This is a genomic window from Streptomyces sp. NPDC001920 (assembly GCF_053594495.1).
In genome coordinates, this window is sequence record NZ_JBSFEP010000009.1 from 1 (window position 1) to 230,686 (window position 230,686).

181 protein-coding genes, 8 pseudogenes and 1 riboswitch (1 of these 190 cut by a window edge) are annotated in these 230,686 nt (G+C 70.9%); of the genes and pseudogenes, 112 read left to right on the forward strand and 77 right to left on the reverse strand.

Annotated elements, in window-relative coordinates; genetic code table 11:
• The 3 genes from ACWCPI_RS16610 to ACWCPI_RS16620 all read left to right on the forward strand — a co-directional run bounded on the left by ACWCPI_RS16610 (nucleotide 1) and on the right by ACWCPI_RS16620 (nucleotide 2,132).
• Complete coding sequence (locus tag ACWCPI_RS16610) at nucleotides 1-924, forward strand: S8 family serine peptidase (protein ID WP_451038799.1); 924 nt, start codon at nucleotides 1-3, stop codon at nucleotides 922-924.
• A 9-nt stretch (nucleotides 925-933) separates the two neighbouring features.
• Entirely contained in the window at nucleotides 934-1,143 is a 210-nt protein-coding gene (locus tag ACWCPI_RS16615) for a hypothetical protein (RefSeq protein ID WP_451038800.1), read from the forward strand.
• 788 nt (nucleotides 1,144-1,931) lie between these two features.
• Nucleotides 1,932-2,132, forward strand: a complete 201-nt coding sequence (locus ACWCPI_RS16620) for a DUF6233 domain-containing protein (protein ID WP_451039049.1) — start codon at nucleotides 1,932-1,934, stop codon at nucleotides 2,130-2,132.
• 111 nt (nucleotides 2,133-2,243) lie between these two features.
• On the opposite strand, the gene ACWCPI_RS16625 is transcribed toward ACWCPI_RS16620, so the two are convergent.
• From ACWCPI_RS16625 to ACWCPI_RS16715, 19 genes are all read right to left on the reverse strand, one after another.
• The gene (locus ACWCPI_RS16625) at nucleotides 2,244-3,269 is read right to left on the reverse strand and encodes a SpaA isopeptide-forming pilin-related protein (protein WP_451038801.1); all 1,026 of its coding nucleotides are present in this window, start codon (nucleotides 3,267-3,269) and stop codon (nucleotides 2,244-2,246) included.
• Nucleotides 3,270-3,475: 206 nt separating this feature from the next.
• Complete coding sequence (locus tag ACWCPI_RS16630) at nucleotides 3,476-3,964, reverse strand: hypothetical protein (protein WP_451038802.1); 489 nt, start codon at nucleotides 3,962-3,964, stop codon at nucleotides 3,476-3,478.
• Between the two features lie 30 nt (nucleotides 3,965-3,994).
• Entirely contained in the window at nucleotides 3,995-4,864 is an 870-nt protein-coding gene (locus ACWCPI_RS16635) for a DUF317 domain-containing protein (RefSeq protein ID WP_451038803.1), read from the reverse strand.
• Between the two features lie 28 nt (nucleotides 4,865-4,892).
• Nucleotides 4,893-5,513 (reverse strand): HAD family hydrolase, encoded by a 621-nt coding sequence (locus ACWCPI_RS16640; protein WP_451038804.1) that lies wholly within the window; start codon nucleotides 5,511-5,513, stop codon nucleotides 4,893-4,895.
• Complete coding sequence (locus ACWCPI_RS16645) at nucleotides 5,510-6,655, reverse strand: MFS transporter (protein WP_451038805.1); 1,146 nt, start codon at nucleotides 6,653-6,655, stop codon at nucleotides 5,510-5,512. The genes ACWCPI_RS16640 and ACWCPI_RS16645 overlap by 4 nt, the downstream gene beginning before the upstream one ends.
• Nucleotides 6,652-7,878, reverse strand: a complete 1,227-nt coding sequence (locus ACWCPI_RS16650) for an ATP-grasp domain-containing protein (protein WP_451039050.1) — start codon at nucleotides 7,876-7,878, stop codon at nucleotides 6,652-6,654. Before ACWCPI_RS16650 ends, ACWCPI_RS16645 begins: the two co-directional genes overlap by 4 nt.
• Nucleotides 7,879-8,178: 300 nt before the next feature.
• Complete coding sequence (locus ACWCPI_RS16655) at nucleotides 8,179-8,481, reverse strand: hypothetical protein (RefSeq protein ID WP_451038806.1); 303 nt, start codon at nucleotides 8,479-8,481, stop codon at nucleotides 8,179-8,181.
• Between the two features lie 32 nt (nucleotides 8,482-8,513).
• Complete coding sequence (locus ACWCPI_RS16660) at nucleotides 8,514-9,749, reverse strand: MFS transporter (protein ID WP_451038807.1); 1,236 nt, start codon at nucleotides 9,747-9,749, stop codon at nucleotides 8,514-8,516.
• Nucleotides 9,746-10,258, reverse strand: coding sequence for a regulator (locus ACWCPI_RS16665; protein WP_451038808.1), 513 nt, complete (start codon nucleotides 10,256-10,258; stop codon nucleotides 9,746-9,748). Before ACWCPI_RS16665 ends, ACWCPI_RS16660 begins: the two co-directional genes overlap by 4 nt.
• Nucleotides 10,255-11,097, reverse strand: coding sequence for a winged helix-turn-helix transcriptional regulator (locus tag ACWCPI_RS16670; protein WP_451038809.1), 843 nt, complete (start codon nucleotides 11,095-11,097; stop codon nucleotides 10,255-10,257). The genes ACWCPI_RS16665 and ACWCPI_RS16670 overlap by 4 nt, the downstream gene beginning before the upstream one ends.
• 45 nt (nucleotides 11,098-11,142) lie before the next feature.
• The gene (locus ACWCPI_RS16675; RefSeq protein ID WP_451038810.1) at nucleotides 11,143-11,556 is read right to left on the reverse strand and encodes a hypothetical protein; all 414 of its coding nucleotides are present in this window, start codon (nucleotides 11,554-11,556) and stop codon (nucleotides 11,143-11,145) included.
• A gap of 10 nt (nucleotides 11,557-11,566) precedes the next feature.
• Entirely contained in the window at nucleotides 11,567-12,007 is a 441-nt protein-coding gene (locus tag ACWCPI_RS16680) for a hypothetical protein (RefSeq protein WP_451038811.1), read from the reverse strand.
• Nucleotides 12,004-12,486 (reverse strand): hypothetical protein, encoded by a 483-nt coding sequence (locus ACWCPI_RS16685; RefSeq protein ID WP_451038812.1) that lies wholly within the window; start codon nucleotides 12,484-12,486, stop codon nucleotides 12,004-12,006. Before ACWCPI_RS16685 ends, ACWCPI_RS16680 begins: the two co-directional genes overlap by 4 nt.
• A 97-nt stretch (nucleotides 12,487-12,583) precedes the next feature.
• Complete coding sequence (locus tag ACWCPI_RS16690) at nucleotides 12,584-12,910, reverse strand: SH3 domain-containing protein (protein WP_451038813.1); 327 nt, start codon at nucleotides 12,908-12,910, stop codon at nucleotides 12,584-12,586.
• A gap of 146 nt (nucleotides 12,911-13,056) precedes the next feature.
• Entirely contained in the window at nucleotides 13,057-13,794 is a 738-nt protein-coding gene (locus ACWCPI_RS16695) for a hypothetical protein (RefSeq protein WP_451038814.1), read from the reverse strand.
• A 16-nt stretch (nucleotides 13,795-13,810) separates the two neighbouring features.
• Complete coding sequence (locus ACWCPI_RS16700) at nucleotides 13,811-14,509, reverse strand: hypothetical protein (RefSeq protein WP_451038815.1); 699 nt, start codon at nucleotides 14,507-14,509, stop codon at nucleotides 13,811-13,813.
• Nucleotides 14,510-14,527: 18 nt separating this feature from the next.
• On the reverse strand, nucleotides 14,528-15,013 hold the full coding sequence (locus ACWCPI_RS16705) for a hypothetical protein (protein WP_451038816.1): 486 nt from the start codon (nucleotides 15,011-15,013) through the stop codon (nucleotides 14,528-14,530).
• Entirely contained in the window at nucleotides 15,010-15,552 is a 543-nt protein-coding gene (locus ACWCPI_RS16710; RefSeq protein ID WP_451039051.1) for a DUF4913 domain-containing protein, read from the reverse strand. Before ACWCPI_RS16710 ends, ACWCPI_RS16705 begins: the two co-directional genes overlap by 4 nt.
• 253 nt (nucleotides 15,553-15,805) lie before the next feature.
• Nucleotides 15,806-16,561 (reverse strand): DNA-methyltransferase, encoded by a 756-nt coding sequence (locus ACWCPI_RS16715; RefSeq protein ID WP_093721462.1) that lies wholly within the window; start codon nucleotides 16,559-16,561, stop codon nucleotides 15,806-15,808.
• 516 nt (nucleotides 16,562-17,077) lie between these two features.
• On the opposite strand from ACWCPI_RS16715, the gene ACWCPI_RS16720 reads away from it, so the two are divergent.
• The 14 genes from ACWCPI_RS16720 to ACWCPI_RS16785 all read left to right on the forward strand — a co-directional run bounded on the left by ACWCPI_RS16720 (nucleotide 17,078) and on the right by ACWCPI_RS16785 (nucleotide 29,582).
• The gene (locus tag ACWCPI_RS16720) at nucleotides 17,078-18,211 is read left to right on the forward strand and encodes a C40 family peptidase (RefSeq protein WP_451038817.1); all 1,134 of its coding nucleotides are present in this window, start codon (nucleotides 17,078-17,080) and stop codon (nucleotides 18,209-18,211) included.
• Between the two features lie 141 nt (nucleotides 18,212-18,352).
• The gene (locus tag ACWCPI_RS16725) at nucleotides 18,353-18,667 is read left to right on the forward strand and encodes a DUF6112 family protein (protein ID WP_176119243.1); all 315 of its coding nucleotides are present in this window, start codon (nucleotides 18,353-18,355) and stop codon (nucleotides 18,665-18,667) included.
• On the forward strand, nucleotides 18,667-19,359 hold the full coding sequence (locus ACWCPI_RS16730) for a hypothetical protein (protein WP_451038818.1): 693 nt from the start codon (nucleotides 18,667-18,669) through the stop codon (nucleotides 19,357-19,359). The genes ACWCPI_RS16725 and ACWCPI_RS16730 overlap by 1 nt, the downstream gene beginning before the upstream one ends.
• A gap of 37 nt (nucleotides 19,360-19,396) precedes the next feature.
• Entirely contained in the window at nucleotides 19,397-20,776 is a 1,380-nt protein-coding gene (locus tag ACWCPI_RS16735) for an SCO6881 family protein (RefSeq protein WP_451038819.1), read from the forward strand.
• Nucleotides 20,777-20,857: 81 nt separating this feature from the next.
• Nucleotides 20,858-22,330: an SCO6880 family protein gene (locus ACWCPI_RS16740; RefSeq protein WP_451038820.1), complete on the forward strand. Its 1,473-nt coding sequence runs from the start codon at nucleotides 20,858-20,860 to the stop codon at nucleotides 22,328-22,330.
• A gap of 55 nt (nucleotides 22,331-22,385) precedes the next feature.
• A complete protein-coding gene (locus ACWCPI_RS16745) occupies nucleotides 22,386-22,838 on the forward strand; it encodes a DUF6238 family protein (protein ID WP_451038821.1) in 453 nt (150 codons plus the stop codon).
• A gap of 28 nt (nucleotides 22,839-22,866) precedes the next feature.
• Nucleotides 22,867-24,381, forward strand: coding sequence for an ATP-binding protein (locus ACWCPI_RS16750; protein ID WP_451038822.1), 1,515 nt, complete (start codon nucleotides 22,867-22,869; stop codon nucleotides 24,379-24,381).
• Between the two features lie 333 nt (nucleotides 24,382-24,714).
• On the forward strand, nucleotides 24,715-24,975 hold the full coding sequence (locus ACWCPI_RS16755; protein ID WP_079102899.1) for a hypothetical protein: 261 nt from the start codon (nucleotides 24,715-24,717) through the stop codon (nucleotides 24,973-24,975).
• 418 nt (nucleotides 24,976-25,393) lie between these two features.
• Nucleotides 25,394-26,245, forward strand: coding sequence for a hypothetical protein (locus ACWCPI_RS16760; RefSeq protein ID WP_451038823.1), 852 nt, complete (start codon nucleotides 25,394-25,396; stop codon nucleotides 26,243-26,245).
• A gap of 30 nt (nucleotides 26,246-26,275) precedes the next feature.
• Nucleotides 26,276-26,668: a hypothetical protein gene (locus ACWCPI_RS16765; protein WP_451038824.1), complete on the forward strand. Its 393-nt coding sequence runs from the start codon at nucleotides 26,276-26,278 to the stop codon at nucleotides 26,666-26,668.
• Nucleotides 26,669-26,824: 156 nt separating this feature from the next.
• Complete coding sequence (locus tag ACWCPI_RS16770) at nucleotides 26,825-26,962, forward strand: hypothetical protein (protein WP_451038825.1); 138 nt, start codon at nucleotides 26,825-26,827, stop codon at nucleotides 26,960-26,962.
• 373 nt (nucleotides 26,963-27,335) lie between these two features.
• Nucleotides 27,336-28,130, forward strand: coding sequence for a hypothetical protein (locus ACWCPI_RS16775; RefSeq protein WP_451038826.1), 795 nt, complete (start codon nucleotides 27,336-27,338; stop codon nucleotides 28,128-28,130).
• 139 nt (nucleotides 28,131-28,269) lie between these two features.
• Complete coding sequence (locus ACWCPI_RS16780; RefSeq protein ID WP_451039052.1) at nucleotides 28,270-28,785, forward strand: hypothetical protein; 516 nt, start codon at nucleotides 28,270-28,272, stop codon at nucleotides 28,783-28,785.
• 47 nt (nucleotides 28,786-28,832) lie between these two features.
• Nucleotides 28,833-29,582: a glycosyltransferase family 2 protein gene (locus ACWCPI_RS16785; RefSeq protein WP_451038827.1), complete on the forward strand. Its 750-nt coding sequence runs from the start codon at nucleotides 28,833-28,835 to the stop codon at nucleotides 29,580-29,582.
• 52 nt (nucleotides 29,583-29,634) lie between these two features.
• Here the strand turns inward: ACWCPI_RS16785 and ACWCPI_RS16790 are convergent, their stop codons facing one another.
• Entirely contained in the window at nucleotides 29,635-29,994 is a 360-nt protein-coding gene (locus tag ACWCPI_RS16790) for a hypothetical protein (protein WP_058082628.1), read from the reverse strand.
• A 284-nt stretch (nucleotides 29,995-30,278) separates the two neighbouring features.
• Here ACWCPI_RS16790 and ACWCPI_RS16795 point away from each other — a divergent pair, with 284 nt between their 5' ends.
• The 30 genes and pseudogenes from ACWCPI_RS16795 to ACWCPI_RS16940 all read left to right on the forward strand — a co-directional run bounded on the left by ACWCPI_RS16795 (nucleotide 30,279) and on the right by ACWCPI_RS16940 (nucleotide 71,424).
• On the forward strand, nucleotides 30,279-31,382 hold the full coding sequence (locus tag ACWCPI_RS16795; protein WP_451038828.1) for a hypothetical protein: 1,104 nt from the start codon (nucleotides 30,279-30,281) through the stop codon (nucleotides 31,380-31,382).
• A gap of 38 nt (nucleotides 31,383-31,420) precedes the next feature.
• Complete coding sequence (locus tag ACWCPI_RS16800; RefSeq protein WP_451038829.1) at nucleotides 31,421-31,879, forward strand: hypothetical protein; 459 nt, start codon at nucleotides 31,421-31,423, stop codon at nucleotides 31,877-31,879.
• Nucleotides 31,876-33,065: pseudogene (locus ACWCPI_RS16805) on the forward strand (hypothetical protein). Before ACWCPI_RS16800 ends, ACWCPI_RS16805 begins: the two are co-directional and overlap by 4 nt.
• A 953-nt stretch (nucleotides 33,066-34,018) precedes the next feature.
• On the forward strand, nucleotides 34,019-34,516 hold the full coding sequence (locus ACWCPI_RS16810) for a hypothetical protein (RefSeq protein WP_451038830.1): 498 nt from the start codon (nucleotides 34,019-34,021) through the stop codon (nucleotides 34,514-34,516).
• A gap of 99 nt (nucleotides 34,517-34,615) precedes the next feature.
• Nucleotides 34,616-35,041 carry a hypothetical protein gene (locus ACWCPI_RS16815; protein ID WP_055495473.1) on the forward strand — a complete coding sequence of 142 codons (426 nt, stop codon included), beginning with the start codon at nucleotides 34,616-34,618 and terminating at the stop codon, nucleotides 35,039-35,041.
• A 777-nt stretch (nucleotides 35,042-35,818) separates the two neighbouring features.
• A complete protein-coding gene (locus tag ACWCPI_RS16820) occupies nucleotides 35,819-36,670 on the forward strand; it encodes a relaxase/mobilization nuclease (RefSeq protein ID WP_451038831.1) in 852 nt (283 codons plus the stop codon).
• Nucleotides 36,671-36,704: 34 nt separating this feature from the next.
• Nucleotides 36,705-37,385 carry a hypothetical protein gene (locus tag ACWCPI_RS16825; RefSeq protein ID WP_451038832.1) on the forward strand — a complete coding sequence of 227 codons (681 nt, stop codon included), beginning with the start codon at nucleotides 36,705-36,707 and terminating at the stop codon, nucleotides 37,383-37,385.
• Nucleotides 37,386-37,410: 25 nt separating this feature from the next.
• Nucleotides 37,411-38,169: a hypothetical protein gene (locus ACWCPI_RS16830; RefSeq protein WP_451038833.1), complete on the forward strand. Its 759-nt coding sequence runs from the start codon at nucleotides 37,411-37,413 to the stop codon at nucleotides 38,167-38,169.
• A 397-nt stretch (nucleotides 38,170-38,566) separates the two neighbouring features.
• Nucleotides 38,567-38,950 carry a hypothetical protein gene (locus tag ACWCPI_RS16835; protein ID WP_451038834.1) on the forward strand — a complete coding sequence of 128 codons (384 nt, stop codon included), beginning with the start codon at nucleotides 38,567-38,569 and terminating at the stop codon, nucleotides 38,948-38,950.
• On the forward strand, nucleotides 38,947-39,750 hold the full coding sequence (locus tag ACWCPI_RS16840; protein ID WP_451038835.1) for a DUF317 domain-containing protein: 804 nt from the start codon (nucleotides 38,947-38,949) through the stop codon (nucleotides 39,748-39,750). Before ACWCPI_RS16835 ends, ACWCPI_RS16840 begins: the two co-directional genes overlap by 4 nt.
• Before the next feature lie 29 nt (nucleotides 39,751-39,779).
• Entirely contained in the window at nucleotides 39,780-40,136 is a 357-nt protein-coding gene (locus tag ACWCPI_RS16845; RefSeq protein WP_451038836.1) for a hypothetical protein, read from the forward strand.
• A complete protein-coding gene (locus ACWCPI_RS16850; RefSeq protein WP_451038837.1) occupies nucleotides 40,127-40,948 on the forward strand; it encodes a DUF317 domain-containing protein in 822 nt (273 codons plus the stop codon). Before ACWCPI_RS16845 ends, ACWCPI_RS16850 begins: the two co-directional genes overlap by 10 nt.
• Nucleotides 40,949-41,022: 74 nt before the next feature.
• Complete coding sequence (locus ACWCPI_RS16855) at nucleotides 41,023-41,547, forward strand: hypothetical protein (RefSeq protein ID WP_451038838.1); 525 nt, start codon at nucleotides 41,023-41,025, stop codon at nucleotides 41,545-41,547.
• A 2-nt stretch (nucleotides 41,548-41,549) separates the two neighbouring features.
• Nucleotides 41,550-42,341, forward strand: a complete 792-nt coding sequence (locus ACWCPI_RS16860; RefSeq protein ID WP_451038839.1) for a DUF317 domain-containing protein — start codon at nucleotides 41,550-41,552, stop codon at nucleotides 42,339-42,341.
• A 34-nt stretch (nucleotides 42,342-42,375) separates the two neighbouring features.
• Nucleotides 42,376-44,169 carry a type IV secretory system conjugative DNA transfer family protein gene (locus ACWCPI_RS16865; protein ID WP_451038840.1) on the forward strand — a complete coding sequence of 598 codons (1,794 nt, stop codon included), beginning with the start codon at nucleotides 42,376-42,378 and terminating at the stop codon, nucleotides 44,167-44,169.
• 130 nt (nucleotides 44,170-44,299) lie between these two features.
• Nucleotides 44,300-44,623 (forward strand): XF1762 family protein, encoded by a 324-nt coding sequence (locus tag ACWCPI_RS16870; protein ID WP_451039053.1) that lies wholly within the window; start codon nucleotides 44,300-44,302, stop codon nucleotides 44,621-44,623.
• Nucleotides 44,624-44,802: 179 nt separating this feature from the next.
• Nucleotides 44,803-45,399, forward strand: coding sequence for a hypothetical protein (locus ACWCPI_RS16875; protein WP_451038841.1), 597 nt, complete (start codon nucleotides 44,803-44,805; stop codon nucleotides 45,397-45,399).
• 262 nt (nucleotides 45,400-45,661) lie between these two features.
• Nucleotides 45,662-46,063, forward strand: a complete 402-nt coding sequence (locus ACWCPI_RS16880; RefSeq protein ID WP_365602308.1) for a hypothetical protein — start codon at nucleotides 45,662-45,664, stop codon at nucleotides 46,061-46,063.
• Nucleotides 46,064-46,162: 99 nt separating this feature from the next.
• Nucleotides 46,163-46,903 carry a tryptophan synthase subunit alpha gene (gene trpA, locus ACWCPI_RS16885; protein ID WP_451038842.1) on the forward strand — a complete coding sequence of 247 codons (741 nt, stop codon included), beginning with the start codon at nucleotides 46,163-46,165 and terminating at the stop codon, nucleotides 46,901-46,903.
• Nucleotides 46,896-47,372 (forward strand): hypothetical protein, encoded by a 477-nt coding sequence (locus tag ACWCPI_RS16890; protein WP_058082611.1) that lies wholly within the window; start codon nucleotides 46,896-46,898, stop codon nucleotides 47,370-47,372. The genes trpA and ACWCPI_RS16890 overlap by 8 nt, the downstream gene beginning before the upstream one ends.
• Before the next feature lie 97 nt (nucleotides 47,373-47,469).
• Nucleotides 47,470-48,333 carry a hypothetical protein gene (locus ACWCPI_RS16895; protein WP_451039054.1) on the forward strand — a complete coding sequence of 288 codons (864 nt, stop codon included), beginning with the start codon at nucleotides 47,470-47,472 and terminating at the stop codon, nucleotides 48,331-48,333.
• Nucleotides 48,330-49,601 (forward strand): DNA cytosine methyltransferase, encoded by a 1,272-nt coding sequence (locus ACWCPI_RS16900; RefSeq protein ID WP_383318660.1) that lies wholly within the window; start codon nucleotides 48,330-48,332, stop codon nucleotides 49,599-49,601. Before ACWCPI_RS16895 ends, ACWCPI_RS16900 begins: the two co-directional genes overlap by 4 nt.
• Nucleotides 49,601-50,719, forward strand: coding sequence for a DnaB-like helicase N-terminal domain-containing protein (locus ACWCPI_RS16905; protein WP_451038843.1), 1,119 nt, complete (start codon nucleotides 49,601-49,603; stop codon nucleotides 50,717-50,719). Before ACWCPI_RS16900 ends, ACWCPI_RS16905 begins: the two co-directional genes overlap by 1 nt.
• Nucleotides 50,720-50,786: 67 nt before the next feature.
• Nucleotides 50,787-52,157, forward strand: coding sequence for a DUF317 domain-containing protein (locus ACWCPI_RS16910; RefSeq protein WP_451038844.1), 1,371 nt, complete (start codon nucleotides 50,787-50,789; stop codon nucleotides 52,155-52,157).
• A 261-nt stretch (nucleotides 52,158-52,418) separates the two neighbouring features.
• Entirely contained in the window at nucleotides 52,419-57,101 is a 4,683-nt protein-coding gene (gene pglW, locus ACWCPI_RS16915) for a BREX system serine/threonine kinase PglW (protein WP_451038845.1), read from the forward strand.
• Between the two features lie 61 nt (nucleotides 57,102-57,162).
• A complete protein-coding gene (gene pglX, locus ACWCPI_RS16920; RefSeq protein WP_451038846.1) occupies nucleotides 57,163-60,909 on the forward strand; it encodes a BREX-2 system adenine-specific DNA-methyltransferase PglX in 3,747 nt (1,248 codons plus the stop codon).
• Between the two features lie 23 nt (nucleotides 60,910-60,932).
• Nucleotides 60,933-64,832: a BREX-2 system ATPase PglY gene (gene pglY, locus ACWCPI_RS16925; RefSeq protein WP_451038847.1), complete on the forward strand. Its 3,900-nt coding sequence runs from the start codon at nucleotides 60,933-60,935 to the stop codon at nucleotides 64,830-64,832.
• Entirely contained in the window at nucleotides 64,832-67,750 is a 2,919-nt protein-coding gene (pglZ, locus tag ACWCPI_RS16930) for a BREX-2 system phosphatase PglZ (protein WP_451038848.1), read from the forward strand. Before pglY ends, pglZ begins: the two co-directional genes overlap by 1 nt.
• 121 nt (nucleotides 67,751-67,871) lie before the next feature.
• Complete coding sequence (brxD, locus tag ACWCPI_RS16935) at nucleotides 67,872-69,224, forward strand: BREX system ATP-binding protein BrxD (RefSeq protein ID WP_451038849.1); 1,353 nt, start codon at nucleotides 67,872-67,874, stop codon at nucleotides 69,222-69,224.
• Nucleotides 69,225-69,276: 52 nt separating this feature from the next.
• On the forward strand, nucleotides 69,277-71,424 hold the full coding sequence (locus ACWCPI_RS16940; RefSeq protein ID WP_451038850.1) for a DEAD/DEAH box helicase: 2,148 nt from the start codon (nucleotides 69,277-69,279) through the stop codon (nucleotides 71,422-71,424).
• Between the two features lie 246 nt (nucleotides 71,425-71,670).
• Here the strand turns inward: ACWCPI_RS16940 and ACWCPI_RS16945 are convergent, their stop codons facing one another.
• The 3 genes and pseudogenes from ACWCPI_RS16945 to ACWCPI_RS16955 form a co-directional block, all read right to left on the reverse strand.
• Nucleotides 71,671-72,084: an NUDIX hydrolase gene (locus ACWCPI_RS16945; protein WP_451038851.1), complete on the reverse strand. Its 414-nt coding sequence runs from the start codon at nucleotides 72,082-72,084 to the stop codon at nucleotides 71,671-71,673.
• Nucleotides 72,081-72,393: pseudogene (locus tag ACWCPI_RS16950) on the reverse strand (NUDIX hydrolase); the annotation flags it as partial. The pseudogene ACWCPI_RS16950 and the gene ACWCPI_RS16945, both read right to left, overlap by 4 nt.
• A gap of 66 nt (nucleotides 72,394-72,459) precedes the next feature.
• Entirely contained in the window at nucleotides 72,460-73,356 is an 897-nt protein-coding gene (locus ACWCPI_RS16955; protein ID WP_451039055.1) for a DUF5655 domain-containing protein, read from the reverse strand.
• A gap of 101 nt (nucleotides 73,357-73,457) precedes the next feature.
• Between ACWCPI_RS16955 and ACWCPI_RS16960 the strand changes: the two are divergent.
• Nucleotides 73,458-73,639: pseudogene (locus ACWCPI_RS16960) on the forward strand (DNA-directed RNA polymerase subunit alpha); the annotation flags it as partial.
• Between the two features lie 195 nt (nucleotides 73,640-73,834).
• Here the strand turns inward: ACWCPI_RS16960 and ACWCPI_RS16965 are convergent.
• The 8 genes from ACWCPI_RS16965 to ACWCPI_RS17000 all read right to left on the reverse strand — a co-directional run bounded on the left by ACWCPI_RS16965 (nucleotide 73,835) and on the right by ACWCPI_RS17000 (nucleotide 91,131).
• Nucleotides 73,835-75,280 carry an argonaute/piwi family protein gene (locus ACWCPI_RS16965; RefSeq protein WP_392366071.1) on the reverse strand — a complete coding sequence of 482 codons (1,446 nt, stop codon included), beginning with the start codon at nucleotides 75,278-75,280 and terminating at the stop codon, nucleotides 73,835-73,837.
• Nucleotides 75,277-76,572 (reverse strand): HNH endonuclease, encoded by a 1,296-nt coding sequence (locus tag ACWCPI_RS16970; protein WP_451038852.1) that lies wholly within the window; start codon nucleotides 76,570-76,572, stop codon nucleotides 75,277-75,279. Before ACWCPI_RS16970 ends, ACWCPI_RS16965 begins: the two co-directional genes overlap by 4 nt.
• Nucleotides 76,573-76,768: 196 nt before the next feature.
• Nucleotides 76,769-80,278: a DEAD/DEAH box helicase gene (locus tag ACWCPI_RS16975; RefSeq protein ID WP_451038853.1), complete on the reverse strand. Its 3,510-nt coding sequence runs from the start codon at nucleotides 80,276-80,278 to the stop codon at nucleotides 76,769-76,771.
• A complete protein-coding gene (locus ACWCPI_RS16980) occupies nucleotides 80,263-81,135 on the reverse strand; it encodes a hypothetical protein (protein WP_345033728.1) in 873 nt (290 codons plus the stop codon). The genes ACWCPI_RS16975 and ACWCPI_RS16980 overlap by 16 nt, the downstream gene beginning before the upstream one ends.
• Before the next feature lie 252 nt (nucleotides 81,136-81,387).
• Nucleotides 81,388-84,471: a pPIWI_RE module domain-containing protein gene (locus ACWCPI_RS16985; protein ID WP_451038854.1), complete on the reverse strand. Its 3,084-nt coding sequence runs from the start codon at nucleotides 84,469-84,471 to the stop codon at nucleotides 81,388-81,390.
• A gap of 31 nt (nucleotides 84,472-84,502) precedes the next feature.
• Nucleotides 84,503-88,201 carry a pPIWI_RE_Z domain-containing protein gene (locus ACWCPI_RS16990; RefSeq protein WP_451038855.1) on the reverse strand — a complete coding sequence of 1,233 codons (3,699 nt, stop codon included), beginning with the start codon at nucleotides 88,199-88,201 and terminating at the stop codon, nucleotides 84,503-84,505.
• Nucleotides 88,194-89,486 carry a restriction endonuclease-related protein gene (locus tag ACWCPI_RS16995; protein ID WP_451038856.1) on the reverse strand — a complete coding sequence of 431 codons (1,293 nt, stop codon included), beginning with the start codon at nucleotides 89,484-89,486 and terminating at the stop codon, nucleotides 88,194-88,196. Before ACWCPI_RS16995 ends, ACWCPI_RS16990 begins: the two co-directional genes overlap by 8 nt.
• Nucleotides 89,449-91,131, reverse strand: a complete 1,683-nt coding sequence (locus ACWCPI_RS17000) for a PD-(D/E)XK nuclease family protein (RefSeq protein ID WP_451038857.1) — start codon at nucleotides 91,129-91,131, stop codon at nucleotides 89,449-89,451. Before ACWCPI_RS17000 ends, ACWCPI_RS16995 begins: the two co-directional genes overlap by 38 nt.
• Nucleotides 91,132-91,261: 130 nt before the next feature.
• On the opposite strand from ACWCPI_RS17000, the gene ACWCPI_RS17005 reads away from it, so the two are divergent.
• Entirely contained in the window at nucleotides 91,262-92,806 is a 1,545-nt protein-coding gene (locus ACWCPI_RS17005; protein WP_290002917.1) for a serine/threonine-protein kinase, read from the forward strand.
• A gap of 47 nt (nucleotides 92,807-92,853) precedes the next feature.
• On the opposite strand, the gene ACWCPI_RS17010 is transcribed toward ACWCPI_RS17005, so the two are convergent.
• On the reverse strand, nucleotides 92,854-94,857 hold the full coding sequence (locus ACWCPI_RS17010) for an N-6 DNA methylase (RefSeq protein ID WP_451038858.1): 2,004 nt from the start codon (nucleotides 94,855-94,857) through the stop codon (nucleotides 92,854-92,856).
• 318 nt (nucleotides 94,858-95,175) lie between these two features.
• On the opposite strand from ACWCPI_RS17010, the pseudogene ACWCPI_RS17015 reads away from it, so the two are divergent.
• A pseudogene (locus ACWCPI_RS17015) lies at nucleotides 95,176-95,508 on the forward strand (hypothetical protein); the annotation flags it as partial.
• Nucleotides 95,509-95,680: 172 nt separating this feature from the next.
• On the opposite strand, the gene ACWCPI_RS17020 reads toward ACWCPI_RS17015, so the two are convergent.
• Together ACWCPI_RS17020 and ACWCPI_RS17025 are read right to left on the reverse strand one after the other, a co-directional pair.
• A complete protein-coding gene (locus ACWCPI_RS17020; RefSeq protein WP_451038859.1) occupies nucleotides 95,681-101,014 on the reverse strand; it encodes a sacsin N-terminal ATP-binding-like domain-containing protein in 5,334 nt (1,777 codons plus the stop codon).
• Between the two features lie 349 nt (nucleotides 101,015-101,363).
• Nucleotides 101,364-103,748 (reverse strand): hypothetical protein, encoded by a 2,385-nt coding sequence (locus ACWCPI_RS17025; protein ID WP_451038860.1) that lies wholly within the window; start codon nucleotides 103,746-103,748, stop codon nucleotides 101,364-101,366.
• Between the two features lie 247 nt (nucleotides 103,749-103,995).
• Here ACWCPI_RS17025 and ACWCPI_RS17030 point away from each other — a divergent pair, with 247 nt between their 5' ends.
• Nucleotides 103,996-104,304 (forward strand): hypothetical protein, encoded by a 309-nt coding sequence (locus ACWCPI_RS17030; protein ID WP_451038861.1) that lies wholly within the window; start codon nucleotides 103,996-103,998, stop codon nucleotides 104,302-104,304.
• A 618-nt stretch (nucleotides 104,305-104,922) separates the two neighbouring features.
• On the opposite strand, the gene ACWCPI_RS17035 is transcribed toward ACWCPI_RS17030, so the two are convergent.
• A complete protein-coding gene (locus ACWCPI_RS17035) occupies nucleotides 104,923-107,355 on the reverse strand; it encodes a SpoIIE family protein phosphatase (RefSeq protein ID WP_451038862.1) in 2,433 nt (810 codons plus the stop codon).
• A gap of 333 nt (nucleotides 107,356-107,688) precedes the next feature.
• Here ACWCPI_RS17035 and ACWCPI_RS17040 point away from each other — a divergent pair, with 333 nt between their 5' ends.
• Nucleotides 107,689-108,588 (forward strand): expansin EXLX1 family cellulose-binding protein, encoded by a 900-nt coding sequence (locus ACWCPI_RS17040; protein ID WP_451038863.1) that lies wholly within the window; start codon nucleotides 107,689-107,691, stop codon nucleotides 108,586-108,588.
• Here the strand turns inward: ACWCPI_RS17040 and ACWCPI_RS17045 are convergent.
• On the reverse strand, nucleotides 108,524-110,401 hold the full coding sequence (locus ACWCPI_RS17045; RefSeq protein ID WP_451038864.1) for an ABC transporter permease subunit: 1,878 nt from the start codon (nucleotides 110,399-110,401) through the stop codon (nucleotides 108,524-108,526). The two genes, ACWCPI_RS17040 and ACWCPI_RS17045, sit on opposite strands and share 65 nt — an antisense overlap.
• Nucleotides 110,402-110,407: 6 nt before the next feature.
• Nucleotides 110,408-111,931, reverse strand: a complete 1,524-nt coding sequence (locus ACWCPI_RS17050; protein ID WP_451038865.1) for an ABC transporter substrate-binding protein — start codon at nucleotides 111,929-111,931, stop codon at nucleotides 110,408-110,410.
• Between the two features lie 247 nt (nucleotides 111,932-112,178).
• On the opposite strand from ACWCPI_RS17050, the pseudogene ACWCPI_RS17055 reads away from it, so the two are divergent.
• Nucleotides 112,179-112,325, forward strand: a pseudogene (locus tag ACWCPI_RS17055) (helix-turn-helix domain-containing protein); the annotation flags it as partial.
• 87 nt (nucleotides 112,326-112,412) lie between these two features.
• Here ACWCPI_RS17055 and yicI read toward each other — a convergent pair.
• The 4 genes and pseudogenes from yicI to ACWCPI_RS17075 form a co-directional block, all read right to left on the reverse strand.
• Nucleotides 112,413-114,695 carry an alpha-xylosidase gene (yicI, locus tag ACWCPI_RS17060; RefSeq protein WP_451038866.1) on the reverse strand — a complete coding sequence of 761 codons (2,283 nt, stop codon included), beginning with the start codon at nucleotides 114,693-114,695 and terminating at the stop codon, nucleotides 112,413-112,415.
• 264 nt (nucleotides 114,696-114,959) lie between these two features.
• A complete protein-coding gene (locus ACWCPI_RS17065) occupies nucleotides 114,960-115,352 on the reverse strand; it encodes an acetylxylan esterase (protein WP_451038867.1) in 393 nt (130 codons plus the stop codon).
• Between the two features lie 88 nt (nucleotides 115,353-115,440).
• Nucleotides 115,441-115,944, reverse strand: a pseudogene (locus tag ACWCPI_RS17070) (acetylxylan esterase); the annotation flags it as partial.
• 209 nt (nucleotides 115,945-116,153) lie between these two features.
• The gene (locus ACWCPI_RS17075) at nucleotides 116,154-119,057 is read right to left on the reverse strand and encodes a glycoside hydrolase family 3 C-terminal domain-containing protein (RefSeq protein ID WP_451038868.1); all 2,904 of its coding nucleotides are present in this window, start codon (nucleotides 119,055-119,057) and stop codon (nucleotides 116,154-116,156) included.
• A 186-nt stretch (nucleotides 119,058-119,243) separates the two neighbouring features.
• Here ACWCPI_RS17075 and ACWCPI_RS17080 point away from each other — a divergent pair.
• The 4 genes and pseudogenes from ACWCPI_RS17080 to ACWCPI_RS17095 form a co-directional block, all read left to right on the forward strand.
• A pseudogene (locus tag ACWCPI_RS17080) lies at nucleotides 119,244-120,275 on the forward strand (LacI family DNA-binding transcriptional regulator); the annotation flags it as partial.
• A 67-nt stretch (nucleotides 120,276-120,342) separates the two neighbouring features.
• Entirely contained in the window at nucleotides 120,343-122,484 is a 2,142-nt protein-coding gene (locus ACWCPI_RS17085; RefSeq protein WP_451038869.1) for a beta-galactosidase, read from the forward strand.
• 906 nt (nucleotides 122,485-123,390) lie between these two features.
• Nucleotides 123,391-124,461: pseudogene (locus ACWCPI_RS17090) on the forward strand (endo-1,4-beta-xylanase); the annotation flags it as partial.
• A gap of 244 nt (nucleotides 124,462-124,705) precedes the next feature.
• Entirely contained in the window at nucleotides 124,706-125,671 is a 966-nt protein-coding gene (locus ACWCPI_RS17095) for a glycoside hydrolase family 6 protein (protein ID WP_451038870.1), read from the forward strand.
• Nucleotides 125,672-125,898: 227 nt separating this feature from the next.
• Here ACWCPI_RS17095 and ACWCPI_RS17100 read toward each other — a convergent pair whose 3' ends face one another.
• Together ACWCPI_RS17100 and ACWCPI_RS17105 are read right to left on the reverse strand one after the other, a co-directional pair.
• The gene (locus ACWCPI_RS17100; protein ID WP_451038871.1) at nucleotides 125,899-126,222 is read right to left on the reverse strand and encodes a hypothetical protein; all 324 of its coding nucleotides are present in this window, start codon (nucleotides 126,220-126,222) and stop codon (nucleotides 125,899-125,901) included.
• Nucleotides 126,219-127,037 (reverse strand): phytanoyl-CoA dioxygenase family protein, encoded by an 819-nt coding sequence (locus ACWCPI_RS17105; protein WP_451038872.1) that lies wholly within the window; start codon nucleotides 127,035-127,037, stop codon nucleotides 126,219-126,221. Before ACWCPI_RS17105 ends, ACWCPI_RS17100 begins: the two co-directional genes overlap by 4 nt.
• Nucleotides 127,038-127,109: 72 nt before the next feature.
• On the opposite strand from ACWCPI_RS17105, the gene ACWCPI_RS17110 reads away from it, so the two are divergent.
• Together ACWCPI_RS17110 and ACWCPI_RS17115 are read left to right on the forward strand one after the other, a co-directional pair.
• A complete protein-coding gene (locus ACWCPI_RS17110; RefSeq protein ID WP_451038873.1) occupies nucleotides 127,110-127,889 on the forward strand; it encodes a helix-turn-helix domain-containing protein in 780 nt (259 codons plus the stop codon).
• 144 nt (nucleotides 127,890-128,033) lie between these two features.
• Nucleotides 128,034-128,621, forward strand: a complete 588-nt coding sequence (locus ACWCPI_RS17115) for a TetR/AcrR family transcriptional regulator (protein WP_451038874.1) — start codon at nucleotides 128,034-128,036, stop codon at nucleotides 128,619-128,621.
• Between the two features lie 121 nt (nucleotides 128,622-128,742).
• Here ACWCPI_RS17115 and ACWCPI_RS17120 read toward each other — a convergent pair whose 3' ends face one another.
• Nucleotides 128,743-129,465: a FadR/GntR family transcriptional regulator gene (locus tag ACWCPI_RS17120; RefSeq protein WP_451038875.1), complete on the reverse strand. Its 723-nt coding sequence runs from the start codon at nucleotides 129,463-129,465 to the stop codon at nucleotides 128,743-128,745.
• 692 nt (nucleotides 129,466-130,157) lie between these two features.
• Here ACWCPI_RS17120 and ACWCPI_RS17125 point away from each other — a divergent pair.
• The 4 genes from ACWCPI_RS17125 (at nucleotide 130,158) to ACWCPI_RS17140 (ending at nucleotide 139,977) form a co-directional block, all read left to right on the forward strand.
• Complete coding sequence (locus ACWCPI_RS17125; protein ID WP_451038876.1) at nucleotides 130,158-132,389, forward strand: alpha-L-fucosidase; 2,232 nt, start codon at nucleotides 130,158-130,160, stop codon at nucleotides 132,387-132,389.
• 331 nt (nucleotides 132,390-132,720) lie between these two features.
• Nucleotides 132,721-135,210, forward strand: coding sequence for a SpoIIE family protein phosphatase (locus ACWCPI_RS17130; RefSeq protein WP_451039056.1), 2,490 nt, complete (start codon nucleotides 132,721-132,723; stop codon nucleotides 135,208-135,210).
• A gap of 211 nt (nucleotides 135,211-135,421) precedes the next feature.
• Nucleotides 135,422-136,933 carry a glycoside hydrolase family 43 protein gene (locus ACWCPI_RS17135; RefSeq protein ID WP_451038877.1) on the forward strand — a complete coding sequence of 504 codons (1,512 nt, stop codon included), beginning with the start codon at nucleotides 135,422-135,424 and terminating at the stop codon, nucleotides 136,931-136,933.
• Nucleotides 136,934-137,322: 389 nt separating this feature from the next.
• The gene (locus ACWCPI_RS17140) at nucleotides 137,323-139,977 is read left to right on the forward strand and encodes an RICIN domain-containing protein (protein WP_451038878.1); all 2,655 of its coding nucleotides are present in this window, start codon (nucleotides 137,323-137,325) and stop codon (nucleotides 139,975-139,977) included.
• A gap of 211 nt (nucleotides 139,978-140,188) precedes the next feature.
• Here ACWCPI_RS17140 and ACWCPI_RS17145 read toward each other — a convergent pair whose 3' ends face one another.
• Nucleotides 140,189-140,674 carry an SRPBCC family protein gene (locus ACWCPI_RS17145; protein WP_451038879.1) on the reverse strand — a complete coding sequence of 162 codons (486 nt, stop codon included), beginning with the start codon at nucleotides 140,672-140,674 and terminating at the stop codon, nucleotides 140,189-140,191.
• Nucleotides 140,675-140,709: 35 nt separating this feature from the next.
• Nucleotides 140,710-142,116 (reverse strand): flavin monoamine oxidase family protein, encoded by a 1,407-nt coding sequence (locus tag ACWCPI_RS17150; RefSeq protein WP_451038880.1) that lies wholly within the window; start codon nucleotides 142,114-142,116, stop codon nucleotides 140,710-140,712.
• 337 nt (nucleotides 142,117-142,453) lie between these two features.
• Here ACWCPI_RS17150 and ACWCPI_RS17155 point away from each other — a divergent pair, with 337 nt between their 5' ends.
• The 5 genes from ACWCPI_RS17155 to fxsT all read left to right on the forward strand — a co-directional run bounded on the left by ACWCPI_RS17155 (nucleotide 142,454) and on the right by fxsT (nucleotide 151,131).
• Entirely contained in the window at nucleotides 142,454-144,652 is a 2,199-nt protein-coding gene (locus ACWCPI_RS17155; protein ID WP_451038881.1) for an MMPL family transporter, read from the forward strand.
• Between the two features lie 508 nt (nucleotides 144,653-145,160).
• Complete coding sequence (locus tag ACWCPI_RS17160) at nucleotides 145,161-145,964, forward strand: MBL fold metallo-hydrolase (protein WP_451038882.1); 804 nt, start codon at nucleotides 145,161-145,163, stop codon at nucleotides 145,962-145,964.
• A gap of 182 nt (nucleotides 145,965-146,146) precedes the next feature.
• On the forward strand, nucleotides 146,147-147,067 hold the full coding sequence (locus tag ACWCPI_RS17165; protein ID WP_451038883.1) for an NAD-dependent protein deacetylase: 921 nt from the start codon (nucleotides 146,147-146,149) through the stop codon (nucleotides 147,065-147,067).
• Between the two features lie 209 nt (nucleotides 147,068-147,276).
• Nucleotides 147,277-148,959, forward strand: a complete 1,683-nt coding sequence (gene abc-f, locus ACWCPI_RS17170; RefSeq protein WP_451038884.1) for a ribosomal protection-like ABC-F family protein — start codon at nucleotides 147,277-147,279, stop codon at nucleotides 148,957-148,959.
• Nucleotides 148,960-149,109: 150 nt separating this feature from the next.
• Nucleotides 149,110-151,131 carry an FxSxx-COOH system tetratricopeptide repeat protein gene (fxsT, locus tag ACWCPI_RS17175; protein WP_451038885.1) on the forward strand — a complete coding sequence of 674 codons (2,022 nt, stop codon included), beginning with the start codon at nucleotides 149,110-149,112 and terminating at the stop codon, nucleotides 151,129-151,131.
• A 70-nt stretch (nucleotides 151,132-151,201) separates the two neighbouring features.
• Here fxsT and ACWCPI_RS17180 read toward each other — a convergent pair whose 3' ends face one another.
• Entirely contained in the window at nucleotides 151,202-152,200 is a 999-nt protein-coding gene (locus ACWCPI_RS17180; protein ID WP_451038886.1) for an SMP-30/gluconolactonase/LRE family protein, read from the reverse strand.
• Nucleotides 152,201-152,339: 139 nt separating this feature from the next.
• On the opposite strand from ACWCPI_RS17180, the gene ACWCPI_RS17185 reads away from it, so the two are divergent.
• Nucleotides 152,340-152,783 carry a MarR family winged helix-turn-helix transcriptional regulator gene (locus tag ACWCPI_RS17185; RefSeq protein WP_451038887.1) on the forward strand — a complete coding sequence of 148 codons (444 nt, stop codon included), beginning with the start codon at nucleotides 152,340-152,342 and terminating at the stop codon, nucleotides 152,781-152,783.
• 242 nt (nucleotides 152,784-153,025) lie between these two features.
• Here the strand turns inward: ACWCPI_RS17185 and ACWCPI_RS17190 are convergent, their stop codons facing one another.
• Nucleotides 153,026-153,619: a hypothetical protein gene (locus tag ACWCPI_RS17190; protein ID WP_451038888.1), complete on the reverse strand. Its 594-nt coding sequence runs from the start codon at nucleotides 153,617-153,619 to the stop codon at nucleotides 153,026-153,028.
• Between the two features lie 419 nt (nucleotides 153,620-154,038).
• Between ACWCPI_RS17190 and ACWCPI_RS17195 the strand changes: the two genes are divergently transcribed.
• The 4 genes from ACWCPI_RS17195 to ACWCPI_RS17210 all read left to right on the forward strand — a co-directional run bounded on the left by ACWCPI_RS17195 (nucleotide 154,039) and on the right by ACWCPI_RS17210 (nucleotide 158,992).
• Nucleotides 154,039-156,003 (forward strand): SMI1/KNR4 family protein, encoded by a 1,965-nt coding sequence (locus tag ACWCPI_RS17195; protein WP_451038889.1) that lies wholly within the window; start codon nucleotides 154,039-154,041, stop codon nucleotides 156,001-156,003.
• 207 nt (nucleotides 156,004-156,210) lie between these two features.
• A complete protein-coding gene (gene modA / locus ACWCPI_RS17200; protein ID WP_451038890.1) occupies nucleotides 156,211-157,032 on the forward strand; it encodes a molybdate ABC transporter substrate-binding protein in 822 nt (273 codons plus the stop codon).
• Nucleotides 157,029-157,874 (forward strand): molybdate ABC transporter permease subunit, encoded by an 846-nt coding sequence (gene modB, locus ACWCPI_RS17205; protein WP_451038891.1) that lies wholly within the window; start codon nucleotides 157,029-157,031, stop codon nucleotides 157,872-157,874. Before modA ends, modB begins: the two co-directional genes overlap by 4 nt.
• Nucleotides 157,875-157,894: 20 nt before the next feature.
• On the forward strand, nucleotides 157,895-158,992 hold the full coding sequence (locus ACWCPI_RS17210; protein ID WP_451039057.1) for an ABC transporter ATP-binding protein: 1,098 nt from the start codon (nucleotides 157,895-157,897) through the stop codon (nucleotides 158,990-158,992).
• 82 nt (nucleotides 158,993-159,074) lie between these two features.
• Here the strand turns inward: ACWCPI_RS17210 and ACWCPI_RS17215 are convergent, their stop codons facing one another.
• Complete coding sequence (locus ACWCPI_RS17215; RefSeq protein WP_451038892.1) at nucleotides 159,075-160,547, reverse strand: aminotransferase class I/II-fold pyridoxal phosphate-dependent enzyme; 1,473 nt, start codon at nucleotides 160,545-160,547, stop codon at nucleotides 159,075-159,077.
• A gap of 268 nt (nucleotides 160,548-160,815) precedes the next feature.
• Nucleotides 160,816-161,505, reverse strand: a complete 690-nt coding sequence (locus tag ACWCPI_RS17220) for a GAF and ANTAR domain-containing protein (protein WP_451038893.1) — start codon at nucleotides 161,503-161,505, stop codon at nucleotides 160,816-160,818.
• A 274-nt stretch (nucleotides 161,506-161,779) separates the two neighbouring features.
• Between ACWCPI_RS17220 and ACWCPI_RS17225 the strand changes: the two genes are divergently transcribed.
• The 5 genes from ACWCPI_RS17225 to ACWCPI_RS17245 all read left to right on the forward strand — a co-directional run bounded on the left by ACWCPI_RS17225 (nucleotide 161,780) and on the right by ACWCPI_RS17245 (nucleotide 171,609).
• Nucleotides 161,780-162,412, forward strand: a complete 633-nt coding sequence (locus ACWCPI_RS17225; protein ID WP_451039058.1) for a DedA family protein — start codon at nucleotides 161,780-161,782, stop codon at nucleotides 162,410-162,412.
• 409 nt (nucleotides 162,413-162,821) lie between these two features.
• Nucleotides 162,822-168,041, forward strand: coding sequence for a family 43 glycosylhydrolase (locus tag ACWCPI_RS17230; protein ID WP_451038894.1), 5,220 nt, complete (start codon nucleotides 162,822-162,824; stop codon nucleotides 168,039-168,041).
• 185 nt (nucleotides 168,042-168,226) lie between these two features.
• On the forward strand, nucleotides 168,227-169,777 hold the full coding sequence (locus tag ACWCPI_RS17235) for an alpha/beta hydrolase (protein WP_451038895.1): 1,551 nt from the start codon (nucleotides 168,227-168,229) through the stop codon (nucleotides 169,775-169,777).
• 157 nt (nucleotides 169,778-169,934) lie between these two features.
• Nucleotides 169,935-170,294 (forward strand): DUF779 domain-containing protein, encoded by a 360-nt coding sequence (locus ACWCPI_RS17240; protein WP_451038896.1) that lies wholly within the window; start codon nucleotides 169,935-169,937, stop codon nucleotides 170,292-170,294.
• Between the two features lie 76 nt (nucleotides 170,295-170,370).
• The gene (locus tag ACWCPI_RS17245; RefSeq protein ID WP_451038897.1) at nucleotides 170,371-171,609 is read left to right on the forward strand and encodes a phosphodiester glycosidase family protein; all 1,239 of its coding nucleotides are present in this window, start codon (nucleotides 170,371-170,373) and stop codon (nucleotides 171,607-171,609) included.
• Between the two features lie 3 nt (nucleotides 171,610-171,612).
• Here ACWCPI_RS17245 and ACWCPI_RS17250 read toward each other — a convergent pair whose 3' ends face one another.
• The 6 genes from ACWCPI_RS17250 to ACWCPI_RS17275 form a co-directional block, all read right to left on the reverse strand.
• A complete protein-coding gene (locus tag ACWCPI_RS17250) occupies nucleotides 171,613-171,807 on the reverse strand; it encodes a hypothetical protein (protein ID WP_451038898.1) in 195 nt (64 codons plus the stop codon).
• A 129-nt stretch (nucleotides 171,808-171,936) separates the two neighbouring features.
• Nucleotides 171,937-172,800, reverse strand: a complete 864-nt coding sequence (locus tag ACWCPI_RS17255; RefSeq protein ID WP_451038899.1) for a phosphatidylinositol-specific phospholipase C/glycerophosphodiester phosphodiesterase family protein — start codon at nucleotides 172,798-172,800, stop codon at nucleotides 171,937-171,939.
• A gap of 185 nt (nucleotides 172,801-172,985) precedes the next feature.
• Nucleotides 172,986-174,080: an acyl-CoA dehydrogenase family protein gene (locus tag ACWCPI_RS17260; RefSeq protein WP_451038900.1), complete on the reverse strand. Its 1,095-nt coding sequence runs from the start codon at nucleotides 174,078-174,080 to the stop codon at nucleotides 172,986-172,988.
• Nucleotides 174,077-175,258, reverse strand: coding sequence for an acyl-CoA dehydrogenase family protein (locus ACWCPI_RS17265; RefSeq protein WP_451038901.1), 1,182 nt, complete (start codon nucleotides 175,256-175,258; stop codon nucleotides 174,077-174,079). Before ACWCPI_RS17265 ends, ACWCPI_RS17260 begins: the two co-directional genes overlap by 4 nt.
• The gene (locus ACWCPI_RS17270) at nucleotides 175,255-176,232 is read right to left on the reverse strand and encodes an NADPH:quinone oxidoreductase family protein (protein WP_451038902.1); all 978 of its coding nucleotides are present in this window, start codon (nucleotides 176,230-176,232) and stop codon (nucleotides 175,255-175,257) included. The genes ACWCPI_RS17265 and ACWCPI_RS17270 overlap by 4 nt, the downstream gene beginning before the upstream one ends.
• Before the next feature lie 104 nt (nucleotides 176,233-176,336).
• A complete protein-coding gene (locus tag ACWCPI_RS17275) occupies nucleotides 176,337-176,909 on the reverse strand; it encodes a helix-turn-helix domain-containing protein (protein ID WP_451038903.1) in 573 nt (190 codons plus the stop codon).
• Nucleotides 176,910-176,974: 65 nt separating this feature from the next.
• Between ACWCPI_RS17275 and ACWCPI_RS17280 the strand changes: the two genes are divergently transcribed.
• The 5 genes from ACWCPI_RS17280 to ACWCPI_RS17300 all read left to right on the forward strand — a co-directional run bounded on the left by ACWCPI_RS17280 (nucleotide 176,975) and on the right by ACWCPI_RS17300 (nucleotide 181,697).
• The gene (locus tag ACWCPI_RS17280) at nucleotides 176,975-177,904 is read left to right on the forward strand and encodes an NAD(P)/FAD-dependent oxidoreductase (RefSeq protein ID WP_451038904.1); all 930 of its coding nucleotides are present in this window, start codon (nucleotides 176,975-176,977) and stop codon (nucleotides 177,902-177,904) included.
• Nucleotides 177,905-177,955: 51 nt separating this feature from the next.
• Nucleotides 177,956-179,494, forward strand: a complete 1,539-nt coding sequence (locus ACWCPI_RS17285; RefSeq protein WP_451038905.1) for an ATP-dependent DNA ligase — start codon at nucleotides 177,956-177,958, stop codon at nucleotides 179,492-179,494.
• Nucleotides 179,491-179,964, forward strand: a complete 474-nt coding sequence (locus ACWCPI_RS17290) for an NUDIX domain-containing protein (RefSeq protein WP_451038906.1) — start codon at nucleotides 179,491-179,493, stop codon at nucleotides 179,962-179,964. The genes ACWCPI_RS17285 and ACWCPI_RS17290 overlap by 4 nt, the downstream gene beginning before the upstream one ends.
• A gap of 76 nt (nucleotides 179,965-180,040) precedes the next feature.
• Nucleotides 180,041-181,435 carry an NADP-dependent succinic semialdehyde dehydrogenase gene (locus ACWCPI_RS17295; protein ID WP_451038907.1) on the forward strand — a complete coding sequence of 465 codons (1,395 nt, stop codon included), beginning with the start codon at nucleotides 180,041-180,043 and terminating at the stop codon, nucleotides 181,433-181,435.
• Nucleotides 181,436-181,460: 25 nt separating this feature from the next.
• Nucleotides 181,461-181,697, forward strand: coding sequence for a DUF6213 family protein (locus tag ACWCPI_RS17300; protein ID WP_030054037.1), 237 nt, complete (start codon nucleotides 181,461-181,463; stop codon nucleotides 181,695-181,697).
• A gap of 41 nt (nucleotides 181,698-181,738) precedes the next feature.
• On the opposite strand, the gene ACWCPI_RS17305 is transcribed toward ACWCPI_RS17300, so the two are convergent.
• A complete protein-coding gene (locus ACWCPI_RS17305) occupies nucleotides 181,739-182,350 on the reverse strand; it encodes a thiaminase II/PqqC family protein (RefSeq protein ID WP_451038908.1) in 612 nt (203 codons plus the stop codon).
• Between the two features lie 41 nt (nucleotides 182,351-182,391).
• Nucleotides 182,392-183,618: an acyl-CoA dehydrogenase family protein gene (locus tag ACWCPI_RS17310; protein WP_451038909.1), complete on the reverse strand. Its 1,227-nt coding sequence runs from the start codon at nucleotides 183,616-183,618 to the stop codon at nucleotides 182,392-182,394.
• Nucleotides 183,619-183,800: 182 nt separating this feature from the next.
• Between ACWCPI_RS17310 and ACWCPI_RS17315 the strand changes: the two genes are divergently transcribed.
• Nucleotides 183,801-184,445, forward strand: a complete 645-nt coding sequence (locus ACWCPI_RS17315; RefSeq protein ID WP_451038910.1) for a TetR family transcriptional regulator — start codon at nucleotides 183,801-183,803, stop codon at nucleotides 184,443-184,445.
• A 45-nt stretch (nucleotides 184,446-184,490) separates the two neighbouring features.
• On the opposite strand, the gene def is transcribed toward ACWCPI_RS17315, so the two are convergent.
• Nucleotides 184,491-185,045, reverse strand: coding sequence for a peptide deformylase (gene def, locus ACWCPI_RS17320; protein ID WP_451038911.1), 555 nt, complete (start codon nucleotides 185,043-185,045; stop codon nucleotides 184,491-184,493).
• Between the two features lie 111 nt (nucleotides 185,046-185,156).
• Here def and ACWCPI_RS17325 point away from each other — a divergent pair, with 111 nt between their 5' ends.
• From ACWCPI_RS17325 to ACWCPI_RS17355, 7 genes are all read left to right on the forward strand, one after another.
• Nucleotides 185,157-186,395: a MurT ligase domain-containing protein gene (locus ACWCPI_RS17325; protein WP_451038912.1), complete on the forward strand. Its 1,239-nt coding sequence runs from the start codon at nucleotides 185,157-185,159 to the stop codon at nucleotides 186,393-186,395.
• Between the two features lie 23 nt (nucleotides 186,396-186,418).
• A complete protein-coding gene (locus tag ACWCPI_RS17330) occupies nucleotides 186,419-187,147 on the forward strand; it encodes a type 1 glutamine amidotransferase (protein ID WP_388794298.1) in 729 nt (242 codons plus the stop codon).
• A gap of 215 nt (nucleotides 187,148-187,362) precedes the next feature.
• Nucleotides 187,363-188,388 (forward strand): 6-phosphofructokinase, encoded by a 1,026-nt coding sequence (locus ACWCPI_RS17335; RefSeq protein WP_451038913.1) that lies wholly within the window; start codon nucleotides 187,363-187,365, stop codon nucleotides 188,386-188,388.
• A gap of 113 nt (nucleotides 188,389-188,501) precedes the next feature.
• Nucleotides 188,502-189,452 carry a cytochrome c oxidase assembly protein gene (locus tag ACWCPI_RS17340; RefSeq protein ID WP_451038914.1) on the forward strand — a complete coding sequence of 317 codons (951 nt, stop codon included), beginning with the start codon at nucleotides 188,502-188,504 and terminating at the stop codon, nucleotides 189,450-189,452.
• A gap of 67 nt (nucleotides 189,453-189,519) precedes the next feature.
• On the forward strand, nucleotides 189,520-190,908 hold the full coding sequence (locus ACWCPI_RS17345; protein ID WP_451038915.1) for a DUF6777 domain-containing protein: 1,389 nt from the start codon (nucleotides 189,520-189,522) through the stop codon (nucleotides 190,906-190,908).
• Between the two features lie 30 nt (nucleotides 190,909-190,938).
• Entirely contained in the window at nucleotides 190,939-192,849 is a 1,911-nt protein-coding gene (locus ACWCPI_RS17350) for a protein kinase domain-containing protein (RefSeq protein ID WP_451038916.1), read from the forward strand.
• A 45-nt stretch (nucleotides 192,850-192,894) separates the two neighbouring features.
• The gene (locus ACWCPI_RS17355) at nucleotides 192,895-193,032 is read left to right on the forward strand and encodes a hypothetical protein (RefSeq protein ID WP_019759840.1); all 138 of its coding nucleotides are present in this window, start codon (nucleotides 192,895-192,897) and stop codon (nucleotides 193,030-193,032) included.
• Nucleotides 193,033-193,035: 3 nt separating this feature from the next.
• Here the strand turns inward: ACWCPI_RS17355 and ACWCPI_RS17360 are convergent, their stop codons facing one another.
• The 4 genes from ACWCPI_RS17360 to ACWCPI_RS17375 are packed head-to-tail and all read right to left on the reverse strand — an operon-like array spanning nucleotide 193,036 to nucleotide 197,172.
• The gene (locus ACWCPI_RS17360) at nucleotides 193,036-194,253 is read right to left on the reverse strand and encodes a sensor histidine kinase (RefSeq protein ID WP_451038917.1); all 1,218 of its coding nucleotides are present in this window, start codon (nucleotides 194,251-194,253) and stop codon (nucleotides 193,036-193,038) included.
• 37 nt (nucleotides 194,254-194,290) lie between these two features.
• Nucleotides 194,291-196,003 (reverse strand): sodium/solute symporter, encoded by a 1,713-nt coding sequence (locus ACWCPI_RS17365; RefSeq protein WP_451038918.1) that lies wholly within the window; start codon nucleotides 196,001-196,003, stop codon nucleotides 194,291-194,293.
• 57 nt (nucleotides 196,004-196,060) lie between these two features.
• A complete protein-coding gene (locus ACWCPI_RS17370) occupies nucleotides 196,061-196,420 on the reverse strand; it encodes a hypothetical protein (RefSeq protein ID WP_451038919.1) in 360 nt (119 codons plus the stop codon).
• Nucleotides 196,421-196,422: 2 nt separating this feature from the next.
• Nucleotides 196,423-197,172 (reverse strand): LytR/AlgR family response regulator transcription factor, encoded by a 750-nt coding sequence (locus tag ACWCPI_RS17375; RefSeq protein WP_451038920.1) that lies wholly within the window; start codon nucleotides 197,170-197,172, stop codon nucleotides 196,423-196,425.
• A 78-nt stretch (nucleotides 197,173-197,250) separates the two neighbouring features.
• Between ACWCPI_RS17375 and ACWCPI_RS17380 the strand changes: the two genes are divergently transcribed.
• From ACWCPI_RS17380 to ACWCPI_RS17405, 6 genes are all read left to right on the forward strand, one after another.
• Complete coding sequence (locus ACWCPI_RS17380; protein ID WP_356577169.1) at nucleotides 197,251-197,736, forward strand: Lrp/AsnC family transcriptional regulator; 486 nt, start codon at nucleotides 197,251-197,253, stop codon at nucleotides 197,734-197,736.
• A gap of 155 nt (nucleotides 197,737-197,891) precedes the next feature.
• Nucleotides 197,892-198,701, forward strand: a complete 810-nt coding sequence (gene ddaH / locus ACWCPI_RS17385; RefSeq protein ID WP_388794269.1) for a dimethylargininase — start codon at nucleotides 197,892-197,894, stop codon at nucleotides 198,699-198,701.
• On the forward strand, nucleotides 198,701-199,918 hold the full coding sequence (gene rocD, locus ACWCPI_RS17390) for an ornithine--oxo-acid transaminase (protein WP_451038921.1): 1,218 nt from the start codon (nucleotides 198,701-198,703) through the stop codon (nucleotides 199,916-199,918). The genes ddaH and rocD overlap by 1 nt, the downstream gene beginning before the upstream one ends.
• 530 nt (nucleotides 199,919-200,448) lie before the next feature.
• Nucleotides 200,449-202,908 carry a SpoIIE family protein phosphatase gene (locus ACWCPI_RS17395; protein WP_451038922.1) on the forward strand — a complete coding sequence of 820 codons (2,460 nt, stop codon included), beginning with the start codon at nucleotides 200,449-200,451 and terminating at the stop codon, nucleotides 202,906-202,908.
• Nucleotides 202,909-202,995: 87 nt separating this feature from the next.
• Nucleotides 202,996-204,228 carry a PP2C family protein-serine/threonine phosphatase gene (locus tag ACWCPI_RS17400; protein WP_451038923.1) on the forward strand — a complete coding sequence of 411 codons (1,233 nt, stop codon included), beginning with the start codon at nucleotides 202,996-202,998 and terminating at the stop codon, nucleotides 204,226-204,228.
• Nucleotides 204,229-204,551: 323 nt separating this feature from the next.
• Entirely contained in the window at nucleotides 204,552-205,283 is a 732-nt protein-coding gene (locus ACWCPI_RS17405; protein ID WP_451038924.1) for a lysophospholipid acyltransferase family protein, read from the forward strand.
• Nucleotides 205,284-205,308: 25 nt separating this feature from the next.
• On the opposite strand, the gene ACWCPI_RS17410 is transcribed toward ACWCPI_RS17405, so the two are convergent.
• The 7 genes from ACWCPI_RS17410 to ACWCPI_RS17440 all read right to left on the reverse strand — a co-directional run bounded on the left by ACWCPI_RS17410 (nucleotide 205,309) and on the right by ACWCPI_RS17440 (nucleotide 210,581).
• Nucleotides 205,309-206,079 carry an urease accessory protein UreD gene (locus ACWCPI_RS17410; RefSeq protein ID WP_451038925.1) on the reverse strand — a complete coding sequence of 257 codons (771 nt, stop codon included), beginning with the start codon at nucleotides 206,077-206,079 and terminating at the stop codon, nucleotides 205,309-205,311.
• On the reverse strand, nucleotides 206,067-206,744 hold the full coding sequence (ureG, locus tag ACWCPI_RS17415; protein WP_451038926.1) for an urease accessory protein UreG: 678 nt from the start codon (nucleotides 206,742-206,744) through the stop codon (nucleotides 206,067-206,069). The genes ACWCPI_RS17410 and ureG overlap by 13 nt, the downstream gene beginning before the upstream one ends.
• Nucleotides 206,745-206,794: 50 nt before the next feature.
• A complete protein-coding gene (locus tag ACWCPI_RS17420; RefSeq protein WP_451038927.1) occupies nucleotides 206,795-207,469 on the reverse strand; it encodes an urease accessory protein UreF in 675 nt (224 codons plus the stop codon).
• An 11-nt stretch (nucleotides 207,470-207,480) separates the two neighbouring features.
• A complete protein-coding gene (locus ACWCPI_RS17425) occupies nucleotides 207,481-209,202 on the reverse strand; it encodes an urease subunit alpha (RefSeq protein WP_451038928.1) in 1,722 nt (573 codons plus the stop codon).
• The gene (locus ACWCPI_RS17430) at nucleotides 209,195-209,506 is read right to left on the reverse strand and encodes an urease subunit beta (protein WP_451038929.1); all 312 of its coding nucleotides are present in this window, start codon (nucleotides 209,504-209,506) and stop codon (nucleotides 209,195-209,197) included. Before ACWCPI_RS17430 ends, ACWCPI_RS17425 begins: the two co-directional genes overlap by 8 nt.
• A 9-nt stretch (nucleotides 209,507-209,515) precedes the next feature.
• Nucleotides 209,516-209,818 carry an urease subunit gamma gene (locus tag ACWCPI_RS17435; RefSeq protein ID WP_019756640.1) on the reverse strand — a complete coding sequence of 101 codons (303 nt, stop codon included), beginning with the start codon at nucleotides 209,816-209,818 and terminating at the stop codon, nucleotides 209,516-209,518.
• A gap of 88 nt (nucleotides 209,819-209,906) precedes the next feature.
• Nucleotides 209,907-210,581 (reverse strand): TetR/AcrR family transcriptional regulator, encoded by a 675-nt coding sequence (locus ACWCPI_RS17440; protein WP_451038930.1) that lies wholly within the window; start codon nucleotides 210,579-210,581, stop codon nucleotides 209,907-209,909.
• 103 nt (nucleotides 210,582-210,684) lie between these two features.
• Here ACWCPI_RS17440 and ACWCPI_RS17445 point away from each other — a divergent pair, with 103 nt between their 5' ends.
• On the forward strand, nucleotides 210,685-211,704 hold the full coding sequence (locus ACWCPI_RS17445; protein ID WP_451038931.1) for an ABC transporter permease: 1,020 nt from the start codon (nucleotides 210,685-210,687) through the stop codon (nucleotides 211,702-211,704).
• A gap of 88 nt (nucleotides 211,705-211,792) precedes the next feature.
• On the opposite strand, the gene ACWCPI_RS17450 is transcribed toward ACWCPI_RS17445, so the two are convergent.
• A complete protein-coding gene (locus tag ACWCPI_RS17450) occupies nucleotides 211,793-212,080 on the reverse strand; it encodes a type II toxin-antitoxin system Phd/YefM family antitoxin (protein ID WP_451038932.1) in 288 nt (95 codons plus the stop codon).
• 68 nt (nucleotides 212,081-212,148) lie between these two features.
• On the opposite strand from ACWCPI_RS17450, the gene ACWCPI_RS17455 reads away from it, so the two are divergent.
• The 3 genes from ACWCPI_RS17455 to ACWCPI_RS17465 all read left to right on the forward strand — a co-directional run bounded on the left by ACWCPI_RS17455 (nucleotide 212,149) and on the right by ACWCPI_RS17465 (nucleotide 214,129).
• Nucleotides 212,149-212,784, forward strand: coding sequence for an ATP-dependent Clp protease proteolytic subunit (locus ACWCPI_RS17455; RefSeq protein ID WP_451038933.1), 636 nt, complete (start codon nucleotides 212,149-212,151; stop codon nucleotides 212,782-212,784).
• Nucleotides 212,785-212,791: 7 nt separating this feature from the next.
• Entirely contained in the window at nucleotides 212,792-213,100 is a 309-nt protein-coding gene (locus ACWCPI_RS17460) for a hypothetical protein (protein ID WP_019757034.1), read from the forward strand.
• Between the two features lie 419 nt (nucleotides 213,101-213,519).
• Nucleotides 213,520-213,652, forward strand: a riboswitch (cyclic di-AMP (ydaO/yuaA leader).
• Nucleotides 213,653-213,655: 3 nt separating this feature from the next.
• Complete coding sequence (locus tag ACWCPI_RS17465) at nucleotides 213,656-214,129, forward strand: C40 family peptidase (RefSeq protein WP_388794219.1); 474 nt, start codon at nucleotides 213,656-213,658, stop codon at nucleotides 214,127-214,129.
• 54 nt (nucleotides 214,130-214,183) lie between these two features.
• On the opposite strand, the gene ACWCPI_RS17470 is transcribed toward ACWCPI_RS17465, so the two are convergent.
• The gene (locus ACWCPI_RS17470) at nucleotides 214,184-214,798 is read right to left on the reverse strand and encodes a LysE family translocator (protein WP_451038934.1); all 615 of its coding nucleotides are present in this window, start codon (nucleotides 214,796-214,798) and stop codon (nucleotides 214,184-214,186) included.
• 90 nt (nucleotides 214,799-214,888) lie between these two features.
• On the opposite strand from ACWCPI_RS17470, the gene ACWCPI_RS17475 reads away from it, so the two are divergent.
• Entirely contained in the window at nucleotides 214,889-215,815 is a 927-nt protein-coding gene (locus ACWCPI_RS17475) for a LysR family transcriptional regulator (RefSeq protein WP_451038935.1), read from the forward strand.
• A gap of 3 nt (nucleotides 215,816-215,818) precedes the next feature.
• Here the strand turns inward: ACWCPI_RS17475 and ACWCPI_RS17480 are convergent, their stop codons facing one another.
• The gene (locus tag ACWCPI_RS17480) at nucleotides 215,819-216,277 is read right to left on the reverse strand and encodes an ATP-binding protein (RefSeq protein ID WP_451038936.1); all 459 of its coding nucleotides are present in this window, start codon (nucleotides 216,275-216,277) and stop codon (nucleotides 215,819-215,821) included.
• A gap of 213 nt (nucleotides 216,278-216,490) precedes the next feature.
• On the opposite strand from ACWCPI_RS17480, the gene ACWCPI_RS17485 reads away from it, so the two are divergent.
• Together ACWCPI_RS17485 and ACWCPI_RS17490 are read left to right on the forward strand one after the other, a co-directional pair.
• The gene (locus ACWCPI_RS17485; RefSeq protein WP_451038937.1) at nucleotides 216,491-217,369 is read left to right on the forward strand and encodes a helix-turn-helix domain-containing protein; all 879 of its coding nucleotides are present in this window, start codon (nucleotides 216,491-216,493) and stop codon (nucleotides 217,367-217,369) included.
• Nucleotides 217,370-217,378: 9 nt separating this feature from the next.
• Complete coding sequence (locus tag ACWCPI_RS17490; RefSeq protein ID WP_451038938.1) at nucleotides 217,379-217,606, forward strand: DUF397 domain-containing protein; 228 nt, start codon at nucleotides 217,379-217,381, stop codon at nucleotides 217,604-217,606.
• A 51-nt stretch (nucleotides 217,607-217,657) separates the two neighbouring features.
• Here the strand turns inward: ACWCPI_RS17490 and ACWCPI_RS17495 are convergent, their stop codons facing one another.
• On the reverse strand, nucleotides 217,658-218,785 hold the full coding sequence (locus ACWCPI_RS17495) for an 8-amino-7-oxononanoate synthase (RefSeq protein ID WP_451038939.1): 1,128 nt from the start codon (nucleotides 218,783-218,785) through the stop codon (nucleotides 217,658-217,660).
• Nucleotides 218,786-218,933: 148 nt separating this feature from the next.
• On the opposite strand from ACWCPI_RS17495, the gene bioB reads away from it, so the two are divergent.
• Genes bioB through ACWCPI_RS17515 form a run of 4 tightly spaced genes read left to right on the forward strand, consistent with a single transcriptional unit; the run spans nucleotide 218,934 to nucleotide 222,732 of the window.
• Complete coding sequence (gene bioB / locus ACWCPI_RS17500; protein ID WP_451038940.1) at nucleotides 218,934-220,151, forward strand: biotin synthase BioB; 1,218 nt, start codon at nucleotides 218,934-218,936, stop codon at nucleotides 220,149-220,151.
• Entirely contained in the window at nucleotides 220,144-221,424 is a 1,281-nt protein-coding gene (locus ACWCPI_RS17505) for an adenosylmethionine--8-amino-7-oxononanoate transaminase (protein WP_451038941.1), read from the forward strand. Before bioB ends, ACWCPI_RS17505 begins: the two co-directional genes overlap by 8 nt.
• Before the next feature lies 1 nt (nucleotide 221,425).
• Nucleotides 221,426-222,142 carry a dethiobiotin synthase gene (bioD, locus tag ACWCPI_RS17510; protein ID WP_451038942.1) on the forward strand — a complete coding sequence of 239 codons (717 nt, stop codon included), beginning with the start codon at nucleotides 221,426-221,428 and terminating at the stop codon, nucleotides 222,140-222,142.
• A 56-nt stretch (nucleotides 222,143-222,198) separates the two neighbouring features.
• Nucleotides 222,199-222,732 (forward strand): hypothetical protein, encoded by a 534-nt coding sequence (locus tag ACWCPI_RS17515; RefSeq protein WP_451038943.1) that lies wholly within the window; start codon nucleotides 222,199-222,201, stop codon nucleotides 222,730-222,732.
• Here the strand turns inward: ACWCPI_RS17515 and ACWCPI_RS17520 are convergent.
• On the reverse strand, nucleotides 222,729-225,212 hold the full coding sequence (locus ACWCPI_RS17520; RefSeq protein WP_451038944.1) for a LuxR C-terminal-related transcriptional regulator: 2,484 nt from the start codon (nucleotides 225,210-225,212) through the stop codon (nucleotides 222,729-222,731). The genes ACWCPI_RS17515 and ACWCPI_RS17520 overlap by 4 nt on opposite strands.
• 109 nt (nucleotides 225,213-225,321) lie before the next feature.
• Between ACWCPI_RS17520 and ACWCPI_RS17525 the strand changes: the two genes are divergently transcribed.
• Together ACWCPI_RS17525 and ACWCPI_RS17530 are read left to right on the forward strand one after the other, a co-directional pair.
• Nucleotides 225,322-226,008, forward strand: a complete 687-nt coding sequence (locus ACWCPI_RS17525; protein WP_451038945.1) for an esterase/lipase family protein — start codon at nucleotides 225,322-225,324, stop codon at nucleotides 226,006-226,008.
• A 91-nt stretch (nucleotides 226,009-226,099) separates the two neighbouring features.
• Nucleotides 226,100-226,780, forward strand: a complete 681-nt coding sequence (locus ACWCPI_RS17530; protein ID WP_451038946.1) for a class I SAM-dependent methyltransferase — start codon at nucleotides 226,100-226,102, stop codon at nucleotides 226,778-226,780.
• Nucleotides 226,781-226,796: 16 nt separating this feature from the next.
• Here ACWCPI_RS17530 and ACWCPI_RS17535 read toward each other — a convergent pair whose 3' ends face one another.
• Together ACWCPI_RS17535 and ACWCPI_RS17540 are read right to left on the reverse strand one after the other, a co-directional pair.
• The gene (locus ACWCPI_RS17535; protein WP_451038947.1) at nucleotides 226,797-227,171 is read right to left on the reverse strand and encodes a fic family toxin-antitoxin system, toxin component; all 375 of its coding nucleotides are present in this window, start codon (nucleotides 227,169-227,171) and stop codon (nucleotides 226,797-226,799) included.
• Between the two features lie 4 nt (nucleotides 227,172-227,175).
• Complete coding sequence (locus ACWCPI_RS17540) at nucleotides 227,176-227,424, reverse strand: hypothetical protein (protein ID WP_062155729.1); 249 nt, start codon at nucleotides 227,422-227,424, stop codon at nucleotides 227,176-227,178.
• A gap of 202 nt (nucleotides 227,425-227,626) precedes the next feature.
• Here ACWCPI_RS17540 and ACWCPI_RS17545 point away from each other — a divergent pair, with 202 nt between their 5' ends.
• Both ACWCPI_RS17545 and ACWCPI_RS17550 read left to right on the forward strand, forming a co-directional pair.
• Nucleotides 227,627-228,544, forward strand: a complete 918-nt coding sequence (locus tag ACWCPI_RS17545; RefSeq protein ID WP_451038948.1) for an ABC transporter ATP-binding protein — start codon at nucleotides 227,627-227,629, stop codon at nucleotides 228,542-228,544.
• A gap of 4 nt (nucleotides 228,545-228,548) precedes the next feature.
• Nucleotides 228,549-230,686 carry the 5' portion of an ABC transporter permease gene (locus ACWCPI_RS17550; RefSeq protein ID WP_451038949.1) on the forward strand. It continues 448 nt past the right edge of the window, so the window shows 2,138 of its 2,586 coding nt (coding positions 1-2,138); its start codon is at nucleotides 228,549-228,551; the stop codon falls past the right edge of the window.

The window sequence follows — 230,686 nt, forward strand, 5'->3', positions numbered from 1 at the left end:
GTGCGGTCAAGAGGGTGTCTAACTCGGTCGTCACAACCCGATGTTGGACACCCTCCCTGCGTCCGTGAACCCCGCAATCGGAACTACTCGTCTAGTGGTGCAGGGGTACGGATTGCAGTAGTTGATCACGGCATCGACGCCGAGATGGTGCCTGTTGTCGCCGGCAAGAACCTAGTCAGGGGCGAGCCCGAGGACGACTACGGTGACGACGGGAGTGGGCACGGCACCCACGTGGCCGGGGTCATCGCGAACTTCCTGAGCCGAGGACCGGTAGGCATCGCTCCCGCTGCCGAGATTTACAGCTACCGGGTGTTCGGTGCGAACTCAGATGAGGCCACCTCATTCGCGGTACTCATGGCTGTGGTGGCAGCGGTACAACAGGGTTGCCACCTGATCAATCTGAGTCTTGGCGGTCTCGCCTATGACGCCAACCTACGTGAACTTGATATCTGGGCTGCCGACCGTGGTGCCATCTTGATGGCAGCGGCCGGCAACGAATGGGGCGGCACCATCACGCTGCCTGCCGCACTCCCCAACACCATGGCCGTAGCCGCAGCAGGGCGGATCGGCACGTTCCCAGCCGACTCCCTCGAAAAGAGCTTTGTCGGGCCTCAGTCCGTCCGCGACCCCGATGACTTCTTCGCAGCCTTCTCGAACTACAGACCCGAAGGTGCCGTAGACCTTATCGCTCCAGGAGCCGGAATCTTGTCTGCCCAGCCAGGAGGAGGGTACGGGCCCCGCAGCGGCACGTCACAAGCCTGCGCCGTCGCCACAGCAGCCGCAGCACGCGCGCTCACCGGAACCCAGTGGCTCACCGAACCGCCCAGTCGGCAGCGCACCACCGACATGAAGAATCACCTGCTCAGCAACGCTGTTCCGATCGGACTTGCACTAGCCCATGAAGGAGCGGGACGAATCCCGTAAGGTGGTGTCGTGCGATTGGTGATCTGGTATCGCGGAGCGCAAACGGTCAGCGCCGAAGAGCTCCTAGCGGTGCTTCCCGCAGGGTCCCGCCTGGTCGACCAACAGATGCCAAACATCTTCCTGGTCGAGTCAGACGAGGACGCGGTCAAGCGCGCCCTGCCATCATCAGAAGAGTGGACCGTGGCCCCAGAGCAGGTCGCTCGTTCGTTCACCGGCTGACCGCCGCCCTCCCGGCTTCTACGCGCACGGGCTCGGAGTTTCGCCCCGATTCACGCCGGAAAGCGCCTTGATTGCTCATTCTTCCACTTGGGTCGAGGGCACACCGAAAGATCTATTGTGTCCCACACCCCCACCCTACCGTCACACAGAGTAACCATCAGACTAACGCTGCGAACGGTCAACTAACGCTGAGCGTCATAGCCGCCTACCCGCAAGCATGCGCCGTAAATCGAACACATGATGCAATAGCTGGTATGCGTTGCTCTGCTCTCCCCGAGGACCTGGTCGCCGCGCAGTGTGCCTGGGAACGGACGTATCGGAACCTAGCCGACCCGGCGAACAGGTAGCGGACGACAGCCCTGCGCCGCCGCCTGCTGGAGCTGTCGGTCCAGGTGTGGTGGCACCCCTACTGGCAGCAGGCCGGAACCGGGCAGCGGGCAGCGCTGCGCTCCTCGGCGCGGGAGCTGGAACCAGGGGCCCGGTAGGTGACCAGCCCGCACGGTGACCGGCGAGCTGTTGGATCCCCTCCGGCCGACATATCGCTGACCCTGCCGGACGGGCAGACCGTGCGGGTCCGGCTCCACGCACGCCGGGAGGTGGCCGGTCCCCATCCGTGGCGTTACCTCGTGGGCATCCCGTCCTGGGTCGCGCGCCCGGACGGGGTCGAGGCCGCCGAGTACACCGTCTGGGTTACCGATCGGCAGCTGACGCCCATCGAAGGAGCGGATCTTTCCGGCGTGCCGACCCGGCGTCTGCCCGGCCCTCCGCCACGGCCAGCCCACGGCTGGGTGGTCCGCCCCGTACCCGGGCACCGGGACCGGACGGTCGTGCATGACGCCACGTGCCGTCACGCAGCGGGCGGCGGAACGGAACTGGGCACGCAGGAAGCCATGGATGCCCTGATGCGAGAGGGGGCTCGGGCCTGTACCGACTGCGACGCGGCGGCTGTGCTCGTCCCGGCGCTCGAATTCGGCCAAGGGAACGGATAGCAGAAGGTCCGCCGCTGGCTCCGAAGGCTGACCATCAGGGCGTCGGGCCGAGACGCCAGCAGGCCCCCGGAGAGCGCTCCCGGGGGCCTGCTGGCGGTGGTTGCTCTTCGGTTAGCTGGTCTTGCCGCTGTCCTCGGGCTCGGAACCGGTAGACGAACGACGGCGGACAGCGACCAGGGTGATGGCGCCGGCGACGACAAGGCAGCCCGCGCCGGCGGCGATCCACGGGGTGGCGTCGGCGCCGGTGTGGGCGAGGGAGCCTGCCGGCGCCTTCGGCGTGGAGTCGCCGACCGGGGCCGCGGCGGACGAGGAGGCAGCATCCGGTGTGCCGGTGCCCTGCGGGGAGGGCTTGGCCCCTCCCGTCCCGCTACCCGGCTTGTCCGCGGGGGTGGACGGGGCGCCGCTGGGCTTGTGCGTCGGCTTGTCCGAGGGGTCAGGCTTCGGGTCGGTGGCGGTCTTGGCGTTGGTGACGGTCACGGTCACCGGATCGCCGGGGCCTGCGGTGAACGACTTGGACGGCTTGTAAAGGTCGTACCCGGCAGGGGCTTTGATCTCCTTGACCCAGAACTCCGTCTTCCGGGTCGACACCGGCAGTTCTCCGGAGGCCGTGCCCTTGGCGCTGGTGGTCAGAGTGAGCAACGGCGAGGCGCCGGTGCCGATGTTCACCGTCGCGCCGGGCAGAAGTTTGCCGGTCTTGTCGTCCTTGGCCTGCAGTAGGACCTTGGCTGCCTTGAACGGGTCGGTGATCGTCAGCCGTGTGGTCGCGCCCGGGGTGACGATGACGTCCTGGTCGGCGACGACCTCGTGGAGCGGGCTGCCGGAGGCCGTCTCCTTGAGCCGGTAAACGCCCGGCGCAAGATCGGGGAAGGTCACCTTCCCCTGCACGTCGGTCTTCCCACGCCCGACTTCTTCGCCGGCGGCGTCGAGCAGCAGGAACGCGGCGCCGGGGAGCGCGTCCCCGGCCGTGTCCTTGGTCGTGATCTCGACGCTGCCCGCGTCCGGGGCCGGTGTGTCGGCAGGAGCGGCAGACGCCGAGGGGGTCGGCTCGGAGGGCAGGGCGCTCGCGGCCGGCGCCCACGTGAGGGTGCCGGTCACCGCGACGGCGACGGCGGCGGATCGGACGAATCGTGCGTGCACGAGGAAGAGGACTCCTTGGTCAGGGGGGCGGGGGGAGGTCATGGGGTTCGGCCAGGGACCGGAGTGGGAGGCGGCGGGGCAACCGGTGTGCTGCCGTGCTGCTGCTTGGCTGTCGTGGTGGCGACGTAGAGGGCGCGGCGAGTATGGACGGGTACGTCCTGGACGGTGCGGTGCAGTGGCTCGGTGGAGAGCGGTGCAGGCGCGGCTCAGCGGGCGCGGGTGCCGCTGCGTGTGACCGGCACGGCGGGAGACCTGTGCGCGGTCCGGCCTGCAGCGCGGCTCGGCGCGGACGCGGTCCAGGCGCCGGGGAACCAGACGGCGGTGTACTGCTCGATGGCGTCGCGCAGTCCGGTGGTGACGGCTCCCTCCCACGGGGGCCGGCCGGGGCGGTGGTACGTGTCGAAGGTGGCGTACTGCTTGGTGTTCGGCCGGGTGTTGGTCGCTTCGTCGCGGCGGTGGAAGGTGCCGTGGTCGAGGAAGCTGAGGGCGACTGCGTCGATCTCGCCGCGGTCTGGGTGGACGACCGCCAGGCGCAGGCCGCCGTAGGTGTCCGCGTGGATGGTGCCGGTGAAATCGATCCGCAGCCGCAGCGGGACACCGGGGACGGGGGCGGCGAAGTAGGTGTTGCCCACGACGGTGCTGTCGTGGAAGGGGAGGCACAGCTCGGCGAAGAACTCCGGGGTCTGCAGGGACAAGAGGGATCTCCAATAGGAGTCGGGCTGGTCCTATCGACGGGGACCGGGCAGAGCCGGTCGGCTGGTGGTGCTCCAGCGCGGGACGCTGGCCGCGGAAAGCGCGGCCGGGCGGCGGGACGCGGCGGCGCGCTGCACATCGAGCGGGGTGGGGGCCGGCGGTCCGGGCGGAAGGATCGGGGTGAGCTGGGCCATGCCCTTGATGTAGCTGAAGGTGTCCTCGCGCCACCGGGGCAGCGGAGCCGGATCGGCAACGCTCTGGGTGACGGCGGTGAGCAGGGCGACGGGGGTGTCGGTACTGGCCGTGGCGTACCAGACGGGCCGGTCGATGGAGTTGCCCGCCCACAGCTGCCAGCGGGCATCCCGTGTCGCCAGTTCGGCTTCCGGGTCGAGGTCGCCGGTGGTGAACTCCAGGCCGGCGAGTCCGTCCGGGGCCTGGATGGCGAAGACGCCCCAGCGCGGGCGGTCGATCTCCCAACCCTGTTTCAGCAGGGGCACGACGGCGAGGAAGGGATCGTGCTCGTCGGTCCCGGAGACCGGCCGAGCGAGGTAAGCGTCCGGCCCCTGCTTGTACGCCGTGGCGAGGACAGTGGTGAACGCCTGGACGAACTCGGTCGGGACTCGGTCGTTGAAACAGACGCCCCAGGTCGGTGGCCCGAACGGATCGCGGTAGGCGTTGATGCGCCAGAGCCCGTCATCCTCCCCCTCGGGGAGGTAGCCCAGGCGGACCTTGCGGTCGGGGGCGTTGACGTAGGCGTTGCCGAGGTCGTCGTTATGGAGGTCCCAGCCGAGGTCGATGAGCGGGGCGAGGGCTGGGTCGCCGATCCCGGTGGTAGAGGCGAGGTGGCGCGGAGAGGCGAAGACGTCTCCGTCAATCGTGCGCAGGTCGTCGTGAGAGGTCACAGGTTCCTGAGTGGTGAAGGCGGACGGGTCAGGCAGCGAGCACCAGGGCTTCTTGGAGGACATCGCTGGAGCCGGTGTAGTGCAGCGTCCGCAGGCCCAAGCGGGCAGCGGCCCGGCAGTTGTCGGCACGATCGTCCACGAACAGAACGCGTCGTGGATCGCGAACTCCGGTGGCCTGCAGGGCGGGTTGGTAGGCGGCCGGGTCTGGCTTGCACACCTCAAGTCGGGCTGAGTACAGCGCCTGGGTCATCACGCGTCGCCACCCGTGGGTGTCAAGCACGGTACTGAGGTGGGCGGGTGCGTTGGAGAGCAGCACCATTCGCAGTCCGGTGCCGTGGGCGCGGCGTAGGACGGCCAGGACGTTCTCGTCGGTCTCGGTCCACATGGCGGTGTCTGCGGCAAGGAGTTCGCGCAGCAGGCGGGAGCCGGGGTGGGCGCCAAGGACACGCGCCCAGTACGCCAGGTCGCTGAGCTGGCCGGCGTCGTAGAGGTCGCGGGCGTTCCAGAAGGCTCGCCGGAAACCTGCGAGATCGTCTTCGGGCCAGGAGGCGGTGCGGGCCAGTCGGAGCCAGTGGGCGCGGGTGGGCTGAAGTCCGATGACGCCGTTGTAGTCGAGGATGACGGCGTCGAGGCTGGTGGGGTGGGTCAAGGGGCGGTGTTCTCCAGGGCGCGACGGGCGAGGGCGGCGAGGGTGGCTGCGAGGAGGGCGGGCAGCAGCAGGGCCGTGGGCAGGGTGGTGATGCTGGCGAGGGCGCCGATGAGGGCGGGGCCAGCGAGCAGTCCGAGGTAGCCGGTGACGGAAACCGTGGCGACGGCCCTCGGCCCGTGGCTCCCGGCGGCGGTGATCAGGGAAGGGACGGTGCCGGACAGGCCGAGCCCGAAGACCGCCCAGCCGGCCAGCGCCGCGGCCACACTGTCGGCCAGGACGCCGGTGGCCAGTCCGGCTGCGGCGAGCACCGCGCCGGCGCGGACCACGGCAGGGGCACCGAAGCGGGTCGTGAGCCGGTCGCCGGTCAGTCGGCCGATTGCCATGCCGGTGCTGTAGAGGGCGAAGGAACTCGCAGCGACAGCCGTACCGGCGTGCAGGGCGTGCACGTGCACGGCGGCCCAGTCGGCTGCCGCTCCCTCCCCCAGCAGGCTGGCAGCCGCCAGCCCACCCAGCAGCCATACCCTCCCCGGAGCCCGGTCCCGACCGGCTCCCTGGGGGCCGAAGGTCTTGGGGTCGGCGCCGCTCAACGTGAGGGTGCTCGGCACGGCCACGAGTACGCTCGCTGTCAGCGCAGCGTCGACCGTCAGGAACAGAGCGCTGTGGGCTGTGCCGGCGGTGGCGGCGGCCAGGGCGGCGCCGCCCAGCGCGCCGATCGAGTACGCGGCGTGCAGGGACGACATGATGGGCTTGCCAAAGGCGTTCTGGCAGCGGACCGCCCCGGTGTTGACGGCGACGTCCAGGACACCGTGCGCGGCGCCGAAGGCCAGCGCCGCTGCGAGCAGCGAGGCCAGCGTCCGGCATTGCCCCAGCAGGGCGAGGGCTGCTGACAGTGCGACAGCTCCGCCGATCAGGAGCGCGGGGAGGCGTTCGGGCCGGGCGAGCCGGCCGCCGGCCTGCAGTCCGGCGACCATACCGACGGCGGCGGCGAGCAGGACAAGGGAGAGGCTGCCGGTTGTGAGGTGGGTGGCGTGCTGGACGGCCGGTATCCGGGCGCCCCAGACTGCCATCACCATGCCCAGGCCGAGGAAGTAGCCGGTCAGCAGGGCGCGGCTGCGTCGGAGGGAAGCGTCGGTGCGGTTCATGCGGGGCGCCCAGCGGTGACAGGTTCGTCGGCCGGGCGGGGCTCGACGTGGACCTGGATGCGGCGGGCGGTTTGCTCGGCGCGGGCCTGTGCGAGGTCCGCGGTGGGCGCGGTGGTGATCAGGTAGCCGATCCGTGCGGTCCACATGTTGCCGTCGTCGGCCGGGAGAAGCAGCTGGTCGCCGATCTGGTGCTGGAAGTGCACGCGGTCCAGCCAGTCCGGGTTGAAGCTGTCGAAGCCGAGGTGGAGCAGGGTGCCGGAGGTGTCCGGGTAGAGCAGCTGGATCGCGGCGGCCGATGACCGGGCGGGGGTGAGGTCGGGGGTTCGGCCGCAGGCGATGTCGGCGGCGGCGCGCGGCAGGTCGATGCCCGTGGCGAGTCGGACGAGGTGGCCGATCATGTCGCCAGCGATCCGGCCGTTGACCTCGACGAGCCGCGGTCGGCCGTCGACAAGCCGCATCTCGACATGACAGACGCCGTCGGTGATCCCCAGAGCGCGGATCGCGGCCCGTGCCACAGGGGTCACTACGTCGAGAAGAGGGTCGGCGGCGTCCACGCAGTGGGCCAGTTCCTCGAAGAAGGGCGGAGCGCTGACTGTCTTTCGGGTGACCGCGACCACGGTGGTCTCGCCGCGGTAGGTAACGCACTCGACCGACACCTCGGGCCCGTCGAGGTACTCCTCCACGAGCACGCTGGTGGACTCCCGCCCGGGCCCGGCCGCCTGGTCGGCGAACGCGAAGGCTGCGGTGAGCTGTTCGGGGGTGTCTACACGGATCACTCCGATACTGGCCGCGTGCGCGGCGGGCTTCAGCACGAGCGGGTAGCCGATCCGTTGGGCCGCCGCCTCGGCCTCGGCCAGGGTGCGCACGCTCACCGAAGCAGCCGACGGCACGCCGTGCCGTGCGAACAGCGCACGGGACGTGGCCTTGTTGCGGCACGCCTGCATGGCCTCCGGGGCGGTGGTGGGCAGGCCGAGCTGGCGGGCGAGGCGGGCCACGGGGACGAGGTACCACTCGGTCCAGGTGACCACCCCGGCCAGGTCGTAGCGTTCTGCCAGGGTCCGGCCGGCTGCGGACAGCGCCGCCTGATCGGTCGGATCGGACACGACCACGCAGTCCCGCAGGTACGGCACCTCCCATGAGGGCTCTTCGCCAGTGATCAAGACAACGTCATAGGCGGCGGCCACGGACTGAAGGCAGTACCCGCGGTACGACTCGGCCTCCATGTCGGCTGCGGCAACTACCAGGACGACAGGACGGTCGGACAAGAGCTAGCTCCTCGGGATCGGGAGGGGTGGGAAGGCGGAGGGCGTGGGGCGGCGGACCGCAGCGGCGGAGGACGGCTGCTCGGCGAGCAACCGACGCGCGGCCAGCGGCGTGGTGGGACCTCGGGCCGAGGCTGCTCATGCAGCCCGGGAGCCTGCACGTGTCTGACGAGGGCCTGCTCGGCGCCCCGACCGGCCGCCTTCGTCCAGCCGAGGGAGGGCGCGGAAGCGATGGGAGAGTGGGGATGGTCAGACACCCCATTAGGCGGCGCGGCGGCGGCGAAGTTCGAACACGCCGACCCAGTGGGGGTGATCGCCGATCAGTCGGCGGGCGTAGAGGGCGGTGAAGTCGTTGTTCAGCCCGGCGACTCCATAAGGGAGTTGGCGGCGCAGGTCTTCGAAGAGGTCCTTCAAACTGACCCGTGTGGCTCCGGAGGCAAGGCGGCGGGCGGCCATGCGTTCCAGGGCGCGGTAGACGTGCGGGTTGTGCGCGTCGAAGGCGTTGAACTGCTCGGTGATGGTGCGACCGCTCGCGCGGTTCGTCCCGAGGACGGCGGTGGGCATGAGGTTCTCCACAGGCTGGGGGCGCAGCAGGGTCAGGTGCGCAGGGCGGGATCGGTGCGCAGTCGGGCGAAGGCGCAGAGCAGGCCGAGGGCCTGCAGGACGGCGCAGGCCGTGATGACGTGGCCCATCGCGTCGGGCGGGGTGAGCGCGGTCAGTACGCCGGCGACGGGGAACGGCAGCAGCAGGATGAGGATGGTCGCCGACAGGGTGCTGCCGAACTTCTGCGCTGAGATCAGGCGGGAGCGCACGGTGCGCAGGACTACCGTCATGCCGCCGTCTGCCGCCATGAGGACCGCGACCAGGACGAGGTAGGAGAGGTAGTCGGGGGCTTGGGCGGCGGCGAGAGTGGCGAGCGAGGCAAGGGCTGCGCAGGCGGCGCCGACCGGCCACAGGCCCAGGCGGTCGATCGCAACCCGGCAGAGGGTGACGCTGAGGAGCGTCGCTCCGGCAGCGGCGGACCAGACCAGGCCGACGTCGGTGGTGGACTGCCCGAAGTGTTTGACGACGATCACCGGGCCGGCCGCTTGAAGGAGCCCGGTGGCGAGGTTGGACAGGGTCAGCCCGGTCACGAGCCAGCCGAGCGCGGGTAGCGAGCGGATGGTGCGCCACCCGGTGAGCAGCCCGGCGCTGGCCTGCCGCTTCGGCGTGCGGGCCGGGGCGACGGGCGAGGGGGGTGTGCGCAGGGCGAGCAGCGCGGCGAGAAGCGACAGCACGGTGATCACCGCGAGCATCGGCGGTGGCCCGGCGAGCAGGAGCATTGCGGCGAGCGCCGGTCCGGTCAGGGTCGCAATCTGGTCGATGCCGAGCAGGACGGCCTGAACGCGATGGGCCCGCTTTCCCGCTCGGCGGCCGGCGGCAGCGCCCGCGGTCTCGGCCGCGATGTAACTGAACTCGGTGAGCACGCCCGTGACCGCCGCGAGCACCATCACGGTCACGCTCGCCACCGTGCCGGACGGGTGAAGGCGGAGCAGGACCGCGCCGGCGGCGAGAGCCATCGCACGTCCCAGGGAGGCGAGGTGGAAGACGACCGACGCCCCGCGCCGGTCGACGATCGATCCGGCCCACCCGAAAGCCGCCAGCCTCGGGATCCACTCCAACGCGAACGCCGCTCCCGTGAGCGCGGCGGAGCGCGTGGTGGCCAGGACCAGCAGCGGGATGCCATAGGTGGACATGGCGAACGCCAACGCATCCGCCGTACGCGGCAGGTAGATGCCGCGCATCAGCCCGGCGGTGTGGCGTGCGTGCCGGGGTGTGACCGCTGCGCTCACGCGACCGGCTCAGGCTCGAACGCCCTGGCCACCTCGGGGTTAGCGGCCAGCCACTGGATCAGCAGCGTGCGGGGACGGGCAAGGTCCGCCGCCGCCCCGGCGCCGGTCACGGCGGACAGCGGTGCGAGGCCCTCGCCCTGCTCGGTGGTGAGCGAGGGCGCCAACAGGTCGAGGACGTGCCGGATACGGCGGCTGAACTCGCAGACGGGGGCCGGGAAGGCGTGACGCCGGGCCCAGCGAGCCATCGCGTCGTACAGGTCGGCCAACTCCATTCCGCCGTCGGTGAGTTCCAGACCGGAGCCGGGCGCGATCCGGACGAGGCCGTGGGCGCGGGCCGTGTCGGAGGCGCTCTGCAGCTGGTGCGTGGAGAGGTCGGGCAGGTTGCCGGCCAGCCGTCGCGGCGGTATAGCGCCGTTGTCGTCGATCTCGGTGACCAGGCGGATCAAGGAGCGCGAGGCCAGCAGTTCGACAGCGTGGCGCACTTCGGCAGGAGTGAAGGGGATGCTCATCGGCGCGGGCCGCCCGTCGGCATGGCTGCCTTCGGGCGGGCGGTCGTGGCGTGCGAGAAGAGATCGCGGTGGTGCCACGCCGGAGAGGATCCGGTCGTCCGAGCGGGTGGGAGCACCGCGGAGGTCGGCCGTGGCTGGCTGCTGAGCCACGGCCCCGGCGCGGGCTTCGCCTGCGGGTGTCCCCAGACCGGATGGTGGGCCGCCTGGTCGAGGCTCTGCCCGGCGGACCAGGCAGACAGGGCGCCGAGCACGGGGCCAAGGCCGTCACCGGCCGCGGACAGCCGGTAGGGCCGGCCGAGGCCCTCGGTGTCGACCAGGCCGTCGGCGACGAGCTGCCGCAGCGGCGGATAAATGTTGGTCCAGTCGCTGCTGGGCATCACGATCCGGGCCAGAGCCCGGCCGCTGACCTCCTCACGGGACTTCAGCACCCACAGAATGGCGGCGGCGTGGCGCCGGGTGAGCAGGGTGAGGCTGTCCTCGATCTGCTCGATCGCGGGCAGCGGGCGGTCCGCCTTCTCCAGGTGTTCCTCGGCCCAGGTGACGATCACCGGCAGAACCGGCAGCAGGGCCGCGCCACGTTCGGTGTGGCGGTAGGTCACGTGCCGTGCGGTGTGTTCGGTGCGTTCGACGAGCCCGGCGTCGCACAACGACTTGAGCTTGGGGTGGAGCTGGCCGTTCTGCAGCCAGGACACCTTGCCCGCCAGCTCGCTGTAGCGCAGCGGCGGGCCGGAGAGGGCCAAGAGGATCCTCACGTTCCAGCGCGGGGTGATCATGGCGAGGGCCTCGGTGACCCGGGCGATGTCGGCGTCGGTGTCAGGGGGCAGAGCGGCAATGGCCAAGGGAGGAACTCCTGGGTGAAGGAAAGAGAGGGATCGCCTGGGGGGTCAGCGGCTGGGCGCTGGGCTCGGCGTCGCAACAGGCGGAGCCGGAACGGGCGGCGAGCAAGCCGGCGGGGCAGGCGTCGGGGCCGGGACGCGGGCCAGGCTCTGCAGGACGGCGGCGGCCGACTTGGCCTGGACGTCGCGGACGGCGACGGCTTCGGCGAGCCGGCGTGCACCGTCGAGGAGGTGGGAGACCTCGTGCGGGCCGATCTGCCGCTCGGCGTGGAGGAGCCGGGCGAGACGGTCGCGGTGGACGTCGATGCTGCGCTCGGCGAGGGCGAGGCCCTCGTGCATGCCGAGCAGGGCGGAGAGCATGCCGGGCGGCTGGTCCTGGGCGTGGGCTTCGAGGTCGGCGAGCGGCGCGCCGTACAGGTCCTCGATCCGTCCGGCTATCTCGGTGGACGTGAGATGGGGCAATCGGGGGCTTTCACGGTCGGCGGGCCCGGGCCGCCCCGGCACGCTGGGGTGCCGGGGCGGCAGACGGGGGCAGGGATGCGGCGGCCGTGAGCTGCGTGCGGGCGGGCCAGGCCCGCTGGCCGGGCGGGGGCATGGTGCACAGCAACTCGCGAAGGGCGGCGCGGTAGCCGTCGCGGGCGTCGAGCGCCGCCTCCAGCCACTGCGCGTCGAAGCGGAGCTTGTCCGCCGACAGCTCACCCATGTCGCGGTCCGGATCCATGTCGGCGTAGACGCGGTCGCGGACGCGGGCGACCTGCTCCTCGGTGAGCGCCAGGAACGAACGCAGCTCCAGGGCACGGGCGAGCGCGGGCGAGGCATCCTGGCCGGCAGCCGCCTCGTATAGCTCGGGCACCGGCCTTCCGAAGATCATGTGCAGGTCGGCGTCCATGGTGCTGGCCTTGTCCCGGCTCATCGGGCGGCCCTTGCCGACCGCCACGCCGACGCGGGTGCGGCTGTACCGGCGGGCCGGTGGGGAGCGCTGGTCTGCACCGCCGGGCCGGTGCGGGGCCGGAGGCGAGCGAGGCGCTGGGCGGCGAGGTCCTTCTTCCCCGGAGCGTCCGGGTCGAGGAGCCACCGCACGACCAAGGCCCGTCCGTCGCGGGCGGTAACGGCCGCGTTCACCCGGTGAGCGAGGCCCATCGTCGGATCGTCAACCTCGCTGGGCTGGGTATGCAGCGCAGCAACAAGATCGTCCTCCGCACGGTCCAGCAGGGACTGGGCCTCGACGAGAAGACCGTGCCACTTGACGACGTTGGTGGCGTCAGGATTCGCGGTCGGCGCGGCGCCGACAGCAGCCTTCAACTGCCCCATGTCCATGCCGAAACGCGCTTCAATCCGTTCGGTGAGCACGCCCACGACATCCTCGGCGTCATCGGATATGTCATCGGACAAAGGGAAATCTCCTGTTCTCAAAAGGCCGATCGCTGGGGAATGGGAGGGCTGCCGTACCCGGTGGCTAGGCCGCTTACGGGCGCCTGCTGTGGGCCTGTCAGTCCGTGCACATTCGGACGTCGCGGTAGACGTAGGTGCCGGAGACCCAGCCCTTGACCCCGGTGGTCTTGTCCGTGATGTAGAGCCAGTTGCCGCTCTTCTTGTGCACGGTGAACTTGTGGCTCTTGTAGAGCACGCCGAGCGCGGTGGAATGCGTGGTGGCCTTGGACCGGATGGTCACGGCCGCGGTGTGCACCTCATACGGCAGCGGCGGCTGGGACGAGCAGCTGCTCGCGGGGGTCGCGCTGGCGGTGGTGGCGGACAGCACCGGCAGAGCGAGTGCGCCGAGCATGGCTGCGGATACGGCAATTCGGGTGGAGCGCATGCGGAAGAAACCTCCGTGAAGGCATAGGGATTGCGGGGAAGGTGCCGCGGGGTTGTACCGGCGGCTGTATAAGAGTCCGGAGATTCGCCGGTTTGGCTAACCGGCGATCGTCGGCTATGTTGCGCCGCCCTGGTCGGCTTTGAGGCTCAGCGTGAGCGGCCGGGCGGGCGCGGCGCAGGGGCCTGGACCACACCGGCCGGGCGGCTGGCGGCGGCTGGGCGGACCGGCGGAAGAGGGCTGGCCTGCCCGGCAAGCCGGTCGTCGCACCACTGCAGTGCCTTGCCGAGCGTGTCGAAGCCGCCCTCGCGCAGGGTGTGCGTCCACGTCTCGGTGTCGACCTCTTCGACCACGACGCGGAACGGTGAGGGGGCTCGCTCGTCCAGGGCGCGCAGGGCCACGACGATGACCATGTCTTCCGGGTCGTCGCTGGTGTAGGAGTAGCCCATGGCGTAGTGGTCGCCGTCGCCGGCGAGGCGTCGCTCCAGGGCTCGCGTGGCCTCGTCCGCCGGCGGCGGGCCCAGCGGGGCGAGGGCGATGGCATCGGGCGGACAGCCACGGTGGATGAGCCAGGACTGTGCCATCGCGGGCAGCGGCAGAGGGGCATGCTCGAAGCTGAACGTCCGCTTCTCGTGGTCCCGTTGCAGATGCACGGCGAGCACCTGCGGCACGCCGGGGTGTCCCCAGGTGGCGGTGCGGTCGAACAGGACGTAGTAGCTGTGCGGGCCGTCGTGGTGTTCGGCGAGGGGAACGAGCATGTCCTCGTGGACGGCGACCTTGCGGTAGAAGTCGAGGTATTTCTCCTCGTCGGCGTCGAGGTCGTCCAGGTCGAAGTCGACTTGGGGGATGGACTTCCGGTCCGGCGCCGGGTCGGTGGGAGACAACAAGAGCCTTTCGGTGAAGTCAGCGCCGCTGCGCCGGGGTGGGCCGCGCTGCGCCGGGGCGAGCCGAGACCTTCGGCGCCTGCACCGTGGGGGCCCGGCGGGCGGCGAACAGCGCGGCCCGTCCGGCATCGGTGAGCGCGACCGGCTGGCCGGCGTGCAAGGGGTGGCCGGTGTCCCGGACGACCAGGCCGGCGTCTTCCAACTGCTGCAGCTCAGCGTGGGGGGTGCGGATATCGGAGGCGGCTGTGACGGACATCCGGCCGGTCAGCAGGTGTTCGTAGAGCTTGGCGCCGCCGGCGATGGCGAGCAGCGCCGCCTGATCATCCGTCGAGAGCTGCCGGGCGTCGGGCGCGCAAGCCGCCGCTGCTGCTTCGATGGGCTCCAGGGCGGCGAGCACCTTCCTAGCCGCGGCGTCCCGCGCGGCGGTGGCCTCTTCCAGCTGGTCCACGGTGCGGTCGATGCGCGTGAACAGGGCGCTGTCGACGTCGAACTCGCCGCTGGACAGGCGGTTGAGGAGCCGGAGGTAGAAGGTGACGCTGGTCTGGGCCTTGGCCAGTTCACGGTGCCGGTCGACCAGGTGGGCGTGCTGCTCGTCGAGGATGCCGCGGTCGCGGTAGGCCCACACGGTGTCGATGTCGTGCCCGGTGACGGCTTGGAGGCGGTGGTCGAGCGGGGAGACCGCACGCCGGGTGGGTGCCGGCGCGGGTGGAGGGTGCATAGGCGGACCTCTGTGCGTTCAGCGGGTGTGATGGTGCGCGGGGTTAGGGGCGGGACGGGGCAGCCCCGGCAGTGGGGTGGGCGGCGGACCGGGCCGGGGTACGGGAGCGCGGGTGGTCAGCTGCGGGGAACGCGAGCGTGCCGCGTGGGTGCGGGCGCTCAGCGGCCGACGAGGCATCCCTAGGCGGCGGCCGACCTCGTCGTAGACGTCGTTGCCTGCTCGCGGCCGGATGGCGACGACGTGGATCTCCTTGGGATGCGCGGACTCCGCGGGTGCCGGGCGGACACCGTAGACGACACGCCAGTCCTTGCGCGAGTCCACGAACAGCTTCCTGAATCCCTCCAGGTCACCGTCGAGACGCAGGCCGAAGCGCTGCGCGTTCACGACATCCTGCAGGTAGGCGAGGGTGAGGTCGCGTATGTCGCTGGGGGCCTGGAGGAGATCGGTCAGCGCGCGGGGGTCGAAGCTCAGTGCGAAGGCGGGCTGTCCCGCTCCCGCGGTCATGACGTCGGCTCGTCCGGTTCGGCGGCTTGTGTCGTGTTCGCCGTCTCCGTGCGCACGGACGGCGGCGGGCCGGGCAGAAGGCGGTGCGCGGGCCGGTCGGGCGAGGTCATGCAGGCCGACAGCGGCCCACCCGGCGCGCGGATCGCCGCGACGGCGTGGGTGAGGAAGTCCCGGTGCCACACGAACAGACCGGACAGCCCGGCTTCGGGATCCTTGTGCTGCTGGTAGGCGAGCCACAGGGCGTGGAGCCAGGCCACCACGTCGTCGTGCTCCTGCCACTGCAGGCACCAGGGAGCCGCGGTGGTGACCTCCGCCCCGTACACCGGGAGGAAGAAGTCATCCACCCAGTCGGACAGGGCGTCGAGTTCGTCCTCGCGTTCTTCTCCATCGAGTTCCAGGATCGGGCGGGGCTCCGGTGGAGCGGCGGGAGGCGGCCCACCGAGTCCTGGCATGCCGAAGGCCGCGAACGGTGATCCGCTGGACGGCGAGGCGGACGCGAGGTGGTCGAGCTGCTGAGCCTGTTGCGCCGACTGCTCCATGAGCCGCCGCACGCTCGCCTCGATTCCCTCCAGCTGTCGGTCCGGAATACGAACCGGCTCCAACTCGCCATCGTCAGGCGACTTTGTTGATTCGGGCATTGAAAAGCTCGGCCTCCTACGAGACACGGGATGAGAAAAGGACGGAAGCGTCTGCGCGCGGCCCATCCGGCGAGCTGCACGGCCACTGCGGCGGTATGTCGCCGACGGCTACGCTTGGGGAGCCGGTCGCCTTGGCAGCAGGCAAGGACGGGGCTCAGCCGGTAAGGTCCACGTCGTCCTGCGTGAGGGTTTCGCGGATCGTCTCGGTGAGCCGGTCGGCCGCGATCGACGCGTAGTGCTCGGTCTTCTCCACGCCGATGAAGTCCCGGCCTTCCAGCAGAGCGGCCACGCCCGTGGAGCCGGAGCCGGCGCAGAAGTCGAGGACCGTGCCGCCCTCGGGGCTGATCTTGACCAGCTCGCGCATCACCTCGACCGGCTTCTGCGTGATGTGCCGGCGCTGCGCGCCCGAGGGCTGCGACGCCGAGTACATGCCGGGCAGATAGACCGGGTTCTGGGAGCCGTCGATCGCCCCCTTCGACGCCCAGACGATGAATTCGCAGTTCTGGGTGAACCGGCCCTTCTGCGGCCTGGCCTGCGGCTTGTGCCAGGCCAGCACACCGCGCCACAGCCACCCTGCGGCCTGGATCGCGTCCGTCGTCGTCGGGAGCTGACGCCAGTCGGTGAACAGCAGCGCGGTCCCGCCGGTCTTCGTCAGACGGTGCGCTTCGGTCATGATCTGCGTCAGCCAGAACGCGTAGGACCTCTGGTCCATGTTCTCGCCGGTGAAGTCTGCGAGGTCGTTCTTGGCATCGGCGGAGGTGTACTTCTGCTTCGCGGAGCGGGTGGTGCGCTCCTTCGCGGTCCGGCCACCGCTGTTGTACGGCGGGTCGGTGATGACGGAGTCGACGCAGCCGTCCGGAAGGCCGGAGAGAACGGCCAGGGCGTCGCCCTGGTGAAGGGAAAAAGGCAAAGAGGGGCCCCTATTCGGGTGCGGATTCACGGTGGGAACTAGCCGCCTCGCACAGGAGTCCTCGCAGGCCGGAAGTGGGCGTGCAGAAGCCCAGGGCCGCAGACCGAGGAGGCGAGGGGAGTCCAAAAACTGTAGAGGTGAATCCGCCGACGACCAAGAAGTGCCGTGCGAGGGTGCCGGATTCCGGCACCTCGCGCCAGCTTTTTGGTCAACCGCCAATCCGCATCTAATGTTTTTGAACCGCCCGGCGCACACCGCCGCTGGCTACTCCCCCGCCACACCTCACGGAGGTACCCCCTTGCCCCGGCACACCTAGCTCACGGCCCGGCCAGCTGGGTGCGAGCGGCAACTCGCCCCGCATCGGTCCGCCTTGATCGCCCACCCCGGCCGCCGCGCCCTTCCACCACGCCTCGCGCACGCGGCACGTCGGACACCGCACCCCCCGAAGGACACGCTCATGACGTCTCGCTACCCACCCCTGCCCGACCTCGCTGACCCACGAGCGGTCCGCTCCGGTTGAAGGCGCTCGCCGCCGGCATCGGCATCGTCTTCCTCTCCCCGCTTCTGCTCGCCGGCACCGGCATGATGATGGCGTCCTCCGCGGACGCCGTTCAAAGCAGCAGCAGCTCCCTCATCTGCCTGAACGACATCGACACCGGCAAGGTCGCCGAGCAGGTCACCAAGATCCTCGACGGGGCGTCCGGCAAGAACGTCCACGTCGAGGGCCTGGACCTGCCCGCCGAGCAGGTGCCCAATGCCCAGACGATCGTGGCCACCGGTATCAGCCTCGACGTCCCCAAGAAGGGCCAGGTCATCGCGCTCGCCACGGCGATGCAGGAGTCGAGGCTGCGCAACCTCAACTACGGCGACAGGGACAGCCTTGGGCTGTTCCAGCAGCGTCCCTCCCAGGGCTGGGGCACCGCCGAGCAGATCCGTGACCCGACGTACGCGAGCGAGCAGTTCTACAAGCACCTGCTCAAGGTGAACGGCTGGCAGCAGATGACCGTCACCCAGGCCGCCCAAGCCGTCCAGCAGTCCGGCCTGCCGGACGCCTACGCGCAGTGGGAGCACCTGGCCACCGCGCTGCAGGAAGCCATCGCCAAGACGTTCCCCGGCGCCGGCAACAACAAGGACGCCGTGGAGCCGAACCCAGGCAAGGAGCCGGGAGCTGGCACTACCGGCTGCGCTCCGGGCCAGGACGGCTCCGGCTTCGGCCCGATCCCCGAGGGCAGCGTCCCGAAGGGATACAAGATCCCCAAGGACGCCGACCCGAAGGCACTCAACGCCATCGAGTGGGCGATGCACCAGCTCGGCACCCTCTACCAGTGGGGCGGATCCTGCACCAACGCCCACGGTCCCGACCCGATGGGCCGCTGCGACTGCAGCTCGCTGATGCAGCAGGCGTACGCACACGCCGGCGTCACCCTCAGCCGCACCACGTACACGCAGGTCAACGAAGGCAAGGCGGTCTCGCCCGCCCAGCTCAAGCCCGGTGACCTCATCTTCAGCCGCGGTACCGCGAGCCGGCCTGAGCATGTCGGCATGTACATCGGCGAGGGCCTCGTGATCGAGGCACCGCGCACCACCAAGCCGGTCCGGATCACCCCGATCAAGGACTGGACGATTCTCGCCGCCCGCCGCGTCATCTGACGCCACCGCCCGGCCACCGCTCCAGGCCGGCCGCCGCGGCGATCTCCCGCGCCCCGAGCGCATCTCCCCGCCCCCTCTGCTTCCCTCTCCCCCCCGCCGGCCCCTCGTCTGGCCCGCGTATGCAAGGAGCCCGCCACACCTATGTCCCTCCCTCTCGCAGACCGCGTCATCCAGCTCGCCTACGACCCAGGGATCTCGCCCCAGGGCGGCGGCCTGCCCGGGCTCAGCGTGCTGAAGAACGTCGTCAACTCGATCAACATGTTCGGGATCATCGCCGTCGTCGGCGCCCTCGCGGTCTCGCTCGGCGTGTGGGCCTGGGGCCACCACACCGGTGGCCACCAGGCTGAGGCCAACGGAAAGAAGGGCGCCGTCGTCGCCGCGGGCGCCGCCCTCGGCCTCGGCGCCGCGAACGGAATCGTCGCGTTCTTCTCCACCCTCGGCTCGCAGGTTCACTGATGCGGAACCGATTCCCCACCCTCTCGCTGTCCTCTTTCGGTGTCGGCTGGTCGGCCAACCGACGCATCGCCATCGTCGCTCTGGTCGTCACCGTCCTGCTCGCCATCGCCGCAGCCGTCGCCTGGCTGTCCGGCAGCGGCAACGCCCACCGGGATCCGACCGCTGCCGGGCCGGCCGCGACGCACAGCCCGTCCTCTTCCGAGGCCCCCGCCCCGAAACCCGAGGCCGGCTCCGGTTCCGTGCCCAAGCCTCCGCAGATCGCCGAGCCGGTCGCGTACGCCAAGGCAGCAGCCCAGATGCTGTGGTCCTACGACACGCGCGACACCAGTCGCGACCAGCAGCTCGCCGGCATGCGCGCGTGGATGACCAAGGAGCCCACCTACGCCGACTGGGCGTCCGTCTCCGGCCAGGTCCCGGATCCGTTGCTGTGGTCGCGGATGACCGACCAGGACCAGCACGCCTCCGCCCGCGTCACCGAAGGCCACTACCCGGGCGCGTTCAAGCAGGCCCTCGCGGAGGACCCCTCGGCGATCACCGAGGCGTACATCTACGTCGTCACCGTCAACGGCAAGCAGCAGATCGCCTGGAAGAAGGGCGGCGGAGCCGAGGACCGCGCCGTGACCCTCGCGGTGCAGTGCCGCCCCGGCCACGACTGTTCCCTGGCCGCCATCGCTCCGAGCGTCACGCAGTGACCCGCGCCTGACACGAGATAAGGAGGAGTAATTCCCCGTGGGTTTCTGTGATTACCCCCTGGCGGACAAGCTCTGTGCCGTCGGCGACGCGGTTGATTTCGCCTCGGACCCTGGCAAGGCCATCGGTGACTGGATGGCGAAGTCCGCAGGTGAGCTGGCTGCGGCAGCGGCCGACTTGGCCGCCAAGGCGGTCAACACGACCACGAGGGTCGACCTGAACGCCGGATGGTTCCGCGACAACTACGAGATGCTGCTGCCACTGGGCCTGGTCCTGCTGGTCGCCACCTTCTGCGCGCAACTCGTCCGGGCAGCCGTCAGACGCGACGGACAAGCCCTCACCCAAGCGTTCACCGGCACCATGTCAGGGGTCCTGTTCGCGTTCTGCGCCATCGCCCTGACCACGGTCGCCGTCGAAGTCGTCGACGCCGTCAGCGACGGCCTGTTCAAGACCGCGCACATGAACATCGAGTCGGCCGTGCGCCGCATCGTCAAGGTCAGCCAGATCGGGGCCCTCGCCGGACTGGGATGGCTCGTCCCGGTCGTCGTCGGGCTCGGCGCCGCCATCGGCGCCTTCCTCTACTGGTGCGTGATGATGGTCCGCAAGGTCGGCATCCTCGTCATGGTCACCCTCGCCGTCTTCGCGTCCGCCGGCGGCGGCTGGGAAGTCGCACGGCGCTGGCGCAAGGGATGGATCGAAGCCACCGCCACCCTCGTCGTCAGCAAATTGCTGATGACCGTGATCTTCGTGCTCGGCATCGCCGCCATGGGCAAGACCGACGCCAAGGACGGCATCGCCGCCCTCGCCGACGTCATGTCCGGCATCGTGATCATGGTCCTGGTGCTGCTGTGCCCGTATGCCGTGTTCAAGTTCGTGCACTGGGCGGCCGACGGCACCGACGGCGAGTCCATCCACCGCGCCGGCGGCGCAGGAGCGCAGATCGCCAAGGCCCACGCCGAGAACGCCGCCCGCAAGGCCGCGGCAGCAGCGGCCACCGCAGGGAGCGGCGGCGCGGCAGCCGGAGCGGGCGTCGCCGCCGCGCAAGGCCCCGACGCTGGCGGAGGCGGATTCCCCGGCGACATCGCCGCCAACCCGACCGGCGGCAGCGCAGGGGGCCAGGGCGATGCGCAGGGTGGCGGAACGGGCGGCTCGCCCGGTGGCGGTGCCATGAAGTCCGGCCTGGACAAGGCCGTCCAGCCCGCGCCGACGAGCGTCTCCGACGACACCAGCGGCCAGGTGGGCGGCAGCCCGGGGCCGGGCGGATCCGGCGCGAGCGCCGCGTCCGGCCAGCAAGGCGGCTGGCAGTCCGTGCCGCCGACCACGACCCCGCCGCCGCAGGGCGCACCACCATCACACGGTGCACAGAACGCCACGCCCAGCGGAACGGGCTCACCGCCGCCGCCTGCGACCGGCCTCTGATCCCCTGTCCGTCTACCGGGGGCGGGACGTGTACTGCACCTCCCGCCCCCGGGTTCCACCCGCGCCTTCAGGACCCGCCCCTTGACTGATCTCTCCGTCGCCCCGGTCACGGTGAAGTTTCCGCACCGGTCCCGCCGCGGCATCCTCCTCGGCCTCTCCCTGCCCCAACTCGTCCTCGTGTCCTGCACGCTGGCACTGCTGCTGATGACGGTGGTCTCCACCGGGCTGGTCGGCGCCGTCGCCCTGACCCCGCTGTGGGCAGCATCCGGTGCGCTCGTTGTGATCCGCCGGCACGGACGCTCCCTGATCGACTGGGCGCCGATCGTCGCCCGCTACGCACAGCGCCGACGCACCGGCCAGACGCTCTGGCTCGCCCGGCCCGTCACCCGGCCCCGGCAGGACGGCCTTCTGCATCTGCCCGGCACGGCTGCCTCGCTCAAGGTGGTCACGCCCGGCGACTCAGCCAACGGCGCCGCGGCCGTGCACGACCCGCACCGGCAGACCCTGACCGCCATCGCCCGGGTCAGCAGCCGCGCCTTCGCCCTCCTCGACCCCGCCACCCAGAACCACAACGTGGGCAGCTGGGGACGCACGCTCGCGGGCATCGCCCGCACCGGTCACATCGCCACCGTGCAGGTGCTGGAGCGCACCGTCCCCGACAGCGGCGACACCCTCACCCGCCACTGGGCCCAGAACGGGCAGCCCCAGACACCGGTCGCCGGACAGATCTACTCCGAACTGGTCGCCTCGGCCGGCCCCGCCGCCGCACCCCACGAGACCTACCTCGCCATCTCCCTCGACCTCAAAGCCGCCCGGCGCCTGATCTCGCAGGCCGGCGGCGGGCTGCCCGGCGCGTTCACCGTCATGGAGCAGACCACCGCCTCCATCGCCCAGGCAGCCCGCAACGCCGGACTGATGGTCACCGGGTGGCTTACCGCGCGGGAGATCGCCGCCGTCATCCGCACCGCCTACGACCCGAAGGCGCTCGCCGCACTCCAGCAGTGGTCCCACACCGGCCGCGCCGAAGCCGACCCCGCAGCCGCAGGTCCCGTCGTCCAGGTCGAGGAGTACGACCGCCTCGCCACCGACAGCGCACGGCACGCCACATATTGGGTGGAGAACTGGCCCCGCACCGAAACGGGAGCCGGATTCATGCACGGCCTCATGTTCACCGCTGGCGTGCGACGCAGCCTGTCCCTCATCTACGTGCCGCAAGGGCTCGAGTCCGCCCTGCGGGACGTCCAGCGCAAGAAGGCCGCGATCATCGCCGACGCCAACGAGCGCGCCCGCCGCGGGCAGGTCGACAGCGAGGAAGACTCCGTCGAGTACGCCGACGTCAAACAGCGTGAGCGCCAGCTCATCGCCGGACACGCGGACGTCGCCCTGACCGGCCTCGTCACCGTCACCGCCGAGACCGACGCCCTCCTGGACGCCGCCTGCGCCCAGATCGAGACCCACGCCGTCACCTCGGGCGTCGACCTGCGACGGCTGAACTACCAGCAGCCCGACGCGTTCGCCGTCGCCGCACTCCCCCTGGCCCGCACCACCCTGTAGCTGCCAGTTCGCCCCCGCACCCTGCTCCCGCCTCTTTGGCGGCAAGGACCTCCCATTGATCCATCCCCGTCCCAGCGAGCCCGACGCGCACCCCTACCTTCGGGCCGCCACCGCAGGCGTCCGCCACCACGCTCGTGCCCTCAACCGTGCCGCGCCCCCGGATCGCGGGCACCTCGACACCCTCCACGCCCACGTCACCGAACTTCACCGGTTCATCGACCAGTTGGCCGAGGTAGCGCGGCTCCCGCATCCTGCAGCAGGCCGCCACCTCGCCACCGCGCACACCCGGCTGTGGCAGGCCGCCACCGAGCTCCATGCCGCCTTCCACCTGCTGCCCGGCAACACAGCGCAGGCAGATACCGAGACGAGCGCGTGCCATCCGGAACGGCTGCCCGAAGGGCCGCCCGTGCTGACCATCTGCCAACGCCACCTCGCCGCGGGGCACAGCATCCGGCGCAAGACCACCCCCACCGACCTCCGTCCGCATACCACGGCCTGCGTGCGATGAGCACCACCCGCAGAATCGAGGGCCTCCGATGAGCCACCGGCCCGCTCGCCGCGCCCGCCGCGCCTCCGCCAGCCCGCTGTTCACCCCCCACGGCACCGACCGGGCCAGCCGCAAGGCAGCCCGCCGCAAGCTCGCCGAAGCCACCGCCAAGGCCCGCGCCGAAGCCAGCGCCCACCAGGCCGAGAGCACACCCGCCGAGCACGAGATGCCCGCTCCGCTCTACCCTCCGAGCGGACGTCCCGGGCCCGCCTCCGCGCGCAACAACCGGCTGAAGCTGCCCGCACACCGCATGACGACTGCGGTGGCCGCCGGCGCGTACCCGTTCCTGGCCGAAGGCGGCCTCGGCGCCGAGGGCATCTACATCGGCCGCGACGTCCACGCCGAGGCATCGTTCGTCTTCGACCCGTTCGCGCTGTACGGCAAGGTCGAGGGATTCACCAACCCCAACCTCCTGCTCGCCGGAGTGATCGGCCAGGGCAAGAGCGCGCTCGCCAAGTCCTTCGCGCTGCGCTCGGTCGCCTTCGGCTACCGCGTCTACGTCCCCTGCGATCCCAAGGGCGAGTGGACGCCGGTGGCACAAGCCCTCGGCGGCCGTTCCGTCGCTCTCGGCCCCGGACTGCCCGGACGCCTCAACCCCCTGGACGCTGCCCCCCGCCCGCAGAGCGTCACGGAGGCCGACTGGGTCGGCGAGATCCGCAAACGGCGCCTGCTCCTGCTCGGCTCCCTCGCCCGGACGGTCCTGGGGCGAGACCTGATGCCCATGGAGCACACCACCCTCGACGTCGCCCTCGACGCCGTCGTCACCCGCGCCGCCGCCACCGGCCGCACCCCGCTGCTCGGCGACGTCGCAACCACCCTCAACAACCCCAGTGCGCTCGACGAAGCCGCCGGCATGATGTCCGGCCAGCTCGGCGACGCCGCCCGCGACCTCGCCCACGCGACGCGCCGCCTCGTCCACGGTGACCTGGCCGGCATGTTCGACGCCCCCTCCACCGTCGCCTTCGACCCGCACGCGCCGATGCTCACCATCGACCTGTCCCGCCTCGGCGGCTCCGGCGACGACACCGCCCTCGTTCTAGCCATGACCTGCGCAAGTGCCTGGATGGAGTCCGCCCTCTCCGATCCGAACGGCGGCCGGCGCTGGATCGTGTACGACGAGGCGTGGCGGTTGATGCGGCACGTCGGTCTGCTTCAGCGGATGCAGGCCCAGTGGAAGCTCAGCCGTGGCCTTGGCATCGCCAACCTCATGGTGATCCACCGGCTGTCCGACCTGCTCACCGCCGGCGACGCCGGATCACAAGGCCGCGCCCTGGCCGAGGGCCTCCTCGCCGACTGCAGCACCCGGATCATCTACCGCCAGGAGACCGACCAACTCCACGCCGCCGCCGCCCTGCTGGGCCTGACCTCCGTGGAAATGAACGCCATCGCGCACCTCAACCGGGGCCGTGGTCTGTGGAAAGTCGCTGGCAGATCCTTCATCGTCCAGCACCTGCTGCATCCCCACGAGCTGGCGCTCTTCGACACCGACGCCCGAATGCATTGAAAAAGCGTCGAGTTCACGAATCCTGACAACACCCCATCGAAGGACTTTCGTATCTCCCCGCGTGACCCGGACTTCGAGCTGTACGACAACGTCGGCCGCGACGCCGACCAGATCCACGCCGCCCGGTACAACCTCGCCACCCGCGGCGACCTGAAGCGGTGGGCGCCACGCGACGCGTAGCCCTTCCGCAACGCGCATCCGCTGCCGGACCAACCCTGGCCCGCACCCGACCTCACCCCCTACCTGGACGCCCTCGCCGCGGCTCAGACTCCGGCAGAGATCGAAGCAGTCACCGACCACTTCCTGGACGCCGCAGAACCTGCATTGCGCGCCGTGAGCGACTACCTCGTCGCCGCCGCCCGGTGGCGGCGGGAGAACCGCGGTGCGGCCAAGGGATCTCCTTCAAACCTGCTGATGACGGCGGCCAGCCGGGCGCTGTCGGTCCTGGCCCTCGCCGACGAGGCCGGCCTGAGCAGGCTGCGCGCCGCCTACGACCCGGCCCTCACCCCCGCGACACCGACCGGCGGCCAGCCTGGGGCTAGCGCAGGTGTCCCACCCGCTCCTCCGTCCCCCGGCACCGCACCCCGCCGATAGCTCTCTTTCTGCGATTCAAGTCCCGCCCAATTCTCGCAAACGCGATCCCGAGGGACCACCACTGTTGATCGACACGGCACCGCACCGCCTGCACACGGAGTCCTCTTGAAACGTCCCCCTCACCTGAACGCCACCGAATGGGCCGAATACCAACAACGCCGAGCCGAACTCGACGACCTCATGGCACAGGTCGCCGACCAGGAAGCCCAGATGGAACACGACCTGATCGCCACCCACGATGAGTACGAACTCGGCTTCAGTCAGGAGTCTCAGCCGGGCGTCACCCCCGCTGGACGGACGCCTTCACCGCACCGATCGCCCGCCTTCTCCCGCGGGAGGTGCCGTGGCCGTTGACGAAGCGAGCACTCCAGACGCCCGCCGCGCGGCTTCGCTCGCACCGCTTCCCGACCATCGCAACGTGGAGACCCCGTGGTGGCAGGAGCTGTGGCGTCGCCACGCGCACATCACCACGCCGCTGCGAGCGCGCGGCCTGCAGTGCGACATCGAGTTCGGCCTCAGCGCCTACATTGTGCGCGTCTCGCTCCCCGACGACAGCTTCCTGATCATCGGTCCGCCGCAGGAGCGGTCCTCCGAGCGCCCGCCGGGAAACCCGGAGGGCTGGATCGCGACGCGCGAGCACCCCGACGACCCGTCGCTGTTCGAGGTCCTCTACGACTCGGCCCCCTCCGACGACCCCGGTGCTCCGCAGCGGCCCGAAGCCCTCCACGGCGGCAGCGCCCAGCCCCTGATCGGGGCGATCGACCAGCGCCTGGCCCAACTCGGGCTGCTGCCGCACCCTGTCTTGCCCGGCGAAAGCCCACGCGTGCACTCAGCCCGGCCGACGCCCGCGCCCCAGGCCCAGGGCGTCCCCGGCACACCGGACCGTGCTCCCGTCTACGTCTATGGCGACGCGCTGCGCGCTCTGACCGACCGGCTCAATGGAGCCGAGTCACATGCGGATGCCGCTGCCCTGCTGCACCAGATCCTGGAGCCCGCCGACGGCCTGCTGGCGCAGCTCGGCGAGTTTTTCGAAGCAGCCGGGGAGAAGGCCAAGGAAGCGGAGGAGGACGACGGGTTCGACCTGTCGTACGACCTCGCCCACGCCGCCGCCGAGATCCGCAACCTCGCAGAGGTCCTGCACGTGGTCGAGGACAGGATGCGGGCCCTCACTCCGCTCGCGTCGGCACCGCAACTGCCCTCCAGCCCGGCCCGTGCACCGTCCCTTCCCCCGCGTGTGCTCCCGCCGGCACAGCCGCGGCACACGCGCTGACCCCGGACCATCGCCTCCCTCCAAGAACACATGACCTCACCCCGCACCGACCTGGCCGCCTTCGCCGCCGGCCTTGCCGCGCGCCTGCCCGGCACCTGGACCAGCGAGTACCAGCGCCACTCGCAGTACGCCCACCAGTTCCCCCGCACCGAGCAGCTCTGGGACACCGGCCACGTCGACTACGTCGTCAGCCAGTACGTCCTCACCCACGACGCCGTGCTCCACGGGTCGGCCAACCAGCAGTTGTACGTGGCCGACCGCCCCCGCTACCCGCACCAGTTCGTCGTCGCCCCGCTCACCCCCGACGGCACGCACATCAAGCCCCACCACTTCGCCGGAGTCGAAGAACCCAACGGCATCGCCGTTCCCAACGAGCCCGCGCGGGCGGCGGAACGAGTCGCCCGGCGACTGCTGCCCCGCTAAGAACAGGCCCTGCACGCGGTCCTCAACAACGCGGAGCACCAGCCCCAGCCTCCGCACCGGCCCGCCCCACCGCAGGTCGACCAGATCCTCACCCTGACCCTGTACAGCGACGGAGCCCTCGGCGCGCCGTACGCGAGCGTGCCAGTGGATGCCCGCATGACCCTGTACGCCCACGGCTTCCAGTACCACCCACACCAAGCAGCGTTCCTCCTGCCCGCCACCTACGGGGACACCGGTCGCGCCCTTCGCGTCCACGGCGTGGTCCAGCAGCTCACGGCCAGGGCATCGGCGTGAACCTGCGCCACTCGGCACCCACCACCAGCGCCGCCCTTCCGTCGGCCTCAGCGAAGGCCGCTCCCCCGATCCGCCGTACGCGCTGATCCGCCCCCCTCAGATCCTTGGAGTCTCCATCCGCATCACCCGCCGCACCCTGCCGCTGCTCGCCGGCGCCGCCTGCCTCGCCCTGGCCCTCACCGGCTGTGCCGACGACGGCACCGCTGCCGCCAAGCAGCCGCCCAACGCCAGCAGCGCGCCGAAGCCGGCACCTGCCCTCAGCGCCGCCCAGGTCCGCGCCGTCATCACCCACTACTCGCAGATCAACAACGAGGCCAACGCCGACCGCAACCGCGCCCTGCTCGACACCATCGAGGACGGCCCGCTGTACGCCATGTCCGTCTCGGACTACATCGAGACCGAGGGACTTCCCGCGGCCGACCGCACGCCCTACAAGCCCTGGTCCTACGACACCGCCAGCGCCAAGCTGTACATCCCGCGCCTGGCCGCCGGACAGGATCGCTGGTTCGCCGCCGCGCTCTCGGACGACAAGGGCAAGACCCCCTCGCGGCTGGCGGTGTTCGCCGAACGACCCCAGCACAAGCGCTGGGAGATGGTCTCCGTCGTCGACCTCGACAACCCGAAACTGCCGGACATCGCCCTCGACCGCGACGGGTACGCGACGGCCGTTGCCGCCGACGGCAACAAGCACCTTGCCGCCGACGCGAACCTGCTGCGCACCGCAGTGCTCGACAACTTCGCCACCGGCGGCACGCACACCGGGACGAAGGTCTTCACGCCGACCACGGCGAGCAAGCGGCAGATCGAGGTCCACGACAAGACCGGCACCCGCTACGGGGACCAAGGCACCACCGTCTTCGCCGGCACCGCCAACCGCTACAAGGACGCCTACGCCCTCAAAACCGTGGACGGCGGCGCGCTGATCCTCTTCTCCCACATGCACACACAGACCGACGCCGTCGCGCACTCCGGCCTGCAGATCAACCCCGGCAAGGAGGACCGGGCCTGGCTCCACGATGTGCCCCGCACCTCCATCACGTACACGTTCGTGTGCAACGACGCCGCCGCTGTCCCCGCGAAGGCCGCCCCGTCCCGCCTGTTCGGCTACACCTGCGCCCGCACCGACGCCTCCGGCCCGCCGGTCCCGTCCTGGTCGCAGCGCGCGTAGGCGCACCCGCGCGCCACCTGATGGCGCCGACATGTCTCGCCCCTGCTTGCTGCGGAGAACTCCCCTGTCCACTCGCTCCTTCATCGCCCGTCCCACCGCCAGCACGGGCTACACCGGCATCCACGTCCAGCTCGACGGCGTGCCCAGCCACCACCTCCCCCTGCTCCTGGCCGCCTACCAGTACAAGTTCGGACGCGACATCGAGGCCATGTGCCGGCACCTCATCGACGACGTCGCCGTCGGCTGGGACGAACTCGGCACCGATCTCCTCGACGATGCCCCGCTCGCACTCGTGGCCGCGCTGACCGGCGGCGAGCACTGGCCCAGCCGAACCCTCGACCACCTGGTCACCCCGGACGGCTCGCCGCCGGTACGCATGTCGGTCACCGACGCGACCGCCGACGAGCAGGACATGCAGTGGGGGTACGTCCTGCACAAGGAGGGCGTCGAGGTGATCAGTCTCCTGCACGAGGACATCGGCCCCATCGTGAGCTGGGCCATCGACCCGCGCACCGCCTTCAACGACCACCCGGCGGCTTGGTCCTCCCTCGACTCCCCGCCCGCTCTCCGGGCATCGCGGGGCAGGCGGCCTCAGAGCACTCCTGCCGCAGCCCCTGCGAAGGCCGGCCCCTCTCGCCCCTCCGCCCGCCGCTAGTTTCCCCTCGTCTTCCGGAGCCTTCTCTGCCCCCGCACACCACGCCCTTGATCACCGTCGTCATCGCCAGCCGCCTGCGCGAAGACCGGCTCGACTACCTGACCGCCATGCACGCCAGCCTCACCCGGCAGACGGTGCCGTGGGAGGCCGTGATCGCACTCGATGGTGCCTCGCCCGACCGCCTGCCGGCCCCGCTCGCACAAGATGCCCGCGTTCGCACGCTGACGCTGCCCCGGCCGGTCGGCGCCGCCTGCGCCCGCAACCTGGCCCTCGGCCACGTACGCACCCCGTACACCAACTGGGCTGACGATGATGACGAGTTCACCGACGATGCGATGGCCGTACGGTTGAACACCTTGGAGTCCACCGGGGTCGGCTGGTGTGCGGGCTGGAGCGAGGACAAGTACCCCGACGGCTCGACCACCCTGTGGCGCTGCCCCACGCCGCCTGGCCGGCACGAGGCCGGCGACGTGTGGACGTACTGGAAGTCGCCGGCGGACACCATCCCCATCGGACCGACCACGATCCTCGCCCGCACCGACCTCGTGCGCGCCGCGCCGATGGGCGGCCTCGTCCAGGGCGAGGACTACTGCGCGGCCCTCGGCGTGACCGCTCTCGCGCCCGGGATCCTGCTGCCGGTCCCCGTGTACCGGTACCGCAAGTGGAACGGGCAGATGACAGCCCAGGTCGGATACGACCAGCTGGAGGCGGCGGCCCGCGAGCACGCCTGGGCATACGGCCGCAGCCTGCGCTCCGTCCTGCACGGCGAGGACCTTCTAGGATCCGCGAATTCGTGAGCATTTCCGCGTGATCATGAGCATTGGCAACGTTCAGTAGTTGTCACTTTCCTCAAGCCCGGGTGTCAGCGCGGGCGCGGCCGACCTCCTCCTGGATGCGGTCGCGCAACCAGGGCGGCATGTCCACCGGGGCACCCTCTGCGTCAGCGAGATAGATGCAGAGTTGCCCACGCATCTCGTCCTGGCGCGGATGACCGAAAGCTTCGACGACCCGACGACCCACCTCATTGAGATCTTGGTGTGGAGCATCCACGTCCGACTGGTCATAGAACATGTGCAGGCCGGGAACACCGGGCAGGGGTCGAGTCACCTTCGGCCCCGCATCCCCGACAATCCGGCTCTCGGCGTCCCAGTACCGGATGAAGCGCAGGTTGTACGCGCTAACGACGGCCACCATCGCCAGGTCGCTCATAGCCAATCTCCTGCCTCGCAAGGGAGTTTGGACTCTAGCCGCCGCGCCGACCTGCTGGGCCGAGAGCGACCTGGTCCACCAGCGTCAAGGCCGACCCTGGTTAACGGAACCAACGTTCACCGCGGCCATTAGTACCTCACTCGCCGTTACCTATCCGAGCTAGGAGAACCACCGATTGCTCAATCTCCACCTACAGCGCCACTGCTCACTGCGTGCGGATTTCGATGTTTCCGCGGGAGCCCGTGCTCACGAAGTCGCGCTCCCTACCCCTACAGACCTGGTCCATGGCTGAGGCGCAGATCATCCTGACGCACAGCCGGGAGTCCGGGATCGTCGCCATCGCCTCGGGCGAGCAGTACCCCTGGGCGCACACCGCCCTCGCGGAGAACGGCTTCCAGCGGGACGACGACGTCTGGCACCTGCCCGCGGACGGCACCAAGACCACCGTGGTCGACCTGATCAGGTGCGCGAAGCGGCACCGCACCAGCGTGCACACGAGCAGCCGCCGGTTCATCGGCGACGCCGCCCGCGACCTCGCGCGCCTCCTGCCCGGCCAGTGGCACGCCTCGGTCGAGATCTACTCGCACCCCGCCTGGCAGGAAGACCTCGTCCCCTGGATCTGGGACAGCGGCGAACTCGGCCGCGCCGTCCAGACCGAGCGAATCCCCTACGCCGCGCTCCTCACCGACGCGGTGCAGCGCACCGCGCTGCTGTTCATCGAACGTCCCGGCCGTCAACTCGACTACCTGGTCGGAGCCTTCTCGCCCGAGGGCCTGGAAGGGGGCTACGGCGATCCCCACGCCCCGCGCAGCATCGTCCTGCCGCCGGTTGCCGGGCGGGCTGCCCAGGCCCTCACCGGCCGGTACCACCCCGCCTACGAGCAGGCCGTCCACGCCCGCCAGACGGCGGCCATCGCCGCCGTGCTCGGGGACATCCGCTGCGAGCACGACACCTGGCAGGCCATGAACGCCTCCGGCCGCTACAGCGACGCCACCCCGCTGAGCGCCGCCGCTCTCGGCGCCGCGACGGAGTTGTTCCTCGACCACGCCTGGCGCCGTTTCCTGACCATCGTCGACCACGCCCCGGCGCTGCTCGACCGGTGCCGACCCGCGAGCAGCTCGTGGCCCGACGACGCCGCGGCCCTCTCCCGTCTGGCCGACGCCGTGATCGATGCCGAGACCCTGGTCGACGAGATCGTCCACGGCGGTTTCGTGCCGGAGCAGGAGCGCCGAGCACGCGCGTGGCCGGCCATCGAGAACTGGCTCACTGACGGCGAAACGTTCTTGCGGCAGGCCCGCATCAGCGTACCCCACCGCCGCCCCGCCCTGCCCGTCGCCGCGCCAGCCCGCCCCTTCACCACGGCCCGGCCCGCGCACCGCGGCCCCTGACCCCTTCCGCCCCACGCCCCGAGGAGAACACTGCCCCCTTGCACCCCGGCACCCACTTCGCCTTCGGCGACCACGAGGAACACGGCTTCGTCGCCTCCTTCACCGCGTCTATGCCCGCGCACCTCGCCCACTGGTACCTGGAGCGCGAGCAGTTCGAGCCCGTTCCCGGAGAACCCGGCCTGTACCGGCTCAGCGAGCCCGAGCGCGACGGAGTCCGCCGCACCCGCCAAGCCGTCCACGACCTGCGCCGCCAGGGCTACACCGTGCAGGCCGACATCCGGCTTGACCCGTCCCTCTCGGCCGGACCGGTACACCCCGCCCGGCCCCACAGACTCGAGGAGCGCCGCAGCCGTCTCGCCCGGGCCGCCGCCGGCCGGACGACGCAGCGCTCTACACCGCCCACCACCTCCCCGCCGGCGGCCCGGCCGATCCCGCGGAAGCCCACCTACGCTCCGACCGTCCACCTGACGGCCGCGACCGGCGGGCGGTCCCGATGACTCCCGCGAGCCGTCCGGCCCCCGACGGCCCCTTACCGACCGCTCCCGAACTGGCCAACGCGGCACGCGACTTCTGTTTGCGGCTGGCGGTCATCGACCGCGAGACCGAGGCCGCGCTCGATAGGACACGCGACCGCTACGGTCGTACCGTTAACGCGGGCGCCGCGGCTGCCGCACGAGCCCACCGCGACAAGGCCGCGGTGGAGGCGTACGCCGCCCGCCTAGCCCCGCACGCCGAGGCTCTCCTCGATGCCGCCCGCCTGGTGCTCGATGAGCTGCCACCCGCTCGGCACCTGGCCGGGTGGCGGGCCGTCCTGGACGGCCTGGCCGTTTCGGCCGCCGAGATCCGCCGGGCGCTCGACCGGCCAGCCTCCCCCGGTTCCCCGGCCGCGCGCGCTCAGCACGCGGCCCTGTGGCCGCACCTGGCCGCCTGGGCGAACCACGGCTCCATCGCCAGCAACCTCGCCGACCAGCAGGGCGGCCAGCACCACAAGGCTCCGCTGACCGACGAGGAACAGCAAATGTGGACCAAGAAGGCCCAGGCCGCGCAAAGACGCGGCGAGCTGGAGCTGACCGAGTCGTGGTACGCCGCCGACGGGCAGCCGATCACCCTCGCCTATTTGGTCGAGGATGACGACTCGACGGTGGTCGCGCTGCGCGGCGACCCGGACGCACCGGGCTGGCAGGTTGTCGGGCACTACGCCCACGAGTACGAGGCGGGCAGGTGCTGCCCGCTCCGGTTCCGCCCGGCGTGCTGCGCGCGGACGTCTCCCGGTTCAACCGCCCGGCACCGGTCCCGGAGGTGTCCCTGCAGGACCTCATCCGCGATGTCGTCGAAGGCCACAGTGCCGGTGACGCCTCCAATGCGCTTCTCAGCGCTGTCCAGCGCGGCTATGACGCCGGACCGATGGTCCGCCTGCAGGAACTCCTGGAGATCAGCGGCTAGTTCGCCAGCGCCCTGGAGACCGTGCAGGGCCGCCAGATCGCCGCCCGTCTGGCAGCGCTGAGCCGGCAGATCGAGTTCCTCACCCGCGAAGTCGAAGAAGCGGCCGAGGACCTCGGCGCGACCGTCGCCGTCCTGCCCCCGCACCGCACCCCCGTGCTGCGCACCCGTCCGCGCCCCGCCGTGGACACCACACCGCCCACGCCGCCACCCCGCGCCAGCACCACCGCCCGACACCGCTAAGCCCATGTCCCACCTGGTCTTGACGAACATGAGCCCATGGAGCAGTACGCGATCAACCTTGCCTTCGCAAAATACGAGCACGATTGTGAGCTGTCTTGAGCGCCCACGGCCTAGGGGCGGCCTTGCCAGCCGCCCCGGAGCAGCGGCTACTGCTGACGCTTACTCACGTGTGACACGGCGGTCATGCCGGCGCCGTAGGTGAAGGCAAGGACGGCCCCGCCAGAAGCGACGGCGGTGAGGGCAGGCTGCCCCAGAACAGCGGAGCCGATCCCCGCAACCAGCCCAGCGATGACGGATACCAGCGCAACGACGACAACGTGATACACGCGGTGGTCACAGGTAGAAGTGGTGGCAGGCAAGTAGGGCCCTCCCATACTCCGTGGGAGCGCCGTCACCTGAATCAGGGCAGGGTGCATCCTGCGCTGGATTCACGTCACAGCGTCGCCGCCCAGCGGGCGTCGCGATAGGGAAGCGCCGGCCAGGCGCGCCTATCGCTCCTCGGATGGAGCGCCGTAGCGGTTGGCCATCATCACCGATGCACCATGCCTTTCAAGGATCTCGTCGACCACGTCCATAGTAGCCAACCCCACTGACACACAGACAAGTTGGTGACCGCTTCGGGGGAGCCCAAGCGCCGATCTGCAGCGACTCCCACTTACCTGGTCTTCACGCGCGAAGCCTCGTTGCAGGCACTGGTGGCCGTGCTCCTGGCCAAGCGTCCCGCCCGCCGCACCGCCCTCGCCGGACACCTCGCCAAGCAGCCGCTTGCCGACCCGGCGCTCCCTGGCACCGGCGCGGCCTTCGCTCTCACCGTCCTTCTCGCCGCGCGCCGACGTCTGGGCCCCGCGGGCAGTCGCGGTGCGGCTGGCGCCGGTGCCTGCTCCGTGGCCGGCATAAGACGCCCTGATCAGGGCGCAACCCCCACCTTGCAACCCCTTTGAGGAGATCGAATTATGGCTGTTCGTACGCACTGGACCGTGGAGCACGCCTGCTCCCACCGCGTGGATCACGACCTGTCCAATCGCCCTGCCGACAAGCGGGCAGGCTTCGCCCGCTGGCTCGCGTCGAAGGACTGCACCGACTGCTGGAAGGCGGCGCGCGACGCCGACACCGGGTCCAAGGAGGAGTGGCTCGCGGCCAAGCGGGCCGAGGAGCAGGAGGCAGCCCTCGCGTGGGCGAAGCAGTTCGACATGCCGCAGTTGGAGGGCCCGGCCAAGGCCCTGGACTGGGGCGAACGCTCCCGCCACCAGCTGATGACATCCGCGCACACCGCGCTCGTCATCGAGGGCACATGGGACGAGGCGGACTGGGCGGAGCTGGAGGAGAAGGCCCGCGCCATCACCCGTGCCGGATGGTGGATCGACCAGCGCGACGCCGAAGGCACTGACCTGCTCGAACTCCTCGACGCAGCCAGTGTGGCGGACCGCGGGACGGAGAACCCGTTCCACTGACGGCTGGGCAACATAGCCGGATAACGCCGGTTAGCCAAACCGGCGTTCCTCCGGACTATTGATGCTCCCACCCCGCCAGCATCTGCGTGGAAGGAACTCATGTCCCAGCTTCCGCCCACCTCGGCGTTCGCACCGACGCCCGACCCGCTCACCCCCGATCGAGACATCACCCACGCCCACTTCCAGGCCGGTGACACTGTCGTCGTCCTGAAGGGGATGGCCGGCGGAGAACTGTGGGGCGATGCGATGCGCGTCGTGGCCCCGTCCTGGCACACCCCGACCGACGAGGACGGCTGGCGGCTGCGTGATGCGACCGGCGGCGCCCAGTCCTACGTCACCGCCCACCCCCGCTACCTCGTGCACCTCTCGCGCCGCTGCCCGGACTGCCTGATCTACCTGCGCGCCATGGAGGATGCCCTCTTTACACGGTTCGCCGACCGCGACGAGCTGATCGACTGCGGCTGGTACACCACCACCGCCCTGGGCCAGCTCGTGCACATCGCGGACATCCGGAGTGGCCGATGACTTCCCCCACGCACCGTCCCGGCCGTTCCGCCGCGCTCGACAGAGCCAGGGCCCGAGCCACCGCATCTCCGGTCGATTCTTCCTGGCCGCTTCACCTGGCCGAAGACCTCCGCGACATCGAGGCCGACTGGAGAACTTCGGCCGAGGTGTGCGCGGATGCTGCCTGGGCGGCACGGTCGGCCGGCCACAGCGTCCTGGCCCTGCTGTCCCCGCAGGACGTCACCGCAATGGGCCTTGACCCGATCACCGCCCGCACCTTGGCTCATCTGTACCTGAGCGCCCTGCGGTTCGACTTCCGCTGCCCCACCCGCCAACGCATCGTCGAACAACTCGCGGAAACCGCGCGTCAGCCGCTGGACTGCTACACCCGGGCCTTGTACGCCTTCGCGCTGCTGGGCCAGTCCCGCCCGGAGGGCCTGGCGGTCATGGACGAGGTCCTCGCGGAGGCCGGGCAGCACACCAAGACCCTGCACGTCCTGCTGCACGGGCTGTGGCTCGGCCAGGACCTGGACCAGGGCGCGGAGCGTCTCCTGGCCCTCAGCTCCCGACCGGCCCTCGCCACCGGCAGCGACCCGATCGTCCTCTTCCGCGTGGCGGGTGCCCTGCGCCGGCTGGGCCGGTACGACGATGGGCTGGGCGCCATCGACAGGGCGATCGACTGTCTCCCTCCGGGGGACACCTCGGTGAACGCCGACCTGGTCCGCGAGCGCTCCCTGCTCTGCACAGCCCGCGACCTTCATCAGCACCGGCCGCCCGCACGTCGAGCGGGGTGCCGTCATGATCCCCCGCCTGCACGCGCGGACCCACTCGCCGCGCGACCCGCTCGCCGAGGCACTCGGGCGGCCCCTTTCCCCGAACGAGGGTCCGACGAAGTACACCATCGTCGCCCACTGGCCGGACCTGGACTACTACACCCCCAACGACGAGCAGAGAACCTGGACATCCGCTCAGTGGGCCGAGCACCTCGAAGATCCCTACCTGGAGCATCCGTTCACTGCCAGTGCGGACGACGACCGACGGGCGATCCTCCATCTCGACATCCGCCTCCACCCGGACGACCGGGAGCTGACCGGTCCGGAGTGGGCCGAAACCGCTCACCGGTTCGCGCGAGCCGCCAGTATCGAGATACCCGGCGCCGCGGAGCACGGCTGGCGGTGGATCGCCGTCCAGGCACAGCCCGGGCGCCTGGACCTGATCGCCAACCTGATCCACCTCGACGGCACCTGGCGCACCCCGCCCTCAGACATACTGCGGCGCCTTGCGGACGAGGCACGCCGCATCGAACAGGACCTCAACTTGATCCCCGCCCGCACCGGACCCGCGACACGCCCCGCTGTCCGTACGGCGCCCACCGCATCCGCGCAGTTCGCGAGCGTCCTTACGCAGCTCGCCGACGAGCAGGCCGGCCCGCTGGCCACGGTCCGCGGACTGATCGAGCACACCGCTCACCGCATCGCCCGCCAGCCCGGAGCCGCCAGCACCGAAGCAGCACACGGTCTGGAGCTGATGGCCCGCCGGCTCCACGCGATCCAGCAGGACCTGGACACCACCGCGGCCCACCTGGTCCGCCGGTCCCGGATCGCCGCCGCACCGCCCGTAGCCCGGCACACCGCCCACAGATCTCCGTAGGAGTAACGCCTTCTTGCCCCATACCGGCCGCTTCATGGACATCCGCCGCGACTCGAGCTCCAGCGAACTCCTCGCGCGCGGCGGCGACTTGGAGGCCCACAGCATTCTCCAGCGCGCGGGATTCATCGCGGTCGTCCGCCTCCACGAGACCTACCACCGCGCCCCCGCCGGCCTCACCGAGGACGACGAGTCCCGTCTCGCCACCGATGCCGTAGCGCGCCTGCAGGCTGCCGGGTACCACGTCGACTGCTACGAACCTTTCGACACCGACGCCCGCCCCGCGCGCTATCCCACGCTCGGTACCTCGGTCTCCCACCTCGCCGAACGCCTGCGCGAAGCCACCGACACCGCCGAGGCAGCCGACATCCTCACCGAACTCACCGCACCCCACGACGGCATCCTCGCCGGGTTGGAGGAAACCCTCGGCGCTCTGGCGGAGTTCTTCGACGGACTCGGCAACGCGACCGATCCGCACACCGCCCGGCGCCTGCGCTACCTCGCCGACGAATACGTCCGCGTCATCCACTCCGACCTCGCGTACACCCGCGAACGGCTGGCCGACCGGCACGCCCCTCACCCCGGCCGCCGCCCCTGCGCCGAGCAGGTGCCCGACCACGAGCCCGAACGCTCCGCCGTGTGCGCCTGCCCACCCCCGCCGCGTGCACTGCCGGCCCCGGCACCGCCGCCCGTCGGTGCCACCCGCCTGCGCCGCTGAGCCCCTGCAACTGCCCAAGGACACCATGCACGACCACGACACCTCCGAGCACCTCGCCTCGTACGCCGACGTCCTCGCCGGTGAACTCCCCGATACCTGGACCAGCACGCACCTGACAGCCGACGCCAAAGACGACCTCGCCGAACTCGCCGACCGGATCTGGGACCTGGACCTGGTCGCCGCCTCCCTCGCCGAGCACCCGCTGACGCAGGCAGCCGTCCTCAGCCGCCCCGACGGCGCCCAGCTCGTCCTCCTGGACCGGCACGACGGACGCGACGGCTTCCTTCTCGCCGCCGTCGCCCCTCGCGCCCTGCCCGACGAGGCGTACCGGGCTGTCCCTGAGCCGAACGGCGTCGCCCTGGCAGACGACCCGTTCCTGAGTGCCGAGCAGGTCGCTGGCGATCTGCTCGCCCGCTACGACCGTGCGCTCGCACAGGTCCGGCACAACGCCCTGGGTGGCATCCAGCCCTCCCAGCCGGACCGGATCGTCCTGACCTGGCAGCCGGACGGCAGCGTCGCCACCGCCCCCGCCGACGACCGGGCCGGCACGATCCTCGTCGCCCACGGCTTTATCCAGGACCCGCAGAGCGGCATCTACCGCCTGGGTGGTGATGACACCCAGGTCCAGGCCCGCGCCCTGCGCGAGATCGGCCCGCGCCTCAACGCGCTCGGCATCGGTACCGCCCTCCAGCACACCGCCGGACGGACCGCGCCCACCTCCGCCCCGGCATCCATGCCGCCGGCCCCGGCCGGCACCCGTACGCCAACCGCCAGAACCCGATGAACCTGACGGAGGCCGCCCTCGGTATCCCGCCCTGCACCTATCGGCGGGCCGTGCACGGCCTCCGCACCCGAGCGGCCCGTCCCTCCCCGCAGCAACCGATACCGGTCCGCCGTACCTCGTAAAACGCCCGGGCGGCCCCGGCACCCCGCCAGGGCCGCCCAGCACACCGCCCGACTCCGGGAGAAATCCGTAGCACCCCGCACACCCCCACCGATCAGCAACCGGCTCAAGCCCCGACTCGCGACCGCCCTGTTCCGCCGCTATCTGCGCGCCTGTATTCCGACCGGCCCCGACCACGCCACCCCGCTGGCCGGCGCCCGCCCGGAGGCCGTCCTCGCCGAGGCACAGCGCGTCGGGCAGCGCCACCACCACTGACCGTCCACCGACCCGGAGGAGCATGTCCCACCCCGCCCCGTATCCGGTGAGACTGGCCGACGAGATCACCCGCCAGCTCGGCCAGCTCGCCGACCACCTCTCGCAGCTTCCCCCGCCCCAGGCCGCGCAGGTCATCGCCCGCGTTCTCGACCCGGACGTCGGAGTCCTCGGCGGCGTCACTCACCTCGTCGCCACCGGAAGCGTGTTCGCCAAGGACCAGGCAGAGCGCGGCGCGCTGCCCGCGGAGGTGTGGCTCGCTCTGGGCCGTGCCTCGAACGAACTGCACGACATCACCCTCGACCTGGACGAACACAAGGACGCCCTGCAGCACGTCAGCACCCAGCCCACCACCACCGCGGCGAAGCGCCCAGTGCCCGCACCGCTCGTGGTCCGGCGGCGCCGGTGAAGAAGAAGCAGTGGCAGGGCTGGGGGCCCGGCGAGCAGGCCGAGCAGCACTACCTCGTCCAGCCCCGTGCCCTGGCGGGCGGCGGCGACGTCCGGCACGTCTCGGAGTTCCTGCGTGCCTCGGGCTGGCGGGACAAGTCCAAGACTGGCGGCCCTTTGTTCATGGAGAGCCCGGACCGGACCGTCCGCGTCGCCTACGACCCTTACGTCCTTCCCGGCGGCTGGACCATCCACGGCCGGGCAGACGGTGCCAGCGGCGAGTGGTCGGCGCACTTGGGCCGTCAGGCCCCGGTGGAGATCGTCGCCGGTCTGACCGACGCCCTCACCCGTCCCCGTTCCGCCCACGCTCCCAACGTCTGGGCTCCGCTGCAGGAGCAGAACTGGCACACGCGTTTCGAGGGCGAACACTACGTGGCGACCGGCCCCGATGGCGCCGCATGGATGCAGTACCGCCAGAACCCCGACGGGGCGGCGATGTGGTGGAGCGGAGCGCAGGACAAGCAGGGCAACGGCTGGACGGCCCACTTCACGCCGAACACCCCGATGCACCTCGTGCAAGCCTTCTCCACCGAACTCGCCAGCCCCGACCCCGTGATGCGCCCGCGCGGACGCGTCCCGCACAGCGCGCAGATCCGCACCTGGTCGGTATCCGTCAAGCCCTCCCAGCTCAGCGCCTGGCAGCAGGCCCGCATCACGGCCGCCCGGGCCGCCACCTGGGCCCGCAACAGCGCCCGAAGCACCAGACCGCGCACCACCGCCCGCCCCCACGCCGCCGCCGGCGGCGCACGAACCCGCCGCTGACCACGACACCCACCACCCCGAGGAGCCCGATGCCCGCACTCACCCCGGACACCATCCGCGCCGCGACCGACACCCTGTGCCGCCTCACCGAATACCTGCGCGAGAACCCCGACCCCAAGGAGGCGCTCGCTCTCGTCGAACCCCTCCTCGACGAATACACCGGCCTGCCCATCCAGCTCGGCGACACCCTGCGCGCCCTCGCCCGCGCCGTACAGAGCCACCCGAACACACCGCGCAGCGAGAAGATCAGCGATCTGGTCACCGAGCTGCGTGCCGCAGCGTGGGTGCAGACCGACCAGTACATGCTCCACTACGTCCTGGACGAGCTGCGCAAGCAGATCGTCAGCGCCGCCTCGAGCGAGCCGGGGTGCGGCCGGTGCCGCTGAGCGAACGGCAGCTCGCCGCGTTCGCCGACAAGCACGCCTGGCGGATCCCCTTCGACACCAGCCCCCGCCACCTCGCCGGCCCCGGGGATGCCCGCCACGTCACCCACGGCCTGGCCGCCGCCGGATGGAGCGCCGTCTCCGACCCTTTGAGTGCCGAGATCGTCCTGCGCAGTCCCGACCTTCGCCACAGCCTCCAGTTCGACCCGCAGTCCGCCACCTCCGCGTGGTGGCGGCTGCGGGCCGAGCCCACCGGCACCGAGCCCGGCTGGTACGCCGAGTTCGGTGAACTCGTGCCCGCCGAGGTCCTCGCCGGCTTCACCGACGCCCTCATCGCCCCGCCGCCACAACAACCAGACCCGTGGCAGCCGGTGACCTCGGCTAACTGGCACCGCGACTCGGACGGTACAGCGCGCTCGCCTGACTCCATGTGCCACATCGAACTGCGCCCGTTGAGCGAATTCAGTGGCCGGTCGTCCTGGCACGTTGAGACCTGCGAGCCCGGCGACGGGCAGTTTTCCGGCCCGCGCATCTGGCACGCCTACTTCGACGAGGACGTCCCCGCCCACCTCGTCGGATCGTTCCTCACCGCGCTGGCCGACCGCAGCCCGCTCCAGCGCGGCATGTACGACCGCACCGGCCACTACAGCGCCGTGCAGGCACCCAGCCCGCTGCGCCCGCAGCAGGTGGTCGACGCCCACACCGCCCGTATCGAGTCGCTCCGCGCCCAGGCACGCTCCGCCCGCAGGCAGCAGACGAAACCCGCACCGACCCCGGCCAAGGCCCACACCGCCCAGCCGGCTCCTCGCCGCTGAACCGACAGGACCCCTTTCCCATTTCCGCCGATCACCGCACACACCGCGACCTCCTCCGCCACCTCGACCATTACGTGAGCGACAGCAAGAAGATCCTCGACGCCTGGGACGCCTACTCCGACGAGCACACCGACCTCGACGGCTGGCCCTACGACGACCACGCCTACGGAAGGCGCGCGAGCCAGCGCGACGCCGACACCGCCGAGGCATTCGAGCCGCTCCGCTACGGCGCCCGTCACCTGCTGGCCACGGCCGAAACGCAACTGGCCCAGCTGCCGGAGACCTACGTGCAGAGCCGCTGGGTCTACCAGCTGGGCGTCCTGCGCGACGCCCTCGACCGACTCGACGAACTGCACGAGCAATGGCTGGTCACCCGCGACGCCCTCCCCGCCACCGCCAAGCCCGGCACCCCGGACTTCGACGACGCACTCGCAGAACATCACGCCGAATCGTGGAGCTACCTCGACGACTGGGCCACCCACGGCAAGGCGCTCCGCCAGATCAACACGGCCGCCCGCGCAGCCCCTTCATCCCTGGCTCCCACACCGACACCGGCCCCGGCCACCGCGCCCGACCGGCGAGCCGCCGCACGGAAGTGACCATGCCCCCGACTCCCGAGACCGTCGAGGTCGACTTCATCACGCCGCGCCACCTGGCCGGCGGCGGTGACCCCGCCTGGATCACCGTCCCCCTGCACCGTGCCTGTGGCTGGAGCCACGGCAACGACCCCCTGATGCCCCGCGTCCTGCTCTCCAGCCCCGGCCAGAAGGCCCTCCTGCGCCTGGAATCCGACCCCGACGGACAGTGGTGGACCCTCAACCATGCGGCGGAGGCGGACCGGCCCGCCTGGTACGCGAGTTTCGGCGCCCGCACCCCGGTCGAACTCATCGCCGCCTTCACCGACGCCCTCACCGACTCCGCCCCCGCCCCCGCCGCGAGCACACCCTCGGATCCGTACGAACCGCTCCGGCAGAGCGCGTGGCAGCCCCCCGCCATCGGGGCTGACGGCCTCGTGTCGCCCGACAAAACGGCCTACGTGCAGCGCCTGGGAACCACACAGGAGCCGGGAGCCTGGTTCGTCACCGCCACCCTCGGCCCGGAGCGAAAGCCGGTATGGCAGGCGCGCTTCGCCGAACACACCCCTGCACGACTGGTCGCCGCGTTCACCACCGCGCTCACCGATCCCCACCCCGTTGCGCGTACCGGCAGCTTGCGCAGTCTTCCGACCCGCGACCCGGACGTCGTCACCCGCCACACGACGGGCGTCCTCGCCGTGCACGTCGCCGCCGCCCTGGAAGAACGCGTCCACGCCCTCGCGGCCCGCCGCACCGTCCCGCCAGCGACTCCAGCCCCGCCGCGCCGGCCGCCGGCCAGGAACAGCCGCAGCCGCTGAATGCCCCGCCCCCGCCCGGAAGGCAGGTAACTCTTTGCCCCCCACCTCCTCCAACAGTTCCACCGACGGGTACGACCTCATCCTGCGCCTCCTGATCGGCGTCGCAGCCGTCGTCGTCCCCCTGTCCCACCTCGCCTGGCTGTCCGGCAACATCACCGCCTACCTCACCGGTGGCGGCTGGGCGCCGTACCAGCCGACCACCGCCCTGCTCCACCCCGAGCGTCTCTGGCCCTACATGGGAGAGACGTCCCTGCTGATCGGGGCACGCGTCGTGCCCGTTCTCCTGCTCCTGGCCCTCGGGGCAGCGGCGGGTGTTTTGTGGGCGCGGCACAAGAACCGCAGCGGCGGCCGGAAGAAGAAGATCACCGGCATGGCCAAGGCCCGGGACATCGAACCGCTGATGGCCAAGGCGATCACCGACAAGGCCCGCTCCCTGCGCCCGAGCCTGAAGGACGCCAAGCACATCGAGGCCCGGGACACCGGCATCCTCCTCGGCAACCTGCAGGGCACCAAGCACGAGGTCCGCATGGGCTACGAGGACGTGGCCGTCGCCATCATGGCGCCCCGCTCGGGCAAGACCACCTCGCTCGCGATCCCCTCCATCCTCGCCGCGCCCGGCCCGGTCCTGCTGACCTCGAACAAGGCCGCCGGCGATGCGTTCACCGCCACCTACGACGCCCGCGCCGCGGTGGGACGGGTGTGGGCGATGGACCCGCAGCAGATCGCGCACGCCGCACGCGAGATGTGGTGGAACCCCTTGGCTGGCGCCAAAACCCTCGACGGCGCCGGGCGGTTGGCCGGCCACTTTCTCGCCGCCTCCGTGGACGCCAGCCAGCAGGGCGACTTCTGGTCCAAGGCCGGATCCAACATCCTCGCCCAGTTGTTCCTCGCCGCGGCCCTGGACGAGCGGCCGATCACTGACGTCATGCAGTGGCTGGCCTTCCCCGCCGACCGTACCCCGCTCGACATCCTCCGCGACCACGGATTCACCGCCGTCGCCGCCCAGCTCAAGGGCACCGTGGAAGGACCGCCGGAAACCCGGGACGGCATCTACGAGACCGCCCGCCAGTACGCCGCCGCGCTGCTCAACAGCGAGATCGCCGCCTGGGTCACCCCGCAGAAGAACGTCCCTGAGTTCAGGCCGTCCGAGTTCATCACCTCCACCGACACCCTCTTCCTGCTCAGCAAGGACGGCGGAGGCGGAGCCTCGGCGCTGATCGCGGCGTGCGCCGACTCGGTGATGCGGGCCGCGACCGCCCAGGCCGAACGCGCCGGCGGACGCCTCGACCCGCCCATGCTCGCGATCCTCGACGAGGCCGCCAACGTGTGCAAGATCTCCGATCTTCCGGATCTCTATTCGCACCTCGGGTCGCGCGGCATCATCCCGATCACGATCCTGCAGTCCTACCGCCAGGGCCAGAAGGTCTGGGGGGACGCCGGCATGGACGCCATGTGGTCCGCCTCTACCGTCAAGGTCATCGGCTCCGGTATCGACGACCCCGACTTCGCGGACAAGCTGTCCCGCCTGATCGGCGACCACGACGTCGAGACCACCTCGACCTCGCACTCCGAGTCCGGCAAGTCGACCTCGGTGTCGATGCGACAGCAGCGGATCCTTCCCGCCGACGAGATCCGCGCCCTGCCCAAGGGCACGGCCCTCTGCTTCGCCACCGGTCTGCGCGCCGCCATGCTCGACCTGCGCCCGTGGTACCAAGAGCCCGGCGCGGCAGAGCTGTCCGCGGCGTCCGACCGCGCATCCAAGGCGATCACCGCCCGGGCCATCGCCAAGCACGCACCGGTCCAGTCCGACTTCGGGCCCGCCGCGTGAGCGAATCGCGCCTGCACCTGGTGCCCGTCCGCTCTCGGGACGCCAAGGAGTTCGTCCGCCTCTGGCACCGCACCACCCGCCGCCCGCCGGACAGATCTTCTCCCTCGGTGCCGCCGACGAGCCCAACATCCTGCGCGCCGTGGCCGTGGTCGGCCGCCCTGTCGCCCGCCATTTGGACGACGGCACCACCCTCGAAGTCACCCGCACCGCCAGTGACGGCACACGCAACGCCAACTCCCTGCTCTACGGAGCTGCTTGGAGAGCGGCCAAAGCGCTCGGATACCGGCGGCTGATCACCTATACGCAGGCAGGGGAGAGCGGAGCCTCGCTGCGCGGCGCGGGGTGGCGCGTCCTGGCCCACCGTCCTCCAAGGCCGGGCTGGCACACGCCGTCCCGGCCGCGGACGGACCGCGGAACCTCGCAGATCGCTCGCACACTGTGGCAAGCGCCCTGACAAGACACGCTCATCGGCACCTATGCATCCCACGAACGCGACGATGACGTCCGTCAGCAGCGCTGGACGCGGTCATGGCCGCGGCCGTCCCGCTCGGCAGCCGCGGTACCACCACGTGCAGGCTCGCCGGGCCCGCTGAAACAGCCACCAGATCCCGTTCCCCGATCCCCTGGACCACCGTGTCTCTTTTGGACATCCCCGATGTGTTCATCGGGTCCACCGACGACGGGCACACCTTCGTCATCATCAACCGCCGCATCCACGATGCCGACCGGCTGCTGACCGAGGCCGGGTTCCTCGCCCGCGAGCACCTCGGCCGCACGCTCTACCTGCTCCCCCCGGGCACTGCCCAGGACGCGCACGATCGCGCCGGGGTCGCCATGTACGGGCTCCTGGCCCACACCCACGACCTGATCAATCTCTGCTGGACGACCCGCTGGAGCCCCGGCAGTCCCGTCGCCGATCCGGAGATTCGTTTCCACTTCTGTGACGGCACCGTGGCGGTGACGGCCAGGACCGCCGCCGCCCGTTCCCTCTTGGAACGGCACGGCTTCACCCCGAACGGCTCTTCCTATCGGCCGCCGGACGGACTAGACGAGCGCCGCCTGCTCGGCGCTGTGACAGCTGCCGAAACCCACGCCTACACCCACGGTCTCAGTGTCCGCGTCGACCTCGGCATCCCCACGCCGTCCGACATCCCTCCCGCTCCCCGCCGCCCGTCAGCTGCCGCCCCCGGCTCACCGACCACGCCTGCGGCCCGCCGTCGCACCCGCTGACCCCACGCGGGGGGTCGGGGTGTGAACGATCGTCGAGCCGCGGCCAAGGGCGCGCGACGGTACACACCTTCGCACTCCAGCCGTTGACCGCTTTCCCTCTTGGAGTCTTGCCACGTCATCCGACACCCCGAGCGCGCATGACCTCGCCTGCGCGCTTTCCGACCAGATCCGCCCCGGCGCTGCTCCCCGTGACGTGGTCGTCAGTTTCAGCGTCCGCCGACAGGCGGCAGCCAAGTACGATCACGGCTCCTGCGGCGGCCCCGTGACAGTCTTCGCCCAAGCACTGCACGCCCGCCTCTACGGCCTTCCCACGGACGACGATCCGCTGCCCACCGCCCTGGACGCGCTCCTGCAGGCCACTCACACCGCGACCGCCCCCGAGCAGCAGACCGCGATCCTGCAACAGCTCGCCGAGCAGCTACGCAACGCCACCGAGATCATCCAGCGCTACCAGTACCAGGCCCAATGGGACCGGCTCCCCGACAGCGTCGCCGAGCAGCTCCGGGACGCCCACGACCAGGCCGAGCAGGTCACCAAGACCCTCGACGCCGTCGCCCCCGCCTTCAGCAGCCAGCCCGCCGCGCCCGTGCCGCCTGCCGCGCAACCGCGCCACACCGCCAGCCCACCCGCGCCCACGACTCCACCGGCCGGGCGCCGCCGCTGACCTCCGGCGACAGCCCACCCGCCGGGAAAGGCAGGCTCCAACCTGGCCACCGCCGATCCCCTCCACACCCGCCTCACCCAAGGACCCCGTGCGCTGGGCGTGTTCGTCCCCGCCGGCCTGTACCCGGCAACCGCACAGCGCCAGCACCTCGACCAGCTCGCGCAGGCAGGTGCCGACCTGTTCGAGGTCGGCCTGCCCACCGACGACGCCGCCCTCGACGGCCCCGTCATTCAGACCGCCTACCACCGCGCCCTGCGCAGCGGAAACGCCCTCGACCACGCCGTGCGCGCCGTCGAACACGCCGCCAGCCTCCGGCCGACCGTTGTCATGACCTACTGGGAGCCCGTGAGCCGCCACGGCCCCGCGTACGTGGCCCGCCTGTTCGCCGACGCCGGCGCCGCCGGCGTGATGATCGTCGACCTGCCCGCCCACCAAACGGCCCGCTGGCACAAAATCGCACGAGCGACGGGCCTTCGCACCCCACACCTCATCCCGCGCACCACCCCTGACCCCCTCCTCCCGGCCGCGGTCGCCGGCGCCTCCGGATGGCTCTACGCACCCGCCACCACGGCCCCCACCGGCTACCGAGGCCCGCTCGACATCCCCGGACTCGCCGGCTTCACCCAGCGCCTACGCGCCGCGAGCCCACTGCCCGTGGTCTCGGGAGTCGGGATCTCCACCCCAGCCCTCGCCGCACGCGTCGCCCCGCTGGTGGACGCCGTCGTCATCGGCACCCCCGTCGTCCGCGCCCTGGCCACCGACCCTGCCCAAGCCCCGGACCTGACGGCCGCGTTCGCCCGAGCCCTGCACCCGACCACCCTCACGGAGACCCGTGCCTGATCGCTCTGATCGCTCCACCCTGACCGAGGCCCTCGACCGGATCGTGGCCGACGCCCTTGTCCTGCACCGAGCCCTGCGCACCAACGCCATCGGCCACGCGCACGCACTGGCCGCGCGGATCAACGACGCCCAAGACCTCGCCAGCGCCGCCCTGCGGCTGTTCCTCGACCTCGCCCAGCACACGCCGCACACCACGGCCGGGAAGCTGCTGCTCCTCGACCACATCGCGCAGATCGCCAAGGCCGCCCAGGACGCAAGCGCCGAACTGACCGCAGCCCTCGCCCGCGCCGTGGAGAACCAACGCCGCCGAGCCAACGCCACGAAGGGGCCGGCCATCCTCATCCGCCCCTCACCACAGCAGTTCATCGAGTCGGCCACCGACCTCCTCGACCGCATCCCCACCCTCCACCACGCCATACACCGCGACCGGCTAATCCCGCCCAGCCGGCTGACGCACCAGCCTCATTGAGGGCGCGCCCCCCATTTCCCCATCTCCAGGACAGACCATTTCAGATCAGCCTCAATTCCGTGCCCTTTCCCTGGGCGCGGGAGTTCAGTCCAGCACCCTGCTCGCCCTTTCCGCCGAAGGGATCCTCCCGAAGGTCGACTACGCGATATTCGCCGACACCGGATGGGAACCCAAAGCCGTTTACGCTCACCTGGACCGACTGGAACAGGAGATAGCCAAGCCCGCCGGCATACCGGTCCTCCGCGTCTCAGCCGGAAACATTCGCAGCGACGCCCTGAATCCGGACCACCGCTTCGCCTCCATGCCCCTGCACATCCTGAACAAGGACGGGCGGCCCGGCATGACCCGCAGGCAGTGCACCGGCGAATACAAGGTGAAACCAATAAAGCAGAAGGTACGCGAACTCCTCGGACACCCCTACCCCTCGCGCATCCCCAAGGGCGTGTTCGTTGAGCAGTGGGTGGGGATCTCCACCGACGAGTTCCACCGCGCCAAAGACGCCGACGTGAAATACATGCGCAACCGGCATCCACTCCTGGACCTTGGCTGGAGCAGAGCGGACTGCGTTCGTTACCTGACCTCGCTCGGGCTGGCGAAGACACCGAAATCGAGCTGCCTGGGATGCCCGTTCCACGGAAATGCGCAGTGGAGGCACATCAGGGACACATCCCCTTCCGAGTGGGCGGACGTCGTCGAATTCGATGCGGCCATCCGGCAAGGCAATGCCCGCGCCAACGCCTCGGGCAGCCGACTGCTCGGCGAGGCGTTCCTGCACCGCTCCCGCGTCCCGCTGAGCGAGGCGCCGATCGACCACGTCACCGCCGCCGAACGGGCAGCACTGCGCATAGACGCGGACGAAGCCGACGCGCTGGAGAACGGCGTCGTGGACGGCTGCTCCCCCTGGGCGTGCCGCGGGGACACGGACGTTCTCACCCGCGACGACTTCGGGCTGGCCACGTGATACTCGACCTCTTCGCGGGGCCGGGCGGCTGGAGCAGGGCACTGGGCGTCTTCGGTGTGCGCGACGTCGGCCTGGAATGGGACGAATGGGCCTGCAAGACGCGCGTGGCCGCCGGGCAGTTGACGATCCGGACCGACGTGGCCATGTATCCGACGTGGCCCTTCCTCGGCCGCACGCGCGGGCTGATCGCCTCCCCGCCGTGCCAGGCATGGAGCATGGCCGGCAAACGCCTCGGCCTGCTCGACCAGCCGCTGGTGCACACGGCAGTGGAGGACCTCGCCGCCGGACGCGACACCCGCGAGCGCCTCCTCGCCGCCTGCCGCGACGAGCGCTCCCTACTCGCGGCCGAGCCGATGCGCTACCTGCATGCCCTGAACACGGTCGGCGAGCCCGAGTGGGTCGCGATGGAGGAAGTGCCGGACGTCCTGCCGCTGTGGAAGCAGTACGCGGCCGTTCTGCGGTCCTGGGGGTTCTCGGTCTGGTACGGGATCCTCAACGCCGCCGACTTCGGCGTTCCACAGACGCGCAGGCGAGCGATCCTGCTCGCCTCCCGGGTCCGTACGGCACAGCCTCCCGCCCCCACGCACGCCCAGGTCGCCGAGCCTGACTCGCTGTTCGGTCCGGGCCGCGCCCGCTGGGTCAGCATGGCAGAGGCCCTGGGATGGGGCGCGACTGACCGGCCCGTTCCCACCGTCTGCGCCGGCGGCGGGCCCGGCGGCGGACCCGAACCGTTCCCTTCGGGCTCCCGCAAGTCGCTCTCCGACGCCCGGGAGCGCGGCACCTGGATGCCCAGGCCGGACGGTGTTCTCCTGCAGTCCCGCCGCGAAGGAACTGGCTGGAAGGCACGGCACGGCGCACGGCAGAACCGTGCCGCCGACGCTCCGGCGCCGACGTTCACCGCCGATGCCCACCGCTGGTCCTGGTCCCTGCGCAGCAACAACCAGGCCAACGCCACCGTCCGCCCGCTGTCCGAGCCGGCGGGCACGCTGTTCTTCGGGCACCGCGCGAACGAGTGCACCTGGGTCGCTGAACCAGCCTCGCCTCCGACCGACGACACGGACACGTCGGCGGTGCCGGAGCCGATCCGGATCACCGCCCGCGAGGCCGGCCTCCTGCAGACCTTCCCCGCCGATTACCCCTGGGCCGGCAACAAGGGCCAGCAGTTCTCCCAGATCGGCAACGCCGTGCCCCCGTTGCTCGCCGGCCACCTCCTCGCCCCGCACCTCGGCGTCACCCTCGACCCCGACGACTTCACCCTCGCAGCCTGATGCCCCACGTCCCCGAACCCGAAGAAGACCACCTCGACGCCATCGCACCGCCGCAGCCGGTGTTCCACGTCGAGCAGGCCCTCCTCGGCGCCCTCCTCCTTCATCCACACCGCCTCGGCGACGTGACCGGCATCGCCGCCAACTCCTTCTCCACCCCCGCGCACGCCGCCCTGTTCGCCGCCATCAGCACCTTGCCTCCGCCCGACCCCGCCGAGCACGCGAAGAACACCAAGTGGCTCGACCAAGTGCTCGCCACGGGGCGCGAGCAGGCGCGCGGACTGACCGCCTCCTACCTGCACACCCTCGTCCAGGTCTGCCCCTGGCCCCGCCATGCACCGGCCTACGCCAGGATGGTCGAGGCCGAACACGCCCGCCGGCGCCTGCAGACGGCCGCCGAACGCCTCACCCAGATTGTCAACGACGCGTCCCTCCCGCACCCAGTCGAGACAGTGCTCGCCGAGGCCGACGCGCTCGCCGCGGTCGTGGACGACATCACGAGCCGCTTCCCGCCGCGCGCCGGAGTGCTCCCCCGCACCGCGGCACCGCCGCCGGCCATCACCACCGACCACACCGAGGCAGCCGAGGAGGAGCAGCTGCTCCTCGCGACCGCCACCGCCCACCCCGCCGACATCGAGTCCGTCCGGTGGCTGCTCCCCGACGACCTCACCCGGCCCCTGCACGCCGGCCTGTGGCAATGCCTGACCGCCCTGGCCCGCCGCCGCGAGCCCGTCGACCCCGTCACCGTCCTATGGGAAGCCCAACAGCGCGGCCTGCTCGACAACGCGAGTGAACCCAGCAAGGTGCTCCGCCTGCTGGCCGAACCGGCCGGATCCGTGGAGCACTGGGCCGAACGCGCCCTGCAGCGCTCCCTCCTAGCCACCGCCGACCACGCCGGCCGGCGCATCTCGGCGTACGCAGGAGACCCGGCGAACACCCCGTTCCAGCTCGTCGTCGGCGCCCGCCGCGCCCTCGCCGACATCAGCGCCGTCCGCACCCGCTGGCAGCACGCCACCGGAACCGTCCCGCCACCACGACCGCGCCCGGCACCCGCCACTCGCGCCGGCCCGCCGACCACGACGGCCGCTCACGCCACCCGCGCCGCGCGAGCAACCCGATAAGCACCCCCCACACGCCGGTGGCCGGACCCGAAGGCCCGGCCACCGGCAGAAGAGACGACACCCCCACGTGACTCCCCCCATTGACGCTCACGTCCGCCTCGACACCCACCCAACCCATCCCAGCGCCGTGACCGCCGTCCTGACCGGCAGTCAGGCCCGCATTGCTCTCATGGCTCTGGAGGCAGCCGACTGGACCGTCGCAGCCGACAACGTCCTGGTCCTGGCCCGCATCGACCACGAGGAGCCCTACTGGGCCAGGGACGCAGCCAAGCGCCTTTCCGCCGACGGCATCACCGTCGAAATCACCCCTCGACTCCGGGAGGCCATGGACGAGGAATGGACCTGGGCGAACTATCCGATGCCGTGGTGCACCCGCAGCGAGATCCGCGAGGTCTCCAACCAGGCGCAGAAGATCCACGACGACATCCGCCACGGCCATCTCCTCATCCACGCACACGCCCACGACGGCCACACCACCGTCGCGGTAGGCACGTACCTCCACCGGGGCGGCAAGTCCGTCTACCTCCACGGCGAGGACCACCTGCGCCAGGTCGCCGACACCTTCGACTCACCCGCTCAGGCCCTGCTCGCCTTCGAGAAGGTCCACGGCACCGACATGCGCCCCGGTCCGGCACCCCTGACCGAAGCCGAGCGCGCCGCCGTCGAGGCCCGCACCGCCTTGGACCTCGGCGCAGCGAAACCCGGGCCTCACCGCCCGGAGCCGAAGACCGTCCCCGTCTACCTGGCCGATGCAGGCGACCACGACGCCCTCCTCGACTCCTTCCTCGACAGGCACGGTGAGTTCGAGAAGTGGCGGACCTGGTCCGACGAGACAACCCACGCCATCCACGAGTCGCAGACCCTGCGCATCGAGCGCGTTCACGAGGCCCCGGCCCACGAGACCGCGTGGACCGTGGCTGCCTACGAGACGCCCGTCTCCGACCGCATGTGGGTCCTCGCCGCGACCGGCGCCACCCCCGCCCTGGTGATAGCGGAACTTCTGAATCACCTCGCCGACGGCGACGGCTGGGACACGACCACCGGCGTCCCGGTGGACGAGAAGATGGTCACCGCGGCCACCCAGCCGCTCTCCGACGCCGCATGGAAGCACACCGTGGACGGGCGATGGATCCGCTGGACATCCCCCGACGGGAACGTGGGCGTCCAGTTCGACGCCTTCACAGCACAACACCCGAATCAGAACCTGGCCACCTGGACCGTCTGGGCCGGCCCTGGACCGGACCGGCCCACCTGGGCCATCACCGCGTCCCCACACACCCCGAGTTCACTGCTGGCCGTCCTCGCCGCAACCCTCGCCCACGAGACCGGCACGCACCAGGCACAGCCTGCGGGCCGCGAACACAGGACCAGCCTCGCTACCAGTCCCCCGGCCACGCCCATGTTTACGGCCGACCCAGCCGTCAGCCGTTCACGCTGATCATTGGCGCACACGAGCGCGGCAACGTAGCGCGGGATCGCCGGTTGGTAAAACCGGCGATCCCGCGCACATTCGTTCGCGGCGCACTCTGCCCCGTTCCATCAACGCCGGGTCTGGGATTCCGCGGCCTCGGTCGTAGCACGCTCAGGCCGCTCTTGATGTCAGTGACACCCTTTAGGATTCGGTCCGAGGGTTGAGCTGTGCTTCCTGAACGCAGCGGCAGGAACTACGGCAGGCTTACAGACACGGACGGGGAGCCGCATGCTGGAAGACCGGTGGACGACGGTCACCGAGTCCGAGTATGAGCACGAGCGCCGTGGTCTTGAGGCGATCCGCCGACGTCTGCCAGATGAGGAGCCGTGGCGTGCCTGGACGAACTTCATGTTCACCGCGAACAGCGGGCACGTCCGTGAGGTCGATCTTCTGGTGGTAGCGCCGGCCGGGGTCTTCCTGGTCGAGTTGAAGGACTGGCACGGCTCGGTCCACGGCGGCGGCAACGACTGGGTGCAGACCACGCCCAGCGGGACCAGCCGTCGGCACGGCAATCCGCTGCACCTGGCGAACCGGAAGGCCAAGGAGCTGTCGGGCCTGATCAACGGCGTCTCCGGTCGGCCCGCGCACCGAACGAAGATCTGGGTGGGTGAGGCTGTCTGCTTCACGGACGACAAGCTTCAGGTGAACCTTCCGGCTGCCGACATGAACGGCGTGTTCACGGTCAAGCAGCTGGTGGAGATGCTGGCCGTGCCGCCGGGAGACGCCCGCTACCAGATCACAGCCGAGGCATCCCGCTTTGTCGATGCAGCCCTGAAGAAGCTCCGTATCGCACCGATCCGCCGCCAGCACGAGGTGGGCTCCTACCTCCTGGAGGCGAAGGCGTTCGACTCCGGGCCGTCCTGGGCCGACTATCTGGGACGCCATTCCCAGCTGCACGATCTGGCACGGGTACGGGTCTTCCTCAGTGAACGTGGTGCCTCCGACGACGAGCGGCGCTCGGTGGAGCGTGCCGCCGCCCGCGAGGCATCGGTACTCAGCCGTTTTCGTCATCCCGGTGCGGTACAGCTGAAGAATTATCTGCCGTCGGGGCATCCCGCCGGGCCCGCGATCCTCTTCGACTACCACCCGGAGACGCTGCGCCTGGACGATTACCTGGTCCAGCACGGTGAGGGTCTCGACCTGCAGGGGCGCCTCGCGCTGGTGCGGCAGCTTGCCGAGACGGTGCGCTCCGCGCACTCCCGGCGGGTCCACCACCGCACGCTGTCGGCGCACGCGGTGCATGTGATTCCGCGCGACCGCGGTCCACGCGGGCGGGAGCTCGGCGAGGAGCAGCGCTGGCTGCGTCCGTGGACGCAGATCGCGGATTGGCAGATCGCCACTGGGCAAAGCTCCAGCCGCGGCCGGCCGCTGACCCTGGCTCCGACTAACGTGACGGGGTTCCATGTCGCCGAGCAGGCAGATCCTTATCTGGCTCCGGAGCTGAGGATTCCGAAGGCCGATCCAGTACGCCTCGATGTGTACGGGCTCGGCGTGCTCACGTATCTGCTGGTGACCGGGCAAGCGCCTGGCGCGAGCCAGAGCGAGGTCATGGCACGTCTGGAGGCCGGTGAGAGTCTGCGTCCCAGCGCGCTCGTCGACGGTCTCAATCCGGACATCGACGATCTGGTGGAGGCTTCCACCGCATACGAACCGGGTCGGCGTCTGTCCACGGTCGACGACTTCCTGGAGATGCTGGAGTACGTCGAGCAGGCATTCGTCGAGGAGGTCCCGGGCGGCGGGGATGCAGCTGCAGTCGCGGGCGGGGACGGCGGTTCAGCCGCAGGCGTGGGCGAGGAAAGATCCGAGCCGGAGAAGGACCCGCTGGAGGCCGTGGCCGGGGACGTACTGGCCGGACGCTGGGAGGTCGTGCGCCGCCTCGGTACAGGCTCGACCGCGCGGGCCTTCCTGGTGCGGGATCTGGAGGGCGAGCCTCGGCGCAGCGGCGGCCTGCCGGTGGCAGTGCTGAAGGTCGCGCTGAGCGAGGCCAAGCATGCTGTCCTGGATCGTGAGGCGGAGGTCCTGGGCCGGATCCACAGGGACTCCAGCATCATTTCGCTGTACGAGCCGCAGCCCCTGACATTGGCTGGGCGCCGGGTCCTGGTCCTGGAGTACGTGGGCGACAGCCGGGAGCTGAAGGACCAGGACGGCAGTGCGAGTAAGGGGCCGCGCCGCAGGGAGGACACCGTTGCGCGCCAGCTGCGGGACAACGGCCGCTTGGGCATGGACCAGCTGGAGGCGTACGGGAAGTACCTCTTCGGTGCTGTGGAGCACTTGGAGGCGGAGGGGATCTGGCACCGGGATCTGAAGCCGGACAACATCGCGATCCGGGTCCGCCCCAACGGCACCCGTCAGCTGGTGCTGATCGACTTCTCGCTCGCCGGGTACCCGGCGAAGGAAATCGAGGCGGGCACCGAGGGCTATCTCGACCCGTTCGTGGGCGTCATCACGCGCGGCTCGTACGACGGGCACGCCGAGCGGTATGCGCTGGCCGTGACGCTACATGAGATGGCGTCGAACGAGCTGCCCCGCTGGGGTGACGGCTCGGTCACGGCCCGGCAGACGGATGCGAAGGAATGGCCGTACCCGCAGCTGGCGGCAGACGCCTTTGAGCCGGCCGTCCGGGACGGCCTGGTGGCGTTCTTCCGTAAGGCGCTGGCCCGGGATGTGAAGGACCGCTTTCCGGATCTCAAGCCGATGGAGCGTGCTTGGCAGCGGATCTTCCTAGACGCACAGCAGACGACGGCGCCGAGCACTGGTCACGGTGAGAAGTCGGGGCGCGGAGCGAAGGGCGGCACCGACGCGGTTGCCGAGTCGGCTGCGCAGCCGCGGATCGGGCGGGAGGATGATGACGTCTCCGCTGAGCAGGTCCGCGACCAGCAGGCCGAGCGCGCCGACCGAAAGACGCCGCTGTCGGTGGCGGGGCTGACGGTCGCAGCGCAGTCGCAGCTGTTCGCGATGGGTCTGAACACCGTCGGTGACGTCTTGGACTACTCGGCGAAGAAGTTCCTCACCGCGCCGGGCATGGGCTCGCGCACCCGGGAGGAGATCCAGCGCCGGCAGAAAGAATGGAACGCGCGCCTGGGCAAGGCGGCTCCCACGCCGCTCAGCGCGGAGGCCCGCAAGGCGGCGGGCCAGGAGCTCTCCGACCTGGAGCGGGCGGTCGCGGAGTCGGTCGCCGGGGACGTCACCGACCCGCAGGTGCTGGGCGGCCTGAGCCTGGACGCGCTCGCCGCCCGCCTGGTGCCGAAGCCGTCCAGCGGTAGTGCCCGCTCCAACGCCAAGGAGCGCGAAGCAATCCGGCTGCTGCTGCGGCTGCCCGATGAGACAGGCACGCTGCCCGGGGGCCTGGCCTGGGTCCGGCAGCGGGACGTCGCCGATGCGGTGGGCCTGACCGCGGGCCGGATCCCGCAGATCGTGAAGAAGGCGCGCGAGCGCTGGTACAAGGACGCGGCCCTGGGGCTGCTGCGTGAGCAGGTGGTGGAGCTTCTGGCTGAGCGCGGCCGGGTTGCCCCGGTGATCGAGCTCGCCGACGCGCTTATCGCCCGGCGCGGCACCCAGCACGTGGAGCGGCGCAACCGGCGTGCACTCGCCCTGTCGATGCTGCGTGCGGTGGTCGAACGAGAGAGTTACGACAACGAGTCCCCGCCGCTCTTCCGCTACTTCCACGCCCGCATGCCCAAGGGCGCCGATCCGGTACTCGGCCTGCTCGCCCTGGATGTCCGGGAGGACGTGGACGGTCCGGACACCCCGGCACTGCCCGCCCTGCAGGAGTACGCGCTGAACCTGGGCGTACGGGCCGACCGGCTCGCGGCGCTTGAGTCCCTGCCGACGGCGAGCACGGTCCTCACCGAGCTGGACGCGGTGCGACGGCCACCGGGCAGCCTGGGCTGGGACGAGCGGCGCACGGCCGAGATCGCGGTCGCCGCCTCCACGCGGGCCGCGCTCACCCCGCGCCTGGAGATCTACCCGCGCGACCTGGACCTGGTGCGTGCGCTGCGGATCACCCAGGCCGGCGTGGTCGCCGTGCAGCCGGGCGTCGAGGAGGAGCGGCAGCCGGGCCTGACGGTGGACGCGCTGCACAAGCGGGTCGCCACCCGTTTCCCCGACCTGGGCACCGATCCGCTGGCGCCGCGCGAGCTGCCCACGGGCAGCGCCCTGGTCCGCGCCCTGAAGCAGGCCGGCTTCGAGCTGAAACTGGCCACCCGCTACGACAAGGTGCTCCGGCTCATCCCGGATCGCCCCTCCGGGGACGCCACTGCCGGGCTGACCTCAGCGAGTTGGGGCGCCTCGGCGGCTCGCCGCTCCGCCCCCACCCAGTACGACGCGGACGCGGCCGTCGCCGCTGCCGTCAAGGCTGAGCAGCGACTTATGCACTCGGCGCAGCAGGACGGCTTCCGGGTCCTGACCGTGCCCCAGCGGCGTGCCGAGGACGCGGTGCGGCGGCTGGCCGGCGAGCCATACGGGGCTCGGCCGGTGTCGGTGACCGGACTATTCGTGGCCGAACTGCGCGGCGTGGTGGGCGAGGCTGCTCGTCCGACCTGGGAGACCGTCCTCAAGGCGGACGCCGCCGAGCCGGGTAGTCGGGCTCACCAACAGCTGCGCATACGCACCGACAAGGCGTGGGGGCGGATCGAACCGCAGCTGCGGGAGCAGCTAGCGGAGGCCGATGGTCCGCTGTTGCTCACCGACACTGCGGTGCTGGCCCGCTACGACGCGCTCGACCTGCTCGGGCGCCTCTCGGAGGAGGCTCGACAGGGCGGCAGCCCGCTGTGGCTGCTCGTCGCCCAGTCCGATCCGGCACGGGCTCCGCGGTTGGCCGGGCAGAGTGTTCCGTACCAGGCGGGGTTCGACGAGTGGATCGTTGTGCCTGACGCCTGGGTCGCGCGTAAACACCTCGAGCCGGACGCCTGACGCCCCCCCCTCCTAACCTGATCTTCTTCCGTCCTCTCGCCTTTCTCCTCAGGAGCCGTTCGTGATCGTCCGCAAGATCCTCCTCGCCGACCTGCAGAAGCAGGTCAAGGCGGCAGAGACCGATCTGGAACAGCAGGTCAAAGCCGTCCCTGAGGTCGGGACGCGGCTGCGCGGTGAGTATGAGCAGGCTCGGAAGCTGGGCCGTACGGCGGCGACGTGGAACGCCTGGCTTGGCGAGCGGATCACCCAGGTCGCGGTTGCCTGGGTGCTCGGCACGGTCTTCGTGCGGTTCAGCGAGGACAACCGGCTGATTGCCGAGCCGTACATCACCTCCCCCGACGTGGCGGGGCGGGAGACCGCCCAGGCGCGCTTCGAGGAATACCTGGAGAAGGACGCCGACCCGACGTACCGGGTATGGCTGGAGACGGCGTTCGCCGAGCTGGGCGCCGGGCAGGCCGGGCGGCTGCTCTTCGATCGTGACCACAACCCGCTCTACCAGATCCCGCTGTCGCACGACGGCGCCGGCGCGTTGCTCGCATTCTGGCGGGAGCAGCGCGTCGGTGAGGTCAACGAGGACGAAGGGGCGGACGGCCCGGTCCTCGTGCACGACTTCAGCGACCCGCTGAGCGAGGACGGCACCGAGGGCTGGGACACCCGGTTCCTGGGCGACCTGTACCAAGACCTGAGCGAGACGGCCCGCAAGACGTACGCGCTGCTGCAGACCCCGGAGTTCGTGGAGGAGTTCATCCTCGACCGGACGATGCCCCCGGCAGTGCGGGAGTTCGGCTTCGAAGAGCTGAAGATGATCGACCCGACGTGCGGGTCTGGCCACTTCGTGCTCGGCGCATTCCGGCGGCTTGTGCGAATGTGGGCCGAGCAGCGGCCTGAGGTCGGCGCTTACGAGCGGGTTCGAGCGGCTCTGAACTCGGTGCACGGGGTGGACCTCAACCCGTTCGCGGTCGCAGTGGCCCGTTTCCGGCTCCTGGTCGCGGCGATGGCCGCGAGCGGCATCAGGACCTTCGAGGAGGCGCGGCGCTACGAGTGGCCCATCCAGCTCGCAGTCGGCGACTCGCTCATCAAGGACCGGCAGCTGGAACTGCAGTTGGGGCTCGCCCTTGAGGAGGAGGGCGGCAGCCCAGCCGGTGACCCGCTGGCCGACTTTTCGTACGCGACGGAGGACGTGCACGAGCATCCCGGGATCCTGGAGCAGGGGCGCTACCACGTGGTCGTAGGCAACCCGCCATACATCACAGTCAAGGACAAGCAACTCAACCAGCTGTACCGGGAGCTGTACGACGCGTGCGCGGGAACATACGCGCTGTCCGTCCCCTTCGCCCAGCGGTTCTTCGAGCTGGCCAAGCGAGGCAGAGCTGACGGAACCGGCTACGGCATGGTCGGTCAGATCACGGCGAACTCGTTCATGAAGCGAGAGTTCGGCACCACGCTCATCGAAGAGTACTTCGCGCACAAGGTCGAGCTGACGGAGGTCATCGACACGTCGGGGGCAGTCATCCCGGGGCATGGGACGCCGACGGTGATTCTCGTCGGGCGACCAAGGGAGGGATCGAAGCGGCAGGCGACGATCCGGACGGTACGCAGCGTGCAAGGGGAGCCTTCGGCACCGGAGGAGGGGAAGGAAGCGGAGGGGCTGGTGTGGCGGGCGATCGTTGAGCTGATCGACCGACCGGGGAGCGCGGGACAGTGGGTGTCAGTGGACGACCTGGAGCGAGGTCGGTATTTCGGGAAGCAGCCGTGGATCCTGGCTGATGGCGGACTGGAGTTGGTTGAAGCCCTGTCAGCGGCGACCGCAAAATCGTTGGTGAATGTCATCGACCCTGGTATCGGTCGCGCCGTCCGCGTAGGCGCCGATAGCGCCTACGTTAGGCCAAGCCGTCCCACATACCAAACCAGAGCCGACAAGTCGAGCCTCCTTCCCTTTCTGACTGGTGATGTCGTCAGAGATTGGCATGCCGCGGCAGAGGATTCCATTTGGTTTCCGTACGCGGAGGGAATGAAGACAGAAGAACTTCAAGAGGAACTCTGGCCTTACCGGACGCTCCTCCGGGAGCGGCGTACCTTCCAGGGGGATATGGCTGCCGCTGGCCTCAACTGGTGGGATTACATGCAATTCACGTCATCGGCATACGCTACACCCCTGTCGGTAATGTTTGCATTTGTCTCCACTCATAACCACTTCGTTCTGGACCGAGGTGGGTGTGTCTTTAATCGCCACGCACCTGTAATTAAGCTGCGAGACGGGGCGACTGAGCAGGATCACGTGCGACTGCTCGGGCTGCTCAATAGCTCTACAGCCGGGTTCTGGCTCAAGATGGTCAGCCATGACAAGGGTAGCCAGGGCGTAAACGAGGGCTACAAGTCACAGGCGTGGGAACGCTTCTACGAGTTCACCGGCAGCAAGGTCGGAGAATTCCCGCTTCCTGCTAAGTACCCCGTCGCCCTCGCTGGGGAGCTCGATTCGCTTGCCCAGCAACTCGCAGCGACGACCCCCGCTGCCCTCGCTGCCAAGGCCACCCCCCTTGCTCCGACCCTCCGCGCTGCCCAAGCCAGCTACGACTCGATTCGCGGCCGCATGATCGCCCTCCAGGAGGAGCTGGACTGGCAGGTGTACTCCCTCTACGACCTTCACTCCGAGGATCTGCGCCTGCCCGACACCTCCGCCGTGCCCGAACTTGCCCTTGGCGAGCGGGCTTTCGAGATTGTGCTCGCTCGGCGGGTTGCGGCCGGTGAGGCCAGTGGCGAGTGGTTCAAGCGACACGCCTCGACGCCGATCACGGAGATCCCAGCGCACTGGCCCGCCGACTATCAGGCGCTCGTGCGGAGGCGGATCGGGGTCATCGAGTCGAACCGTGCCATCGGCATGGTGGAGCGTCCCGAGTACAAACGGCGCTGGGCCACTGAGGGTTGGGATGCGATGCGGCAGAAGGCGCTGAAGTCCTGGCTGCTCGACCGGGTCGAGGACCGCGCGTACTGGTTCGACGCCAATGGCAATCCTACTGTCATCGCCCTCGCCCGGCTCTCCGAAACCCTCTCCGCTGACGAGGACTTCACGTCCGTTGCTGAGCTGTACGCGCCCCGGCAGGACCTCGTGAAGACCGTGCGGGAGCTGCTGTCCGAGGAGCATGTGCCGTTCGTGTCCGCGCTGCGGTACAAGCCGTCCGGGCTGAAGAAGCGTGCCGACTGGGAACAGGTGTGGAAGTTGCAGCGGGAGGAGGACGCCGCGCCCGACGAGCCCGCCAAGCGGAAGGTCCGTGAGCGGACGCCCGTGCCGCCGAAGTACACCTCGGCGGACTTCCTGAAGCCGAGCTACTGGCGTGCGCGCGGCAAGCTGGATGTGCCCAAGGAGCGGTTCGTGTCCTACGGCACGGTCAACGCGCAGTCGCCGGAGCTGTACGGGTGGGCTGGCTGGGATCACCTGGAGCAGGCACTCGCGCTCGCCTCGTACATCCAGCAGGCTGGGCTCAGCGACGACGACCTCGTGCCTTACCTGGCCGGGCTGCTTGAGCTGCAGCCATGGCTGGAGCAGTGGTATGGCGAATACGACCCCGAGTTCGGGGCGTCGCCGGCCGCCGAGATCCTGGCGTTCAGGCAGCAGAAACAGGGCGAGCTCGGGCTGACCGACGATGCATTGCGGGCCTGGCGTCCGTCGGCCGCCAGCCGTGGACGCGGCGCGTCGAAGGCCGCCACATCGAGGACGCGCACGGGCACGAAGGCCGCCGTCCAGACGTCCGTCATCGACGCCGACAACGACACCGTCACCGATGCCGACAGCGGCGCAGAGTCCGCCTGAGTAGGGCGAGGAGCAGACACACCATGGCGTTCATGAACAGGAACAGTCCTCGTCCCGAGGACCGGCCGCTGCTTCGGGAGCTGATCGACATCCCGGAGTCGGTGTCCACCTCCGACTTCGTGTTGAAGCTGAACGAAGCGGTCACGCCCGAGGGGGCCGAGGCTGCGCTGAAGGATTACGTTGTCACCGACCGGCTGCTCGGCAACTTCGACGAGGCCCTCGACCTGATCAAGTCCGCGCTGGACAGCCGCTCGTCGAAGGCTGCCTATCTACATGGCTCGTTCGGTTCCGGTAAGTCGCACTTCATGGCGGTGCTCTACGCGCTGCTGTCGCGGAACCAAGCCGCCCGGGCGCGCCGCGACCTCGACCCCGTGCGAGCCCGGCACGCCTGGCTGGATGCGGACGACCGCAAGTTCCTGCTGGTGCCTTACCACATGCTGGGCTCCAAGTCGCTGGAGCAGCGCGTGCTCGGTAAGTACGTCGAGCACGTACGGAAGCTCCACCCCGGCTGCCCGTTGCCGCAGGTCTACCGGACCGACGGGCTCTTCGAGGACTTCGCCGAGCAGCGCCGCCGTAACGGCGATGAGCGGGTGATCGCGCAGCTCGCCGATGCCGGCGACGGCCAGGAGGATGAGTGGGGCGACTCCTTCGCCTGGACCACCGAACTGCTGGATCAGGCGGTGAACGCCCCGGAGGAGCATGAGAACACCAAGGACCTCGACCTGGAGAACCCCTCCACGCCGCGGGAACTGCGGGCCCGGCTCGTGCAGGACCTCACCCAAACCCTGTTCCCGTCGTTCTCGCGCAACGCCTCCGAAGACGCCGACGGGTTCGTCTCGCTGGACAAGGGGCTCGGCATCATCGCCGCGCACGCCAAGTCCCTTGGCTATGACGGGCTCGTCCTCTTCATGGACGAGCTGATCCTGTGGCTGGCCTCCCGCATCCACGACCAGAAGTTCGTCTCCCGCGAAGCCGACAAGATCACGAATTTTGTGGAGGGCGGCGACGAACGGCGCGCCATCCCGGTGGTGTCCTTCATCGCCCGCCAGCGCGACTTGCGTGAGCTGGTCGGCGAGGAGATGTCAGGGGCCGCCGAGGCCGCCGTCCAGGACAGTCTGAAGCTCAGCGGCGGGCGCTTCGACAAGATCGTCCTGGAGGACCGCAACCTCCCGCAGATCGCGCAGGCCCGCCTGCTCAAGCCCACCAGCCCGGAGGCCGAGGCGAAGGTGGAGGCTGCGTTCGCCGAGGCCAAGAGGCTCGGCCCGGACGTGTGGGACACCCTTCTCGGCCATGACAAGTCCACCACCGGCGCGGACGAGGGCGCGTTCAGGCGGACGTACCCCTTCCCGCCGGCGTTCATGGATACCCTGGTACACATCTCCGCGGCCCTGCAGCGCTCCCGCACCGGTCTGAAGCTGATGAGCCAGCTGCTCGTCGACCACCGCGACGACTGGCGGCTCGGGCAGCTTGTGCCGTTGGGTGATCTCTACCCGGCGATCGCGGGCGGCGGCGACAAGGCGTTCAGCGGGGAGACCAGTGTTCATTTCGAGGCTGCCGACAAGCTGTACCGGGACAAGCTGCGCCCGTACCTGCTGAAGACCAACCAGGTCACCGAGGACCAGGTCGAGGCGTACCGGCGCCGCCCCGAGACACTCGGCGACCCGCAACTTGCTGCACGCTGCCGCGATTTCACCGGTGACAGCCGACTGCTGCAGACCCTGCTGCTGTCTGCGCTCGCGCCCAGTGTGCCCGCGCTGGCCGACCTCACCCTGGCGCGGCTGCATGCCCTCAACCACGGCTCCATCACTACCCGCATCGCGGGGACCGAGGTCGGCCGGCTTGAGCAGAAGGCGAAGGAGTGGGCGGCGACCTTCCCTGAGATAAAGGTGACGGGTACCGGGCCGGGGGCGGTGGTGCGACTGGAGCTCACCGGTGTCGATCTGGACGCCGTCCTCGCCAACGCCCAGGTCCACAACAACCAGAACAACCGGCGTGCCAAGATGCGCGGCCTGCTCAAGGAGGCGCTCGGCGTCAGCGACGGGCCTGGCGGCTTCGACGCGTACGACGTGCTCAACCTGGTGTGGAAGGGCACCGAACGGCAGGTCGAGGTGGTCTTCGGTAACGTCGCCGATGTCGACTCGCTGCCCGAGGCGACCCTGCGGCCGAGCCAGGAGGACGCCTGGCGGCTCATTGTCGACTTCCCCTATGACGAGGGCGAGTTCGGGCCGATGGATGACCTGCAGCGGCTGCGCGCCCTGCGGGAGAAGCCGGGCGGTGACTCACGCACCCTGGCCTGGCTGCCCACCCACCTGACCGACGCTTCCCGCGGCGACTTCGAGCGCCTCGTCGTCATCGACAAGGCCCTCGCTGACGAGACCCGCTTCGACTCCGACTTCGCGCGCAGCCTCAACGCCGACGACAAAGAGCGTGCCAAGGGCATGCTCCAGTCGCAGCTCCTCATCCTCACCGAGCGCGTCACCCAGGCGCTTCGGCAGGCGTACGGGCTCACGCAGAAGCAGGAAGGGGTCGTCGACCTCAGCTTCGACACCCACCTGGTCGCCCAGCAGGACGTGCACGAGCTACGGCTTCCGCTCGGCGCGACCTTGGATACCGCCGCCCGCGACCTGGCCGGCAAACTGCTCGCCCACCAATACCCCGCCCACCCCGACCTGGACCCGGACGGCACTGGCAGGCCCGTGAAGCCCGCCGAGATCAAGACCGTCTTCGAGTATGTCCGCAAGGCCGCCGAGAACCGTGACGGCCAGACCGAGGTCGACTCCAAAGACCGCAAGACCATGGCGCGGATCGCGGGCGGCCTCGGGCTCGGTGCCATGCGGGAGGCGTACTATCGGCAGTCCACCGCCTGGCCCGACCACTTCAACGACCAGGCTCGCAGGAACAGCACCGCCGAGCCGACCCTGGTCAAGCTCTCCGACTGGAGCGACCTTCCCGAGCCGCGCGGACTGCCCGAGCCGCTGCGCCGGCTGCTCGCCGCCGCGTACGCGGAGATGACCGACCGGGTGTGGGTGCGCGGCGGCGTCCCCGTCGAACCCGCGCCCGCACCGCACGAGCTGAAGGGCGACTACGCCCTACGCGAGCAGCAACTGCCCACCGAGAGTGACTGGGCAGAGGCGCGCAAACGGTTCGAGACCATGCTCGGCAACCAGGCGCCACAACTGCGGCGCGGCCGGATCGTCAACCAGTTCGCCGCACAGATCAAGCAGTCCGCCGCCTCACTCGGCCAGGACGCCGGACGGCTCGTCGGGGAGCTGGAGAAGCACCGTGCCTTCCTCCAGTTGAACGACGACTCCCCCCGGCTCGTCCTTGCCCGGCGGGCGCAGGAGCTGGTCAAGGAGGTGACGGAAGCGGGCATCGAGGCGAAGACCGTCGTGGACCGGCTCGCCCGCTTCCCTCTCGGCGACTTTTCCGCACACCGGTACGGCATGTCGTTGAAGAGCGCAGGGAAGGTCGCCAGCGCGCTGCAGAACACCAGCTGGGACCAGCTGAGCCTGGCCGACACCCTCGGCGTGGACGGCGCGGCCGTCCTGGAGCGGGTGCGGGATGCTGCTGCTGGCGACCCGGGTGATTATCCCGACCTGCCGGGCGTGCTGCACACCAGCAGCCGGGAAGTGCTGTCCCTGCTGAGGTCTCGCCAGAGCACGACCGAGCGCCCCCAGCCGTCGCCCACTCCGCCGCCGAGCTCCGACAGCGTGGACCTGAACGGCGGCTCCGCCCACCCGCAGGTGCTGCCGGAGCCGCCGCAGCAGCCGGGGCCGCGCACACCGTCCCGGTCCGTGGCCCGCTCCGGCGGCGGGCGGACTACCGCCGCCCAGGCCGCCGCCGAACTGCAGGCGGAGATCGCGGCGCTCGCGGCCGAGCACCCGAACGCCACCGTCGAGGTCACCTGGAAGGTCGTCGACTGATGTCCGACACGGTCACCGCAGCCCCCGCGACCGCCGGCCCCGCCCGGCTGTCGGCAGGAACCGTCCGTCAGTACCTCGCCGCCCGCAGTCGGCTCGGTGACGGCACGGTCCGCGTACTGCTGCTGCGGGCCGCTCCCGTCTGGGACGGGCCCGCCGTGCAGCGTACGGCGAGCGGGCTGCAGGCGCGGGTGGTCGTCGCACCCTCGGTGCTGGCCGTGCACGAGCAGATCCTGGGCCACCTCGACGCGCCGACTCCTCCCGACCCCAAAGTTCTGGTCGTCCTCACCGACCGCGAGGACACCGACCTGGACCCCGGGCTGCTCGCCCGCGTCTACGGCGGAAGGATCCGGTCCGTCGACAATTGGGAGGTCGTGCAGGAGGCGTTCGACGCGCGCGGTCTCGACGGGCGGCTGCGGAGGGAGACCTGGGCGGCCGAAGCGCTCCTTGACGCGGCGGCCAGCCGCGGTTGGCCCTCGCTCGGCAAGGGACTGCTCTCCCGAGACGAGGCCCTCACCCGGCTGGCCCGGCGTCGGCTCCGGCTCGGCCGCCGTGACACGGACGCGTTGGGCGGGCCGGCCGCACACGACGACGGGGACCGCATCGACCCCATCACCCTGTTCCGGTGGACCCACATCCCCGGCAGCCCCAACCTCCTGCGCGACCTGCGCGGACCGGAACGGGCCGGCCTGGCCCGCTTCCTCGCCGAACCCGAACAGGCCGGCTCCACCGGAAAGATCATTACCGCCCTGGTAGACGCCGACCACGGGGCGGACGCAGCCGCCTACGCGGTCGTCTGCGCGGCTCTGTGGGGGCACGCGGAGGCCGACCACGACCTGTACCGGGCGCGCGGGCGCGCCGAGCGATGGCTCGGTGACCAGCCCCCCGCCCAGGGCGACGACCTCGACCGACTCCTTACCTCCTTCGGGCAAAGCGGTGAGGCGTACGTCCGCGGCCTCGTCGACCGGGGCGAACACCGGCTCGCCGACCCGGTCCTGAGCAGGGCCGCACAGCTCGTCACACAGTTCGGGGCGCAGACCGCCGCCGCTGCCAGTCCGCTGCTCGCCGCCGGACTCGATGCACGCTTCACCGCCGCGGGCCGCGCCCTCGCCGACGGCGGTCCCGAGACGGTCACGGCTGCCATCACCGCGCTGGCCGAACACGCCCTGGCCGTCGACGGCGCCACCCAGGCCCGTATCGAACGGGTACGGATGGCAGGGCGGCTGCGGCGGTGGCTGGCGTCCCAGCCTGAAGTCGACATCGCCTCGGTGGCAGACGGCGCCGACCGCCAGATCCGCGAACTCGGCTGGGTAGACCGAGCCTTGGAACACCTGGACGCGGGCGGCGACGCAGATGACGCACTCGCCAACGCCTACAGCCGGATCGGCGAGCAGGTGCGCAGCAAACGTCGTGAGCTGGACCGCGCGTTCTCCGAGCGGCTCGCGGTGTGGACCGCAGATGGCACCGCCCCCGGCGCCATGCTCACCGTCGAAAGCTTCCTGGACCGGGTCGTCGCGCCCGTCGTGGACTGTCCCGGCCGACGGGTCCTGCTCCTCCTCATCGACGGAATGAGCGCGGCGATCGCAGCCGAACTGGGTGAGGAACTGCACGCACACTGGTCCGAGTTCGACCCGCTGCAGGGCGCGACCGGAGCACCGGTGAGGCGTGCCGTGGCCGCTGCGCTGCCCACCCTCACCACCGTTTCCCGCACCTCGCTATTCGCCGGCACCCTGATGAAGGGCGACCAGAACGACGAGAAGCGGCTCTTCCCCCAGCACCCGTGCTGGAAGGGGGCCCCTGCGGCTGTCTTCCACAAGGACGATCTGCGCAGCCCCGACACCGGCTCGCCCTTCTCCACCGCCCTGACTGAAGCGCTCGCCGACGAGCGCACCCATGTCGCGGTCGTCCTCAACACCGTCGACGACCGGCTCGCCAAGGAGCAGAAGCTCGGCGACGGCGCTTGGGAGATCAAGGAGATCGGCGGCCTGGAACCGCTGCTGCGGGCCGCCCGCGCCAACGACATGACCGTGCTCCTCACCTCCGACCACGGCCATGTGGTCGAGCGACGCGGCAGCAAGATCGACACGGCCACGGGCGCCATAGGGTCGGCCCGTCACCGCGCCCCCGGCGGACCCGTCGCACCGGCCGAAATTGAGCTGTCCGGACCGCGGGTAGTCTGGCCGGAGCCCGGATCGCGGATCGTCGCGCTGCGGGACCACGACGCGCGGTACACCGCGCTGAAGGCGGGCTACCACGGCGGGGCAACCCTCGCCGAGTTCACCATCCCCCTCCTCGCCCTACTGCCGTTCGGCGCAGAGCCACCTACGGGGTGGCGGGAACTGGGCGACCTTACGCCCGCATGGTGGGAGCAGGACAACGACGCCACCACCGGACTCGAGGCCGAGACGAAGGCCGGAGCCGATGCCATCGCAGCACCCGAGGCCACCGCTGCACGCCCAAGCCGCAAGCAGGCCAAGAAGTCAGCCCCGCCCGTGACAGAGGGCGCTATCAGTCTCTTCGGCGAGGACGAGGTCGCACCCTCCGCACCACAGGAACCTGTCGCCCCTGTAGTGAAGCCTGCGGCCGTACCCGTCTCCGATCAAACAGAGGACCCTGCCACCGCACTGGTGAATCGCCTCATGGCCACCGAGCTGTACCAGGAACAGCTGGCACTGCTCGCCCGTGTGCCACGCGACAAGGCGGTCCTGCCGAAGGCTCTGGCCGCGCTGGTCGAAGCGGGGACCCTGCCCATGACCGCCCTGGCCGAACGCGCCGGCCAACCCGCCACCCGAGCCCCTGGCCTCGCCGCGACCCTGGCCCAGCTCCTCAACTATGACGGCGCCCAGATCCTGGAAATTCTCCCCGACAACCGCACCCTGCGCCTGCACCGGGGCCAGATGATCGAGCAGTTCGGACTGTGAACCGGGGGTCTGCGGCCATGCCGGGCGGTGCAGTCGGCCCGCCCGGCCGCTCCGAGCACCTGCGGCGCGGTGCACGGCCGGGTGTCCGGCCAGGTGGGCAGCCGGATGGGAGACTATTCGGGTGAACGCGTTTGGATCTTCAGCATCCGGGGCTACCACCCCGGTCAGCGCGGTGCGGCGGCGTGCTGTCGTGGACGCGCTGCGGCGCGGCGCCGTCCCCGAGAGCGGCCTCGACCTGCTCGCCACCGGACTAGACCGCTTCGAGCGGGCCGTCGATGAGGAACTGGACACTGCCGCCGCAGGCGGTTCGGTGTTCAAGGCCGTGCGCGGCGAGTACGGATCCGGCAAGACCTTCTTCACTCGCTGGCTCAGCGAGCGCGCCAAACGGCGCACCTTTGCCGTGGCCGAGGTGCAGGTGTCAGAGACCGAGACCCCACTGCACAAGCTGGAGACGGTCTACCGGCGACTCACTGAGCGCCTTGCCACCGCCAGCTTCCCGCCCAGCGCCCTGCGGCCGGTCGTCGACGCCTGGTTCTACGCACTCGAGGAGGATGCACTCGCCGACGGCGCGAGCGAGAGCGAGCTGCCACAGGCCGTGGACCGGCTGCTCACTGCCCGTCTGGCCGAGGTGTCCCGACACGCCCCCGCGTTCGCCACCGCCCTGCGCGGATACAAACAGTCCCTGGATGCCGGCGACGAGGCCACCGCCGCTGCGGTGATGGCCTGGCTCGGCGGCCAGCCGCACGTCGCCGCAGCCGCCCGGCGCAGTGCAGGCGTCCGCGGCGACCTCGACCACTTCGGTGCCTTCGGCTTCCTTCAGGGCCTGCTCACCGTGCTGAGAGACGCCGGGCACGCCGGCCTCGTCCTCGTCCTGGACGAAGTAGAAACCCTGCAACGGGTCCGCTCCGACGCCCGCGACAAGGCACTCAACGCGCTGCGGCAGCTCATCGACGAGGTCCACTCCGGCCGCTTCCCCGGCCTGTATCTCATCATCACCGGCACGCCCTCCTTCTACGACGGGCAGCAGGGCGTACAGCGACTCGCACCGCTCGCCCAGCGCCTCGCCACCGACTTCACCACCGACCCCCGCTTCGACAACCCGCGGGCCGTCCAGATCCGGCTGCCCGGATTCACCGAGGCATCACTGACCGGCCTGGGCGCCACCATCCGCGACCTGTATACCGAAGGCTCCCAGTCTCCCGACAGGATCAAGCAGCTTGCCGACGACGCCTACCTCACCGACCTGGCCCGGGCTGTGGGCGGGGCACTGGGCGGGAAGGTCGGAGTCGCACCACGGCTGTACCTGAAGAAGCTGGTTGGCGACGTACTCGACCGGATCGACCAGTTCCCCGACTTCGACCCGCGCAGGCACTACAAGCTGACCGTGGGCAGCAGTGAGCTCACCGCCACCGAACGGAACTTCGCCGCGCCCGCACCGGCCGCCTCGGCTGACGACCTCGACCTCGACATCTGACGACCCAGTCCCGAAGTCCCGAACTCTGACGAATAGCCCGGGAGTTGCAGACGTGCAGGAGCAGCCGCGCGGCACCGACCCGCTGGAGCGCCTTGACCCGGTAGTCCTGCACCACATCGTCAACACGCTCGGGTGGCCCGATCTGCGCCCGCTGCAGAAGGCGTCCGTGCACCCGCTGATGAACGGCGAGGACGCGGTCCTGCTCGCGCCGACGGCGGGCGGGAAGACGGAGGCCGCCACCTTCCCCCTGCTGTCCGCCATGCGAGAGCAGCGCTGGACCGGCACCTCAGTCCTCTACCTGGCCCCGCTCAAGGCGCTCCTGAACAACCTGGTGCACCGGGTCGACAGCTACGCCCAGTGGCTGGGGCGTCGAGCCGCCCTCTGGCACGGCGACACCCCCGAGTCCGTACGCCGTCGCATCCGCACCGAATCCCCCGACTTCCTGCTCACCACACCCGAGTCGCTCGAATCGATGCTCATCAGCGTCAAGACCGACCACGCACACATGCTGGGCCGGGTGCGTGCCGTCGTCGTTGATGAGGTGCACGCCTTCGCTGGGGACGACCGCGGCTGGCACCTGCTCGCCGTGCTCGAACGCCTGGAACGGCTCGCCGGCCACCGCATCCAGCGCATCGGGCTGTCCGCCACAGTCGGCAACCCCGACGCCCTGCTCACCTGGCTCCAGGGCGCACGCCCCGCCGATCGCCCCGGCCTGGTCGTCGCCCCCGGCGTGACTCTGCCCGCCACAACCGGCACCACCGAACACCCGGGCCCCGCAGGGGAGGTGGAGCTCGACTACGTCGGATCGCTCGCCAACGCCGCCAAGGTGATCTCCGCCCTGCACCGGGGAGAGAAACGGCTCGTCTTCTGCGACTCCCGCAAGCAGGTGGAAGAACTCGGTGCGGCACTGCGCGCCCGCGACGTCACCGTGTTCCTCTCACACGCCTCGCTGTCCACCGACGAACGCGCACGCTCCGAGCAGGCATTCGCCGAAGCCCGCGACTGCGTCATCGTCTCCACCTCCACCCTGGAACTCGGCATCGACGTCGGCGACCTAGACCGTGTCATCCAGATCGACTCACCCAGCACAGTGGCCTCGTTCCTGCAGCGCATCGGCCGCACCGGGCGTCGCGCCGGCACATCCCGCAACTGCCTGTTCCTCGCCACCCGGCCCGACACCCTGCTCCAAGCCGCCGGCCTGCTCACTCTGTGGGCCCGTGGCTGGGTGGAACCCGTCACCCCGCCCCCCTCACCCCGCCATCTCGTCGCCCAGCAGCTCCTCGCCGTCACCCTGCAGGAACACCGCGTCGGCGACCGGTTGTGGCCCGAGCAGTGGAACGGCCTGGCTCCCTTCGACCAGTCTGCCGCGCCCCTCCTGTCGCACCTGGTCGCGGAAGGCTTCCTCGACAGCGACGGCGGCATGTTGTTCATCGGCTCCGAAGCCGAGAAGCACTTCGGCCGCCGGCACTTCATGGAGCTGACCGCCTCCTTCACCGCACCACCCGAGTTCACGGTGCTCGCTGGACGCACCGAGATCGGCACCACCGACCCCACCGTCCTCACCGAAGAACGACCGGGCCCGCGCCGCCTGCTGCTGGCCGGCCGCAGCTGGCAGGTCACGTTCATCGACTGGGCCCGACGCCGTGCCTTCGTGGAACCCGTCGAGGACGGCGGCATCGCCAAATGGCAGGGCAGCGAAGCCCGCGGGCTGTCCTACGTCCTCACCCGCGCCATGCGCGACGTCCTGCTCGGCACGGATCCCGACGTCCGCCTCACCCGCCGCGCCGTCGCGGCCCTTGCTGAACTCCGTATGGACCGCGCACCCCACGAAGTACACCCGGCGGGCACCCTGCTGGTCCGCGACGCGGACGCCACCCGCTGGTGGACCTGGGCCGGGTACCGCGCCAACGCCACCCTCGCCGCCTCCCTCGGCAACCTCGCCGACCCCGTACAGCGGCCCACCGACACCCATGTCCGCCTCCGTCAGGACCTCTCCCCCACCGACTGGAAAACCGCCCGCGCCGAGCTCCCAGACTCCCTCACCCTGCCCACCGTTGACCCGCGGGCAGTCCGCGGCCTCAAGTTCTCGGCGGCCCTACCGCCCCGCATCGCCGCCACCACCCTCGCCGAACGCCTCGCCGACTTCGACGGCGCCTTCGCCGCAGCTCGCGAGCCCGTACGGATGGAATGGGGCACCTGAACAACCCGCAACAGAGGCGAGTTTTCGGGCGGCTGAGGTCCTTCTTGGCTTCCGTGACGCTCCCGCTTATCTCAATGTCTATGCGGTGGCCGGTGGAGTCCACCCGCCTGGGCTTCCAGCTCGAGGGGCAGGCGGGTCCTGCTCAGCGAGGTTGAGGTCCGCCTCCAGCAGCCACGCCCCAGTTCCAGCCTTGATGCCAACGCATTTACTCGAGCTCAAGAGATCACCCATTTAGGATGGAACCACTCAGGTTGTCATAACTGCGTCGAGATACTCTTGCACCGGCCCGAACAGCCCATATGGTATGTACTGCGGGATATCGCCATGGGCGACCCACGCAAGCTCAGCCAACTCCTCGGCGTCCGCGACATGGGCAGTACCGCCCACCACCTCACAGGCCGTGTACGACATCAACCGACCCGTCTTCGGGTGGATCCGCTCGCCGAGCAGCTTCACGGCGGCCACCTCCGCCCCGGTCTCCTCATGGGTCTCTTGTACGGCGGCGTCTTCGCGGGTCTCGCCCGGCTCAATTTCGCCGGCCGGGAACTGCCACGAGAGCTGTCCCTCGCTGACCCGGCGCCGCACCATTAGCACGCGCCCCCCACTGACGACGATGGCCGCGGCGATGCCTGGCTGCTCCTCCGCGTTCTGCTGCGTCACGTCTGCTCCTCCAGGACAGCCAGGATGGGTGGGAAGATCGTATCGACGGGGATAAAGCGGGTGACCGAGTTTCTTGGGACCCACATGACGTCGATGTTCTCGACTGCGTCGGTGTTGCTGGCTTCGCCTGCCAGGTATTCGCAGAGGAAGTACTCGCACAGCACGCCGGTCACCGGATGAAGCCGGTTCCCAAGGCGCTGCCGGACCGCACAGTGGACACCCGTTTCGTCCAAGGTTTCCCGCACGGTGGGTGGTCTCCGCCTCGGCTCCTGGCTTGATGACACCGGCCGGGAACTGCCAGGTGATCCCGAAAGGCATCACCCGACAGGCCCGGACCGACCACATGAGCAGGCACGACCGAGAAACCGCCAGCGATCACGCCGCCGCGTAGCTCGCCAGGAACAGATCTTGCGCCCGCTCCACATCCCTCGGCGTACGCAACTGCACCTCCAGATCACCCGTCCCGTGGTGACCGAGACCGGAGACATCCCGGGTGAATCCCGGGACAAGGTCGACTTCCTTCGGGTCGACCTTCAGGTAGACCAGCAGCTTGCTCCGCTGTGGCGGACAGAGGCAGGCGAAGTTCCGCAGCCGCTGGTACGCCCGGTACGTCTTGCGCTCGACGCGGTTCACACCGTCCCCGAGCCCGAGCAGTGCCTCATCGACCGCGCTCGCCAGCTCAACCATCGACGCGTCCTGGACGTCGGCTGTCGCCCGGGCAACCGCCCGGCGGCGGGCTCGGCGTGCCGCCTGCATGCCGCCGCTCCCGGACGCCACGGTCTCAAGCCCGAGCAGGTCGCTCCCGAAGAGTCGGTAGCGAACCAGGTCGATCGAACGCCGGTGCTCGTGCACGGCATGCACGTCGTAACGCGTGAAGTCGCCGGCGATACATATCAGGCGAGGGCTGCTCCACAAGACCTGGGACGCGGCCCTCATCCCGAGCCGGTCGCGGACCAGGTGCTCGATCTCGGCACGGTGGTCCATTAGCCACGCCAGGTAGAACAGGCCCTGGTTGATGACGCCGGCGTCGACGCCGCGCTTGTACTCGACGATGACTGGCGATCCGTTCTCGTCCAGCCCGAGCGAATCGATCCGGCCCCTGTGGACCAGCCCGGTGCCGTACTCGCTCGCCAGGAAACGGACGCCTAGCAGCGTCTCCATGTGCGCCTCGACGAGACCCTGCACATCTGCCTCGACCTCAGCAAGACGCGGCATGACCTCGCTCACGCCGCTTTGCGATGCGTCCGTCCGGAACAACTTCAAGCCGACCACCCCCGTTATCGCATAGGAGATGGACAACGTCGGACGGGCGGAGAATTGTTTCCGCAACCAGCACGAGGCACGTGAAGAACGTGTGCCGGAGGCCCGATCGACTGGTTCAGCGCTCGGAGGCTTACCTCCCGGACGTCCGCAACTTCGGTGCGAAGTCCATCGCCGAGGTCATGGAAAAGCTCCCCGGGATGGGCCTGGCCCTGAAGGACAGCCCGCCCGGAACCCGCCCGCCGCCGCCTTCGACGCGGACGCGGGCTTCGTGGAGACCGAGCAGTACCGCTGAGCCGCGCCGGTCATAAGACAAAGCGCCAGGGACAGGAGAACCTCACCGCTGTTTCGACGCCCTCAGGGGACCTCGGGCGGGTCGCGCCAACGTACAGCCAGGTGGTCAGCGCCGAGTGCCGCAGGTCGTACAGCCGTTTCGCCGGCAGGGAGCTGACGAGAAGGGGACGTTGCCCGAGGCCGGCACCTCGTGCATTCAGATATAGAACTTGAACTGAGGCAGTGGCTCCCGGTCTGCGGGGATCTCCCTCATGATCTCGCCGACCAGCCCGGAGAACTTGATCGTGATCGGCAGGAGTCCGCCCAATGCGGCCGAGTTCCAATTGAGCTTCGTGAGCGCGAGGACTTCCTTCAGCAGAGCATCTCGCGAAGAATCCTGTCCGACATGGTCTGCGACCTGGAGCGGCGCCGGAACGTGCATCCCGTGGAACTCGTTGAGCGCGGATATGTAGCCCGTCGTGTACAGGTAGTCCAAGTCACCGAAAGTGAAACGGGTTCCGCGCAGCGGCGGGTACTTCGATGTGGTGATGAGACGTACCCGGCTCTGCACCTCAAGCGCCATCAGGTCGTAGCGCCGCACACGGGACTCGATCGCCGCGCGGAAGCCGTCACGTTCGTCCGGCCAGTAGCGCGAGGTCTTGTGGACCACGATGCGAGCCGGGGTCTGCTTCATGGCTGCCTCGTACCGGTCGAGTACCAGGGCCATCAGCTGATGCGCGCCGTCAGCCGTCAGGTGAGGCGAACGACTCCCGGTCTTGTTCGGATCCCACTCGAATTCGTGTCCCCGGAGAACCAGTCCTTCCCCTCGCTCGTCAAACGCCTGCACGAGGCTGGTCTGCATCGTCGCGTCCGCGCTACCCAGTGGCCGATAGAAGCCGATGCCGACGTAGCAGGTCCCAGGCGTAAGGCCGTACGGACTCCACGGATAGCCTCCCGCCTTGCAGTACATCGCGGTGAAGAAGTTCCAGGCGATGCGGGAGGGCGGTGTCCTGTCGCGCCCGTCGAGCGTGGGCGCTCGGACGATCTGCGTTGGTATGCGGAACTTCATGGCGCTCGCCTTGAGAGCCCGGCGCAGGTCGCGATGGACCGCGCCGGTCTCTTTGCCGGTGTAGTCGGCCGTGCCGCAGCGCGTCACGATCTGGTCGGACAGCGCGATCACGACGTAGTCGGGGACGCTGTCACGCTCTGCCAACTGCCGGAACTTGGCCTCGAACAGGGTCAAGGCAGCGTGGAAGCGGTCCTTCTGCGACTTGATCTCCAGTACCTGCCGCAGTTCGGTCTGCCCCAGTTCTTCATTCCACGCGTCGTCGAACTCCAGCGACGAGAAGAACCCGCGGTCGGGCATCCACCCAGGGAACTCCGGGTTGTTCAGATCCCCGCGTACGCCCTCGGCGCGACTGCTCATCCAGGTACGGGCCGCCTCGACGAGCTCGGCGGTACCGATCAGCCCCACGCGCAGCCGGGTGGGATGGCGGCCCGATGCCGTCCAGGAACGCGGCCCGTAGCGTGCGATGCCGGCCTTGGGGTCAATGTGCAGGCCGTCGTCGGCGAACTGCAGCAGCGGTTCGGGAAAGTAGGTGCTAGCGATGAGCGACGGGGAGCCGGCGGGCGAGATCCTCGGTGGAGCAGGGCGTGCCGTCATCGCAGCGTTTCCTCCGCGTCGTCGTCTTCGTCGGCGGCATCATCGTCCTCGCTCAGACCCTCCGCCTCGGCCCAGGTGAAGAGGTCGTCCACGTAGTCGACATTCTTGAAGGGCATGTCGTGCTCGGGGGGAATGCCCGGCCAGCGCACCTGTCCGCTACTCAGCGATGTCGAGACGATCAAATTCTGCCTGTCCGTGCCGAAGGGGAAGAAAATCCGCGGAGTGCTCCTGCCGAGGAAGTCCCGCCAGAACTGCACTTCGCCCAGGAGGTCGTGGTTGAAGAGGCGGGACTTCTTCCGGGTCACCTGCCGCCCGATGTACTTGGCCTGTATGGACTCGAAGCCGTCGGAGGTGACACGCAACTCGGGTCTGACGCTCAGGCACCACTGGTTGTCACCGATGAGGAAGAAGCGCAGCGAAACAGCACGGTGAAGCCAATAGTTGCGAGCCTCCCCGGTCGCTCGCTTCTTGGGCTGCCATACGACGCTCCGGGTCGCCCTGCTGGCATTCAACGGCCGGTACGGCACGGAGCGTTCAACGCCAGCAGCCTCCGGTTCGAAGTAGTAGCGGTGGTGGTCGTGGTCGAGCCGCAGTCCGAGACGTCCGGTGAGTTTGTTCAGCGACCGGTTCAGCAGCGCGACGTACCACCCCAGCCTGTCGGGATCCGTCCACCACTCCTTGGTGGAGAAGCGCTCGGTCTCCGTGCACGCCACCACGTCGATGAACGGGTTGCTGGTGTCCCGCAAGTCCTGGAATGCCCACAACCGCCCCTCACGCAGGATGAACGGCGTCATCGTCCCAGCAGATGCCGCGGCTGGCCGGACCTCGTTCTCCCGGCCGACAGAGCAAGGAGCTCCGTAGATGTAGCGCGGCATCTGCGTAACCGGCAGCACGTTGCTGTACACGGTGTCGTTGACCATCGGGGGCAGCTCCGTCGGCACGTTGGAACGCCCGCCAAGCCTGCGCTCGATCCGCTGTTCGTGAGTCTCCTTCATGGCGTGCAGACGCTCCACCGTGTACTTCGCCAGCGCACCTTCGGAGTCGATCAGCTGGTGATGCTGATTGCACAGCAAGATCAGGTTCTCGTACCGATTGCGCTCCTCCGGCGTCAACGGTGAATCGCCCCGCGGACCGTTCGGGCTCTCCGCCACGATGTGGGCCATCTCGCCAAGCACCACAACGGGGTCTTCCGGCGTCCCCTGAGCCGTCAGCAGTAAGCCGCATCCGGGAAAGGCGCAGATATTGCCGGAACGCTGGGTCAACTTGCGTTGCTGCGCGACAGGTACGGCCACAACACCTCCTCCAGGTAACCCACATGCTACGGACGACCTCTGACAAAGGCCCTCCCTCGCACAGGAGTGCGAACCATCGGGGCTCCGCTGCGTCGCAGCACCCGCTGGTGGGTCGTCACCGCGTCGGCCCAGCCTCTGATCTGCTGACCACTGGTTGTGCTGTCTTCGCTCAGTTCCTCGACCTGCTCGGCGAAAGCTACCGGGCGCGCCGGGTGGTGATGAGCTGACCGTTGTGGAGGCGGTGGTTGAGGTCGAGGCCGCTATCGAGCATCGCGAGGACATCGAGGTGGCGGTCGGCGGGCACAGTCGCCACCCGGCGACGGTCGCGGCCGACGCGGATGGTCGGGTGGCGCTCGCTAGGCCGTGCGACGCTGACCGGGCCGTCGGGTGTCCCTGCTGCCAGCCGAGTTAGCGGGGTGGTGGCGGCGCGGTTGTCGAGGAGCTGGTTGATCGGGTCGGAGGGGGTTCGGACGTAGTCGAGGAGGTCCTGGACCTCGTAGTCGTTCGCCTCGTACTGCCGTGTCCAGCCGTCGATGTGGTGCTGGGCGGTCCACTGCCGCAGGCCGGCCGACCGGTGCCCCAGGCGGGCGGCATCGCGGCCGAGGAGGTGGGCGATGCGTCGGGAGGTGATGCCGGAGGTGAGCAGGGTCAGGGCCTGCTCGGTGTCGACGCCGTGGCGGATGTGCCAGGCGGTGTGCGTGTTGAGCCTGGGTGCGCCGGGAGAGAGCACGGGACTGGTGTTGACCAGGTTGATGAGGGCGCCGACGGTCCAGCTCAGGGCGTGCCCGAAGGCGGTGCTGATGTTGCGTACCGCCTGTTCGAGCGCCCACCCGGCAGCGACGCCGGGCTGCCAGGAACGGGCGAGGTCGGGGATCGTGGTGCCGGAGATCCACTCGCGGAGCGCGGGGGCGATCGGGACGTCCATCTGTGTGCCCCGTGTCTCCTTGTCCTTGAAGCTCCAGGTCTTGGTGACCTCCGGGACGTGGTCGAGTAGACGGTCGAAGACCTGGTGCTCGGTGAGGAAGTTGAGGGTGCGTTGCAGCGACCATTCCTCCGGTTCGGCGAGCCGCTCGCCTCCGATGGCGTCGTCCACCGTGTGCCGGTCGAGCAGCACGGCCAACTGGTTCGCGAGCCAGTCGAGGTAGCGGGCCGACCCCAGGCTGGTGCCGGTGGCGGCCCACCGGCCGGCCTGGGCCGGGTCGGTGGTCTCGAACACGGTGGCAACCTTGTCCGCGAGGGTGAGCCACCGGCTGGTTTGCCGGCCGTTGCCTCTCTGGGACAGGGCGAACAGTGCGTCCAGGGCGTCGATGGGATTGCCCTGCGGCGTCGGCGAGGAAGCGTGGAGCTGCAGGACGAGCCAGACGAACGAGGCGAAGTCTGCGGCGATACCATCCGCCAGCGCGAAGACTCCGTCAGCGTCCTGTCGCAGGGTGTCCTCGGCGTCAGCGAGTGCGGTCAGGGCCTCGTCGGTCAGCAGTGCAGAAACGACGCGCAACTGCTCCGGGTCGGGGTTGAGGGAGTCGAACTCGTCGGGGCGGGGCGGGTAGGGGCGGGTCAGGAAGATCCACCCCTCGCTCTCCCGACCGGCCCGCCCCGCGCGGCCGATGGCGTTGAGGAGCTCGGCGGGGGACAGGGTGCGCTGGCCGTCGTAGGTGAGCGGGTCGCCGTCGACCTTGTGGTGGATGATGACCGTGCGCACGGGCAGGTTGACGCCGTCGGTGAGGGTGCTGGTGCTGGCGATCGCCAGGAGCTCGTTGCGACGCAGCGCGCCCTCGACGGCGTGCAGGACATCCTCGGGCAGGGCGCCGTGGTGGTAGGCGACGCCGTGCCGGGTGCAGCGCACTAGCGGGTGTTCCGTGCCGAGCGTGTCGGCGAGGTAGTCGGTCAGAGCCTCGGCTTCAGGCCGCTCGGGCAGGCACTCGGCGATGGCGAGTGCCGCGTCACGGGCTGCCCGCCGGGTGCCGACGACCATCAGCACGCTGCCGACCGCAGTGAGTTCCGCGGCGCCAGCAGCGAAGACCTGGTAGTCGGCGATCCCGCCTGGCAGACGGGTCCGCGCGTTCCACCGGCCTGCGGAGCCGGCGAAGCGCCGCGTGCCCACCTCTCCGGTAGTCAGTCGGGCGATGGCGGACGAGGCGGTCGGCCGGACATCGAGGAGGGTCTCGACGGGCACGGTGGCGAGCACCGGCGAGGCATGCTTTGCCGTCGGTCGCCGCTCCGTCAACTCGGCCTGCTCCGCCATGAGGTTCGGATACATGAGCCCGTGCATCCGGCGCGGGCCCCGCCAGGTGTCGGTGAAGTAGACCTCCCGTTCGGGGCGCTCCGGGTCGAGCCACGAGGCGATGTCGCCCTTATTGCCGACCGCCGCGGACAGCAGCACGAGTCGGATGTCCCTGCGAGCCTGCAGCAGCGTGAGCAGGCTCTCCAGCACGAAGCCGCGCCGCCCCTGGCCCAGGTGGTGGGCCTCGTCGACGACGACCAGCCCGACCTCCGCCAGTGCTTCGCCGGGGTGGTTGCGGATCATGTGCATGAGCCGCTCCGGGGTGACGATCTCCACGTCCCCGCCGTCCGGCTGGGCCGAGGAGGTCCAGGTGCCCAGCGGAAAATCCGGTTGCTCTGCAGCCAGGCGCCGCCCGAGCACCCGCAGCCGGCCCCGCAGTGTCCCGCGCATCTCCCGCCCCAGGCTGCGCATCGGCGACACGTACACCACGCGCCCGGAGCGCTGCGCCAGGTGCGAGCAGATCACCAGCTGCGCCATCAGCGTCTTGCCCGCGCTGGTCGGTACACTGATCAGGCTTCGAGACGTCGCCGGGTCGAGCGGATTGCCGCGCTTGAGCATCAGGAGCTGGCGCTGCGGCGGCCAGAGCGTCATCACTGGCGGCTCCGTCAGCGCGAAGCTCCGCGACACTGCCCGGGGAGTGCCCGGGGGGAGCAGTTGGTACAGGCTGCTGGCCGCCATCTCCCCGCTCAGCTGGTACAGATGCGCGGCAACCCACCGCGCGAGCCGGTCGCCCCGGCCGGCCGCCTGCGTCATCACGTCCCGCAGCAGCCGCTGCGCCGCCAACAGATCCCGTTCCTCGCCCACTGCCAGGAACTGGTACAGGTGGAAGACGGCCTCCACAACGGCCTCTGCGGGCCCGTACATGGTCCCCGCCAGGGACTCGCGGCGCATCATTGCCCTCACCCCACGCAGCTGCCGCCTCCACGCACGCAGCGCCCGGCCCAGCTCCGGGCGGTCGAAGCCGAGAAAGATGACGCCGGCCTCTACCGACAGGGTGCCGATGTGCCCGCGCAGTTCACCGGTGATGTCAACGAGAGCGTGGACCTGCCGGTAGACGGCGGTGGCGTTCGGGTCCTGCTCGCTGCGCCGGTATCCGGCTTGGGCGGCGAAGGCGATCTGGAGCCGCTCAGCCTCGGGTCTGCGTTCGTCGCCCAGGGCGAGGTCCATCAGGTGCGCGCTTGTGGCGAAGGCTCGCCGCACCTGCACCGCGTCGTAGCCAGGAGTCTCCGGGGCGAGCGCCGCGAGCCCGTGCAGGTACCACGCCGTGGCGAGGGTCTCGTCCTCGATCTCCCGCTCACCGCGGAAGGCCGCGACCTCTAGCTCGGTCATCGCCGCCAGCAGGTCCCGTGCGCTGGGCAGCACCCCGCCCGCCCGGTGCTCGCCGAGCGCGGACGCGAGTACCTCCAGGTCTAGAGTGCGCTCCACACGTACCTCCTCACGTCCTTCGCGAAGTCTTCAAGATCCTCGATCGCCACCACTACGCCCTGCAGCGCGCCCGGGTGGGTGTGGGTGGTGAAGTGCTGGTGCGAGCGCTCGAAGGCCGTGTCCGGGATGTATTCGGCGTCGAGAGCGATGCTGACCCCGCCGTTCCCCGACACCTTCGCGTCCACCCATTGCCGAGCTATTGAGGCAACGAACTCCCGGGTGTCGGGGGCCAGCTCCCGGCCTCCCCACGAGATCTGACCCAGGTACCGCGCCCCCCAAGTGTTCAACTGCTGCCATGCCTTGCGGATCGTGTCGCTCGGCTTCGTCTTTTCCGCGGTGAATTTCTTCATCTCCCACAACCGGAAGACGAACCCCAGCTCGCTGCCGGGCACTCGGTGGATCACCAGCCCGTCCGGCCCGCTGTCCGTCACCGTCGATGAGGGCGGGTCCAGGATCTCCACGCTGCGCCCCGGCTCGGGGGGAAGGTCGCGGGTGGAGAGATACCAGAGCCACTCGCCTACGTAGCCAGTAATGCCGGTGGTGTCGTTGGCCTCGAATACCGGGCCGGCGTAGAGCAGGACGTGGGCGCGATCGGGGCCGGTCAGCGGGGTGCCGGCCAGGGCGCTGTCGCGCCAGAGCCGGTATGCGAGGTCGTCCAGGTCGGTACGGGCCCGCATGATCTCGTCGGCGATGATCCAGGCTGCCGCATCAAGGTCCTCGGGCTCCGGCCCGATGGTTACCACCAAGTCCCACGGGCACACCTGTCCGATGCCGCGGCTCTCCCGCTGAGTGAAGTCCACAAGGCGGCCTCCGGCGGCCCGGGCGCGCTCCATGGCCTGCAGTGCGGGTATCGACACCCGTCCCCACCCCCGCTCCTGACTCGGTGCCGAGCCCCGCGGCAACACGGATCACCCTACCCAGCAAAATCTGGTCTGTGAGGGCGGATACTGCGTGAGCGTGGCCGCGGGCCTGCTGCGGGCGCGGCCGTGCGAGTGCCGGACTCGCGTGGCCGCGGCCCTGGGCGCGGCGGCCACCGGCCGTATGGCACAGCGACTGAACGGTCATGATCGGTGATGGCTACCCACCGTCACCACCGAATACGGCCAGACCTACATTTCGAACAGTTGCAGCTGCCCTTCAGTGTCGACGTCGAGTGCCTCCAACTCCAAGTTCGGCACAGGCTGTTCCACCGGCGATGCGTCCTGCGCGTCATCCAAATCGTCTGAAGCGTCGGATTGGACCGCGGCCCCTGCGTCTCCCGTTTCCGCCTCGTCGTCCTTCGGTGTCGGCAGTACGTACTCCTGTGCCAGGCCGGCCAGGTGAAGTGGCAGGGGCAGGGCAAGGGCCTGGTCATAGTCCGAGGGCTGGCGCAGAATATGGGTGAGAAGCGCGAGGGACCTAGGGTCGTCGCCGTCGTCCCGATGGCAACCGACGACGGCGATCTCCAGCAGCCCCGGCATCCAGGCCGCCTGGCCGGTGTCGATGGTGGGTTCACCCTTGCGCTTGCCCTGAGCGATCGGCCGGGGCGAGAGCTTGTCGGCGGTCACCGCCGCGTGCTTGAACTGCACGGGCTTGGCCGTCGTACTGAAGAACACGCGGGCGTCTTCAGCGGCATCCTCTGGCACCCACAAGCCCTGCTGGATGCCGTTCGCCTTGCCCTCCGGGGCTCTCCCCCACCACTGCGGAGTTTCGTTCCGGGCGCCTGCGCGGACCCGGACCATCCGCAGGTCGGGGTCGAGGCGACGAGCGGGAGCGAGGCCGTCCTGCAGGCGATCCCGTTCGATCCGGCCGTCCTGGAGCCAGGTCCAGTGCGAGCGGGCGTTGTGGGCCTCGGCGAACAGGACGGTTGGTGCGGTGCGTAGGGAGGCACGCAGACCCTGAAGCCACTCGGCGGCCTCACGGCGCTGCCGTTCACGTTCTTGGTAGCGTTTCGGGCGCTCGGTCCCACTTTCCGTCTGCACCTCCGAGGTGTCGGCCTCGTCGTCCTGTGAGCCGCGCTGGCTGGGCAGAACGGGCTTGACCTCAGCTTTTGTGGTCAGCCTCAGCAGGAGTTCGGGGTAGGGGACCCAGGCGCCTGCGCCGGAGCGCGCCTCGGGGTCCCAGCCTTCGACACGGGCCGCGTCGGTGCCGGCCGGATCGGGGGTGATCATGACGCCGACCGGGAGGTACGCGGCCCAGCGATTCCGGGTCGTACGGTTCTTACGGACCATCCACAGTGCGGCATGCCGCAGTCCGTCGGGCAGTCCGTCGTCCTCGGCGAGCCGGGGGAGGGTGCGCGCGCCGAGCTGCCGCAGGCCGTCGTTCCAGGCACTTAGCGTGCGGTGCCGCAGGCTGGACGCTGTTTCCGCGCCCTTGCCGTTCTCGTCGCCTGCTTCGGGCACCGTGGTGAACTGTGTGACGAAGCCTGCCTTGGCACAGCCGAGTCGCATGGCGAACTTCGGGTCGTGCAGTCTGCTTGGATATGACGCGGCGCGGCCGATCTCTACCAGGGCGAGGGCCGGCGCTTCGGTAGTGCGTTCCGCAGCCAGCCACTGTGCGGCGCTGTCGCGGCGGGCCACTGTCGCGGCGGTCACCTGGACGTCCTTGATATGGGTGCCGGTGGGCAGGTCGAGCGGGGCAAGGAGGCTGTCGGCAGTACGGTCACTGAGCGCGACGAGCGGGCGCATGCAGCGGACCCGCACGGTCAGCTCCGGAGCGGACCACTCGTGCACGACCGGCGCGCCGGCCGTGGCGTCGTCGTACTGCTGTGCGGTGAAGGACCCGCCGTCGCCCTTGAGGCCCAGAAGCTCGCCGAGGGAGGCCAAAGCGGCGTCGCGCAGCCGCGGCGACTGCCACAGCAGCCGTGCCTCAAGCACGGGAGCGCCGCCCTGGCGCGCTACGCCGTCGAGAGCGTCCAGCGCGTAGGCCGTCGCCAGCCGGCGCTGAGCGCACCGTTCCGCTTCGACTGTCTCCTGGTCGCCCTTGGGGATGTTCGCGGGCGTGCCCCGATCGATCAGCGCGAGGTCCGGGGCGCGGCGCAGTTCGGACGTGAGGGCGCCTTCCGCCCAGGCTGTGAGCTGTGAGAGCTGGTGTGCCATGAAGCCGGGGCCTACGTCGTGCCGCCCCATAGCGGTGCGGTACAGAATGCCGGCTCGGGCATCGTCGCGCAGCCAGGACGCGGGGTCGGTCAGGATCGCGTCGGCGTCCGGGAAGGGCTCGCCCAGGGGCAGTCCGGCGAGCATCGCTGCGGGGCCGCCCGCGCGCCACCGGTCGGCGAAGTCACCCTTCTCACCCATGTCCTTGTCCCAGTAGCGCTCCAGAGCGGCGACGGCGAACCGCTCGCTGCGGGGCGTGCCCGGCAGGAACGGCCTGCGCGGACGGAGCAGGACGGTGGTGCTCGCACCCCACGGGAGGCGCAACCGACCCGTTTTGGCGTTGGTACGAGTGGCCCAGCGGCGAACCGACCAGCGGAGGTTGAAGCGCGGCAGCGGGTCGAACGGCACGGTCTGGAGCGTGATCGACAGCGTCACCGACCACCAGGAGTCCTGCTTCTCGTCCGGCCCGGGGAACCGGATCGGTTCGGAGACGAGTTGGGCACCCTGGTCACGTGGTCCACGTGGCATGGCCCGGAAGATGAGCTGCCCACCGTCGTACGGGTACGGGCCTAGCGCGAGGATCCGCCGGGCCAGCCAGTCGGGGCTGAGGCTGTACTGGTGCGGTGACGGACGTGCGGTGCCGCCATCGGTCGGGACGTCACGCGGCAGGAGTTCATGGTGGACGGTCTTCCAGCGCGGCGGATGGGCGGCCAGTTCTGCGATGGTCTCCTTCAGCAGGCCGCGGTACTCGGGCTCGGGCCGCAAGTCACGCAGCCAGTGCTTGAGCACGGTGTCCAGGACAGGGCCGGGGAGCGGGTCGGGGAGGTCGGCGGGCGCACACAGCCAGTGGGCTGGCGCGCCCGGGTCACGGTCGTAGAAGGGGCGTGGCAGCGCGAGGACGTCGGGCGCGAAAGCCTGCAGGACCTGTTCCAGGCGCCAGGTCGGTGCTGTCTTCCACGGCTCCTTGACCGCTGCCACCCGGGGCGCGTTGCAGAGAGTCAGGACGGCGTCCCGCCACTGCTCGGGGAAGGGCAGGACGCGGTAGGGCACGGTGTGAGAGGCCAAGGCGTCGGCCGGGCGCCAGGCCGTGGTGCGGGCGGAGCGATAGACGGGTGGCATGGGACGGCTCCTCGCGAGCAGAGTCGGGAAGTCAGCGATGGGTCATTGTGCGGAGGGCGTTGTAGAACGGCTGGTACAGGAGACGGACCAGAGAGCGAGCAGACGGGTCGGGGTGGGGCGGGGCGATGTCGGGCCCGTCCGTCAGGTAGAGGTCGAGGATGCCGGCGAGGGCGTGGAGCAGGCCGTCGGTGCCCGGCACATCAGTCCCGGAGGACGGTTGGCCAGTGCTGCCGGGTGCGAGCTGTCTCGCCAGGCGAGGCGAGAAGGCGGCATCGACGAACACCACCCGGGCCGGCACTCCGCCGCGCACCAGACGGCCGATGACCTGCCAGAGCGTGACGAGTTGGTCCCAGGCGAAGGCGCGCTTCTCCCAGGCGGGCAGTGAACTGTAGGCGTACCTGCGGTTGAGCAGCCGACGCCATTCGCGGCGGCCCTGTTGGCGCAGGACTCCGGCCGCTTCGTCCAGCGATCCCGCTTTCTCCATGAGTTCGGTGAGCGTGTGCGGGCCGTCGAGGGTGTCGCGGCGCGGCTGGTCGCGGAGCATGCCGCTCAGCCAATCGTTGACCGCGAAGACGGACAGGTCGAGGTCGTCGGGGCGGGGGTGAGGGCGGACCAGGAACAAAGCCGTGCCGAAGGCCGCTTTGCCCTCCTCGTTGAGGATGTTGTGGCCACGCTCGACGGCCAGCAGCGGAGCGACCAAGACTTCTGCGGTGTCATCGTCGGCGAAGCGGGCGACGTCGCCACGCCGTAGTGTCGCCGGAGTCTCGTCCTGCTGCCCCGGGGCGGTACCGGCTGGTACGCCGCTGCCGCGGGCCTCGTCATCCGGGATCAGCGCGCTCACCTTGCCGCGCCAGGCGTCGAACCGGTGCAGTGCCTCGGCCACCGCAGCGGCTTCCCGGTAACTGCCCACAAGGATCAGCGCTCTCCGCCGCGTCGTCTCAGGGATACGGCTGATCTCCTGACCCAGCACCGAAGAGCCGCCCGGGCCCGGTTCGCCGAGCCGCCGGGCCATCGCGACCGCCTGGGCGAGCCGGTCGCGCGGCGGTGTGCCGGAGAGGCTCATCGGGCGCTCGTCCCGGTCGTAGAGGAAACGGGTGGCGAACGAGGTTCGGGCCACGGCAGCCAGGGACACGTCGGTGGGCTTGAGGACGAGGCTCACCGGGACGCGGACGTGGGCGCGGCTGGACTCGCCGGCCCAACTGGTACCGGACATCAACACGACGTGCGGGCCGCCACGACCAGTGGCCGGATCGGCGCCGAGGCTGTTCAGGTTCAGCAGCAGCTCGCGCCCGACTCCGGCACACCGGAAGAAGCGCAGGGTGCCGCCCCGGCGGCCGGCGTCGTCGCGTTCCTCGCCGTCCGGGAGATACTGGTAGCCGAGGATGTTGCCCATGGGCGCCTCGGGCACCAGCGGGGCGTAGTCCAGCGGGACGCGCCGGGCCAGCTCCCTGCCCTGGGAGTCCAGTCGCAGGGCGGCCTCCACGTGCGGCCATAGGAAGGTGAGTCGCTCCAGCCTGTGGTGGAGGGTGCTGAGCAGCAGGAGAAAGGAGAGCCGCAGGCATAGGACGTCCCACCAGTCCGTCGTCGGCTCGGGCGGGGGCGTGGTGAATGCAGGCTGTTCGGCCCGTACTTCCTCCGTCACCCGGTCGACGAGCTGACCGGCCAGCTCACGCACCCGATCCCTCGTGCGGCCCGCTGCCATGTGGTGCAGGAGGGCGTCGGCCGTGTCGGTGAGGACGCCGGTGAGCGGGTCGAGGGCGTCGCCTTCTCCGAACGGATCGTCGCGGAAGGCATCCCAGGCAGCCTCGAGCAAGCGGCGGGCCGGGGAGAGCGCGAGGTGCGGGGAGGGGCCCTGCTCGTCCGCCACGTCGTCATAGCCCTCGTAGAGTTCAGCGCTGTCCTCGCCCATGTCGGCCGCCGCGGACGCCTCCCGTTCCACCTGGTACTGCTCGCCTTCGCGGTGGCGCCGGGTCACATCGCGGAACAGATCGTCGAGCAGGCTCTGCTGGAGGGTCCACGGGCTGAAGTAGGCGGGATCAGCCCACTCCCGGAGGTACTCGTCCTTGATCAGCAGAGCGCAGAGCGGATCGACGGCAAGGGTGACGGTTCCCAGTGCCCGGTTCCACTGGGCGACCTGGCCGTCGGTCAGCGGCAGGCGGGCGCGCCTGCTCAGCTCCTCGATCTTGTAACGGTTCAGCTGGTCGAGCCAGGAGTCGGTGTCGGGGCGAACCAGCGTGCCGGAGGGGGTGAAGAGGCGGTCCAGTGCCATCTGGACGCTGTCTGCCTCGTCCACGAAAATCAGGTCGCTGCGCAGACAGGCCAGTTCCAGCTGGCGCAGCCGCTCGTCGTTGAGTTGCGCGGGCACCTGGCTCTGTACCAGGCTGGCCGGGTTGGCCACCCAGATCAGAGCGTCGACCTGCGTGCGGGCAGCCGCGTGGCGCGGGCATTCGGCCCACAGAGGGCAACCGTGCGGGCGACCGGGCAGGCGGTCAGGGGCGTGGGCCTGGCGGGGTGCGGTGTTCCTCCGGTCGGGAGTCCACTGCTCCAGGACGACCGATTCCGGTTCCGCTGGGCCGCGCTGTGGCTCGGGATGCAGCCGGGTGCATGGTGCGTCGCGGTATTGTAGTGGATCGCCGTCGACGCCGCGCAGACCGCTCACTGCGCAGGCGGTGCTCAGCAGGTCGAAGCCGGGGTCGTCGTGGTCGAGGAGGTTATCGAATCCTCGGGCGGAGAGCCGCCGGTGCAGCCGCTGGACGTGTTGCTCGCGTGTCGTGGTGCCGAGCACCGGCGCGACGGCGATGTCGAGTGCCTCGAAGAGACTGCACAGCCGTAGCTGTTCGGCGACGTCTCCGACGACGAGCGTGGTGCGCAGCGGGATCTCGCGCCGGGCGGCCCACACGGCCACCAGAATCATGAACGTGCTCTTGCCGGCGCCGACCATGCCGGCTAGGTGTACCATGCCGGCCAGTTCGACCTCGTCGGCCTCGGTGTAGTCCGTTCCCGCGGCATTGCGGGGCGCGAACCTGACCCCCTCCAGCCGCTGTTCCCAGTGACCGGGATGCGGGACCTCCGCCTCGCGCTCGGCCTCGTCCATCCACCGGGCCGTTGCTCGCAGTTCGGCGCGGCACACGCTGAGGGGCTCGCCGCCCCCGGGCCGTCCTGCGGCAAGGTCGTGGCCGGGTGGGTTGGCGCGGACGAGTTCCTCGGGAATGGTAACCGAGGCGTTGCGGCGGCGTTCCTGGAAGGAACTCGTCCCTGCCGGGGCCGGTTTGAGGGCACGGGTGACCAGGTCCGGCAGCCGGCTAAGGGCCTGGTCGTAGATGTCCATCCGTCGCCCGGCCACCATCGGTACCACGGGTCGGGGACCGCCGGTGGTTCCGACTGGCGGCAGCTCGTAAGCCCGCAGCCTGTTGGCGACCGACCGGTAGGCGTCCAGCCCCTGCCGCCAGGCGCGCCGCCGCAGCGGCCACAGGAGGTGCCGGGCGGCGGCGAGGGCCGTGCGCTGCCACGGATGTTGCGCCAGCCCGGCGTGTTGCGCGAACGGGTAACCGCCGAACAGCGCATAGGCATCCACGGCATCCGCCGTTGGGGCAAGCCGTTCGAGCAGCCGCAGCCCCAGCTCGACGCGGCACAACTCGACGGGGCCAAACCCGTCCGGGGCTCCGGCCTCGGGCCATTCGTCCCTCAACTCCCCCGCTACAGCCTCGCACCAGGCTTTCTCATCACGCATCTGTGCCCTCCTGGCTCTCGGCGCGGGTGCCACGGCGCGACTCGGCCAGCCGCTGCCGGGCAGCCCGGATCAATTCGTCGTCGGTGAGCAGGCGTACGGCAGCAGCCGCTGGGGGCCGAGCTCGCTGAAACGCCTGCTGATAGCCGGGGCGCTCGCGTACCCGGTAGACAGGCACCACCCAGAACGCCTCGTCGTACGGAGGCTCGGGCCGCACGGGGCGGGCGGCTCGACCGAGGAAGGCCGGGTGCGCCCAGTCTTTGACGTCGACGGCCCAGCGGTGGCCGTCGGGGAAGACCACCAGCAGGTCGTAGGTGTCGAAACCCGGCCACATGGTGACGTCGAGGCCCAGACCGGTGAGCCGGTCCTCCAATTCCACCTCAGCCAGTCCCGGCCCGGTGACGTGTCGGCGCAGCGGGCGCTCCAGCTGGTACAAAGTGCCGGCGTGAGCCGCCTCGATCAGACGGCCGACCGGCGGGTCTCCCTGCCGTCGGCAGCGATCCCGCTCGCACCACCACTCTCTGCCTGCAAGCGGCGTCAGCAGTGTTCCGCAGCGACCGCACACCGCGTAGCAACCATCCCGGCTCCAGGAAAGAGGGACCTCCAGGTAGATCAGGTCGATGAGCTCCCAGACCGGCTCTAGCGTGAAGTCGCCGTGCAAGGCGAAGAGCTCCTGGGCCGTAAGCACCGGCCGCCGCACCAACAGGCTGCGGAACTCGGTGTATGCGTCCTCCTCTCCGTGGCTGCGGCAGCGGTCCAGAGCGGTCCGCATCACCTGCTGGTCGCGATGCCGCACAGCTGGGTCGGGCGCCGAATGTTCCCATTCGCTCCACTCATGGCACAACTGGGTGGGGCGATGCGAGTACGGGTCTAGCAGAACGTCGTCGGGGCCGACGGCGTCCGACGGCAGTGACAGCGGCCAGTCCTCCAACGGGATGTCAGCACACCGCTGGACGAGTTCGGCGAGTGAGGCGGGTGGCCGGAGTCCGCCGCGCAGCCAGGCGACAACCGCCCGGTCCAGGGCGAGTTGGACGACGGGAGGGTACGGAAGACAGAAGGCGTCCAACCCAGTGGTGTGGTCCAGGACACACAGGGCCCGGGCCACGGTGGCCAGCAGCGGCACGCCGTCATGGGCAGCCCAGACATCGAGCGTTTCGGCGGACGAATCGAAGGTGGCAAGGGGACTCGCAGGCACGGTTTCCACTCCAGGTGGTGCGACGAGCGACATGACGGAAACAACGGAAATTCCCTCAACCTGCGGCAGCCACGCGCTCTTTACCAGTGGCACACCAGGACAGCGCCTCGCAGCCTGTGCAGTCGTAACCGGGCCGGGGCACCGCGTCGTAGCGGGTCTCGGCGGACCAAGGCACGGTGTACGAGGCAAGGACGGTACGGGCGTGCTCGACCGTGGCCTCATCGCCCGGATCGAACTCTTCAAGGGACACCCCGTCCGGGCGCAGGATCTCCAGTTCCACGCGGGATCGTCGCGAATCGCCGCCGAGCACGCCGCCCGCCAGAAGCAGTAACGAGAGGGCGAGCTGCGGATGCTTCTCCAGCAGAACGGACCGGCCGCCTGGTGGAAACGCGCTGGTCTTGGTCTCGCGGACGACGACGCCGCCGCGTTCCTCGTAGACCAGATCGCACGAGGCGATGACCACGACGTCGGACTGCGGGTCGTGGGCCATCACTCGATGCTGCGGGCGGAACCGCGTCGCCGCCGGATTGTCGAGCGGGCACCTGGCCTGGTGGGCCCGGAGCATACCGAGGGCGGGGGCCAGCTCATCGTCCGTGAGGCCGGGCAGGTGTGCGGGTAGGGGCACCTCGCGGCACGGCGAGGCGTCCGCCGAGGTGTGACGGGCGTTGAGCCAGCCGTCGACGGCCCGGCCTCTGCGCACGGCCTCGTTCTCCTGAACGGAGGCCGGCAGCTTGAGTACGCGGGTCAGGTGGTAGCGGGCGGGACAGTCGCGGTGTGCTCTCAGGTCGCTGACCGATACCGTGCGCCGCTTGCGAGGCCGCGTGGGAGGTGGGAGCACGAGGAGATCGGGCGCCCGCGGTACGACGGGGCACTCGGGTAACACCTTGCAACCTGCGCAGTGGGCACCGGCGACGCGATCGCGGCCGTCGAGGACACGGCCGAGCCGGGGCACGACGTGCTGCTCGTGCAAGTCCATGATCTCTTCAGCGGTCCAGTCCGCGAAGGCGTCGGTCTCCGTTGTGCGCAGAAGACGGACCCGGCCTTCGGTAAGGCCGGCGGAGTAAACCCGGACGCGTTCTGGGCGCGGCGGCGGCGCCGGGTGCCTGAGAGCTGGGGAGTGATGCTCGAAGGATGGGATGCGAGCCGGAGTCCCGTAATACAGGACAGAGGCGACAGCGGCGAGTTCGGGCAGCGGGAGTCGCTCTTTGGCATCTCCTTTGGTGGGAATCACGAGTTCGCGCAGCGTCGCGTCGTCCGAGACGTACTGCCTCCCCCAGACAGTGCGCTCGTAGTCGGTGATGCCGCGCTCGTCGGGCTCCTCAAGCGTGCGAAACGCGATCCATGCGTCCGGGGCGCGGAACGTGCGCGGAACGTCGGCGCTGTCGCGGCTTTCCTGGTCCCTGCGGCGGGAGTCGAGGTAACGCTCCGCGGCCGCCGCCGACCAGGTCACGTGCTGCGGCAGGCACCGGGAGCGCGTCCGGCGACACCGCTCCATGGCCTCTTCGATGCTCTGCGCCGCGCCGGACTCCAGTTGATCGAGCAGTTCCTGCACGAGCGCGAACGGGAACTCCTCGCGTGGAGTCTTGGACGAAACCCGTTCCGCAGCGAACACGTCGCGGCGGACACTGAGAGCACGGTTCATCGGACAACCGGGCTCCTCGTCGCGCAGATGACGGACCGGGATGCGGGCCAGGCGCCCGACGCCGACCGTACCGGGAGGGTTGTCCCAGGGCTGCACGGTGCCGACTCCTTGCAGTCTCGACGGTGAGGGCATCACCGTGACAGAGCTCTGTGAACAAAGTCAAGGCACACAAGAATCTCCTGTAGCTTGCTGTCTGACGGTTCGCCAGGAGAGGCAGGGAGTGTGTGTGGTGGAGCCATGGCCGGCGGGGAAGAAGCTCGCGGGCAGATTCAGCCGCGCCGGCGAAGGCGCATGGGGTGGCATGGGGGTCGTCTATCGGGCGACCGACGACAGGCATGCCGAGCGGGCGGTCGCGGTGAAGTTCCTGTGGCCTCGAGATCCGGAGGCCACCCTGCGCGGGTACCGGACTCCCACCCCACAAGAGCTACGGCGTTTCGACCGCGAGTGCGAAATGCACCAACGCTTCGGTGGCCGGGGCGTGCCAGCCTTCGTCCATGCCGATCTCTCCCCGCCGCGCCCGTACCTCGTCACAGAGTACGTCGACGGCGATGACCTGCATGCTTTTCTCACCCGGAACCGACCCACCCTGTCGGCTGCGGCGTGTGTGATCGTCCCGCTGCTGGAAGTGCTCGGTCGGGTGCACGGCGCGGGCGTGGTACACCGGGACGTCAAGCCAGCCAACATCCTGCTGGCCCGACGCGACGGCGTCGTATACCTCACCGACTTCGGCATCGCCCTGCCGAAAGATCCGGCGGCCACCCGGTACACCAACGGACGGACGCCCGGCACGATCGGCTACATGGCTCCGGAGATCCACCGCGGCGAACGGAACCCGGGCCCGGAGGCCGACCTCTACAGTGTCGCCTGCATCGCGTTCCAGATGGTAACTGGACGGCTGGTCTTCGAGGCCGGCCACTCCGACTACGACTTGGCCCGCCTGCACTGCGAGGAGCGGCCGCCGCTGCTCAGCGACGACGTCCCCGGCCTGCCGTCCGAGATCGTGGACATCACGGACCGTATGCTCGCCAAGTCGCCCGCCGATCGGCCGCCTCTGGAACTGGCACTTGAGATCTGGCGGCCCCTGCTGCCCTCGCCGGGCGACTCCTCTCCACGCCCCGCCCTCGACCCGGACCCGACCCTGCCCCATCGCACCCCGGGGACCGCTGCGGCCCCGCTCTCGGAAGCAGCGCCGACGGGTCCGCGCCGCCCTCGGGTGCATCGCCGACCCGTCGGCGGTCCCACCCGGTCCGCGCTCCGAAATCTGTGCGCCGAGGCCGAGATCGAAATCGAACGCGGTGAACCGGACAAGGCCGTCGACGAGTTGACCGCCATGCTGCTGCGCGCCGAGCAGTGCCTCCCTGGGGCGGTCCGCGAAGTGCAAAGCGCGCGTCTCGTCGTGGCCCGTGCTCAGATGCTGCGCGGAGAGACTGCCTCCGCGGGCCGCATCTGCCGGGATGTCGCCAGGCGGCTCGCGGACGCATCGGCCGGCACGGATACCGGTGAACTGCGAGCACGGGCACGGCTCGTCGCGGTCCAGGTGATGACCGCGGAAGGGAGCCCGGTCCAGGCGGTGGCCGACACTTGGCTGGAGCTGGCCGAGGAACTCGCGTCCTGGCCCGGGCCAGGACCATCCCGCCAGACCGTGGAATTCTGCCGAGAAGTAGGAGTCGAAGTGAAGGAACTTGTTCTGGACGCGAGGCAAGGTGAAGTGTCCCCGGCGCTGCCCGAGGCAATCCGCAAGCTGCTGGATCGCCTGCCAGGGCCAGCTTGAGGAACTCCGCGGAAACCGGGGCCCTGCCTCTGCCTGGGCCCGGCCCCTCACTCCTCCGTCAGCCTGCCCTGGGCCAGCAGCCCCGACAACATGGCTGAGAGCGCATCACCGTGCCTGCCCAGGTCGGCCACCGCCTCCCGGAACCGGACGAGTCGGCGGTGGACCTCCCCGATCCGCCGCTGCTGCGTCGCCGGCGCGCGCAGGACGCGGAGTCGGCGCACGTCGACGCGAGAGGAAGAGGAGGCACGCGTCCCTGCCCGCTGGTCGTTGCCTGGCGCGCTCAGACACGCGGCGAGGAAGAACGGGTCGAGCAGCGCAGGGTCGGTCCGCAGCCGGACGGTGTGGGCACCGAGCAGTCGCGGTCCGGCCGTCTCGACCCAGACGTCGAATCCGCCGGCCGCGGTCACGACCACGACATCGCCGAAGGACGTCAGAACCCCCTGCCCCTCAGCCTCCAACTCGGTGGCCTGCGCCGCGGCAACCCATGGCTCCTCACCCCGTACGGCCCATGGGGTGATGACGGGCAGAGCATCCTCGGCCTGCTCTCCCTGCTGGATCAGATCGTCAGCGAGAACCTTGCCGGGCATCACCTCGAGAGCACCGGAACGCTCCAGATCACCTACGAAGATGTAGCTGAAGTCGTCCGGCGCTGCGGCACTCGCCTCGTGTTCGCGTACTGCCTTGGCCGCATCGTCCATATCCATCAGGGCCCTGTCCCAGCCGGTCCAGGCGCGGCGCAGTTCCACCGGCCCCACGGACCGCTCGGTCACGGTACGGCGAGAGGGCGTCAGGTCGGTCCCGTCACTAAGCAGTTCCGCGGTCGGCACCCGTGTGACGCCAAGTAGGTCACTGCCACGCAGGGCCGCCACGGTGCGCTCACGCAGACCGTCCCAGTCGACGGCCATGCCGCGACCGGTGATCGCGGTCGTCCGGCAGTCCGCAGCGTCGACGAAGGTCACCTCATCCGCGGAATGTTCACGGGGCGTCGCCAGCAGCCACAGATGCAATCCCACCCCATGCGGCGGCGCGCTCCCGGGCGGCAGCGCGACTACGGCTCGCACGGCTCCGGTGCGTACCAACCCCGCCCGAATTCGCCGTCCGGCCCGGCGCGAAGCGACACCCGGTGGTAGGACCAGCACTGCTACTCCCCCAGGTTCCAGCACGGACAGACAGTGCTGCACCCACGCCAGCTCAGGCTCGGTCCGTGGTGGCGTGCCATACGTCCAGCGAGGATCGGTCGCCAGTTCGTCGTGCCCCCAGGAACGCTCGTTGGACGGTGGATAGCTCAGAACCACGTCTGCGCGAGAGGCCTGCCGCAGGGGGGCATCAAGCAGTGTGTCCCCAGACTGCACGTGCCGCTCGCAGCCCGGGAACTCCAGAGCCAGTCTGGCTCGGGTCAGGCGAGCCACAGCAGCATCGTTGTCGACACCTGCCAGCGCAGGCGGAGGTACCTGCCCCGACCATCGCCGACCGGACGCAGCCAGAAGCGAACCCATTCCGCACGCAGGGTCCAGCACCCGACGCACCGGCGCAGTGTCGTCACGGAGTTCGGCCGCCAGAGCCACCATGGTGTCGGCCAGTTGGCGGGGAGTGACGATCAACTGACGTACGTGGACGGCGTGCCAACGATCCAGCAGCACGGCGAAGGCTTCCTTCGACGACTGACGAAGGGCCAGCCGCACGACCTCGTCCGCCAGCTTCCGGTCGGCAGCGCTGGGTTCCGGGGCTCCGCGCGGCGGGTTCATCGCCGGGATCGCCAGGCGCTCCCCCGCCGAGGCCAGTAGATGAGCCATCCCGCCCCGGTCACCGAGGTCCTCGATCCGCGGCCAGAGACGGTCCCAGCCACTGGAGGACTCGTCGATCTTGCCGTGTCGTAGAAGCCAGGATTCCGCATCCGCCAGGGAGAACATGGGGCTGGCGTCAGTGCCGCCGACCGGCTTGGGGAAGTCGCTGTGCCGCCGCCTCCAGTTACTCACGGCGGCACGACCGACTCCGGCAAGCCGCGCGATCCCTGCAAGGCTGAGCGTGACCGGTTCATCGTGCTGCTCCATGGTCTCTCGTTTCAGGGATGGTCTAGCTGGATATGGCAGGCAACGATGCACCCGAGGCATGGCGCAGCTGGCGACCGAAGCCTACGCGTTGACTCTGTCAATGTACTCAGGCTAAGGGTGCACGAGAGTCGAGCCCAGCAGCGAGCCGCACGCACCGCTGTCGTTCCCGACGCCATGCCCGCACCGAAGCATCTGCCCCAGCGGAACGGCAGATGTCTGGATTCGGTGGACTTTCCGCCTGGACAGCTCGGAGCAGGCGCTGCTCTCCACTGAATTCGCATGCTTGCACCCCCATCGGCCCCAAGGGACCAGGAGGTCTTTCCCGAGGTGACCGACACGACGGTGGAGGAGTGGCGGCCGGCCCATGCCGACCTGACGTGGGCGAACGTGACCAGCCCGGAGTTCTACAGGATCGACTGGGAGGACCGGGGCATAGTGCCACGAGGGCTGGACGCGGCAACGCTACGGGACCATTCCCTCGCCGTCCCGGCCATTGTGGAACGTGTGTGGAGCGAGCGACGGCCGGACTTGGAGAGCAGGCCCGGACGGCTGATGGCGCTGTTCTTGTTCGCGAAGGTCACCGGGCCACACGCGCGCCCCAAGGATCCGCGGCTCGAGCCGGCCAGGCTGGTGGCGGAGCGAGCGGCGTCGAGAAGCTCGAGGAAGACCTCGCGTGTTTCTGCCTCGATGTCCCGCAGGAGGAAAGCTCTGCACTACGAGGTGTTCGAGGAACTCGGCGGCAAAGTAGACCGAAGGCGGGCACGCCTGGATGGAGCGGGCCACCTCCGTCGTCCCACGGCCAGCCGGGCGCGCACTTGTTGTTTCAGCCGAGGTTGAATCGGAGCCTCAGCTGGGTGCTGACCAGTTCGTAGCCAGCGAGGTCGGGGGCGCCGAATGGGTTGGGCAGGACGGTGATGTTGCGGCGGTCGCGGTCGAGGACGTGAGAGACGTACACGATGAAGTACGTCTCGTCCGGCTTCAGGCGAGAAGCGCGTCGAACCTCGGATTCGCCGAGGATGATCTCGCCGCTGTCGCCGGTGGATGCCTTGACCTCGTAGAGGTAGGTCGCGTCGCCGTCGTGGATGAGGAAGTCGTAGCCGAGCCGGTCGTCCCCCGGCTGCGCGCCGGCGAGCCCGTGGACTCGCAGGCCGGACTTCCATGAGTCCTGTGGTTCGACCCCGAACTGCTCTTGCAGCCACGCGGCCACCGCCGCCTCCCCCGCAAGGCCCACGGCCAATGTCCGGTCTTGGTCGCTCGCGGGGACCTGGTACGAACCGCTGTGCGACCTTGCACCGGACGACGAGGAGGTGCGTGGCTGCGGAATGCGGGGCGCGAGCGCCGTGGCGGACGTAGCCGAGGTGGCCCGCTGCTTAGGCGTGAGGTCTGCGGCCACCTCGCGGGCGAGCGCCGCCAGGTCGTCGGGCCGGGCCGACACGGGCCTGCCGTTCAGCATTACATGGGGGCCGGGTGCGGACCCACCGGGTCCGCACCCGCCCGTGGCTCCGCCGGTGCTCCCCGCGGGCTCCAGGGGACGTGTCGCGGCCAGTCCGAGGTCCGCGCGCCGGTCCGACAGAGGCATGTCTTGGGGCCAGTGACCGCGAGCCCTAAGCCAAGCGGTCAACGCCTTCACGGACAAGACTTCGAAGTCCAGCAGGCCGTCGCCGTCCAGTTCCCGCAGGATGTCCTGGGCCGGGGGCAGCACCGTGGGGCGACTTGCGGCATGGAGGTGCTCCCATTCCTCGATTAGTTGCCGCAGCCGCGGTACCTGCTTGTGCACCGCTGTGCTGGATGCCTCGCGTACCTCGGCCAGCGGCCTCAGCGGGCGTGACGTCGAGGAGGGTGCGGGAAGCTGTTTCATCAGCCAGGCGTCCGCGTGGGCTTGGAGGAGTTCGTCGGAGAGATGCCACAGCGTCGTGTGCCAGGCCGGGTCCGGCGCCAGTAGGGAGAGGTCGCGCAGCTTCACGTACCCGGCCAGGGACCGTCCGGACCGGTGGACGTCCCTATAGGCGTCCCTGATCCGCTCGGCGAGCGCGGGACGGTTCCGCTGAAGCCATGCCGCGAAATGCCGTTCATGCCGGTCCCTGTTGTCGATCTCCGGGAGGCCCAGAGCGCGCCATGCGCGGTTGGCGTCGGCAAGAGGCACGGATATGGCGCTCAGTTGCCGTTCCCGGTCGTCGTCCTCCAGCAACCGCACGAGCTGTCCCGCGTTCGGTGCGCCGATCCGGTCGGTGAGCCAGGTGAGGAGGGCGGCGCGGTCGGAGAAGTCCTCGGTGTGTTGCCGCAGTTGCTCCGCGAGGTCGAGATCGAGGCAGGCGAGGAGGGGGACAAGCCGCGCGCTGCCGGAACGCTGTGACGCCCGCTCGGCGAGGACGGCGTGCAGTTGGTGCGGCCGCAGGTCCAGGACGTCCGTGAGATCCTCCTCCGGGACGTGGTCGGTCTTCAGGCCGCGTTCCTCCAGTTTGGTTAGCGCCTTCCAGAGCAGGTCTGCGAGGTAGGGTGCGCCGATGAGGGCAGCCACGGCGGGGGCTGCGGTGCGGAGCACTCGCCAGCCGGTACGCGGCTCGCTGTGCACGACGACCACACGGGGCCGGTCTGGGTGCGGGTGCAGCAGGGCTCGGTCCGCTCCGTGCTCGGTGAGGCGGTGGCCGGCGATCCAGAGGACGGCCTCGCCGGCCACGGTCACGTCGCAGCGATGCAGTAGGCCGGCCACGTCGGCCGCGGCCACGGGCTCCGGACGGGACGCTCTTTCCTCGTCGAACTCCACCAGGGCCGCGACCAGGGTGAGCAGCCAGGATCCCGCGTACTCCGTCAACGGCACATGCGGTGCGTCACGGACGGGCAATCCGTCGGCCTGGATGTCGTGCGCGGCCTCGCCGCACCGCTGGACGTCGAACGTAGTCCTCCGTTGGAGGAAAGCGTGGACCCGGCCGCCCAGTGCCCTGTCCCGTACCGGGATCACGGGCACGGGGACCCGGTCCAGAAGAGCTCGGTTCTGGGCCCCGTCAAGATCCGGGACGAAGACCGTCTCATCCGTCTCCGCCGGGTCCAGCGAGGCGAGGGCACCAGCGCGGGTCACCAGCAGCCGGCGCGGCGCCGCGGGCTGCCCGCCGTCGGCGGTGCGCATCCCGCCCTCCGCCGGCAGCAGCTGCGCCCACGCCTTCTCGTACTCCCGTCCGATCTCGTGCGCGAGTCTTCCTTCCCTGAGGTGGACGTTGGCCTGCAGCAGGTCCGGCAGGTGGCGGAGCCGGTCGAGCGCGGTGCCGGGATCGTCCCAGGAGCGGATGCCGAGCAGGCCGAGCCGTGCCACGAGCTTGGCGGACCGCCTGCTGCGCAAGGAAGCCGGCACCACGCTGAGGAACTGGGGCGGGGGCTGCGTGCCGTGCCACCACCAGGCCGTGCCGGCGGTGGCGAACACGGTCCCCGCCGAGGTGGCGCTCGGGGCGGCCGTCTGCGGGATCCACGGTGCGTGGGTGAGGAAGGCGGACAGCGGAGTGGGCCAGGGCGTCCCGGCGGGATCGCTGTGGCGTACGAACTGCATCTCCAGTGCGGAGTCGGCCCAGGCGAAGGCAAGGCCGTGCACGATGAGCTCCGCGTAGAGTCTGCGGTCCTCTTCGCAGAAGGCGGCGTAGTCGTCCTGACCGGGCAGCATGGCCGCGGCACGGGAGCGTGAGTGGTACTCCACGCTGATGTAGCCGACCCTACGCCGGTTCCGCCAGCGCTCGGCGCTCGTCCGCCACTGCGGCAGCAGATCCGGCCGCTCCGGGGCCCAGAAACGGGAGGGCCGGTTAAGGGTGTCTCCCCTGACACTGCTGCGGAAGGTCTCGTACCGGGGACGGAGGCCATGAGCGACGTGGTGCCTTTCGAGGAAGCGTCGCATGGCCTCCACGGGGATCGCGTCGCCGCAAAGCTCGTCGGGGCGGACGAGGAGCCGTCCTTCCGTCTGGGTGAGCACGGGAGACAGTTCCCGGACGCGCTCCAGGAATCGGGTCAGGGTGTCGTCGACGGAGGAGTGCTCGGCGGGCCATCCCGTCCCGAACATGGCACGGCTCGCGTCGATCCAGCCGGCCCGGGTCAGTACGTGGAGATTCCCCAGGACGGGAGCCCTGCGGCCCTCCGTCTCCAGAGCGTGGGAGACCGCGCAGGCGTAGCGGAGGCAGGCCAAGCGTACGTCGTTGTCCTCGCTGTCCGCGCTCAGTGCGGCTGCGACGACCGCGAGCACCCGGTCGGCGCCGTAGTCGTGGACGAGGTTCGCGGTCCTGAGCCACTTGCGGCCCTGGGCTCTGCGCTTGCGGCCCTTGCCGGACCAGGCGATGCCCTCATGCACGAAGTGCAGGCGGTCGGACAGGCCGTCGGGCAGTGTCGGCAGGGAGCCGCCCTGCGGAGTGTCGCGGTCGAAGAAGACGCCATCCGCGCCGGCCGGTGCCGTCGTCGAACTGGAAGTAATGACGATCCGCTTGCCGGTCAGGGCCGAGCCGTCAGGGAACGCCTGGGAGAGGTCGTAGTAGAAGTCCGCCCACCATCCGGGATCAAAGGTGTCACGTACGGCGGCCTCGGCGAGCCCTTCCGCCCACAACGCGAGGCGCTCTGTGGGGGGTTCGAGGCGCATGCCCACGCTCCTGGCCAGGGACGCCAGCCACCGCAACCGAGTGGGGTGCAGATGCGGGTCGAGGAGATCCATGACCCCCGTGGCGGCGACGGCGTGCGGGGTGAAGACCGTGGAGCCGTCCTTCCCTTCCCACAGAAGGGCACGGTGCAGGGAGGTGCGAGCCCCGGGTGTCGTTCCGATCACCGGGATGAACGGCACGTGGGCGATGCCATTGTCTAGCCGTTGGAAGGCAGACGTCAGCCGCGCCAGTGCCTTGGGCTGCCAGCACATCAGGTCGACGAGCGCGCCACGCGGAATCGATGCCCGCCCATCCGCCGCGGCGAGCACCGCGCGGGCGCACACCTCAGCCACGGTGTCGAGCAGCAGGCCGTTCCATGGCACCGTCTCGTTGAACGAACGACGGTTCATCTCCGCGAAGAACGGTGCGTGGACATAGCCGCGGACGGGTGCCGAGATCTGCTCGCCCATCGGCAGGAAGGCGTAGAGCCGCCCGTCCCGCAAGGGATCGCCAACCGGTACGGCGACCCGTACCTCGGCCTTCTTCTCCCAGGCCATCCAGTCGCGTCGCATCCCGCTCTTCTCGATCGACGCGGCGAGCGCCTCCCGTGCGCGGTCCGGGGCGGCCTTCCCACAGACGACGATCAGTCGCATCCGCCGACGCAAGGTGATCTGCTGCACCTTCAGGCCACGGGCGTGGTGCATCACCTCCACCTGACGGTCATACGTCCTGCGCCGGGTCTCCCCCGCGGCCCGCCACTCCAGCCGGACACGCTCCAGCCGGTCGAGGAACAGCTCGAACGGGGCGTTGTCGTCCATGAGTTCCCGCACCTGCGCCCCGGCGGCCGAGCGCGCGTCGGCCGACTTCAACGGCAGACGGATGACGGTGACAAAGCCCCGGCGCGCGAAGCCTTGGACGGTCTTCGGCGGCTCCTCCAGGAAGACTGGCACCTTCAGCGTGAGCAGGTTTTCCTTCAAGTAGTCGGCGAAACCGTCGCGTTCGGGCGCCACCTCCCGGGCGAGCGCGTCGTAGTCGTCGAGCCGGGCGAACCGGAAGGTGAACCCGTCGAGGAGCCGGGACCCCTCCCTGGCCACGCTGTAGACCTCGGGCGCGTCGCACAGGTGCAGCACGCTCTTGAAACCGACGCCCTTGTGGCCGATCCCGGCGTCGGCACGCTTGCTGGAAAGGGCGATGCTGCACAGGTCCTTGAAGTTCTTGCCGCCGAACGGCTTGCCGCAATTGGCCACATAAAGGGTGCCGTGCTCACCCTCGTCCTCGTCCAACCGGATCTCGATGCGTCCGTCGGTGGCTCTGGCCGGGTGCGCGTCGTGCGCGTTCTGCAACAACTCGATGAGCACCCGGCCCTCGTACTCGGGCGCGATGATCGTTTCGGCCACGGCCTTGGCCTCGCGGGCCGCATCACGGCCGTCGTCCCAGTCCCGCAGACAGCCGCGCACCTCGACCAACGCCTTCTCGTGCACACGCCTGCGCACAGCGGCCGACCGGCGCTGCCGCGCACGCTCCGCCGACGGTCGCCAGCCCCCCGCTGCCATACCGCTGCTCCCCACCCCGTGCGCCTCCCGCCCCACTCTGCCGGTGATCCTACTGAGCGCGGAGGAGCCCTGATGGGCGTTTGACACCGGCGGCCTGTGGCTCCGTAGCATGCCCGTTTGATCAAAGCGCTCGTACGCTGCAAGCCGGGTAACGGGCAAGCGGATCCCGACGCGGGCCCATTGGGTAGAGCCTTCCGGACTGATCCCGAGAAGCAGGCCCGAACACCGCTCCCACCTGCCTGATCATAGGCTTCTGCAACACCCTTTAGTCGGGCTCTGAGATGGATGAGCGGACTCGATCGCGGGCAACTGGTCGAGCAGTGGATGGCCGTAGCTCCTGGTCGTTGGACTACCAGACGTCGTGTGGCTCTCCCTCAGCGGTAAGGCCGTACATCTTCAACTGCTCGGCCTTGGTCGGCTGGTCCGGGAACAGGTGCTCACCGAGTTCGCCGTGGGTGACGATGGTGTAGTCGCCGCTGTCGACAGCGGCGAACAGGGCCTCGCGGGCTTCGTACTCCCTCCCCATGCGACTCAGGAGCTGTCCCCACAAGCGGCGTGCGCCTTGGTGATGAGCCGCTGCAGCTTCCATAAACGCGAACACCTCGTCGGGAATGCTCTCCAGCGGGGGCAGTCCCTCCTCAGTTGTTTCGAGTCGCTCGTACATCCACAAGGCCAGTTCGTACTGTGCCCAGGGTTGCCGGTCTCTCATGGCCAGAATGTGGGCGATGTCTTCAGCGGTGTGGCGTGCACTGGGGATCTTGTGTAGATGCCGGACGACGATCCGCACGGCCCCGTGCCGGCGCTGACGGCGTGCTCTGCTGAGCAGTGCGAGTGCCTCGCGTCGGCGCTCGGGCCACAGTTCCATGAACAGCTGGAACAAGAAGTGTGGATCGGTTTCTGCTGCCGAACGTTTGAGGGCCGCTGCCTCCTGCTGATCCTCTGGGCGGTCCAGGAAGTCGAGCAACATGCCCAGAGCCGCAGCGGACTTCGCAGCGACGCCGGCATCCAGGAGTTGCCGGGCCAGGTCCCGCTCCCCTTGCTTGCTCAGCTTGGAAGGCCACGCGCACAGACGGGAGGGAACGTCGAAGGCCGTTGCCACGAGGGCATGCCAGCGGGGTCCGCCGGTGTGTGCGAGCCTCTTCAGTTCGTGCAGCGCGTCCGCGTCGCCCTCCGCCGCCTGATGCAAGAGCGATGCTGGATGCTCCTGTTGGGCTTCTGGTGTATCCGCTACCCGCGCCACCGCGGCCGCCTCATCCAGCTGGCCGAGATCCTCGTACATCATGACGAGGGCGGTCCTAGCAAGCTCGTGGCCTGCCTCAGCAGCGCGCTCGAGCAGCGCCGTCGCGAGTTCGGCACTCCTCTCTCGGTACTCGGCGTCCACCTGCCCCGTCGCGACATAGCCGATGTCGGTGCCCAGATGAAAGGCGCTTTCGCCGCCGTCTTCAATCGGTTCGCACAGCGCAAGGAGCTCGTCGATTCCGCGCCGCGTGTGGATCATTCCCGTCTCGCTATAGAGGACGCAGAGGTCACTGAACGCAGGTGTGTGGTGACGCTCAAGTGCCTTGATGTACAGATCACGAGCGATCTTGAACCGGGCGCTGGAGAAGGCTGCGGTGCCCAACTTCGCATAGGAGAGACCGCCGAGATCCGCCGTCAGCGCGGCCTGCCAGAAGGGGGAAGGAGGGGCGGTGAAGGCACGCTCCTCGGCAATGTGCTGCTCCAGATAGTCATTGAGGTCGCATCGGTCCGGGTCCGGTCCGAAGCCGTCGGGGTGCAGGACGGGCGGCAGGGCAGGGCACACGCCATGGCAGGGTTCTCGCGCCCAGGCGAGTGCGGTTGCTGCCCAGTCGCCGACGAGTTTCATGCGCGCGTGCGAGGTCAGGTAGCCGGGTGCTGCTGCGGTGAGGGTGCGCACTGGAATGGGTTCGCGCACTCCGAGCCGGCGGAGGTCAGCTGCTGCGGTCACCAGTGCCTTGCCGGGGTGGTCGCTGCGGCGGTAGCGGTGCATGAGTTCTACTGCGGCGGCCAGCGTCTGGGTCAACTCCTGCGTACCACGGGCGCTGTCTGCCGCCTGCACCCACTGCGGGTCGGTGACCCGGCGTTGGAAGTCATCGAGCTCGCGGTCGGTGAAGGTGTCGGGGACAGTGACGCGGTGGCTGGCCTGAAGAAGCGTCCGGCGCCGAGCAAGGCGGTCCTGCCCCTCGGAGGCAGGGGCGGCGCCGGTGAGCTTTTCGTAGTGGCCGGGCCAGATGGTGACGACGATCGCCAGGTGGCTCACGGCATCTTTGAGCGTCAGGAGCAGAGCGGCGGCCTCCTCGCCGTCCCGATCGGCAAGGACAGTGCTGTAGGCGTCGTCGAGCCAAATGATGGTTCGTGGTCTGACCAGCCCCTTTACTGCCGCCTGCCTGAGGCCGTCAGCTGAGTGAGGATAGAGGAGCGCCCAGTCGTGCAGCTCTGTACCGGCGCCTTCGTAGGCTGCGCGTGTTTTCCCGGCACAGGAGTTTCCCTCGATCACGACGACTGAGGAGGAGCCGTTCCTGATCTTTCTCAGGCACTGACGCAACTCGAGGTCGTGGGCCCGCTCGACGTACGGGGGTAGCCCCTCCCCGACGGATGGTTTGACACTGAGTTCACCCGCTTCCCAGGACGCGAAGGACTTGCTGACAGCTGGCAGCGGAGGCGCCGACGTGTGGGAGGGAGGGAAGTTGTAGATGACGACCTTCTCGGCCGCCATCGAACGATCCTGCGCAAAATCAAACGCGCATCAGAGGGGAGCTGAGCCAGGCCCGGAAATGCTGGCGCCTGGCTGGAGGTGGCCGTGGCTTCGTTCAGCTCTGTGCCGAAGTCGGCTAGGAAGGGGAGCCGATGCTTGCTCCGCCGTTAATGACGGCTGCAGCGATGGAACCGCCTTCGGCTTTGATACTCATGTTTCCGGCCACTGAGACTCCACCGTCGCCCGACTGCGCGCCAACGGCCCGTGCGTGCTCCTCAAGGAGAGACCTCAACTCCTCAAGAGCAACTGCTTGTTGGTCGCCGTCCCAGTCACTGTAGGCATCCTCGAACCGGCCGACCCAACGCTCATGCTGACTATTGAGTACGCCCTCGCCTTCCGGACCTTCGGGAGCAGCGCCAAGCACGTCAGCCGTGCGGTCCAGGCGGCTGAGGACGGTTTGCTCGGCATCATCGTCCCCCCGGGAGAACCACCGCGCTACAGCAGCCTTGATGCCCTCGCCCGTGCCGGCCTTGAGGGCCTGGAGGAGCCAGGTGACCGAGTCGTCGAAGAGCTGTGACGGGTCAAGATTCACGTAAGTTCCCCTGCTTCTATGGTGATGTCGGCACATTAGCGCCTGAACTCAGGTGTTGGTCAAAGATTCATCGGAATCACGTGGTCACCAGGCGCTACCAGCGTCAGCAGCGAGCACGACGGGACAGGAGATCTGCTGCAGGGCGGCGTGCTGCGTCGTCCGCCGGGGTGAGCGCCGCCCTGCTCCTGGTTGCCGCTCCTGCTTCCGCCGCCGTGGCGTCCGAACGGTTCCGCTGCGACTCATTTACCGCCGAAGGCCGAAAGGCGACCGACTTCCTCAATGGCCTACCCGGCGCCGCCGCCTGGACATCTGAACCCGCCGACCCGTGCTCGGCAAACGGGGGAGGTCCCCGGCGGAATCCAGCTCGTCGCACTACCGATCACAGCGCCGGTCCGAGGAGGCCCCGCCCAGCAGCAACACCTTGCGCAAGCCGAGACGGACCAAGATCCGGACCATTTCCGGACCAGACCCCTCCAGCGAGCCGCACCAACTGCTATTTCCCCTGGTCAGCTTGGGTGCAACCGCTGTACCACCAGCAGACGAAGAACCTTCGGGTGTCGTACTCGCCGAAGAAGCTGGGCTTCTTCTCGAGGCACGATTCGCTCAGTGCGGCAGAGGTTGTTCGGCCCAGATCGTCTTGCCCGCGGCGGTGTGGCGGCTGCCCCAGCGCTCGGCGACCTGGGCGACGAGCAGCAGTCCGCGTCCGCCCTCGTCGAAGACGCGGGCCCGCCGCAGGTGCGGGGCGGTACTGCTGCCGTCGGAGACTTCGCAGATGAGCACGTCGGCACGGATGAGCCGCAGTTCGACGGGGGCGTCGCCGTATCGGATGGCGTTGGTGACCAGCTCACTGACGATCAGCTCGGTGGGGAACTCGAACTCGGCCAGTCCCCAGGCAGCCAGTTGTTCGCTCGCCATCCGGCGGGCCCCCGCGACGGCCGCTGGGTCCACGGGCAGTTGCCAGGTGCGTACCTGTTGCGCGCCGAGCCCGCGGGTGCGGGCCAGGAGCAGGACGATGTCGTCGGCGGGCGGGTCGGGCCGTACCTTGCGCATGACCTCGTCGCAGGCTTCCTCCAGGCCGGCGGTGGGGCCGCGCAGCGCTTCGGTCAGCAGTTCCAGTCCGACGTCGATGTCCCGGCCTGGGGCCTCGATCAGGCCGTCGGTGTAGAGGGCGAGCAGGCTGCCCTCGCTCACATCGACCCGGGCGGCCTCGAAGGGCAGTCCGCCGAGGCCGAGCGGTGGCCCGGGGGGCAGGTCCAGGACGTGTACGGTGCCGTCGGGATCCACCAGGACGGGCGGCGGATGCCCGGCGCGGGCCAGGTCGCATCGGCCGGCGACGGGGTCGTAGACGGCGTAGAGGCATGTGGCACCGACCTCTCCCGAGGCTCCTTCCGCCCGCCCCCGGGTGTCGGGGCCTTCCTCCCGGTCGAGGCGGATGACCAGGTCGTCCAGCCGCGTGAGCAGCTCGTCGGGTGCGAAGTCGGCGTCGGCGAGGGTCCGTACCGCGGTGCGCAGGCGACCCATCGTGGCCGAGGCGTGCACGCCGTGGCCCACGACGTCGCCCACGACCAGCGCGACCCGTCCTCCGGACAGCGCGATGACGTCGAACCAGTCTCCGCCGATCTCGTCCCCCGGACCGGCGGGGAGGTAGCGGTGGGCAAGGTCCACGGCCTGTGCTCGGGGCAGCCGCTCGGGCAGCAGACTGCGCTGGAGGGTGAGCGCGGTCCGGCGCTCGCGGGTGTAGCGGCGGGCGTTGTCGATACTCACGGCCGCCCTGGCGGCGATCTCCTCGGCGAGCGTCAGGTCGTCCTCGGCGAAGGCGTCCGCCGTACGGTGCCGTAGCAGGTGCATCACGCCCAGGGTGACGCCCCGGGCACGCAGTGGCACCATCATCACCGAGTGGATCCTGAACCGTCTCATGCTCTCGGCCCGGGCCGGGGAAGCCGTCGACCACGCGCCGAGCCGCGGGTCTCCCGCACGGTAGTGGGCCCCCCGGCCGGTGATCAGCGCCTGTGCCGGTGGTGAGCCGGGCGGGTAGACGTCGACGTCGCCCGTCCGGACCACGGACTCCGGGCAGCCCGAGAGCACCGAGCGTTGCGCGGTACGGCGGCACTGCACCGGCGTGTCGGGCGGTATCGGTTGCGGTTCGTGCCCCTGGACGACCGACTCCAGCAGGTCGACGGTGACGAAGTCGGCGAACCCGCTCACGGCCACCTCGGCCAGTTCCTCGGTCGTCCGGGTCACGTCCAGGGTGTTGCCGATGCGGGTACTCGCCTCGTTGAGCACCGCCAGACGGCGCCGGGCCCAGTACTGCTCGGTGATGTCGATCACCAGTGCCGACAGTCCCAGCACCGCGCCCGCCCGGTCCTTCAGCGGAGAGAGGTAGACCGACCACGCGTGATCGCGGATCTCCCCGGAGGCCCGGAAGGGCTGCTCCTCGCGGAAGATCATCTCACCGGTGCGCACCACCTGCCGCTGCAGGCGGTCGATCTCGTCCAGCGGCGGGACGGGATAGATCTCCCACAAGGTCAGGCCGCGCATCTCCTCCGGTGTGAGGCCCATGGCACGGCTCATCACCTGGTTGCAGGCCACGAACCGCGCCTCATGGTCGTAGACGGCCACGGGCACCGGGAGCTGTGCGAGCGCGAGGTCCCACAGCTGCGCCGTCCCCGCCTCGCCCGGCGCGGCAGGGTAGGTCGGCGCCGCCGGTGTGACGACCCATGGGATCCCGCCGTCCGCGTACGCCAGTGGCGTGCCCCGAAGCTGCACCTTGACGCGGTCTCCGTCCCGTTTCCGCAGCGACACATCGCCCGTCCACGGCTGCCCGGCCGACAGGTGACGCCGCAACGCGACGGGCAGCTTGCCCGCGAGCAGGTAGGCGGCAGGGCGGCCGACCACCTCCTGGGAGTCGTATCCGAGCAGTCGCCGCGCTCCGGCGCTCCACGCCGTGACGGCTCCGCGGCCGTCGATGACGACGGCGAAGTCCTCCGGTGCTCCCGCACCCCTCGCCCCGTCGGTCGTGTCGGGTTCGTTGTCCATGGGCGTTACCACGACCTCGTTCATGCAGCCGGTCAGCACGACGCTGCGTCGCCCCTCACGCGGGCTGCCTCCAGCATCGCGCCACCGCCCACCCCCTTCAACCGGCTGTGTCCCGATCAGCAGGTGGACCTGTTCGTCGCCCGCCCGGTCCGGACAGGGGCTGATCCGGTTCCGGCGTCGACCGCGGCCCCGCAGATCTTGTGCCGCTGGCGGCAACCTTTTCGTCTCGTGCGGCCACTCACCGGTGCACCATCATCGAATCGATCTTCCGAACGGACGCACATGACCACAGTGAGGCAGGCCGCGAGGCAGCGCAGACACAGACGCAGGCTCATGCTGGGCACCACGGTGGCGGTGACCGCCGCCCTGCTCGCCTGCCTGGTCATCGGATTGCTTCCCGACCGGAAGGAAGAGGCAGGGCCTGCCGCGGCATCGCCGGTCGCCACGACCCGGGTGAGGGCCACCACACCGCCCGACACCAGCACCCCGCCCCCGTCGGGGACACCGACCGCGAGCAGCAGTTCGAGTCCGAAGGCCACCGCGAGCACCGCCTCGGCACGGCCGTCGGCCAAGACCACCTCGCGGTCCCCGCAACCGGCGTCCACCACGGCATCGTCGGCGGGGCGGATCCGGCCCGGCACCACCTACACCGGGGTCGCCACCGCGTACGAGGCCGAGGACGGCGACGGCGCCTGCCTGTTCGGCCCGAGTCCCGACCTGATGGTCGCCGCCATGAACACCACGGACTACGAGACGTCCAGGGCCTGCGGCGCGTACGTGCTCGTCCGCGCGGCCAACGGCAAGTCGATCACGGTACGGATCACCAACGAGTGCCCCCTGCCCTGCGCGCCCGGCCAACTCGACCTCAGCCAGGAGGCGTTCGCCGAGCTCGCCGACCTCAAGGTGGGCCGGATCCCGATCACCTGGCAGCTGGTGAGCCCGAGCACCACCGGCGCCATCTCCATCAGGTACAAGACCGGCTCCAGCGCCTACTGGTGCGGCATCCAGGCGATCGGCCACCGGAACCCGGTCGCGCGTCTGGAGGTCCGGACCGGTGGCGGCTGGCGGCAGTTGCCGCGCACCGAGTACAACTACTTCCTTTCCGCCGACGGCAGCGGGTGCGGCAAGACGATCAGGATCACCGACATCTACGGAGAACGACTGACCATCACCGGGATCGCGCTGCGGCCGAACGTCGTGCAGCCGGCCGGGGTCCAGTTCGCCCGGCACTGACCCCGTCCTGCGTCGGCACGCCCTTCCCACGGGACCGACGGGACGTCCGGACGGACGCCTGGCCGCGCACCGCCACGGCGTCCGTGCCGGAGACCGCGAGCACGGACAGCAGGACGAGTGCGCACGCCGGGCCCAGGACGGTCCAGGGCGCCAGCTCGACGTACGGCTGGTTCTCCGACAGCAGGCGCCCCCACTCCGCGGTGGGCGGCTGCTCGCCCAGGCCGAGGAAGCCGAGGGAGGCCAGTACGAGGACCGTGGTGGGCAGGCGCAGCAGGGCGTTGCGCAGGACGCCGGGCAGTACGGCGGGGAGCAGGTGGTAGCGGAGCAGGTATCCGGGGCCGGCGCCGAAGGATATGGACGCGAGCATGTGACCGCTGGCTCGTTCCTGCTGGAGCAGCGCGGCGGCCTGGGCGGCGTACGGGGTCCAGCCGACCAGGCAGACGGCCAGGGCGGCACCCCAGACCGACGGGCCGGTCACCGCGGTCGTCAGCAGTCCGGCGAGTACCGCCGGCATCGTCGACACGACCTCGGTGAGCCCCGCGCCGACCTGCGCCGCCATGCCGAGCAACAGGCCGGTGAGCGTGCACACCGCGGTGACCACGAGGGCCACGCCCACCGTGCGCAGCGCGCCATGGCCCAGCCGGGCCAGCAGATCGCGGCCGAGCGCGTCCGTTCCCATCGGGTGTGCGGTCGAGGGCGGGAGCAGCCGGGCCGCGGTGTCCACGTGGAGCGGATCGCGGAGCAGTCCGGCGGTGATCAGAGCGAGCAGCGCGAGTGCGCAGACCGCGGCGGCCCAGCGGGTGAAACGTCCTCGGGCAGCGGCCGGTGTGTGCGACGTGGCCAGGGCCCCGTCCCGCAGGGCCGGGCCGAGCAGGGCGCGGCGCAGGGCCTGGATGAGGACACCGGCGACGGCGCCGAGCAGGATGAGGGCCAGGGTGGCGGTCTGCAGGGGTGGCAGGTCCTGGGCGATGGCGGCGTCCAGGGCGAGGCGGCCGAGCCCGGGAATGTTGAAGATCCTCTCCACCGCGACGGCACCGCCGACCAGGCCCACCACGCTCGGCAGGAGCTGCGGGAGCACTCCGGCCAACGCGCGGCGCAGCGCGTGCCGGGCGACACGGCCGGGTGCGAATCCGCAGGCCCGCCAGGTCCGGGCCCACGGCTCGCTGAAGGCGGCCGGCAGCGACTGGTCGAGCAGACCGCCGATGACCGCCCCGGACGGGACACCGAGGGCGAGTGCCGGCAGCACCATCGACGCCGGTCCCTCCCATCCACTGGACGGGAACCAGCCCAGCCACACCCCGCACACGGTGGCGAGGAGCGAGGCGAGCAGGAACTTGGGCAGCGCGGCGAGGACGGCGACACCGATCGCGCCGCTCCCCCGCTGCAGCCGCCGCCGGGATCCGAGATACAGGGTGCGGGCACTGGCCAGCGCGGCGACCGCGACGGTGACCGCGAGCGCCCCGAGCATCAGCGTGACGGAGACCGCGAGGGCGTTCGTCACCTGGGGCAGCACCGCCTCACCTGACACCCAGGAGGTGCCCGCGTCGCCCCGCGGCAGCCCGCCCAGCCAGTGCGCGAGATGCGCGAACGGCCCCTCGTCCAGCCCCAGTTGCTCCCGAATCACGGCCAGTTGCTCCGCAGTCGGGTCCTGGTCGGCGGAACGGGCCCGCAGGACGGTCAGCGCGGGGTCGTTGCCGGACAGCCAGGGCAGCATGGCGACGGCCGTCAGCAGCGCGGCCCCGGCGGCGAGGCGGCCGAGACCCACGCGCCACCGGGACGGGCCGGCCTCGGTACCGGCCGACGTGACGCTCATCTGCCGCTACTTCAGGTGGGTGTCGACGTCGATCAGAGAGCGCTCGCGCGGGTCGAGGAGCACACCCTCGACGTCGGTCGCGATGCCCTGGACGACCTTCTCGTGGACCAGCGGCACGACGGCGTCGGTGCGCAGGATCCGCGCCTCTGCGGCCATGACCTCCTGCTGTCGCTTCGTCACGTCGTCTTCCGCCGCGGCGGACTTGATGGCCTGGTCCGCCTTGGAATCCTTCAGACGGGCGATGTTGTAGACCCCGTCGCTCGTGAAGTCGCTCGCCAGGTAGGCGACCGCGTCACCGGTGTCGAGGAGCGTCACCCGGGAGAAGACGAGGGCGTCGTACTTGCCGGCGAGGAGGTCGGCTTCCATCTGCGTGTACTCGCGGACGTCCTGCTTCACGGTGAAGCCGGCCTGCTCCAGCTGCTGTTGGAGCACGGTCGCGGCCTCGGGCAGTTCCGCGCGGTTGGTGTAGGTGGCCAGGCGCAGGGTCTTGCCCTTCGTGCCGGACTTGACCTGTGCCGTAGTGGCGGCTTCGGCGCGGCCGGTGACCTGGACGCGCTTGTCGGCGGCCCAGGGCACGGCGGGCCCGAACAGGCCCCGCGCGGGGTCGGCGTACCCGCCGAAGACGGAGTCGACGAGCGCGGAGCCGTCCACGGCCTCGCGGGCCGCCGCGCGCAGCGCCGGGTCGGTGAACATGCCGTTGCCGGTGTTGAGGATCAGGCTGTCGGTCCGTACGGAGGGCACTTCGTGACGGGTTTTCGCGTCCAGCAGCTTCGCCTGGGCGGTGGGAATCCACTCGGCGATGTCGACGGCGCCGCCGCGCAGGGCGTTGGCGCGGGCGGTGCCGTCGGCTATCCAGGTGACGTCGACGCCGGACGCCTCGGCCTTGCCGCCCCAGTAGCCGTCGTAACGGTCGAGGGCGGCCTTGGACTTGCCGCTGAGCCTCGTGATCTTGAAGGGCCCGGTTCCGGTTCCGATCGGGCTGGCGCTGCCGTCCTTGCCGTACGCCTTGGCGGAGAGAACGGCCAGTGCCGGGCTGGCCAGGCGCAGCGGGAGCACCGGATCGGCGGCCTTGGTACCGATGGTGACGGTGTCGGCGTCGTCGGCCTTCGCGGTGAGGGTGACGTCGCTGAGGACACGGGGCTTGGGCTGCGCGGCGTCCGCGTGGTCGAGGGCCAGGACGACGGACTCGGCGGTGAACGGCGTGCCGTCCTGGAAGGTGGCCTTGCGCAGCTCGAAGCTCCAGGTGGTCGGGTCGACCTGCTTCCAGGACTTCGCCAGCGCGGGCACGGCGGTGCCGTTCCTGTCCAGGGCGGTGAGTCCTTCGGCCACGGAGAGCTTGCTGAGCACGGTGGCGTCGTTGCTGTAGGGGGACAGCGCCTGCACCGGCGGTACCGCGAGCGCGATCCGCAGCCGCCCGGCCGAGCCGCCTCCCGCGCCCGAACCGGAGCCGGGTTCGCTCGACACGAAACATCCGGCCAGCAGCGGGGTGAGAGCAAGCGTCAGGAGGAGACCGCGGGAGGTCGTACGCATGGGTGTCCTGTCATGCGAGAGAGGGGGTCCGGGCCCTGCACAGCACGGACGGCGGTGCGGGCTCCGCCAGCATATAAGGCAAGCCTTACTTGATCTAGCTGGGTGGGTGAATTCTCAACTACCGAGATCGCGGCGACGTACGACAGCTCCCTGACGTCCGCGAACGGATCGCTCCACCATGGCCGGAATCGGGCTCACCTCGCCCCAGCCGGCCCATGATCAGGCTTTTGCCCATGCCGCGAGCCGGGCCCGCCGGGGCGGCCTCTCCCGCGAGACGATGTACCCACGGCTGCGCACCATCGAGCGTCTCCTCGCCCGTGATCTCGAATCGGGGGACCAGCGCACCGAGCTCCACGTGGCTCTCACGGCACTCGACGTGTGGCGAGCCGGCTGACGCGGATCCCGGTGCGGCCGGACGGCGGACGGCTACGGCCGAGCTACCCGACGGCTGACGGCAGCGGACCGCTGATGGCGGGGAGGCTCAGTCCTCGAAGCGCAACTCGGTCGTCGCCCGCCCCGCGGTGTCGGTGTGCACGGTGCCCTCAGGACCTCCGATCCGCAGTCGCCACGGGTGTGGGCTGTCGGTCGTGACGTGGAGGCGGTCTCCCTCGCGGCGGATGTCGAAGCGGGCCGTCTCGCCGGGGCCGTCCGGGCTGGGGATCACGACCGTGCGTTCGGCGCCGTCGGCGAAGGCGTGCACCCGCAGTTCGACGCCGTCCGCCCAGGCGGAGACCGGGTGCCGGTCGTCGGCGGCCAGCGGGATGACCGAGTCCGGGCGGGCCAGCAGCGGCAGGGTGTGGAAGCCGTGCTGCTCGCGGACCCAGCGCGGGCCGGTGACCTGAGCACCTGTCAGCACATTGGTCCACGTTCCCTCCGGCACGTAGTACTCGACCGTGCCGTCGTCGGTGAAGACCGGGGCCACGAGCAGGTCGTCGCCGAGCATGTACTGCCGGTCGAGGGTGGCGGCGGCGGGATCGTCGGGGAACTCCAGCACCATGGCGCGCATCACCGGGACACCGGAGGTGTGCGCCTGTTGCGCGGCGCGCTGGAGGTACGGGGCGAGCCGGTGCTTGAGCAGGGTGAACTCACGGGTGACGTCGACGGCTTCCTCCCCGTAGTCCCACGGCACGCGGTACGACTTGCTGCCGTGCAGGCGACTGTGCGAGGAGAGCAGCCCGAACTGCACCCAGCGCTTGAACACGGCCGGTGTCGGGGTGCCTTCGAAGCCGCCGATGTCGTGGCTCCAGAAGCCGAAGCCGGACAGGCCGAGGGAGAGCCCGCCGCGCAGGGACTCGGCCATGGCCTTGAAGTGGGACTCGCAGTCGCCGCCCCAGTGGACCGGGTACTGCTGGCCGCCGGCCGTGGCGGAGCGGGCGAACAGCAGCGCCTCGCCGTCGCCGCGCTCGGCGCGCAGCAGTTCGAAGACGGCCTGGTTGTAGAGGTGGGTGTAGTAGTTGTGCATCCGCTCGGGGTCGGAGCCGTCGTGCCAGACGACATCGGTGGGGATGCGCTCGCCGAAGTCGGTCTTGAAGCAGTCCACGCCCTGGTCGAGCAGCGTCTTGAGTTTGCCGAGGTACCACTCGCGCGCGGCCGGGTTCGTGAAGTCCACCAGGGCCATGCCGGGCTGCCACAGGTCCCACTGCCACACGCTGCCGTCCGGACGCCGCACCAGGTGGCCCTCGCGCATGCCTTCCTCGAACAGCGCCGATTTCTGCGCGATGTACGGGTTGATCCAGGCCGAGACCTTCAGTCCCCGCTCCCTGAGCCTGCTCAGCATGCCGGCCGGGTCGGGGAAGGTCTCGTCGTCCCAGTCGAAGTCGCACCACTGATAGCCGCGCATCCAGAAGCAGTCGAAGTGGAAGACGCTCAGCGGGATGCCGCGCTCGGCCATGCCGTCGACGAAGCGGTTGACGGTGGCCTCGTCGTAGTCGGTGGTGAAGGACGTGGTCAGCCACAGGCCCAGCGCCCAGGCCGGGGGCAGCGCGGGGCGTCCGGTCAGCGCGGTGTAGCGCTCCAGGATCTGCTTGGGGGTCGGGCCGTGGACGACGAAGAACTCCAGCGACTGGTCCTCGACGCTGAACTGGACCTGCCCGACCGACTCGGAGCCGATCTCGTAGCTGACCTTGCCCGGGTGGTTGACGAAGACGCCGTAGCCGCGGTTGGTCAGATGGAAGGGGATGTTCTTGTACGCCTGCTCGCTGCTGGTGCCGCCGTCGGCCTGCCAGATGTCCACCACCTGACCGTTCTTGACGAACGGGGTGAACCGCTCCCCCAGCCCGTACACCAGCTCCCCCACGTCCAGCGAGAGTTGTCCGAGCATGAAGTGCCGTCCGTCGGCGTCGGTGACGAAGCCGGTGCCGCGCTCGCCCATGGAGGTCAGCACCCGCCCGCCGGCGGTGAACTCCAGGTGCCACGGCTGGGAGGTGTCCACTCGCAGCGACAGCTCACCGGCGCTGAGCTCGACCACCGCGCCGTCCCGGCGCACCTTTCCGGCGTCCGGCTGGGTGCCCGGCAGCGTGAACTCCGGCCCGTGCCGCATCGAACCGGCGTGGTGGGTGGCGCGCACCCCGATCACGCCGTCCGCAGGCGACCAGCACTCGACGGTCAGCAGCGGGCTGTTGAGCATGCCGCCTCGATTGAGCACCTGCTTCACCGGCGCGTAGAGGGTCATCCGGTGCTCGTCGGCCCGGACGTCGGCGACTTCGGTTGCGTAGCGCGCGGTGATGCCCGGACGCATCAGCCAGTAGCCGTCGGTGAACTTCATCGGGTGGATTCCTCCGTCCGCGCGCGGTGCGCGGTGATCAGGCGCCGGAACCAGTGGTGACGGTCCTTGGGCGCTTCCTCGATCAGTTGGTCGTGGTGGTCCGGGCCCTCGGCGTCGACCGGCCCGGTGTCCTGGGGGTGCAGGCGGCGCCGGGCGGTCGAGAACCGGTGGTTGTGGTGGGCTGTGATCGTGGGGCCGAAGCGGAACCGGCGTGGGGTTCGGGGAACGGACCCGCCGAGGGCCCGGACGCGAAAGGCACGCTGCTCAGAGCTCCGGTGCCAGGCCGTGCCGGTGCAGCCAGGCCAGTTGGGTGGGCGGGTTGGAGCCGCAGCCGCCGCTGTGGTCGGCGAACGGCCACACGGTCATGGTGCGGTCCTCGCCCGCGTAGTGGTTGAAGGCGGCGTAGACCGTGGAGGGCGGGCAGACCGGGTCCATCAGACCGACGCTGAACAGTGCCGGAGCGGTGGCTCGTTGGGCGAAGTGGACACCGTCGAAGTAGTCGAGGGTGGTGAAGGTCTCCTCCACCCGGTGGCGGCTGTGCCAGCGCAGGTACTCGGTGATCTCCGGGTACGGGCCCTCGCCGCTGATCTGCACGGCACGGCGGAAGTGGCACAGGAACGGGACGTCCGTCAGCACCGCCGCGACGCGGTCCCCCATGAGGCCGGCGACGGCGAGTGCCAGGCCGCCCCCCCTGGCTGCCGCCGGCCAGCACGATCCGCCGGGTGTCCAGTCCGGGCAACTGCGCGACGGCGTCGACGGCGCGCACGCAGTCGGTCATCAGGCGCCGGTAGTAGTAGTGGTCGGGCGATTCGATCCCACGGGTCATGAAGCCCTTCACCCACTGGGTGCCGTCGCCCTCGCCCGGGTCCGGGGTGTCGTGCCCCTGGCCGCGGCTGTCGACGACGAGCTGGGCGTAGCCGGCGGAGGGCCAGAGCAGGTGGTCGGTGGGCAGTCCGCGTCCGCCGCTGTAACCGATGTAGGTGACGACGACCGGCAGCGGTCCGGCGGCATCGCGCGGGCGCAGCAGCCAGGCGGCCACGGGCTCACCACGCCAGCCGGGGAAGCGCACGTCGTCGACCTCGACGGTGCGCAGCAGGTGCTGGGAGGTGACCTGCTCCGCCTTGACCGCCTCGTCGTGCGACCGGGCCTCGGCGAGCGTTCGCTGCCAGAAGGCGTCGAAGTCCTTCGGGGCGGGCGATTGCGGCCGGTAGCCGTCGAGTTCGGCCGGGCCGAAGTCAGTGAGCGGCATGGGCGCTTCCTCCGGGTGAGGCGTTGTCGGGGGGTGGTTCGGTGCCGCACCGGCCGGGCCGGGTGGCGGCCCGCCGTTTCGGGCGGGCCGCCCTTCGCACGGGTGCGGGTAGGGGGACGGTGGGGGTGCGGGTAGGGGGACGGTGGGGGTGCGGGTACGGGTGGGGGCGCGGGTACGGGTGGCGTGCGGATACGGGTGGAAGTGCGGTCTCAGTCGGATGTGACGAGGCTGAAGGCGGCCAGCCGGAAGGCGCCGTGCAGCGTCAGCGTGAGGTCGTGGGCGCCCTCGGGCGGGGTGGCGAGCTCGGCCGCGCAGGTCGTCCAGGTGTGGCGGTCACCGCTGACGGGCACGCCGATCTCGGCCAGCAGCCGGTCGCCGGCCCGCAGTTCCAGCCGGGCCGCACCGGCCCGCGCGTCCTCGCGGGCGGTCTCGGCCTCCACGCGGACGGCGCCGGTGAGATCGACGCCACGGAAGAGCAGCGTCGCGGGCCGGTCCGGGTCGGTCGTGGTGACGGCGTCACCGCTGGTGCGGGTGGCGTCGACGATCTCGACGCCCGTGTGATCGTCGAAGTCGACGGCCAGGGTGCGCCGGTCGAGGACCGTGCGGGGCGCGGGGGCCGTTCCGGTCACGGTGAGCGGCGCGGTGAGAACCGGGTGCTCGGCGGAGCGGGCGACGGTGATCTCGTAGTCGCCGGGGTCGACGGTGAAGGCGCCGGTGGCGACGTCCCAGTGGGCGAGCCGTTCGGCCGGCATCCGGAAGGTCAGCTCCCGGCTCTCGCCCGGCTCCAGGCGGACCTTGCGGAAGTCGGCGAGGCGCTGCCGGGGTGCCTCGTAACGGGCGTCCAGGGCGCGGACGTAGAGCTGGACCAGTTCGCTGCCGGCCCGTGCGCCGGTGTTGGCCACCGTCACCGTGATCCGGACCTCGCCGTCCTGGGCGATCGAGGCGTGGGACAGCCGCAGGTCGCGGTGGGCGAAGTCGGTGTAGGACAGCCCGTGGCCGAAGGGGTAGAGCGGTGCGGCCCGGTGGTACTGGTAGGTCCAGCCGGCCTTGATGATGTCGTAGTCCAGCGGCTTCGGCAGCGGGTCGTCGCCTCGGTACCACGTCTGCGGCAGTCGGCCGGCGGGCTCGGCGTCGCCGAGCAGCACGGCTGCCAGCGCGTGACCTGTTTCCTGCCCGCCGTGGGAGGTCCACACCACGGCGGGCAGGTGCTCATCGGCCCAGTCGACGGCGTAGGGGTAGCTGCTCATCACCACCAGCGCCGTCTGCGGGCGGACCGCGTGGACCGTGCGAAGCAGCGTCTCCTGCCCCTCGGGCAGAGCGATGTCCGCGCGGTCCTCCGTCTCGCGGCCGTTGATCATCGGATGGTTGCCGAGGACGACGATCGCGGTGTCGGCCTGCTCGGCGGCGGCACGGGCCTCGGCCAGACCGTCGCGCACCAGTTCACGTCGCCAGCGCTCGGCGGTCTCGGGGCTGTCGGCCGTCATCGTCACCCGGCCGTCGGCGGGGTCGACGGCGGCGTAGCGGCCCGTATGGCGGTTGCGCAGCAGCACGGTCTCCTGGTCGCCACCGGGGGCGGGCTCCAGGAAGAAGGCTTCGTGCACGAACCAGCTCTTGATCCGTTCCTGGTCCGCCGCGAGTGAGCCGTCGTCCTTGAGGCTGAGGTAGCGGCCGGTGCCGGCGTCCCGGAGGGTGAGCGCACCGCCGCCCCAGTCGGCCACGTCGAAGGAAGTCCCGCACAGCAGGCGGCCGTCGGTACGCGAGCGCAGTCCGATACGGTCGGCACCCTCGACGCACACCACCTCGCCGCCGTGCTCGGTCAGGGCGGCTCGCAACCCGGCCGCGACCGTGACGCCGTAGGGCAGGGTGCCGCTGTACCAGTCCTCGCAGAGCATGTCGGCGAGAGGGCCGATGACCGCCACGCGGGGTGCGTTGCGCGCGGCCAGGGGCAGCGCTCCCTCGTTCTTGAGCAGCACCACCGACTCGGTCGCGGCGCGCCGCGCGAGGGCTCGGTGTTCGGGGCTGTCGATCACCTCGGCACCGATGCTCGCGTACGGGTCCAGGTCGGGGTCGAACTCGCCCAGCCGGAAGCGCAGTTGCAGCTGGCGCCGGACGGCCCGGTCGATGTCGCGTTCGTCGATCAGGCCGCGGTCCAGCGCCTCGCGCAGCCGGCCGATCACGGTCGCGCTGTCCTCGTTCTGGTCGGTGAAGCTGTCGATCCCGGCTTTCAGGGCGGCGGCGTGGCCCGCGGCGTGGTCGTCGAAGTAGTGCTCCGGGTCGACCAGGTTGGAGGGCGCCTCGGCGTCGCTGACCACGAACAGCTCATGGCCGGTCTGCTGTGCCCAGCGCCGCAGTTCCGTCTCGATGAGCGGGCTGACATGGCAGGGGCGGCCGTTGACGAGGTTGTACGCCGCCATCGCGCCGGTGGCCGCGCCGTCGGCGACGGCCGGGCGGAACGCCGCCAGGTCGTACTCGTGCAGCACGCGGGGCCGGACGACGGAGGAGGTGACACAGCGCTCGTCCTCGTTGTTGTAGGCGAGGAAGTGCTTGAGCACCGGGGCGGCGCGCAGATATGTCGGGTGGTCCCCTGCCAGGCCCCGGCAGTAGGCCGTCGCCAGCCGCCCTGTGTGCAGCGGGTCCTCGGAGTAGCCCTCCTCGTTGCGGCCCCAGCGCGGATCGCGCAGCAGGTTCACCACGGGCGCCCACGCCTGAAGGCTGTTGGTGCCGGAGCCGTTCGCGGGCGGGCGGTGCCGGTGGAAGGCGCGCATCTCCACCGACACGGCTGTGGCGACCTCGTGCACGAGGTCCTCGTCCCAGGTGGCCCCGAGCCCTACGGCCTGCGGGAAGACGGTGGCCTCGCCGAGCCAGGCCACGCCGTGCAGCGCCTCCGTGCCGGTGCGGAAGGAGGCGATGCCCAGGCGCTCCACGGACGGCGCGTACTGGTGCAGCAGCGCGATCCTCTCGTCGAGCGTGAGCCGTTGCAACAGGTCGTCGACGCGCTTGTCCCACGGGAGCGCGGGATCACGGAACGGCGGCCGGTCGACTTCGGAGGGGAAGGCAGAACCCACGGAGGAACTCCTCGACGAGCGGGAGAAGCATCGGTTGATGACAGCCATTGGTGAAGCGCTTCGACGCTGCCACCGCTTCCGATGGGTTGTCAATGCCCACATGGAGGATTGTTTCCATTACCCCTCACCTCTTGTTTCGCTGCAAAGCTCTCACTACCTTGCATCGCTAAGTGAAGCGCTTCGACACAGTTTCGAGTTCGAGGCGACCGCAGCCGACCGGAGAGAAGCCGAGAGACCACCATGGTGAGCATCGCGGACGTGGCCCGGCGCGCGGGCGTCTCGACGAGCACCGTCAGCCATGTGCTCAACGGCCGGACCTCGATGTCCGAAGCGACCCGGCGCCGCGTTCAGCGCTCCGTGGCCGAGCTCGGCTACCACCCCAACGCCGGCGCCAGGGCACTGGCCGGTCGCCGTTCGCACATCATCGCCCTGGTGATGCCGCTGCGCACCGACATGTACGTCCCGGTGATGATGGAGATCGCCGTCTCCGTCACCGCGACCGCCCGCCGGCACGGGTACGACGTCCTGCTGATCACGAGGGACGAAGGCCCCGAGGGCGTGCGGCGCGTCGCGGCGAGCGGCCTCGCGGAGGGCGTGATCCTCATGGACGTCGAGCTCGACGACCCGCGCATCCCGGTGCTGCGGGAGCAGGGCACCCAGGCCGCGCTCATCGGTCTGCCCGACGACGCGCACCGACTGTCCTGCGTGGACCACGACTTCGCGACCGCCGGGGCCCTGTGCGCGGATCATCTCGCCGACCTCGGCCACCGCGACGTCGCCTTCATCGGCTACGGCCCCCGGATCTACGAACGGCACGCCGGGTACGCCGAACGCGCCCTCGCCGGGTTCGCCGAGCGGGCCGCGGAACGCGGACTGCGCCTGCTGCACCGCCCGTGCGAGGGCACGTACGCGAGCACCGCCCACGTGCTCGACCGGGTCTTCGCCGAGCGGCCGGGAACCACCGGGTTCGTCGTGCAGAACGAGGGGGCGATCGGCCCGCTGCTCGGTCTGCTGCGCACCGGCGGGCGGACGGTCCCCGAGGACGCCTCGGTGGTCGCCCTCTGCCCGGAGCAACTCGCCGAGCAGCAGACGCCCGCCCTCACCTCCGTCTCGGGACCGGCCGCGGAACTGGGCCGGGTGGCGGTCGAGCAGGTGATGCGCCGCCTGGACGCCGTGTCACGGGGCACCGCGCCTGAGGACGAACGTGTGCTGCTGGCCCCCACCTTGGCGGTTCGTCGGAGCACCGGTCCGGCGCGGCCGTCGTAAGCCGGTTCCGGCCACCGGCCGGCCGCCCCTGTCTGCCCCGGACCCTCCGTCTCCCCAAGGACTCCGCATGACCCAGCTGCCCGCACGCGTCCTGTTCGGCGCCGCCTACTACCACGAGTACCAGCCGTACGAGCGGCTCAGGACCGACCTCGATCTGATGGCGCAGGCGAAGTTCACCGTCATCCGGGTGGGCGAGTCGGTGTGGTCCACCTGGGAGCCTGAGAACGGCCGCTTCGCACTCGACTGGCTGCAGCCCGTCCTCGACGGCGCCCACGAGCGCGGCATCTCGGTCGTGCTCGGCACTCCCACCTACGCGGTGCCGCCGTGGCTCGCCCGGCAGTACCCGGAGATCGCCGCCGAGGACGCCGCGGGGCGCCGCGCCGCGTGGGGCGCCCGGCAGGAGGTCGACATCACGCACCCGGCCTTCCGCTTCCACGCGGAGCGGGTGGTCCGGGCGGTCGTGGCCCGCTACGCCGCCCATCCCGCGGTGATCGGCTTCCAGGTCGACAACGAGCCGGGCCCGCGACTGCCGCACAACCACGGTGTCTTCCAGCGGTTCGTCGACGACCTGCGGCAGCGGTACGGCGACGTCGAGACGCTCAACCGCGAGTGGGGGCTGGTGTACTGGTCGCACCGGCTGTCCACCTGGGCCGACCTGTGGAGGCCGGAGGGCAACGCGCAGCCGCAGTACGACCTGGCCTGGCAGGCGTTCCAGGCACGGCGGACGACCGAGTTCATCGCCTGGCAGGCCGGCATCGTGCGCGAGTACGCGAGGCCCGGCCAGTTCGTCACCACCTGCCTCGCCTACGGCTCTCCCGGGCTGGAGGACGACGAACTCACCGACAGCCTGGACGTCACCGCGGGCAACCCCTACTACGACATGCAGGACAGTCTCACGATGCCCGAGCCGCCGCGCGAGAAGCTGCCGGGGCAGTGGATGGCGTACGGGGCGTGGGCGCTGCACCAGAGCGCGGACCGGATCTACTCCTCCCGCCAGGAGCCGTTCCTGATCACCGAGACCAACGCCCAGGCCATCGGCGGCACGTCGGACAACCGGCCCGCTTTCGACGGGCAGTGGCGGCAGGCCGCGTGGGCGCTGGTCGCGCGCGGCGCCCGCATGATCGAGTACTGGCACTGGCACACGCTGCACTTCGGCGCCGAGACGTACTGGGGCGGAATCCTCCCGCACAGCGGACGCCCGGGGCGCGTCTACGGCGAACTCTCCCGGCTGGGAGCCGAGTTCGAACGGGCCGGAGACCTGGTCGCCGGGATCACACCGGACGCCGACATCGCGATGGTGTACTCGGCGCCCAGCAAGTGGCTGATGCGCAAGCACCCGCCGCTCGCCGGTCCCGACGGCGGTCCGGACGCGGGTGCGTACGAGGGTGTCTTCGACCCCTTCTACCGGGGCGCGTTCGAGGCGGGGCGCCAGGTACGGATCCTGCACGCCCGCCAGTTGCACGATCCGCGCGGCGAACGCCCGGGACCGGCACCGGAGTCGGCGGCCGAGCGGCACCCCGTGCTCATCGCCCCCGCGCTGTACGTGGCGGACGACGGGATGCTCGACTGGCTCGGCGCCTACGCTCAGGCGGGCGGGCACCTCGTCCTCGGCCCCCGCACCGGTTGCGGCGACCACGAGGCGCGGGCGCGCCACGAGGTGGCACCGGCGCGGCTGGTGCGGGCCGCGGGCGTCCGGTACGACGAGTTCAGCAACCTGCACGCCGACCTGCCGCTGCGCGCCGCGCCCAACAGCCCGCTCCAGCTGCCGGGCGGTGCGGTGGCCACCCGCTGGGTGGAGGGCCTGGCCGTCGAGGACGCCGACGTCCTGGCCGAGTACGACCACCCGCACTTCGGACGCTGGCCCGCCGTCACCACCCGCCGCCACGGCGCGGGCCGAGTCACCTGCGTGGGCACCGTGCCCGGCCGTGACCTCGCCCGCGCGCTCGCCGTCTGGCTGGCGCCCTCCCCGCGCAGCGGCTGGCAGGGCCTGCCGGACTCGGTGACCGTCGCCACCGGCACCGCCCCCGACGGCCGGCGGGTCCACGTCGTCCACAACTGGAGCCGGCAACCGGCCACCGCCCAGGCCCCGGTGGACCTGACCGACGCCCTGGACGGCGGCGTGGTCCCGGCCGGGACACCCGTGCCGCTCGGCGCCTGGGACGTCCGCGTCCTCGCCGCCGCACCGGCGCCTCCCGCGCAGGACGGGTGACACCGGGCGGCGGCCCGCCCCGTGCGCGTGGCCGACGCTCGGCGCCCCGGCCCCGCGTCGCGGGCGATGCGGAGGTGTGGTCGGGCAGCAACGGTTCCGACGACGTGCTGGCACCTCGCCTCACCCTGCCCTCCGCCCCGCCGATGGAGCCCCGGGACCAGCCGGTGGACACGGTTTCCGTCGTATCAGGAGGGCGCCGCGGACTGCCCATCCGCGGCGCCCGCGAACGGCTCGGCGCATGAAGCGGTCGTCAGCCTGCCGCGACAGACAGCGGATGGCCGACGCGGAGGGCTGACCCACGGCGTGCATAAGACGCTCACCGGCGGTGCGCTATTTCGGCTGACTTTCGGATCGCGATTGCCCACGGATGCTTGAGATTCCTGGTCCTGCCCACACTGATGGCCAGTCAACTTCCCTTCAGCGCAGTCGTCGATCGCTACCCGACGCACCGTCAGACACGCACTTCGACAGCCCGCGGGCTGTCCCAGTCATCGAAATATTTCGGTAAAGACGACGAACCCTGCGAGAGGCATTGACGGGATGTACCAGCCCTCTATCATCCTGGATGCTCAGCAACTCAGTCAGCGTTCACCATCTCGAACGAGCGTGGGCGACGCCCCCCTTGCAGCTCTCTCCCTCACAGAGGAAGACACCTGAATCTGTCATGCTCTCGACAACCCGCAGATCGCCGCCGCCGGGCATCGGTGCCCGTCCTCGTCCTCGGCGCCGAGTACCACCTGAACGGTTTGCGTGGCTGTACCGAACCCATCGAGGCGTCGTCGCCGGCCCACCGTCCGAGCCGCAGGGCGTCCTACCGGCTCGGCCGGATCGACTTCGGCCGCTTCCGCCACGCCATCCGGTCGAGCGTACGGCGCAACCCCCCACCCGTCCCGTACGAGGAGAACCATGAAGTCGCTGAAACGGCTCGGCCGTCGCCGAGCCTCGGTGTTGTCGCTGCTGGCGGTGACCGCACTGGTGGCCCCCGTCTTCGCGACCGCCGCGACCGCCGCGCCCGACGCCGTCCGCGCCTCGACCCTGGGCGCCCAGGCGGCCCAGTCCGGACGGTACTTCGGGACCGCCGTGGCCGCCGGAAGGCTCGGCGACGGCACGTACACCAGGATTCTGGACCGGGAGTTCAACTCGGTCACTCCCGAGAACGAGATGAAGTGGGACGCGACCGAGCCGTCCCGCGGCTCGTTCAACTTCGGCCCCGCCGACCAGATCGCGAACCGCGCGCAGGCCCGCGGTCAGCGCCTGCGCGGCCACACCCTGGTCTGGCACTCCCAACTGCCCGGCTGGGTCAGCGCCATCAGGGACGCGAACAGCCTGCGCGGCGTGATGAACAACCACATCACCACCGTGATGAACCGCTACAAGGGCCGGATCCACTCCTGGGACGTGGTCAACGAGGCCTTCGCCGACGGCCCCGGCGGCCAGCTCCGCAGCTCGGTCTTCCGGGACGTGCTGGGCAACGGCTTCATCGAGCAGGCCTTCCGCACCGCGCGCTCCGCGGACCCGGCGGCCAAGCTCTGCTACAACGACTACAACATCGAGAACTGGAGCGACGCCAAGACCCAGGGCGTCTACCGGCTGGTCCGCGACTTCAAGGCGCGCGGCGTGCCCATCGACTGCGTGGGCCTCCAGGCGCACTTCGGCACCGGCGGCCCGCCCGCCAGTTTCCAGACCACGCTGTCGAACTTCGCAGCCCTCGGCGTGGACGTCCAGATCACCGAACTGGACATCGCGCAGGCGTCGCCGACCGCGTACGCGAACACGGTCAGGGCCTGCATGAACGTCGCCCGCTGCACCGGCATCACGGTCTGGGGCATCCGCGACAGCGACTCCTGGCGGGCCACGGAGGACCCGCTGCTGTTCGACCGAAGCGGCAGCAAGAAGCCCGCGTACAACGCGGCACTGACGACGCTGGGCGGCACGCCCGCCGCCGCGCGCAGCGCTCCCCACGCCGCCGCTCTGCCCGGGGCATGAACCCCGACGCGGGTCGTGACCACGACCTCCTCCCGTCGCGGCTGGGCCTCCTGATCCGGACCCGCTCGACGCGCTGACCGACCGTGCCGTGAGGACACTTCCCATGGGAGCGCTCCCCCGGCACACTCGACCCGCTGCCCGACCGTACCGTGGGGACACTTCCCATGGGAGCGCTCCCCCGGTCCTCACCGCCCACCTTCGGACGCAACCCTGCCGGAAAGCCGAGGTACCCGTCATGCGCCGCAGACTCCTCTCCCTGGTGGCAGCACTGTGCTCGCTGCCACTGGCACTCGCCGCCGCCCCACCAGCCCACGCGGCCGACCCGACGACCATGACCAACGGGTTCTACGTGGACCCCGACTCCAGCGCGAAGCGGTGGGTCGCCGCCAACCCAGGTGACGGCCGGGCATCCGCGATCAACGCCTCCATCGCCAACACACCGACGGCCCGCTGGTTCGGCTCCTGGAGCGGCACCATCGGCACCGCCACCGGCGCGTACGTGGGCGCCGCGGACGCCCGGGACAAGTTGCCCATCCTGGTCGCCTACAACATCTACAACCGCGACTACTGCGGGGGGCACTCCGCGGGCGGAGCCTCCTCGCCGGCCGCCTACGCGAACTGGATCGCCCAGTTCGCGGGCGGGATCGCAGGCCGCCCGGCCGTCGTCGTCCTCGAACCCGACTCCCTCGGGGACTACGGCTGCATGACCCAGGCGCAGATCGACGAGCGCGAGAGCATGCTGACCGGAGCGCTCGCGGAGTTCAACCGTCAGGCTCCCAACACCTGGGTCTACCTGGACGCCGGCAACCCGGCCTGGGCGAGCGCGGCGACCATGGCCCGGCGCCTTCACGAAGCGGGCCTGCGGCAGGCCCACGGCTTCTCGCTCAACATCTCCAACTACCTGACCACGGCCGAGAACACCGCGTACGGCAACGCCGTCAACAGGGAACTCGGTGTCCGGTACGGCTACACCAAGCCGTTCGTCGTGGACACCAGCCGCAACGGCAACGGATCCAACGGCCAGTGGTGCAACCCTTCGGGCCGCCGTATCGGCACCCCCTCCCAACTGGGCGGAGGCGCCGAGATGCTCTTGTGGATCAAGGTCCCGGGCGAGTCCGACGGCAACTGCGGGGTGGGAGCCGGCTCCTCGGCCGGACAGTTCCTCCCGGAGGTCGCCTACAAGATGATCTACGGCTACTGATCCGGGGCCGAGGTCGACCGCGCCTGAGACGGACGCGGACGGCCTCGGCCCTGATGCCGTATCAGCCTCCCTCGATCGTCAGGTCGCACCGCGTGCGCAGGCCGGTGAGTCGGCCCGCCGGGAGAGCGGGCGGCAACGCGGGCAGGAGGGCCGGCCGGTGCGGGCGACCGTCGCGGCATCGGGATCTCCGGCAGTGAGTGAGCGACGACCGTGCCGGTCCGGCACCGTCACTGCGTGGCGTCGTCCCGATCGACGAGCTTCTCGAAGAAGAACTCGTGTTTCAGGAAGGACACGTCGTACTCGTGCCCCGGGTACGGGGGGATCAACTGAGCCGCCTGGATCAGGCGCCAGCCGTCGCACAGGGCTGCCACGCCCGTCTCGTAGGGAGGCTCGTCGCTGTCGCCCGTGGTGGGGGACGTGCGACCGGTGCCGTCATAGAGCGACCAGCCGATGACCGGGGAGTCCAGGGCCGACGTCGCCAGGTACAGCACCAGCACCTGCTGGCGGACCGTGGAGGCGGTCGACGCCGGGGCGGGGGTGGTCGTGGTCACGCGGAGACCTCCTGCGGTCGGTTGGAGACGCGGGTGACCCAGTGGTCGAGGTCGAAGCCCTCGTCGCCGGTCAGTTCCCGCCACAGCAGGACGCGGTTGTAGAGCTCCAGGCGGCCGGTCGCGTGCTCGTACCAGGGGAAACCGGTGTTCAACTCCTGCGCCACACGCGGGTCCGACAGGTCGGAGGTGTCCCACAGCAGCCGCTGCCGTACCTTCGGGTTGAAGCGGATCTTGAACATGTAGCGGCGGACACCGCTGTCGTTGCGTCGGCCACCGTGCCACAGGCCGTGGTGCAGAAACACCACGGTACCCGCAGGGCAGACCAGTCGGCTCTGGCCGCGCAGGTTCTGGTACCGGCCGGTGTCGCTCTCGTTCGTCCGCCGCAGATGGCTGCCGGGCACACTGAGAGTTCCGCCCATCTCCAGCGTGACCTCCTGCGGGTAGTACATGAGCTGCACGTCGAACGCGTCGGTCCGTACGTCGATGATCGCGTCCCCGTGCAGTGGCTGTGCCGCTCCCTCGTACGGCTCCCGGACGTGCACGGCGTGGTGGTCGATGTGCGGATCGGGTCCGACGAGACTGCGCAACGCCCCCGCGACCTGCGGGAGTTCGACGAGGCGCCGTGTGAGGGATCCCTCGGGATACGCCTTGGGGACCGGCGTGCCGTACGGCACCGGCGGGATGCCGGCCCGGAACACCTCCATGGCCTCGGCGTTCATCTCCGCGGGCACCACGGCGTCCATGCGCAGCGAGCCATGGGCGACGAAGTGCGCCATCTGCACCGAGCTGAGCAGGTGCTCTCCGGTTGTCGTCATGTCCACCACGGTAGGGAGCGCACCGTGTCGGGCGCGTGGCCCCGGCTCACCCACTACTGGTAGTTTTTCACCATGCTTGAGGTAGCGGTATGCCTGGACGAACCGCCCGTCGTGGCCGACGTCGGCGTCGGCATCCACGGGCCGGCCGGGCACACCGACGTCTTCCGCCTGCCCGACCTGTGGCAGCTCCACCTGTACCGGTACGAGGCCGACCTCACCGTCGGCGGCACTCCCCACACCGTCCGCCCGGGTCGGATCAGCCTCGTTCCGCCCGCCACGACCGTCCGGTACCGCTACCAAGGCCGCTCCGAGCACCTGTACGCCCACCTGCGCCTGCCCGTCGGCGGCGAACTCCGCTCCGTGCCCGTCATGCAGGACGCGGGCCCGGAACTGCCCGCACTGTCCGCCCTGATGCTCCAGGCCGTCGCCGCCTGGCCGAGCACTCCGGTGCGAGCGGCGGCCGAGGTCTGGGCCGTCCTGTGGCGAGTCGCCCAGCTCACCCCGCCCGCCCCGCAGGACCCCCGGGACAGTCCGCATCCGGCCGTCACCGCCGCGATCTGCCATATCGAGTCCCGCCTGGCCGACCCGCTGGCCGTCCCCGACGTGGCCCGCGCCGCCGGGGTCTCCCACAACCACCTCACCCGACTGTTCCGCGCCGCCACCGGCGACACGGTCGTCGCCTACATCCGGCAGCGCCGCCTGGAACGCGCGCGCCACCTGCTGCGCGAGTCCACCCTGTCCATCCCCGCGATCGCCGCCACGGTCGGCATTCCCGACCTGCAGGCATTCAACAAGGCCTGCCGCCGGGAACTCGGAGCCTCGCCCCGGGCCGTGCGCGGCGCGCAGCGATGAAGGCATCGAGGGAGGTGCGGCCGGCCTGGACACCGGGCGGCCTTGCCGTCCGTCCGGCGGGCGGTCCAGGAACACCTCGTCCCGACCGGCAGCGAATTCGATCGAGTGACCTGTTCACCAGACTCAGTCGCATAGGATGCAGTCATGGCTCATGTATCCGCGGCAGAGCGCCGCCCGCAACTGATCAAGGCGGCCATCGACCTGATGAGCAGGGAAGGCGTCGCCGCCGGCAGCACCCGCGCCATCGCCGCCGAGCTGGGTGTGGCACAGGCGACCGTGCACTACACGTTCGGCACCAAGGAAGACCTCTACCGAGCCGTCATGGAGCAGGTCACCCGAGGGCTGGTCGCCCAGGTGGAGCAGGCCGCTCCCACGGACGCGAGCTTCGAGGAAACCGTCGGCACGCTCTCCGAAGCGCTCTGGCGCACGGTGCTCGATCAGCCCGAGGCGCATCAGCTGCTGACCGAGCTCAGCATGTTCGCCCTGCGCACGCCTCCCCTGAAGGAAGCGCTGCACAGCCACCACAGCGAGGTCCTGGCGGTGACGACGAAGCTGATCGGCGAGGCCGCCGAACGCACCGGCCACGAGCTGGCCCAGCCCGCCGGGACGATCGCGAGGTTCTTCCTCGCGGGCTTCGAGGGGCTGACGATGCAGCACCTCGCACTGCCGGACGAGGAGGCCGAAAGGGCATGCCTGCGGGCCTTGGTCTCGGCCGTCCTCGCCATGGCCTGAGGCGGCCCCGCCAAGGCGCAGAGGGCGCGCGGGCCGGCGGCCCCGCGCGATCCCGAGGGCGGACACGACGGCGGGCGTGACGGCACCCGCGCCGGCCGGAGGCCGGGGGAGCGCCCGCCCGTCACTCTCGCACCGCGGTCCCGAAGGGCAGGGGTTCGCCGGAGCGCAGATGCTCCCTCAACCACTGCTCGGTGTTGTTCACGTGCAGCAGCGCGGCGGCCTGACTGAGGACGGCGTCACGGGTGGACAGCGCGTCGAAGATCGCCTCGTGCTCGGCGAGGGTCCGGCCCGCTGCCTTGTCGTCGACCAGACCGCGCCAGATGCGGGCGCGCAGTGTGCGGCCGGAGATGCCTTCCAGGAGGGTGAGGAGGGTCTCGTTGCCCGTGGCCGAGACGACGGCGCGATGAAAGGCGGCGTCGTGGGCGTTGAGCTGTTCCACGTCGTCGCGGGCCGCACGCATGGCGTCCAGGTGGCGCTTCACGTCGGCCAGTTGTGCGTCGGAGATCCGGGTGGCGGCAAGGGCCGTGGCCATCGGTTCGAGAAGCCGCCGCACCTCCATGAGATCCCGTAGGGCGACCGAGTCGATCTGCAGCAGTTCCACCGCACCGCCGACCCCCGCCAGGAGCAGGCTCGGCTGGAGGCTGGTGACATACGTGCCGTCGCCCCGCCGGACCTCCAGGACACGCGCCACGGACAGCGCCTTGACCGCTTCACGGGCCAGGTTGCGGGAGAGTCCCAGCTGAGCGGCCAGGTCCGGCTCCGGCGGGAGCTTGGAGCCCGGCGGCAGGGCACCGGTCCGGATCAGCTCACGGATCTGCTCGATGGCCTTGTCCGTCAGAGACAACGCGGCCTCCTCCCTGGGCCGTGCTCCGCGGGCACGTCCGAGCTGATCAGCCGATGAGTGCGCAGGTCGCCCCGGAAACCGTCGAGGACGCGCTGCCCATGGAGTTCCACGTTTCGTACGACCTGTTCCGGAGTCCGCATGCCGAGCGTGACGATGATGATACTGGGATGCGTGTGAGCTCGTCGGGCGCGATCTCCGGCGCTGTGGTCTCGTGGGGTGGAGTGCTGGGGCAGGCGCACGGGCGGGCCGTGCGGACCCTGGTCGATCGCGCGCCTCGCCGGTCGTCCGCCCTCACCGGTCGCCTGCGGCCCGCCGCACAACATTGACCGGATGTCTTCAAGGGCACCTTCGGGGTGACGTGTCCACGTCTTTGGACGACCTCCCGAGAAGGCCGAGTTCACACATCGCCCACACGTCGGCGAGGGCCTCCGCGCCGGGCACCCGCCCCCGCACGCGGCGGCCGGGACCGCGCGATCAGGGGCTTGCAGTGACGCGAACCAGCCATGAAGCACCTCAAGACATGCCATGTCCAGGCAGTCGCGTTCCTTGCCAGCAACACACAAACCGGGCTATTCGCCCATCCACGCAATCGCTTTCATCCCTGCACGCCGGTTGACATCCCTGGGCGTGGTGATCGACCTTCATGCGTGACCCTGCCTTCCCCTGTCCTCGTCCGCATCAGGGATGTGCCCATGTCTCGCTCGATCAACAGGCGCCGTTTCCTGGCCTCCGCAACGTGCGTGGCCGCGGCGGCCGTTGCCGCAGAGGCGCTCAGTGGCGGCACCGCGCAGGCGGCGCCCAGCACGTACACGCCCGACTGGAACTCGGTCGACCAGCACCCGCCGGCCCCGGAGTGGTTCCAGGACGCGAAGTTCGGCATCTACTTCCACTGGGGCGCGTTCAGCGTCCCCGCCTACGACAACGAGTGGTACCCGCGGAGCATGTACCAGGCGGGCAGCAACGCCAACCGGCACCACATCGCCACCTACGGCCAGCCCTCGGCATGGCCGTACCACAACTTCATCGACGGGGCGCGGGACTCGGCGGGCAACACCGTGAAGTTCGCACCGAAGCTGAAGTCGGCCGGCGGGAAGTTCGACCCGGACGAGTGGGTGCAGCTGTTCGTCGACGCCGGCGCCCGGTTCGCCGGCCCGGTCGCCGAGCACCATGACGGCTTCTCCATGTGGGACAGCCAGGTCAACGAGTGGAACTCGGTGAAGAAGGGCCCAGGCCTCGACCTGCTGAAGCTCTTCTCCACGGCCGTCCGAGCCAAGGGCCTCAAGCTGCTGGTGGCCATGCACCACGCGTACAACTTCACCGGCTTCTACGAACACGCCCCCGCCCGGACGGACCCCAGCCTCAAGAAGCTCTACGGGCAGCTGGACCCGACCGCGGCGAACCAACTCTGGTTCGACAAGCTCAAGGAGGTCGTCGACCGCGCCCGCCCCGACATCCTGTGGCAGGACTTCAACCTGGACGCCGTGGACGAGCAGCAGCGCCTCAACTTCCTTGCGTACTACTACAACCAGGCGGGCAGTTGGGGCCGTGAGGTCGTCACCACGTACAAGGACGGCATGCACGGCAAGGGCGAGGTCTTCGACTACGAGCGCGGCGGCCCGGCCGACCTCGCCTCCCCGTACTGGCTGACGGACGACAGCATCTCCAGCAGCAGCTGGTGCTACACCCAGGGCATCGGCTACTACAGCGTCCAGCAGATGCTGCACTCGTTCATCGACCGGGTGAGCAAGAACGGGAACATGCTGCTGAACATCGCGCCGATGGCCGACGGCACCATCCCCCAGGCGCAGAGGGACATCCTCCTCGGCATCGGAGACCACCTGAAGCGCTTCGGCGAGTCGGTGTACGCGACCCGCGCCTGGACCGCGTACGGCGAGGGCCCGACGAAGATGGGCGGCGGCTCGTTCACCACCCCGCACGCCGGCACGCCCCAGGACATCCGCTTCACCCGCAACAAGGCCGGCACCGTCCTGTACGCCACCGTCCTGGGCTGGCCGGGCAGCTCTCTGACGATCAAGACCCTTGGCTCGGACCGGATCAACCTCTCGTCGCTCACCTCTGTGAAGCTCCTCGGCACCACCGCGGGCACCTACATCGACCTGCCCAAGCCGACCCAGAACTCCTCCGGCCTCTCCATCGCCCTGCCGTCGTCGGCGCCGTACAGTGCGGGCGCCTACGTCCTCAAGCTCGCGTTCTCCGGCACGATCCCGGGCCTGCGGCCGCTCGCCGGCGCCGTCGCCTTCGCGGACGTCGACTACACCGGCGCCGCCGCCGTGTTCACCGTCGGCGACTACACCGCGGCCGACCTGACCGCGGCCGGACTGGGCACGCGTACCCTCTCCTCCCTGCGGCCGGCCCCCGGTTACCAGGTGATCGGTTACTCCGGCGACGACTTCACCGGCACCTCCTGGACCTTCGACGCCGACAACCCCGACCTCAGGAACACCGGCAACAACGACCAGATCACCTCGCTGAGGGTCCGGTTCGATCCGGCGAGATACTTCCGGATCACCAACGCCACCAACGGACTCGCCCTGGACAGCGGCGGCGACGTGGCCTCCGGGTCCCCCCTCAAGCAGTGGACCTGGGACGGCAGTCCCCACCTGCAGTGGCGGGCGGAGGCGGTCGCGGGCGGCTACTACCGGCTGGTCAACCGCACGAACGGCATGGTCGCCGACGGCTGGGGCGCCACCGACGACGGCTCTCCGGCCCGCCAGGCCCCCTGGAACGGCGGCACGAACCAGCAGTGGACCATCACCCACCGGGGCGGTGACCGCTATTCCCTCGCCAACCGCACCACCGGCCTGGTCCTCGACGGCGGCGGCAACGTCGGCTCGGGATCCGTCACCAAGCAGTGGACCTACGGCTCCAGCACCAACCTGCTGTGGACCTTCACCGCGCAGTGACCGGCGGATCCCTCCGCCGTCGACGTGGGCGACGGGATCCGGGGCGCCCTTGGCACACAAGTACACCTCGCGCCGCTGACCTGGGGTCCTTTCTCCCCTCACCCACTCGGCAGCGCTCCGCACGGCCCCGGACTCCGCGTCCGGGGCCGTTCGCGTGCACGACGTGGACGAGGAGCCGCCCGACCGCCGGCCCCGATGCCCCCGGGTGACCCGGTGATCCGGAAGGTACCGGCCGGGGCGCCGGGGAGCATGAGCGGATCTAGCCTGGAAGCTGGCGCCGGGAACCGCCCCGACAGGCACATCCATCCGGACGGAGGTGTCGCGCGTGGACATGGCCGGTGAGCACGATGCCCCAACCGCCGCTGTCGTGGTGGCTCCGGACGGCATGGTGAGCGGCTGGAGCGAGGGGGGACGGCTGCTGCTGGGCTGGACGGCGAAGGACATCGTCGGGCGCCCCGTGACCGACCTGCTGGTCGATCCCCCGCCCCCCGGCTTCCCCGAGGGTTACGGGGCCGGCCCCGACCGCACGGAATGCGTCCCGCTGCGCCACCGGGACGGTTCCACGGTGGGCACCGTGGTGACGGCTCACCCGCTGCACGGCCCCGACGGGCGGGAGCTGGGCCACGTGGTGACCATGCAACGTTGGGGAGGCCGCCCGGTGATCGCCGACCGGGCCTTCGAGCAGTCCCCCTTCGCTCTGGGCGTCTACGACCCCGAGCTGAGGTTCCTGTGGATCAACGCCTCCTCGGGCCGGGTGATAGCGCACTCCGAGGAGCAGGTGCTCGGCAGGAAGTACCGCGAGGTGCTTCCCGAATTCGACCGCACGCTGTTTCCCGAAAGGGACGACAAGCCCTATACCGATGCGCTCGCCGAAGTGGCGAGGACGGGCGAGGCCACGCGTCTCATCACCGTGTTCCGCCCACGCGGCAGCAACTACGCCAACGCCTGGGCCACCAGCATCTGGCCCGTCCGGGATGCCGGGGGCACGGTACGCGCGATCGCCAACTGGGGCTTCGACATGAGCGCCGAGTACTGGGCTCGGCAGCGCCTGCTCATCCTCAACCAGGCCGGCGGCGGCATCGGCCGGACACTCGACGTGATCGGCACCGCCCGGGAACTGGCCATGACTCCGGTGCCGCGATTCGTCGACCTCGTCAGCGTCGATCTCTTCGACGAGGTGCTGCGCGGAGAGGAACCGCCCTCGGTGTCCGGGTTCGCCCCCGGCGAGACGATCAGGCTCAGCCGTGCCGCCCAGCACAGCGCGAAGGACGGCCCCGAGCAGGCTCCCGGGCCCACGAAGCCCGTCACCCATCTTCCCGGTTCCGTCGCCGCCCGCTGCATCGCCACCGGCAGGTCCACGGTCGAGCTGGCCGCTGAGCCCGGTGAGGGCGGCGAGTGGGCCTTCGGGCCCGGGCTCGCCGCCGACCCGGCCCACTGGCCACCGGGCAATCCGGTGATCGACGCGTCCATCGCCGCGGAAGGGCTGACGGGCCGGATCACCGTGCCGCTCCGGGCGCGCGGCGCGCTCCTCGGCGTCGTCGCCTTCTCCCGCCTCGACCGGCCCGAGGCCTTCACCGCCGACGATCTGATCCTCGCCGAGGAACTGACCGCCAAGGCGGCCGTCGCCATCGACAACGCCCGGCGGTACTCGCGCGAGCGCACGACCGCGCTGACTCTGCAACGCAGCCTGCTGCCGCAGGCACTGCCGGTCCAGGAGGCGGTCGAGGTGGCCTCCCGCTACCTGCCCGGCGGTACCGGCACCGAGGTGGGCGGCGACTGGTTCGACGTCATTCCGCTGTCCGGCGCCCGGGTCGCCCTGGTCGTCGGCGACGTCGTCGGCCACGGCCTGCACGCCTCGGCCAGCATGGGCCGGCTGCGTACGGCCGTACGCACCCTCGCCGACGTCGACCTGCCGCCGGACGAGCTGCTGACCCACCTGGACGACCTGGTCCTCCACCTCGCCAGCGACCTCCAGCCCACCGGCCACTCCCAGCCGACCAGCCACTCCCAGCCGACCAGCCACTCCCAGCCGACCGGCGAGTTCGGGGCCACCTGCCTGTACACCGTCTACGACCCGGTATCCAAGCGCTTCACGCTGGCGAGTGCCGGCCATCCACTGCCGCTGATCATCTCCCCGGACGGCACCAGGACCCCGGTCCCCGCCCATCCGGGACCGCCGCTCGGCATCGGTGGTCTGCCTTTCGAGGCCACCGAGCTCGAACTGCCGGAGGGCAGCCTGCTCGCGCTGTACACCGACGGACTGATGGAGAGCCGCGAGCGGGACGTCGATCAGCGGACCGCCGAACTGCAGCAGTTACTGAACCACTCGGCCACCTCGCTGGAAGCCCAGTGCGACATGGTGATGGACGCCATGCTCCCCGATCACCGCACCGACGACGCCGCCCTGCTGCTCGTTCGCACACGGGCGTTGGATCCCCACCACGTCGCCGACTGGGACGTCGAGCCCGACACCGCGCAGGTGCCGCGGGTCAGGAAGGCCGCTGTCGAACAGGTGGACGCCTGGGGCTTGGAGGAGGCGTCGTTCGTCACCGAACTGGTCGTCAGCGAGCTGGTCACCAACGCAATCCGATACGGCGAGCCGCCGATCAGGCTGCGGCTGATTCGCGACACCTCCCTGATCTGCGAGGTGTCCGACGCCAGCAGCACCGCCCCCCACATGCGCCGGGCACGCGCCTTCGACGAGGGCGGCCGAGGTCTGCTGCTCGTCGCGCAGCTCACCCAGGGCTGGGGCACCCGTCACACCACCGACGGCAAGACCATCTGGTGCGCACAGGCCCTCACCGCACCCACGCCGCAATGAGCGATATACGACAGCGGAAAGGCCACGTTGTCGAAGCGCATCGATTCGGTCTCTGATGCTGATGAACCATGAGAAATGCCGGCTGTAAGAAAGTTTCCTTGCCGCACGACTCTTGTTTGGCGCGAAACGCGTCCGTTAGCTTCCCTTCGAAGTGAAGCGCTTCGACACTTGGGCCGATCCGCTGCCCACCCGAACGAAAGGACGACCAAGGGTGCCCGCTCAGAACCGGCCCGCCCGCGCCGCCAACCCCGTGCTCCCCGGCTTCCACCCCGACCCGAGCATCTGCCGCGTCGGTGACGACTACTACCTCGCCTGCTCCAGCTTCGAGTACTTCCCCGGCGTACCCCTGTTCCACAGCCGTGATCTGGTGCACTGGAGGCAGATCGGCAACGCGCTCGACCGGCCGGGCCAGTTGCGGCTTCCGGCCGGGATGCCGCCCTCCGGCGGGATCTACGCCCCGACCCTGCGCCACCACGACGGCCGCTTCTGGCTGATCGTCACCAACTGCAGCGAGGGCGGCGGGAACCTCATCGTCACGGCAACCGACCCGGCCGGACCGTGGTCGGATCCCGTCCGGGCGCCGGGCGTACCCGGCATCGATCCCGACCTGGCCTGGGACGAGGACGGCACGTGCTGGTGCACCGTCGCCGGGGTCTCCCAGGTCCGCCTCGACCCGTCCACCGGGCAGACGTACGGGACTTTGCACAAGCTCTGGTCCGGCGGACCCGGTGCCAAAGCCCCGGAAGCGCCGCACCTGTACCACATCGGCGACTACTGGTACCTGCTCATCGCCGAGGGCGGCACCGAACGCGGCCACGGCGTGTCGGTCGCCCGTGGCCTCACTCCGAGCGGCCCCTTCGAGCCGTGCCCCGCCAACCCGGTCCTCACCCACCGGGGCACCGACCACCCCGTCCAGAACACCGGGCACGGCGACCTGGTCCAGGCCCCCGACGGCTCGTGGTGGATGGTGTTCCTCGGGGTGCGGCCGCGAGGCGGCACCCCGGGCTGGCACGTGCTCGGCCGGGAGACCTTCCTCGCGCCCGTGACCTGGGAGGACGACTGGCCGGTCGTAGGCGAGGTCACCCTGGACCTTCCCGACCTCCCCTGGCCGCTCTCCCCCGGCCCCGCCGAGGAACAGCGCGACGACTTCGAACTCGCCCGACTCGGGCCGTCCTGGATCTCCGTGCGCGACCGTTCCGCCGAGCACTGCACCACCGAAGAGCGCCCCGGGTGGCTGACGTTGCATGCGCGGGGCAGCTCGCTGGACGAGCCCGACGTGGTGTTCACCGGCCGCCGTCAGCAGCACCTCACCTGCCGGGCGCGCACTCTGGTCGACGCGGGGCAGGGTTCCGGCGGCCTCGCCGTCCGGCTGGACGAGCGGCACCACTACGCGATCGAGGTGTCCGGCACCCGGGTGCGGGTGGTCGCGCGCGTCGGCTCCCTGCGTACGGTCGTGGCCTCGCGGTCCGTACCCGCCGGGCCGGTGGTCCTCGCCCTCACGGTCACGGATCCGCCTTGCGCTCCCGGGCCGTGCTCGGGACCCGACGTCGTCGCCCTCGGTGTCGAGGAGCCCGACGGCACGTTCACCGAACTCGCGGTCCTCGACGGCCGCTACCTGTCGACCGAGGTCGCCGGCGGCTTCACCGGCCGGGTCATCGGTCTGTACGCCGTAACCGGCACCGTCCACTTCGACTGGTTCGACTACGAGCCCCTCGACGACTGACCCCGCCCCCTCCCGACCTCTGGACCAGGGCCTCACCGACCACGGAGGCAGCCGGCCCCGACCGCCGACCGTGAGGCACGACCGAACGAGAGGCATGACACACGAAGATTCCCCTGACCGACCTGCCTCCCCGCCCTGGTTGCCGCCCGTCCGGGCAACCAGGGCAAGCGTGTCCGAGCGCCAGGGCCGGTTCGGTGACCGGCTCCCGGCTCGGCGTCGGCCCCCTCGGCGCCTCCGTCCCACGTCCGCCGCACCGGGTGATCCAAAAAGTCTCGGGCTCGCGGCAACCTGTGCGAGGTCTGCGCCGACTAGGAAGCGGATCCGGCCAGTTCCGGTGGCCGTGATCCGGGTTTCCACCGTTGGACAGATTCCGAGGAGATCGCCTCCCCATGAACAACCCCACGAACGGCGGGCGCCGCGGGCGTCACCGCCGTCGCTGGACCGCCACCGGCCTGCTGCTCGGCGTGCCCGCCGTCCTCGTGCCGTATCTGCTGTACGCGCAGGAGGACTCGCAGGCCGCGACGGTCGACGCTGACGCCTACTACCGGCTGATCTCCGTGCGCAGCGGCAAGGTGCTGGACGTCAACAGCTTCTCCACCGCCGACGGCACCCGGATCCAGCAGTGGACCGACCAGAACACCGCCAACCAGCAGTGGAAGCTGAAGCCCGTCGGGGACGGCTACTACGAGCTGGTGAACCGCAACAGCGGCAAAGTCCTGGGCATAGCGGGCAATTCCACCGCTCAGGGGGCGGTGGCCGAGCAGCAGACCGACAGCTCCGCCACCTCGCAGGAATGGCGCATCAGCGAGGTGAGCGGTTCCGACGCCATCACCCTCACCTCCCGCAGGAGCGGCCAGCTGCTGGACGTCTCCGGCGGCTCCACCGACCAGGGCGCGGCGGTCATCCAGTACCCCGACAAGGGCAGCAGCAACCAGCAGTGGAAGCTGGTGAAGGCGGGCGGGAGCGGAGCGCCCTCGACCGGCGCCGCGCAGACCACGGCCGCGGCCGGACCGTATGTGTGGAGGAACGCCCAGGTGGTGGGCGGCGGTTACGTCACCGGGTTGGTCTTCAACCCGCGGGAGAAGGGTCTGCTGTACGCGCGCACCGACATGGGCGGCGCCTACCGCTGGGACACCGGGGCCGAGCAGTGGATCCCGCTGACCGACTGGATCGGCGAGAAGGACTGGAACCTGCTGGGCATCGACTCGGTGGCCACCGACCCCGTCGACCCCAAGCGGCTCTACCTCGGGGCGGGCACCTACACCAACGACTGGGCGGGCAACGGCGCGATCCTGCGCTCGACGGACCGTGGCCGCACCTTCCAGCGCACCAACCTGCCGTTCAAGCTGGGCGCCAACGAGGACGGCCGCGGGGCGGGCGAACGACTCGCGGTCGACCCCGCCGACAACAGCACCCTGCTGCTGGGCACCCGCAAGAACGGCCTGTGGCGCAGCACCGACTACGGCAAGACATGGAGCCAGGTCTCCTCGTTCCCCGTCAAGGACGGCGCGAGCAGCGGCGCGGGCATCTCCTTCGTGACGTACGGCCCGGCCGGCAGCAAGACGGTCTACGTCGGCGTCAACGACAAGTCCACCTCCCTGTACCGCTCCACCGACGGCGGCAAGACCTGGCAGGCCGTCTCCGGGCAGCCCACCGGCCAGCTGCCGCAGCACGGCGTCCTCTCCGGTGACGGCTCGCTGTACCTGACGTACACCGACAACCTCGGGCCCAACGGCGTGACGGGGGGCTCGGTGTGGAAGTTCACGCCGGGCCGCGGGGCCTGGAAGAACATCTCCCCCTCCCAGGGCAACTACGGGTTCTCCGGGCTGGCCGTCGACCCGCGCAAGCCCTCCACGGTGATGGTCACCACCCTCGGCCGCTGGTGGCCCGAGGACGAGATCTACCGCAGCACCGACGGCGGCACGACCTGGCAGGCACTGGCCGACAAGTCGAAGCGGGACGCCTCCGCCGCTCCTTACGTCGGCACCCACACCGGGCACTGGATGACGGCCCTGGCCATCGACCCCTTCAACTCCGGGCACGTGCTGTACGGCACCGGCAACGGCATCCTGCGCAGCAAGAACGCCAACGCCTCCGACAGCGGCGGTACCAGCCACTGGAGCATGGGTGCCCGGGGGCTGGAGGAGACCGCGCTGCTGGACGCGATCGCCCCGCCCGGCGGCGCCGCCGTCATCACCGCCATGGGTGACCAGGGCGGCTTCCGGCACGATTCCCTGACCAAGGTGCCGTCCGGGCGGCTGAAGAACCCGATGATGACCAACAGCACCGACATCGACTTCGCCCAGTCCAAGCCCGCGATGATGGTCCGCGTCGGCCGTGGCGGCGACCAGGACGGCGCGTACTCCACCGACGGCGGCCTCAGCTGGACCGGCTTCAAGGCGGAGCCGGTGGCCGGTGCCCAGGACGGCCATGTCGCGCTCGCCGCGGACGGCTCCAGCATCATCTGGACCCAGGCCGGCCAGGCCCCGTACCGCTCGACCGACAAGGGCGCGAGCTGGTCGCGGGTCGGCGGGCTGGGCACCGGCGCCGTGGTGGTCGCCGACCGTTCCTCGGCCGGGACCTTCTACTCCCTGTCCGGTGGCACGCTCTACGCCAGCACCGACGGCGGCGCGACCTTCACCGCCCGGGCCGGCAACCTGCCCGCCGACGGCCGGCTCAAGGCCGTCCCCGGCGTCGCCGGGGACCTGTGGATCGCCGGCCACGGCAAGGGGCTGCTGCACTCCACCGACGGCGGCCGGACCTTCACCACGCTCAAGACGGTGCAGTCCGCCTCCGCCCTCGGCTTCGGCAAGGCCAAGCCGGGCACCGGCTACCAGGCCCTGTACCTGATCGGCACCGTCAAGGACGTCACGGGAGTCTTCCGCTCCACCGACAAGGGCGCCACCTGGCTCCGTGTCAACGACAAGGCCCACCAGTGGGGCGCCATCGGCGGCACCGGCGTCATAACCGGCGACCCCGACACCTTCGGCCGCGTCTACGTCGGCACCAACGGACGCGGCCTCCAGTACGGTGACCCGTCCTGACCCCACCCCCGAGCGGGGCCGCGGCCACCACGGTCTGCGGCCCCGCCACGGCTGAGGGACCTCGCGCGGGGCGCGAGCGGCGTCACCTCACCGGCGGGGCGTGCGGGAAATGCCGCATCCCAGCGGCCGGACGAAGGACGGTCCCGCTCAGCGTTCGGTGGCCGGTCGGACGAGCGGACCGGTCACCGGCGGCCGGCCGGTGCGCCGCCGGTCAGGGGGCGGTCCTCGGCGCCTCGGAACGGAGCAGGGTGTTGAGGTTGGCCATGGAGGTGCGCATGCCGGCACGCATCGCGGGCTGCTGTATGCAGTCGAGGAGCAGCCCCAGCGGACCCAGGCCGATGGTGTACTCGACCTGATAGAGCATCTCCGTCACCTCCCGGCCGTCGGCGCTGTGGACCGGGCGGAACTCGAAGGTGTTGGTGACGTCCTGGAGCGGGGCGAAGCCGGTGCCGGTGTCGACGCGGCGCTTGAAGGGCTCGATCTCCCTGACGGTCCAGACCGAGTCGGTCTTGAGGGGGCCGAGGGTGCGGTTGCGCTCGGAGTAGGTCTTGCCGACGACGGCGACGCCGTGGTGGTCGGTGACCTCGATGGCTCCGGCGACCCACTCGGCGTACCGGTCGGTGCGGGAGATGACGTCCCAGACCCGCCCGAGGGGGGCGTCGATGACAGCGGTCTCGGCGACGACGAAACGGTTCATGGCAGGGGTCCTTTGCTGGTCGGTGCCGGTGGGGATCAGATCTGGTGGAGGAGTTCGGTGGCGGTGTGGCGGCCGGAGCGGACGGCGCCGTCCATGTAGCCGTTCCAGTAGGGGGAGAACTCGGCGCCCGCCCAGTGCACGCGGCCGTGGGGGCGGCCCATCCACTGGCCGAAGTCGGTGAGCACGCCGGGGGCGGCGACGGAGGTGGGGCCGCCCTGGGTCCACCGCTCCGCGGTCCAGTCCTGCTCCACGTAGTCGACGGTGTCGAAGGCCCGGTCCCCGACGACCTGGGCGAAGCAGCGCAGGACGGCGCCGCGGCGCTCGGCGGCCGAACGGTGGGCCCACTTGCGCCATTCCCGGCCGCCCAGGAAGCCCATGAGGACGCCCGGACCGCCGTCGGGCGGGGTGTTGTCGAACATCTCGCGGACGGGGGAGCCGCCGCGCAGCAGACCCATGCCGGACAGCCCGTCCTCCCGCCAGAACGGCTTGTCGTAGACGGCCACGCACTTCATGAGCGTGCCGAACGGCAGCCGCTGGAAGAGCTGGTCCTGCAGCGCCGGAAGCAACGGGTCCCACACGATCCGCGACGCCACCGGCGGCGGGACGGCGACGATCACCCGGTCGGCCCGCCAGTCACCGGCGTCGCAGACCACGGTGACGCCGGTGGCGTCCTGGCTGACGCGCCGCACCGGCGCCGACAGGTGGACCCGGCCGTCGAGTTCCTCGGCCAGGCGCTGGGCGACCAGTTGTGAGCCGCCGACGAACCGGCTGTCCTGGGCGCCGCCGGTGGTGCCGGTGCCGCGTTCCATGGTGCCGGGGTGCGTCTCGTTGCCGAACGTCGATACGTACCAGAGGCTGAACAGCGCGGAGGCGTCGCGTGCCTCGCCGCCGTAGGCGGAGTTCAGGAACATGTTGATCATGTCGACGGCGTCGCCGGTGATCTCGGCCTTGCGCAGCCAGGTCTCGTAGGTCATGCCGTCCAGTTCGCGGGCGTTCGGGGCCCGCCAGGGGGCGGCCGGGTCCACCTTGGCCGCGGCCTGGCCGATGCGGGCCAGGGCGATACCCATGTCAGGCAGGGCGAACAGGTCCGGCGGGGTGTGCCCGGTGAACCGCTTGGCCTTGCCGTCGTGGACGTAGACGGTCTCGCCGGGGACGGCGGCCCGATAGGTGTCCACGCCGACCTCCTTGGCCAGCGCCAGGATGTGGTCCTGGGTGGGGCCGACGAACTGCCCGCCGATCTCGGTCACTTGACCGTCGCCGAGGTGGTGGTTGAGCAACCGGCCGCCGACCCGGTCGCGGGCCTCCAGCACGGCCACCGACGTGCCCGCCGCCACCAGCTCACGTGCCGCGGTCAGACCGGCCAGTCCCGCGCCGATCACCACCACGTCGGCCCTGCGGGTCCGGTGTGACGTGGCGATGCCCTTGTCCAGCGTGCTGCTCATGATCACTCCTTCTCATGGGGGTCCCGGCGTCGCGGAAGGCCCGGGGAAGCCGCCACAGGCCCATGACCTGGCTCTTCCCGGGGGCGGTGCGCTCCGGCACCCTCACCATACAGATGACATGGTCGAGTGACAATGTCAGATATTCAAGTTAATCGATTTGATCGCACGACTTGAGCGAGTGATAAAGTCGGTTCCCGAAGCAGCCCGGATGCCGCTCACGGCACCGGAGTGCCTCATGCCCGCGCCCGCTGGCCTGCGCGGGCCGACCGGTTCCGTCGTTCGTCCCGCGTCCGCGACGAGACGTCCGGAAATCCCTTACCGACCTCGGGAGTTTGTCATGGCTGTCCTGCTCCATCGACTGGGCCGCGCTGCCTACCGTCATCGCAAACTGGTGCTAGGCATCTGGTTCGTGGTCCTCGCCGCTCTCATCACGTGCGTCGGCGTTTTCGGCGGCAAACTCGACGACCGCTTCACCGTGCCGGGGACCGAGTCGCAGCGCGCGCTGGACACCCTCGGCACAACGCTGCCCGAAGCCTCCGGGGTGAACGCCCAGATCGTCTTCACCGCACCCGAGGGGGGCCGGGTCACCGACGCCCGCTTCACCGCGGCCATCGGCGGAGCCGAGGCGGCGGCCTCCAAGGCGCCCCAGGTCAGCGCGGTCATGGGGCCGGACGTCACCGGCGCCGTCTCGGCCGACCGGAGCACGGCGATCGTGCAGGTGCAGTACTCCGTACAACGGTCCGAGGTACGCGCCTCGTCCCTGGACGCCATCGAGCGGGCGGCCGAGGCCGCCGAGCACGACGGGCTGAGGACCTCCGTCGGCGGCAGTGTCTACGGCAGCAACGGCGTGCACATAGGCCCGTCAGAGATCATCGGCGTCGCCGTCGCCCTGCTGGTGCTCGTCGTCACCTTCGGCTCCCTGCTCGCCGCGGGCATGTCGCTGCTGCCCGCGCTGCTCGGCGTGGCCGTGGGACTCGCCGGGCTGCTCGCCCTCGCTCCGGCGGTCAGCATCTCCTCCACCGCCGTCACGCTCGCGCTGATGCTGGGGCTGGCCGTGGGCATCGACTACGTCCTGTTCATCCTCTCCCGCCACCGCCAGCAACTCGCCCGCGGCACCGATCCGCAGGAGTCCGCGGCGCTGGCCACCGGCACGGCCGGCAGCGCGGTCGTCTTCGCCGGCAGCACCGTGATCATCGCCCTGGCCGCCCTCGGCGTCATCGGCATCCCGTTCCTGACCGTGATGGGCCTCGGTGCCGCCGGAGCCGTTCTCGTCGCCGTCCTGGCCGCGATCACCCTGGTCCCGGCCTTCGCCGGATTCGCCGGCGCCCGACTGGCCCCGAAGCCCGGCAGCAAGGCGGCACGGCGGGCCACCGACCCGGACGGATCCTCCGGACGGGCCGCCCTGGGCGCCCGCTGGGTGAAGTTCGCCGTCGCCAAGCCCCTGCTCACCGTCCTGGCCGTCGCGGGCCTCCTCCTCACGCTCGCCCTCCCGGCCGCCGACCTGCGCCTGGCCCTGCCGGACAACGCGTCGGCCCCGGCCGGCTCCACCGAGCGCAAGGCCTACGACACGATCCGCGACAAGTTCGGCCCCGGCTTCAACGGCCCGCTCCTGGTGCTGACCGAGACCGACCACGGGCCCGGCGCGCAGGCCGGCTCCGAGGTCGCCCGCGAACTGCGGGACCTCAAGGGAGTCAAGGCGGTGCTGCCTGCGGTTCCCACCCATGACTCGGCGCAGACGGTCGTCCAGGTCGTCCCCGAGAGCGGCCCCGACAGCGTCCGCACCGACCGGCTCGTGCGGGACATCCGTGCCGCGGCCCCGGAACTGCGTGAAACCACCGGAGCGAGGGTCGCCGTCACCGGCACCACCGCCGTCAACATCGATGTCTCCAATCGCCTCAGCGACTCCCTGCTGCCGTTCGTCGCGATCGTCATCGGCCTCAGTCTGATCCTGCTGACCATGGTGTTCCGCTCGCTGGTCGTCCCCCTGAAGGCCGCTGCCGGGTTCCTGCTCTCGGTCGCCGCATCGCTCGGCGTGGTCGTCGCCCTGTTCCAGTGGGGCTGGCTGGCCGACGCCCTCGGCCTGGCCCACACCGGTCCCGTCGTCAGCTTCCTGCCGATCATCCTGATCGGCGTGCTCTTCGGACTCGCCATGGACTACGAGGTGTTCCTCGTCTCCGGGATGCGCGAGGAGTGGGTCCACACCGGTGAGGCCCGCCGCTCGGTGACCGACGGCGCGCGGCACAGCGTACGAGTCGTCACCGCGGCCGCCCTGATCATGTTCACCGTCTTCGCCGGGTTCTTCCCGCTCGACGACGCCCTGATCAAGCCCATCGCCTTCGCGCTCGCCGTCGGCGTCGCCATCGACGCCTTCGCCGTACGCCTCACGCTCGTCCCGGCGGTCCTCGCCCTCGCCGGACGACACGCCTGGTGGCTCCCCGCCTGGCTCGGCCGGCTCCTGCCCGACCTCGACGTCGAGGGCACCCGCCTCCGCAAAGCCGCGGAGGTGGAGCACAAGGAGCCCGAGCGAGTCTCCTGAACCGGCTGCGCACCCGGCGGATCCACCGCCTCGCGCGAAGCCCTGGCACGGAGGAAGAGCCACCTCCGGGCCAGGGCCCCGACCTGCCCCCGGAACCCGCACACGACGACCGAGCATGGCCACGGGAGCGGCGACCTCCACTCCTCGCAGGCCGGCGATCTCGCGCCACTGACCGGGCGTCATCCCACCGAACTGCCCCGGACGGCCGCACCTGGCCGACGGACTCCTCGCGCCCGCTCCGTGCACCTGCGGGGCGCACGAGAATGTCGTAGGCGGCACGGAAGTTGGCGTCGGCGGACGCCTTCACCGTCAGCCGTGAGGTCTTCACGGACCTGGTCAGCAAAGTGAAGCCGGCCGTGGCCACCAGCACACCGACCAGCAGAGTCAGTGTCCGCACGGACTGCCTGCGCAGCTGACCGTTGATCATTCCCCAGGGGTGACGCCGCCGCACGGCTCCTTCGACGGACCGCCTGGTCGTGGGCCGCCCGCCGATGGCACCATCTGTGGGATGCCCCCTTCGCTTCAGGTCGGCCCTTACACCGTCATCGCGCTCGCCGACGGCGCGGGGCCCTTCTTCTCCCCCAGGTCGGAGGCGTTTCCCGACGCCACCGCCGAGCAGTGGGCGGCGGCCGACCAGTTCGATCCCGGCGCGCTCGACGCCGACGGGCGCTGGCGCCTCCAGTTCCGCGCGTTCGCGATCCGCAGCGAACGGGGCGTGACGCTGGTCGACGCGGGGATCGGCCCGGCCGACGGCCCGGCGGCCTCGTGGGCCCCCGTGCCCGGGGAGCTACCGGCCTCACTGGCAGCCGCGGGTGTCGAGCCATCCGAAGTGGACACCGTGGTGCTCACGCACCTCCACACCGATCACGTGGGGTGGGCCGTCGTCGGCGGCGAGCAGGCGCGGCCGTTCTTCCCCAACGCCGAGTACCTGTTGCAGCAGGCCGAACTCGACGCGATCGAGGAGATCAATCCGCAGCTGCGGTCCGCTGTGATCGACCCGCTCCGAACGACCGGTCAGCTACGGCTGCTCGACGGCGACACCTCGCTGCGCAGCGGCGAGCGCGCATTGGCCACGCCCGGTCACACGCCCGGTCACCAGAGTGTGCTCGTCGCGTCCGGGCGCGAGCTGGTCGCCGTCACCGGTGACCTGCTGGTGCACGCGATCCAGTTGCTCCACCCCGAACTCTCCTACGCCCACGAGATGGACCCGGAGCGGGCAAGGGCCGCAAGGGAACAGGTGCTCCACGGCCGGGCCGCCGGCACCCTCCACCTCGCGACCCCACACCTGACCGAGCCGTTCATCGCGCGCTGACGCACCCGGCGGGCCGGTCACCGCCGCGTCGATCACGATGCGGGCACATTCCCGGGCCACGTCGGGCGCCCCGTCCCGTCGGACGCCCGGTGCTCACCCCCATGGCGGCGGGGCCGCTGACGGGCACCGCCCCCGATCGGCGCCGCAGCGCATCACAGGCCGCTGTTCCGTACCCTGACGGCATGCGCATGCGCCCCACGCTGAGCTGGACTCCTACCGAGGACGTGCCGCCGGGTACGACGGATCTGGAGCCAGTCATCGATCTGCTGCGCACCGGCGGCGTGCTGGCGCTCAGCGGAGCGGGGATCTCGACGGAGTCGGGCATCCCTGACTACCGGGGCGAGGGCGGGAGCCTGAGCCGCCACACTCCGATGACCTACCAGGAGTTCACCGCCGACGCCCAGGCCCGGCGCCGGTACTGGGCGCGCAGCCACCTCGGCTGGCGCACCTTCGGCCGAGCCCGCCCCAACGCCGGGCACCGGGCGGTGGCTGCCTTCGGACGGCATGGCCTGCTGTCAGGTGCCATCACCCAGAACGTGGACGGTCTGCACCAGGCCGCCGGCAGCGAGGACGTCCTGGAACTCCATGGAACCCTGGCCCGGGTCGTCTGCCTGTCCTGCGGCGCCTTCAGCCCCCGCCGCGAACTCGCCCGGCGGCTGGAGGAGGCCAATTGGGGGTTCGAGCCGGTGGCCGCCGGGATCAACCCGGACGGCGACGCCGACCTCACGGACGAACAGGTCGGCGGCTTCCGCGTGGTGCCCTGCGCCCTCTGCGGCGGCATCCTCAAGCCGGACGTGGTGTTCTTCGGTGAAGCCGTTCCGCCGCGGCGGGTCGAGCGCTGCCGCGAGCTGGTCGATTCGGCGGCCTCGCTCCTGGTCCTCGGCTCCTCACTGACGGTGATGTCAGGGCTGCGCTTCGTCCGTCAGGCGGCCCGGGCGGGAAAGCCGGTGCTGATCGTCAACCGGGACCGGACCCGGGGCGACCAACACGCCCTGACCAGGGTCTCGCTCCCCCTTGGAGCCGCCCTCACCACCGTGGCGGAACGGCTGGGCCTCCGCGTCGACGGCGAGGCGCCGCCGTGCGCTGCCCCTCCCCCCGAATGAGCGTCGGAGCCGTCGGAATCCGCGTCTGAACCCGGACCTGCCGGCGTACAGCCGCTCGCGGTCGTTCAGCGCTGCGGGCGGGCGGCGGCTGCCGTCTCCCCGAAAGCACTGGACGAGACGAATCGTATCGTCTAGTTTCAATCCTGTCGGTCGGCGCGCGACGCTCCTCCGCTTGCCCCGAGCCCCCGTTCCCCAGCGAAGGACCGCTCTTGCACCCTGCTCCCGCCGGTACCACCACCACTGCTCCTGTCCCCACCACGTCCCAGCTCGCTCTCGCCGAGGTGACCAAGCACTACGGCGACCGCATCGTGCTGGACCGCGTGTCGTTCACCGTCCGGCCGGGGGAGAAGGTCGGGATCGTCGGGGACAACGGCTCTGGCAAGTCCACGCTTCTGCGGCTGCTCGCAGGGCAGGAGCCGGTCGACAACGGCAGCCTGACCGTCACGGCTCAGGGCGGCATCGGCCACCTTCCCCAGACCCTCGACCTGCCGGGCTCGGCCCGTGTGGCCGATGCCGTGGACCACGTGCTGAGCGAACTGCGCACCCTGGAACGCCGTATCCGCACGGCGGAGGCGGCGCTGGGCGCAGCCGACGCTGCCGGGTTGGAGCACTACGCCGCTTTGGTGGCCGAGTTCGAGGCGCGCGGAGGGCACGGCGTGGACCGCCGTGTCGAGGTGATCCTGCGCCGGCTCGGCGAGCCCGCGCCGCTGGACCACACACGCCCCTTGAGCACCCTCTCCGGAGGGCAGCGCTCCCGGCTCGTGCTCGCCGCCACCCTGGCCGGCGCCCCCGAGCTCCTCCTGCTCGACGAGCCGACCAACGATCTGGACGACGACGCCGTGGCCTGGCTCGACGACCATCTGCGGCACCACCGGGGGACGGTGGTCATGGCGACACACGATCGCGCGTTCCTGGACCGCGTCACCTCCACCGTCCTGGAAGTGGACTCCGATGAGCGCACGGTGCGGCGCTACGGCAACGGGTACGCCGGATATCTCGCCGCCAAGGCCGCCGCCCGAGCCCGGTGGGCATGGGAACACGAGCGATGGCGCAACGAGGTCGCCCGTCAGGAACACCTCGCCGACTCCGGCATCGGGCAGCTGGCCGGCATCCCCCGCAAGGGGCCGTGGGCGTTCAGCGGCGCCGGCGCCTTCCGGGCCCGCTCGCGGTCGCACGGCGCACAGAGCCGCATCCGTAACGCCCGTGAGCGGTTGCAGCGGCTCACCGAGCACCCCGTGCCGCCGCCCCCGCGGCCACTGCGGTTCACGGGCCGCGTCGAGGAAACACCCGGCCCCGGTGAGTCGGTGGCGACACACCTGGAAGGCGTTCTGGTCGAAGGGCGGCTGTACGTTCCCTCCCTGCAGCTCACCCCCGGCGACCGGCTGCTCGTCACCGGTCCCAACGGCGCCGGCAAGAGTACGCTCCTGCGGGTGCTCGCGGGAGAACTGGCGCCTGACGCCGGTACCGTGTGCCGTCCGCGGCGTGTCGGCCACCTGCGTCAGCAATGCGCGCCCGACGCCGCCTTCGACGACCGGACGCTGCTCGCGGCCTTCGCGACCGACAGGGTGGGGCAGCCCGAGGACCACGCCGACGAGCTGCTCTCCCTCGGCCTGTTCCACCCCGCCGAACTCGCCGTCCCCGTATGCCGTCTGTCCGTCGGGCAGCGCCGCAAGCTCGAACTCGCCCGGCTGGTGACAGCCGGCCCACTCGACCTGCTCCTGCTCGACGAACCCACCAACCACCTGTCCCCCGCCCTGGTCGAGGACATCGAGACGGCACTGACGCACTACTCCGGCACGCTGGTCGTGGTCACACACGACCGGCTCCTGCGCCGGCGCTTCACCGGCCGCCACCTCCGACTGCCGCACCCCGCTCAGGAGCTGCCGGAGTGAGACCCGCGCCGGGCCGGCAGGCACCGGACCCGGCCCATGGCGCCCCGGGAAACCGCGGCACCGGCTGGCGGCTCCCCGCGCGCACGCGGCACCGGGCCGGTCCTCGGCTACGATCACGTCGGCCGTCGTAGCGACCGGGGAGGGAGCCACATGTGGCGCAGGCTGGTCGGCACGGTGGCTGGTCTGCTGGTGCTGTTCGTGGGCAGTCTCGCCTTCAACGCCGCCTCCGGGCAGAGCCGTTGGCCGGGGCCGCTCGATGTCGTACGCGTCCACCCGTGGGTGGTGCTCCTGCTGCTGATCCCGCTCGCCTGGGTCGGGCTGCGGCCTGAGTCGCGCGGTGATCGCGCACCCCGCCCGGCCGTGCCCACGACGTACCGCCTGCCTCCGCGCAACACCCACTTCACCGGACGCGAGGACGCACTGAGGGAGCTGCGGCGGCACCTGGGCTCGACGGGCGAGGTCACGATGGCGGCCGTACACGGGCTCGGAGGTGTGGGCAAGACGCAGCTCGCAGTCGAGTACGCGTACCGCCATCTGGCCAAGTACCGGTTCGTCGCGTTCATCGACGCGGAGGAACCTGACTTGCTGGCGTCGCAATTCGCCGCACTGGCACGCGAGTTGGGTTTGGTGGACGTGGGCTCGGAGCAGGTCGTCCCGGGTGTGTACGCCACATTGCGGGACCGCAGGCCGTGGTTGATCATCTTCGACAACGCCGAGAAGCCGGGAACGTTGCTGCACGCGCTGCCGTCGGGCGACCTGGCGAAGAACGGCCACGTCCTCGTCACGACGAGGGTGAGCGGCTGGTCGGGCAGGGCGGGCGTCGTGGATCTGCAGGTGTTCACCAGGCAGGAGTCGGTCGAACTGCTGGTTCGGCGGGTGCCTGGCGCAAGCGCCGCGACGGCGGACCGGATCGCGCAGCAACTGGGCGACCTGCCACTGGCGTTGGAGCAGGCGGCCGGGTACATGGGCTACAACCAGACAGCTCCCGACGCATATCTGTCTCTGCTGACGTCGCGTCTGGAGGACATGATCGCGCGCGGCGAAGCGGCCGACCGGCCGGCGGTGGTCGTCGCAACGCTGTGGCAGCTCAGTGTGCGCAGGCTGCAGCGGGAACACCCGCAGGCCGTGGAGCTGTTGCGGCTGTGCGCCCTGCTGGCCCCGGAGCCCATCCCGCTGACTCTCTTCACCGACAGCCCGGAACCGTTGATCGCGACGGCCGCGGACCCACTGGCGTGGGACACGACGGTAGGCGCCCTCGCCGGTCTCGGCCTGGCGAGGCGGGAGGAATCCGCCCTGGTGCTGCACCGGCTGGTGCAGGCAGCCATCAGAGCAACAATGACCGACGAGTCGCTCACGACGACCCGGGCCCGACTGTGCCGTGCCTTGCTGGAGGCAGTGCCGCGCGACATCCACGGCGACCCGGACGCCCGGCCGCGCTGGCACAGGCTGCTCCCCCATGTGCTGACCGTCACCAGGGACGACCCACCGGCCCAGTGCGCCCCGGAGACGGCACTACTGCTCCGGCTGAGCTCCGAGTTCCTCCTTGCGATCGGCGACCGTGCGGTGGCGCTGCCCCTGGGTGAGCGGGCCCTCGCGCTCGACGAGGCCCTTGAGGGCCGGGACGCGGAGGTCGGCTTCGACCTGATCGCACTGGCACAGATCCACCGGGACCTCGGTGCGCCGGAGACGGCACGTCCCCTGGCCGAGCGTGCGCTGCGGCTGCACGAGTCCTGCCTGCCTGCCGAAAGCCCCGCCATCGCGACGGACCTGGCGACACTGGCGAGGACGCTGTGCCTTCTCGACGAGCACCGGGCGGCGCTGCCTCTGGCCGAGCGGGCGCTGCGGATCGACGAAGCCGCGCACGGCCCGGACGATCCCTATGTGAGCTTCGACCTGGTCGCTCTGGCGACGGTCCACTTCGATCTCGGCGACCCTGCGACGGCCCTGCCGCACATCGAACGGGCCCTGCGGATCCGCGAGGCTCACTACCCGCCGGACCACCTGTACATCGGCTATGCCCTGCTGTTCAAAGCCCAGGTTCTGCATGCCTTGAACGACCCGTCCTCGTGGGAGCCCGCACGCCGGGGCGCGCACATCCTGCACAGCCAGCTCGGCAGGACCCACCCCAAGACCGAGGACGCCGTCGCGCTGGCGGACAGCCTGAAGCGCTGACTCGGCCCCGCGGCGGGGGCGCCTTGCGGTCAGGGGCCCGCAGCACATGGGACGGAGCACGCTTCGGCACTCACATCCCCGTCACCCGTGCCACGGTGAACGGTGTCTGCGGGGTGCCTGGCCCCATCGGGCCGCCCTTGTCGAACTGGGAGCGGACAACCAGCAGGCCTCGGTGGTCGCGGGCCAGGGTGGTCGGGGTCTGCAGGGCGGGATCGGTCAGGCTGCGGGTGAGGCGGGCCTTGGTGCCGTCGGCGGACAGATGCCAGCGGGTGAGGGTGTGGGTGGCGTTGTGGGCGACCCACAGGGTGCCGTGTGCCAGTTCCATGCCGTCGCCGTGCACCATGTCTCCGCCGCGCAGGGTCACCTGCCGTACGGAGCCGTCGGCCACGCCCACCCGGTACAGGCAGCCGGCGGGCATGTCGACGACGAACAGCATGCTTCCGGTGGCGTCGGCGACGATGCCGTTGAGGGCGTAGGCCGTGGACGGGCGCGGGATCAGGGCCCGGCTCAGGTCGTAGCGTGCGGTGAGCGGCGCCCGGCCGCCGCGGGCGCGGGCCAGCTCGGCCGGTGTGACGCGGTAGATCAGCGGACGCATGCTGTCGGTGATGTACGCCGTGCCGTCGGCGGTGATCACGAGGTCGTTGAGGAAGCGCGGGCCGTCGTTCGCTACGTAGAAGCGGGCCAGCAGACAGCGGTCATGGAGGTCGTACACGTTCACGCCGGTGGTGGAGTCGATGACCCACAGGCGGCCCCGGCGATCGACCTTGAGGCCGTTGGCCGTGTGCCGGCCGTCGAGACCGGCCGGCAGGAAGACCCGGGCGGTGCGATGCCCGGCGGCGGCGCGGTAGACCGCGCCGGTGGTGTATGAGCCGACGTAGGCGTCGCCCGAGCGCGGGTCGAGAGCGATGCCCTCCGGGTAGGCGCGCTCGCCGGGGAGGGTGAAGGCCGTGGAGACGCGGGTTCGGGTGGTCGCCCGCGCGGACACGGGAGCGGCGAGAGCCAAGGCGGTAGCGGCGGTGGCGGTGGCGGTGGCGGTCAGAAACGTACGGCGCTGCATCGAACGGGACACGGGTGCCGGTGCCTCTCAGGTCGGTTGGGTCACCCCTTTGATGTGAACCCGAAGTTAGATTAGAACCCTAATGCTCGTCAATACATTAACTCTTGCCAGGGGCTACATGGGCATATGTGACCGCTACCATGCGCGAGTGATGACCTCCATGCCTGCCTCCGAGCGCGTCGGCTCCTACATCAAGCAGGCCGAGCAGGCCCTCAACGCGACCAAGGCCGCGGTGCTCAAGCCGGCAGGGGTGACGGTCCCGCAGTACGCGGCACTGCTCCACCTCTCCGACAAGCCCGGTATCTCCGCGGCCGCCCTGGCCCGCCTCTGCGGCGTCACACCGCCCACCATGAACACGGTCCTGAAGAACCTCCACGACCGCGGCCTGATCGAGCGCACACCGCACGCATGGCACAGGAACGTCCTGGAGACCCGGCTCACGGACGAGGGCCGTACCGTTCTGGCCGACGCCGACGCGCGTGCCGTACGCGTGGAGCGGGCCCTCGCCGACGAGTTCACGGACGAGGAGCGAGACGCGTTGACCGGGCTCCTCACCCGTTGCGTCAGCGTGCTGCGGGAGCAACACCCTCGGTGACGGACCTTTGAAAGGGCGCACGCCCGGTACACCGGTCCGTCGGGGGAGGGTGGGTCGTACAACGACCGGCGAGCACCCCTGGATCCATCCGGTTCGGAGGAGGTCACACAGTCGACCTGGCGTGTCGGGCCTCCCGGGAACGATCCACGGCCGGAACACCAGCAAGATCATCGTGCGGAACCGCACGCAGGTCCCGTGCGTGAACTGACACCGACACCAGGTGCAGGCGACGGCGACGGTCTTCAGCGCACTGGTACATCTACGGTCACAGGTACGGAAGGCGACACGAGCGTGTGCCGAACCGCGGCCAGGAACTCCCGGTACAGCTCCTGCCGAGAGTTCCAGGAGCCAGCCGCGTCGGACAGTTTTCGATGGTGTGCCAGGTTCAGTGCGACACCGTTCTCACGGTGTTCGGCCACAGCCGTACGTGCTTCCCGCTCGGCGGCGGTGAACAGTGAGGCGGACCGGGCCAGTTGCTGAGCGGGAACAGCCACGCTGTCGGGACCCAGTACGGTTATGCGCACGGCACGTGTGGTCAGTTGGCGGGACGCCGCCTCCATCGCGTGGATGTCCAGCTTGCGCAGGAGCGGGATCTCGTCGTCGGTCCAGTGACTGATCGTCGAGATCCACTCTTCCCAACTCGAAATGAACTCCTCGTAGCCGGCCTGCCTTTGCTGCATCAGCCACTGCCCGTGCGCTGCCTCGGCCTGTGTCACCGACTGACGCAACGTCGCCCGAGAAGCCATCCGCGCGCCGGCGATGGCGGCAACCGCAGCGACGACAGCACCGATCAGGCCGATGCAGGCGACGACTATGGCTATCTGCGATTCACTCACCTCGCCATGATGAGCCGAAGCGCCAGCCGGAGCGAAGCTCAGGGCCTGGCGAGTCGGCCGTACGCGGGCCCTCGTCGGGCGGGACTTGGCCGAGCGTGATCGCCGAACCAAGATCGATCGAACTCATGGGAGTTGATGCGCTTCGGACTTGGTCCAGCAGCAGTTGTGACCGCCCTGACAACACAGTTGATCGCCTCGGGCGGAACGGCCGCCGCGACGGAGTCTGCGCTCCGCGGGGGTCCCGCCGCCGGGGGAGACGTTCGCCGACACCGTCGAGCCCGACGCCAAGGAACTGCAGGCGGCCCTGGACAAACTGACGGCCGCAGGCGCTCCGGCGGCTCTTGCCCGTGGCTCGCGAGGCCCCGCGGGACGGTCCAGGCCGAGGGGCGTTGTCAGTGGCGGATGGCAGCATCGGACGTATGACGGACACCACGGCATTCGACTGGCGTTCCCTCCTGCTCAAGTGGAGCGGGGAATGGGCCGATTCCCTGCCGGACGACGAGACGCGGAGCGAAGACGACGAGGCCGCCCGGCAGGCGCGGTGGCTGGGTTTCCCACCCGCGTCCGAGGAGCGCATCGCGGCCATGGAGAAGCGCCTCGGCCGCCGCATGCCCCCGTCGTACCGGGAGTTCCTCAAGGTCAGTGACGGCTGGCGGCACGCGGGGGGGTTCGTGTGGCTGCTGGCGGGGACCCAGGACGCGCACTGGCACGACAACGAGTCGGGACTCGCGGACATCTTCGAGGAGCACCTGGACGAGGACGCCGGGCCGGAAGAGCGGCGGGAGGCGGACCTCTGGCGGCGGGGACTGCAGCTCGACGTCGAGTCCGACGCCACCCACGTCCTCATGGACCCCGAGGACGTGGACGAGGACGGCGAGTGGGCCGTGTACACCTGGGCGAGCTGGCGGGCCGCGCCACCCGAACGGCACGCGAGCTTCCTTCAGTTCATGCGGGAGATGCACCGGGAGTTCCACAGCCTGCGGGCCGGACCGAGCGGTGCGGAGCCACTGTTCGTCAACGACACGACGCGAGAGCTGGACTTGCTGGTGGAGGAGGCCCGGCCGATGGCGCTGAGCGGCGCCTGGGAACGGGCCGTGGAGGCACTGGACGAGGCCAAGGGCTACGGCAGACCGCGTGCCGCCGGACTGGGCGACCAGATACGCCGCCTGCTCGGCCAGACCTACATGGTGTCCTTCGAGGGTCTGGTGACGGACCCTCGGTACGCCCCCGAGCTGCTGCCCTTGCTGGTCGCCGAACACGCGGCACACTCCTACCGGGACGACTCCGCGCTGACGTTCCACCTGCGGGGTGCCGACGAGGACCTGATGTCACTGGCCCACGCGACGCTGGATCAGTTACGGAACGGCACGTACCGGTACACGGCGGCCGGGCCGTTCGGAGAGGCGGTGGAGCGGGCGAGGGAGCTGGCCCGGTGGGGAGACACCGATCGAGCATGGCGGACGCTGATGGACGCTCTGCCCCTGTGGGAACCGCTGGGGCCGGATCACCTGGCGCCGCTGGGATGGGTGGCCGACCCGGTGCTCGGACCGCTGCTGACCCCGGAACGGGGCCGGGAGCTGCTGTCCACGCCCCGGGCCGGGCAGGCGGGAGAGGCACCGCGGCCCACGGCCGGCCTCGACCCGAACGGCCTGGCGTGGCTCGCGGAGCCGGACCCCGGCAACAACCGCACGTCCTACCGGTTCGTCCTCGTGGAAGGGGTGGAGCCCGAAGAGGTGCCCCGGCGTCTCGCGGACGGACTCGGGGACGGAGACGGCCCCGCCCTGAACGAACCCTTGACCCACTGGGAGGCGCGCCACAGAGCACTGCGCGGCAAGAGGGAGTTCTCTTCCTACGACGACAGGGCGCTCATGGCGGTCGGCCGGGCCGGCGCCGGCTGGTGCTTCGCCTTCGACAGTGATCCCGCCCCGTTCGACCGGCGGCGGTTCGTCTCGCCGGCCGCGGCCGCCAGTGAGGGCACCCGGGCGGTGGTGGTGTGGAGCGGACTGAGGACGGGCCGCGGGGAGCCGTTCTTCCATCTCTCGGTGGCGCGGGACGGTGTCGAACTGTACGCGTTCACCTACGCGGACGGTGAAGTCGATCGGAGCGGGGAGATACCGCGGGCCCTGGACCCGAGCCGGTTCTTCGGCGCTTCGCAGGACGGAGCGCGGGGGGAACGGTCGCTGTTGGAGGCGGTGGCCGGGGAGTTCGGCGCGTCCCTGCCCCGTCACGCCCTGGTGAACGGGCGGCTGCACACGTTCGCCACCCGTTCCTGGACGCGTCCGCCGGAGGACGGCGAGATGTACTCGGTGATGTGGGTGGAGTGGGGGGACCCGAGCCCGGCGGACGGCGGGCGGACGGAGGAGGACGAGCCGGGGAGCAGATAGCGCTCGGCTCCCCGGCCGCACCGGACGGAATCCCGTACGGACGCACATACCAACCCAGTGCACTCCCCGCCCCCGCTCATGCGAAGCTACAGGAGACTTTCTCCTTGCATCTGCGGCAGAATCATCGGCGCAGACCCGCCTGCCGTGTCGAGAACGCGGACCAACTGAAGGGCTGTGTCCGTGAGGACCAGAGGGAGTGGACCCGTGATGATCCGTACCGCGCGCCGGAACCGCCGGACCCTGCAGGTGGTCGGCGCAGGTGCCGCCGCGCTGCTGGCCCTGAGCGCCTGCTCCTCGTCCGGCGGATCCTCGACGGCGAGGCCGGACTCCTCCGGGCCCGCCTCGGACAAGCTCTCCGGCACGGTGACGGTGTTCGCTGCGGCCTCACTGAAGGAGAGCTTCACGGCGCTGGGCAAGCGGTTCGAGGCGGAGCACCCCGGCACCACGGTGACCTTCAGTTTCGGCGGCAGTGACTCGCTCGCCGCGAGTATCACCGGCGGCGCCCCGGCGGACGTCTTCGCCGCCGCCAGTCCCAAGACGATGAAGATCGTCACGGACGCGGGGGACGCCTCGGGGACGCCCGCCACCTTCGTCCGCAACCAGCTGGCGATCGCCACCCTGCCGGGCAACCCGGACAAGGTCTCCTCGCTCAAGGACCTCACCCGGTCCGGCCTGAAGGTCGTGCTCTGCGACAAGGAGGTGCCCTGTGGCGCCGCCACCCGGAAGGCCCTCGACGCGAGCGGCCTCCAACTCACACCCGTCTCCTACGAGCAGGACGTCAAAGCCGCCCTGACCAAGGTCGAGCTGCGGGAGGCCGACGCGGCCGTCGTCTACAAGACCGATGTGAGGTCCGCGGGTGACAAGGTGGAGGGCGTGGAGTTCCCCGAATCCGCCGACGCCGTCAACGACTACCCGATCGTCCAGCTCAGGGACGCCCCCAACGCCGAGGCGGCCGAGGCGTTCATCGCGCTGGTGCGATCCGCCGAAGGCCAGCGGGTTCTGACCGCGGCCGGGTTCCTCAAGCCGTGACGTCGCCCGGCAAGCCCACCGGGGCCGACACCCTCTCGGGTGGGCCGCCGCGCCGCCGCGCGCGGGCGGGCGTTCCGCTGCCGCTCCTGCTTCCGGCGCTCCTGGGCCTCGCCTTCCTGCTCGTGCCGTTGCTCGCACTCGTCGCGCGGGCCCCCTGGCGCACCCTGCCCGAGCAGCTGACCAGCGCCGAGGTGTGGGACGCGCTGCAGCTGTCCCTGCTGTGCGCCACCGCCGCCACCGCGGTGAGCCTGGTGATCGGCGTGCCCCTTGCCTGGCTGCTGGCCCGCGTCGAGTTCCCCGGCCGCGGGCTCGTCCGGGCCCTGGTCACCCTCCCCCTCGTCCTGCCGCCGGTGGTGGGTGGTGTGGCGCTGCTGATGGCGCTCGGCCGCAACGGCGTCGTCGGGCAGTGGCTGGACTCATGGTTCGGCGTCACCCTGCCCTTCACCACGGCCGGTGTCGTGGTCGCCGAGGCGTTCGTGGCGATGCCGTTCCTGGTCATCAGCGTCGAGGGCACCCTGCGCGCCGCCGACCCCCGCTACGAGGAGGCGGCCACCACTCTGGGTGCCTCCCGCTTCACCGCGTTCCGCCGGGTCACGCTCCCGCTGATCGCGCCGGGTGTCGCCGCGGGAGCCGTGCTGGCATGGGCGCGGGCGCTCGGCGAGTTCGGCGCGACGATCACCTTCGCCGGCAACTTTCCCGGCCGTACCCAGACCATGCCGCTCTCCGTCTACCTGGCCCTGCAAAGTGACCCGGAGGCGGCCATCGCCCTCAGCCTGGTCCTGCTCGCCGTGTCCGTCGCGGTGCTGGCCGGGCTGCGCGATCGTTGGATGTCGGCGGGATGACCATGACCGGTGAGAGCAGGATGCACAACGCCCCCGGCGCCGCCGACGCCGTCCCGGACACACGTGCCGGAGCCCCCGAGGCCGGGCTCGATGCCCGTCTGGTCGTCGAACGCGGCGCCTTCCGTCTCGACGTGGCGCTGACCGTGGCGCCGGGCGAGGTGGTCGCACTGCTCGGCCCGAACGGCGCGGGCAAGACCACCGCCCTGCGGGCCCTCGCCGGTCTGACCCCGCTCAGCGGTGGCCGTATTCGGCTGGGCGGCACGGACGTGGACCGTATGCCGCCCGAATCCAGGCCGGTCGGCGTGGTCTTCCAGGACTATCTGCTCTTCCCCCACCTCACCGCCTTGGACAACGTGGCGTTCGGCCCCCGCTGCCAGGGCGCGACCAAGGCGGCGGCCCGCGCGCAGGCCGCCGAGTGGCTGGACCGCATGGGCCTCGCCGGCCATGCCGGGGCCAAGCCCTGCAAGCTGTCCGGCGGTCAGGCCCAGCGGGTCGCCCTCGCCCGTGCCTTGGCGACCCGCCCCCGCCTGCTCCTTCTCGACGAGCCGCTGGCGGCCCTGGACGCCCGTACCCGACTGGAGGTGCGCGCCCAGCTCCGGCGCCACCTGGCCGAGTTCGAGGCGGTGGCCGTCCTCGTCACCCACGATCCGCTGGACGCGATGGTGCTGGCCGACCGTCTGGTCGTCGTCGAGGACGGCCGTGTCGTCCAGGAGGGCAGCCCGTCCGACATCGCGCGCCACCCCCGTACGGACTACATCGCCCGGTTGGTCGGCCTGAACCTGTATCGGGGCGAGGCGGAGGGACACACGGTCCGGCTGGGAGCCGGCCCTGACATCACCATCGCCGAAGCGTTGACCGGCCCTGTGTACGTGGCGTTCCCACCGAGCGCCGTCACCCTCCACCGGGACCGTCCGACGGGCTCCAGCGCGCGGAACCTCTGGCACGGCGAGGTGGCCGGGCTGGAAACCCACGGTGACCAGGTACGCGCCGACCTGGTCGGCGAGCTCCCCCTCGCAGCCGACCTCACCACGGTCGCCGCGGCGGAACTCGACCTGCATCCGGGTGCCGAGGTCTGGGCGACGGTGAAGGCGACGCAGACCCATGCCTATCCCGTCTGACACCGCACGGGGACCACGCGCGGCGGGGCGCCCGCGCAGCCGGGCGGAGGCAGGACGCAGGACGCAGGACGCAGGACGCAGGTCAGGATTCCGCGACCACTCGTACGGTGTGCAGGCTCCCGTCGGCCGCGTCCGGGAGGAACATGCCGGACTCGACCCCGGTGACCAGGTACTTCAGCACCGGCTCCGTCAGACGTTCGCCGGGCAGGACCACGGGGATGCCAGGCGGGTAGGGGGTGATCATCTCGGCGGCGACCCTGCCGACGGCCTCGGCCGTGGGGATCTTCGCATGCCGTGCGAAATAGGCGTCCCGAGGCAGGTCGACCTGATCCATCCGCAGTTCCGCGGGGGATGGAACGACGACCTGGGGTGCGTCCTTCAGCTCGTCGGCGTGGTCGGACAGGTCGCGCAGGGCCGCGAGAAGACGCTCGGCGGTCTCCTCGTCGTCGGCGTGGGTCAGCTGCGCGCTGATGCGCCGGTGGTCGAAGAGGTGGACGTCGATGTGGTGGTGGGCCCGCAGCCAGTCGGCCGCCCGGTAGCCGCTGGTGCCGAGTCCGCTGATGTCGATGACGACGGGGAGGGGGTCGAAGTCGGCGGCCAGGCCGGGGCCGCAGAAGTCCTCGGCACCGTTGACGTGCAGACCGTCCACGGCCTCGATGGCGGTGCGGATGCGTGCCGCGAGCTTCAGGGCTCGTCCCATGAGTTCGTGACCGTGCTGCATCATCTGTCGGCGCCAGGCGTCGATGCCGGCGTAGATCAGGACGTTCGGGCTGGTCGTGTCGAGGAGGTCGGCCCGCGAGGCCAGCTCGGCGGGGTCGATCAGCTCGCCCTGGAGATGGAACACCGAGCCCTGCTCCAGACCGCTGCCCATCTTGTGGATGCTGGTGACACAGATGTCGGCGCCGGCGTCCATGGCCCACGTCGGCAGATCGTCGTGGAAGGGCAGATGCGCTCCCCACGCCTCGTCCACGATGAGCGGCTTGCCCCGTCGGTGGCAAACCTCGGCGATGCCCGCGAGGTCGGCCGCGGCCCCGTACGGCGTGGGGCTGGTGACCAGGGCCCCGTCCGCGTCGGGGTACTCGTCGAACGCCTTCTCGTAGGCGGTCGCGGAAGGGGGGTGCGCGATGTGGCGCGAGGCGTCCCACTGGGGTTCGACCCACACCGGCTGGACACCGCACAGGATGAGTCCGGCCACCACCGACTTGTGCGCGTCGCGCCCCACGAGGAGCCGGTGGCCGGGAGAGGTCACCGCCAGCATGGCGGCCTTCACCGACAGCGAACTCCCACACGTCGAGAAGAACGTGTGGTCGGCGTGCACCGCGTCGGCCATGAGCTCCTCGGCCCGCTCCAGTACCTGGCCCCGGGTGAGCCGGTCGTCCAGACCGCCGCTGGCCAGGACGTCACCGAAGAAGACGGCGTCGCCCAGGACCTCGCGGGCCCGTGGGTCCGCGCCGCGTGCCCGTTTGTGGCCGGGGGGCGTGAAACCCAGCTCATCGACGTTCCGGTACCTGGCGAGGGCTTCGAGGACCGGGGCTTCGGCATGGTTCGTACCCATGGGGGACGGGTGCCCGGAAGGACGGACGGCATGCAGGCGCTACTCCCTGTGGCCGGGTGCCCGGCGGATTGCGTCACAGGGCGGGTGGGAGCGAACGGATTCTTACGCGCCGGATACCGAATCCGGGCGATGCGGACATTCAGGTGTGGTCCGGCGCACGGGAGGGGACTTGGGGGGCAGGCCGGGTGCAGCGGCGTTCCCCTGGGGGCTGGCCCGACTCAGGCTTCTCTGGTTCAGACCAGGAGCTGGGGAAGCCGCCCCACCCCGGTCAGTCGAAGCTGCCCCGCTCGCAGACCTGGCGGGCGACGTCGCGGAGCTTGACGTTGTTCTCCTGCGAGTAGCGGCGCAGCACGTCGAAGGCCTGCTCCTCGGTGAGGTGGTGGCTGCCTATGAGGATGCCCATGGCCTCACCGATGACATGACGGGTGGCGACGGCCTGCTCCATCTGGGCGTGGGACCGGGCGCTGGAGAAGGCGATCGCCGCGTGGGAGGCCAGCAGCCAGCCCGCGAGTTCGCTGTCCGCCGTGAAGGCGCCGGGCTTGCGCGAGTACAGGTTCAGCGCGCCGAGGTCCTCGTCCTCCGTGTACAGCAGGAAGCCCATCATGCTGCCCACACCGAGTTCGCGGGCCTGTGGGGCGTAGGCGGGCCAGCGCCGCTGCTCGTTCGTGAAATCGGCGATGCGGAAGACCCGCTGTCCCTGCGAGGTACGGGCCGCGTCGAAGCAGGGTCCCTCCCCCAGCCGTGCCTGCAGCCGGTCGCTGTCGACGACCAGCTGGTCGGTGGGCGAGAGCGTCTCCACCTCTCTGCCGTGCAGCACGAGGATGCCGGCCGCGTCACAGCCCCCGACCAGGTCGGTGGCCGAGGCAGTGATCCGGTCGAGCGTTCCCTTCACCGAGTCTTGCGCCAGAAGCTCTCGCGCCATCGACGCCAGCTGCTGCGCGAACCGGCCCCAGTCCAACCCGTCCTCCCATGCTCGCCACGGCGGCACACGTCATACCCAGCTTGTCATGTGAGCCGCGTGGCGGCGCCGTGAAGACGCGCCCGGCGCCGTTTCGCGGGCCGCACGGCAGGGGCCCGGCGCGCTCCCGTGCCGGACGGCACCTCCGCGGCTGGACCAGTGGGCGGCGCGCGCCTCGAACCCTGCCTGCACCGGGCGGGGCAGGCGCGCGGCCCGTGCGCACGGGATGCTTGAGGGGAGGACGATCCCCGAGGGCGGCCTGGAGGTGAGGGCGATGCTCGCCGTCAACCCGATGGACGGCGCCTCGGTGCTGGCGGCCTTCGGTGCGCTCGGCGTCCTTGTGGTGATCTTCGCGGAGTCCAGCCTGCTGGTCGTCGGATTCTTCCTGCCCGGTGACACGCTGCTGCTCCCGGCCGGTGTGCTGTGCGCGGGCAGCGCCGGGGAGGCACCGCGGCTGGTGCTGTGGCAGGTGCTGCTGTGCGCGGCCGTGGGCGCGGTGGCCGGGGGCCAGGTCGGGTTCCTGCTCGGGCGGCACGGAGGGCGAGCCCTGCTGGCGCGCACCTCCAGACCCGGCGTACGGGAGGCCGAGGCGCGGGCGGAGAAGCTGCTGGCCCGCTACGGCTACGGCAAGGCCCTCGTGATCGGCCGTTTCGTCCCGATGGTGAGGACGGTCCTGCACCCGGCGGCCGGCGCGCTCGGCGTGCCCACGCGGAGCTTCACCGTCTGGCAGACGGCAGGCGGTCTGCTGTGGTCCCAGAGTCTGGTGCTGGCCGGGTACTTCCTCGGGTCCTCCGTCCCCGACATCGACGACTACCTGCTGCCGCTGGTCGCCCTCGTCGTGATCGTCTCACTGCTGCCGCTGGTACCGGTGGTGACCGAGGCACGCCGCGCACGACGCGACCGCTGAGCGCGGCGCCGCCCGCCACAAGGACCGGAACCACCGGGCGCGAGCAACGAACCGCCGCCGCGAGAACCGCGCTGCAACGCGAACCGCACCGCCTGCAACGCATCACCCACGCGATACCTGCTCCGCCCGCCACGACCACCGATCCGACCGTCACGAAGAACCGAACCGCCCGTCCGCCGGCGGAACCGCCGACCACGCCGACCACGCCGACCGAACGACCCACCGCGAAACCGACGAACCATCCACCGCGAGAAAACCAAGCGTTCGACCAGTCGGACATCGTTCGAAACCTCTTGACGCTGTGCCACGCACCGGCCGACACTCTCGCCACGCGACCTCACACGACGTCACACAGCCGACACGGGTGCCCACGGCCGAGGCCCCGCCATGCCTCAGCAGGGAACCCGACATGCCCCACATCGCACGTGCCCGTGTCCGCGCGAGACGCCTGACGGGCCGGCTCGCCGCGCTGACCGCCGCGTCACTGCTCCTGGGAGTGGCCGCGCCCACCGATCCCGCCCGGGCCGCCGAGACGGCCCCCGCGGCTGAGGTCACCGACGGCCTCGCCCTCTGGTACAAACTCGACGCCACCTCCGGCAGCACCGTCACCGATGCCTCCGGCAACGGCCGTACCGGCACGGTCACCGGCGCCGCCGACTGGTCGGGCACCGGCGAGGGGCTCGCCTTCAACGGTTCCGACACCTACATCAAGGTGCCGAACGACGTCATGAAAGGCATGAACGCGATCACCGTGTCGCTGGACGTGCTGATCGACGCCACCCAGAGCACGCCGTACTTCGTCTACGGCTTCGGCAACTCCAGCGGCGGCAACGGCAACGGGTACCTGTTCACGACCGGCAACTCCCTGCGCACCTCGATCGCGAGCGGCAACTGGTCGACGGAGCAGACCACCAAGCCGTCCGACTCGCACAACCTCACCCGCGGCGTGTGGAAGCACCTCACCTACACCCAGGCCGGGACCACGGGCGTGCTGTACGAGGACGGGGTGGAGGTCGGCCGCAACACCGCGGTCACCATCACCCCCGGCGCGATCGGCTCCGGCACCACGACCGCCAACTTCATCGGCAAATCCGTCTACTCCGGCGACAGGCTGTTCAAGGGCAGGATCCGCGACTTCCGGGTCTACGACCGCGCCCTCGCCGGTTCCGAGGTCGAGCAGCTCGCGCTCCCGGTCGCCGCACAGGGCGTCGCCGACGACAAGGCCGCGCTGAGCCTCGGCGACACCACCGCGGTCACGGCCGATCTGGATCTGCCGAGGACCGGGACGGCCGGCGGTTCCTCGATCGGCTGGGCCAGCGACAACACCTCCGTGGTGTCGGACGGCGGCAAGGTCACCCGGCCCGCCGCCGGTGAGCCGAACGGCCGCGCCACGCTCACGGCGACCCTGACGAAGGGCACCGTGACCGCCACCAAGTCCTTCGACGTCACGGTCCTGCCGGACTTCGACGACCGGACCGCCACCGAACAGGCCGCCGAGGGCCTCACCGTCCACAACCTCGACGACGTCCGCGGCAACCTCACCCTCCCGGCGACAGCCGCCCACGGCACGGACGTCACCTGGTCCTCCGCGAAACCGGACGTCGTCTCCGCCGACGGCGTGGTGCACCGCCCGGCGCACGGCGAGGGTGCCACCACGGTCGAGTTGACCGCCACCGTCAGCAAGGGCGAGGCGAGGACGACCCGTACGTTCACGGCCGAGGTCCCCGAACTCCCCGAGAAGCAGGCCCTCAAGGGCTACATGTTCAGCTACTTCACCGGCGAGGGCACGGCGGACGGCGAACAGCTCTACGCCGCGCTGAGCAAGGGCGACGACCCCCTGCACTGGAGGGAGCTGAACGACGGCAAGCCGGTCCTGACCTCGACACTCGGCGAGAAGGGCCTGCGCGACCCGTTCATCATCCGCTCCCCCGAGGGCGACAAGTTCTACCAGATCGCCACCGACCTCAGGATCTACGGCAACGGCGACTGGGACGCCGCCCAGCGCACCGGCAGCAAGTCCATCATGGTGTGGGAGTCCACCGACCTCGTGCACTGGACGGACCAGCGGCTCGTCAAGGTCTCCCCGGACAGCGCGGGCAACACCTGGGCGCCGGAGGCCTTCTACGACGCGCAGCGCGGCGAGTACGTCGTCTTCTGGGCGTCGAAGCTGTACGACGACGAGGCGCACTCCGGGAACACGTACAACCGCATGATGTACGCGACCACCCGCGACTTCCACACCTTCAGCGAGCCCAAGGTCTGGATCGACCGCGGCTACTCCGTCATCGACTCCACGGTGATCGAGCACGACGGGACGTACTTCCGACTCTCCAAGGACGAGCGCAACAACACCTCCTCCACCCCGAACAGCAAGTTCGTCTTCGAGGAGAGGAGCGACTCGCTCCTCGACCTGTCCTGGGACCCGGTCGCGGAGGGCATCGGCAAGGGTGCGATGAGCGCGGCCGAGGGGCCGCTGGTGTTCAAGTCGAACACCGGGGACAAGTGGTACGCGTTCCTCGACGAGTTCGGCGGCCGAGGCTACATCCCCTTCGAGACGACGGACCTCGCCTCCGGCACCTGGACGCCGTCCACCGGCTACGACCTGCCGGCCAAGCCGCGCCACGGCACGGTGCTCCCCGTCACGCAGGCCGAGTACGACCGGCTGCTGCGCGCCTACCAGCCGGACAAGCTGGTGGCGTCCGTCGAGGACGTGTCCGTGAAGACCGGCATCGGCCAGGCTCCCGTCCTGCCGGCCACGGTGATCGCCACGTACGCCGACGGCGTCAAGCGCCCGGTATCGGTGACCTGGGAGGACGTCCCGGAGTCGACGTACGCGCAGGCGGGCACCTTCACGGTGACGGGCAGCCTGCCGGACGGCGCCGCCATCCCGGTCCGCGCCGAGGTCACCGTGTCGCGGGACGGCCCCGACGTCCCCGCCGACCTGCTCCTGCAGTACGACTTCGACGAGACGGGCGGCACCATCGCCCGTGACTCCAGCGGTCACGGCTACCACGGCACCTACGTCCGTACGCCGGACTTCGGCACCGGCGTCGAGGGCGGCTCGTTCAGGATGTCGGGCGGTTCGAGCTCCTCGACCACGTCGCCGTACGTCCGTGTCCCCAACGGTGTGCTGAAGAACGCCGACAGTGTCACCGTCTCGACGTACGCCAAGTGGAAAGGCGGGGACAACTTCCAGTGGCTGTTCGGGCTCGGTCCGGACAGCGACAGGTACCTCTTCGCCACGCCGTCCAACGGCGGCTCCAGCCTCTACTCGGCCATCACCAAGGCGAGCTGGTCGGCGGAGTCGAAGCTGACCGCCGGGTCGCGGCTCACGCCCGGCGAGTGGCGGCACGTCACCGTCACCCTCAACGGCTCCACCGGCACCATGGTCCTCTACGTGGACGGCGTCGAGGCGGCCCGCACGACGACCACCATCAAGCCGTCCGAGCTGTACGACGCGGACAAGGACTACACCGGCTACCTCGGCAGGTCCCTGTACGCGGCCGATCCCTACTTCGGCGGCGAGGTCGACGACTTCCGCGTCTACGGCCGGGCTCTCACGGCCGCCGAGGTCATGGAGCTCAGCGGCAACACCGCGGGCATCGCGAAGGCGGCCCACCCGGCCCTGAAGGTGGACGCGCTCATCGACAACGGCGGGAGCGAGATCACCCTGCCGATGAAGGAGGGCGCCGATCTCACCGCGCTGGCCCCCGAGTTCACCCTCGCCCACGGCGCGTCGATCAGTCCCGCCTCCGGGAGCACGCGGGACTTCAGCAAGCCGGTGACGTACGAGGTCACCGGCTCGGACGGGAAGAAGCGCACCTGGACGGTCTCGGCGCTCATCATGAGGAGCCCGGTGCTGCCGGGCCTCAACGCCGACCCGAACATCGTCCGCTTCGGCGACACCTTCTACCTCTACCCGACCACGGACGGCTTCGAAGGCTGGAGCGGAACGCGGTTCAAGACGTACTCCTCCACCGACCTGGTCCACTGGAAGGACCACGGCGTCATCCTCGACCTGGGCCCGGACGTCTCCTGGGCGGACAGCAGGGCGTGGGCGCCGACGATCACCGAGAAGGACGGGAAGTTCTACTTCTACTTCTGCGCGGACGCCAACATAGGTGTCGCCGTGTCCGACTCGCCGACGGGGCCGTTCAAGGACGCGCTCGGCAAGCCGCTGCTCAGAGCGGGCCAGTTCAGCGGGCAGATGATCGACCCCGCCGTGTTCACGGACGACGACGGCCGGTCGTATCTCTACTGGGGCAACGGCCGCGCCTACGTCGCCCCGCTGAACGACGACATGACCTCCCTCGACTTGTCCGCGGTCAAGGACATCACCCCGAGCGGCTACAACGAGGGCACCTTCGTCGTCAAGCGCAAGGGCACCTACTACTTCATGTGGTCGGAGAACGACACCCGCGACGAGAACTACCGCGTCGCGTACGCCACGGGCCCCTCCCCCACCGGCCCGTGGACCAGGCACGGCGTGATCCTGGAGAAGGACCTCTCCCTCGGCGTCAAGGGCCCCGGCCACCACTCGGTCGTCCATGTCCCCCACACCGACGACTGGTACGTCGCCTACCACCGCTTCGCCATCCCCGGCGGTGACGGCACCCACCGCGAAACGACCATCGACAAGCTGGAGTTCGACGCCGCCGGCCTGCTCAGAAAGGTCGAGCCGACGCTCACGGGCATCGACCCGGTGACCGTCGTCCACGCCGGGCCGGACGCCGAGGGCGCGGAGGGCCACCGCATCCCGCTGAACGGCTCGGTCTCCGGTGCGGGCAGCCCGAAGTGGGCGGTCGAGGAGGGAGCACCCTGCTCCCTCGCCGACGCCGAGGCGGCGAGGACCACGCTCACCTGCACCGACGACGGCACCTACGAGGTCACCCTGACCGGCGGCCGCGGCAGCGACACGGCCACCGTGACCGTGGCCAACGCGGCCCCGGAGGTCACCTCCGCGACCGGTCCCGCCTCCCCCGTGTCGGTCGGCGGACGGGCCGTCGTCACCGCCGAGTTCGACGACCCGGGCAGCTCCGACACCCACACCTGCCGGGTCGACTGGAAGGACGGCTCGCAGCCGACGACGGTCCGGGCGGGCGCCGCGGGCTGCCGTGCCGAGCACAGGTACACCGAGGCGGGCATCCACCGGCCGGCGCTCACCGTCACCGACGACGACGGCGCCTCGGACGGCACCGCACTCGCCGAGCTGATCGTGTACGACCGCGCCGCGGGCCCCGCACTCGGCGCCGGGGTGATCGGCTCCCCGGCCGGCGCCTACCCGGCCGGTCCGGACCTGACCGGCAAGGCCGCCTTCTCCTTCGCGGCCGCCTACACCAGGAAAGCCACCGTCCCCGAGGGCAGAGCGACCTTCGACTTCGGCGCGGCAAGACTGAAGTTCCGCTCCACCGGCTCCGACTGGCTCGTGGTCACCGGCTCCCGGGCGGTGTACCAGGGCTCCGGCACGGTGAACGGCAAGGACGGCTACGCCTTCCGGATCACCGCCACCGACGGACCGGACACGCTCCGCGTCAAGGTCTGGAAGAAGTCCACCGGTGTCGTCGTCTACGACAACGCCGCCGGCACGAGGACGACCGGCGTGGTGAAGGTCGGTGACGTCCGGCGATAGGCCCGTGCTCAGGGTCGGCCCCTCGGGATCCTGAGGGGCCGACCCTGAGCACCACTTCGGAATCACCCTCATTCCGCCCTGATTCGGGCCGAGTTCCGTTGCGGTCGGCCTCGGCTCGGCGTGAAGCTCGTCGAGGGGTGGCCACTCCTGTGATCCGTGGTCGATGGAGCAACAGGAGGAACTCTGTGCAACCGTTCACCAAGACCCTCGCCGCAGCGCTCGCTGCCGGCGTGCTGACGACGGGCGCGCTGGTGCTGGGCCCGGGCGTGGCGGACGCCGGCGCGACCGGCCCGCAGCGCGCGGCCGGCGGCTTACCGGCCGGCCCGTCCAGCCCGTCGAGCCCGTCCACGGCGTCCGCGGCGATCGACTGGAAGCCGTGCCCCGAGGACCGCACGGCCGAGTGCGGCACTCTGCGGCTGCCCGTCGACCGGGCACACCCGAAGGGCGAGAAGTTCGACCTGGCGGTGGCCCGTCGCAAGGCCACGGACCCCGGGCGTCGGATCGGCGTCCTGCTGGTCAACCCGGGCGGCCCGGGCGCCTCGGGAGTCGACTGGGCCGTCGACGACGCACCGGACCACTTCAGTGCCGACGTGCTGGCGAGGTTCGACATCGTCGGCTTCGATCCGCGGGGCGTGGGAGCCAGCGAGCCGGTGATGTGTTCCTCGGACCTGATCCGGAAGGCACCCTCCGCATACCCCCGCGACCAGGCCGAGTTCGACCGGCTGGCCACCTACAACCGTGCCCTGCGGGACGATTGCCGGCGGCACAGCGGGCCGATCTTCGACCACGCCGACACCCTCGCCGTCGTCCATGACGTGGAGGCCCTGCGCAGGTCGCTGGGCGAGCAGAGGATCAACTACTTCGGCCACTCCTACGGCACCCTGATCGGCGAGCAGTACGCGGAACTGTACGGCGACCGGATCCGCGCCATGACCCTCACCGCGAGCATCGACCACAGCCTGGACGCCCGGGAGTTCCTGGTCTCCTCCGCGCTCACCGCCGAGGACTCCTTCCACCAGTTCGTGCGGTGGTGCGCACGCTCGTCGTCGTGCGCCCTGCACGGCCGCGATGTCACGGCCGTCTGGGACGGTCTCCTCGCCCGGGCCGACCGGGGCGAGATCATGGACCCGAGGAACCCGGGCAGGGCCATGACCGCGAACGAGATCACGCAGCTCGTCTTCCGCAGGCTCTACGTTCCGGACTGGAGCGGAACGGCCTCGTTCGTCGCCGGACTCGACGCACAACGGCGCCAGAGCCCACCGACGACCCCACGGACGTCGGCACAGCCGGCGACGGAGGCTCTCCCCTTCCACGCGGTGCTCTGCGAGGACTGGCGTTTCCGGCCGAAGGACCACCGCGAGTTCTCCCGCCTGACCGAGGCCGAACTGCGGGCGGCGCCGCACCTGCGCGGCTCGCCGCGTGTTCACGGCGCGATGGCCGGCTGCGTCGGCTGGCCGGACGAGGTGAACAACCCGCAGCACCGCCTGCGCATCACACAGGCACCCGAGATCCTCATGCTGCACTCCCGCCACGATCCGGCCAACCCTTACGCATGGGCGAGGAACGTGCACCGGCAGACCCGGGGGACGACCGTGCTGCTGACGTACGAGGGCGCGGGGCACAGCGTGTACGGACGCAGTGACTGCACCCGCGACGCGGTGGACGACTACCTCGTGAACCTGACGGTCCCGGCCGACGGCAGCAGTTGCGCCGCGGCCGACCCGGTCACCCGGTGACCGTTCACGTCTCGGAGGGCTGATCGTCCTTCGCTGTTTCGCCGCCGTCCCGCACCGCGAGCCGGACGTCGGCGGCGTCCACTCGATGGTCGCGTCAGTGGATCAGTCAGGACGGGTGCAACGCTCTCGCAACGTCGACCGTGCTCCTCTTGCCGTCATGTATGAGGAGACCCCGCGTGTCGAGCTCACCCCCGCCGCCGCCGACCTGCTGCGCCGTCTGCGCGCGACGCACGGACCGCTGATGTTCCACCAGTCCGGCGGCTGCTGCGACGGCAGCGCGCCGATGTGCTACCCGGACGGCGAGTTCCGCACGGGCGACTCGGACGTGTTGCTCGCGCAGCTGGACGTCGAGGGGGTGCCGGAGCCGGTCATGTTCTGGATGTCACGCGGGCAGTACGAGACATGGCGCCACACCCGGCTGATCGTGGACGTCGTCGAGGGCCGGGGCAGCGGCTTCTCGCTGGAGGCACCCGAGGGGGTGCGTTTCCTCACCCGTTCGCGGGTCGTCGGCACCTGACGACCCGGCAGGTCATCGCCGTCTGGTGCACTTCCCCTGAGTCCTGGGACATTTGACGAGACATCAGGGGGGCGATGTGGCACGTCGTCAGCGACGGTTGGTGATCGGCAGGGCGGCACTCACGCTGCTCACGACGTTCTGCACGCTGGCCGGTGCGGCCCTGGGGGTGGCTGCGCCGGCCGGCGCCGCGCCGCGGGGCACCCGGATCGCGCCGGGGGTCGCGTACGAGGAGTTCGACATCGCGGCGGCCAGGGGCCCCGCCCACGCCCATGTGCTCACCGTCGATCTGCGCGATCCACGCGTACGGCTCGATCTGCTGCACGCAGGTGCGGTGGCGGCCCGCGCCACCATCTCCCGGCAGGCCACCGCGCAAGGTGCGGTGGCCGGCGTGAACGGCGACTTCTTCAACATCAGCGAGGCCCAGCATCCGGGCGTCCAGGCCACCGGCGCGAGCGTGGGCCCGGCGATCGCGGGCGGGCGGGCGCTGAAGGCGGCGGTGCCGAACGGGCAGCGTTTCGGACCGGCGCTGCCGCCCGGCACCAGCACCGAGGACGTCTTCGGGGTGGGTGTCGACCGCCGGGCCCGGCTGGACGGCCTGCGCCTGGTCGGCTCGGTCCGCACGCCCGAGGGCCGGATTCCGCTGGGCGGGTTCAACCAGTACGCCCTGCCGGTGGGCTCCGTCGGGGCGTTCACCGCCGTCTGGGGCAGCGCCTCCCGGGTGCGCGCCACGTGCGGCACGGACACCGACCGTTCGGCCCCGTGCAGTACCGACACGCATGAGGTGACGATCCGGGACGGCCGGGTCGTGTCGAGCGCCGACACACCCGGGAGCGGGCCGATCCCGGCGGGCACCACCGTCCTCGTGGGCCGGGAGGCGGGTGCGCAGCAGTTGCGGAAGTTCTTCGCGGGCGAGCCGGTGAAGGTACGGCACCGGCTGGTGGCGGCGGCGTCGCGGATCCCGTACCGCTTCGCCCTCGGTGGCTACCCGGTGCTCGACGGCGGCAGGCCGCTGCCCGGTCTGGACGACCGGACCTCGGCCGTGCGTACGGCGGTGGGCATCGCGGGCGGCGGACGGCGGCTGGTGCTGCTCGCGCTGGACGGTGCCCGCGAGTACCGGACCGGTCTGACGATCGCGGAAGTGGCGTCCGTCATGCGGACGTTGGGGTCGGTGGACGCCTTCAGCCTGGACGGCGGGGGTTCCTCCACACTGGTCGTACGTGAGCCGGGGGCGCCGGCGGTCTCCGTACGCAACCATCCCTCCGACGGAGTGGAGCGCCCCGTCCCGAACGGCATCGGCATCTTCTCGGCCGGGTGACGGTCACGGTCTCAGGCTGCTGACGATGTCCGCCGTGGCCGTCAGACCGCTGCTGATGGTCGGCGCCATGCTGGTGCCGGCCAGGTAGAAGCCGAGCAGCAGGCACACCAGCGCGTGCGTGATCTTCAGCCCGCCGTTGCGTACGAAGATCACCGCCAGGATGAACAGCAGCACCACCACAGAGATGGAAATGGCCATCGTCAACCTCCCTCCGCCACGCCGTCTTGTCCTGGTACACGGCGTTCCGCCGCAAGTGTGGCGTAGCGGAAGGTTCGTCCGGGCGGCTGACCTGTCCTCCGAACGTGTGGTGTTCCGCGCGCGGTGCGTTTATGCCGCCCGGTGGGCGTCGAGGAAGGCCTCCAGACCGGCGAGGTCGTCCGTGTTGACGAAGTCCACGCCGGCGTCGAGCAGTTCGTGCCACAGGGCGTCCCGCGCGGGCCCGGCCAGGTCCGGGGTGGCCCAGAACCGCACCTTCTGCCCACGGGAGTGGGCCGCCCGGACGATGCCGTGCAGCCTCTGCCGCTCGGCTGCCGGGAACGCGCCGACGCCGAGCCAGGTGAAGTTCAGCCTCCAGTTGTCGGAGATCAGCGGGGCGAAGGAGGCGGGCGCGGTGCCGCCGAGGTCGGCGAGGCGCCCGTCGTAGAAGGCCCGGCGCACCTTCTGGGCCTCCATCGGCACCCGGGCGGCGCGGTCCCCGGAGATCACCGCGGTGACCGGCCCCGGGTGCACCCGGCCGTGGGCGTACGTCGTGAACAGGTGCTTGTATCGCTTCAGATGCCTGTCCAGTTCGAGGTACGTCGACGAGCCCTCCGTCTTGATGTCGATGAGCAGCTGGACCGGGCGGCGACGGCCCCGGTACACCCAGCCGTGGTTGGCCCTGACGCGGGCGGCGAGCGGGGCGAGGTAGAGGGACTCCAGCGTGCGTGCGGGGTCGAGGTCCTCGGGGTCGTGGGCGACGAGAAGGTGGTCGTCGACCAGGAAGATGTCGGCCTCGAAGCTGCCGAAACGGTGGTCGAGGGCGTCGAGCAGCGGACGCGGGTGCTCGTAGTCGTTGTGGGCGTGGGCCCGCCACAACGGACCCGGGCGGTCCCGGTGTTCCCTCGCGACCGCACCGGTGGCAGGCAGGGCGACCGTGCCCGCGAGCGCGGCGCCGAGGGTGGTGAGGGCTCTGCGACGAGTGGTGCGGGCCATGGCACTGCCTCCTTGAGGTGCCGGACGGGAACCGCTGCGAGTATGCGGTCCCCGGGGCCGCAAGGGGCAGAGTCGCGCGGGGAGTTGGCCGGACCGCCGCGCTGCGTTCACTTCGCCGCTGCGGGCACACGGGAAAGCCCGCCCCTGGTGGGGCGGGCTTTCCGGGTGCTTCGCTCGGGTGCGGGTCAGGGAGCCCTGAGGTCGACGAGTTCGGCCAGCGCCGCACGGTGGGCGCCCGCGGTGCCGTAGGCGATCGAGTCGGCCTTGGCCCGCTTCAGATACAGGTGCACCGGGTGCTCCCAGGTCATGCCGATACCCGCGTGCAGCTGCAGGGCCTCCTCGGCGGCGTGCACGGCGACGGACGCCGCGTACGCCTGGGCGACGGCGACGGCCACGTCGGCGTCCTCACCGACGGCCAGCGCGTCGGCTGCGTTACGGGCCGCCGCGCGCAGGTTGACGACCTCCAGCCACAGCTGGGCGAGGCGGTGCTTGAGAGCCTGGAAGCCGCCGACGGGACGGTTGAACTGCTTGCGGTCCTTCAGGTAGCGGACCGTCTCGGTCAACGTCCACTCGGCGATGCCGAGTTGCTCGGAGGCGAGCAGCCCGGCCCCCGCGCGCAGGGCGCGTCGTACGGCGGGTTCGGCGTCACCCAGCAGACGGCCGGGGGCGGCGTCCAGGGTGACCGTGGCCACCGGCCGGGTCTGGTCCAGGGACACCTGGGGGGTGACGGTCACGGTATCGGCGTCCACCGCGTACAGCCCGCCGTCGTCTGCGGGCACCAGCAGCGTGCCAGCGACGGCCGCGTCCGCGATGCCGGTCAACTCCCCGTGCAGGGCACCGTCTTCGTGCCGTACGACCGGGTAGGCGCCGCCGGGGCCGACGTGCAGCGCGACCGCGAGCGCGCCGATCCGCCGCCCGGACGCCAGCTCGGCCAGCAGGCCCCCTTCGGCCTCGCAGCCCAGCAGCGCCTCGGTGGCGACGACCGCGCTGGTCAGGTAGGGAACCGGGGCGACCGCCCGGCCCAACTCCTCCAGCACCACGGCGGCTTCGCGGTGCGTGGCGCCCTGGCCGCCCTTCTCCTCCGGGACCAGCAGTCCGGCCAGGCCCATGCCGTCGGCGAGCGCCTTCCAGGCCGCCAGGTCGTGCGGCGTGCCGGACTCGGTGCGGGCGATGACGCCGGGTGCGTCGCAGTGGTCGGCGAGCAGGTCCCGTACGGCGGCGCGGAGCGCCTCTTCCTCCTCCGTGTAGAGCAGGTCGGGCTGGGTGCGCTGCGTTGTCATCGGGCCAGGTCCTTCCACGCGACGTCCTTGTCGGTGCGCGGCTCGGACGGCAGGCCCAGGACGCGCTCGGCGACGATGTTCAGCAGGACCTCGCTGGTCCCGCCCTCGATGCTGTTGCCCTTGGAACGCAGGTAGCGGTAGCCGGCGTCGCGGCCGACGAAGTCCACCAGCTCGGGCCGGCGCATGGTCCAGTCGTCGTACAACAGGCCCTCCTCGCCGCGCAGTTCCACCTCCAGGCCGCTGATCTCCTGGTTGAGGCGGGCGAAGGCGAGCTTCATGCCGGCGCCCTCGGGGCCGGGCTGGCCCGCGACGAGCTGCTGGCGCAGGCGCTCTCCGGTGAGGCGGGCGACCTCGGCCTCGACCCACAGCCGGAGCAGCCGCTGGTGCAGGTCGTGGGTGCGCAGTTCGGGGCGCTCCCGCCAGGTCTTCGAGACCGGGCCGATCATGCCGCCCTCGCGGGGCAGGCGCATGCCGCCGATGGCGACCCGCTCGTTGTTCAGCGTGGTCTGCGCGACGCGCCAGCCGTCACCGACCTCGCCGAGGCGACGGGAGTCCGGGATGCGGACGTCCGTGAGGAACACCTCGTTGAACTCGGCCTCGCCGGTGATCTGGCGCAACGGCCGGACCTCGACGCCGGGGTCGGTCATGTCGCAGAGGAAGTAGGTGATGCCCGCGTGCTTGGGCACGTCCGGGTCGGTGCGCGCGATGAGGATGGCCCAGCGGGCGACGTGGGCGCTGGAGGTCCACACCTTCTGCCCGTTGACGACCCAGTCGTCGCCCTCCCTGACCGCACGGGTGCCGAGCGCCGCCAGGTCGGACCCGGCGCCGGGCTCGCTGAAGAGCTGGCACCAGACCTCCTCACCGGTCCACAGGGGCCGCAGATACCGCTGCTTCTGCTCCTCGGTGCCGTACTTGAGGATCGTCGGCGCGGCCATGCCGAGACCGATGCCGATGCGCCGGGGGTCGTTGTCGGGGGCGCCCGCGGCCTCCAGCTCGGCGTCCACGACGACCTGCAGGGAGCGCGGCACCCCGAGGCCGCCGAGGCCCTCCGGGTAGTGCACCCACGCCAGGCCCGCGTCGAAGCGGGCGCGCAGGAATTCCAGACGATCCGTGTCGGCCGGCGGGTGGGCGGCCAGCAGGTCCGCCGTACGGCGGCGCAGTTCGGCAGCGTCGGTCATGCCGCTCCTCCTTCGGTGAGCCCCGGAAGCACGACGACGCGCCCCGTGGTGATGCCGTCGGCGACCCACTGCACGGCGGCCGCGGCCCCGCCCATCGGTACGCGCTCGCTCACCAGCGGCTTGATCGCGCCCCGGGCGGCCAGCTCGGTGAGCTGCTCGTGGCAGTGCTGGATCAGCTTCGGGTTCTTGGTGTTGTACAGGCCCCAGTGCAGGCCCAGGATCGAGTAGTTCTTCACCAGGGCGTGGTTGAGCGCCGGGCTGGGGATCGAGCCGCTCGCGAAGCCGACGACCACGATCCGGCCCTCGAAGGCGACGACCTTGGCGGACTGGGCGTAGGCCTCGCCGCCGACGGGGTCGTAGACGACATCGACGCCCCGGCCGCCGGTGGCTTCCTTCACGGCAGCGACGACGTCCTGCGCGCGCCGGTCGATGACGACGTCACAGCCCAGCTCCCGGGCGACGGCAGCCTTCTCGGCTCCGCCGACGACACCGATGACGGTGGCGCCGGCGGCCTTCCCGAGCTGCACGGCCGCGCTGCCGACCCCTCCTGCGGCAGCGTGGACGAGCAGGGTCTCCCCGGCCTCCAGACGGGCCCGGCGGTGCAGGCCGAACCAGCCGGTCTGGTAGCCGATGTGCAGGGCGGCGGCCTCGGCGTCGTCCAGTGCGTCAGGCGCGGGCAGGACCGCGGCGGCGTCCGCGACGGCGTACTCGGCGAAACCGCCGTACGGCAGCGCGGGGTTGGCGAGGACGCGGCGCCCGTCCTCGGTCTCGCCGCAGATCTCCACGCCGGGCGTGAACGGCAGTGGCGGCCTGACCTGGTACAGGCCCCGGCACAGCAGTGCGTCCGGGAAGTTGATGTTCGCGGCTCGCACCTTCAGCAGGACCTGGCCGTCACCGGGCGTGGGCGGCTCCACCTGCTCGAGCCGCATCACCTCGCTCGGCTCGCCGTTCTCGTGCACTTGCCATGCCTGCATGCGGTGCCTCCACGGGGGACTGCTTCGTCTGACCGGGGTCGGTTCGCATACTAAGCGGTCGCTTGTCGATCAGGGAACAGGTAGCCGCGGAACAGTAGCGGGCATCACGACCGGCGCGGCTGCGCCCGGACGTGCATGCGCTCGCCCTGCGGGCCGAACAGGCTCAGGAACTCCGCCGGGCCCTCCCCCGTCGAGCCGAACCAGTGGGGCACCCGGGTGTCGAACTCCGCCGCCTCGCCCGCCGTGAGCACCACGTCATGCTCGCCCAGCACGATCCGCAGCCGTCCGGACAGCACGTACAGCCACTCGTAGCCCTCATGAGTGCGGGGCTCGGGCTCCTCCCTGCGCTGCGGAACCAGCACCTTGAACGCCTGGAGGCCGCCGGGCTGCCGGGTGAGCGGCCAGTAGGTGCGCCCGTGCCGCACGAGGGGCTTGGACCGCACCCGCGGGTCACCCACCGGCGGCGTCCCCACCAGTTCGTCCAGCGGCACCTGGTGGGCCTGCGCGATCGGCAGCAGCAGCTCCAGGCTGGGCTTGCGCAGACCGGACTCCAGCCGGGACAGGGTGCTCACGGAGATGCCGGTCGTCTCGGACAGCGCCGCGAGCGTCACCTCCCGCTCCTTGCGGATCCGCCGCAGTCTCGCCCCGACCTCCGCCAGCACTTCGTCGGTAGTCATGGGGCACATTGCAGAATCAGCAAAGGCGTTTGTCAATACCGCGCCCACGGAGTGACCGTGTCGGTATGACCCAGACATACGAAGTGATCGTGATCGGCGGCGGCGCCGCCGGCCTGTCCGCCGCGCTGGTCCTGGGCCGGGCCCGGCGCCGCACACTGGTCGTCGACGCCGGGGAACCGCGCAACGCTCCCGCCGCCCACATGCAGGGGTACCTCTCCCGGGACGGCATGTCCCCGGCCGAGTTCCTGGCGGCCGGCCGTGCGGAGATCGCACGGTACGGCGTGGAGCTGGTCCGGGACCGGGCGGTGGGCGTCGAGCGCGGCGAGGAGTTCACGCTGACGCTGGGGAGCGGCCGGACCGTGCGGGCCCGGCGGCTGGTCGTCGCCACCGGCCTGAAGGACGAGCTGCCGAACGTCCCCGGAGTCGCCGAGCGCTTCGGCAAGGACGCGCTGCACTGCCCGTACTGCCACGGCTGGGAGGTGCGCGACCGGGCCTTCGGCGTGCTGGCGACCTCCCCGATGAGCGTGCACCAGGCGCTGATCGTGTCCCAGTGGTCGAAGGACGTGATCCTCTTCCTGCACGAGGTCGCCGAATCGGACCTCTCGGACGACGACCTGCGCAGACTGGCCGCGGCCGGGGTGAACGTGGTCCCCGGAGAGGTGACGGAGCTCCTGACCGAGGACGACCGGATCACCGGGGTGCGGCTGGCCGACGGCACTAGGCACGCGCGCGAGGTGCTGTTCGTGGCGCCGCGCGCGGTTCCGCGGACCGGACTCCTGGAGCAGCTGGGGGCCGAGTTCCGACAGACCCCCCAGGGCGCGTACCCGGTGGTCGACCCGACCGGGCTCACCTCCGTGCCCGGCGTCTGGGCGGCCGGCAACGCCATGGGCTTCTCCGAGCAGGTGGTGAACGCGGCGGCGGGCGGGTACCGCGCGGGGGCCACCATCAACGGGGAACTGCTCATGGCCGACCTCGACGCGGCGTCGTCCGCGTAGCGCCACCGCGGTGGGGGTGTGGAGCGCCCGCCTGCGGTGCACCATGGCTGCATGCTGCTGACCCGGCTGGCCCAGGTGTCCCAGGAGGTCGCCGCGACCTCGGCCCGGTCCCGGAAGACCGCTCTGCTCGCGGAGCTGTTCCGGGAGGCCGAGGCGCACGACGTCCCGATCGTCATCCCGTATCTGGCGGGACGGCTGCCCCAGGGGCGGCTCGGCGTCGGCTGGAAGGTGCTGGGCCGCCCGGTGGCCCCCGCCGCCGAACCGACCCTCACCGTGCGCGAGGTGGACGCCCGGCTGACCGAGCTGGGCAAGGTGTCGGGCACCGGCTCGCAGGCCGAACGGGCGCGTCTCGTCGGCGAGTTGATGGGGGCGGCCACAAAGAACGAGCAGCGCTTCCTGATCGGCCTGATCACCGGAGAGGTCCGGCAGGGCGCCCTGGACGCGGTGGCGGTGGAGGGTCTGGCCCAGGCGACGCAGGCACCGCCGGCGGAGGTACGGCGGGCGGTGATGCTCGCCGGGTCGCTCCAGACGGTGGCCGAGGCCCTCCTCGCCGAGGGGCCCGCCGCCCTCACCCGCTTCCGGCTCACCGTCGGCCGCCCGGTCCTGCCGATGCTGGCGCACTCCGCGTCCTCGGTGCCGGAGGCGGTCGACAAGCTCGGCGCCTGCGCGGTCGAGGAGAAGCTGGACGGCATCCGCGTCCAGGTGCACCGGGACGGCGACTCCGTACGGGTCTACACCCGCACCCTGGACGACATCACCGACCGGCTTCCCGAACTGACGGCGACGGCACTGGAGTTGAAGGGCGAGCGGTTCATCCTGGACGGCGAGGTCATCGCCTTCGACGACGCCGGCCGCCCCCGTTCCTTCCAGGAGACCGCCGGCCGAGTCGGCTCCCGGGTGGACGTGGCGGCGGCGGCCGGTCAGGTCCCGGTATCGCCCGTGTTCTTCGACGCCCTGTCCGTCGACGACCGCGACCTGCTCGACCTGCCGTTCACACAGCGGCACGCGGAGCTGGCCCGGCTGGTCCCGGAGCCGATGCGGGTGCGCCGCGCACTGGTGTCCGGCCCCGACGACCTCCGCAAGGCCGAGGACTTCCTCACCGAGACCCTGCGACGCGGCCATGAGGGCGTCGTCGTGAAGGCCGTCGACGCCCCCTACAGCGCGGGCCGGCGCGGCGCCTCCTGGCTGAAGGTCAAGCCCGTCCACACCCTCGACCTGGTGGTGCTGGCCGCCGAATGGGGCCACGGCCGCAGGACCGGCAGACTGTCCAACCTCCACCTGGGCGCCCGTACGGCGGACGGCTCCTTCGCGATGCTCGGCAAGACCTTCAAGGGCATGACCGACGCGATGCTGACCTGGCAGACGGAGCGGCTCCAGGAGCTGGCCGTGGCGGACCGGGGGTGGGGCGTGACCGTACGCCCGGAACTCGTCGTCGAGATCGCCTACGACGGCCTTCAGCGGTCCACCCGCTACCCGGCCGGTGTCACGCTGCGCTTCGCCCGCGTGGTGCGCTACCGGGAGGACAAGCGGCCGGAGGAGGCCGACACGGTCGAGACGCTGCTCGCCGCCCACCCGGAGGTGCGGCCGTGACCCCGTCCCGCGCGCGGCGCAGCGCCGGGCTGCTGCTCTTCCGGCGCACCGCCGACGGTCTGGAGGTGCTGCTCGGCCATATGGGAGGCCCGTTCTTCGCCAGGCGGGACGCCGGGGCGTGGACGGTCCCCAAGGGCGAGTACGAACCCGACGAGCCCGCCTGGGAGGCCGCCCGCCGCGAGTTCCAGGAGGAGCTGGGACTGGTGCCGCCCGACGGGGAGGCCGTACCCCTCGGTGAGGTCCGGCAGAGCAACGGCAAGATCGTGACGGTGTGGGCCCTCGAGGCGGACCTCGATCCGGCGGCGGTCGTCCCCGGCACGTTCGTGATGGAGTGGCCGCCGCGCTCGGGGCGGACGCAGGAGTTCCCGGAGCTGGACCGTGTGGAGTGGCTCGGCCTCGACCGGGCGCGGGAGGTCGTCGTCAAGGCCCAGGCCGCGTTTCTCGACCGGCTGGCTGAGCACTCGGCCTGAGCGGCCGTACCCGCGTTGCGGTACCCACCGCCGCGCGGGAAGGTCGAATCATCAGCACGTTTCCAGGAGGTCGGTCATGCCCATCGCAACGGTGAACCCGGCGAACGGCGAGACGCTCAAGACGTACGAGGCCATGGGCGAGGAGGAGATCGAGCGCAGGCTCCAGCTCGCCGAGGCCACGTTCCGCACGTACCGCACGACGAGCTTCGCCGACCGCGCCCGACTGCTGAACCGGGCCGCGGACCTTCTGGAGGAGGACCAGCAGGACGTCGCCCGGGTGATGACCACCGAGATGGGCAAGCCCGTCAAGCAGGCCCGCGCGGAGGTCGCCAAGTGCGCCAAGGCGATGCGCTGGTACGCCGAGCGGGCCGAGGAACTGCTCGCCGACGAGGAACCGGCCGACTCCGACGTGAAGGACTCGGGCGCCTCGCGGGTACGGGTGCGCTACCGCCCCCTCGGGCCGGTCCTCGCGGTGATGCCGTGGAACTTCCCGCTCTGGCAGGTGATCCGCTTCGCGGCCCCGGCGCTGATGGCGGGCAACGTCGGCCTCCTCAAGCACGCCTCCAACGTGCCCCGGACCGCGCTCTACATCGAAGACCTCTTCCACCGCGCGGGCTACCCGGAGGGCTGCTTCCAGACCCTGCTCGTCGGCTCCGCACAGGTCGACGACATCCTGCGCGACGACCGGGTCAAGGCGGCCACCCTCACCGGCAGCGAGCCCGCGGGCCGCGCGGTCGCCGCGGCCTCCGGGGAAATGATCAAGAAGACGGTGCTGGAGCTGGGCGGCAGCGACCCGTACGTCGTGATGCCGTCGGCCGACCTCGACCGCGCCGCCGAGGTCGCGGTGACCGCGCGCGTACAGAACACCGGGCAGTCCTGCATCGCCGCCAAGCGGTTCATCGTGCACACGGACGTGTACGACGCGTTCGCCGAGCGGTTCGTCGCGGGCATGAAGGCGCTGGTGGTCGGCGACCCGATGCAGGAGGAGACGGAGGTCGGGCCGCTGTCCAGCGAGCAGGGGCGCGACGACCTGGAGGAACTGGTCGACGACGCGAAGCGCAGCGGCGCCGCCGTCCTGTGCGGCGGCCACCGGCTGCGCCGGCCCGAACTGCCGGGCTGGTACTACCCGCCCACGGTCCTCGCCGACATCACCCGTGAGATGCGCATCCACCGGGAGGAGGCGTTCGGGCCGGTCGCCACGCTGTACCGGGCGGCCGACCTCGACGAGGCGGTGCTGATCGCCAACGACTCACCGTTCGGGCTGAGTTCGAACGTGTGGACCCGGGACGAGGCCGAGGTCGACCGGTTCGTACGGGACCTGGAGGCCGGGAGCGTGTACGTCAACGGGATGACGGCCTCCCACCCGGCGTTCCCGTTCGGCGGTGTGAAGCGGTCCGGGTACGGGCGTGAGCTGTCCGGGCACGGAATCCGCGAGTTCTGCAACATCACTACGGTTTGGCACGGTGCGTGACCACCGCGCGGCTACGATCCCGGGTGTGAACCGCGAAGTTACTCTGCCGCTGATCGTCGACGACCGCGGGACCTTGCAGGTGGCCGCGGCCGATGTGAGCAAGCTCCTGCGTACGGTGGGCGGCCGGTGGCTGCACCTGGTCGAGGCCGGGGAGGACGGGCTCGACGAGGACACGGTGGCCGCGCTGACCATCGAGCTGGCCAAGCTCGCGGACCGGATCGACGTGGCGTGCATCGCGCACAGCAGCGGGACCACGCCGTAGCGCCGGGACCCGCGACGCCGGCGTGATCCGCACACCCGGCATCAGGAAGCCCGGCCCCGCAGTGTCGACCAGAACAGTTCCTCGTAGGACTGGAGCAGGCGGCCGTACCGGCCCGCGCGTGCCTCGTCGAGCCGCCCGGCGTCCCGTCCCTCCCTGACCGCCTCCGCCGCCGCCCGGTCGAGCCGCGGAGAGGGCTCCGCGAAGAAGTCGAAGAAGGCGCAGGCCTCGTCCGTGAAGCCGTAGTGACGGCGCAGCCCCTCGGCGATGGCGGCGCAATACCCGCCCCAGGCAGAGAAGTTGGCCGTCAGCGCGAGCACCGCCTCCGCCGGCGAGGCGTTCAGCGCCAGCCAGGCCACGTACGCGGGGTAGGCCTGGCAGCCGGGAAGGGGTTCGTAGGCGGCCACCTGCGCCCGAGTGACCCCGCAGGCGTCCACGAAAGCCCCGAGCCGCTCCTGGGCCAGCATCTCGCCCTCGGCCAGCAGGGTGAAGAAGGCGCCCGCCCCGGGGGCGCCGTCGGCGGCGCGCCCGGCGAGATGGAGGAACGCGCGGCGATCGGCGGGAATCACCCGGCTCTGTTCGAGGGCGAGGGCGGCGAGGGTGGCGCGGTCCGCCTCGCCGCCGGCGATCAGCTCTACGAGGGGGTTGACCGTCATCGGTGTGTCCTCCGTCGGCTCGGGCGCCGTCCCCCACGGCGCTACCGGATGGGCATACCCGACAACGTGCGGGCGATCACCAGCCGCTGGATCTCGCTCGTCCCCTCGAAGATCGTGTAGATCGCGCTGTCCCGGTGCATCCGCTCCACCGGGTACTCCCGCGTGTAGCCGTTGCCGCCGAGGATCTGTATCGCCTGGGCCGTGACCTTCTTGGCCGTCTCGCTCGCGAACAGCTTCGACATCGACCCCTCGGCCGCCGTGAACGGCTTGCCGTTGACGGCCATCCAGGACGCGCGCCACACCAGCAGCCGTGCCGCGTCGATCTGCGTCCGCATCTCGGCGAGCTGGAAGGCCACGCCCTGGTTGTCGATGATCGGGCGCCCGAACTGCTCACGCGTCATCGCGTAGTCCAGGGCGACCTCGTACGCGGCGCGGGCCGTGCCGACGGCCATCGCGCCGACGGCCGGCCGCGAGGCCTCGAACGTGGCCATCGCCGCGTTCTTCACACGCTCGCCGCCCGCCCTGGCCCGCTCCCGGGCCCGCGCGAGGCGCTCGTCCAGCTTCTCCTTGCCGCCCAGCAGGCAGGAGCCCGGCACTCGCACGTTGTCGAGGATGACCTCGGCGGTGTGCGAGGCACGGATGCCGTGCTTCTTGAACTTCTGCCCCTGGGACAGCCCCGGCGTGCCCGGCGGCACGATGAAGGACGCGTGGCCCTTGGAGCCGAGCTCCGGGTCGACGACCGCGACGACGACGTGGACGTTGGCGATGCCGCCGTTGGTCGCCCAGGTCTTGGTGCCGTTGATCACCCACTCGTCCTTGGCCTCGTCGTAGACCGCGCGGGTCCGCATCGAGGCGACGTCGGATCCGGCGTCGGGCTCGGAGGAGCAGAACGCCGCGAGCTTGACATCGTTGGCATCGCCGTACATCTGGGGCACCCAGGTGCCGATCTGCTCCTCGGTGCCGTTGGCGAGGACTCCGACGGCCGCGAGCCCGGTGCCGACGATCGACAGGGCGATGCCCGCGTCGCCCCAGAACAGCTCCTCCATCGCCATGGGGATGCCGAGGCCGGTGGAGTCGAAGTACTGCTGGGCGTAGAAGTCGAGGGAGTAGATGCCCACCTTGGCGGCCTCCTGGATGACCGGCCAGGGAGTCTCCTCACGCTCGTCCCATTCGGCGGCCGCGGGGCGGATCACATCGGCGGCGAAGCCGTGCAGCCAGTCCCGTACCTCCTTCTGTTCGTCGTTGAGCTCCATGGTGAACTCGGCCATGTCCCCTCCAGCGGCGTACGGTGACTGCGTGCATCCTTGTTACTAGCGGTAACACTAGTTTGTTACTAGCGAGTAGATAAAGTCAACCCTCGATGACGGGTCGGCATCCCGTTCGATGCGTCGGACAGTTCCAGTGCTAGTTTGCGCAGGCGTCATCGATTCACCACGGGTGGGGAGAGCTCATGGACACCACGCAGCGGACCGATCAGCAGCGGTCCGCCGACCGCCGTCGGCGCGAGCTGCTGGAGGCCGCGGACAGGGTGGTGCTGCGCGACGGCCCGCAGGCCTCGATGAACGCGATCGCGGCCGAGGCGGGCATCACGAAGCCGATCCTCTATCGGCACTTCGGCGACAAGGGCGGCCTCTACGCGGCGTTGGCCCAGAGACACACCGACGCGCTCCTCGACTCGCTCCGGGCCGCGCTGGACGCTCCCGCGGACCGGCGCGAGCGGGTCGAGGCCACGCTGGACACGTACCTCGCCGCGATCGAGGCACGGCCCCAGGTGTACCGGTTCCTGATGCATCCGGCCGAGGGGGGCCAGCCGGGAGATCCCGGGTTCGACGTCGGCAAGCACTCCGCTCCGCTGCTGCGCCGCATGGGTGAGGAACTGGCCACGGTCATCGAGGAGCGGTTGGACCTCGGACCCGGCAGCCAGCAGCTGGCTCGGGTGTGGGGACACGGGATCGTCGGGATGATGCATGCCGCCGGGGACTGGTGGCTGGGCGAACGACCCTGTACGCGGGCGGAGTTGGTACGCAGTCTGGCGGACCTGTTGTGGGGGAGGCTGGCAGCCGCGGGGGACAAGATGGGCGGCCCCGGGTTCTGAAGCGCCCTCAGGGCGCGGCACACCGCACTGCCGGCCCCGGCGGACTCACGGCCGCGGGACGCGGCGCCCCCACGGCGCTCGCGCGGCCCGCCGCAGCACCCGTCGCTTTCGCCACCCCGTGAGGTGATCGACGTAGACCCGCCCCTGCAGATGGTCGCACTCGTGCTGAAGGCACCGCGCGAAGAAGCCCGTGCCGTGGATCGTCACCTGCTCCCCCGCCGCCGTGAAACCCTCCACCACCGCGTGGTCGTACCGCTCGGTGCCCGCCTCCAGGCCCGGCAGGGACAGACAGCCCTCCGGGCCCCGGAGCACCACGCCGTCCGTCTCGACCAGGCGTGGGTTCACCACGTGCCCGAGGTGCCGCACGTCCTCGTCGTCGGGGCAGTCGTACACGAAGACCCGGAGCGACTCCCCCACCTGGTTCGCCGCGAGGCCCACCCCCTGGGCCGCGTACATCGTCGCGAACAAGTCCTCCACCAGCGTCGCCAGTTCCGGGCCGAAGTCGGTGACCTCCTTGCAGGGGGCGTGCAGCACGGGGTCGCCGAGCAGGGTGAGGGGACGGACGCGCCCGTGCGCACCCGGAATGGGACCGTTTCGCATGGCCGCAAGGGTACGGCGGTTCGGGAGTGCGAATGGATCTCGATAGGCTGACCACCACCACGTTGCCGGCAGTCGGAGGCGCGGCGCGTACGCAAGGAGGATCGAGAACTGATGTCAGGGAACTCGGACCCGCTCACGCCGCGGGCCAAGCTCGCCGTGACCGCGGGCAAGGCGGTCGCTGCGGCATCACGCGCCGCGGGGCGCGGCAGCGGTTCGGTGATCGGTGGCCGGGTGGCACTCAAGCTCGACCCCGACCTCCTCGCCAGGCTCGCGCAGAACCTGGATGTGGTCCTGGTGTCGGCCACCAACGGCAAGACCACGACCACCCGGCTGATCGCTGAGGCCCTGCGGGCCGCGGGGCCGGTCGTGTCCAACGCGCTCGGCGCCAACATGCCGGCCGGCATCACCTCGGCGCTCGCGGGCAGCTCGGACGCGCGCTACGGCGTCATCGAGGTCGACGAGAAGTACCTCGCCGGGGTCGCCCGGGACACCGACCCGAAGTGCATCGCACTGCTGAACCTCTCCCGTGACCAGCTGGACCGTGCCGCCGAGACCCGGATGCTCGCCGAGAACTGGCGCGAGGGGCTCGCGGGTTCGAAGGCCGTGATCGTCGCCAACGCCGACGACCCGCTGGTCGTGTGGGCCGCTTCCTCCTCCCCGAACGTGATCTGGGTCGCAGCCGGGCAGATGTGGAAGGACGACGCCTGGTCCTGCCCGGCGTGCGGTGGCGTGATGCAGCGGCCCGGTGACGACTGGTTCTGCGGTGAGTGCGGTTTCCGGCGTCCGACGCCGAGCTGGGCGCTGTCCGGGGACCACGTCCTCGACCCGCACGGCTCCGCCTGGCCGATCCACCTGCAGCTGCCCGGCCGTGCCAACAAGGCCAACGCCGCGTCCTCGGCCGCCGTCGCCGCCGTGTTCGGGGTGCCGCCGCAGGTCGCCGTGGAGCGCATGTACCAGGTGCAGGCCGTCGCCGGACGCTATGACGTCGTCCAGTTCGAGGGGCGGGACCTGCGGCTGCTGCTCGCCAAGAACCCGGCCGGGTGGCTGGAGACCTTCTCCCTCATCGATCCGCCGCCCACCCCGGTGATCCTGTCCGTCAACGCGCGCAGCGCCGACGGCACCGACACCTCCTGGCTGTGGGACGTCGACTACACGCGGCTGTCCGGGCACCCGATCTGCGTCATCGGCGACCGCAAGCTCGACCTCGCGGTGCGCCTGGAGGTCGCGAACCAGCAGTTCCAGGTCTGCGACAACCTCGACCAGGCCGTGCAGATGAGCCCGCCGGGACGGATCGAGGTCATCGCCAACTACACCGCGTTCCAGGACCTGCGCCGCCGCGTCGGCAACTGACCCCCAGACTTCAGGGAACCCAAGTGAGCGACAACCAACTGCGGATCGTCTGGATCTACCCGGACCTGCTCAGCACCTACGGCGACCAGGGCAACGTCCTCGTCGTGGAGCGCCGTGCCCGGCAGCGCGGCCTCGACGTGGCCCGGCTCGACGTGCGCAGCGACCAGCCGATCCCGACCTCCGGTGACATCTACCTGATCGGCGGCGGTGAGGACCGTCCGCAGCGGCTGGCGGCCGAGCGGCTGCGCCGGGACGGCGGCCTGCAGCGGGCCGTCGAGAACGGGGCGATCGTGTTCTCGGTGTGCGCGGGCTACCAGATCCTCGGACACGAGTTCATCAACGACCTCGGCCAGCGTGAGCCCGGCCTCGGGCTGATCGACGTGGTGTCCGTGCGAGGGGAAGGGGCCCGGTGCGTCGGTGACGTCCTCGGCGACATCGACCCGCGCCTCGGTCTGCCCCCGCTGACCGGCTTCGAGAACCACCAGGGCGTCACCCACCTCGGCCCCACCGCCCGCCCCTTCGCGCAGGTCCGCTTCGGCAACGGCAACGGCACGGGCGACGGCACGGAGGGCGCGTACAACGACACCGTCTTCGGCACGTACATGCACGGCCCGGTGCTCGCGCGGAACCCGCTGATCGCCGATCTGCTGCTGAAGCTGGCCCTCGATGTGAACGCGCTGCCGCCGACCGACGACCGCTGGTACGAGGCTCTGCGCGACGAGCGCATCGCGGCGGCGCAGCAGCCCGCGTGAACGCCGTCGGGCAGCGCTCTGCCCGACGGCTCGTGGGCCGCGTTCCAGCCTGCGGGAGGCAGCCCGTCTGACGCCCCGTCCGCACAGGTGAGCGGGGCCGTCCAGCAGGCGGACGCATGGTTCGGCCCCGCCCCCCGATGCCGCTAGGGTGGCGGGGATTCGAGCCGGACAGCGCGGTCCGGTCCCGGCCCACGTTGAGAAGGTTTATTCGGGCTATGCGCATTGGTGTCCTCACGTCCGGCGGCGACTGCCCCGGCCTGAACGCCGTCATCCGGTCCGTCGTGCACCGCGCCGTCGTGGACCACGGCGACGAGGTCATCGGCTTCCGGGACGGCTGGAAGGGCCTCCTGGAGTGCGACTACCTCAAGCTCGACCTCGACGCGGTGGGCGGCATCCTCGCCCGCGGCGGCACGATCCTCGGGTCCTCCCGGGTCCAGCCCTCCCATCTGCGCGACGGCGTGGAGCGGGCCAAGGGGCATGTCGAGGAACTCGGCCTCGACGCGATCATCCCGATCGGTGGCGAGGGCACGCTGAAGGCGGCCCGGCTGATGTCGGACAGTGGTCTGCCCGTCGTGGGTGTGCCGAAGACCATCGACAACGACATCGCCGTCACCGACGTCACCTTCGGTTTCGACACGGCGGTGACCGTGGCGACCGAGGCCCTGGACCGGCTCAAGACCACCGCCGAGTCCCATCAGCGGGTCCTGGTCGTCGAGGTCATGGGCCGGCACACCGGCTGGATCGCGCTGCACTCCGGCATGGCGGCCGGCGCGCACGCCATCGTCGTACCGGAGCGGCCCTTCGACATCGAGGAGCTCTCCCGGCGGGTCGGTGAGCGGTTCGACGCGGGCAAGCGGTTCGCGATCGTCGTCGCCGCGGAGGGGGCCAAGCCGGCGCCCGGCACGATGGCCTTCGACGAGGGCGGCAAGGACATCTACGGGCACGAGCGCTTCGCCGGGATCGCGCGCCAGCTGTCGATCGAGCTGGAGCAGCGGCTCGGCAAGGAGGCGCGGCCGGTCATCCTGGGGCACGTGCAGCGGGGCGGTACGCCCACCGCGTACGACCGGGTGCTCGCCACGCGGTTCGGGTGGCACGCGGTGGAGGCCGTGCACCGCGGGGAGTTCGGCCACATGACGGCCCTGCGGGGGACCGACATCGTGATGGTGCCGCTGGCGGAGGCCGTCGAGACGCTGAAGACGGTTCCCGTGGAGCGCTACGCAGAGGCCGAGTGCGTCCTGTAGAGCACGTCCTACGGCACTGACGAGTCTGCCCCCGGCCGCGGCTGCGGTCGGGGGCAGTTCTAGTCTGTGTGCGGACAGACTTGCACAACCCCCACGAATCAGGAGCCGTCGGAATGGATCACAGCGGGCACGGCACGATGATGGATCTGCCGCCGTTCACGCTGGGGCGGGGTCTTCAGTGGTCGGCCGACCCGTTCTTCCTCGTCGCCTGCCTGGTCGGGCTCGCGCTGTACGCGTGGGGGGTCGTGCGGCTGCGGCGGCGCGGGGACAGGTGGCCCGTGGGGCGGACCGTCTCCTACGTCGTCGGCGTGCTGTCCGTGATGCTCGTCATGTGCACCGGGCTGAACGACTACGGCATGGTCATGTTCAGCGTGCACATGGTGCAGCACATGGTGATCAGCATGCTCTCGCCGATCCTGGTCCTGCTCGGGGCGCCGATCACGCTGGCGCTGCGGGCGCTGCCGCCCGCCGGGCGGGGTCGCAAGGGGCCCCGGGAGTGGCTGCTGGCCCTGCTGCACAGCCGGTACATGCGGATCATCACGCACCCCGCGTTCACCATCCCGCTGTTCATCGCCAGCCTCTACGCCCTGTACTTCACTCCGCTGTTCGACTTCCTGATGGGGTCCAAGACGGGGCACATCGCGATGATGGTGCACTTCCTGGCGGTGGGTGTGGTGTTCTTCTGGCCGATCATCGGCGTGGATCCGGGACCGCACCGGCCCGGGTACCTGATGCGGATGCTGGAGCTGTTCGCGGGCATGCCGTTCCACGCGTTCTTCGGCATCGCGTTGATGATGGCGTCGGAGCCGATGGTCGAGACGTTCAAGAACCCGCCCGCCTCGCTCGGCATCGACGCGCTCTCCGACCAGAACGCGGCCGGCGGCATCGCCTGGGCGTTCAGTGAGATTCCGTCCGTACTGGTGCTGATCGCACTGCTGTTCCAGTGGTACGGCTCGGAACAGCGGCAGGCCAGGCGGAAGGACCGGGCCGCGGACCGGGACGGTGACAAGGAACTGGAGGCGTACAACGCCTATTTGGCCTCATTGAACGCACGCGGGAACTGAGGAAACCGGAAGGCTTCGCCTTTCAGTAGCATGAAGCGCGTCGGGGGAACCGCCGGGGGGAGCGGTAATGGCGCTTCGTATGTGTGTGCACAGGGCCGGGAAATCGGCGATTCCGAGGATCGCCGTCCTGCTGGTATTCGTTCTGACGCTCAGCGGGTGCGACCGGGACATGCCGTTGTCCGTGGTGAAGGCGGTGACGGCGGGGGTTCCCTCGCTCGCACCCTTCTTCGACGAGGGCCAGGGGCTGGGACGGGACGCGCGGGTGCCGGCGCGGGCAGCGCCCGGCGGTCTTCAGCAAGGTGACACCCCTGGTCTGTACGGGGGGTCCGCGCAGCCGACGATCTGTGACGTCGAACGGCTGGAGCAGTTCCTCACCGATCCCGCCCAGGAGCCGAAAGCGCGGGCGTGGGCGGCCGCCCTCTCGATCGGCACGGCCCGGATCCCGGATTATCTGGATCGCCTCACACCTGTTCTGCTGCGTCACGACACCCTCGTGAAGAATCACGACTACAAAAAGGGAAAGTCCGTCCCCTTCGACGCTCTGCTGCAGGCCGGAATCGCGATTCTCGTGGACGAGAAGGGCCTGCCCGCCGTGAAGTGCTCGTGCGGAAATCCGCTGCGGCCCTTCGAGGGGGAGATGACTCGTACAAAGGTCGAGTTCGACGACCGCAATGCGGAGTGGAAAGGGTACGAGAAGTCGTCGGTGGTGGCCGTACGGCCCGCAGCGCGCAAAGTGGGGCAGCTGGCCCTCGTCGACGTCCATGAACCCGACAGGGGCATCAACCGGCCGGTCGGCACCACGGGGCGGGAGGACGGCACGTTCGACACGCGCGAGCGGCGGGCGGTGCCCGATGTCGCCGGGACGACGTTCGGCAGGGCGAGCAGCAGGCTGTCCGGAGAGGGCCTGGCGGTCGCCTTCGACGGCGGCGGACTGCCGCCGGACGACGCCTGGGTCACGGCGTCGGATCCGCCCGCCGGGACCGAGCTGCGGTTCGGCGAGTACGTGACGCTGAGCGTGGCCGAGTCGACCACCGGTGGCTCCTCCGAGGAGGCGCCGTCCACTCCCCCGGGCTCGGCGACCACCTCGGCGCCGCCGCCTTCATCCCCCTCACCCGAAGGTTCCGGATCCGACGGTCCCGGCGGCGCCGGCAGGCCCCCGTCCCCTGCCCCGCCGTCCCCGGCGTCGCCCACCTCCGAACTGCCTACGGGCCCCACAACACCCCCGACGACCAAGGACCCCACGACCGGCTCGCCGCCCCCACCCCCGCCCGCGACCAGCTCACCGCCCCGGACCACCGGCTCACCCCCGACCGGCGTCCCGGTCACCAGCGGCGCGCCACCACCGGAGACCGGCGCGCCCGCCACCTCCGCACCGCAGTCCAGCGCGCCCGCCACCTCCGCACCGGCGACCGGCGCGCCGCCGTCCACCGGCGCGCCCACCGCGAGCACGGCCTAGGTTGTGTCCGCAGAACCCGGGAGTCACGGGATGTCTTCAGGAACACCGACGTCGGGAGTGGGCCGGGTCATCGCCGGCCGTTATCTGCTGCTGAACCGCCTCGGCAGCGGCGGCATGGGCCACGTCTGGCTGGCCCACGACCGCAGACTCGTCTGTGAGGTCGCCCTCAAGGAGATCGTCTTCCGTGATCCGGCCGAGGCCGACGAGCGTGAGGCCCGGGTGGCCCGGGCCCGCGCCGAGGCCCGGCACGCGGCCGGGCTGCGCGGCCATCCGCATGTGGTGACCGTGCACGACGTGCTGGAGCACGAGGGTCTGCCGTGGATCGTCATGGAGTACGTCGAAGGCGCGGTCAACCTCCGTGACCTGGTCGACCGGCACGGCCCGCAGGCACCCGCCGAATGCGCCGGCATCGGGCTCGCCGTGCTCGACGCGCTGACCGCCGGGCACGAGCGGGGCATCATGCACCGGGACGTGAAACCGGCGAACATCCTGCTGGCGCCGGACCGCACGGGCGCGCCGCACGGCCGGGTGCTGCTCACCGACTACGGCATCTCGGTGCAGCCGGACGCCGGCGAGACGCGCTACACGCTGGCGTCGGTCCTCGTGGGCACCGCGGGCTATCTGGCGCCCGAGCGGATCACGGGCGGAGCGCCCACACCGGCCGCCGACCTGTTCTCGCTGGGCTGCACGCTGTACTACGGCGTGGAGGGCCGGGGGCCCTTCGACCGGGAGTCCCCTCTGGCCGAGCTGACCGCGGTGGTCACGGAGGAGCCCCGGCCGGCGTCACGGGCCGGTGCCCTGGGGCCGGTCCTGGAGGCGCTGCTGGAGAAGGATCCCGTACGGCGGATGCCGGCGGCGCAGGCGGAGGCGGCGCTGTCGAGGATCGTCACGCCGGAGGTCGACGCGCACGCGCGGACCCAGACCGACCTCGGCTCACAGCCGCACTGGGAGGGGACGCCACCGGGACCGCCGCCGGGCCCGGCCGGATCCGGCAGCCCCGGGGTGCCGGAGCGGCCCGGCCAGGGCTTCCACCCTCCGGCCGGTCCTTCCCCCGGGCGGGGTTTCGGTCCCCCGTACGGGCAGCCCGGAGTCCCCGAGCGTCCCGGTCCCGACGGGACCTCCGCCCGCCCCCGAGTCCGGCACGCGGCCCTCGCCGGGCTCCTCGGGCTGGTGGTCGCGGCCACGGGTGTGTGGTACGCCGTGGCGCGGCACCCGGACACGTACGCGACGGCACGGCCGTACGGGGACACCGTCGGACTCGGCGCCGCCCTGGAGGACGGCGACTGCGTGCTCGCCGACTGGCCCGCGGGGGACCCCTTCCGGGGCACGCCCCGGTTGACTCTGGATCCCAGCTGCGGGGAGAAGGCCCCCGACGGCCAGGTGATGGCGTTCGTGCCGGCCGTGTCCGCCGCCGAGGCACGTGAGAAGGGGCCCGCGGCGTGCGAGGAGCGGACGGCGGCGATCCGCGGCAGGCTCGCGGACGTCCGGGGCTTCGCCGTCGTACCGACCGAGGCGGGGTTCGGGCGGGCCGGGCGGCGCACCGCCTGTCTGGTGCTGGGCGCGCACGGGCCGGTGTACGGCCCGTTGGGCGAGTACCGCGAGCCCGGGGCGGCCTTCGCGGACACGGCGACGATGCAGCGCCGGGACTGCCTGGACGTCCGCTCCCGGCGGGACGCGCGCCTGGTGTCCTGTGCGGGCCCGCACGACGAGCAGGTGCTCGGGTTCACCCGGTTGGGAGAGGACGTCACGCCGGCCGAGGCACGCACCGAGTCGGACACGGCGTGTGCCCGGGACGTTCCACCGCGTGACTACGGATTCGATCCGTCCGTGTACGCGGCCGGGTCCTGGACGAGCGAGGGTGCCTGGAAGTCGGGCACACATTTCGTCGTGTGCACCGTACGGAAGCAGAACGGGGGCACCATGGAGGGGGACGAACCTTAGGAGGGTGTTGCGATGCCCGGATCTGCGGACGGTTCTACGAAGGCGATGGGGGCGCTCACCGTCGGCGGCCTCGTCGTGGTGACGGCCTACACGGTGGCGCTCGGGAGCAATGGCTGGCTGTGGTTCGGGTGGGTGGTGCTGGGGCTGATCACGCTGGGGATGGTCGTCAGCCGCGGCACCTGAGCCTCATTCCTGGGTGAGCCGCCCCGCGGAGTGCACGCCCGGCTGGTACTTCGGCAGCCGGGCTGTGATCTTCATGCCCGCTCCCGGGGCGGTCTCGATGACGAGGCCGTAGTCGTCGCCGTAGACCTGCCGCAGCCGGTCGTCGACGTTGGACAGCCCGATGCCACCGGACGGGCTGACCTCGCCGGCGAGGATGCGGCGCAGCACCGCGGGGTCCATGCCGGCGCCGTCGTCCTCGATGACGACGAGGGCCTCGGCGCCCGCGTCCTGCGCGGTGATGCTGATGTGGCTCTTGCCGGCGGCGGACACCGCCTTGCCCTCCAGGCCGTGCTTGACGGCGTTCTCGACCAACGGCTGCAGGCACAGGAAGGGCAGCGTGACCGGCAGCACCTCGGGGGCGATCTGGAGGGTGACGGACAGGCGGTCGCCGAAGCGTGCCCGCACCAGCGCCAGGTAGTGGTCGATGGCGTGGAGTTCGTCGGCGAGGGTGGTGAAGTCACCGTGCCGGCGGAACGAGTAGCGGGTGAAGTCGGCGAATTCGAGGAGCAGTTCGCGGGCGCGTTCGGGGTCGGTGCGCACGAAGCTCGCGATCACCGCGAGCGAGTTGAAGATGAAGTGCGGGGAGATCTGGGCACGCAGGGCCTTGATCTCGGCCTCGATCAGGCGGGTGCGGGACCGGTCGAGGTCGGCCAGCTCCAGCTGCACGGACACCCAGCGGGCCACCTCGCCGGCCGCCCGCACCAGCACCGCCGACTCACGGGGCGCGCAGGCGACGAGCGCGCCGTGGACCCGGTCGTCGACGGTGAGCGGGGCGACGACCGCCCAGCGCACCGGGCAGTCGGGGGTGTCGCAGGCGAGCGGGAAGGCCTCGCCGCGACCCGACTCCAAGGGGCCGGCGAGGAGTTCCATGATCTCCGTACGGTGGTGACCGCCCACCCCGTCCCAGACCAGGACGTTCTCCTGGTCCGTGAGGCACAGCGCTTCCGTGCCGAGCAGCGAGCGCAGCCGGCGGGCCGACTTGCGGGCGGTCTCCTCCGTGAGGCCGGCGCGCAGCGGGGGCGCGGCGAGGGAGGCCGTGTGCAGGGTCTCGAAGGTGGCGTGCTCGACCGGGGTGCCGAGGCCGCCGAGGTTCTGCGGGCGGGCGGTGCGCCGGCCGAGCCAGAAGCCGGCGGCGAGCAGCGGGAGGACCGCCACGCACAGGCCCGCGATGAAACCGCTCATCCGCTCACCACCACGTGTCGTCCGACGAGAGGTCCCGTCATCCCTTCACCTCCGCCCGCAGGTCCTCCGGCAGATGGAAGCGGGCCAGGATCGCCGCCGTCCCGGGCGGCACCCGGCCCGGGGTGGCCAGCGACACCAGCACCATGGTGAGGAAGCCCAGCGGCACCGACCAGAGCGCGGGCCAGGCGAGCAGCGCGTGCAGCGTGCCGGAGCCGGGCAGGCCCGCCATGGTCCCCGCGACGGCGAGCAGCGCCGAGCCGCCGCCCACCAGCATCCCGGCGGCGGCGCCGGGCGGGGTCAGCCGCCGCCACCAGATGCCGAGGACGAGCAGCGGGCAGAAGGAGGACGCCGACACGGCGAAGGCGAGGCCCACCGCGTCGGCGACCGGGAGCCCGCCGACCAGGACGCTCGCGGCGAGCGGGACGGCCATGGCGAGGACCGTGCCGAGCCGGAAGTGCCGTACGCCTCGGGACGGAAGCACGTCCTGGGTGAGCACGCCCGCGACGGCCATGGTCAGGCCGGACGCGGTGGACAGGAACGCGGCGAAGGCGCCGCCCGCGATCAGGGCGCCGAGGAGGTCGCCGCCGAGGCCGCCGATCACGCGGTGCGGCAGGAGGAGTACGGCGGCGTCCGCGTCGCCGCTGAGGGTCAGTTCGGGGGCGTAGAGGCGGCCGAGGGCGCCGTAGACCGGGGGCAGCAGGTAGAAGGCGCCGATCAGGCCGAGGACGGCGACGGTGGTGCGGCGGGCGGCGACGCCGTGCGGGCTGGTGTAGAAGCGGACGACGACGTGCGGCAGGCCCATGGTGCCGAGGAAGGTGGCGAGGATCAGGCCGTACGTGGCGTACAGCGGCCGTTCGCCGCGGCTCTCGGCCTGCGAGGGCGACAGGTCGCCGCCCGTTCCGTGGTCGCGGTCGGGGACGTCGGCGCCCTTGGCGAAGGTGAGACGGGTGCCGTCCTCGACGCGGTGGGTGCCGGCGGGGAGCCGGAGCAGGTCCTCGTCGTGGGTGCGGCCGTCGACGACGCCGCTGACGGTGACGGTCAGGGGCCGGTGGAGTCTGAGGTCCAGGGTGTCGTCGACGCGGACGACGCTGCGTTCACGGAAGGTCGCGGGTTCGTCGAAGGCACGGCTGGGGGCGCCGTCGCCCTGCCAGGCGAGGATCAGGAAGAGGGCGGGGACCAGCAGGGCCGTGAGTTTGAGCCAGTACTGGAAGGCCTGTACGAAGGTGATGCTGCGCATGCCGCCGGCGGCGACGATGGCGACCACGACGACGGCGACGATCACTCCGCCGAGTCCGTCGGGCGCGCCCGTCAGCACGGTCAGTGTCAGGCCGGCGCCCTGCAGCTGCGGCAGCAGGTACAGCCAGCCGGTGCCGACGACGAAGGCGCCCGCAAGCCGCCGTACGGCCTGTGAGGACAGCCGGGCCTCGGCGAAGTCGGGCAGCGTGTAGGCACCCGAGCGACGCAGCGGGGCGGCGACGAACAGCAGCAGGACCAGGTATCCGGCGGCGTATCCGACCGGGTACCAGAGCATGTCCGGGCCCTGGACGAGGACCAGGCCCGCGATGCCGAGGAAGGAGGCCGCGGAGAGGTACTCGCCGCTGATCGCGGCCGCGTTGAGGCGGGGGCCGACGGTGCGGGAGGCGACGTAGAAGTCGGACGTGGTGCGGGAGATGCGCAGGCCGAAGGCGCCGACGAGGACGGTGGCCAGGACGACGAGGGCGACGGCGGGGACGGCGTAGCTGGAGTTCACGGCCGCATCGGTTCCTGGTCTCGGCTTCCTGGTTCGGGTTCTCGGCTCGGGTTCTGCTCAGCGGTCCTCGACGAGCCGGACGAAGTCCCGTTCGTTGCGCTCGGCGCGGCGCACGAACCAGCGGGCCAGCAGGACGAGCGGGGCGTACAGGCCGAATCCGAGGACCGCCCATTGCAGGTGGCGGGCGTGCGGCATCGCGGCGAAGAGCAGGGGCAGGGGGCCGACGAGCAGACCGAGGACGGCGAGGACGGCGAGGGCGGTGCGCAGCTGGGTGCGCATCAGGGAGCGGACGTAGGTGTGGCCGAGGGTGGTCTGCTCGTCGATCTCGGTGCGCGGGCGGTAGTAGCCGGAGACCCGGCGGGTGCGCCGGGGTGGTCCGGTGACGACGACACGGCGTTCGGCGGGGCTGGGGGGCATCGTCAGGTCCTCCTCATGAGCAGGTCCCGCAGCTCGCGCGCGTGCCGGCGGCTGACCTGGAGTTCCTCGGAGCCGACCATGACGCTGACGGTGCCCGCGTCCAGGCGGAGTTCGCCGATGTGGCGCAGGGCGACGAGGTGGCGGCGGTGGATGCGGACGAAGCCGCGGGCACGCCAGCGGTCCTCCAGGGTCGACAGGGGGATGCGGACGAGGTGACTGCCCCGGTCGGTGTGCAGGCGGGCGTAGTCGCCCTGGGCCTCGACGTGCGTGATGTCGTCGACGGCGACGAAGCGGGTCACTCCGCCGAGCTCCACGGGTATCTGGTCGGGGTCGGGCTCGCTCACGGGTATGCGGGGCGCGCTGCCGCGCAGTTCGCCGACCCGGCGTACGGCTTCGGCCAGGCGTTCCTTGCGGACCGGCTTGAGGACGTAGTCGACGGCCTTGAGGTCGAACGCCTGCACGGCGAAGTCCTCGTGGGCGGTGACGAACACGATCAGGGGAGGTCTCGCGAAGCCGGTGAGCAGCCGGGCCAGGTCGAGGCCGTCCAGGCCGGGCATGTTGATGTCGAGGAAGACGACGTCGATCGCCTCGGGCCCGCCCGGACCGGACTCCAGGGCGCGGTTGATCCGGCGCAACGCCTCGGTCGCGTCACCGGCGCCCTCGGCGCTGCCGATGCGGGGGTCCGCCTTCAGCAGGTAGAGGAGCTCCTCCAGCGAGGGGCGTTCGTCGTCGACAGCCAGGGCGCGCAGCATGAACCCGGAGTGTAGGAGCAATTCGCACGCCTGCACACGTGCGGACGCATCGGCGTTCGCGCTGGATACAGTGCCGCCATGAACAGCAGGCCCGCGCCCTTCGACGAGCTGGACCGGAAGATCATCACCGCGTTGATGGCCAATGCCAGGACGAGTTTCGCGGAGATCGGCGCGGCCGTCGGGCTGTCCTCGACGGCGGTCAAGCGGCGGGTGGACCGGTTGCGTGAGACGGGCGTGATCACCGGGTTCACGGCCACGGTCAAGCCGTCGGCGCTGGGCTGGCGCACGGAGGCGTATGTCGAGGTGTACTGCGAGGGCGCGGCGCCGCCGCGGCGGCTCGCGGAGGTGGTGCGCAACCATCCGGAGATCACCGCGGCCATGACGGTGACCGGCGGCGCGGACGCGCTGCTGCACGTGCGGGCGCGGGACGTGGAGCACTTCGAGGAGGTGCTGGAACGGATCCGCGTCGAGCCGTTCATCCGCAAGACGATCAGTGTGATGGTGCTGTCCCATCTGCTGCCGGAGAGCCCGGAGGCGGGCGCGAGCCAGCCGGCACCGGAGTAAACCTTTCGCGGCGCAGCAGGGCTGCGTCTGCCGAAGAAACTACGCAGCATTCCTGCGCGGACACGCAATATTTTTTCCTTGTCGGTCGTCTCCGGCACTTCCTACTTTGGTGTCAACCCACAGTCGACATTTCGAGGAAGCGGAGGAACCCCTCTGTGTCCGACTCCCGTGTGCCGCGCCGGCGGCGGTATCTCGTCTGCGAACCCAGACACTTCGCCGTGCAGTACGCGATCAACCCCTGGATGCATCCCGACGCCCCGGTGGACGTCGACCTCGCCCAGGAGCAGTGGCAGGCACTGATCCACGCCTACCGCACCCACGGCCACACCGTCGACACGGTGGAGCCTGCCCCCGGCCTGCCGGACATGGTGTTCGCGGCGAACTCGGCGGTCGTCGTGGACGGCCGGGTCTTCGGTTCGCTCTTCCACGCGCCGGAGCGGCGCCCCGAGTCCACGCACTACGACACCTGGTTCAAGACGGCCGGCTTCGACGTCTACCGTCCCGAGGCCGTGTGCGAGGGCGAGGGAGATCTGGTCTGGACCGGCCGCTACGTACTGGCCGGCACCGGGTTCCGTACCACCCGTGAGGCGCATCGCGAGGTGCAGGAGTTCTTCGGGCATCCGGTGATCAGCCTGACGCTGGTGGACCCGCGCTTCTACCACCTGGACACGGCGCTGTTCGTCCTGGACGACGACAACATCGCGTACTACCCGGAGGCGTTCTCGCCGGGCAGCCGTGAGGTGCTGGCACGGCTGTACCCGCACGCGGTGCTCGCCACCCGTGACGACGCGATGGCATTCGGCCTGAACTCGGTGTCCGACGGCCGCCACGTCTTCATCGCCCCGCAGGCCGAGGCGCTCACCTCCGCGCTCGCCGACCGCGGCTACGTCCCCGTCCCCGTCGACCTGTCGGAGTTCCGCAAGGCCGGCGGCGGCATCAAGTGCTGTACCCAGGAGATCCGCTGATGACCGCTCCCGTCACCGCCCGCTCGTCCGCCGACCTGATCCGCTCCGAGGAGCCGGTCCTGGCGCACAACTACCACCCGCTGCCCGTGGTCGTCGCCCGCGCCGAGGGCACGTGGGTGGAGGACGTGGAGGGCCGCCGCTACCTCGACATGCTGGCCGGTTACTCGGCACTGAACTTCGGCCACCGCCACCCCGCGCTCATCGAGGCGGCGCACCGCCAGCTGGACCGGCTGACCCTGACGTCCCGCGCGTTCCACAACGACCGCCTCGCCGAGTTCGCCGAGCGGCTGGCCGCTCTGACCGGCCTCGACATGGTGCTGCCGATGAACACGGGCGCCGAGGCGGTCGAGTCCGGCATCAAGGTGGCCCGCAAGTGGGCGTACGAGGTGAAGGGCGTCCCGGCCGATCAGGCGACGATCGTGGTCGCCGCGGAGAACTTCCACGGCCGTACGACGACGATCGTGTCGTTCTCCACGGACGAGACGGCGCGGCAGGGCTTCGGTCCCTTCACGCCGGGCTTCCGGATCGTGCCGTACAACGACCTGGCGGCACTCGAGGCGGCCGTCGACGAGACGACGGCGGCGGTGCTTCTGGAGCCGATCCAGGGCGAGGCGGGCGTCCTCATCCCCGGCGACGGCTATCTCGCCGGCGTGCGGGAGCTGACCCGGCGCAAGGGCTGCCTGTTCATCGCGGACGAGATCCAGTCCGGCCTCGGGCGTACGGGCCGTACGCTCGCCGTCGAGCACGACGGGGTCGTCCCGGACATGCTCCTGCTGGGCAAGGCGCTGGGCGGCGGCATCGTGCCGGTGTCGGCGGTGGTGGCCCGCCGTGACGTCCTCGGCGTGCTGCGGCCGGGTGAGCACGGCTCGACGTTCGGCGGCAACCCGCTGGCCGCCGCGGTCGGCACGGCGGTGGTCGACCTGCTGGAGACCGGTGAGTTCCAGCGCCGGGCCGCCGAGCTGGGCCTGGTCCTGCGGGGCGGCCTGTCGGCGCTGGTCGGCAAGGGCGTCGTCGGCTTCCGCGCGCGCGGGCTGTGGGCGGGCGTGGACATCGACCCGGAGTTCGGCACCGGCCGCGAGCTCGGGGAGCGCCTCCTGCGCGAGGGCGTCCTGGTCAAGGACACCCACGGCTCCACCATCCGACTGGCCCCGCCCCTGACGATCACGACGGAGGAGCTGACAGGGGCACTGGGCGCCCTGGAGAAGGTCCTGACGTAACCGACGTAACCACCCATCAGGACCGAGCAGCCCGGCTCCCGTCTCGGGGGCCGGGCTGCAGGGGTGGGTTGCCGGGGTGGATTGCGGGGGTGGGTTGCGGGGGCGGGGCCGGGTCGCGCTGGTGGAGGCGGGCCGGGTCGCGGTGGCTGAGGCGGATGGGGGACGAACCGAGCCCCGGTCGCTGCGGACAGGCCGGCTGAGCGCCCCGGAGCAGACCGGGCACCGGCCGCCGGCCACGGACCGGACCGGGTACCGGGACCGGCCCGGCCGGGTACCGGGACCGGCCCGAGCCGGACGCCGGAAGCAGACCCGGTCCCGGCCGCCGGCCACGGACCAGGGTGGCGAGGCACCGGAAACACCCCGAGGGCGGGACGCGAGCGCCGCCCGCCGTCGCGGGGAACGGGCCCCGGCGTCGCGCTGCCCTCTGTGGAGCAACCCCTCCCGGCCCCCGCGAAGAGGCGGGGGCGACCGGAAGGGTGAAGATGGGGACAAGAGGTGGTAGACCGCTCTCAGCGACAGAGAGGTCGGCCGTGGGCACACACGAGGAGCAGGGCGTTGCCCGGCAGGGGTACGACGTGGCGGACGCCGCGCCCCTGCTGCTCGACGCGCAGGGTCTGGTGACGGGGTGGACCAGGGACGCGCACCGGCTGCTGGCGTACCCGGCCTCGGAGGTGGTGGGTCGGAGTATCGCCGAGCTCTTCGACGCCGAGGACGCGCGGCGGGTGCCGGAGCTGATGGAGCGGTGCCGCAGGGAGGGGGGCTGGGCGGGGCTGCTGACGGCCGTGCACAAGGGCGGCTCCCTGGTCAGGCTGATGGTGCGGATCACGTCCGCCAGTGACGCCGAGGGGTTCTCGCGCTGGCTCGTGCTGCTGTCCGAGCTGGCGGACGCACCGGGTTGGGACATGAGCCGCGCCGTACTGGAGCAGATGGTCGCCCGCTCCCCCGTGGGCATAGCGATCGTCGACACGGACCTGCGCTTCGTCTGGTCGAACGCCGCCCTGTCCCAGTTCGGCGGCGGCCCACCGAGCCGTCGCCTCGGGCTACGGCTCGCCGACATCCAGCCCGGCCTGGACTTCCGCTCCATCGAGGCGCAGATGCGGCGGGTGCTGACGACCGGCGAACCGATCGTCGGCTACGAGCACATCGGCCACGCACGCTCAGCCCCCCTGCGCGAGACCGCCCACATGATGTCGTTCACCCGGCTCGACGACGGCCAGGGACACCCCATGGGCGTGTACTACACGGTGGAGGACATCTCCGACCGGCACCGCAGCCGGGAGCGCCTGGCCCTGCTCGACCGGGCCGGCCAGCACATCGGCCGCACCCTCGACATCACCCGCACCGCCCAGGAACTGGCGGACGTGGCCGTACCCGGGCTCGCGGACCTGGTCACCGTGGACCTGCTGGAGTCGGTGCTGCGCGGCGGGGAGCCGGCCGCCGGACCGCTGAGCGGCACGGACCCTGTGCCCCTGCGCCGCGCGGCACAGCGGTCGGTCACCGAGCGGGTTCCGGAGGCCGTCGTCGCCGTCGGCGAGCTCGTCGCGTATCCGGCGGGGTCGCCGCCGATCCGGTGCCTCAGGACGGCCGAGGCCTGGCGGGAGGAGCGGCTCGATCCGCTGGGCGAGGCGTGGTCCGAGCACGCGCACGGTGGACAGGCCGCCATCTTCCTGGAGCTGGGCCTGCACAGCGTCATGATCGTGCCGATCCGCGCCCGGGGCGTCACCCTGGGCCTGACGACCTTCTTCCGGCGGCACCGCCAGGAACCCTTCGAACAGGACGACCTGAACCTGGCCGAGGACCTCGTCTCCCGCGCCGCCGTCTGTGTCGACAACGCCCGCCGCTACACCCGCGAACGCGACGCCGCCCTGGTCCTGCAGCGCAGCCTGCTGCCGCACCGGCTGCCCGAGCAGGACGCCCTGGAGGTGGTCGCCTGCTACCGGCCGGCCGACGAGCTGACCGGCCTCGGCGGCGACTGGTACGACGTCATCCCGCTGTCGGGTGCCCGTGTCGCCCTGGTGGTGGGTGAGGTGCCCGGCCACGGCATCGACGCCGCCGCGGCGATGGGCCGGCTGCGTACCGCCGTACGGACTCTCGCGGCGCTGGACCTCCCGCCGGAGGAGGTGCTGGCCCACCTCGACGACCTGGTCGCGCAACTGGCCCGTGAGGAGGGTGCCGAGTCGGCCGGGGAGGAGGCCGCCGTGACCGGGTCCGTGGGTTCGGGGTGTGTGTACGTCGTCTACGACCCGGTCGACGGGCAGTGCACCATGGCGGCGGCGGGCCATCCGGCGCCGGCCGTCGTGCTGCCCGACGGCACCGCCACCTTCGTGGACCTTCCGCAGGGACCGCCGCTCGGCGCGGGCGGCCCGCCCTTCGAGTCGGTCGAGCTGGTCCTGGCCGCCGGCAGCACGCTCGCCCTGCACACCGACGGGCTGCTGGCGCGCGGTGACACCTGGGCCGTCGACGCCGACCGGGATCGGCTGCGGCAAGCGCTGGAGCGGCACGCGGCCTCCCTCGACCTGCGCTGCCGGGCCGTGGTCGACGCGCTGGTGCCGGACCGCCCGCACGACGACGTGGCCCTGCTGATGGCCCGCACCCGGCTCCTGGGCATCGAGCAGGTCGCCGACTGGGACCTGCCCTCCGACCCGGCAGCCGTCGCCGACGCGCGCAAGACGGCCACCCGGCAGCTGACCGAGTGGGGGCTGGACGACCTGGCCTTCACCACGGAACTGGTCGTCAGCGAACTGGTCACCAACGCGATCAGGTACGCGACCGGCCCCATCCGGCTGCGTCTGATCAGGGAGCGCGCTCTGATCTGCGAGGTGTTCGACGGCGGTGCGACCGCCCCGCACCTGCGTCATCCGCGCACCACCGACGAGGGCGGCCGCGGGCTGCTGCTGGTCTCCCAGTTCACCCAGCGGTGGGGCACCCGCTTCGTACCCGAGGGGAAGATCATCTGGGCCCAGCAGTCCCTGACCGGCGCTCCGCCCTGACCTGCCGTCCGGGCGCACATGTAGTACATCGGTACATACGCCACAGAGCGTGGGAAACTGGTCGGGTCCTGGTAGTGAGGCGAAGCCATGGAAGACAAGGCGATCGACTACGAGGCGGTGTTCCAGGCGCTGCCCGGCATGGTCGCGCTGCTGACCCCGGACCTGTTCTACGCCGACGCCAACGAGGACTTCCAGCGTCTGTCCGGGCGTGCCCGCGAACAACTGGTGGGCCGGTACATCTTCGACGTCTTCCCGGACAATCCCAACGATCCCAACGCCACCGGCATGAGCGACGTCCGGGCGTCGATGCTCCGCGTGGTGGCCACGGGTGAGCGCGACGCCATGGCACTGCAGCGCTACGACGTCGAGGACGCCGCCCGTCCCGGCCACTGGGAGGAGCGCTACTGGAGCCCGATCAACGCGCCCGTCCAGGGCCCGGACGGGCGGGTGGCGTTCATCCTGCACCGGGTGGAGGAGGTCACCGAGCTCATCCGGCTGCGCGGTGGCGCGGGCACGGACTCCCGGGCGCGGGTCCTGGAGGCCGAGTTGTACACCCGCGCCCGCGAGTTGCAGGAGCTGAACGAGCGACTGCGGCTGGCGCACGCCCGCGAACGCGAGGTGGCCCTGGCCCTGCAGGAGGCGATGCTGCCCGCCCGACGGCAGGTGGGCAACCACCGGGCGGCGGTGCGCTACCGGCCCGCCGTCGGCGCGCTGAACGTGTGCGGCGACTGGTACGACCTGATCGACCTGGTGGGCGGCAACCGCATCGGGGTCTCCGTGGGCGACGTGGTCGGGCACGGGCTCCCGGCCGCCGGCGTCATGGGTCAGCTGCGCAGCGCGCTCAGCGCCACCTCCCGCGTCGCCGACGGCCCGGCCCAGGCGCTCGACGTCCTGGGGCGGTACGCCCACGTGGTCGACGGCGCCGAATCGGCCACCGCGGTCACGACGTTCATCGACTGCGACGCGCACACCATCACCTACAGCAGCGCCGGTCACCCGCCGCCGCTGCTGGTGCACGCCGACGGCAGCGTGGAACTCCTGGACATGGCCACCGATCCCCCGCTGGACGCCCGCCCCGACCCGAGGCCGAGACCGCAGGCCGCCACCACGTACTCCGACGGTGCCACGCTCGTGCTGTACACGGACGGCCTGATCGAACGCCGCCGCGAGGACATCGACGCCGGCCTCGACCGCCTCGCCGACGCCCTCGTCCGCCATCGCACCGCCGATCCCGAGACCCTCGCCGACGCCGTTCTGCTGGAGCTGCTGCCGCCGGGCGGTGCGACCGACGACACGGCGCTGATCATCGTGCGGCTGTGATGAACGAGCAGACGCCACGACTCGCCGCAAGGGCGGGCCGCCTGCCACCCGGTGACCGTGATCACGCCAAACCCCGCCGTCCGGTTGCCGCACACCGATCGCCGACACCAGGCTGGTCGGGCGGTCCTCCCCATCCGCAAGCGACGCCGTCCACCGGGCTACTGACGTCTCGTCAGGAAGACCGGCTCTGGTCGGCATCCGTCCGATCCGACCCGGTTCCGGCCTGTCACCCCAGTGCCTACACTGGCAGCCCCACGGCACGCTGGTTGACCTGCCAGAACTCGGCGGCCCGAGTCCACCCGCCGGAGTGAGGAGCGACCCTCTTGTTCTACTACGTTCTGAAATACGTGTTGTTGGGGCCTCTGCTGAAACTGTTCTTCCGCCCGCGAATAGAAGGTCTTGAGCACGTGCCGGACTCGGGTGCCGCGATCATCGCCGGCAACCACCTGTCGTTCTCCGACCACTTCCTGATGCCGGCCATGCTGAAGCGACGCATCACGTTCCTGGCGAAGAAGGAGTACTTCACGGGCCCCGGCCTCAAGGGACGCCTGACCGCAGCGTTCTTCCGCAGCGCCGGCCAGATCCCGGTCGACCGCACCGGCAAGGAGGCCGGCCAGGCGGCGATCCGCGAGGGGCTCGGGGTCCTGCGCAAGGACGAGCTCCTCGGCATCTACCCGGAGGGCACCCGCTCGCACGACGGCCGGCTCTACAAGGGCAAGGTCGGCGTCGCGGTGATGGCGCTCAAGGCCGGGGTCCCGGTCATCCCCTGCGCGATGATCGGCACCTTCGAGGCGCAGCCACCGGGCAAGGTCATCCCGAACATCCACCCGGTCACCATCCGCTTCGGCAAACCCCTCGACTTCTCCCGGTACGCCGGCATGGAGAACGAGAAGGCGATCCTGCGCGCCGTGACCGACGAGATCATGTACGCCATCCTGACGCTGTCCGAGCAGGAGTACGTCGACCAGTACGCGGCCGTCGCCAAGGCCGAGGAGGCCGCAGCCAAGGCGTCCATGGAGAAGGAGCGCAAGTTCCCGCGGCTGCCCATCCGTTGAGGGGTGCCGCTCGGCCGGGCCCGGCTCAGCCGACCGACTCCAGCGCCTCGTCGAGCAGCCCGCGCAGCCGCAGCGCGTCCGCCGCCACGGCACTCACCAGGGCGGCGGGCCCGGCGAGCGGCATCACGGCGGCGTTCTCCCCCAGCATCCGCGCCTTCACCGGATGGTCGGCGAACTCCGGTCGTACGACGACGAGTTGACCGACGGCCCGGAGCCCGCCGAGCCCCGCGGGCCCGTCCCAGCCACCCGGCGCGCCGGGCCCGCAGGCGACCTCCTGATCGAGCACCGGCCGGTCCGCGACACGCACCCGGATCCGGCTCCCGAGCCGTCCCGGCTCCTCCCCCACCCGCCCGAGCACCTGCTCCTCACGCAACACGAGCCGCCCGGTCGCGGCCACGTCGACCTGGGTGGTGACCCGCAGGTCGCTGCCCCGCGCGGAGATCAACTGCTCGGGAAGCCAGTGCAGTTCGGCTCCGTCGGCCACGGTCAGCCATACGTCGTACCGGGCCTCGTTCTTGCTCTGCCCCGGCAGCGCGATGGTCGCCGCGGCCGATCCGACGCGCAGCCGGGCGCCCGCCGCCACCTCGGCCTCGACGGTGAAGTGGTCGCCACCGAGGGGTCCGCTCATGGCGCCGACGAGCACGACCCGTGCTTCGGCGGCGCTGCCCCGGGTGCGTCTGAGAGCCAGCGGCCCGTCGCTGTCGAGGACGGGAAGGGCCGTGCCGCCCCGCCCGTCGTCCCGGGCGACGATCCGCGCGACGGCCCGTACGCCACCGGTCACGGTCACGCCGTCCACGCGGCGAGCCGCGCCCGCACCCAGCGGGCCACGTCCGCCACTTGCGTCTCGCTCCTGAGCGACTGGAACACGACCGGCAGCTCGGCGCGCTGCGCCTTGGCGTCGGCCGCCATCCGCGCCAGGTCGGAGCCGACGTACGGCGCGAGGTCGGTCTTGTTGATCACGAGCAGATCGGCGGTGGTCACCCCCGGCCCGCCCTTGCGCGGGATGTCGTCGCCGCCGGCCACGTCGATCACGAAGATCTGCGCGTCGACGAGCCCCTTGGAGAAGGTGGCGGTGAGGTTGTCCCCGCCGGACTCGACCAGGATGAGGTCGAGGGGACCGACCTCGTCCTCCAGGTCCTCGACGGCTTCGAGGTTCGCGGAGATGTCGTCCCGGATCGCCGTGTGCGGGCAGGCCCCGGTCTCCACGGCCGTGATCCGCTCGGGCGGCAGCACGGCCTCGCGCAGCAGGAACTCGGCGTCCTCCCGCGTGTAGATGTCGTTCGTGACGACGGCGAGGGACAACTCCTCGCGCAGGGCACGGCAGAGCGCGGCGACGGTGGCCGTCTTGCCGGATCCGACGGGGCCCCCGAGACCGATGCGCAGGGCGCGGCGCGAGCCGTCGGGCCGGTGCGCGTCGGCGCTGACCGCGGCGGGCCCGTCATGGGAGTGGTCGAGATGCATGGGCGGCTCCTTCGGTGTGGGACGTGCGGTGAGTCGAGTGGCGGGGTGTACTACGAGGCGAACAGCCGCACCGGCCAGGCCGCGTGCGCCTCCGCCCCGATCTCCAGCAACGGCCCCGAGGCGGCGGGCAGTTGGTCGGCTCCACCGAGGATGACGCCTCGGGCCGCCTCCATCGCGCGGTCCGCGACCCGGTCCGTCTCCGGCCCCAGCCGGGCCAGTACGGCGGTCGCGTCGAAGGGATCGAGGCTCAGCAGCCGTACCACCGCGCTCGCCGCCCCGCTCACGCTCTCGTACGCCGCGCAGTGCGCGGCGTCGACCGCCCCCAGCCCGGCGGCCCGGGCCACGACTCCGAGCACCACCGGCTGGTGCGCGCCCTTGGGGAACCGGCGAGCCAGGTCGTCCAGTTCCTGCGACGGCCAGGTGGCCCGAGCGGCCCGCATCAGCTGCCGCCCCAGCTTCCGGGCGACCGACCGCAACGCGGGTGACGGCGTGCGCGCGTCGGCCGCCTCGTCCAGGGCCACCGCGTCGGCCCCGAGCGCCGCCGCCGCGGCGAGCGAGGCAGCGACCAGTCCCGCCGTGTGCAGCCGGCCCCGGCAGAAGTCCTCCAGGTCGGCGGCCCCGGTGATGCGCCCCGCCTTGACGGCCGCCTCGGCCCCGCCGGAGTGCGCGTGGCCTCCGGCGGGAAAGCGGCCGTCGGCGAGGACGAGAAGTGCTGCCCGTGACATGGATCCCGCCGTCAGAAGAGGAAGTACCGCTGGGCCATGGGCAGTTCGTCGGCCGGACTCGCCTCGACGAGCTCTCCGTCGATGTGCACGGCGAAGCTGTCGGGATCGACCCGTACGTCGGGCCGCGCGTCGTTCTGCCGCATGTCGGCCTTGGTGACCCCACGCGTCGACTCGATGGCCATGAACCGCTTCCCGAGCTGGAGCCGCTCCGGCAGCCCGTCCTCGATCGCCAGCGGGGCGACGAAGTTGACGGAGTTGGCGGCCGGTGCCCGCCCGATCGCCCCGTACATCGGCCGGGGCAGGATCGGCTGAGGCGTCGGGATCGAGGCGTTGGCGTCGCCCATCTGCGCGTACGCGATCTGGCCGCCCTTGATGACGAGCTGCGGCTTGACCCCGAAGAACGCCGGTTCCCACAGCACCAGGTCGGCCAGCTTCCCGCTCTCCACCGACCCGATCTCCCGGGCCAGGCCCTGGGCGAGCGCCGGGTTGATCGTGTACTTGGCGACGTAGCGGCGCACCCGCTGGTTGTCGGCCCGCCCGTCGCCGGGCAGGGCGCCGCGGCGCCGCTTCATGACATGGGCCGTCTGCCAGGTCCGCATGACGACCTCACCGACACGTCCCATGGCCTGCGAGTCGGACGAGATGATCGAGATCGCGCCCAGGTCGTGCAGGACGTCCTCCGCGCCGATGGTCGAGGGCCGGATCCGCGACTCGGCGAAGGCGAGGTCCTCCGGCACCGCGGGGTTGAGGTGGTGGCAGACCATCAGCATGTCGAGGTGTTCCTCGGCGGTGTTGACGGTGAACGGCCGCGTCGGGTTCGTCGAGCTCGGCAGCACGTGCGGCTCGGAGACGACGGTCATGATGTCCGGTGCGTGCCCGCCGCCGGCGCCCTCGGTGTGGTACGCGTGAATGCCGCGGCCCGCGATCGCGGCGAGCGTGTCGCCGACGAATCCGGCCTCGTTGAGCGTGTCCGTGTGGATCGCGACCTGGATGCCGGTCTGTTCGGCGACGGTGAGCGAGGCGTCGATGACGGCCGGGGTCGAGCCCCAGTCCTCGTGCAGCTTCAGGCCGAGCGCGCCGCCGCGGATCTGCGACAGCATCGCCTCGTGGGAGACGGTGTTGCCCTTGCCGAGGAACCCGATGTTGAGCGGGTACTGCTCCATCGCCTCCAGCATCCGCGCCAGATGCCACGGGCCGGGCGTCACGGTCGTCGCCTTCGAGCCCTCGGCCGGTCCGGTGCCGCCGCCCACCAGTGTCGTGATGCCCGCCGCCAGCGCCTCGTCGGCGATCTGGGGGCAGATGAAGTGGACGTGCGCGTCGATGGCGCCGGCGGTGAGGATGCGTCCGTTGCCGGCGATGATCTCGGTCTCGGGGCCGATGACGAGGTCCGGGTGCACCCCGTCCATCGTGTCGGGGTTGCCCGCCTTGCCGATGCCGGTGATCCGGCCGTCGCGGATGCCGACGTCGGCCTTGACGATGCCCCAGTGGTCGATGATCACGACGCCGGTGACAACGGTGTCGGGGGTGCCGTCCGCGCGCGTGGCACGCGACTGGCCCATGGACTCGCGGATGACCTTGCCGCCGCCGAACACCGCCTCGTCCCCGGCGAGTCCGGGCCCGCCGGAACGGTCCTCCTCGATCTCGACCAGCAGATCGGTGTCGGCGAGCCGGATGCGGTCACCGGTGGTCGGTCCGAACAGGTCGGCGTACGCGGCACGGGAGATCTCAGGCATCGAGGGCACCTCCGGTCTCGCCACGCAGTCCGGGCACGACGCGGGCACCGGTGAGCGGGACGAGTTCGACGTCGACGGGGATCCCGGGCTCGAAGCGCACGGCGGTGCCGGCTGCGATGTTGAGCCGCTTGCCGCGGGCCGCGGCGCGGTCGAAGTCCAGTCCGGGGTTGGCCTCGGCGAAGTGGTAGTGAGAGCCGACCTGGACCGGCCGGTCGGCGGCGTTGAGGACGGTGAGGCGGGTGGCGTCGCGGCCCGTGTTGTAGGCGATCGGGCCGTCGGCGAAGAGGATCTCTCCGGGAATCATCGAGGCCCCTCAGACGATCGGGTCATGGACGGTGACCAGCTTGGTGCCGTCCGGGAAGGTCGCCTCGACCTGGACGTCGTGGATCATCTCCGGGACACCCTCCATGACGTCGTCCCGGGTGAGCAGCTTGCGTCCGGAGGACATCAGCTCGGCGACGCTGCGGCCGTCCCGCGCGCCTTCGAGGATGTGCGAGGTGATCAGGGCGACCGCTTCGGGGTGGTTCAGCTTGAGCCCGCGGGCCCGGCGCTTGTCGGCCACGTCGGCCGCCACGTGGATGAGCAGCCTCTCTTGCTCGTGCGGGGTCAGTTGCACGTCCCACCTCACAGTCCTCGCTCCGGACCGTGCGGGGTCCGGTTGCCGCGGCCACGGGGCAAAGTGCCTGGTGGCGTGGATGGGCAGGCTAGTTGGACCGCGTTTCGGGCAAGTTAACCGAGCTGTGATCCCCGCAGGGCCCCGGCTCCGCGGCCCGCATTCCCGTCAGGGCCCGCAGGCCGTCCTGGAGGACCTCGACCGGCGCCGGCCCGAACAGGGCCTGCTGGGCGATGAACCCCTGCACGGTGGCGATCATGGTGCGCGCCACATGGTCGGCGGGGATGTCCGGCGGCATCATCCCGGCGTCCTGGTAGGCCTCGACGGCCCTGACCCACGCCTCGCGCAGGGTCGTGTAGACGTCCGCCAGGACAAGGGCCAGTTCCTTGTTCCGCACGGTCTCCGCCCAGACCTGGATGACCAGCGGCGGGAAGACCGATCCCCCGTCGTCGCCGAGGGCCGAGTAGACGCCGAGCGTGCGACCGAGGACCGCTGTGACCAGGAGCTCCGGCGGCGGGGGCGGGCTCTGCCGGGCGACCTCCTCGAAGGACGCGCGCACCTCGCCGAGCACGTCCTTCACGATCGCCGCGATCAGTTCGTCCTTGCCGCTGAAGTAGCGGTACACCGCTCCGGCGGAGAGGTCGACCTCCTTCAGCACGTCCTGCATGGAGGTGGCGTGGAAGCCGTTGCGGGCGAAGAGGCGCGCGGCGCCGTCGAGGATCTGCCGGCGGCGGGCGTCGAGGTGTTCCTGGGATACGCGGGCCATGGTCACATGGTAAAACGAACATTCCTTCTTGACAAGCGAAGATCCGGCGAGCACGGTGGAGCCGTTGGTAAAACGAACAATCCTTCTTTTTGGAGTCGTGACCATGTCGTCCACCCACTCCGCCCCAGCACCCGGCAGCACCGGACACCGGCACCTGATCGCGGTGGTCGTGCTCGTCCCCGTCCTCGCCGCACTCGCCCTGTGGGCGTTCGCCTGGCCCGCGGCCCGCACCGCCCCCCGCGACCTGCCGCTCGGAGTGGCCGGCCCGGACACCGCGGCGACCCGGGTGGAGCACCGGCTCGCCCAGCGCGACGGCACCTTCGAGATCCACCGCTACGCCGACGAGGCCGCCGCCCGGGAGGCCATAGCGGACCGGACCGTGTACGGCGCGGTCGTCGCGACCCCCGAGGGCCCGAAGCTGCTGACCGCGTCGGCCGCGAGCCCGGCCGTCGCCCAGCTGCTCCAGCAGGCGGTGGCTCAGCGGGCCGCGGCCGAGGGGACCCCGGTCGAGACGGTCGACGTCGTGCCCGCCCCCGAGAGCGACCCGCGCGGCGCGGCCCTGACGTCCAGCGTGCTGCCGCTCGCCCTGGCCGGTATCGCGGCGGGCGCGGCGGTGACCCTGCTCGGGCTGCGCGGGATGCGTGCGATGAGCGCCCTGCTCGGCGCCGCGGCCCTGATCGGCGTGATCACGACCGCCCTGGCGCACAGCTGGCTGGAGGTCCTCACCGGAAACTGGTGGGCGGAGGCCGGGGTGCTCGCACTGACGTCCCTGGCGGTGAGCGCCGGCGTCGCGGGGCTCGCCGCGCTTGTCGGTCCCGCGGGCGCGGGGATCGCGGCGGGCGTCGTCATGCTGTTCGGAAACCCCTTCTCCGGGGCCGCCTCGGCCCCGCAGCTCCTGCCCGAGCCGGCCGGCACGATCGGCCAGTGGCTGCCGCCGGGCGCGGGTACGAGCCTGCTGCGGTCGGTGGCCTTCTTCGACGGCGCGGCGGCGATGGGCCCGGTCCTGACACTCATCTGGTGGGCTGCGCTGGGCCTGGGCGCCGTCCTGCTGGGGAGCGCGCTCAAGGCACGCGAGAAGAGCGCCGCACCAGCGGGCGAGAGGGAGATGGCCGCTGTCGGCTGACGCTCCGGCCGCACCCGAACGACCGTGCACCCCGCCGCAGCGGACGGGGGCACGGTCTTTCTTCGTCTTGAGGGGTGCGAGGACCGCCCTACGAGGAACCCGGCCCGCGATGCTCGGCCGCGATTCCGAACCGCTGCCGTTCGCGGGGAGCGGAGGCCACCTCGCGGACGCCGGAGACGGTGCTGACCACATGCTCCCCGGCCAGGTCCGCGGGCTCCCCGAGTTTCTCGAGCCGTTCGAGGTCAGAGGCGGAGACGAGGGCGACGAGGGGCTTTCCGTGGCGGGTCACGACGACGCGCTCACCGCCGTACACCACGCGATTGATCAGTTCGGCGAGCTCAGCCCTGGCTTGCGTCACCGGAATCTCGTAGGCCATGCTCCCCACATTACGTCATGTACGTCCTGTACATTTTTTACAGGCACCCCGGCAAGGGAGCGTGAACCATGACCCGACCGTCCGCCCGTTACGTCCTGCCCGAGTTCACCGAGCGCACGAGTTCCGGCATCAGGACCCAGGACCCGTACGCGAAGCTGCTGGAGGAGCGGATCGTCTTCCTCGGCACCCCGATCGACGACATCTCGGCGAACGACGTGATGGCCCAGTTCATGTACCTGGAGCACAAGGACCCCGATCAGGACATCTCGCTGTACATCAACTCGCCCGGCGGCTCGTTCAGCGCCATGTCGGCGGTCTACGACACGATGAAGTACGTCACCTGCGACGTGGAGACGATCTGCCTGGGGCAGGCCGGTTCGACGAGCGCCGTGCTGCTGGCGGCGGGCACACCGGGGAAGCGGTTCGCGCTGCCGGGCGCCCGCGTGGTGATCCACCAGCCGGCACTGCCCGAGCCCGTGCAGGGCCAGGCGAGCGATCTGGCCATCCAGGCCGAGGAACTGACGCGCGTTCGGGCCCGTCTGGAGGGGATGCTCGCCGAGCACACCGGGCGCAGTCGCGAGCAGGTGGCCGCGGACATCGAGCGGGACAAGATCCTCGACGCGCGGGAGGCGCTGGAGTACGGGCTGGTGGACCGGATCATCCCGAGCCGCAAGGCCACCCTCGCCCCACCGACAGGGAGGTGACCGGCCGGTGCTCCCACCCGAGTTGCCGCCCCTGCCCGCGCTGACGCGCGCCGAGGGCGAGTTGATCGACCGTTACCTCGATGTGGCCGACCTGCTGGGCCGGATCAATCCGGCCCACCACGGTGACACCTACCGCGGACTGCGCGCCGCCCAGGCGCTGGTGGCCAAGGCGGCCGCGTTGCGGGACGCGCTGGCGCTGATGCACCAGCGGGGCGAGACGGAGCTGCACGCGCCCACGCTGGCGCGCGCGCTGCGCGTGCTGGACGGAGAACGCCGCACGGCTCGCGTCACGGTGCCGCCGCGCTCCGACAGTTGACGAGCCGTCCAGACCGGTTCCGGACGTCCCGGTGCGCCGACGAGTCGTCCGGACCCGTGCTGAAACGGACCGAACGGCGTACCCCCTTTCGGCGTAGCCGCGTGTCCTTTTGCGCACCCCTCAAGGTTGCGCAACGGCCATCGGCACAAGGTGGAATTGGGCGCTCCGTCCCTGGTCCGAGGCTCCTCGGGCATCTGGACACCCAGCCCGACACGAGGGTGTCCACCCGAACGGGTGAGTGGTGAGTAACACCACAAATCCCCGGTTCCGTTGGGCTTTTCGTTCATCCGTGCGTCAAGATCCCTGTCTGACGACAAGCCCCCGCCACCGCGGCGGGGCGGTCCGGGCGGACGCCGAGTCCTGCCGCCGCCCGGATGACCGGTCGACAGGAGTGGATCGGCAGGAGTGGAGGACCCAAGCAAGACGGGTCGCCGGAGCGGACGTTCGTTCGAGCCGAGCAGCCCTTGGGGTGAAGCCGTGGCAACGCGGCCGGGCAACTTCGCCAGCCCGAATCCGACAGGTCATCCTTCACAGGCGGCTGACGAAGGGTTGCGCATGACTGCGCTCAATCGGGTCCCGTCGCTCATGGCCCGGGCCGGTACGGCCTCGGCCCTCACGCTCGCCGCGGTGGGTGGCACCGTGGTCGCCCCCGGCTTCGCCTCCGAGGCCGAAGCCGCGACGCCGGCGACGAAGGCACTTCAGGTCGCGGCCTCCAAGAAGGGCTCCCCGTACAAGTGGGGCGCCACCGGACCGCACAGGTTCGACTGCTCAGGGCTCACGCTGTACTCGTACAAGAAGGCGGGCAAGAAGCTGCCCCGTACGGCGGCCCAGCAGTACAACAAGACCCGCCACATCTCAGCGCAGAACCGCAAGGCCGGGGACCTGGTGTTCTTCCACTCGGGGTCGAACGTCTACCACGTCGGTATCTACGCCGGGAAGGGAAAGATCTGGCACTCCCCGAAGAGCGGGGACGTCGTGCGGCTGCAGAAGATCTGGACCAGGAGCGTCTGGTACGGCCGGGTCAAGTGACCTCCCCGGGGGCGGTGAGGGCGGCCCTGACGCGCCGTCACCGCCCCTGGGGCCTCAGAGGGCCGACAGCGGCCCCGCGAGCAGCGCCAGGCCGAAGACCGTCAACGCGGCGCCCGTGCCGACCGTGACCGCCCGGGCGACGCGCGGCCTGCGCAGCCACCGGCCCAGCCGGTCCACCAGCAGGGCGACGACCTGGAACCACACCAGCGCGATCGCGAGGACGATCAGGGCGAGCAGCAGGGTCCGGGGCAGCGCCGCAGCGCCCGCGGGCACGAACTGCGGCAGCACACTGAGGAAGGTCAGGGACGCCTTCGGGTTGAGGGCGTTGGTCACGAAGCCCTGCCGCAGCGGCCGCAGGGTGGAGTCCTCAGGCTGGTCGGCCACGTCGGTGTGCGGCTGCCTGAGCGTCTGGACGCCCAGGTACAGCACATAGGCGCCGCCGACCACCTGGAGGGCCCGGAACAGCGCCGGAACCGCCGCCAGGACCGCGGCGACGCCCACCACCGCCAGCGTCACATGGACCAGCAGTCCGGCCCCGATCCCGAGCGCACAGACGATGCCGGCCTTTCGGGAGACGAGGGCGTTGCGTACGACGACGGTGAAGTCCGCCCCGGGCATGGCGACCAGGCCGGCGGAGACCCCGGTGAAGGCGATGAGCTGCGCGTCCATGACGTCAGCGTGCCGTGCGGAAGCCTTCAGCAGGTATGTCGAATATTCTGGGGGCACCTGAAGCGTTCCTTAAGGCAGACAGGGGCCCGCGTGTACGACCCGAACCGGCTCGCCGCGTTGGTGGCGGTCTCGGAGGCGGGTTCGATCACCCGGGCGGCCGAACGCCTGGGCTACACCACACCCGCGCTCTCCCAGCAACTGGCCAAGCTGGAACGCGAGGCGGGCACCGCTCTTCTGGTACGGCACCACCGCGGGGCGCGGCTCACGGGGGCGGGCGAGCTGCTGGTCACGCGGGCCCGGCGCGTGCTCGACGAACTGGAGCGGGCACGCCATGAACTGGCCCGGCTGACCGGACTGTCGGGCGGCACCCTCCGGTTGGCCACCTTCCAGACCGCCGGTATCCATCTGCTGCCCCCGGCCCTGAGCGCCTTCCGCCGCGCGCATCCGGACGTGGAACTGACCGTCACCGACTACGAGCCGTCGGCCGGTGTCACCGCCGTGGCGGCCGGGGAGGTCGATCTGGCGCTGACACACGCCTACGAGCCTGGCGATCCGGTGCCGCTGCCGTCCTCCGTCGACATCGAGCCGATCCTCGTCGAGGAGCTGGTCCTGGTGTCCGCTCCGGGCCACGCCCTCACGAGTGGGACCGCTCGGCTGCCCCTGGCCGAGCTCGCCGGTCAGCCGCTGATCAGCATGGCCCCGGACGCTCCGGCACGGCGGGGTGTGGAGGCGGTGCTGGCGAGGGCCGGGGCCACGCCCTCGGTCCTGGTGCCGACTCCGGGGTACCTGCTGGTGTGTGCGCTGGCCAGTGCGGGGCTCGGGGTGGCCGTCGTACCGGAGATGGTGGCGCGGACGTCGGTCACTCCGGTGGGGGTGCGCGCGCTGGAGGAGGGCGGACTGCGCCGTACGATCTCGGTCGCCTTCCGCGGCGCCGAGGCGGCGCCCGCCGCGGACGCCTTCCGGGCCCTGCTGCGTGGCACGTTCGGACGCGCCGGGCAGCAGCCGCCGCGGGCCTGACGGTCAGGGCTCCTGCTGCCCCGCGGCCGGCACCCGGGCCGCCGGGACGGTCCACGGCAGCTCGATGGAGATGGTCTTGCCGCCCTCGCGGGTGGGCCGCACTCTCAGCTTGCCGCCGCACTCGGCGGTCAGCCAGCGGATGATGACCAGGCCCCGGCCGTTGTCCTGCTGGACGGCGGCCGGCAGCCGCTTGGGGAAGCGCGGGTGGCTGTCGGTCACGCCGATGCGCAGATGTTCGTCACGGTCCAGCTCGATGTCCACCCGGAACGTGGGTGACTGCCCGAGGGTGTGCTGCACGGCGTTGGTGGTGAGTTCGGAGACGATCAGCCGGATCGTGTCGGCCGCTTCGGTGTCCGGTGGCAGCCCCCACTCCGCGAGGGTGGTGACCACGTAGGTGCGGGCCGCGGAGACCGAGGCGGGATCGCTCGGCAGAGTGACGGATGCTTCCAGATGATCTGCCATGGCGACGTCGTCCCTTTCCCACGGGACCGCAGTCCGACACGGAGCGGATGGTTCGAGTACGGTCCCGGACTGGTGCTTCGTCGTCAGACTGCCATTACCGCCCCCGCCAGAGGTGGCGATCCACCAAGATATGCATATATCTGTCGCTCGATGCGGTGAACTCTGCGACGGCAGAGCGTATTTGGGCGGCCCGGTTGGAGTAAGGAGTTCCCCATGCAGCACGGGCCCGCGGTGCGCCGCCGGAAACTGGGCGCAGAACTGCGCGCGTTGCGTACCGGGGCGGGGCTCACCAGCGGTGAGGCGGCCCGGCTGGTGGGCTGGCACCAGTCCAAGGTGAGCCGGATCGAGACAGGCTCCAGCGGGGTGAAACCGGCCGATGTGCGGTTGCTGCTGGACGCGTACGGCGTGAAGGACTCCCGACTGCGGGAGTTGCTGGAGGTGTTGGCGGGCTCCGACGAGGGAGGCGGCCGACATCACTGGTGGCACGCGTACCGCGGCGTACTGCCGCCGACGTACCGGGACTTCATCAGCCTGGAGTCACAGGCGAGCGCGATGCGCACGCTGGAGACCTCCGTGGTGCCCGGGTTGCTCCAGACGCCCGAGTACGCCCGGGCGGTGACCCGGGCCGCGGTGAGCGGACTCACCGACGAGGCCGGTGCCGACGACGAGCGGCTCGACGCACTGGTGGCCGTGCGGCTGGCCAGGCAGGACGTGCTGCACGCCGATCCGCCGCTGCGACTGAGCGCGGTGCTGGACGAGGCGGTGCTGCGCCGGGAGATCGGCGGGCCCGAGGTGATGGCGCGGCAGCTGGTGCGGCTGACGGAGGCGGCGCGGCTGCCCCATGTCCGGTTGCAGGTACTGCCGTTCGCGGCCGGGGAGCATATCGGCATCACCGGGCCTTTCGTTATCTTCTCATTTTCGCGCACTTCTGATCTGGATGTGGTTGTTCTCGACCACTTGACGAGTAGCCTCTACCTCGAACGGAAAGAAGACCTCCGGGCTTACACGGAGGCCTTCAACGCCCTTCGGATCCACGCCCTTTCGCCCGAGGAATCGTTGGATTACATCGCCGCGCTGGGTGGCGGCGCGTAAGGAGGCACCATGACCGCAATGCCTCGGAACGTACCTTCCAGTACCGATCTGCTCGGTGTTCGGTGGCTGCGCAGCAGCTACAGCACGGGAGCGAACAACTGCGTCGAGACGGCACGGACACGCTCCGGCCCCTGGACCGGACTGCTGGCCGTACGCGACTCCAAGAACCCGGCCGGACCCGCGCTGCTCTTCTCCCCCGAGAGCTGGGCGGGCTTCACGGCCGCATTCCAGTCCTGACCGAACCTGACCGAATCTGACCGCCCTGGCGCACGGCCGTGTCACGCCGACTCATGGTCGTGTCTCGCCGATGACCTGAACAGCGCGTTCGATCTGCCCCTCGGAGAGGTCCGCGCGGGCGGTGAGCCTCAGCCGTGAGATGCCGTCGGGAACGGAAGGAGGACGGAAGCAGCCCACGGCGAATCCTGCCGCTCGGCAGTCGGCCGCCCACGCGACGGCCTCCTCCGGGGAGGGCGCACGCACGGAGACGACCGCGGCGTCCGGACGCACGGCTTCCAGACCCGCGGCCGTCAGCCGGGTGTGCAGGTCGCCCGCGACCGCGCGGGCCCGCGCGGCACGCTCCGGTTCACGGCGCAGCAGTCTCAGTGCCGCGAGCGCGGCGCCCGCCGCCGCGGGCGCGAGGCCCGTGTCGAAGATGAACGTCCGGGCCGCGTTGACCAGATGGTCGATCACCCGGGCGGGGCCGAGCACGGCACCGCCCTGACTGCCGAGCGACTTGGACAGCGTGACCGTCACGACGACGTCGTCGGCGCCCGCGAGCCCCGCCGCGTGCGGGGCGCCGCGGCCGCCGGCGCCGAGCACGCCGAGGCCGTGCGCGTCGTCGACCACCAGGCCCGCACCGTGCTCCCGGCACGCCCGCGCGAGCCCGGCCAGCGGGGCGGCGTCGCCGTCGACCGAGAAGACGGTGTCGGACACGGCGACCGCGGGGCCGTCGTGCGTGTCGAGCGCCTTGCGCACCGCGTCCGGCTCGGCGTGCGCGACGACCTGGGTGGTGCCGCGGGCGAGTCGGCAGCCGTCGATGAGCGAGGCGTGGTTGCCCGCGTCGGACACGATCAGGGAGCCGTGCGGCGCGAGCGCGGTGACCGCGGCGAGGTTGGCCGCGTAGCCGGAGGAGAAGACCAGCGCCGCCTCGAAGCCGCAGAAGTCGGCCAGCTCGCGCTCCAGGTCGGCGTGCAGCTCCGTCGTACCGGTGACGAGCCGGGACCCGGTCGCGCCACCGCCCCACGCCCGCGCGGCCCGCGCCGCCCCCTCCGTCACCTCGGGATGCCGGGCCAGGCCCAGGTAGTCGTTGCTGGCGAGGTCGAGGAGCGGTGAGTCGGCGGGGCGGGGGCGCAGGGTCCGTACGAGTCCGGCGCGGCGGCGCAGCTCCGCCTGCTCGTCGATCCAGCCGAACGCCATGGGTCCTCCGGGGCTTTTGTAGGTAGCGGACAGACACTAGCGGCAGGACCGCTCACCCATGGTGTGGCAATACCCACACGTCGAACCGGGTGTGTTGTGTGATCCCCACCTTGGCCCGGGACGGCTCGATAGGACAGGATCGGTCCCCATGGACCTGCTGAACACGCTGGTGGACAAGGGGCTTCGGCGCGAGCTGCCGACCCGCGAGGAAGCGCTGGCCGTCCTCGCCACTTCCGACGACGACCTGCTCGATGTGGTGGCCGCGGCCGGGAAGGTGCGCCGGCACTGGTTCGGCCGGCGGGTGAAACTCAACTATCTCGTCAACCTCAAGTCGGGCCTGTGCCCGGAGGACTGCTCCTACTGTTCCCAGCGGCTGGGCTCCACCGCCGGCATCCTGAAGTACACCTGGCTCAAGCCGGACGAGGCCTCCGAGGCCGCGGCCGCCGGACTGGCGGGGGGCGCCAAGCGGGTCTGCCTGGTGGCGTCCGGGCGTGGCCCGACCGACCGGGACGTGGACCGGGTCTCCGAGACCATCAAGACGATCAAGGACCAGAACGAGGGCGTCGAGGTGTGCGCCTGCCTCGGCCTGCTCTCCGAGGGCCAGGCGGAGCGGCTGCGCGAAGCGGGTGCGGACGCGTACAACCACAACCTCAACACCTCGGAGTCCACCTACGGGGAGATCACCACCACGCACACCTACGCCGACCGCGTCGACACCGTGCAGAAGGCGCACGCGGCGGGGCTGTCCGCGTGCTCCGGGCTGATCGCGGGCATGGGCGAGTCCGACGAGGACCTGGTCGACGTCGTGTACTCGCTGCGTGAGCTGGACCCCGACTCGGTGCCGGTCAACTTCCTGATCCCGTTCGAGGGCACCCCGCTGGCCAAGGAGTGGAACCTCACCCCGCAGCGCTGCCTGCGCATCCTGGCGATGGTCCGGTTCGTGTGCCCGGACGTCGAGGTGCGGATCGCGGGCGGCCGCGAGGTGCATCTGCGCACGATGCAGCCGCTCGCCCTGCACCTGGCCAACTCGATCTTCCTGGGCGACTACCTCACCAGTGAGGGCCAGGCGGGCAAGGCCGACCTGGAGATGATCGCGGACGCCGGGTTCGAGGTGGAGGGCGCCGACCAGGTGACGCTGCCGGAGCACCGGGCGACGGCCGGGGGCGGGTGCGGCTCGCACGCGAGCGCCGGCTGCGGACCGGACGAGGGCGCGGGCTGCGGGTCGCACGAGAGCGCCGGGTGCGGGTCGCAGGAGGGTGGCGGAGTGTGCGGTACGGCCGCTGCCGCGCCGGTCGGCGAGCCGCGCACCGACCTGGTCGCCGTACGCCGCCGAGGCGCCGGAACGGACCTCGCGCCCAATGCCTGACCTGAGCGTGCCCGAACTGCTCGACCTCGACCGGCGGCACGTCTGGCATCCGTACGGTCCCATGCCGGGCCGTGCCGACCCGCTCGTCGTGGAGTCGGCGAGCGGGGTGCGGCTGAAGCCGGCGGACGGATCGGGCGAACTGGTCGACGGCATGTCGTCCTGGTGGTCGGCGATCCACGGCTACAACCACCCGGTGCTCAACGAGGCCGCGCGCGATCAGCTGTCGCGCATGAGCCATGTGATGTTCGGCGGGCTCACCCACGAGCCCGCCGTCCGCCTGGCGAAGCTCCTTGTCGACATGTCGCCCGACGGCCTGGAGCATGTCTTCCTCGCCGACTCCGGGTCGGTGTCGGTCGAGGTCGCGGTCAAGATGTGCCTGCAGTACTGGCGTTCCCTGGGCCGCCCGGGGAAGCAGCGGCTGCTCACCTGGCGTGGCGGCTACCACGGCGACACCTGGCAGCCGATGTCGGTGTGCGACCCCGAGGGCGGGATGCACGAGCTGTGGACCGGGGTCCTTCAGCGTCAGGTGTTCGCGGACCCGCCGCCGGCCGACTACGAGGAGCCCTACGCCGAACAGCTGCGGACCCTGATCGAACGCCACGCACACGAACTGGCCGCAGTGATCGTCGAACCGGTGGTGCAGGGCGCGGGCGGGATGCGGTTCCACTCCCCCGCGTATCTGCGGGTGCTGCGGGAGGCGTGCGACGCGCACGAGGTGCTGCTGGTGTTCGACGAGATCGCGACCGGGTTCGGGCGCACCGGTGCGCTGTTCGCGGCGGACCACGCGGCGGTGACGCCGGACGTCATGTGCGTCGGCAAGGCGCTGACCGGCGGCTACCTGACGATGGCCGCCACGCTGTGCACCTCGCGCGTCGCCGACGGCATCTCGCGGGGCGAGGTGCCGGTGCTGGCGCACGGTCCGACGTTCATGGGCAATCCGCTGGCTGCCGCGGTCGCGTGCGCCTCGATCGAGCTGCTGCTCGGCCAGGACTGGTCGGCGGAGGTCGAGCGGATCGAGGCGGGACTGCGGGAGGGGCTGTCCGCCGCGGTGGACATTCCGGGCGTGAAGGACGTACGAGTCCTCGGCGCCATCGGGGTCGTCCAGCTGGACCACCCCGTCGACATGGAGAGGGCGACCGCGGCCGCCGTGCGTGAGGGTGTCTGGCTGCGGCCGTTCCGCGACCTCGTCTACACGATGCCGCCGTACGTCACCGGCGACGCGGACGTGGCACGGATCGCCCGCGCGGTGTGCGCTGCGGCGCGGGAGGCCTGACATGGCGGTACTGGTGATCACGGGCACGGGCACCGAGGTCGGCAAGACGGTCACGACCGCCGCGGTCGCGGCGGCGGCGGTGGGCGCGGGCCGGTCCGTGGCCGTGCTCAAGGCGGCGCAGACGGGCGTACGGCCGGACGAGCGCGGGGACGCCGACGAGGTCGCGCGGCTCGCGGGCAGCGTGACGAGCACCGAACTCGCCCGCTATCCGGACCCGTTGGCACCCGCCACGGCCGCGCGCCGGGCCGGACGGGCCCCGGTCCGGCCGCACGAGATCGCCGAGGCCGCCGCCGAGCTGGCCGCCGAGCATGACCTGGTGCTGGTGGAGGGGGCGGGCGGATTGCTCGTGCGTTTCGACGAGGCGGGCGGCACGCTGGCGGACGCGGCCGAACGCATGGCGGCGCCGGTCGTGGTGGTGGCCTCGGCGGGGCTGGGCACGCTCAACACGACCGAGCTGACCGCCCGTGAACTGCGGGGCCGACGGCTGGAGTTGCTGGGCGTGGTGATCGGCAGCTGGCCCGACGCACCGGATCTGGCCTCGCGCTGCAATGTCACGGACCTGCCGGAGGTCGCGGGGGCACCGTTGCTGGGTGCGGTGCCGGCGGGGGCCGGAGCGCTGGCGCCCGCCGACTTCCGCGCGGGGGCGCCGGGGTGGCTGGCGCCGCGGCTGTTCGGGACGTGGGACGCCGAGCAGTTCCGGGGGCGTACGGCGCCCTGAGGCGTGCCCGCGGGTGACGCTGCCGCAGTGTCAGACCCTCGTGCCATGCTCGGATCATGGTCCATGCAGACGCGGTCGCCGAGTGGGACGTCCTGATCGGCGAGTGGGACGAGATCCGGCAGGGCTACCACCTGGGGGATGTGCCGGCGAAGGTGCTGGAGTGCGCGAGGAATCTGGAGGCCGGCGTGGCGGCCGGCGGTCCGGACACGGCACTGTGGACCCTCGGGCTGGTACTCATAGGCCCGTACGTGATCTACGCCTGCCCGGACGCCGAGGCCGAGGCCCGTGTGCTGAAGGCGATGGGCACCGTCGAGCAGGCTCTCGGGCAGACACCGTGCGCGCATGAAGAGCATCCGTGCGACGACCTCCGGGACGATGACGAGCTGGACGACTTCCGGTACGTCCTGGAGATGCTGGCCCACCCGGAGCGGGATGCCGCCGGTGCAGCGGCCCTGACCGAAGACGCGCTCCGGACCGACGACGGGTCGGACGATGAGTCGGACAGCTGGTTCGGACGCCGGATGACACGGGAGACATGGGCCTGCCCGCAGAACCTCGCCGGGTTCGCCCGCGCGTTCCGCGAGGTCTAGTCGGGCTCACGCCCGTCGCTCTCGGCGACGATCCGCACCAGTTCGATGCGCGAGCGGATGCCCAGGCGGGTGAAGACACCCCGCAGGTGGTGGTCGATCGTGCGCGGGCTGAGCGCGAGGCGGGCGGCGATCTCCCGGTTGGTGGCACCCTCGGCGGCCATCCGCGCGACCAGCAGTTGCTGGGCCGTGAGACGGGCGACGGGGCTGTCGGAACCCTTCCGCGGCGGGGCCGCCGGCGCTCCCAGGGCCCGGAGTTCGGTGCGTGCCATGGCCGCGCAGTGCGGGGCTCCGAAGGCGTCGAACGCCTCCAGTGCGCTGTGCAGACGGTCGCGGGCCTCCGTGCGGCGGCGCAGTCGGCGCAGGGCACTGCCGAACAGCAGCTCCGTGCGGGCGCGTTCGAAGTCGCGGGTGCCGTGGGCGTGCAGGTCGAGGGCGGTGCGGTAGTGGTCCGGAGCTTCGGCGCCGGGGGCGAGCAGGGCGCGGCAGCGGGCGCTCAGGGCGAGGTCGTCGGCGCTGCGCACGGCTTCGGCCCAGCGGTGGTAGTCGGCGTGCGCGGCGCGGGCGACCCGGGTGTCCCCGGTGCGGACGGCGGCCTCGACGTAGTGCGGGGTGGCCAGGTGGCGGATGGCACGGTGGCCGTGGCCGGGGCCGAACGCGGCGAGGGCGCGCAGTCGGGTGGCCGCGGCCGCGTACCGGCCGCCGCACAGGTCGAGGAAGGCGAGCGCCCACTGGGCGAGGGCGGCGGGCAGACCGAGACCGCGGGCGAGGGCGTACGACTGTGCCGCCGCGGCGCGTTCGCGGCAGGCGTCCACGTCTCCGGTGAGCGCCGCGAACATGGCGAGCGCGGCCCGCAGGTGGCAGGCGCCGTTGTCCTGGCCGGTGGCGTGGGCCCGTCCCAGGGCGTCCGCGGCGGTGGCCTCACCGGCGCGGGGGCGCCCGGTCCAGAAGTCGGCGTAGGCGCGGAACTCCATGGCCTGGACCACGGCCGCGGCGGTGCCCCGCGCGCGGGCGGAGGCGGCCGCGCGCCGGGTCGCGGTGGCGGCGCGGGTGTGGTCGCCGAGGAGCAGGGCGGCGATCCCGGCGTGCAGGAGGACGGTGGGGTCACCACCCGGCCCGCACCGCCCTGCCGCCGCTTTCAGCAGGTCCCGCGCGTCCTCGTACCGTCCGTGGGACGCGGCCACGAGGCCGGACAGGGTGCCGGGCGGGGCGGCGCCGAGCCGATCGGCGAGGCGGGCGGCCTCGCGCAGACGGCGCAGGTCGCCCGTGTAGATGGCGGCTTCGGTCGCGCGGGCGAGGAGGTGCTCGGCGGTGGTCGGCGTGCTGGGCATGGACGTGGTGACGGCGGCCGGCACGGCCGGGGCGGAGTCCGTGTCGGCGCTCGGCGGCACGGCAGGGGCGTCGGCGAGCGGTACCGCCGGGCCCGGCGGGGTGCGAGCCGTGTGCCGAGTGGCCCGGTCTTCGGGTTCCGACGGCCTCGCGGGGCCCGCGGGCCTCGCAGGGGCCGTGTGCCTCGCGCGGCCCGTGCGCCTCGCGGTGACCCGCGTGTCGAGGCCGCCCTCCCACTCGGCGGCCGACGACCGAGGGCTCCCGGCCACGGTGGCGTCCGCCGGCCGCGCCGCCGCCGTCAGCAGCGCGTCGAACGCCTCCGACGCGTTCCCGGCCCGGAGGGCGAGCACCCCGCTCAGCGCGTCGTCCGCGTCCGCGGCCGCCAGTTTGCGTGCCCGGTCCCCGTCGCCCGACTGCCAGGCGTACGCGGCGGCCCGGGCCACCAGGCGGGACCGCTCGGAGGGTTCGGGGCACAGGGTGGCGGCCCGTTCCGCCAGAGCGCGCGCCGAGGAGAGCAGCCCCGCCCGGGCCGCCGTTTCCGCCGCCGCGCCGAGCTCAACGGCCAGCCGCCCACTGGGCCCGAGCGCTCCCGCGCCCCGGTGCCAGGAGCGCCAGGGTGCCTCGCCCACGCCGCTCAGCACCCGGGCCAGCAGACGATGGGCCTCCCGGCGGTCGGCCGGGCTGCCCGTCTCGTAGGCCGCGATGCGCGTCCACGCGTCACGGAACACGACGCCACCCGCCCCCGTGTGCGCCAGACCGGCCGCTTCGGCGGTGTCCAGGGGCCGGGTGTCGAGGCGGGCGGCCGTGACGGCTCGCAGGAAGGCGCCGGTGGGGACCGGGTACTGGTCGGCCGCGGCCAGGAGCAGCAGCAGGCGTGTGTCGTCCGGCAACGCCCTTATTTCCGCCCGGCGTTCACGCAGCAGCGAGGGCGCGAGTTCGGCGGGCTCCGTGGGGAGCGGGTCGACGCCGGCCGCCTGACGGTCACTCAGGCGTGCGACCAGTTCGGCGGCGGCGTGCGGATCGCCGTGCACGGCGCGCAGTATGCGTACCCGGACGCCTTCGGGGAGGACGGCGGTCCGTCGCCACGCGCCCGTGACCTGCGGTGGCGAACTGCGTTCACGAGGTGGGGGGTTCACCGGAGTCACCACACCCATCACGTTACTGGCGAGTTAATTGAACCGTAAAGACCGGCGATTTCACCGATGCGGCGCGCGTAGACCCGCCCCGACACTCCTGGCAACCCCACACGTTTCAGGAGGCACCATGCAGCGCCACAAGCGTCGCATCGCCACGGCCCTGGCGGCCCTGGCCTCATCGCTCCTTCTGTCGCTCTCCCTCTCCCCCACCCCGGCGCACGCCGCGGACCGCGACCCCGTCGTCTTCGTGCACGGTCTGAGCAGCTCGTCGAGCAGCTGGAACGACTGGGTCGGCTACTTCAAGGCCGACGGCTACACCTCCGCCGAGCTGCATGCCTGGTCGTACGACTGGGCGCAGTCGAACGCCACCACCGCCCGGGGGCTCGCGACCGAGATCAGCAACGTGCTCGCCCGGACCGGCGCCTCGAAGGTCGACCTGGTCGTGCACTCCATGGGCGCGCTCAGCTCGCGCTACTACCTCAAGAACCTGGGCGGGACCTCGTACGTGGACGACTTCGTCTCCACGGCCGGCGTGAACCACGGAACGAGCACGGCCGGGTGGTGTGCCTGGCTGTACGCCTCCTGCAAGGAGATGAACACCGGCAGCTCGTTCCTGACCTCCCTGAACTCGGGGGACGAGACCCCGGGGGCCGTGTCGTACGCCAGCTACTGGTCGAACTGCGACGACGCGCTCACCCCTGACACCACCGCGATCCTGAGCGGCGCGACCAACGTCGAGGTCGGCTGCGTCTCGCACACCGCCATGAACAACGACCGCGGGGTGTACGAGCGGGTCCGGGACTTCATCGGCTGAGGCGGAAGGACAGCGCTCGAACAGCGGGGGTGCGCCGGGCCCGTGCGGGGGAGAATCGGGAAGTGAGTCCCGTCCCGACCGGGAGGTCCCCATGGCCCTGCGTTCCGCCGGTTCAGGCAAGGTGTCACGGGGCGCCGTGCACCACCCGCTGTTCGCCCGCTGCTACGCCCGGGCCAGTGTCGCCGCCGAGACCCGGATGGGCATGGCCGGCGTACGCGATCGGCTGCTGGCCGGGCTGTCCGGCCGGGTGATCGAGATCGGTGCGGGCAACGGCCTGAACTTCGCCCACTATCCCCGTGCGGTCTCGGAGGTCGTCGCCATCGAACCGGAGCGCCTGCTGCGGCAGTTGGCGGTGGAGTCCGCGCTGCGCGCCGAGGTGCCCGTGGACGTGGTGCCGGGCGCGGCGGAGGCGCTGCCGGTCAAGAGCGAGGCGTTCGACGCCGTGGTGCTGTCGCTGGTGCTGTGCAGCGTGCGGGACGTGCCGCGGGCGCTCGGTGAGGTTCGGCGGGTGCTGCGGCCCGGCGGCACCGTGCGGTTCTTCGAGCACGGACGGGGCGGCGGGCGCGCGATGACCTTCACGCAGCGGGCGCTGGACCGGACGGTGTGGCCGCTGGTCAGTGGCGGCTGCCATCTCTCGCGCGACCCGGTCGCCGCGCTCAGGGCGGCAGGGTTCGACCTCGGCCCGTACCGGCGGGTGATGATGCCGGAGAACGGGCCGGTGCTCCCCGCGTCCTACTGCGTACTGGGCACGGCGTGGCGGCCGCGCCGCTGACCTCCTGGCACCGCCCTCACCGGCTCCACTGCCGCAGTTCCCGCGCGATGTCGTGCACCGAGGCCTCGCCGCTCTTCACCAGCCGGGCCAGCTCGCGCACCTGCTCGGGCGAGGTGACGACCTTCAGGCCGCTGGCGACGAGGTAGGCGTAGGCGACGGCGGAGGCGAAGAGGGCGTTGGACCGCTCCAGCGCGGGGACGTGGATGAGCAGTTGGAGCAGGGCGGCGGCCCGGGCGTGCGGGGTGTCGTAGACGGGGACGTCGAATATCTCGGCCTGGTGGCGTGCGACGGCGGCGACGAGGGCTCCCCAGTCGGTGACCCGGGGGTCCCCCGGCGTCCTCTTCTCGGCGAGCATCAGCAGCCAGGCGAGGTCGATGTTCGGATTGCTCAAGGGATCAGTGGCGACCTTCGCGTGTGCGGTCCGAGGGGGCGCCGTCGGGGCCGAACTCCTCGGCGAACACCGACTCGTACTGCTTCATGAAGTCGGCGGCGGCCTCCACGAACGTATGGCCGACCTCGCCGGTGTCCTTCCTGACCAGTTCTTCGATGTATCGGTTGACGCTCATGCCTCGGGCCAGGGCGCGTTCGCGGGCGGCGCGGGCGGTGCCCTCGTCCACTCTGACGTTCAACTGGGTCTTCGCCATACTTCGAAGCTAGCGCCGTAGCGCTAGCACCGGCAAGGGCTCGACCGAGCCCCGCACGAATGGAATGTGCCCCTTACATCGACGCTGGGGGCCCGACCTGGGGCGGAGACGGACCGGCACCTCGGAAGGATTCCGGGTGTGCGATGGGTCACATTACGCTCGACGGGGACGAGGTGTCCGTGACATCCGTGAGGAGGCGGTCTTGTCCACAGCAGCAGCGGAGCACGCCACGAGCCCCGCGTCGGCCGACGGGTTCGCAGCCCGCGCGCGTGGTCTGACCAAGGCGTACGGCTCGGGTGAGACGACGGTGCTCGCCCTCGACTCGGTGGACGTGGACATCGCGCGCCGCCGCTTCACGGCGGTCATGGGGCCCTCGGGCTCCGGGAAGTCCACCCTGATGCACTGCCTGGCGGGCCTCGACGACGTCTCGGCGGGCCAGGTGTGGCTCGGCGACACCGAGATCACCGGGCTGAAGGAGCGGGAGCTGACCCGGCTGCGGCGGGACCGCATCGGGTTCATGTTCCAGTCGTTCAACCTCATTCCGACGCTGAACGCGGCCGAGAACATCACCCTGCCCATGGACATCGCGGGCAGGAAACCCGACGAGAAGTGGCTGGACCAGGTCATCGACGCGCTCGGACTGCGGGACCGGCTCAAGCACCGGCCCGCACAGCTCTCCGGCGGCCAGCAGCAACGCGTGGCCTGCGCCCGGGCCCTCGCCTCCCGACCGGAGCTGATCTTCGCGGACGAGCCGACCGGCAACCTCGACTCGCGGGCCGGTCTGGAGGTGCTCGGCTTCCTGCGGGACGCCGTGGACCAGCTGGGCCAGACGGTCGTCATGGTCACCCACGACCCTGGAGCCGCCGCCCACTCCGACCTCGTGCTCTTCCTGGGGGACGGGCGGATCGTGGACCGGATGGAGCGGCCGACGGCGGAGGCCGTGCTGGAGCGCCTGAAGCGCTTCGACGTGATCCGCGGGCAGTTCGACGGCGACGAGCCGGCACCCGGCGCGGTACCCGCAGACAGGCCGGCGCCCGGCGCGGTACCCGCAGACAGGCCGACGCCCGGCGCCGAACCCGGCGCGGTACCCGGCAGCGAGCCGGCGCCCGAGAAGGGCTGACCCGGTGCTCAGGGCGACGCTGCGCAGTTTCCTCGCCCACAAGGGGCGGCTGCTGCTCTCCGCCCTGGCGGTGATCCTGTCCGTGGCCTTCGTCGCGGGGAGCCTGATCTTCTCGGACACCGTCAGCCGCACCTTCGACCGGCTCTTCGCCTCGACCGCCGCCGACGTCACCATCACCCCGACAGAGCCCTTCGACGAGACGGTGCCCTCCGGGCGGACCCTGACCCTGCCGGCGTCGCTCGCCGACCGTGTCGCCCAGGTGGACGGCGTCGCCGCGGCCCGCGCCGAAGTGGACGTGGACGGCATCACCGTCACGGACGAGGACCGCGAGTCGGTGAGCCCGACCACGGGCGCCCCCACGATCGGCACCGCCTGGAACCCGACCGAGCGCAGCCCCGTGGAGCTCACCTCCGGGCACGCCCCGAGAGGCGACGGGCAGATGCTGATCGACGCCGACACCGCCGACAGCAAGGGCGTGCGCATCGGCGACCGTCTCACTGTCATCGCACAGGAGGGCTCCTTCCCGGTCGAGGTCGTCGGCATCGCCACCTTCACCACCACCAACCCCGGCTCCGCGCTGGTCTTCTTCGACCCCGCGACGGCGTCGACGAAGCTGCTGGGCGACCCGAAGGCGGCCACCGGCATCTCGGTCGACGCGGCGGAGGGCGTCAGCGACGCGGAGCTCAAGCGCCGCGTGGCCGCCGCGCTCGGCACCGACGCGGGCACGGACACCGGCGCCTACGAGCTGCGCACCGCCGACGAGCAGGCCGAGTCGGACGTGGAACGGCTGGGCGGATTCCTCGACATCATCAAATACGTCATGCTCGGCTTCGCCGGGGTGGCCGTGCTCGTCGGGGTGTTCCTGATCGTCAACACCTTCTCCATGCTGATCGCACAGCGCACCCGTGAGCTGGGCCTGCTGCGGGCGCTCGGCGCGGACCGGCGCCAGGTGCGGCGCTCGGTCCTGACCGAGGCGCTGCTGCTGGGGCTGGTCGGCTCGACGGCGGGCCTCGCGGCCGGCATCGCGCTGGCCCTCGGACTCATGAAGCTGATGGGTCTGATGGGCATGAACATCAAGGCGGACGAGATGGTCGTCGGCTGGGTCACGCCGGTGACCGCGTATGTCGTGGGCCTCGGCGTCACCTTCGTCGCGGCGTACCTCCCGGCCCGGCGGGCGGCGGGCGTGTCGCCGATGGCCGCCCTCTCGGACGCCGAGATCGCCGACATCGGGCGGCCGCTTCGGATGCGCGCGGTGGTGGGCTCGGTCGTCGGGGCGGCCGGTGCGGCGGCGCTCATCGGCTGCGCGGTGGCGTCCAGGACGTCGACGGCGGCGTCCCTGCTGGGCCTCGGTGTCGTCCTGACCCTCGTCGCGACCGTGGTCGCGGGTCCCCTGCTCGTCCGGCCCGTGATCAGGGTCCTCGGCGGCGCCTTCCCCGCGCTGTTCGGCTCGATCGGCCGGATGAGCCAGCGCAACGCCCTGCGCAATCCACGCCGCACCGGGGCCACGGCCGCCGCCCTCATGATCGGGCTCGCCCTGGTCGGCGGGATGTCGGTGGCGAGCGCCTCGATGACCAGGTCGTTCGACCAGCAGATCGACAAGACGCTGGGCGCCGACTTCGTGGTCCAGAACGGCAACTTCGTGCCGTTCCCGAGGGAGATCACCGAGAGGATCCGTGACACCGAGGGCATCGGGCTCGTCGTACGTTCGCAGCTGACGACGATCGCCGTACGCCTCCCGGACGGCGACCGGGTGCAGACGACCGCCGCGGGCTACGAACCCGAGCTCGACCAGGTCGCCGACATCACCTACGCGCAGGGGGACACCGCGTCCGCGCTCGCGGCCGGGCACCTCGCCATGGACAAGGACTTCGCCGCGGACCACGGCGTACGCGTCGGCGACACGGTTCCCGTCGAGTTCCGCAGCGGGCGCCGCGCCGAGCTGGCCGTGGGTGCCCTGACCGACCAGGAGTCCGCCGAGGGGTTCGGCACCCAGGGCGGCATCTTCTTCGGCCTGGGCACGCTGCAGGAATACGCGCCCGGCGGGCAGGACGCGGCCGTGTACGTCAACGCCGCCTCCGGCACCGGCGCGGACGACCTGCGGGCGGAGCTGGAGACGACGCTCGATGCGTATCCGCAGGTCCA

Excerpts from the sequence above, each read along its gene's own strand:
- pglW (WP_451038845.1), top strand. The coding sequence starts at position 52,419 with ATGCTGGAAGACCGGTGGACGACGGTCACCGAGTCCGAGTATGAGCAC.
- ACWCPI_RS17355 (WP_019759840.1), top strand. The coding sequence starts at position 192,895 with ATGGGGGCGCTCACCGTCGGCGGCCTCGTCGTGGTGACGGCCTACACG.
- ACWCPI_RS16650 (WP_451039050.1), bottom strand. The coding sequence starts at position 7,878 with ATGGAGGCCGAGTCGTACCGCGGGTACTGCCTTCAGTCCGTGGCCGCC.
- ACWCPI_RS16985 (WP_451038854.1), bottom strand. The coding sequence starts at position 84,471 with ATGCCACCCGTCTATCGCTCCGCCCGCACCACGGCCTGGCGCCCGGCC.
- ACWCPI_RS17185 (WP_451038887.1), top strand. The coding sequence starts at position 152,340 with ATGACCTCCATGCCTGCCTCCGAGCGCGTCGGCTCCTACATCAAGCAG.
- ACWCPI_RS17260 (WP_451038900.1), bottom strand. The coding sequence starts at position 174,080 with ATGACAACGCAGCGCACCCAGCCCGACCTGCTCTACACGGAGGAGGAA.
- ureG (WP_451038926.1), bottom strand. The coding sequence starts at position 206,744 with ATGCATCTCGACCACTCCCATGACGGGCCCGCCGCGGTCAGCGCCGAC.
- ACWCPI_RS16820 (WP_451038831.1), top strand. The coding sequence starts at position 35,819 with ATGATCCCCCGCCTGCACGCGCGGACCCACTCGCCGCGCGACCCGCTC.
- ACWCPI_RS17225 (WP_451039058.1), top strand. The coding sequence starts at position 161,780 with ATGCTCGCCGTCAACCCGATGGACGGCGCCTCGGTGCTGGCGGCCTTC.
- rocD (WP_451038921.1), top strand. The coding sequence starts at position 198,701 with ATGACCGCTCCCGTCACCGCCCGCTCGTCCGCCGACCTGATCCGCTCC.
- ACWCPI_RS16795 (WP_451038828.1), top strand. The coding sequence starts at position 30,279 with ATGGCTGAGGCGCAGATCATCCTGACGCACAGCCGGGAGTCCGGGATC.
- ACWCPI_RS16990 (WP_451038855.1), bottom strand. The coding sequence starts at position 88,201 with ATGCGTGATGAGAAAGCCTGGTGCGAGGCTGTAGCGGGGGAGTTGAGG.
- ACWCPI_RS17270 (WP_451038902.1), bottom strand. The coding sequence starts at position 176,232 with ATGCAGGCATGGCAAGTGCACGAGAACGGCGAGCCGAGCGAGGTGATG.
- ACWCPI_RS16655 (WP_451038806.1), bottom strand. The coding sequence starts at position 8,481 with ATGCCCACCGCCGTCCTCGGGACGAACCGCGCGAGCGGTCGCACCATC.
- ACWCPI_RS16815 (WP_055495473.1), top strand. The coding sequence starts at position 34,616 with ATGTCCCAGCTTCCGCCCACCTCGGCGTTCGCACCGACGCCCGACCCG.
- ACWCPI_RS17495 (WP_451038939.1), bottom strand. The coding sequence starts at position 218,785 with ATGGCGTTCGGCTGGATCGACGAGCAGGCGGAGCTGCGCCGCCGCGCC.
- yicI (WP_451038866.1), bottom strand. The coding sequence starts at position 114,695 with ATGAAGTTCACCGACGGCTACTGGCTGATGCGTCCGGGCATCACCGCG.
- pglZ (WP_451038848.1), top strand. The coding sequence starts at position 64,832 with ATGTCCGACACGGTCACCGCAGCCCCCGCGACCGCCGGCCCCGCCCGG.
- ACWCPI_RS17425 (WP_451038928.1), bottom strand. The coding sequence starts at position 209,202 with ATGCCTGAGATCTCCCGTGCCGCGTACGCCGACCTGTTCGGACCGACC.
- ACWCPI_RS17140 (WP_451038878.1), top strand. The coding sequence starts at position 137,323 with ATGAACAACCCCACGAACGGCGGGCGCCGCGGGCGTCACCGCCGTCGC.
- ACWCPI_RS17105 (WP_451038872.1), bottom strand. The coding sequence starts at position 127,037 with ATGACGACAACCGGAGAGCACCTGCTCAGCTCGGTGCAGATGGCGCAC.
- ACWCPI_RS16750 (WP_451038822.1), top strand. The coding sequence starts at position 22,867 with ATGAGCCACCGGCCCGCTCGCCGCGCCCGCCGCGCCTCCGCCAGCCCG.
- ACWCPI_RS17085 (WP_451038869.1), top strand. The coding sequence starts at position 120,343 with ATGACCCAGCTGCCCGCACGCGTCCTGTTCGGCGCCGCCTACTACCAC.
- ACWCPI_RS16690 (WP_451038813.1), bottom strand. The coding sequence starts at position 12,910 with ATGCGCTCCACCCGAATTGCCGTATCCGCAGCCATGCTCGGCGCACTC.
- ACWCPI_RS17440 (WP_451038930.1), bottom strand. The coding sequence starts at position 210,581 with ATGGCCCGCGTATCCCAGGAACACCTCGACGCCCGCCGCCGGCAGATC.
- ACWCPI_RS16765 (WP_451038824.1), top strand. The coding sequence starts at position 26,276 with ATGACCTCACCCCGCACCGACCTGGCCGCCTTCGCCGCCGGCCTTGCC.
- ACWCPI_RS17380 (WP_356577169.1), top strand. The coding sequence starts at position 197,251 with ATGAACAGCAGGCCCGCGCCCTTCGACGAGCTGGACCGGAAGATCATC.
- ACWCPI_RS16860 (WP_451038839.1), top strand. The coding sequence starts at position 41,550 with ATGCCCCCGACTCCCGAGACCGTCGAGGTCGACTTCATCACGCCGCGC.
- ACWCPI_RS17275 (WP_451038903.1), bottom strand. The coding sequence starts at position 176,909 with ATGACTACCGACGAAGTGCTGGCGGAGGTCGGGGCGAGACTGCGGCGG.
- ACWCPI_RS16790 (WP_058082628.1), bottom strand. The coding sequence starts at position 29,994 with ATGAGCGACCTGGCGATGGTGGCCGTCGTTAGCGCGTACAACCTGCGC.
- ACWCPI_RS16965 (WP_392366071.1), bottom strand. The coding sequence starts at position 75,280 with ATGACGGCACGCCCTGCTCCACCGAGGATCTCGCCCGCCGGCTCCCCG.
- ACWCPI_RS16845 (WP_451038836.1), top strand. The coding sequence starts at position 39,780 with ATGCCCGCACTCACCCCGGACACCATCCGCGCCGCGACCGACACCCTG.
- ACWCPI_RS16730 (WP_451038818.1), top strand. The coding sequence starts at position 18,667 with ATGCGGAACCGATTCCCCACCCTCTCGCTGTCCTCTTTCGGTGTCGGC.
- ACWCPI_RS17325 (WP_451038912.1), top strand. The coding sequence starts at position 185,157 with ATGTCAGGGAACTCGGACCCGCTCACGCCGCGGGCCAAGCTCGCCGTG.
- ACWCPI_RS16830 (WP_451038833.1), top strand. The coding sequence starts at position 37,411 with ATGCACGACCACGACACCTCCGAGCACCTCGCCTCGTACGCCGACGTC.
- ACWCPI_RS17370 (WP_451038919.1), bottom strand. The coding sequence starts at position 196,420 with ATGCCCCCCAGCCCCGCCGAACGCCGTGTCGTCGTCACCGGACCACCC.
- ACWCPI_RS17250 (WP_451038898.1), bottom strand. The coding sequence starts at position 171,807 with ATGGCCATTTCCATCTCTGTGGTGGTGCTGCTGTTCATCCTGGCGGTG.
- ACWCPI_RS17340 (WP_451038914.1), top strand. The coding sequence starts at position 188,502 with ATGGATCACAGCGGGCACGGCACGATGATGGATCTGCCGCCGTTCACG.
- ACWCPI_RS17050 (WP_451038865.1), bottom strand. The coding sequence starts at position 111,931 with ATGCGTACGACCTCCCGCGGTCTCCTCCTGACGCTTGCTCTCACCCCG.
- ACWCPI_RS17010 (WP_451038858.1), bottom strand. The coding sequence starts at position 94,857 with ATGGAGCAGCACGATGAACCGGTCACGCTCAGCCTTGCAGGGATCGCG.
- ACWCPI_RS16905 (WP_451038843.1), top strand. The coding sequence starts at position 49,601 with ATGCCCCACGTCCCCGAACCCGAAGAAGACCACCTCGACGCCATCGCA.
- ACWCPI_RS16775 (WP_451038826.1), top strand. The coding sequence starts at position 27,336 with ATGTCCGTCTCGGACTACATCGAGACCGAGGGACTTCCCGCGGCCGAC.
- ACWCPI_RS17310 (WP_451038909.1), bottom strand. The coding sequence starts at position 183,618 with ATGGCCGAGTTCACCATGGAGCTCAACGACGAACAGAAGGAGGTACGG.
- ACWCPI_RS16665 (WP_451038808.1), bottom strand. The coding sequence starts at position 10,258 with ATGAGCATCCCCTTCACTCCTGCCGAAGTGCGCCACGCTGTCGAACTG.
- ACWCPI_RS17215 (WP_451038892.1), bottom strand. The coding sequence starts at position 160,547 with ATGGGTACGAACCATGCCGAAGCCCCGGTCCTCGAAGCCCTCGCCAGG.
- ACWCPI_RS17195 (WP_451038889.1), top strand. The coding sequence starts at position 154,039 with ATGACGGACACCACGGCATTCGACTGGCGTTCCCTCCTGCTCAAGTGG.
- bioD (WP_451038942.1), top strand. The coding sequence starts at position 221,426 with ATGGCGGTACTGGTGATCACGGGCACGGGCACCGAGGTCGGCAAGACG.
- ACWCPI_RS17540 (WP_062155729.1), bottom strand. The coding sequence starts at position 227,424 with ATGGCGAAGACCCAGTTGAACGTCAGAGTGGACGAGGGCACCGCCCGC.
- ACWCPI_RS17210 (WP_451039057.1), top strand. The coding sequence starts at position 157,895 with ATGCACAACGCCCCCGGCGCCGCCGACGCCGTCCCGGACACACGTGCC.
- ACWCPI_RS17345 (WP_451038915.1), top strand. The coding sequence starts at position 189,520 with ATGGCGCTTCGTATGTGTGTGCACAGGGCCGGGAAATCGGCGATTCCG.
- ACWCPI_RS17480 (WP_451038936.1), bottom strand. The coding sequence starts at position 216,277 with ATGGCAGATCATCTGGAAGCATCCGTCACTCTGCCGAGCGATCCCGCC.
- ACWCPI_RS16770 (WP_451038825.1), top strand. The coding sequence starts at position 26,825 with ATGACCCTGTACGCCCACGGCTTCCAGTACCACCCACACCAAGCAGCG.
- ACWCPI_RS16825 (WP_451038832.1), top strand. The coding sequence starts at position 36,705 with ATGGACATCCGCCGCGACTCGAGCTCCAGCGAACTCCTCGCGCGCGGC.
- ACWCPI_RS16725 (WP_176119243.1), top strand. The coding sequence starts at position 18,353 with ATGTCCCTCCCTCTCGCAGACCGCGTCATCCAGCTCGCCTACGACCCA.
- bioB (WP_451038940.1), top strand. The coding sequence starts at position 218,934 with ATGGACCTGCTGAACACGCTGGTGGACAAGGGGCTTCGGCGCGAGCTG.
- ACWCPI_RS16645 (WP_451038805.1), bottom strand. The coding sequence starts at position 6,655 with ATGAACCGCACCGACGCTTCCCTCCGACGCAGCCGCGCCCTGCTGACC.
- ACWCPI_RS17450 (WP_451038932.1), bottom strand. The coding sequence starts at position 212,080 with ATGGCCTACGAGATTCCGGTGACGCAAGCCAGGGCTGAGCTCGCCGAA.
- ACWCPI_RS17490 (WP_451038938.1), top strand. The coding sequence starts at position 217,379 with ATGACCGCAATGCCTCGGAACGTACCTTCCAGTACCGATCTGCTCGGT.
- ACWCPI_RS17485 (WP_451038937.1), top strand. The coding sequence starts at position 216,491 with ATGCAGCACGGGCCCGCGGTGCGCCGCCGGAAACTGGGCGCAGAACTG.
- ACWCPI_RS17230 (WP_451038894.1), top strand. The coding sequence starts at position 162,822 with ATGCCCCACATCGCACGTGCCCGTGTCCGCGCGAGACGCCTGACGGGC.
- ACWCPI_RS17265 (WP_451038901.1), bottom strand. The coding sequence starts at position 175,258 with ATGACCGACGCTGCCGAACTGCGCCGCCGTACGGCGGACCTGCTGGCC.
- ACWCPI_RS17165 (WP_451038883.1), top strand. The coding sequence starts at position 146,147 with ATGCGCATGCGCCCCACGCTGAGCTGGACTCCTACCGAGGACGTGCCG.
- ACWCPI_RS17285 (WP_451038905.1), top strand. The coding sequence starts at position 177,956 with ATGCTGCTGACCCGGCTGGCCCAGGTGTCCCAGGAGGTCGCCGCGACC.
- ACWCPI_RS17160 (WP_451038882.1), top strand. The coding sequence starts at position 145,161 with ATGCCCCCTTCGCTTCAGGTCGGCCCTTACACCGTCATCGCGCTCGCC.
- ACWCPI_RS17505 (WP_451038941.1), top strand. The coding sequence starts at position 220,144 with ATGCCTGACCTGAGCGTGCCCGAACTGCTCGACCTCGACCGGCGGCAC.
- ACWCPI_RS17515 (WP_451038943.1), top strand. The coding sequence starts at position 222,199 with ATGGTCCATGCAGACGCGGTCGCCGAGTGGGACGTCCTGATCGGCGAG.
- ACWCPI_RS17465 (WP_388794219.1), top strand. The coding sequence starts at position 213,656 with ATGACTGCGCTCAATCGGGTCCCGTCGCTCATGGCCCGGGCCGGTACG.
- ACWCPI_RS16835 (WP_451038834.1), top strand. The coding sequence starts at position 38,567 with ATGTCCCACCCCGCCCCGTATCCGGTGAGACTGGCCGACGAGATCACC.
- ACWCPI_RS17315 (WP_451038910.1), top strand. The coding sequence starts at position 183,801 with ATGGACACCACGCAGCGGACCGATCAGCAGCGGTCCGCCGACCGCCGT.
- ACWCPI_RS17420 (WP_451038927.1), bottom strand. The coding sequence starts at position 207,469 with ATGTCACGGGCAGCACTTCTCGTCCTCGCCGACGGCCGCTTTCCCGCC.
- ACWCPI_RS17375 (WP_451038920.1), bottom strand. The coding sequence starts at position 197,172 with ATGCTGCGCGCCCTGGCTGTCGACGACGAACGCCCCTCGCTGGAGGAG.
- ACWCPI_RS17470 (WP_451038934.1), bottom strand. The coding sequence starts at position 214,798 with ATGGACGCGCAGCTCATCGCCTTCACCGGGGTCTCCGCCGGCCTGGTC.
- ACWCPI_RS17145 (WP_451038879.1), bottom strand. The coding sequence starts at position 140,674 with ATGAACCGTTTCGTCGTCGCCGAGACCGCTGTCATCGACGCCCCCCTC.
- ACWCPI_RS16710 (WP_451039051.1), bottom strand. The coding sequence starts at position 15,552 with ATGGAGCAGTCGGCGCAACAGGCTCAGCAGCTCGACCACCTCGCGTCC.
- fxsT (WP_451038885.1), top strand. The coding sequence starts at position 149,110 with ATGTGGCGCAGGCTGGTCGGCACGGTGGCTGGTCTGCTGGTGCTGTTC.
- ACWCPI_RS17020 (WP_451038859.1), bottom strand. The coding sequence starts at position 101,014 with ATGGCAGCGGGGGGCTGGCGACCGTCGGCGGAGCGTGCGCGGCAGCGC.
- ACWCPI_RS17360 (WP_451038917.1), bottom strand. The coding sequence starts at position 194,253 with ATGAGCGGTTTCATCGCGGGCCTGTGCGTGGCGGTCCTCCCGCTGCTC.
- ACWCPI_RS17125 (WP_451038876.1), top strand. The coding sequence starts at position 130,158 with ATGTCTCGCTCGATCAACAGGCGCCGTTTCCTGGCCTCCGCAACGTGC.
- def (WP_451038911.1), bottom strand. The coding sequence starts at position 185,045 with ATGCGAAACGGTCCCATTCCGGGTGCGCACGGGCGCGTCCGTCCCCTC.
- ACWCPI_RS17350 (WP_451038916.1), top strand. The coding sequence starts at position 190,939 with ATGTCTTCAGGAACACCGACGTCGGGAGTGGGCCGGGTCATCGCCGGC.
- ACWCPI_RS17305 (WP_451038908.1), bottom strand. The coding sequence starts at position 182,350 with ATGACGGTCAACCCCCTCGTAGAGCTGATCGCCGGCGGCGAGGCGGAC.
- ACWCPI_RS17035 (WP_451038862.1), bottom strand. The coding sequence starts at position 107,355 with ATGGACAACGAACCCGACACGACCGACGGGGCGAGGGGTGCGGGAGCA.
- ACWCPI_RS17335 (WP_451038913.1), top strand. The coding sequence starts at position 187,363 with ATGCGCATTGGTGTCCTCACGTCCGGCGGCGACTGCCCCGGCCTGAAC.
- ACWCPI_RS16705 (WP_451038816.1), bottom strand. The coding sequence starts at position 15,013 with ATGACCGCGGGAGCGGGACAGCCCGCCTTCGCACTGAGCTTCGACCCC.
- ACWCPI_RS17075 (WP_451038868.1), bottom strand. The coding sequence starts at position 119,057 with ATGGCTGTCATCAACCGATGCTTCTCCCGCTCGTCGAGGAGTTCCTCC.
- ACWCPI_RS17240 (WP_451038896.1), top strand. The coding sequence starts at position 169,935 with ATGTATGAGGAGACCCCGCGTGTCGAGCTCACCCCCGCCGCCGCCGAC.
- ACWCPI_RS16700 (WP_451038815.1), bottom strand. The coding sequence starts at position 14,509 with ATGCACCCTCCACCCGCGCCGGCACCCACCCGGCGTGCGGTCTCCCCG.
- ACWCPI_RS17455 (WP_451038933.1), top strand. The coding sequence starts at position 212,149 with ATGACCCGACCGTCCGCCCGTTACGTCCTGCCCGAGTTCACCGAGCGC.
- ACWCPI_RS17255 (WP_451038899.1), bottom strand. The coding sequence starts at position 172,800 with ATGGCCCGCACCACTCGTCGCAGAGCCCTCACCACCCTCGGCGCCGCG.
- ACWCPI_RS16810 (WP_451038830.1), top strand. The coding sequence starts at position 34,019 with ATGGCTGTTCGTACGCACTGGACCGTGGAGCACGCCTGCTCCCACCGC.
- ACWCPI_RS17155 (WP_451038881.1), top strand. The coding sequence starts at position 142,454 with ATGGCTGTCCTGCTCCATCGACTGGGCCGCGCTGCCTACCGTCATCGC.
- ACWCPI_RS17095 (WP_451038870.1), top strand. The coding sequence starts at position 124,706 with ATGCGCCGCAGACTCCTCTCCCTGGTGGCAGCACTGTGCTCGCTGCCA.
- ACWCPI_RS17110 (WP_451038873.1), top strand. The coding sequence starts at position 127,110 with ATGCTTGAGGTAGCGGTATGCCTGGACGAACCGCCCGTCGTGGCCGAC.
- ACWCPI_RS17430 (WP_451038929.1), bottom strand. The coding sequence starts at position 209,506 with ATGATTCCCGGAGAGATCCTCTTCGCCGACGGCCCGATCGCCTACAAC.
- ACWCPI_RS17280 (WP_451038904.1), top strand. The coding sequence starts at position 176,975 with ATGACCCAGACATACGAAGTGATCGTGATCGGCGGCGGCGCCGCCGGC.
- ACWCPI_RS16680 (WP_451038811.1), bottom strand. The coding sequence starts at position 12,007 with ATGAGCCGGGACAAGGCCAGCACCATGGACGCCGACCTGCACATGATC.
- ACWCPI_RS17400 (WP_451038923.1), top strand. The coding sequence starts at position 202,996 with ATGGAAGACAAGGCGATCGACTACGAGGCGGTGTTCCAGGCGCTGCCC.
- ACWCPI_RS17445 (WP_451038931.1), top strand. The coding sequence starts at position 210,685 with ATGTCGTCCACCCACTCCGCCCCAGCACCCGGCAGCACCGGACACCGG.
- ACWCPI_RS17065 (WP_451038867.1), bottom strand. The coding sequence starts at position 115,352 with ATGGGGGACCGCGTCGCGGCGGTGCTGACGGACGTCCCGTTCCTGTGC.
- pglY (WP_451038847.1), top strand. The coding sequence starts at position 60,933 with ATGGCGTTCATGAACAGGAACAGTCCTCGTCCCGAGGACCGGCCGCTG.
- ACWCPI_RS17530 (WP_451038946.1), top strand. The coding sequence starts at position 226,100 with ATGGCCCTGCGTTCCGCCGGTTCAGGCAAGGTGTCACGGGGCGCCGTG.
- ACWCPI_RS17525 (WP_451038945.1), top strand. The coding sequence starts at position 225,322 with ATGCAGCGCCACAAGCGTCGCATCGCCACGGCCCTGGCGGCCCTGGCC.
- ACWCPI_RS17295 (WP_451038907.1), top strand. The coding sequence starts at position 180,041 with ATGCCCATCGCAACGGTGAACCCGGCGAACGGCGAGACGCTCAAGACG.
- ACWCPI_RS17150 (WP_451038880.1), bottom strand. The coding sequence starts at position 142,116 with ATGAGCAGCACGCTGGACAAGGGCATCGCCACGTCACACCGGACCCGC.
- ACWCPI_RS17025 (WP_451038860.1), bottom strand. The coding sequence starts at position 103,748 with ATGGCGGCCGAGAAGGTCGTCATCTACAACTTCCCTCCCTCCCACACG.
- ACWCPI_RS17115 (WP_451038874.1), top strand. The coding sequence starts at position 128,034 with ATGGCTCATGTATCCGCGGCAGAGCGCCGCCCGCAACTGATCAAGGCG.
- ACWCPI_RS17040 (WP_451038863.1), top strand. The coding sequence starts at position 107,689 with ATGCTGGGCACCACGGTGGCGGTGACCGCCGCCCTGCTCGCCTGCCTG.
- ACWCPI_RS17045 (WP_451038864.1), bottom strand. The coding sequence starts at position 110,401 with ATGAGCGTCACGTCGGCCGGTACCGAGGCCGGCCCGTCCCGGTGGCGC.
- modA (WP_451038890.1), top strand. The coding sequence starts at position 156,211 with ATGATCCGTACCGCGCGCCGGAACCGCCGGACCCTGCAGGTGGTCGGC.
- ACWCPI_RS17130 (WP_451039056.1), top strand. The coding sequence starts at position 132,721 with ATGGCCGGTGAGCACGATGCCCCAACCGCCGCTGTCGTGGTGGCTCCG.
- ACWCPI_RS17520 (WP_451038944.1), bottom strand. The coding sequence starts at position 225,212 with ATGGGTGTGGTGACTCCGGTGAACCCCCCACCTCGTGAACGCAGTTCG.